196 protein-coding genes, 1 tRNA gene and 6 pseudogenes (2 of these 203 cut by a window edge) are annotated in these 226,519 nt (G+C 63.3%); 98 read left to right on the top strand and 105 right to left on the bottom strand.

Annotation, left to right across the window (positions count from 1 at the left end; genetic code table 11):
- The 3 genes and pseudogenes from PspR32_RS26735 to mqo form a co-directional block, all read left to right on the top strand.
- A pseudogene (locus PspR32_RS26735) lies at window positions 1–367 on the top strand (methyl-accepting chemotaxis protein) (its annotated part extends 317 nt beyond the left edge of the window); the annotation flags it as partial.
- 165 nt (window positions 368–532) lie between these two features.
- Complete coding sequence (locus tag PspR32_RS26730; RefSeq protein ID WP_442967036.1) at window positions 533–1,300, top strand: methyl-accepting chemotaxis protein; 768 nt, start codon at window positions 533–535, stop codon at window positions 1,298–1,300.
- A gap of 373 nt (window positions 1,301–1,673) precedes the next feature.
- Entirely contained in the window at window positions 1,674–3,272 is a 1,599-nt protein-coding gene (gene mqo / locus PspR32_RS17660) for a malate dehydrogenase (quinone) (protein ID WP_010223357.1), read from the top strand.
- 83 nt (window positions 3,273–3,355) lie between these two features.
- On the opposite strand, the gene PspR32_RS17655 is transcribed toward mqo, so the two are convergent.
- From PspR32_RS17655 to PspR32_RS17645, 3 genes are all read right to left on the bottom strand, one after another.
- Complete coding sequence (locus PspR32_RS17655; RefSeq protein ID WP_159388962.1) at window positions 3,356–3,733, bottom strand: bacteriocin; 378 nt, start codon at window positions 3,731–3,733, stop codon at window positions 3,356–3,358.
- A 131-nt stretch (window positions 3,734–3,864) separates the two neighbouring features.
- Window positions 3,865–3,941, bottom strand: a tRNA-Pro gene (locus PspR32_RS17650).
- 64 nt (window positions 3,942–4,005) lie between these two features.
- Window positions 4,006–4,227 (bottom strand): YgdI/YgdR family lipoprotein, encoded by a 222-nt coding sequence (locus tag PspR32_RS17645; protein ID WP_010223359.1) that lies wholly within the window; start codon window positions 4,225–4,227, stop codon window positions 4,006–4,008.
- Between the two features lie 197 nt (window positions 4,228–4,424).
- Between PspR32_RS17645 and moaB the strand changes: the two genes are divergently transcribed.
- Complete coding sequence (gene moaB / locus PspR32_RS17640; RefSeq protein ID WP_036996416.1) at window positions 4,425–4,964, top strand: molybdenum cofactor biosynthesis protein B; 540 nt, start codon at window positions 4,425–4,427, stop codon at window positions 4,962–4,964.
- A gap of 7 nt (window positions 4,965–4,971) precedes the next feature.
- Window positions 4,972–6,174, top strand: a complete 1,203-nt coding sequence (locus tag PspR32_RS17635) for a molybdopterin molybdotransferase MoeA (protein ID WP_010223361.1) — start codon at window positions 4,972–4,974, stop codon at window positions 6,172–6,174.
- Here the strand turns inward: PspR32_RS17635 and PspR32_RS17630 are convergent.
- The 5 genes from PspR32_RS17630 to PspR32_RS17610 form a co-directional block, all read right to left on the bottom strand.
- The gene (locus PspR32_RS17630) at window positions 6,163–7,410 is read right to left on the bottom strand and encodes a glycosyltransferase family 4 protein (RefSeq protein WP_159388961.1); all 1,248 of its coding nucleotides are present in this window, start codon (window positions 7,408–7,410) and stop codon (window positions 6,163–6,165) included. The two genes, PspR32_RS17635 and PspR32_RS17630, sit on opposite strands and share 12 nt — an antisense overlap.
- A 64-nt stretch (window positions 7,411–7,474) precedes the next feature.
- The gene (locus PspR32_RS17625) at window positions 7,475–8,929 is read right to left on the bottom strand and encodes a mannose-1-phosphate guanylyltransferase/mannose-6-phosphate isomerase (RefSeq protein ID WP_010223363.1); all 1,455 of its coding nucleotides are present in this window, start codon (window positions 8,927–8,929) and stop codon (window positions 7,475–7,477) included.
- A gap of 356 nt (window positions 8,930–9,285) precedes the next feature.
- Window positions 9,286–9,945, bottom strand: coding sequence for a response regulator (locus tag PspR32_RS17620; protein ID WP_010223364.1), 660 nt, complete (start codon window positions 9,943–9,945; stop codon window positions 9,286–9,288).
- On the bottom strand, window positions 9,942–10,832 hold the full coding sequence (locus PspR32_RS17615) for a sensor histidine kinase (RefSeq protein ID WP_010223365.1): 891 nt from the start codon (window positions 10,830–10,832) through the stop codon (window positions 9,942–9,944). The genes PspR32_RS17620 and PspR32_RS17615 overlap by 4 nt, the downstream gene beginning before the upstream one ends.
- Before the next feature lie 436 nt (window positions 10,833–11,268).
- Window positions 11,269–11,793 carry a hypothetical protein gene (locus PspR32_RS17610; protein ID WP_036996516.1) on the bottom strand — a complete coding sequence of 175 codons (525 nt, stop codon included), beginning with the start codon at window positions 11,791–11,793 and terminating at the stop codon, window positions 11,269–11,271.
- Between the two features lie 346 nt (window positions 11,794–12,139).
- Here PspR32_RS17610 and PspR32_RS17605 point away from each other — a divergent pair, with 346 nt between their 5' ends.
- Window positions 12,140–13,075: a chemotaxis protein CheV gene (locus PspR32_RS17605; RefSeq protein WP_010223367.1), complete on the top strand. Its 936-nt coding sequence runs from the start codon at window positions 12,140–12,142 to the stop codon at window positions 13,073–13,075.
- Window positions 13,076–13,115: 40 nt separating this feature from the next.
- Window positions 13,116–13,922, top strand: a complete 807-nt coding sequence (locus PspR32_RS17600) for an MOSC domain-containing protein (protein ID WP_036996412.1) — start codon at window positions 13,116–13,118, stop codon at window positions 13,920–13,922.
- 1,236 nt (window positions 13,923–15,158) lie between these two features.
- Here PspR32_RS17600 and PspR32_RS17595 read toward each other — a convergent pair.
- Window positions 15,159–17,087 (bottom strand): transglycosylase SLT domain-containing protein, encoded by a 1,929-nt coding sequence (locus PspR32_RS17595; RefSeq protein ID WP_159388960.1) that lies wholly within the window; start codon window positions 17,085–17,087, stop codon window positions 15,159–15,161.
- A 221-nt stretch (window positions 17,088–17,308) separates the two neighbouring features.
- Between PspR32_RS17595 and PspR32_RS17590 the strand changes: the two genes are divergently transcribed.
- Entirely contained in the window at window positions 17,309–19,228 is a 1,920-nt protein-coding gene (locus PspR32_RS17590) for an ATP-binding cassette domain-containing protein (RefSeq protein ID WP_036996410.1), read from the top strand.
- 44 nt (window positions 19,229–19,272) lie between these two features.
- On the opposite strand, the gene PspR32_RS17585 is transcribed toward PspR32_RS17590, so the two are convergent.
- A complete protein-coding gene (locus PspR32_RS17585) occupies window positions 19,273–19,716 on the bottom strand; it encodes a universal stress protein (protein WP_010226995.1) in 444 nt (147 codons plus the stop codon).
- A 109-nt stretch (window positions 19,717–19,825) separates the two neighbouring features.
- Here PspR32_RS17585 and PspR32_RS17580 point away from each other — a divergent pair, with 109 nt between their 5' ends.
- The 7 genes from PspR32_RS17580 (at window position 19,826) to PspR32_RS17550 (ending at window position 28,145) form a co-directional block, all read left to right on the top strand.
- Window positions 19,826–20,263 (top strand): hypothetical protein, encoded by a 438-nt coding sequence (locus PspR32_RS17580; RefSeq protein ID WP_010226993.1) that lies wholly within the window; start codon window positions 19,826–19,828, stop codon window positions 20,261–20,263.
- Window positions 20,264–20,746: 483 nt separating this feature from the next.
- Window positions 20,747–22,894, top strand: a complete 2,148-nt coding sequence (gene fadB / locus PspR32_RS17575; RefSeq protein ID WP_010226991.1) for a fatty acid oxidation complex subunit alpha FadB — start codon at window positions 20,747–20,749, stop codon at window positions 22,892–22,894.
- Window positions 22,895–22,925: 31 nt separating this feature from the next.
- A complete protein-coding gene (fadA, locus tag PspR32_RS17570) occupies window positions 22,926–24,101 on the top strand; it encodes an acetyl-CoA C-acyltransferase FadA (RefSeq protein WP_010226989.1) in 1,176 nt (391 codons plus the stop codon).
- A 79-nt stretch (window positions 24,102–24,180) separates the two neighbouring features.
- Window positions 24,181–24,432 (top strand): DUF1653 domain-containing protein, encoded by a 252-nt coding sequence (locus PspR32_RS17565; RefSeq protein ID WP_010226982.1) that lies wholly within the window; start codon window positions 24,181–24,183, stop codon window positions 24,430–24,432.
- A 100-nt stretch (window positions 24,433–24,532) separates the two neighbouring features.
- Window positions 24,533–27,145, top strand: coding sequence for a type I DNA topoisomerase (gene topA / locus PspR32_RS17560; protein WP_010226976.1), 2,613 nt, complete (start codon window positions 24,533–24,535; stop codon window positions 27,143–27,145).
- A 194-nt stretch (window positions 27,146–27,339) separates the two neighbouring features.
- The gene (locus PspR32_RS17555; RefSeq protein WP_159388959.1) at window positions 27,340–27,861 is read left to right on the top strand and encodes a DUF6586 family protein; all 522 of its coding nucleotides are present in this window, start codon (window positions 27,340–27,342) and stop codon (window positions 27,859–27,861) included.
- Between the two features lie 50 nt (window positions 27,862–27,911).
- Entirely contained in the window at window positions 27,912–28,145 is a 234-nt protein-coding gene (locus PspR32_RS17550; protein ID WP_010226971.1) for a hypothetical protein, read from the top strand.
- Window positions 28,146–28,211: 66 nt separating this feature from the next.
- Here PspR32_RS17550 and sulA read toward each other — a convergent pair whose 3' ends face one another.
- Both sulA and lexA read right to left on the bottom strand, forming a co-directional pair.
- Window positions 28,212–28,706 carry an SOS-induced cell division inhibitor SulA gene (gene sulA, locus PspR32_RS17545; protein ID WP_010226969.1) on the bottom strand — a complete coding sequence of 165 codons (495 nt, stop codon included), beginning with the start codon at window positions 28,704–28,706 and terminating at the stop codon, window positions 28,212–28,214.
- Window positions 28,707–28,716: 10 nt separating this feature from the next.
- Window positions 28,717–29,325 carry a transcriptional repressor LexA gene (gene lexA, locus PspR32_RS17540; protein WP_010226967.1) on the bottom strand — a complete coding sequence of 203 codons (609 nt, stop codon included), beginning with the start codon at window positions 29,323–29,325 and terminating at the stop codon, window positions 28,717–28,719.
- Window positions 29,326–29,534: 209 nt separating this feature from the next.
- Between lexA and PspR32_RS17535 the strand changes: the two genes are divergently transcribed.
- From PspR32_RS17535 to nagZ, 3 genes are read left to right on the top strand one after another with little or no spacing between them, the layout of a single operon-like run.
- Window positions 29,535–30,248: a TetR/AcrR family transcriptional regulator gene (locus tag PspR32_RS17535; RefSeq protein WP_010226965.1), complete on the top strand. Its 714-nt coding sequence runs from the start codon at window positions 29,535–29,537 to the stop codon at window positions 30,246–30,248.
- A gap of 46 nt (window positions 30,249–30,294) precedes the next feature.
- Entirely contained in the window at window positions 30,295–30,819 is a 525-nt protein-coding gene (locus tag PspR32_RS17530) for a L,D-transpeptidase (RefSeq protein WP_010226964.1), read from the top strand.
- Between the two features lie 22 nt (window positions 30,820–30,841).
- Entirely contained in the window at window positions 30,842–31,840 is a 999-nt protein-coding gene (gene nagZ, locus PspR32_RS17525) for a beta-N-acetylhexosaminidase (protein WP_174242332.1), read from the top strand.
- A gap of 81 nt (window positions 31,841–31,921) precedes the next feature.
- Here nagZ and PspR32_RS17520 read toward each other — a convergent pair whose 3' ends face one another.
- Genes PspR32_RS17520 through mfd form a run of 3 tightly spaced genes read right to left on the bottom strand, consistent with a single transcriptional unit; the run spans window position 31,922 to window position 38,268 of the window.
- Window positions 31,922–34,240: a DEAD/DEAH box helicase gene (locus PspR32_RS17520; RefSeq protein WP_159388958.1), complete on the bottom strand. Its 2,319-nt coding sequence runs from the start codon at window positions 34,238–34,240 to the stop codon at window positions 31,922–31,924.
- A 4-nt stretch (window positions 34,241–34,244) separates the two neighbouring features.
- Window positions 34,245–34,808: a CsiV family protein gene (locus tag PspR32_RS17515; RefSeq protein ID WP_010226960.1), complete on the bottom strand. Its 564-nt coding sequence runs from the start codon at window positions 34,806–34,808 to the stop codon at window positions 34,245–34,247.
- Window positions 34,809–34,818: 10 nt separating this feature from the next.
- On the bottom strand, window positions 34,819–38,268 hold the full coding sequence (gene mfd, locus PspR32_RS17510; RefSeq protein WP_159388957.1) for a transcription-repair coupling factor: 3,450 nt from the start codon (window positions 38,266–38,268) through the stop codon (window positions 34,819–34,821).
- Between the two features lie 169 nt (window positions 38,269–38,437).
- On the opposite strand from mfd, the gene PspR32_RS17505 reads away from it, so the two are divergent.
- The 3 genes from PspR32_RS17505 to sthA all read left to right on the top strand — a co-directional run bounded on the left by PspR32_RS17505 (window position 38,438) and on the right by sthA (window position 42,640).
- Window positions 38,438–39,901 carry a glyceraldehyde-3-phosphate dehydrogenase gene (locus tag PspR32_RS17505; protein ID WP_010226956.1) on the top strand — a complete coding sequence of 488 codons (1,464 nt, stop codon included), beginning with the start codon at window positions 38,438–38,440 and terminating at the stop codon, window positions 39,899–39,901.
- Window positions 39,902–39,973: 72 nt separating this feature from the next.
- Window positions 39,974–40,972 (top strand): FAD:protein FMN transferase, encoded by a 999-nt coding sequence (locus PspR32_RS17500; RefSeq protein ID WP_159388956.1) that lies wholly within the window; start codon window positions 39,974–39,976, stop codon window positions 40,970–40,972.
- Between the two features lie 273 nt (window positions 40,973–41,245).
- Window positions 41,246–42,640 (top strand): Si-specific NAD(P)(+) transhydrogenase, encoded by a 1,395-nt coding sequence (gene sthA, locus PspR32_RS17495; protein ID WP_010226951.1) that lies wholly within the window; start codon window positions 41,246–41,248, stop codon window positions 42,638–42,640.
- A gap of 42 nt (window positions 42,641–42,682) precedes the next feature.
- Here the strand turns inward: sthA and PspR32_RS17490 are convergent, their stop codons facing one another.
- A complete protein-coding gene (locus PspR32_RS17490; RefSeq protein ID WP_010226949.1) occupies window positions 42,683–43,405 on the bottom strand; it encodes a glycerophosphodiester phosphodiesterase in 723 nt (240 codons plus the stop codon).
- 28 nt (window positions 43,406–43,433) lie between these two features.
- Window positions 43,434–44,021 carry a PilZ domain-containing protein gene (locus tag PspR32_RS17485; protein WP_010226946.1) on the bottom strand — a complete coding sequence of 196 codons (588 nt, stop codon included), beginning with the start codon at window positions 44,019–44,021 and terminating at the stop codon, window positions 43,434–43,436.
- A 94-nt stretch (window positions 44,022–44,115) separates the two neighbouring features.
- Between PspR32_RS17485 and PspR32_RS17480 the strand changes: the two genes are divergently transcribed.
- The 3 genes from PspR32_RS17480 to PspR32_RS17470 all read left to right on the top strand — a co-directional run bounded on the left by PspR32_RS17480 (window position 44,116) and on the right by PspR32_RS17470 (window position 47,374).
- Window positions 44,116–45,366 (top strand): lipoprotein-releasing ABC transporter permease subunit, encoded by a 1,251-nt coding sequence (locus PspR32_RS17480; RefSeq protein WP_036996404.1) that lies wholly within the window; start codon window positions 44,116–44,118, stop codon window positions 45,364–45,366.
- Window positions 45,367–45,373: 7 nt separating this feature from the next.
- Window positions 45,374–46,057, top strand: coding sequence for a lipoprotein-releasing ABC transporter ATP-binding protein LolD (gene lolD / locus PspR32_RS17475; protein WP_174242301.1), 684 nt, complete (start codon window positions 45,374–45,376; stop codon window positions 46,055–46,057).
- Window positions 46,058–46,129: 72 nt separating this feature from the next.
- Complete coding sequence (locus PspR32_RS17470; RefSeq protein WP_159388955.1) at window positions 46,130–47,374, top strand: lipoprotein-releasing ABC transporter permease subunit; 1,245 nt, start codon at window positions 46,130–46,132, stop codon at window positions 47,372–47,374.
- Window positions 47,375–47,463: 89 nt separating this feature from the next.
- Here PspR32_RS17470 and PspR32_RS17465 read toward each other — a convergent pair whose 3' ends face one another.
- Together PspR32_RS17465 and PspR32_RS17460 are read right to left on the bottom strand one after the other, a co-directional pair.
- Window positions 47,464–48,813 (bottom strand): heavy metal sensor histidine kinase, encoded by a 1,350-nt coding sequence (locus PspR32_RS17465; RefSeq protein WP_036996403.1) that lies wholly within the window; start codon window positions 48,811–48,813, stop codon window positions 47,464–47,466.
- Window positions 48,810–49,490, bottom strand: coding sequence for a heavy metal response regulator transcription factor (locus PspR32_RS17460; protein WP_036996402.1), 681 nt, complete (start codon window positions 49,488–49,490; stop codon window positions 48,810–48,812). Before PspR32_RS17460 ends, PspR32_RS17465 begins: the two co-directional genes overlap by 4 nt.
- 155 nt (window positions 49,491–49,645) lie before the next feature.
- On the opposite strand from PspR32_RS17460, the gene PspR32_RS17455 reads away from it, so the two are divergent.
- Window positions 49,646–50,140 (top strand): cupredoxin domain-containing protein, encoded by a 495-nt coding sequence (locus PspR32_RS17455; protein ID WP_010227130.1) that lies wholly within the window; start codon window positions 49,646–49,648, stop codon window positions 50,138–50,140.
- A 68-nt stretch (window positions 50,141–50,208) separates the two neighbouring features.
- Entirely contained in the window at window positions 50,209–51,039 is an 831-nt protein-coding gene (gene queF / locus PspR32_RS17450; RefSeq protein ID WP_010227131.1) for an NADPH-dependent 7-cyano-7-deazaguanine reductase QueF, read from the top strand.
- A gap of 44 nt (window positions 51,040–51,083) precedes the next feature.
- Here queF and PspR32_RS17445 read toward each other — a convergent pair whose 3' ends face one another.
- Window positions 51,084–51,347 carry a DUF4404 family protein gene (locus tag PspR32_RS17445; RefSeq protein WP_036996401.1) on the bottom strand — a complete coding sequence of 88 codons (264 nt, stop codon included), beginning with the start codon at window positions 51,345–51,347 and terminating at the stop codon, window positions 51,084–51,086.
- Between the two features lie 124 nt (window positions 51,348–51,471).
- The gene (locus PspR32_RS17440) at window positions 51,472–52,032 is read right to left on the bottom strand and encodes a phosphonoacetaldehyde phosphohydrolase-related protein (protein WP_036996400.1); all 561 of its coding nucleotides are present in this window, start codon (window positions 52,030–52,032) and stop codon (window positions 51,472–51,474) included.
- A 191-nt stretch (window positions 52,033–52,223) separates the two neighbouring features.
- Between PspR32_RS17440 and PspR32_RS17435 the strand changes: the two genes are divergently transcribed.
- Window positions 52,224–52,925 (top strand): MlaA family lipoprotein, encoded by a 702-nt coding sequence (locus PspR32_RS17435; RefSeq protein ID WP_159388954.1) that lies wholly within the window; start codon window positions 52,224–52,226, stop codon window positions 52,923–52,925.
- A 53-nt stretch (window positions 52,926–52,978) separates the two neighbouring features.
- Here PspR32_RS17435 and PspR32_RS17430 read toward each other — a convergent pair whose 3' ends face one another.
- Window positions 52,979–53,278: a PilZ domain-containing protein gene (locus tag PspR32_RS17430; RefSeq protein ID WP_010227136.1), complete on the bottom strand. Its 300-nt coding sequence runs from the start codon at window positions 53,276–53,278 to the stop codon at window positions 52,979–52,981.
- 261 nt (window positions 53,279–53,539) lie between these two features.
- Between PspR32_RS17430 and rssB the strand changes: the two genes are divergently transcribed.
- Both rssB and rssC read left to right on the top strand, forming a co-directional pair.
- Window positions 53,540–54,724, top strand: a complete 1,185-nt coding sequence (rssB, locus tag PspR32_RS17425) for a two-component system response regulator RssB (protein ID WP_010227138.1) — start codon at window positions 53,540–53,542, stop codon at window positions 54,722–54,724.
- On the top strand, window positions 54,721–55,203 hold the full coding sequence (gene rssC / locus PspR32_RS17420) for an anti-sigma factor antagonist RssC (RefSeq protein ID WP_010227140.1): 483 nt from the start codon (window positions 54,721–54,723) through the stop codon (window positions 55,201–55,203). The genes rssB and rssC overlap by 4 nt, the downstream gene beginning before the upstream one ends.
- 30 nt (window positions 55,204–55,233) lie before the next feature.
- Here rssC and PspR32_RS17415 read toward each other — a convergent pair whose 3' ends face one another.
- From PspR32_RS17415 to PspR32_RS17400, 4 genes are all read right to left on the bottom strand, one after another.
- Window positions 55,234–57,138: an alkaline phosphatase D family protein gene (locus PspR32_RS17415; protein WP_159388953.1), complete on the bottom strand. Its 1,905-nt coding sequence runs from the start codon at window positions 57,136–57,138 to the stop codon at window positions 55,234–55,236.
- A gap of 176 nt (window positions 57,139–57,314) precedes the next feature.
- A complete protein-coding gene (gene tal, locus PspR32_RS17410; protein ID WP_010227059.1) occupies window positions 57,315–58,241 on the bottom strand; it encodes a transaldolase in 927 nt (308 codons plus the stop codon).
- Window positions 58,242–58,366: 125 nt separating this feature from the next.
- A complete protein-coding gene (gene dusA, locus PspR32_RS17405) occupies window positions 58,367–59,377 on the bottom strand; it encodes a tRNA dihydrouridine(20/20a) synthase DusA (protein ID WP_159388952.1) in 1,011 nt (336 codons plus the stop codon).
- Window positions 59,378–59,591: 214 nt separating this feature from the next.
- On the bottom strand, window positions 59,592–60,176 hold the full coding sequence (locus tag PspR32_RS17400) for a hypothetical protein (RefSeq protein ID WP_159388951.1): 585 nt from the start codon (window positions 60,174–60,176) through the stop codon (window positions 59,592–59,594).
- Between the two features lie 241 nt (window positions 60,177–60,417).
- On the opposite strand from PspR32_RS17400, the gene PspR32_RS17395 reads away from it, so the two are divergent.
- Window positions 60,418–61,317 carry a DMT family transporter gene (locus PspR32_RS17395; protein WP_010227056.1) on the top strand — a complete coding sequence of 300 codons (900 nt, stop codon included), beginning with the start codon at window positions 60,418–60,420 and terminating at the stop codon, window positions 61,315–61,317.
- Between the two features lie 104 nt (window positions 61,318–61,421).
- Here PspR32_RS17395 and arsH read toward each other — a convergent pair whose 3' ends face one another.
- From arsH to PspR32_RS17380, 3 genes are read right to left on the bottom strand one after another with little or no spacing between them, the layout of a single operon-like run.
- The gene (gene arsH / locus PspR32_RS17390) at window positions 61,422–62,114 is read right to left on the bottom strand and encodes an arsenical resistance protein ArsH (RefSeq protein ID WP_010227055.1); all 693 of its coding nucleotides are present in this window, start codon (window positions 62,112–62,114) and stop codon (window positions 61,422–61,424) included.
- An 11-nt stretch (window positions 62,115–62,125) separates the two neighbouring features.
- Complete coding sequence (locus PspR32_RS17385; protein WP_010227054.1) at window positions 62,126–62,596, bottom strand: arsenate reductase ArsC; 471 nt, start codon at window positions 62,594–62,596, stop codon at window positions 62,126–62,128.
- A gap of 11 nt (window positions 62,597–62,607) precedes the next feature.
- Window positions 62,608–62,952: a metalloregulator ArsR/SmtB family transcription factor gene (locus tag PspR32_RS17380; protein WP_010227052.1), complete on the bottom strand. Its 345-nt coding sequence runs from the start codon at window positions 62,950–62,952 to the stop codon at window positions 62,608–62,610.
- Window positions 62,953–63,086: 134 nt separating this feature from the next.
- On the opposite strand from PspR32_RS17380, the gene PspR32_RS17375 reads away from it, so the two are divergent.
- Entirely contained in the window at window positions 63,087–64,130 is a 1,044-nt protein-coding gene (locus PspR32_RS17375) for a DUF1176 domain-containing protein (protein ID WP_159388950.1), read from the top strand.
- Window positions 64,131–64,261: 131 nt separating this feature from the next.
- Here the strand turns inward: PspR32_RS17375 and PspR32_RS17370 are convergent, their stop codons facing one another.
- On the bottom strand, window positions 64,262–65,047 hold the full coding sequence (locus tag PspR32_RS17370) for a sulfite exporter TauE/SafE family protein (RefSeq protein ID WP_010227049.1): 786 nt from the start codon (window positions 65,045–65,047) through the stop codon (window positions 64,262–64,264).
- Between the two features lie 485 nt (window positions 65,048–65,532).
- Window positions 65,533–66,156, bottom strand: coding sequence for a helix-turn-helix domain-containing protein (locus tag PspR32_RS17365; RefSeq protein ID WP_010227048.1), 624 nt, complete (start codon window positions 66,154–66,156; stop codon window positions 65,533–65,535).
- Window positions 66,157–66,277: 121 nt separating this feature from the next.
- Here PspR32_RS17365 and PspR32_RS17360 point away from each other — a divergent pair, with 121 nt between their 5' ends.
- From PspR32_RS17360 to PspR32_RS17350, 3 genes are all read left to right on the top strand, one after another.
- Window positions 66,278–67,408: an NAD(P)/FAD-dependent oxidoreductase gene (locus PspR32_RS17360; protein ID WP_010227047.1), complete on the top strand. Its 1,131-nt coding sequence runs from the start codon at window positions 66,278–66,280 to the stop codon at window positions 67,406–67,408.
- A gap of 19 nt (window positions 67,409–67,427) precedes the next feature.
- Window positions 67,428–67,805, top strand: a complete 378-nt coding sequence (locus PspR32_RS17355; protein WP_036996391.1) for a RidA family protein — start codon at window positions 67,428–67,430, stop codon at window positions 67,803–67,805.
- A gap of 71 nt (window positions 67,806–67,876) precedes the next feature.
- Window positions 67,877–68,941 carry a YkvI family membrane protein gene (locus PspR32_RS17350; protein WP_159388949.1) on the top strand — a complete coding sequence of 355 codons (1,065 nt, stop codon included), beginning with the start codon at window positions 67,877–67,879 and terminating at the stop codon, window positions 68,939–68,941.
- A gap of 50 nt (window positions 68,942–68,991) precedes the next feature.
- Here the strand turns inward: PspR32_RS17350 and PspR32_RS26725 are convergent, their stop codons facing one another.
- From PspR32_RS26725 to PspR32_RS17340, 3 genes and pseudogenes are all read right to left on the bottom strand, one after another.
- Window positions 68,992–69,732 carry a methyl-accepting chemotaxis protein gene (locus PspR32_RS26725; RefSeq protein WP_374045279.1) on the bottom strand — a complete coding sequence of 247 codons (741 nt, stop codon included), beginning with the start codon at window positions 69,730–69,732 and terminating at the stop codon, window positions 68,992–68,994.
- Window positions 69,733–69,894: 162 nt separating this feature from the next.
- Window positions 69,895–70,878 (bottom strand): annotated as a pseudogene (locus PspR32_RS26720) (cache domain-containing protein); the annotation flags it as partial.
- Between the two features lie 175 nt (window positions 70,879–71,053).
- On the bottom strand, window positions 71,054–71,938 hold the full coding sequence (locus PspR32_RS17340) for a LysR family transcriptional regulator (RefSeq protein ID WP_159388948.1): 885 nt from the start codon (window positions 71,936–71,938) through the stop codon (window positions 71,054–71,056).
- Between the two features lie 122 nt (window positions 71,939–72,060).
- On the opposite strand from PspR32_RS17340, the gene PspR32_RS17335 reads away from it, so the two are divergent.
- Window positions 72,061–72,492, top strand: a complete 432-nt coding sequence (locus PspR32_RS17335; protein WP_010227041.1) for a PACE efflux transporter — start codon at window positions 72,061–72,063, stop codon at window positions 72,490–72,492.
- Window positions 72,493–72,501: 9 nt separating this feature from the next.
- Here the strand turns inward: PspR32_RS17335 and PspR32_RS17330 are convergent, their stop codons facing one another.
- The 6 genes from PspR32_RS17330 to PspR32_RS17305 all read right to left on the bottom strand — a co-directional run bounded on the left by PspR32_RS17330 (window position 72,502) and on the right by PspR32_RS17305 (window position 77,684).
- Entirely contained in the window at window positions 72,502–73,548 is a 1,047-nt protein-coding gene (locus PspR32_RS17330; protein WP_010227038.1) for a hypothetical protein, read from the bottom strand.
- 63 nt (window positions 73,549–73,611) lie between these two features.
- Window positions 73,612–74,046, bottom strand: a complete 435-nt coding sequence (locus PspR32_RS17325) for a DUF7079 family protein (RefSeq protein WP_010227036.1) — start codon at window positions 74,044–74,046, stop codon at window positions 73,612–73,614.
- Between the two features lie 291 nt (window positions 74,047–74,337).
- On the bottom strand, window positions 74,338–75,024 hold the full coding sequence (locus PspR32_RS17320) for a GntR family transcriptional regulator (RefSeq protein ID WP_010227034.1): 687 nt from the start codon (window positions 75,022–75,024) through the stop codon (window positions 74,338–74,340).
- Between the two features lie 16 nt (window positions 75,025–75,040).
- On the bottom strand, window positions 75,041–75,745 hold the full coding sequence (locus PspR32_RS17315) for a FadR/GntR family transcriptional regulator (protein WP_010227033.1): 705 nt from the start codon (window positions 75,743–75,745) through the stop codon (window positions 75,041–75,043).
- A 69-nt stretch (window positions 75,746–75,814) separates the two neighbouring features.
- Window positions 75,815–77,125, bottom strand: a complete 1,311-nt coding sequence (locus PspR32_RS17310) for a C4-dicarboxylate transporter DctA (protein WP_010227031.1) — start codon at window positions 77,123–77,125, stop codon at window positions 75,815–75,817.
- Window positions 77,126–77,369: 244 nt separating this feature from the next.
- Window positions 77,370–77,684, bottom strand: a complete 315-nt coding sequence (locus PspR32_RS17305; RefSeq protein WP_010222571.1) for a helix-turn-helix domain-containing protein — start codon at window positions 77,682–77,684, stop codon at window positions 77,370–77,372.
- 278 nt (window positions 77,685–77,962) lie between these two features.
- Between PspR32_RS17305 and PspR32_RS26715 the strand changes: the two are divergent.
- The 9 genes and pseudogenes from PspR32_RS26715 to PspR32_RS17265 form a co-directional block, all read left to right on the top strand.
- Window positions 77,963–78,232 (top strand): annotated as a pseudogene (locus PspR32_RS26715) (PAS domain-containing protein); the annotation flags it as partial.
- A 174-nt stretch (window positions 78,233–78,406) separates the two neighbouring features.
- Window positions 78,407–79,516, top strand: a complete 1,110-nt coding sequence (locus PspR32_RS17300) for a methyl-accepting chemotaxis protein (RefSeq protein ID WP_442967035.1) — start codon at window positions 78,407–78,409, stop codon at window positions 79,514–79,516.
- 22 nt (window positions 79,517–79,538) lie between these two features.
- Window positions 79,539–81,227, top strand: a complete 1,689-nt coding sequence (locus tag PspR32_RS17295; protein WP_036996388.1) for a putative bifunctional diguanylate cyclase/phosphodiesterase — start codon at window positions 79,539–79,541, stop codon at window positions 81,225–81,227.
- Window positions 81,228–81,467: 240 nt separating this feature from the next.
- A complete protein-coding gene (gene kdpF / locus PspR32_RS17290; protein WP_036996387.1) occupies window positions 81,468–81,557 on the top strand; it encodes a K(+)-transporting ATPase subunit F in 90 nt (29 codons plus the stop codon).
- 8 nt (window positions 81,558–81,565) lie between these two features.
- On the top strand, window positions 81,566–83,260 hold the full coding sequence (kdpA, locus tag PspR32_RS17285; protein WP_100782378.1) for a potassium-transporting ATPase subunit KdpA: 1,695 nt from the start codon (window positions 81,566–81,568) through the stop codon (window positions 83,258–83,260).
- A gap of 10 nt (window positions 83,261–83,270) precedes the next feature.
- Complete coding sequence (gene kdpB / locus PspR32_RS17280) at window positions 83,271–85,325, top strand: potassium-transporting ATPase subunit KdpB (RefSeq protein ID WP_010222567.1); 2,055 nt, start codon at window positions 83,271–83,273, stop codon at window positions 85,323–85,325.
- A 15-nt stretch (window positions 85,326–85,340) separates the two neighbouring features.
- Window positions 85,341–85,901, top strand: a complete 561-nt coding sequence (gene kdpC / locus PspR32_RS17275) for a potassium-transporting ATPase subunit KdpC (RefSeq protein WP_010222566.1) — start codon at window positions 85,341–85,343, stop codon at window positions 85,899–85,901.
- 15 nt (window positions 85,902–85,916) lie between these two features.
- Entirely contained in the window at window positions 85,917–88,571 is a 2,655-nt protein-coding gene (locus PspR32_RS17270; protein ID WP_010222565.1) for a sensor histidine kinase, read from the top strand.
- A complete protein-coding gene (locus PspR32_RS17265) occupies window positions 88,568–89,266 on the top strand; it encodes a response regulator (protein WP_036996383.1) in 699 nt (232 codons plus the stop codon). Before PspR32_RS17270 ends, PspR32_RS17265 begins: the two co-directional genes overlap by 4 nt.
- A 73-nt stretch (window positions 89,267–89,339) precedes the next feature.
- Here PspR32_RS17265 and PspR32_RS17260 read toward each other — a convergent pair whose 3' ends face one another.
- A complete protein-coding gene (locus PspR32_RS17260; protein ID WP_159388946.1) occupies window positions 89,340–90,380 on the bottom strand; it encodes a patatin-like phospholipase family protein in 1,041 nt (346 codons plus the stop codon).
- Between the two features lie 158 nt (window positions 90,381–90,538).
- Here PspR32_RS17260 and PspR32_RS17255 point away from each other — a divergent pair, with 158 nt between their 5' ends.
- The 3 genes from PspR32_RS17255 to PspR32_RS17245 all read left to right on the top strand — a co-directional run bounded on the left by PspR32_RS17255 (window position 90,539) and on the right by PspR32_RS17245 (window position 92,485).
- Window positions 90,539–90,817, top strand: coding sequence for a hypothetical protein (locus PspR32_RS17255; RefSeq protein WP_010222562.1), 279 nt, complete (start codon window positions 90,539–90,541; stop codon window positions 90,815–90,817).
- Window positions 90,818–90,831: 14 nt separating this feature from the next.
- Complete coding sequence (locus PspR32_RS17250) at window positions 90,832–91,602, top strand: CHAD domain-containing protein (protein ID WP_010222561.1); 771 nt, start codon at window positions 90,832–90,834, stop codon at window positions 91,600–91,602.
- Window positions 91,603–91,684: 82 nt separating this feature from the next.
- Entirely contained in the window at window positions 91,685–92,485 is an 801-nt protein-coding gene (locus tag PspR32_RS17245) for an acyl-CoA thioesterase (RefSeq protein ID WP_036996371.1), read from the top strand.
- Here the strand turns inward: PspR32_RS17245 and PspR32_RS17240 are convergent.
- From PspR32_RS17240 to PspR32_RS17230, 3 genes are all read right to left on the bottom strand, one after another.
- On the bottom strand, window positions 92,482–92,844 hold the full coding sequence (locus PspR32_RS17240) for an Mpo1-like protein (protein WP_010222559.1): 363 nt from the start codon (window positions 92,842–92,844) through the stop codon (window positions 92,482–92,484). The genes PspR32_RS17245 and PspR32_RS17240 overlap by 4 nt on opposite strands.
- Before the next feature lie 76 nt (window positions 92,845–92,920).
- Window positions 92,921–94,399 carry a methyl-accepting chemotaxis protein gene (locus PspR32_RS17235; protein ID WP_036996370.1) on the bottom strand — a complete coding sequence of 493 codons (1,479 nt, stop codon included), beginning with the start codon at window positions 94,397–94,399 and terminating at the stop codon, window positions 92,921–92,923.
- Between the two features lie 86 nt (window positions 94,400–94,485).
- The gene (locus PspR32_RS17230) at window positions 94,486–95,292 is read right to left on the bottom strand and encodes a TatD family hydrolase (RefSeq protein WP_010222557.1); all 807 of its coding nucleotides are present in this window, start codon (window positions 95,290–95,292) and stop codon (window positions 94,486–94,488) included.
- 158 nt (window positions 95,293–95,450) lie between these two features.
- Here PspR32_RS17230 and PspR32_RS17225 point away from each other — a divergent pair, with 158 nt between their 5' ends.
- From PspR32_RS17225 to PspR32_RS17215, 3 genes are all read left to right on the top strand, one after another.
- Window positions 95,451–96,875 (top strand): transglycosylase SLT domain-containing protein, encoded by a 1,425-nt coding sequence (locus tag PspR32_RS17225; RefSeq protein ID WP_036996369.1) that lies wholly within the window; start codon window positions 95,451–95,453, stop codon window positions 96,873–96,875.
- Window positions 96,876–96,979: 104 nt separating this feature from the next.
- Complete coding sequence (locus tag PspR32_RS17220; protein WP_010222555.1) at window positions 96,980–97,417, top strand: DoxX family protein; 438 nt, start codon at window positions 96,980–96,982, stop codon at window positions 97,415–97,417.
- Between the two features lie 305 nt (window positions 97,418–97,722).
- Complete coding sequence (locus PspR32_RS17215) at window positions 97,723–98,031, top strand: hypothetical protein (RefSeq protein WP_010222554.1); 309 nt, start codon at window positions 97,723–97,725, stop codon at window positions 98,029–98,031.
- 18 nt (window positions 98,032–98,049) lie between these two features.
- Here the strand turns inward: PspR32_RS17215 and PspR32_RS17210 are convergent, their stop codons facing one another.
- Window positions 98,050–99,267, bottom strand: coding sequence for a DUF3422 domain-containing protein (locus PspR32_RS17210; RefSeq protein WP_159388945.1), 1,218 nt, complete (start codon window positions 99,265–99,267; stop codon window positions 98,050–98,052).
- Window positions 99,268–99,418: 151 nt separating this feature from the next.
- On the opposite strand from PspR32_RS17210, the gene greB reads away from it, so the two are divergent.
- Entirely contained in the window at window positions 99,419–99,895 is a 477-nt protein-coding gene (gene greB, locus PspR32_RS17205; RefSeq protein ID WP_010222552.1) for a transcription elongation factor GreB, read from the top strand.
- Here greB and PspR32_RS17200 read toward each other — a convergent pair whose 3' ends face one another.
- Entirely contained in the window at window positions 99,896–102,394 is a 2,499-nt protein-coding gene (locus PspR32_RS17200) for an ABC transporter permease (RefSeq protein WP_010222551.1), read from the bottom strand.
- Complete coding sequence (locus PspR32_RS17195) at window positions 102,394–103,077, bottom strand: ABC transporter ATP-binding protein (protein ID WP_010222550.1); 684 nt, start codon at window positions 103,075–103,077, stop codon at window positions 102,394–102,396. The genes PspR32_RS17200 and PspR32_RS17195 overlap by 1 nt, the downstream gene beginning before the upstream one ends.
- Before the next feature lie 10 nt (window positions 103,078–103,087).
- On the opposite strand from PspR32_RS17195, the gene PspR32_RS17190 reads away from it, so the two are divergent.
- The 3 genes from PspR32_RS17190 to PspR32_RS17180 all read left to right on the top strand — a co-directional run bounded on the left by PspR32_RS17190 (window position 103,088) and on the right by PspR32_RS17180 (window position 105,130).
- The gene (locus PspR32_RS17190) at window positions 103,088–103,693 is read left to right on the top strand and encodes an arylesterase (RefSeq protein WP_010222549.1); all 606 of its coding nucleotides are present in this window, start codon (window positions 103,088–103,090) and stop codon (window positions 103,691–103,693) included.
- Between the two features lie 56 nt (window positions 103,694–103,749).
- A complete protein-coding gene (locus PspR32_RS17185) occupies window positions 103,750–104,031 on the top strand; it encodes a hypothetical protein (RefSeq protein ID WP_010222548.1) in 282 nt (93 codons plus the stop codon).
- A gap of 121 nt (window positions 104,032–104,152) precedes the next feature.
- Window positions 104,153–105,130 (top strand): L,D-transpeptidase family protein, encoded by a 978-nt coding sequence (locus PspR32_RS17180; RefSeq protein ID WP_159388944.1) that lies wholly within the window; start codon window positions 104,153–104,155, stop codon window positions 105,128–105,130.
- Window positions 105,131–105,259: 129 nt separating this feature from the next.
- On the opposite strand, the gene oprI is transcribed toward PspR32_RS17180, so the two are convergent.
- Window positions 105,260–105,511 carry an outer membrane lipoprotei OprI gene (gene oprI / locus PspR32_RS17175; RefSeq protein WP_003259780.1) on the bottom strand — a complete coding sequence of 84 codons (252 nt, stop codon included), beginning with the start codon at window positions 105,509–105,511 and terminating at the stop codon, window positions 105,260–105,262.
- A 508-nt stretch (window positions 105,512–106,019) separates the two neighbouring features.
- Here oprI and PspR32_RS17170 point away from each other — a divergent pair.
- Entirely contained in the window at window positions 106,020–106,304 is a 285-nt protein-coding gene (locus PspR32_RS17170; protein ID WP_010222546.1) for a GNAT family N-acetyltransferase, read from the top strand.
- A gap of 86 nt (window positions 106,305–106,390) precedes the next feature.
- Here the strand turns inward: PspR32_RS17170 and PspR32_RS17165 are convergent, their stop codons facing one another.
- Together PspR32_RS17165 and PspR32_RS17160 are read right to left on the bottom strand one after the other, a co-directional pair.
- A complete protein-coding gene (locus tag PspR32_RS17165; RefSeq protein ID WP_010222545.1) occupies window positions 106,391–107,467 on the bottom strand; it encodes a 3-deoxy-7-phosphoheptulonate synthase in 1,077 nt (358 codons plus the stop codon).
- Window positions 107,468–107,631: 164 nt separating this feature from the next.
- Window positions 107,632–108,084, bottom strand: a complete 453-nt coding sequence (locus PspR32_RS17160) for a PilZ domain-containing protein (RefSeq protein ID WP_010222544.1) — start codon at window positions 108,082–108,084, stop codon at window positions 107,632–107,634.
- A 116-nt stretch (window positions 108,085–108,200) separates the two neighbouring features.
- On the opposite strand from PspR32_RS17160, the gene PspR32_RS17155 reads away from it, so the two are divergent.
- The 10 genes from PspR32_RS17155 (at window position 108,201) to PspR32_RS17110 (ending at window position 119,833) form a co-directional block, all read left to right on the top strand.
- A complete protein-coding gene (locus tag PspR32_RS17155; RefSeq protein ID WP_010222543.1) occupies window positions 108,201–109,154 on the top strand; it encodes a putative 2-dehydropantoate 2-reductase in 954 nt (317 codons plus the stop codon).
- A 72-nt stretch (window positions 109,155–109,226) separates the two neighbouring features.
- The gene (locus tag PspR32_RS17150; RefSeq protein ID WP_100782382.1) at window positions 109,227–110,135 is read left to right on the top strand and encodes a 5'-nucleotidase; all 909 of its coding nucleotides are present in this window, start codon (window positions 109,227–109,229) and stop codon (window positions 110,133–110,135) included.
- Between the two features lie 92 nt (window positions 110,136–110,227).
- The gene (locus PspR32_RS17145; protein WP_010222541.1) at window positions 110,228–110,725 is read left to right on the top strand and encodes a universal stress protein; all 498 of its coding nucleotides are present in this window, start codon (window positions 110,228–110,230) and stop codon (window positions 110,723–110,725) included.
- A 124-nt stretch (window positions 110,726–110,849) separates the two neighbouring features.
- Entirely contained in the window at window positions 110,850–111,824 is a 975-nt protein-coding gene (gene cysB / locus PspR32_RS17140; protein ID WP_010222540.1) for an HTH-type transcriptional regulator CysB, read from the top strand.
- 239 nt (window positions 111,825–112,063) lie between these two features.
- Window positions 112,064–112,543 (top strand): CS1 type fimbrial major subunit, encoded by a 480-nt coding sequence (locus PspR32_RS17135; protein ID WP_036996364.1) that lies wholly within the window; start codon window positions 112,064–112,066, stop codon window positions 112,541–112,543.
- Between the two features lie 162 nt (window positions 112,544–112,705).
- Window positions 112,706–115,171, top strand: coding sequence for a CS1-pili formation C-terminal domain-containing protein (locus tag PspR32_RS17130; RefSeq protein WP_159388943.1), 2,466 nt, complete (start codon window positions 112,706–112,708; stop codon window positions 115,169–115,171).
- Window positions 115,171–116,388 (top strand): hypothetical protein, encoded by a 1,218-nt coding sequence (locus PspR32_RS17125; RefSeq protein ID WP_145959286.1) that lies wholly within the window; start codon window positions 115,171–115,173, stop codon window positions 116,386–116,388. The genes PspR32_RS17130 and PspR32_RS17125 overlap by 1 nt, the downstream gene beginning before the upstream one ends.
- Window positions 116,389–116,535: 147 nt before the next feature.
- Complete coding sequence (locus PspR32_RS17120) at window positions 116,536–117,270, top strand: pilus assembly protein (RefSeq protein WP_026001283.1); 735 nt, start codon at window positions 116,536–116,538, stop codon at window positions 117,268–117,270.
- 36 nt (window positions 117,271–117,306) lie between these two features.
- Window positions 117,307–117,933 (top strand): response regulator transcription factor, encoded by a 627-nt coding sequence (locus tag PspR32_RS17115; RefSeq protein ID WP_010222535.1) that lies wholly within the window; start codon window positions 117,307–117,309, stop codon window positions 117,931–117,933.
- A 13-nt stretch (window positions 117,934–117,946) separates the two neighbouring features.
- Entirely contained in the window at window positions 117,947–119,833 is a 1,887-nt protein-coding gene (locus PspR32_RS17110) for an ATP-binding protein (protein WP_159388942.1), read from the top strand.
- Here the strand turns inward: PspR32_RS17110 and PspR32_RS17105 are convergent.
- A complete protein-coding gene (locus PspR32_RS17105) occupies window positions 119,820–120,554 on the bottom strand; it encodes a phosphoadenylyl-sulfate reductase (protein ID WP_010222533.1) in 735 nt (244 codons plus the stop codon). The genes PspR32_RS17110 and PspR32_RS17105 overlap by 14 nt on opposite strands.
- 129 nt (window positions 120,555–120,683) lie before the next feature.
- Here PspR32_RS17105 and thrH point away from each other — a divergent pair, with 129 nt between their 5' ends.
- Window positions 120,684–121,301 carry a bifunctional phosphoserine phosphatase/homoserine phosphotransferase ThrH gene (gene thrH / locus PspR32_RS17100; RefSeq protein WP_159388941.1) on the top strand — a complete coding sequence of 206 codons (618 nt, stop codon included), beginning with the start codon at window positions 120,684–120,686 and terminating at the stop codon, window positions 121,299–121,301.
- A 75-nt stretch (window positions 121,302–121,376) separates the two neighbouring features.
- Here thrH and pabB read toward each other — a convergent pair whose 3' ends face one another.
- The 4 genes from pabB to rloA form a co-directional block, all read right to left on the bottom strand.
- Entirely contained in the window at window positions 121,377–122,720 is a 1,344-nt protein-coding gene (gene pabB / locus PspR32_RS17095; protein WP_159388940.1) for an aminodeoxychorismate synthase component I, read from the bottom strand.
- Between the two features lie 127 nt (window positions 122,721–122,847).
- Entirely contained in the window at window positions 122,848–123,825 is a 978-nt protein-coding gene (locus PspR32_RS17090; protein ID WP_010222530.1) for an alpha-L-glutamate ligase-like protein, read from the bottom strand.
- Complete coding sequence (rloB, locus tag PspR32_RS17085) at window positions 123,825–125,357, bottom strand: osmotic stress tolerance membrane protein RloB (protein WP_010222529.1); 1,533 nt, start codon at window positions 125,355–125,357, stop codon at window positions 123,825–123,827. The genes PspR32_RS17090 and rloB overlap by 1 nt, the downstream gene beginning before the upstream one ends.
- 5 nt (window positions 125,358–125,362) lie before the next feature.
- Window positions 125,363–125,899, bottom strand: coding sequence for a retropepsin-like aspartic peptidase RloA (gene rloA / locus PspR32_RS17080; protein WP_026001282.1), 537 nt, complete (start codon window positions 125,897–125,899; stop codon window positions 125,363–125,365).
- Between the two features lie 293 nt (window positions 125,900–126,192).
- On the opposite strand from rloA, the gene PspR32_RS17075 reads away from it, so the two are divergent.
- The 6 genes from PspR32_RS17075 to prpD all read left to right on the top strand — a co-directional run bounded on the left by PspR32_RS17075 (window position 126,193) and on the right by prpD (window position 134,567).
- Window positions 126,193–126,903 carry a GntR family transcriptional regulator gene (locus tag PspR32_RS17075; RefSeq protein ID WP_010222527.1) on the top strand — a complete coding sequence of 237 codons (711 nt, stop codon included), beginning with the start codon at window positions 126,193–126,195 and terminating at the stop codon, window positions 126,901–126,903.
- On the top strand, window positions 126,900–127,790 hold the full coding sequence (gene prpB, locus PspR32_RS17070) for a methylisocitrate lyase (protein WP_010222526.1): 891 nt from the start codon (window positions 126,900–126,902) through the stop codon (window positions 127,788–127,790). The genes PspR32_RS17075 and prpB overlap by 4 nt, the downstream gene beginning before the upstream one ends.
- Before the next feature lie 74 nt (window positions 127,791–127,864).
- The gene (gene prpC / locus PspR32_RS17065) at window positions 127,865–128,992 is read left to right on the top strand and encodes a bifunctional 2-methylcitrate synthase/citrate synthase (RefSeq protein WP_159388939.1); all 1,128 of its coding nucleotides are present in this window, start codon (window positions 127,865–127,867) and stop codon (window positions 128,990–128,992) included.
- Between the two features lie 160 nt (window positions 128,993–129,152).
- Window positions 129,153–131,741 (top strand): Fe/S-dependent 2-methylisocitrate dehydratase AcnD, encoded by a 2,589-nt coding sequence (gene acnD / locus PspR32_RS17060; protein WP_010222524.1) that lies wholly within the window; start codon window positions 129,153–129,155, stop codon window positions 131,739–131,741.
- A 99-nt stretch (window positions 131,742–131,840) separates the two neighbouring features.
- The gene (gene prpF, locus PspR32_RS17055; protein WP_159388938.1) at window positions 131,841–133,031 is read left to right on the top strand and encodes a 2-methylaconitate cis-trans isomerase PrpF; all 1,191 of its coding nucleotides are present in this window, start codon (window positions 131,841–131,843) and stop codon (window positions 133,029–133,031) included.
- Window positions 133,032–133,082: 51 nt separating this feature from the next.
- A complete protein-coding gene (gene prpD / locus PspR32_RS17050) occupies window positions 133,083–134,567 on the top strand; it encodes a 2-methylcitrate dehydratase (RefSeq protein WP_036996354.1) in 1,485 nt (494 codons plus the stop codon).
- A 140-nt stretch (window positions 134,568–134,707) separates the two neighbouring features.
- On the opposite strand, the gene acnB is transcribed toward prpD, so the two are convergent.
- The gene (gene acnB / locus PspR32_RS17045) at window positions 134,708–137,317 is read right to left on the bottom strand and encodes a bifunctional aconitate hydratase 2/2-methylisocitrate dehydratase (RefSeq protein ID WP_010222521.1); all 2,610 of its coding nucleotides are present in this window, start codon (window positions 137,315–137,317) and stop codon (window positions 134,708–134,710) included.
- A 406-nt stretch (window positions 137,318–137,723) separates the two neighbouring features.
- On the opposite strand from acnB, the gene PspR32_RS17040 reads away from it, so the two are divergent.
- On the top strand, window positions 137,724–138,191 hold the full coding sequence (locus PspR32_RS17040) for a DUF1289 domain-containing protein (protein ID WP_010222520.1): 468 nt from the start codon (window positions 137,724–137,726) through the stop codon (window positions 138,189–138,191).
- Between the two features lie 98 nt (window positions 138,192–138,289).
- Here PspR32_RS17040 and PspR32_RS17035 read toward each other — a convergent pair whose 3' ends face one another.
- Window positions 138,290–139,153, bottom strand: coding sequence for a universal stress protein (locus PspR32_RS17035; protein ID WP_010222519.1), 864 nt, complete (start codon window positions 139,151–139,153; stop codon window positions 138,290–138,292).
- 158 nt (window positions 139,154–139,311) lie between these two features.
- Here PspR32_RS17035 and PspR32_RS17030 point away from each other — a divergent pair, with 158 nt between their 5' ends.
- From PspR32_RS17030 to PspR32_RS17015, 4 genes are all read left to right on the top strand, one after another.
- A complete protein-coding gene (locus tag PspR32_RS17030; RefSeq protein WP_036996348.1) occupies window positions 139,312–139,917 on the top strand; it encodes a tRNA-(ms[2]io[6]A)-hydroxylase in 606 nt (201 codons plus the stop codon).
- Between the two features lie 137 nt (window positions 139,918–140,054).
- A complete protein-coding gene (locus PspR32_RS17025) occupies window positions 140,055–140,528 on the top strand; it encodes a MarR family winged helix-turn-helix transcriptional regulator (protein ID WP_036996347.1) in 474 nt (157 codons plus the stop codon).
- Between the two features lie 39 nt (window positions 140,529–140,567).
- A complete protein-coding gene (locus PspR32_RS17020; protein ID WP_010222516.1) occupies window positions 140,568–141,764 on the top strand; it encodes an HlyD family secretion protein in 1,197 nt (398 codons plus the stop codon).
- Window positions 141,761–143,293 (top strand): DHA2 family efflux MFS transporter permease subunit, encoded by a 1,533-nt coding sequence (locus PspR32_RS17015; RefSeq protein WP_100782390.1) that lies wholly within the window; start codon window positions 141,761–141,763, stop codon window positions 143,291–143,293. The genes PspR32_RS17020 and PspR32_RS17015 overlap by 4 nt, the downstream gene beginning before the upstream one ends.
- Before the next feature lie 80 nt (window positions 143,294–143,373).
- On the opposite strand, the gene lpxH is transcribed toward PspR32_RS17015, so the two are convergent.
- Window positions 143,374–144,096 carry a UDP-2,3-diacylglucosamine diphosphatase gene (gene lpxH, locus PspR32_RS17010; protein ID WP_036996340.1) on the bottom strand — a complete coding sequence of 241 codons (723 nt, stop codon included), beginning with the start codon at window positions 144,094–144,096 and terminating at the stop codon, window positions 143,374–143,376.
- Window positions 144,093–144,593, bottom strand: coding sequence for a peptidylprolyl isomerase (locus PspR32_RS17005; protein WP_010222512.1), 501 nt, complete (start codon window positions 144,591–144,593; stop codon window positions 144,093–144,095). Before PspR32_RS17005 ends, lpxH begins: the two co-directional genes overlap by 4 nt.
- Before the next feature lie 236 nt (window positions 144,594–144,829).
- Between PspR32_RS17005 and PspR32_RS17000 the strand changes: the two genes are divergently transcribed.
- Together PspR32_RS17000 and cysS are read left to right on the top strand one after the other, a co-directional pair.
- Window positions 144,830–146,533, top strand: a complete 1,704-nt coding sequence (locus PspR32_RS17000; protein WP_010222511.1) for a glutamine--tRNA ligase/YqeY domain fusion protein — start codon at window positions 144,830–144,832, stop codon at window positions 146,531–146,533.
- A gap of 9 nt (window positions 146,534–146,542) precedes the next feature.
- Window positions 146,543–147,925: a cysteine--tRNA ligase gene (gene cysS, locus PspR32_RS16995; RefSeq protein ID WP_010222510.1), complete on the top strand. Its 1,383-nt coding sequence runs from the start codon at window positions 146,543–146,545 to the stop codon at window positions 147,923–147,925.
- A gap of 75 nt (window positions 147,926–148,000) precedes the next feature.
- On the opposite strand, the gene PspR32_RS16990 is transcribed toward cysS, so the two are convergent.
- The 3 genes from PspR32_RS16990 to PspR32_RS16980 all read right to left on the bottom strand — a co-directional run bounded on the left by PspR32_RS16990 (window position 148,001) and on the right by PspR32_RS16980 (window position 151,233).
- Entirely contained in the window at window positions 148,001–149,389 is a 1,389-nt protein-coding gene (locus PspR32_RS16990; protein ID WP_010222509.1) for a sensor histidine kinase, read from the bottom strand.
- Window positions 149,367–150,047 (bottom strand): response regulator transcription factor, encoded by a 681-nt coding sequence (locus PspR32_RS16985; RefSeq protein ID WP_010222508.1) that lies wholly within the window; start codon window positions 150,045–150,047, stop codon window positions 149,367–149,369. Before PspR32_RS16985 ends, PspR32_RS16990 begins: the two co-directional genes overlap by 23 nt.
- A gap of 166 nt (window positions 150,048–150,213) precedes the next feature.
- A complete protein-coding gene (locus PspR32_RS16980; RefSeq protein ID WP_010222507.1) occupies window positions 150,214–151,233 on the bottom strand; it encodes a branched-chain amino acid aminotransferase in 1,020 nt (339 codons plus the stop codon).
- 348 nt (window positions 151,234–151,581) lie between these two features.
- Between PspR32_RS16980 and PspR32_RS16975 the strand changes: the two genes are divergently transcribed.
- On the top strand, window positions 151,582–152,118 hold the full coding sequence (locus tag PspR32_RS16975; protein WP_159388937.1) for a cysteine hydrolase family protein: 537 nt from the start codon (window positions 151,582–151,584) through the stop codon (window positions 152,116–152,118).
- Here PspR32_RS16975 and PspR32_RS16970 read toward each other — a convergent pair.
- The 14 genes and pseudogenes from PspR32_RS16970 to PspR32_RS16905 all read right to left on the bottom strand — a co-directional run.
- Window positions 152,095–152,286, bottom strand: a pseudogene (locus tag PspR32_RS16970) (ABC transporter ATP-binding protein); the annotation flags it as partial. The gene PspR32_RS16975 and the pseudogene PspR32_RS16970 overlap by 24 nt on opposite strands.
- A gap of 268 nt (window positions 152,287–152,554) precedes the next feature.
- Complete coding sequence (locus tag PspR32_RS16965) at window positions 152,555–152,803, bottom strand: hypothetical protein (RefSeq protein WP_036996330.1); 249 nt, start codon at window positions 152,801–152,803, stop codon at window positions 152,555–152,557.
- A 7-nt stretch (window positions 152,804–152,810) separates the two neighbouring features.
- Window positions 152,811–153,296, bottom strand: coding sequence for a hypothetical protein (locus tag PspR32_RS16960; protein WP_159388935.1), 486 nt, complete (start codon window positions 153,294–153,296; stop codon window positions 152,811–152,813).
- Window positions 153,297–153,517: 221 nt separating this feature from the next.
- Window positions 153,518–153,760 carry a hypothetical protein gene (locus tag PspR32_RS16955; RefSeq protein ID WP_145997611.1) on the bottom strand — a complete coding sequence of 81 codons (243 nt, stop codon included), beginning with the start codon at window positions 153,758–153,760 and terminating at the stop codon, window positions 153,518–153,520.
- A 14-nt stretch (window positions 153,761–153,774) separates the two neighbouring features.
- Complete coding sequence (locus PspR32_RS16950) at window positions 153,775–153,924, bottom strand: hypothetical protein (RefSeq protein ID WP_159388934.1); 150 nt, start codon at window positions 153,922–153,924, stop codon at window positions 153,775–153,777.
- Window positions 153,925–154,137: 213 nt separating this feature from the next.
- A complete protein-coding gene (locus PspR32_RS16945) occupies window positions 154,138–154,380 on the bottom strand; it encodes a hypothetical protein (RefSeq protein WP_159388933.1) in 243 nt (80 codons plus the stop codon).
- Window positions 154,381–154,389: 9 nt separating this feature from the next.
- Window positions 154,390–154,632: a hypothetical protein gene (locus PspR32_RS16940; protein WP_159388932.1), complete on the bottom strand. Its 243-nt coding sequence runs from the start codon at window positions 154,630–154,632 to the stop codon at window positions 154,390–154,392.
- Window positions 154,633–154,639: 7 nt separating this feature from the next.
- The gene (locus tag PspR32_RS16935) at window positions 154,640–155,158 is read right to left on the bottom strand and encodes a hypothetical protein (protein ID WP_232531753.1); all 519 of its coding nucleotides are present in this window, start codon (window positions 155,156–155,158) and stop codon (window positions 154,640–154,642) included.
- 161 nt (window positions 155,159–155,319) lie between these two features.
- On the bottom strand, window positions 155,320–155,799 hold the full coding sequence (locus PspR32_RS16930) for a hypothetical protein (RefSeq protein WP_010222501.1): 480 nt from the start codon (window positions 155,797–155,799) through the stop codon (window positions 155,320–155,322).
- Between the two features lie 80 nt (window positions 155,800–155,879).
- Window positions 155,880–156,380: a GNAT family N-acetyltransferase gene (locus PspR32_RS16925; protein ID WP_159389400.1), complete on the bottom strand. Its 501-nt coding sequence runs from the start codon at window positions 156,378–156,380 to the stop codon at window positions 155,880–155,882.
- A 397-nt stretch (window positions 156,381–156,777) separates the two neighbouring features.
- On the bottom strand, window positions 156,778–158,166 hold the full coding sequence (locus tag PspR32_RS16920; RefSeq protein ID WP_159388931.1) for a hypothetical protein: 1,389 nt from the start codon (window positions 158,164–158,166) through the stop codon (window positions 156,778–156,780).
- Window positions 158,167–158,187: 21 nt separating this feature from the next.
- Window positions 158,188–159,045: an ammonia-dependent NAD(+) synthetase gene (gene nadE, locus PspR32_RS16915; protein ID WP_159388930.1), complete on the bottom strand. Its 858-nt coding sequence runs from the start codon at window positions 159,043–159,045 to the stop codon at window positions 158,188–158,190.
- A gap of 11 nt (window positions 159,046–159,056) precedes the next feature.
- Window positions 159,057–160,262 carry a nicotinate phosphoribosyltransferase gene (gene pncB, locus PspR32_RS16910; protein WP_010222497.1) on the bottom strand — a complete coding sequence of 402 codons (1,206 nt, stop codon included), beginning with the start codon at window positions 160,260–160,262 and terminating at the stop codon, window positions 159,057–159,059.
- Between the two features lie 2 nt (window positions 160,263–160,264).
- The gene (locus tag PspR32_RS16905) at window positions 160,265–160,909 is read right to left on the bottom strand and encodes a nicotinamidase (protein ID WP_159388929.1); all 645 of its coding nucleotides are present in this window, start codon (window positions 160,907–160,909) and stop codon (window positions 160,265–160,267) included.
- Window positions 160,910–161,008: 99 nt separating this feature from the next.
- On the opposite strand from PspR32_RS16905, the gene PspR32_RS16900 reads away from it, so the two are divergent.
- The 3 genes from PspR32_RS16900 to PspR32_RS16890 are packed head-to-tail and all read left to right on the top strand — an operon-like array spanning window position 161,009 to window position 162,767.
- On the top strand, window positions 161,009–161,569 hold the full coding sequence (locus PspR32_RS16900; RefSeq protein ID WP_010222495.1) for an adenylyltransferase/cytidyltransferase family protein: 561 nt from the start codon (window positions 161,009–161,011) through the stop codon (window positions 161,567–161,569).
- Complete coding sequence (locus PspR32_RS16895; RefSeq protein ID WP_159388928.1) at window positions 161,566–162,276, top strand: NUDIX domain-containing protein; 711 nt, start codon at window positions 161,566–161,568, stop codon at window positions 162,274–162,276. Before PspR32_RS16900 ends, PspR32_RS16895 begins: the two co-directional genes overlap by 4 nt.
- Before the next feature lie 23 nt (window positions 162,277–162,299).
- The gene (locus tag PspR32_RS16890; RefSeq protein ID WP_159388927.1) at window positions 162,300–162,767 is read left to right on the top strand and encodes a GNAT family N-acetyltransferase; all 468 of its coding nucleotides are present in this window, start codon (window positions 162,300–162,302) and stop codon (window positions 162,765–162,767) included.
- Window positions 162,768–162,881: 114 nt separating this feature from the next.
- Here the strand turns inward: PspR32_RS16890 and PspR32_RS16885 are convergent, their stop codons facing one another.
- Window positions 162,882–163,502, bottom strand: a complete 621-nt coding sequence (locus PspR32_RS16885) for a hypothetical protein (RefSeq protein WP_159388926.1) — start codon at window positions 163,500–163,502, stop codon at window positions 162,882–162,884.
- Window positions 163,503–163,629: 127 nt separating this feature from the next.
- On the opposite strand from PspR32_RS16885, the gene PspR32_RS16880 reads away from it, so the two are divergent.
- Window positions 163,630–164,418 (top strand): suppressor of fused domain protein, encoded by a 789-nt coding sequence (locus tag PspR32_RS16880; protein ID WP_036996313.1) that lies wholly within the window; start codon window positions 163,630–163,632, stop codon window positions 164,416–164,418.
- A 54-nt stretch (window positions 164,419–164,472) separates the two neighbouring features.
- On the opposite strand, the gene PspR32_RS16875 is transcribed toward PspR32_RS16880, so the two are convergent.
- From PspR32_RS16875 to PspR32_RS16850, 6 genes and pseudogenes are all read right to left on the bottom strand, one after another.
- Window positions 164,473–165,135, bottom strand: coding sequence for a DUF5677 domain-containing protein (locus PspR32_RS16875; protein ID WP_159388925.1), 663 nt, complete (start codon window positions 165,133–165,135; stop codon window positions 164,473–164,475).
- Window positions 165,136–165,210: 75 nt separating this feature from the next.
- Window positions 165,211–165,843, bottom strand: a complete 633-nt coding sequence (locus PspR32_RS16870; RefSeq protein ID WP_036996310.1) for a BRCT domain-containing protein — start codon at window positions 165,841–165,843, stop codon at window positions 165,211–165,213.
- A gap of 13 nt (window positions 165,844–165,856) precedes the next feature.
- Window positions 165,857–166,246 (bottom strand): hypothetical protein, encoded by a 390-nt coding sequence (locus PspR32_RS16865; protein ID WP_036996308.1) that lies wholly within the window; start codon window positions 166,244–166,246, stop codon window positions 165,857–165,859.
- 210 nt (window positions 166,247–166,456) lie between these two features.
- The gene (locus tag PspR32_RS16860) at window positions 166,457–166,777 is read right to left on the bottom strand and encodes a DUF6124 family protein (protein ID WP_036996306.1); all 321 of its coding nucleotides are present in this window, start codon (window positions 166,775–166,777) and stop codon (window positions 166,457–166,459) included.
- Window positions 166,778–167,206: 429 nt separating this feature from the next.
- Entirely contained in the window at window positions 167,207–167,848 is a 642-nt protein-coding gene (locus tag PspR32_RS16855) for a LysE family translocator (RefSeq protein ID WP_010222490.1), read from the bottom strand.
- A gap of 43 nt (window positions 167,849–167,891) precedes the next feature.
- A pseudogene (locus PspR32_RS16850) lies at window positions 167,892–168,014 on the bottom strand (LysR family transcriptional regulator); the annotation flags it as partial.
- Between the two features lie 213 nt (window positions 168,015–168,227).
- Between PspR32_RS16850 and PspR32_RS16845 the strand changes: the two are divergent.
- The 5 genes from PspR32_RS16845 (at window position 168,228) to PspR32_RS16825 (ending at window position 171,690) form a co-directional block, all read left to right on the top strand.
- Complete coding sequence (locus tag PspR32_RS16845; protein ID WP_010222487.1) at window positions 168,228–168,452, top strand: MbtH family protein; 225 nt, start codon at window positions 168,228–168,230, stop codon at window positions 168,450–168,452.
- Window positions 168,453–168,461: 9 nt separating this feature from the next.
- Complete coding sequence (locus PspR32_RS16840) at window positions 168,462–169,181, top strand: thioesterase II family protein (RefSeq protein ID WP_159388924.1); 720 nt, start codon at window positions 168,462–168,464, stop codon at window positions 169,179–169,181.
- 63 nt (window positions 169,182–169,244) lie between these two features.
- Window positions 169,245–169,796 carry a hydrolase gene (locus tag PspR32_RS16835; RefSeq protein WP_159388923.1) on the top strand — a complete coding sequence of 184 codons (552 nt, stop codon included), beginning with the start codon at window positions 169,245–169,247 and terminating at the stop codon, window positions 169,794–169,796.
- Window positions 169,797–169,881: 85 nt separating this feature from the next.
- On the top strand, window positions 169,882–170,550 hold the full coding sequence (locus PspR32_RS16830) for a hypothetical protein (RefSeq protein WP_036996299.1): 669 nt from the start codon (window positions 169,882–169,884) through the stop codon (window positions 170,548–170,550).
- 60 nt (window positions 170,551–170,610) lie between these two features.
- Window positions 170,611–171,690 (top strand): DUF1615 domain-containing protein, encoded by a 1,080-nt coding sequence (locus PspR32_RS16825; protein ID WP_010222483.1) that lies wholly within the window; start codon window positions 170,611–170,613, stop codon window positions 171,688–171,690.
- Between the two features lie 129 nt (window positions 171,691–171,819).
- On the opposite strand, the gene PspR32_RS16820 is transcribed toward PspR32_RS16825, so the two are convergent.
- From PspR32_RS16820 to PspR32_RS16785, 8 genes are read right to left on the bottom strand one after another with little or no spacing between them, the layout of a single operon-like run.
- A complete protein-coding gene (locus PspR32_RS16820) occupies window positions 171,820–172,740 on the bottom strand; it encodes a metal ABC transporter solute-binding protein, Zn/Mn family (RefSeq protein WP_159388922.1) in 921 nt (306 codons plus the stop codon).
- The gene (locus PspR32_RS16815; protein WP_010222479.1) at window positions 172,737–173,636 is read right to left on the bottom strand and encodes a metal ABC transporter permease; all 900 of its coding nucleotides are present in this window, start codon (window positions 173,634–173,636) and stop codon (window positions 172,737–172,739) included. Before PspR32_RS16815 ends, PspR32_RS16820 begins: the two co-directional genes overlap by 4 nt.
- The gene (locus PspR32_RS16810; protein ID WP_010222478.1) at window positions 173,636–174,385 is read right to left on the bottom strand and encodes a metal ABC transporter ATP-binding protein; all 750 of its coding nucleotides are present in this window, start codon (window positions 174,383–174,385) and stop codon (window positions 173,636–173,638) included. Before PspR32_RS16810 ends, PspR32_RS16815 begins: the two co-directional genes overlap by 1 nt.
- Window positions 174,382–175,299 carry a metal ABC transporter substrate-binding protein gene (locus PspR32_RS16805; RefSeq protein ID WP_010222476.1) on the bottom strand — a complete coding sequence of 306 codons (918 nt, stop codon included), beginning with the start codon at window positions 175,297–175,299 and terminating at the stop codon, window positions 174,382–174,384. The genes PspR32_RS16810 and PspR32_RS16805 overlap by 4 nt, the downstream gene beginning before the upstream one ends.
- A gap of 14 nt (window positions 175,300–175,313) precedes the next feature.
- Window positions 175,314–175,883 carry a DUF6162 family protein gene (locus PspR32_RS16800; protein WP_159388921.1) on the bottom strand — a complete coding sequence of 190 codons (570 nt, stop codon included), beginning with the start codon at window positions 175,881–175,883 and terminating at the stop codon, window positions 175,314–175,316.
- Window positions 175,880–176,197: a hypothetical protein gene (locus PspR32_RS16795; protein WP_412034189.1), complete on the bottom strand. Its 318-nt coding sequence runs from the start codon at window positions 176,195–176,197 to the stop codon at window positions 175,880–175,882. The genes PspR32_RS16800 and PspR32_RS16795 overlap by 4 nt, the downstream gene beginning before the upstream one ends.
- Window positions 176,194–176,730 carry a hypothetical protein gene (locus PspR32_RS16790; RefSeq protein ID WP_010222472.1) on the bottom strand — a complete coding sequence of 179 codons (537 nt, stop codon included), beginning with the start codon at window positions 176,728–176,730 and terminating at the stop codon, window positions 176,194–176,196. Before PspR32_RS16790 ends, PspR32_RS16795 begins: the two co-directional genes overlap by 4 nt.
- Window positions 176,727–177,929: a PepSY-associated TM helix domain-containing protein gene (locus PspR32_RS16785; RefSeq protein WP_100782406.1), complete on the bottom strand. Its 1,203-nt coding sequence runs from the start codon at window positions 177,927–177,929 to the stop codon at window positions 176,727–176,729. The genes PspR32_RS16790 and PspR32_RS16785 overlap by 4 nt, the downstream gene beginning before the upstream one ends.
- 226 nt (window positions 177,930–178,155) lie before the next feature.
- Between PspR32_RS16785 and PspR32_RS16780 the strand changes: the two genes are divergently transcribed.
- Genes PspR32_RS16780 through PspR32_RS16765 form a run of 4 tightly spaced genes read left to right on the top strand, consistent with a single transcriptional unit; the run spans window position 178,156 to window position 206,672 of the window.
- Window positions 178,156–189,207 carry a non-ribosomal peptide synthetase gene (locus tag PspR32_RS16780; RefSeq protein WP_159388920.1) on the top strand — a complete coding sequence of 3,684 codons (11,052 nt, stop codon included), beginning with the start codon at window positions 178,156–178,158 and terminating at the stop codon, window positions 189,205–189,207.
- 1 nt (window position 189,208) lies between these two features.
- Window positions 189,209–197,074, top strand: coding sequence for a non-ribosomal peptide synthetase (locus tag PspR32_RS16775; RefSeq protein WP_159388919.1), 7,866 nt, complete (start codon window positions 189,209–189,211; stop codon window positions 197,072–197,074).
- A gap of 14 nt (window positions 197,075–197,088) precedes the next feature.
- Entirely contained in the window at window positions 197,089–205,650 is an 8,562-nt protein-coding gene (locus PspR32_RS16770; protein WP_159388918.1) for a non-ribosomal peptide synthetase, read from the top strand.
- 59 nt (window positions 205,651–205,709) lie between these two features.
- Entirely contained in the window at window positions 205,710–206,672 is a 963-nt protein-coding gene (locus PspR32_RS16765) for an alpha/beta hydrolase (protein ID WP_159388917.1), read from the top strand.
- Window positions 206,673–206,756: 84 nt separating this feature from the next.
- On the opposite strand, the gene PspR32_RS16760 is transcribed toward PspR32_RS16765, so the two are convergent.
- The 6 genes from PspR32_RS16760 to pvdM form a co-directional block, all read right to left on the bottom strand.
- Complete coding sequence (locus tag PspR32_RS16760; RefSeq protein ID WP_232531750.1) at window positions 206,757–209,252, bottom strand: TonB-dependent siderophore receptor; 2,496 nt, start codon at window positions 209,250–209,252, stop codon at window positions 206,757–206,759.
- A gap of 122 nt (window positions 209,253–209,374) precedes the next feature.
- On the bottom strand, window positions 209,375–211,024 hold the full coding sequence (locus tag PspR32_RS16755) for a cyclic peptide export ABC transporter (RefSeq protein ID WP_010222461.1): 1,650 nt from the start codon (window positions 211,022–211,024) through the stop codon (window positions 209,375–209,377).
- A 14-nt stretch (window positions 211,025–211,038) separates the two neighbouring features.
- Window positions 211,039–212,379, bottom strand: coding sequence for a lysine N(6)-hydroxylase/L-ornithine N(5)-oxygenase family protein (locus tag PspR32_RS16750; RefSeq protein ID WP_159388916.1), 1,341 nt, complete (start codon window positions 212,377–212,379; stop codon window positions 211,039–211,041).
- 154 nt (window positions 212,380–212,533) lie between these two features.
- Complete coding sequence (pvdO, locus tag PspR32_RS16745; RefSeq protein WP_159389398.1) at window positions 212,534–213,388, bottom strand: dihydropyoverdine dehydrogenase; 855 nt, start codon at window positions 213,386–213,388, stop codon at window positions 212,534–212,536.
- 27 nt (window positions 213,389–213,415) lie between these two features.
- Window positions 213,416–214,687, bottom strand: a complete 1,272-nt coding sequence (pvdN, locus tag PspR32_RS16740; RefSeq protein WP_010222458.1) for a pyoverdine-tailoring periplasmic protein PvdN — start codon at window positions 214,685–214,687, stop codon at window positions 213,416–213,418.
- An 18-nt stretch (window positions 214,688–214,705) separates the two neighbouring features.
- Complete coding sequence (pvdM, locus tag PspR32_RS16735) at window positions 214,706–216,067, bottom strand: pyoverdine-tailoring dipeptidase-like protein PvdM (RefSeq protein WP_010222457.1); 1,362 nt, start codon at window positions 216,065–216,067, stop codon at window positions 214,706–214,708.
- Window positions 216,068–216,253: 186 nt separating this feature from the next.
- On the opposite strand from pvdM, the gene PspR32_RS16730 reads away from it, so the two are divergent.
- Window positions 216,254–216,697, top strand: a complete 444-nt coding sequence (locus PspR32_RS16730) for a hypothetical protein (RefSeq protein WP_010222456.1) — start codon at window positions 216,254–216,256, stop codon at window positions 216,695–216,697.
- 839 nt (window positions 216,698–217,536) lie between these two features.
- Here PspR32_RS16730 and pbpG read toward each other — a convergent pair.
- Entirely contained in the window at window positions 217,537–218,460 is a 924-nt protein-coding gene (pbpG, locus tag PspR32_RS16725) for a D-alanyl-D-alanine endopeptidase (protein WP_026001274.1), read from the bottom strand.
- A 405-nt stretch (window positions 218,461–218,865) separates the two neighbouring features.
- Here pbpG and PspR32_RS16720 point away from each other — a divergent pair, with 405 nt between their 5' ends.
- The gene (locus PspR32_RS16720; RefSeq protein WP_159388915.1) at window positions 218,866–219,072 is read left to right on the top strand and encodes a DUF6434 domain-containing protein; all 207 of its coding nucleotides are present in this window, start codon (window positions 218,866–218,868) and stop codon (window positions 219,070–219,072) included.
- A 15-nt stretch (window positions 219,073–219,087) separates the two neighbouring features.
- Here the strand turns inward: PspR32_RS16720 and PspR32_RS16715 are convergent, their stop codons facing one another.
- Window positions 219,088–219,654, bottom strand: a complete 567-nt coding sequence (locus PspR32_RS16715; protein ID WP_010222453.1) for a hypothetical protein — start codon at window positions 219,652–219,654, stop codon at window positions 219,088–219,090.
- Between the two features lie 282 nt (window positions 219,655–219,936).
- On the opposite strand from PspR32_RS16715, the pseudogene PspR32_RS26410 reads away from it, so the two are divergent.
- A pseudogene (locus PspR32_RS26410) lies at window positions 219,937–220,074 on the top strand (GNAT family N-acetyltransferase); the annotation flags it as partial.
- A 16-nt stretch (window positions 220,075–220,090) separates the two neighbouring features.
- Here PspR32_RS26410 and PspR32_RS16710 read toward each other — a convergent pair.
- The 3 genes from PspR32_RS16710 to PspR32_RS16700 form a co-directional block, all read right to left on the bottom strand.
- Window positions 220,091–221,059, bottom strand: coding sequence for a Gfo/Idh/MocA family protein (locus PspR32_RS16710; protein WP_100782415.1), 969 nt, complete (start codon window positions 221,057–221,059; stop codon window positions 220,091–220,093).
- 146 nt (window positions 221,060–221,205) lie between these two features.
- A complete protein-coding gene (locus tag PspR32_RS16705) occupies window positions 221,206–221,388 on the bottom strand; it encodes a hypothetical protein (RefSeq protein ID WP_010222451.1) in 183 nt (60 codons plus the stop codon).
- A gap of 95 nt (window positions 221,389–221,483) precedes the next feature.
- Complete coding sequence (locus PspR32_RS16700; protein ID WP_010222450.1) at window positions 221,484–221,834, bottom strand: hypothetical protein; 351 nt, start codon at window positions 221,832–221,834, stop codon at window positions 221,484–221,486.
- A gap of 158 nt (window positions 221,835–221,992) precedes the next feature.
- On the opposite strand from PspR32_RS16700, the gene PspR32_RS16695 reads away from it, so the two are divergent.
- The gene (locus PspR32_RS16695; RefSeq protein ID WP_159388914.1) at window positions 221,993–222,811 is read left to right on the top strand and encodes a shikimate 5-dehydrogenase; all 819 of its coding nucleotides are present in this window, start codon (window positions 221,993–221,995) and stop codon (window positions 222,809–222,811) included.
- Window positions 222,812–222,900: 89 nt separating this feature from the next.
- Here the strand turns inward: PspR32_RS16695 and PspR32_RS16690 are convergent, their stop codons facing one another.
- Together PspR32_RS16690 and sstT are read right to left on the bottom strand one after the other, a co-directional pair.
- Window positions 222,901–223,545: a YceH family protein gene (locus PspR32_RS16690; protein ID WP_036996277.1), complete on the bottom strand. Its 645-nt coding sequence runs from the start codon at window positions 223,543–223,545 to the stop codon at window positions 222,901–222,903.
- Window positions 223,546–223,641: 96 nt separating this feature from the next.
- Entirely contained in the window at window positions 223,642–224,853 is a 1,212-nt protein-coding gene (gene sstT, locus PspR32_RS16685) for a serine/threonine transporter SstT (protein WP_010222446.1), read from the bottom strand.
- Window positions 224,854–225,066: 213 nt separating this feature from the next.
- On the opposite strand from sstT, the gene PspR32_RS16680 reads away from it, so the two are divergent.
- Window positions 225,067–226,221, top strand: a complete 1,155-nt coding sequence (locus PspR32_RS16680; RefSeq protein WP_159388913.1) for an MFS transporter — start codon at window positions 225,067–225,069, stop codon at window positions 226,219–226,221.
- On the opposite strand, the gene nhaR is transcribed toward PspR32_RS16680, so the two are convergent.
- Window positions 226,211–226,519, bottom strand: the end of a protein-coding gene (gene nhaR / locus PspR32_RS16675) for a transcriptional activator NhaR (RefSeq protein ID WP_159388912.1). Its footprint extends 588 nt past the window's final position; 309 of the gene's 897 nt are visible here — the last part of the coding sequence; its start codon lies off the right edge, out of view — the gene reads right to left on this strand; it ends in the stop codon at window positions 226,211–226,213. The two genes, PspR32_RS16680 and nhaR, sit on opposite strands and share 11 nt — an antisense overlap.

The following is a 226,519-nucleotide window of genomic DNA, read 5'->3' as shown; positions in this document are numbered from 1 at the left end:
GCAGCCGCTCAAGGCCCGCGCCGAGCAGCTCAAGGACAGTCACCGGCAGTTGGGCCAGGCATACGCGCAAGGGCGTCAGGCGTTTCTGGCCGCGGGTGCTGATCCTGCGGTCGGCGACCAGGCGGTAAAAGGCGTCGACCGCGCCGCCAGCGAACAGATGAGCGCGCTGGTCACGCAACTGCGCACTGATGCCCAGGCACGCGCCCAGGCCATTAGCCAGTCGGCTGAGCGCACCGTCTGGCTGGGGCTGCTGGTGATGTTCGGTTCGGCCGTGCTGGTCGGCCTGTTCAGCCTGTGGCTGGTCAACCGCAGCCTGATCGAGCCGATCCGCGGCTTGATCGACTATGTCGCGCAACTGAGCCAGGGGCGCTTCGAGGCCCGGGTCGCCAGTGACCGTCGGGATGAGCTGGGGCGGCTGGCAGTGGCGGCCAATACCCTGCGCGACTTTCTTGCCGACACCTTCAGCCGCCTGCAGCGCAACGCCGGTGAGCTGGAAAGCGCCAGCGGTGAATTGCGCGGTATTGCCGGCAACATGGCGCGCGGCACCGACGATCAGTTCCAGCGTACCGACCAGGTCGCCACGGCGATGCATGAAATGTCCGCGACCGCCCAGGAAGTTGCCCGCCATGCCGCCGACGCCGCGCGTGCCGCCGATGAAGCCGATCACAGCGCCCAGGCCGGCGAGCAGGTGATGCAGCAGACCATCGACACCATTGCCGTGGTCAACCAGGAAATCGCCGGCACCGCCGAGGTGATTCGTCATCTGGAAGCCGATAGCGGGCGCATTGGCAAGGTCCTGGAAGTGATTCGCGGTATTGCCGAGCAGACCAACCTGTTGGCGCTCAATGCTGCCATTGAGGCGGCGCGGGCCGGGGAGGCCGGGCGCGGCTTTGCCGTGGTCGCCGATGAAGTGCGCAGCCTGGCCCAGCGTACAGCGTCCTCCATTGCCGAAATCAACCAGATCATCAGTGCCGTGCAGTCCGGCGCGGTGGACGCGGTCAAGGCCATCGAAAGCGGCCAGCGGCGCAGTGAGGAGGGGGCCGAACAGGTGCAGCAGGCCGGGCAGATGCTGCAGCGCATCACCGTGGCGGTGGAGGCCATTCGCGATATGAACCGGCAGATTGCCACGGCCGCCGAAGAGCAAACCAGCGTTGCCGAGGATATCTCCCGCAACCTGGTGGAAATCACCCGCATCGCCACCACCAACCAGCAGGCCGTGCAGCAGACCGAGCAGGCCGGCCAGCATTTGCACGGGCTGTCCGGGCAGCTTGGCGAAGTCACCGCACGCCTGAGTGCTTGAGCAGCGAAGGGGGAAATCCGCCACATCCAGCGTCCGTAGCCTGGCAATGTGGCGGATTGTCGCCAGCTAAACCGTTAAAGTTGGGGTGCGACGACTCGTCCTAGCTATTAGCCGTTGGTCTTGTGAAAGTTGGCCCGTTTCCTGCTTTAAGGCGACCCACCCTGACAGCGGCGGCCTTGCCCCGTGTCTGGCGTGACGACCGTTCCCGATCCATCGAACAACCCCAGCCGCCATCCATTGCCTGTGCATCCGGCCGACTGCCTGAGCACCAGCTACGCTGAGCCTTGGACTGCGCGAGCAACAACAAGAATCCGGGCGTGCACTACGGGACCTGCGGTCATTGCCAATTACTTCACTTCAATTGGATTGAACTATGAAAAAAATCCTGCTGACGCTCCTGTGCCTGAGTGTCATCGGTTGCTCCAAGCCCAGTGAGCCCGAGAAAACCGTAGACGTGCTGCTGATCGGCGGCGGCATCATGAGTGCAAGCCTGGGTACCTACCTCAATGAGCTGGAACCCGGTTGGTCGATCGACATCTACGAGCGCCTGGACAAGGTCGCCGAAGAAAGCTCCAACGCCTGGAACAACGCCGGTACCGGTCACTCTGCCTTTTGCGAGCTGAACTACACCAGCGAAGGCGCCGACGGCAAGATCGATATCAGCAAGGCCGTTGGGGTCAACGAGCAGTTCGAGATCTCCAAGCAGTTCTGGGCCTACCAGATCGAGCAGAACGTGCTGAGCAACCCGAAGTCGTTCATCAACAACGTGCCGCACATGAGCTTCGTCTGGGGCGACAAGAACGTCGAGTTCCTCAAGAAGCGTCATGAAGCCCTGCAGCACAGCTCGCTGTTCCGTGGCATGGAGTACTCCGAAGACCACGAGCAGATCAAGAAGTGGGTACCGATCGTGATGGAAGGCCGTGCCGCCGACCAGAAGATCGCCGCCACCCGCATGCCGATCGGTACCGACGTCAACTTCGGCGAGATCACCCGCCAGCTGTTCGCCTCGCTGACCAAGCACGACAACGTCAAGCTGCACGTCCAGCACGAAGTGCGCGACATCGTGCGCAATGCCGACAACACCTGGACCGTGGTCGTCGCTGACCTGGCCAACAAGGGTGCCGAGAGCAGCATCAAGGCCAAGTTCGTCTTCATCGGTGCCGGTGGTGGCGCCCTGAAGCTGCTGCAGAAGTCGGGCATCCCTGAAGCAGACGGCTATGCCGGCTTCCCGGTCGGTGGCCAGTTCCTGATGACCGACAACCAGGACATCGTTGCCCGTCACAAGGCCAAGCTGTACGGCAAGGCGTCGGTCGGTGCACCGCCGATGTCGGTTCCGCACCTGGACACCCGCGTGATCGACGGCAAGGAAGTGCTGCTGTTCGGCCCGTTTGCCACCTTCTCGACCAAGTTCCTGAAGAACGGCTCGCTGCTGGACATGTTCGCGGCGCTGACTACCCACAACATCATGCCGATGACCCACGCCGGTATCGACAATATCGACCTGAGCACCTACCTGATGGGTCAGTTGATGCTGAGCTTCGATGACCGCATGACGGCCCTGCGCGAGTACTTCCCGAACGCCAAGAACGAAGACTGGAAGCTGCTGCAGGCCGGTCAACGCGTCCAGGTGATCAAGAAGGACCCTGAGCACGGCGGCATCCTGCAGTTCGGTACCGAAGTCGTTGCTGCCCAGGACGGCACCATTGCCGCGCTGCTGGGCGCCTCGCCAGGTGCCTCGACCGCTGCGCCGATCATGCTGACCGTGCTGGAAAAGACTTTCAAGGATCGCATCAAGACCCCTGAGTGGCAGGCCAAGCTGAAGGAAATCGTTCCGACCTATGGCCAGAAGCTCAACAACAACCTTGAGCTGACCAACAAGACCCGTGAATGGAGCAGCTCGCGTCTGGGCCTGCTGTATGTTCCGGTGCTGCCGGAAGCGGCCGCTGCGGTACAGGCTGAGCCTGCGCTGTAAGCATTTGCTACGGTAGAAACAAACAACCCCCTGTTCAGGGGGTTGTTTGTTTCAGGCCTTCAAAAAGCATCGCCGGTTCTGGATCAGTGCCGCTTCTTGCGGTGACTGTCCGCCAGGTTATTACCCAGCGCACCACCGGCTGCACCACCCAAGCCTGCGCCAATCGCCGAGCCGGTGCTGCCACCCAGTTTGCCGCCTACCAGCGAGCCACCGGCCGAACCCAGGCCGCCACCAATGGCTGCCTTGGTCTTGTTGCCTTTCTTCGCGGCCATGGCGCTGCCCGCTGCACCACCGACACCGGCACCAATGGCCGCGCCGGTGCTGCCACCCAGCTTTTGCCCGACCACGTTACCCAATACACCACCCAGGCCACCGCCTACAGCGGTCTGGCCATCGCCGGCCATGGCGCCTTGTGCACACAACAGCAGGCCCAGGGTCAGGGCGGCAAGAGTCTTACGCATGTGAATCAACCTCAATGTTCGAAAGGCGCGCATTCTGCTGGTAGCGCCGTCGCCGTGCAATGCTGGCCAGTGCTGCTCGTCTGCCGGGCACGAAAAAGCCCGCACGAGGGCGGGCTTTTTGTTGAGTAATCTGGTCGGAGAGACAGGATTCGAACCTGCGGCCTTCTCGTCCCGAACGAGACGCGCTACCTGGCTGCGCTACACTCCGATGGAGAAAATATTACTCAAAATTCTCTCCTCGGCAAGCCCCCGAAAGCGGCTTGTCGATCAGCTCACAGGTCCTTGACGGTACGGACCTGGTCCTTGTTGATGCGGGTGCGCTTGCCGTCCAGCTGTTCGAATTCGTAGAAGCCCGAGTCTTCATCGTATTGCGGAGTATCGACCGCCTGGATTTCGCGACCGTCGTTCAGGGTAATGACGGTTGGCGAAGCGCAGCCGGCCAGGGTGCCAAGACCCAGGGCGAGCAGGAAAGCGGGAAGAGTCCGTTGAATCATTGTGTTTCTCCAGTAAAGGATGGTGCGTAATGGTTCTTGAGACGCATGGCGCCTGCGCAAGTTCCGTGCAGATTGCAGCATAGCGGCAATCCAGCATTATTGACTGGGCACAATGCCTGGCCCGGTGGCGGGCGCGAGGCGGGCAGGGCTGTGATATAACACCGCTCATTCGTTCCTATCAATGGATTCAAGGTCCCATGAAAGCCAAGGCAGATGTACCTTTCGTGCCGCTGAACATTGCCGTACTGACCGTCAGCGATACCCGCACCCTGGAAACCGACACCTCCGGCCAGGTGTTCGTCGACCGCCTGACCGAGGCCGGCCACGCCCTCGCTGCGCGGGTGCTGCTCAAGGACGATCTGTACAAGATCCGCGCTCAGGTCGCGACCTGGATCGCCGATGAGCAGGTGCAGGTGGTGCTGATCACTGGCGGTACCGGCTTCACCGGGCGTGACAGCACGCCGGAAGCCGTGGCTTGCCTGCTGGACAAGCAGGTCGATGGTTTCGGCGAGCTGTTTCGCCATATCTCCCTGGCCGATATCGGCACCTCCACCGTGCAGTCCCGCGCCTTGGCCGGCCTGGCCAATGGCACCCTGGTGTGCTGCCTGCCGGGCTCGACCAATGCCGTGCGCACTGGTTGGGACGGTATCCTTGCCGAGCAACTCGACGCCCGTCATCGCCCGTGCAACTTCGTCACCCACCTCAAGCAGGCTGCGCCCTGCGAAAGCCGTGGTTGAGACGCCCATGCACACGCCATTGATGCCCGTCGAAGACGCCCTGGCCAAATTGCTCGCGCTGGCCGAAGCCGCGCCAATCAACGACACCGAGCAGGTCGCGCTGGCCGCCGCCGAAGGCCGCGTGCTGGCCCACGAGCTGGTATCGAGCCTCGACCTGCCGCCCTGGCCCAACAGCGCCATGGACGGCTACGCCCTGCGCCTGGCCGACTGGACTGGCGCGCCGTTGCCGGTCAGCCAGCGGATATTCGCCGGGCATACTCCCGAGCCGTTGCAGCCGGGCACCTGTGCACGAATCTTTACCGGGGCGCCGCTGCCTGTGGGGGCCGATTGCGTCGAAATGCAGGAAAACGCCGAGCTGCTGGACGATCAGCGTGTGCGTTTCACCGAGCCGCTGCGCGTCGGCCAGAACATTCGCCCGCAAGGCCAGGAGACCCGGGTTGGCGAGGCGGTATTGGCCGCCGGTACGCGCCTTGGGCCCATCGAGTTGGGCCTGGCCGCGTCACTGGGCTGTGCCGAACTGACGGTGGTGCGGCGGGTGAAGGTCGCGGTGCTGTCGACCGGGGATGAGTTGGTCGAGCCCGGCTTGCCCCTCGGTCCCGGACAGATCTACAACAGCAACCGGCGGTTGCTTGGCAGCTGGCTGCAACGCCTGGGCTGCGAAGTGATCGATGCAGGCATTCTTGCTGACGACCTGGAGAAAACCCGTGAATGCCTGGCCGGGTTGCAGGACGTCGATCTGATTCTGTCTACCGGTGGCGTTTCGGTGGGCGAGGCGGATTACCTGGGCATCGCACTGCGTGAAGAAGGCGAGCTGTCGTTGTGGAAGTTGGCGATCAAGCCGGGCAAGCCGCTGACCTTTGGTCATTACAAAGGCGTGCCGGTCATCGGTTTGCCTGGCAATCCGGCCTCGACCCTGGTGACCTTCGGCTTGTTGACCCGGCCTTACCTGCTGCGCCGCCAGGGCGTCAGCGAGGTCACGCCACTGCAGTTCCCGGTACCGGCCGGATTCGACTGGCCCAAGGCCGGAAGCCGCCGCGAGTACCTGCGCGGGCGTCTGGAGCAGGGCAGTGCGTTGATCTACAAAAACCAGAGTTCGGGTGTATTGCGCAGTGCTGCCTGGGCCGAGGGGCTGGTCGAAGTCCGTGAGGGCCAGACCCCGGGCAAAGGCGATATCGTCCAGTTCATTCCCTTGAGCGAACTACTTGGCTGATCGGCTGAGCAGCGTGCCGTCCACCAGGGTGGCACTGCTTGGCGCACGCAGGCTGGGACGTGCATGCACGCTTTCCAGCTGGGCGGCGGCGATACTCCAGTCATGCCGGCAGCAGACAAACTCCCGGGCCGCTTGCGACAACTGGCGCAGGCGCCAGGGCTGGTTCAGCAGTTGGGTAATCATCAGGGCCAGCTGGTCGCCATCGTCACTGGCCAGATAGTGCTCGCCATGGGTCACTTGCAGGCCGGACACACCTTTGCCCGTCGTCACCACCGGCAGCCCGGCGGCCATGGCTTCCAGTACCTTGATCTTCGAGCCGCCGCCGTAGCGTAGCGGGGCGAAGAAGATTGCCGAGTTGCGTTGCAGTTCGCGCAGGTCAGGCAGGTAACCGATCCATTCGATCCGCGGGTCAGTCCAGCGCAGTTTCCAGCTGGGCGGCAAGGCGTGGCCGACCACCGCCAGGCGCACCGCCGGGTTGCTCAGCCAGACTTGCGGCAGAATGTCCTCCAGCGCCCATTCGATGGCCTCAAGGTTGGCGCCATACTCGAAGTTGCCGACAAACAGCAGGCGCTGGCTGTGCAGCGAGGGCTGGATGTCCTGGTAGTGCGCGCAGTCCACGCCGTTGATCACCACCGACACCGCAGAACCGGTCACCTGGCTGATGTGCTCGGCGTCAGTGGGGCTGACCGCCACCACTTCATGGGCCTGGCTGAGCACACGGTTCTCCCAGCGCCGATAACGCCAGCGATCGAAGGCATTGAAGGGGCGCAGCCACAGTGGCAAGCGGTCGTGACAGGCGGCGCCGTTGACGGATTCGATGTTGTGTTCACTGAGCACGAACGGCAGCCGCCGACTCTGCAGGGCTTTTTCGAATGGCTGAAAGCTATAGCTGTGTTCGATCTGGATCACATCCCAGGGCTCGTCCAGCAATTGCTCGAAGCAGTGGCGCAGGTGCGGCGCCAGGCCATTGATACTGGCGCGCATCGGGTAGCTGGGGTAAATCGCCGCCAGCAGGTTCAGCGGGCTGTGCAAGGGGCGCCTGGGGAGCACGATCAGGCGTTCGAGCAAAGGCTCCAACGCCTGTCGGGCCGCGTCGCTGGGGGGGATCTTCGACTGCACCAGCAAGGTGATGCGATGACCGCGCTGCGCCAGGTTGCGCAGCAGGTGGTATTGCCGGGTTTTACCGCCGCTGGTGGTCGGCCAGGGCAGGTAGGGTAGTGTCCAGAGTATGCGCATGACCCCTTTCCTCAGTGTTCAGGCGGGTAACGGCATGCAGATAAAAATGGACGCGCCAAGGGGATCAGCTTGCGGCTGGCTCCGGGGCGCGTCCATAGATATCAGTAAAGCGCACGATGTCGTCCTCGCCCAGGTATTCGCCACTTTGTACTTCAATCATCACCAGATCGATCACCCCGGGGTTGGTCAGGCGGTGCACCCGTCCGGGCTTGATGAAGGTCGATTCGTTGGTGTCGAGCAGAAACTCCTCTTCGCCGTTGGTCACGCAGGCCATGCCGCTGACCACGATCCAGTGCTCGCTGCGGTGGTGATGCATCTGCAGCGACAGCGAGGCATCGGGGCGGACCATGATGCGCTTGATCTTGAACCGTGGGCCTTCCTCGAGCACGGTGTAGGTGCCCCAGGGGCGGTTGACCGTACGGTGCAGGCGGAAGGCATCGTGGCCCTGGCGCTTGAGCTGCTGGGCGATCACCTTGACCTCCTGGCTGCGGGCTGCGTCAGCGATCAGCAGGGCGTCGGGGGTATCGATGATGATCAGGTTATCCAGGCCCACCGCACCGACCAGGCGCCGTGGTGAGTCGATGTAGCAGTTACGCACATCGTGCAGCACGGTTTCGCCGGTGCAGCGGTTGCCCTGGTGATCGCCGGTCGTGAGCTCGCGCACCGCCTCCCAGCTGCCGATATCGCTCCAGCCCAGTTGGCTGGGCAGTACCGCGACCTGTTGTGAGACCTCCATCACCGCATAGTCGATGGAAATATCCGGCACCTGGGCAAAGCTGTCCGGGTCCAGTTCCACCTGGCACTCGCGCGCGCCTTCCTTGCAGGGGCTCTGGGCCAGGCAACGATTGACCGCTGCCAGCAGTTGCGGGGTGTGCAGTTCCAGTTCATGCAGGATGGCATCGACGCGCATGCAGAACATCCCGGCATTCCACAGGTGCTGGCCGCCCTCGAGGTACTGCTGTGCGGTATCGGCATCGGGTTTTTCCACGAAGCGTGCGACCTTGAAGCCATGGGCGTCGAGTGGCTGGCCCTTTTCGATGTAGCCAAATCCGGTTTCGGCGCGGGTCGGCAGCAGGCCGAATGTGGTCAGCCAGCCGTGGCTGGCCAGCGCACGGGCCTGGCTGACAGCCTGGTCGAAGGCGCTGAGGTCGTTGATCAGGTGGTCGGCCGGCAGCACCAGCAATTGTGCGTCCTCACCATACAGCCGGGCGCAGTGCAGGGCGGCTGCGGCGATGGCGGCAGCGGTGTTGCGGCCAAAGGGTTCAAGGATATAGTCCAGGGCCAGGTTAGCCTTGTTCAACTGGCGGAACTCGTCTTGGGTGCGGAAGAACACCTCGCGGTTGGTCACTGTCAGTACCCGCTCGACATCGGCCAGCCGACTGGCGCGGGCGAAGGTCTTCTGCAGCAGGCTCTGGCCATCGGGCAGGCGCATGAACGGCTTGGGCATGGTTTCGCGCGATACCGGCCACAGGCGGGTGCCGGCGCCGCCAGCGATGATGCAAGGGATCAGAACACTCATCTCACAGCCTCGAGTCAGGGGCACTGCCTGGGCAGTGCGGCAAAAGTAAACAGGGCAACCTGGCAGGCTTTTGCGCAATGAGTCAAGAAAATGACTTTTACCACTGGAGCAATCCATAAAGGCCAAATATTTGTCGAATGATGCGCCTGGGCGGCGAAGCTTTCAATGATATTTGTATGAATGGTGTGCAAATGACTGCTGAAACGTTAAGTGCGATGCAGTAAAAGCGCGCCAGAAAAGGCGTCGATACTCGATGCTCAATGGGGTCTGGGCATTGGTCATGGCCGCCAGGCTGGAGGCGGGCACGTGCTGTGCCCCGGCCTTGCGTGTGCGCCTGGCGCCAGGTGTACTGCTGCTCAGTCGTCCAGGCTGATGATCTGCTCGCGCACGGCAAACAGCACCAGGCCGGCAACATCGTAGATTTGCAGGCGTTTCATGATCTGCGAGCGGTGGGTTTCCACGGTCTTGATGCTCAGGCCCAGGCCCTGGGCGATTTCTCGCGTCGATTTGCCGCGCACGATCAGGCGCAGGATCTCCAGTTGGCGGGCGGTGAGGTTGTGCTTTTCGGCTGCTTCCGGCTTGCCTGATTGGGCGCGCAGCAGCGCCTGGTTGATCACGGTGTGGGCGATCGCCGGGCTCAGGTAGCGCTCGTTGCCACGCAGCGCGGCCAGCGCCTGCTCAAGTTCGGTAGCGGTGGTGTCTTTAAGCAGGTAGCCGTGGGCACCGCTTTCCAGGGCCTGCATGATCAGCTCCGGATCGGTGTGCATGGAGAGAATCAACACCTTGCTGCGACAGCCGAGGGCGCGCAAGCGGCTCAAGGCGTCCAGGCCGCTGGTGCAGCGCATGGAGATATCCAGCAAGACGATGTCCGGGTCCAGTTGCATGACCAGTTCGGGCACCTGGCCGCCGTCGTTGGCTTCGCCGATCACGGCATAGCCGGGTATATCTGACACCAGTGCGCGAACACCTGCGCGGATCAATGAGTGGTCATCCACCAACAACAATGTACAGGTCATGGGGCGTTACTTGTCTTGGCGCGTTCGAGGGTACGGGGAGGCCAGGGGAACAGGGCGTCGATCTGGGTGCCCAGGCCGGGCTGGCTGGTGACTGACAGTGTGCCATTGAGCAAGCCGGCACGCTCGAGCATTCCGGCCATGCCGCGTTGGCCTTCGTCGGCCGGATTGCTGGCAGGCAGAAAGCCCAGGCCGTCATCGCTGATCGACAGTGCCAGGCCTTCGGGCTGGCGCTGGATACGAACCACCAGGTTGTTGGCCCTGGCATGGCGCAATATGTTGGTCACCGCCTCCTGGGTGATGCGAAAGGCGGCAATTGCCATGTCTTCCGGGATGCCGCCCAGGCGCTGACGGCACTCCAGGCTCCAGTGCACATTGGTGTTCTCCAGGGTGCGCAGCAGGTGGGCGCGCAGGCTGGCTTCCAGCCCCAGGCTAGCCAACTGCCGGGGGTTGAGGATGGCCGAGACATCGCGAACATTGGCCAGGGTGTCATCCAGGGTGCTGCGCAAAGTACTGCAGTGCTCCTGCAGCTCAGCCGGGGCACGACGTTGCAGCCAGTCGGCCTGAAGCTTGGCGGCGGTCAGCAGTTGGCCGATATCGTCGTGCAGTTCGCGGCTCAGGCGCTGGCGTTCGCTTTCCTGCACCTTGAGCAACCGGTCGGCAAGTTCCGCCGGGCGCAGGGCAATCGAACGCGCCCACTGACGCAGTTGCCAGGCAATGCTCAGCAGGGCGATCAGTTGCAGGGCCAGGGCTGCGCCCGGCAACGGTTGCTCAAGCAGGTACAGGGCCAGGTTAACGGCAATCGAGGCCAGGCACAGCAGGGCGGTCGCCCAGCGCAACAGAGAGGCGCCGGGGCGCCAGCGCTTGAGTGTCTTGAGGCTTGAGAGCATAGGAAATGAAGCCACTGAAATATCGCTGTTGAAAGCCTTGCAAAGGTCAAACTAGAGGCTTTTGTCGAATTGCCTTCAATAACGTTTAAATGTCGGCGCTGGGGTGCGGCGATGAAAGTCGGCGTGCTCTGTCTTGGGGGCGCCAGGTGAGGTGCATGACTTCATCAGCGCGCATGGTATCACTTCAAATACAATTGGTCGCGAACTCTGATAACTGACTGAATAGCCAGATTTTACGGGCTGGCACGGCGGTTCCGATTGCCTTCGAATCTAGCACTATGCCATCAGTTTGTGGGGATGGAATTTTGCCCGATATCAATTAAACGGAATATTTTTTGCGAATAATTAGAGGTGCCGGAAAATACACTAAGTTTGACCTTAGTGTGCACTCGTCAGGGAGCCGGTTATCTTCGCCAGGGCATTGTTGTTATGCCGCTTAGTTGACCCTGGTTGGCGAGGAAAGTGCGCAGGCATGCGCGGTGGCGGGCGCAGTCATGGACGGTTCGGAGTGTTCGCAGAGGTGCTGGGTCTCGATGCAAGAGGTGCAGGCCAGAGCGGTTTGCGGGCTCAGGGCAGTGGCCAGGGTGTCGAGCAGTTGCACCTGTTCCTCGGTGTCCAGGCTCAGGCGGCCGGTGTGCGGGTCGATCAATTCCAGTTGCCAGGCCAGCAAGGTCAGGCAGCTTTCCAGGGCCTGCAGGGCTTCACCCTGCAGCGCCGGTTGCGCCTGTGCCGGCTCCAGCAGCGCTTGCAACTGCTGGCTGTAGGCGGCGACCTCGACCAGGCCAAGGGTCTGTGCGCGTTCCACCAGGGTTGCCAGGGTGTCGTTCAGGCAGTGGCAGGCATCCGGATCGTTATCGATCAGTTGCAGGTGCAGCAGGCATTCCTCTGCCTTGGTCAGCAGCACCTGGGCGTCGATCAGGAATTCCTGCAGGGCGCTGTTGTGCAGTGCGTCGTTAGCCATCATTTGGCTCCAGCGCGAAAGGCTGGAGCAGGGACTGGCCACCATGAGGCGATCGCTGACAAAAGCCTGACTCCGTTCATGCAATGAGAATGGCGTCACATTAATGGCTAATGGATATTGCGAACATCAGGTCTCACCCGATTGTCACTAGGGGATTCCCTGATACGGTGTTTTCGATACGACCCTTTGCGGGCGTTTGCGACAGCGGAGAGGTGAGCGCAGTAAAGCATGATGGTAAAATGACATCAATGGGCTGCAGAGCATTTTCTTCAAGGGGTCAAGCTCTGCGGCAAACGGCCGATACAGGGCCATTGGGATCATTTTCGACACACCTGGGGGCTCTTCGATGGCTGGCATTCTCGACACGGTAGACCAAAGAACGCAGCTGGTGGGCGAGAACCGCCTGGAAATCCTGATGTTCCGCCTGGCGGGCCGGCAACTGTTCGCGATAAACGTGTTCAAGGTCCAGGAAGTGCTGCAGATGCCCAAGCTGACCCTGATGCCACAGCGTCACGCGTACGTCTGTGGCGTGGTCAACTTGCGCGGGCAGACCCTGCCGGTGATCGACCTGTCCCAGGCCATCGGCATGCGCCCGCTGGAGCCGGGCCCGGGCAGCACCATCATCGTCACCGAGTACAACCGCTCGGTGCAGGCCTTTCTGGTCGGTGGCGTCGACCGCATCGTCAACATGAACTGGGAAGCCATCATGCCGCCGCCGACCAGTGCCGGTCGTCAGCACTACCTGACAGCGATCAGCAAGGTCGACGAGCAACTGGTGGAAATCATCGACGTCGAGAAGGTGCTGGCGGAAATCGTCCCGTACAGCGCCAAAGTGTCGCGCGACAAGCTCGAAGATCCGCTGCTGGGCCGTGCCCGTGGTCGCGAAGTGCTGCTGGTGGACGACTCCACCGTGGCCCTGGCGCAGTTGCGTGACACCTTGTCGCAACTGGGGGTGAAGATGCACGTGGCCAGCGATGGCCTCAAGGCCCTGCGCATGCTCAAGGGCTGGGCCGACGCTGGCGAGGATGTCTGCGAGAAGCTGCTGATGGTCTTCACCGACGCCGAAATGCCGGAAATGGACGGCTACCGCCTGACCACCGAGATCCGCAACGACCCGCGCCTGCGCTCACTGTACGTGGTGCTGCATACGTCGTTGTCCGGCAGCTTCAACGAATCGATGGTGAAGAAGGTCGGCTGCGACAACTTCCTCTCCAAGTTCCAGCCCGACAAGCTGGTCGATGTCGTGCGCCAACGGCTGATGCTGGATGAAGCCACGGCCTGAGTCGGTATAAGCTAGGGTTTTAACCGACACAAGGCAGGTCATGATGCGCCTGAGTGCGTTGTACCGATACCCGCTCAAATCAGCGCGCGGTGAGGCGCTGCAAACCTCCTCGCTGGACCTTCTGGGGTTGAGCGGGGACCGCCGCTGGATGCTGGTGGAACGTGACAATGGGCGTTTTCTGACCCAGCGCATGTACCCGCAGATGAGCCAGCTGGCGGCCTTGCACAACGCCGACGGCAGCCTCACCCTTCAGGCACCAGGCTACCCGGCGCTGCACGTTGGCGTGCCGGAGCCCGATAGCGACCTGCGCGGCGTCACTATCTGGCGCGATACCTTTCGCGTGCCGGATGCCGGCGATGCTGCCGCGCAGTGGCTCAGTCGGTTCATCGGCAAGGACGTGCGCCTGGTTCATGTGCCAGAGCAACGCACGCGTTATCTACCCAATGGTTATGGTCTGAACAGCGACCGCGTGGCGTTCGCCGACGGTTTTCCCTTGCTGCTGATTGGCCAGGCGTCGCTGGATGACCTGGTCGACAAGGTCGGGCGGCCACTGGAGATGCTGCGCTTTCGTCCCAACCTGGTGGTGGAGGGCAGTGCGGCGTTTGCCGAGGATGGCTGGAAGCGGATCCGCATCGGCGCGGTCGAGTTCCGGGTGCTCAAGCCGTGCGAGCGTTGCATCATGACCACCATTGACCCGCAGACCGGCGAGCGCAGCCCGGACCGCGAACCGCTGGCGACCTTGCGCACCTATCGGCAGAAGGAGGGGGATGTGCTGTTTGGCCAGAACCTGGTGGCGGATGGCGCGGGGGTGCTTGAGGTGGGGATGGCGGTGACGGTGCTGGAGTAACCAGGCAAGGCTTTGCCTTGCATCGCTGGCAACGCCAGCTCCCACAGGTCTTGCACCGCCCCTGGGCGCACTGCCAATCCTGTGGGAGCCGGACTTGCCGGCGATCGAGCGCGTAGCGGTCGCAATCCAGACGACGCGTTATGTGCAAGCAGGGCTGGCCTCATCGCTGGCAAGCCAGCTCCCACAGGTCTTGCACCGCCCCTGAGCGCACTGCCAATCCTGTGGGAGCCGGACTTGCCGGCGATCGAGCGCGAAGCGGTCGCAATACAGACGACGCGTTATGTGCAAGCAGGGCTGGCCTCATCGCTGGCAAGCCAGCTCCCACAGGTCTTGCACCGCCCCTGGGCGCACTGCCAATCCTGTGGGAGCCGGACTTGCCGGCGATCGAGCGCGTAGCGGTCGCAATCCAGACGACGCGTTATGTGCAAGCAGGGCTGGCCTCATCGCTGGCAAGCCAGCTCCCACAGGTCTTGCACCGCCCCTGGGGCCACTGCCAATCCTGTGGGAGCCGGACTTGCCGGCGATCGAGCGCGAAGCGGTCGTAATCCAGACGCCGCGTTATGTGCAAGCTGGACCGGCCTCATCGCTGGCAAGCCAGCTCCCACAGGTCTTGCACCGCCCCTGAGCGCACTGCCAATCCTGTGGGAGCCGGACTTGCCGGCGATCGAGCGCGAAGCGGTCGTAATCCAGACGCCGCGTTATGTGCAAGCTGGACCGGCCTCATCGCTGGCAAGCCAGCTCCCACAGGTCTTGCACCGCCCCTGGGGCCACTGCCAATCCTGTGGGAGCCGGACTTGCCGGCGATCGAGCGCGAAGCGGTCGCAATACAGACGACGCGTTATGTGCAAGCAGGGCTGGCCTCATCGCTGGCAAGCCAGCTCCCACAGGTCTTGCACCGCCCCTGGGCGCACTGCCAATCCTGTGGGAGCCGGACTTGCCGGCGATCGAGCGCGCAGCGGTCGCAATCCAGACGACGCGTTATGTGCAAGCAGGGCTGGCCTCATCGCTGGCAAGCCAGCTCCCACAGGTCTTGCACCGCCCCTGGGCGCACTGCCAATCCTGTGGGAGCCGGACTTGCCGGCGATCGAGCGCGCAGCGGTCGCAATCCAGGCGCCGCGTTATGTGCAAGCTGGACCGGCCTCATCGCTGGCAAGCCAGCTCCCACAGGTCTTGCACCATCCCTGAGGGCACTGCCAATCCTGTGGGAGCCGGCCTTGCCGGCGATGGGCTGGACGATCACTGATCGTCAAAATACCGCTCATGCCAATCCACCAGCGGCTGTGGCGAATTGAGCTTCTGCCCGTAGATCACCGAGTACGACAGCACGTTCTGCACGTACTGGCGCGTCTCGTCGAACGGAATCGACTCGACCCAGACATCGAAACTCAGGTGGTCGGCGCCGCGCAGCCACTGGCGTACGCGGCCGGGGCCGGCGTTGTAGGCGGCGGAGGCGAGTACCCGGTTGCCGTTGAACTGGCTGTGCACCTGGCTCAGGTAGGCGGCGCCCAGCTGGATGTTCTTGTCCGGGTTGAACACCTGCGCAGGCGAAGCCAGCGGGATGCTGAACTTGCGCGCGGTCTCCTTGGCGGTGGCCGGCATCAGTTGCATCAGGCCACTGGCGCCGACGCTTGAGCGGGCGTCGTCCATGAACGCGCTTTCCTGGCGGGTAATGGCGAACACCCAGCTCGAATGCAGCCCACGTACCTTGGCTTCACGCACCAGGGTGTCGCGGTGGGCCATCGGGAAGCGGATGTCCAGGTCGTCCCAGTACTTGGCCTGGCTGATGGTGCGAATGGCCGGGAAGTACCAGCGCATGTCGTAGGCCAGCTTGGCCTGGGCGACCATCTCGTCACGGTTGAAGTGGCGGCTGACGTGGTACCACTCGCGACGCCCGTCGACAATCTGGCCGCGGGCGTGGAATTCCAGTGCGCGCTTGACCCCCGGGGTGTTGCGGACCTTGTTGACCACCTGCTGGCTCAGCACCAGCGGCTTGTTGTTCAACTGGTAAGGCGTTTGCGAGCGGTCGGCGGCCAGGAAGCCGTAGAAGTCACGCTCGCGAGCCACGGTTTTGTACAGCAGCGGGATTTGCGGGTCCTTCGGCTGTGCCAGCTCCAGGCTGCGCGCCTGCCAGTAGCGCCAGCGGTTGTTGCTGGCCAGGTCTTGCGGCAGGCGCTTGGTCAGCGCGTAGGCATCTTCCCAGCGGCCCAGGCGCAGCAGCAGGCGCAGGCGCCACTCGGTGACGGTGTTGTCGCGCAGCTCCGGATCGTAGCGGGTCATCAGGTCCAGGGCGCGCGGGTCGTAGCGGCGGGCAAGGGTCAGGCCGATCTCGCGGGCGATGGCAACTTTCTCGTCGCGGGAGAAATGCATGCGGCTGGCGTAGTCATCGAGCAGGATCATGGCCCGCTCCGGGTCCTGGCGGGCCAGGCGGCGCAGGCCCAGGCTGACCACGTCGGACATCGCCTCGTTGACCGGGGTGAAGCGCCCGGGCTGGTTGAGCAGTTCGGGCTTTTGCGCCACGTCGATCAGCAGGCGGCCTTGCGGCGCCAGGGTGTTGAGGCTTTTGACCAGGGTATTGGCCAGCGCATAATTGCGGGTTTGTGCCGCCAGCTTGGCGCGCTCCCAGCGTTTTTGCTCGGTCAACTGGCCTTCGGCGGCCCAGCGCTCGAACAGGGCGTCGCAGGCCGCGGGTTGCGACTTGCCGACCAGCCAGAGTTTTTCTGCGCTGGCAAAGCCTTCGGCGCGCTGGCCATGGCTGAGCTGGTACTGGCCATTGAGGCAGTCCAGTTCAGTGAAATTGAGTTTCGGATCGTAGTACTTGGTAAACGTCGCCCAGTCACCACGCTCGGCCAGCCAGCGCAACCAGCGCAGCTTCATCCAGTTGGCCTGGGGCAGGTCGCCGTGGGCGCCGAGGAATTTCTCGATTTCGGCGTTGCTGGCGGTTTTCAGCCGGGCGGTCAGCTCGTCGTAGGCCAGGTAAGGCGTCAACGGGTAGTCGCGCAGGGCATCGGCATAGCGCAGGTAGGGCCCCTTGTCACCCTTGGCCAGGGCGCGTTTGGCTTCATCGTAATATTGACGTTGCTGGGTGATGTCGGTGGCCTGGGCGACACCCACCGCCGAGGCAGTGAGAAGCAGGCTGGATACGAGGTGGAGCAGGCGGCTGCGCATGAGACTTCCGGGCAGTTTGACCATGAAAAGTGACGGCGAAGCCAGCACTGTTGGAGTTGCATTGCCTTAGCTTAGCCGGTTGCCGCAGGCGGATGAAAGCATTGTGCTTGTATCTGCTTGTAAAGAAGCGGCCTGTCGTCGGAAGGTACTGAAGGACGCGCTGCTTAATGTGAAGCCGGCCCAAGTCGGGTAGAATGCGCGCCCGGTTTTTGGAGAAGATCATGACCCTGCTCAAATTAAGCGATGTGTCCCTTGCGTTCGGCGCCACGCCGTTGTTGGACAAGGTGTCCTGGCAGATCGCCCGTGGTGAGCGGGTGTGCATCATCGGCCGCAACGGCACAGGCAAGTCGAGCATGCTGCGTCTGGTCAAGGGCGATCAGAAGCCTGATGAAGGCGATGTCTGGCGTGCCCCGGGCCTGAAGATCGGCGAGCTGCCGCAAGAGTTGCCGGTGGCCGACGGCCGTACCGTGTTCGACGTGGTCGCCGAAGGCCTCGATGGCGTCGGCGCCTTGCTGGCTGAGTACCACCACCTGAGCCAGAACATCCACAGCGATGCCGACCTGGAAAAGCTCATGCACGTCCAGCACGACCTCGAGTCGCGCGATGGCTGGCGCCTGCAGCAACTGGTCGACAGCACCCTGAGCCGCCTGCAACTGCCGGCCGACAAGACCCTGGCCGAGCTCTCCGGTGGCTGGCGCCGCCGTGTGCTGCTGGCCCAGGCGCTGGTGTCCGAGCCCGACCTGCTGTTGCTCGACGAGCCGACCAACCACCTGGACATCGGTGCCATTGCCTGGCTTGAAGATGCCCTCAGCGGGTTCGGTGGTGCCGTGCTGTTCATCACCCACGACCGTTCCTTCCTGCAGAACCTGGCCACACGCATCCTCGAACTGGATCGTGGCGGCCTGATCGACTGGAACGGCGACTACGCCAGCTTCCTGGTACACAAGGAAGCGGCACTGGCGGCCGAAGAAACCGCCAACGCGCTGTTCGACAAGAAGCTGGCCCAGGAAGAAGTGTGGATCCGCCAGGGTATCAAGGCCCGGCGTACCCGCAACGAAGGCCGTGTGCGCGCCCTCAAGGCCCTGCGCGTCGAGCGCAGCGAGCGTCGTGAGCGTCAGGGCAAGGCCAACATCCAGCTGGATGTCGCGGAGAAGTCCGGCAAGCAGGTGATGGTCCTGGAGAACGTCAGCTTCAACCATCCGGGTGGCCCGCAGCTGGTCAAGGACTTCTCCATGGTCCTGCAGCGCGAAGACCGTATCGGCCTGCTTGGCGCCAACGGTACCGGCAAGACCACCTTGCTCAAGCTGATGCTCGGTGATCTTGAGCCCACCAGCGGCAAGGTCGAGTCCGGCACCCGCCTGGAAGTGGCCTATTTCGACCAGCTGCGCCATCAGCTGGACCTGGAAAAGACCGTGATCGACAACCTCGCCGAAGGTCGCGACTTCATCGATATCGATGGCCAGAGCCGTCACGTGTTGAGCTACCTGGGCGACTTCCTGTTCAGCCCGCAGCGCGCCCGGACCCCGGTCAAGGCCCTGTCCGGTGGCGAGCGTGCGCGCCTGCTGCTGGCCAAGCTGTTCAGCAAGCCGGCCAACCTGCTGGTGCTCGACGAACCGACCAACGACCTCGACGTCGAGACCCTCGAGCTGCTCGAAGAAGTGCTGTCGGCGTTCAAGGGCACCGTGCTGATGGTCAGCCACGACCGGGCCTTCCTCGACAACGTGGTGACCAGCACCCTGGTGTTCGAAGGCGAGGGCAAGGTGCGCGAGTACGTCGGTGGTTACCAGGACTGGATCCGCCAGGGCGGTTCGCCGAAGTTGCTCGGGGTTACCGAGAGCAAGTCGGGCAAGTCCGAACTCAACACCGCTGTGGTCGAGAGCGTGGCGCCTGCGCCGGTAGCGGCGCCAGTGGCTGAAACGGCAAAGAAAAAGCTCAGCTACAAGCTGCAACGCGAGCTGGAAGCCTTGCCGGGCCAGATCGATGTGCTGGAGCAGAAGATGGCGGCGGTGCAGGAAGAGATTTCTGCCCCGGCCTTCTACCAGCGCCCGATCGAGCAGACCAGTGCGGTACTGGCGAGCCTGGAGAAGATGCAGGCCGAGCTGGATGTGCTGGTCGAGCGCTGGGCCGAACTCGACAGCTGAAGGGCAGGGCCCGGCGCATGAGCCTGCGCGGGCCCACCCGGGTGTTACTCGGCTTTTTTCTGCAGGCGTACCGCGAGCACATCGCAGGGTGCGCCGTGCAGCACGTCGTTGGCGGTAGAACCCAGCAGCAGGGCCAGGCCGTGGCGGCCATGGCTGCCGACCACGATCAGGTCGCACTTCTGGTCCTTGGCCAGTTGGTGGATCTCCTGGCGCGGCTGGCCGTAGGTCAGGTGCGAATCACCGCGGTTGATGCCCGGGTACTTGTTGAACAGACGATCCATGCGCTCCTTGGCCTGGTCGAACTGTTGCTGTTGCAGCTGGGACAGGTCCATCGGCACGTCGCCGCCAAAGGCCATGGCCATGGGCTCGACGATATGTACCAGGGAAACCTTGGTCTGTGTCGGCTCGGCCAGTGTCATGGCGCGCTTGATGACCGGATCGCATTCTTCGGTCAGGTCGACGGCAACCAGTATGTGTTCGTAGGGCATGAGAAGCTCTCCTGACAGTCGCGATAGGTAAAGTATGGTCGGTTTCAGGCTGATCGCTTCGAATCACGGCTAACCAGCTCATTTGCAACGCTTTGTGGGAACAACTGATATGACGGTCTGGGTAGTGGTGTCAATCCTTGCGCTGATTCTCAGCCCTTTGGCCTGGCTGCGTCCTTCGCGCAAGCAAAGCGGCCAGATGGCCCTGCGCATGGAAGCCCGGCGCATGGGCCTGGCCATGCAACTGGCGCCCCAGGAGTGGCCGCACTGGCTGCCCAAGGAGCCGCCCAGCCCATGCGCACAGTACCTGCGGCCACGACGCCAGGGCCGTAGCGACAGCTGGTGCTACTGGCAGACCACCCCCGGCGTGTGGCTCAACCAGTGGCGCGAGCCTTGCGCCGATGCCGCGCATGCCGAGCAGTTGGCGCGCTTGCCGGAGAGTGTCTACAAAGTCGAGGCGGGCCCGCAGATGGTTGCCTTGTACTGGGGTGAGCGCGGTGAAACGGCTGTATTGCAGGATATTGCCGCAGTGCTCAACGCCCTGGCCTGATCGCTATCAATAAAAAGCCCGATGCACAGATCGGGCGGACAGGCCAGGCAGGCCGGTGTAATGTTTCAGTCCCTTGCAGTGTAGCCATCCAGCGGCAATTTGCTGCCTACTCCCTCTCTTGTTTCGCGTTGATCGATGATCAGCGCGTGTAAGCCATTGACCACTATCGCAGCGCTGAATGGCGTGCCATCAGCAGAGCGGCCGTTTGCCCCCTGTCAGCAGAAAATGACCGGAAAGTCGCGTTTTCACGGTGCTTTTGGGTATTTGACAACGGCGATCTTTTCGTTGAATGTGTGCATACCCAAATCAAACGGGCGTATGAATTGAGCGTTTGTATTGTCAGACGGCTCTTACAGAATCCCGACTATCGCGCTGGCGGGTGTGCCTGGAGCAAGGGTTCGGCAACAACGGCCAATGGCCGGCCGGATCTTTCACCAGCGATCGGCGTGTACAGTTCAGCTTCCATATCGTGGAGATCAGTTGATGATTTACGAAGGTAAAGCCATCACGGTTAAGGCTCTTGAAAGCGGCATCGTCGAACTGAAGTTCGACCTCAAGGGTGAGTCCGTCAACAAGTTCAACCGTCTTACCCTGAACGAATTGCGTCAGGCCGTAGACACCATCAAAGCCGACGCATCGATCAAAGGCGTGATTGTCAGCAGTGGCAAGGACGTATTCATCGTCGGCGCGGACATCACCGAGTTTGTCGATAACTTCAAGTTGCCCGAGGCCGAACTGGTCGCCGGCAACCTGGAAGCCAACCGGATTTTCAGCGATTTCGAAGACCTGGCCGTGCCGACCGTTGCCGCAATCAATGGCATCGCCCTGGGCGGCGGTCTGGAAATGTGCCTGGCTGCCGACTACCGCGTCATGGCCACCAGCGCCAAGATCGGCCTGCCGGAAGTCAAGCTGGGCATCTACCCGGGCTTCGGCGGTACCGTGCGCCTGCCGCGTATCATCGGTGCCGACAACGCCATCGAGTGGATTGCCGCCGGCAAGGAAAACCGTGCTGAAGACGCGCTGAAAGTCGGCGCCGTCGATGCCGTGGTAACCCCTGAGCTGCTGCAGGCTGCGGCCCTTGACCTGATCAAGCGCGCCATCAGCGGCGAGCTCGACCACAAGGCCAAGCGCCAGCCAAAACTGGAAAAACTCAAGCTCAACGCCATCGAGCAGATGATGTCGTTCGAAACCGCCAAGGGTTTCGTCGCCGGTCAAGCTGGCCCGAACTACCCGGCGCCGGTCGAAGCGATCAAGAGCATCCAGAAGGCCGCCAACTTCGGTCGTGACAAGGCCCTGGAAGTCGAAGCCGCAGGCTTCGTCAAACTGGCCAAGACCTCGGTTGCCGAGAGCCTGATCGGCCTGTTCCTCAACGACCAGGAACTCAAGCGCAAAGCCAAGGCCCACGACGAAATCGCGCGCGACGTGAAGCAGGCTGCCGTGCTCGGCGCCGGCATCATGGGGGGCGGCATCGCCTACCAGTCGGCGGTCAAGGGCACCCCGATCCTGATGAAGGACATCAACGAAAGCGCCATCCAGCTGGGCCTGAACGAAGCCTCCAAGCTGCTCGGCAAGCGCGTTGAAAAAGGCCGCCTGACCCCGGCGAAAATGGCCGAAGCGCTGAACGCGATTCGCCCGACCCTGTCCTACGGCGATTTTGGCAACGTCGACATCGTCGTCGAAGCCGTGGTCGAGAACCCGAAGGTCAAGCAAGCAGTGCTGGCTGAAGTGGAAGGCCAGGTCAAGGAAGACGCGATCCTGGCGTCCAACACCTCGACCATTTCCATCAACCTGCTGGCCAAGGCCCTCAAGCGTCCGGAAAACTTCGTCGGCATGCACTTCTTCAACCCGGTGCACATGATGCCGCTGGTTGAAGTCATCCGTGGCGAGAAGTCCAGCGAAGTGGCGGTTGCCACCACCGTGGCCTATGCCAAGAAGATGGGCAAGAACCCGATCGTGGTCAACGACTGCCCGGGCTTCCTGGTCAACCGCGTACTGTTCCCGTACTTCGGCGGTTTCGCCAAGCTGGTCAGCGCCGGTGTCGACTTCGTGCGCATCGACAAGATCATGGAAAAATTCGGCTGGCCAATGGGCCCGGCCTACCTGATGGACGTGGTCGGTATCGACACCGGCCATCACGGCCGTGACGTCATGGCCGAAGGCTTCCCGGACCGCATGAAGGACGACCGTCGTTCGGCCATCGACGTGCTCTACGAAGCCAAGCGCCTGGGCCAGAAGAACGGCAAGGGCTTCTACGCCTACGAGACCGACAAGCGCGGCAAGCCGAAGAAAGTCGCTGACGCGGCAGTCCTCGACGTGCTCAAGCCGATCGTTTACGAGCAACGTGAAGTCAGCGACGAAGACATCATCAACTGGATGATGATCCCGCTGTGCCTGGAAACCGTTCGCTGCCTGGAAGACGGTATCGTCGACACCGCCGCCGAAGCCGACATGGGCCTGGTCTACGGTATTGGTTTCCCTCCTTTCCGTGGCGGCGCGCTGCGTTACATCGACTCGATCGGTGTAGCCGAATTCGTTGCCCTGGCCGACAAATACGCCGATCTGGGTCCGCTGTATCACCCCACCGCGAAGCTGCGTGAAATGGCCAAGAACGGCCAGAGCTTCTTCGGTTAAGCGCCCAACGATATAGAGCGAGAGTGAATATATGAGCCTGAATCCAAGAGACGTGGTGATTGTCGACTTCGGTCGCACCCCGATGGGCCGCTCCAAGGGTGGCATGCATCGCAATACCCGCGCCGAAGACATGTCCGCGCACCTGATCAGCAAGCTGCTGGAGCGCAACGCCAAGGTCGATCCGAGCGAAGTCGAGGACGTCATCTGGGGCTGCGTCAACCAGACCCTGGAGCAGGGCTGGAACATCGCCCGCATGGCCTCCTTGATGACCCAGATCCCGCACACCGCTGCCGGCCAGACCGTCAGCCGCCTGTGCGGCTCGTCGATGAGCGCGCTGCACACCGCGGCGCAGGCGATCATGACCGGCAACGGTGATGTCTTCGTCGTCGGTGGTGTCGAGCACATGGGCCACGTCAGCATGATGCACGGTGTCGACCCCAACCCGCACATGTCGCTGTACGCCGCCAAGGCCTCGGGCATGATGGGCCTGACCGCCGAAATGCTTGGCAAGATGCACGGCATCAGCCGTGAGCAGCAGGACCTGTTCGGCCTGCGTTCGCACCAGCTCGCCCACAAGGCGACGGTCGAAGGCAAGTTCAAGGATGAAATCATCCCGATGCAGGGCTACGACGAGAACGGTTTCCTCAAGGTCTTCGACTACGACGAAACCATTCGCCCGGACACCACCCTGGAAAGCCTGGCGGCCCTCAAGCCTGCTTTCAACCCCAAAGGTGGTACCGTGACCGCCGGCACCTCGTCGCAGATCACCGACGGCGCCTCGTGCATGATCGTCATGTCGGCCCAGCGTGCCCAGGACCTCGGTATCCAGCCTCTGGCGGTGATCCGTTCCATGGCCGTGGCCGGTGTCGACCCGGCAATCATGGGCTACGGTCCGGTTCCGGCGACCCAGAAAGCCCTCAAGCGTGCGGGCTTGTCCATCGCCGATATCGACTTCTTCGAGCTCAACGAAGCCTTCGCCGCACAGGCCCTGCCAGTGCTGAAGGATCTGAAAGTGCTCGACAAGATGGATGAGAAGGTTAACCTGCACGGCGGCGCCATCGCCCTGGGCCATCCTTTCGGTTGCTCCGGTGCGCGGATTTCCGGCACTCTGCTCAACGTCATGAAGCAGAATGGCGGGACCCTCGGCGTTTCGACCATGTGCGTCGGCCTGGGCCAAGGCATCACCACCATCTTCGAACGCGTTTAAGCGTTCGGCGGGTGGAAACCGGGGCCTGGTGCCCCGGTTTTTGTTTTTGCAGGAATTTTTTTTCAAGAGGGTGAGCAACATGCAGATACAACCAGGCGTATACCGGCATTACAAGGGGCCTGAGTATCGTGTGTTCGGCACCGCACGCCATTCCGAAACCGAGGAGTGGGTGGTGTTCTACCAGGCGCTGTACGGTGAATTCGGCCTGTGGGTGCGACCGCTTTCGATGTTCCTCGAGTCGGTCGAGGTTGACGGCGAGCAAGTGCCGCGCTTTGCTTTGGTCAAGGCTGAAACCGAGCTGTTTTCCCGGCCCGATGCCGAGGGTGGCTAGAGCCCCGCGCTTGACCTCACTCTGTTGCCACTATATATAGCGGTGCCGCGTCAGGTACCTGCCGTGTTTTTATTTTCAGTATTCAGGAATTTTCCGATCCATGGGCAAATCGCTGGTCATTGTGGAATCCCCGGCTAAGGCCAAGACCATCAACAAGTACCTGGGCAGCCAGTACGTGGTGAAGTCGAGTATCGGCCATATCCGAGACCTGCCCACCAGCGGTTCGGCCAGCGCCAGCAAGGAGCCTGCCGCCAAGCGCGGCAAGGCCGCCGCAGGCGAAGCGCCGGCCCTGTCGCCAAAAGAGAAGGCGCGCAAGCAGTTGGTCGCACGCATGGGCGTCGACCCTGACCACGGCTGGAAAGCCAAATACGAGATTCTCCCGGGCAAGGAGAAGGTCATCGACGAACTGCGTCGCCTGGCCAAAGATGCCGACACCATCTATCTCGCAACCGACTTGGATCGCGAGGGGGAAGCCATTGCCTGGCACCTGCGCGAAGCCATCGGTGGTGATGACAGCCGCTACAAGCGCGTGGTGTTCAACGAAATCACCAAGAAAGCCATCCAGGAAGCGTTCTCGCAGCCTGGCGAGCTGGATATCGACCGGGTCAACGCCCAGCAGGCGCGACGCTTCCTCGATCGCGTGGTGGGCTACATGGTTTCGCCACTGCTGTGGGCCAAGATCGCCCGCGGCCTGTCCGCCGGCCGCGTGCAGTCGGTGGCGGTGAAGCTGGTGGTCGAGCGTGAGCGCGAGATCCGTGCCTTCATCCCTGAAGAGTACTGGGAAGTGCACGCCGACCTGGGTACCGCCAAGGACGCCAAGGTGCGTTTCGAAGTGGCCCGCGAGAACGGCGAAGCCTTCAAGCCGCTCAACGAAGCCCAGGCCATGGCAGCGCTGGCGCAGCTCAAGTCCTCCAGCTACACCGTGGCCAAGCGTGAAGACCGCCCGACCAGCAGCAAGCCGTCGGCGCCGTTCATCACCTCGACCCTGCAGCAGGCCGCGAGCAACCGCCTGGGCTTCGGCGTGAAGAAAACCATGATGATGGCCCAGCGTCTGTACGAAGCCGGCTACATCACCTATATGCGTACCGACTCGACCAACCTCTCGGTCGATGCGGTGGAAATGGCTCGCAGCTACATCGAAAGCGAGTTCGGCAAGAAGTACCTGCCCGAAGCGCCGATCGTCTACGGCAGCAAAGAGGGTGCCCAGGAAGCGCACGAAGCGATTCGTCCATCCGACGTCAACACCCATCCGACCAAGCTCAGTGGCATGGAGCGCGATGCCGAGCGTCTGTACGAGCTGATCTGGCGCCAGTTCCTGGCCTGCCAGATGCCACCGGCGCAGTACCTGTCGACCACCGTCAGCGTCACCGCAGGCAACTTCGAGCTGCGCGCCAAGGGCCGCATCCTCAAGTTCGACGGTTACACCCGGGTATTGCCGCAACAGAGCAAGCCGGGCGATGACGATGTGCTGCCGGAAATGAACCAGGGCGAAGTACTCAAGCTGATCCAGCTCGACCCGAGCCAGCACTTCACCAAGCCGCCGGCGCGTTACTCCGAAGCCAGCCTGGTCAAGGAGATGGAAAAGCGCGGTATCGGTCGTCCTTCGACTTATGCTGCGATCATCTCGACCATCCAGGATCGCGGTTACGTGACCCTGCACAACCGCCGCTTCTACTCCGAGAAGATGGGCGACATCGTCACCGAGCGCCTGTCCGAGAGCTTCTCCAACCTGATGGACTACGGCTTCACCGCCGGCATGGAAGAGAACCTCGATGACGTGGCCCAGGGCGAGCGCGACTGGAAGAACGTGCTGGACGAGTTCTACGGCGACTTCAGCAACAAGCTGAAGCTGGCCGAAGACGGCGAGAAGGGCATGCGTGCCAACCAGCCGACCCTGACCAACATTGCCTGCAAGGAATGTGGCCGGCCGATGATGATCCGCACCGCCTCCACCGGCGTGTTCCTCGGCTGCTCGGGCTACAGCCTGCCGCCCAAAGAGCGTTGCAAGGCCACCGTCAACCTGGTCCCGGGCGATGAAATCGCCGCCGACGACGAGGGTGAATCGGAATCGCGCGTGCTGCTCAACAAGCACCGCTGCCCGATCTGCTCGACGGCCATGGATGCTTACCTGCTCGATGAGAAGCGCAAGCTGCACATCTGCGGTAACAACCCCGATTGCACCGGCTACGAGATCGAAGAAGGCAACTACCGCATCAAGGGCTACGAAGGGCCGAGCCTTGAGTGCGACAAGTGCGGTAGCGAGATGCAGCTCAAGACTGGCCGTTTCGGCAAGTTCTTCGGTTGCACCAACGCCGAATGCAAGAACACCCGCAAGCTGCTCAAGAGTGGCGAGGCGGCGCCGCCGAAGATGGATGCGGTGAAGATGCCGGAGCTCAAGTGCGAGAAGGTCAACGATACCTACGTGCTGCGTGACGGTGCTTCGGGGCTGTTCCTGGCTGCCAGCCAGTTCCCGAAAAACCGCGAGACCCGTGCACCCCTGGTGATCGAGATCATCCCGCACAAGGATGAGATCGATCCGAAGTATCACTTCCTCTGCGAGGCGCCGAAGAAGGACCCGGACGGTCGCCCGGCGGTCATCCGCTACAGCCGCAAGACCAAGGAGCAGTACGTGCAGACCGAGGTCGACGGCAAGCCGACCGGCTGGCGTGCGTTCTATGACGGCAATGCCTGGAAGGTCGAAGACAAGCGCTGATTGAGCTTGGGGCCGCTGTTCGCGGCCCATCGCCGGCAAGGCCGGCTCCCACAGGGAGTGCAATCGCCGCCGACTCTGTGGGAGCCGGCCTTGCCGGCGATCGACCGCAAAGCGGTCGCCATCTAGACTTGCAGTAGGGCAGGGCAATCCGTGACACTCACAGACCGCCTTGCAGCCTTTCGGAGGGCACCCAGATGGCCCAGGAACTCTACACCCGTACCAACCAGAAGATTTACTTCGCAGGCCTGGCCCTCGAAGCTCTTGGCAAGGCGCAGGAAAGCCGGGCCATGAATACCCAGGCGCTGATCCAGGCCGAGCGTGAGTCGGCGCTGTTTCACCTGTACGGCGCGCTGCTGGGCTTGTGTCACGAGATTGCCGGGTTTTATCGTTTGCCCCAGGCCGGCGCACCCCGTGCCGAGCTGTTGCTGACCCGCGAAGTGCTCGAGGCTGTGGCCATCCCAGAGATGGCCGAACTGGTTGAGCTGGCCGAACAGCGCGAAACCTGGCTGGCGCAATTGCTAAGTGCTTATGCCGATTTGTTCCGACCGCCGGTCGCGAAAAAAGCGCCAAAAACCGACGTTACCCAGCCGCTGATCCAGGCACTAAGCCTCGATGAACCCGAGGCGCCAGCGCTGTCGCGCGAAGAGCTGGAAAGCTGGCGGCAGAACCTCAAGGGGCTTACGGTTCGTTTTCGTGAAGGTTTGAGTGAGTGCTGATTGGGGCGGTGGCTGGTACAATGCCGGCCTTTCGCGGAGAACAGCCCCTTATGCCAACGTCCTTTCTAGAAATTGTCGAGTTGCCTGATGGCCGGATCGAGCTGCGCCGTGCCGAGGACGAGGGTTCGTTGGTAACCCTGGATTTCTCCGAGGACGCCAAAGCCTTTTTGCAAGGTCAGCACGTGGAAGTGGCCAAGGCCATGCTCAGTGTTGGCGTGCAGATGGCCGGCAAGCTGGTAGAAGGCGAGATCGAACGCGACGAAGGGCCACGGGTCCTGCACTGATCGCCTGCATGGCTTCCTCGTCCTGAGGAAGCCTGGCGAAATCAATGGTTGAAACAGACCTGAATATCAGCCGAGGCGGATGTTCAGGCTTTGTGCGTCTCCAGCGCGAGCCGCATTGCTCAGTTGCTGGCGGGCGCTGCTGCTGACGGTGTTGAGCCAGCTGACCACGGTGTGGCTGCGGCCCAGGCGCAGGGCATCGCAGGCCAGTTGCAAGGCACTCTGGTTGCCGCGCGGTTGCAACAGCAGGATGCGCTCGCGGTTCAGCCCGGCCTCGCGCAGCCAGGCCTGGGTCAGGCTGGCAGGTGGGGCGATCAGGGTCAGCCAGCGGGCGTCATGTTCTTCGCTCAACTCGCTCAGTTCACGCAGCATCGGGGCCAACAGGCTCTGGCAGCTACCCAGTGCGCCACGCAAAGACAGCTCGCTGAAAACCTGGGCCGCGCCGGGGTGGGGCGCTGGCTTGGCGCTTTTCAGTCCGGGCAGCACCGGCTGGGCCAGGAATGCTTCGAACAGTGGCAATTGTGCTTGCAGCGGTACGTTCTGTGACGCAGGGGGGAACTGCATGATGCCTCCTTTACCGGCGTATGACGCCGACGCTCAAGCCCTCGATCACCAGCTCCTGGTCTTTCAGGTTGACTTCGATTGGGGCGAATTCGGGGTTCTCGGCAATCAGCCAGACTTTGCTGCCTTCGCGCTTGAAGCGTTTGACCGTGACTTCGTCACCCAGGCGAGCAACGACGATCTGGCCGTTGCGAGCTTCGCGGCAGGTGTGCACGGCCAGCAGGTCGCCGTCGACGATGCCGACATCCTTCATGCTCATGCCGTGAACGCGCAACAGATAGTCGGCGCGGGGATGGAAGAACGCCGGGTTGATGTTGCAGGATTCTTCGATGTGTTGCTGGGCGAGGATCGGCGCACCGGCCGCCACCCGGCCAATGATCGGCAGGCCGCTGTCGTCGGGCTTGGCTTCAAAGCCGGGGATGCGGATGCCCCGTGACGCCCCCGGGGTCATTTCGATCGCACCCTTGCGGGCCAGGGCCTTGAGGTGCTCCTCGGCGGCGTTGGGCGATTTGAAACCCAGCTCCTGGGCGATCTCCGCGCGGGTGGGCGGAAAGCCGTTGTCTTCCAGGCAGCGTTTGATAAAAGCCAGAATCTCAGCTTGGCGTGGCGTCAGTTTTAGCATGTCGATCGCTCTGTCTTTTTATACAGTGACTGGAATTATATACAGTAGGTGGCAAGCTGCAAGCGCCACGCGCCAAGAAAAGGGGGATGGGCGCTCTCGCAGCTATGGTTTAATACGTGACCGCATGGCCGCAAAGCGGCTGCGCGGACTTGACAAATCACCGCTTTGAAACGTATGTTTCAAACAAGTGTTTGTCAGGCGGAGTAGTCATGGCCCAGTCGGAAACCGTAGAACGCATTCTCGATGCTGCCGAGCAGTTGTTCGCGGAAAAAGGTTTTGCCGAAACCTCATTGCGGCTGATCACCAGCAAGGCCGGCGTCAACCTGGCGGCGGTGAACTACCACTTCGGTTCGAAGAAGGCCCTGATCCAGGCGGTGTTCTCGCGCTTCCTGGGGCCGTTCTGCGCAAGCCTTGAGCGCGAGCTGGAGCGCCGCCAGGCCCGCCCCGAGCAAAAGCCGAGCCTTGAAGAGCTGCTGGAGATGCTGGTCGAGCAGGCGCTGGTGGTGCAGCCACGCAGCGGCAATGACCTGTCGATCTTCATGCGCCTGCTGGGCCTGGCCTTCAGCCAGAGCCAGGGCCACCTGCGCCGTTACCTTGAAGACATGTACGGCAAGGTGTTTCGCCGCTACATGCTGCTGGTCAACGAAGCCGCGCCGCGCATTCCGCCAATCGAGCTGTTCTGGCGCGTGCACTTCATGCTCGGCGCCGCGGCGTTCAGCATGTCCGGGATCAAGGCCCTGCGCGCCATCGCCGAAACCGATTTCGGCATCAATACCTCGATCGAGCAGGTCATGCGCCTGATGGTGCCGTTCCTGGCCGCCGGCATGCGCGCCGACAGCGGTGTCACTGACGAAGCCATGGCTGCCGCGCAGTTGCGCCCACGCAGCAAGTCCGGCAGCACCCCGGTCGCCGCCAAGGCCTGATGCCACGGCTGGGCGCGGCGAGCCGCATCGGCTAAGCTAGCGCCCCATGGCCAGTCTCGATTTTCTGCATATCTCCCTTGCTGATCAATGCCTCTATGGGTTCGCCCAGGGGCAGTTGCGCCTGCGCCTTGACGTCTCCACCGCGCGCAACGGCGCCGGTGAGCTCAAGGGCTCGGGTTGCACGCCGCGGGGTCGCCACCAGGTGCGCGCCAAGATCGGTGCCGGCTTGCCGCAAGGCGCGGTGCTGAGGGGACGGCGCTGGACCGGCGAAATCTGGTCGCCGGCACTGCACGAACACTTTCCCGGTCGTGACTGGATCCTCACGCGCATACTCTGGCTCAGCGGTTGCGAGCCGGGCGTCAATCGCTTGGGGCCGGTCGACACCTTCCACCGTTATATCTACCTGCATGGCACCCCCGATAGCGAACCTATGGGCGTGCCGTTGTCCCATGGTTGCGTGCGCTTGCGCAACGCCGACCTGCTGAACCTGTTCGACCAGGTGCCGGTGCATTGCCCGGTGCAGATCGACGAAGCCGCGTGCCCCCAATGGGCCCACATCCGCGTCAACTGAAGGATCAATTATGAGTGCCAGCCTGCAAGGCTCCCTGATGGTCGACATCGCCGGTACCTGGCTGACCGCCGAGGACCGCCAGCTTTTGCGCCAGCCCGAAGTGGCCGGCCTGATCATCTTTGCCCGCAACATCGAAAGCCCGCGCCAGGTGCGTGAGCTGTGCGCCTCGATTCGCGCCATTCGCCCCGAGTTGATCCTGGCGGTGGATCAGGAAGGCGGTCGGGTCCAGCGGTTGCGCCAGGGCTTTGTGCGCCTGCCGGCGATGCGCGCGATTGCCGATAACGACAACGCCGAATACCTGGCCGAGCAATGCGGTTGGCTGATGGCCACTGAAGTGCTGGCGGTCGGTCTGGACCTGAGCTTTGCGCCGGTGCTGGACCTCGATCACCAGCGCAGCGCTGTGGTCGGCAGCCGCGCCTTCGAAGGTGATCCGCAACGCGCCACGCTGCTGGCCGGTGCTTTTATTCGTGGCATGAACGCCGCGGGCATGGCCGCTTGTGGCAAGCACTTCCCGGGTCATGGCTGGGCCGAGGCCGATTCCCATGTGGCGATTCCCACCGACGAGCGCAGCCTGGCGCAGATCCGCGCGGCCGACCTGGTGCCGTTCACTCGTTTGAGCGGGCAGTTGGCGGCAGTGATGCCGGCCCACGTGATCTATCCGCAGGTGGACAACCAGCCGGCCGGTTTCTCCCGGCGCTGGTTGCAGGAGATTCTGCGCGGCGAGCTGGGCTTCAATGGGGTGATCTTCAGTGATGACCTGTCCATGGCCGGTGCCCATGTGGTCGGTGATGCCGCCAGCCGTATCGAGGCGGCCCTGAGCGCCGGTTGTGACATGGGCCTGGTGTGCAATGATCGCGCAGCCGCCGAGCTGGCCCTGACTGCCGCCCAGCGCCTGAAAGTCAAGCCGTCGCCGCGGATTGCGCAGATGCGCGGGCGGGGCTTTGCCCGTACCGACTATCGTCAACAGCCGCGCTGGCTGGAGGCGCTTGGAGCGCTCAAGGAAGCGCAGCTGGTTGATTGATTGCAGGGCTGCGTTGCAGCCCATCGCTGGCAAGCCAGCTCCCACAGGCTCCGTGTGGGAGCTGGCTTGCCAGCGATGAGTTCACCGCGCACTAGAGCCTTGCCGCTTCCCAGGCAACGGCGCAAACAACGCATCGATATCCTCCGCCGCCAAACGCCAGTCCCCCGCCTGCCGCCCATCCAGCACGCCCGCTGCCAGCGCCGATTTCTCCTGCTGCAACTGCTGGATCTTCTCTTCCACCGTGCCCCGGGTAATCAGCTTGTAGACGAACACCGGTTTTTCCTGGCCGATTCGATAAGCGCGGTCGGTGGCCTGGTTTTCTGCCGCCGGGTTCCACCACGGGTCGTAGTGGATCACGGTGTCCGCCGCGGTCAGGTTCAGGCCGACACCGCCGGCCTTGAGGCTGATCAGGAAGATCTGCAATTGCCCGTTCTGGAAGTCGTGCACCGGTGCCCGGCGGTCACGGGTTTCGCCAGTCAGCAGGGCATAGGCGATACCGCGGTGCTGCAGTTCGGCCTCGATCAGCCGCAGCATGCTGGTGAACTGCGAGAACAACAGGACACGTCGACCTTCGGCCAGCAGTTCTTCGAGCATTTCCATCAGGCTGGTGAGTTTGCCGGAGTGGGCGCCGCGCGCGGTCGAGGCTTGGCTGTTGATCAGGCGCAAATCGCAGCAGACCTGGCGCAGCTTCAACAGCGCTTCGAGGATAATGATCTGGCTGCGCGCCACGCCCTTGCGGGTGATCTCCGCGCGTACTTTCTGGTCCATGGCCAGGCGCATGGTTTCGTACACGTCACGCTGCGCATCGCTGAGCTCGACCCAGTGAATCATCTCGGTTTTGGCCGGTAGCTCGGTGGCCACTTGCTCCTTGGTGCGGCGCAGCAAAAAAGGTTTGATCCGTGCATTGAGGTGTTGCAGGCGTTCATCGTTGCCCTGGCGCTCGATCGGCACCCGATAGTCGCGGTTGAACGCTTTGGCGTCGCCCAGCCAGCCCGGCAGCAGGAAGTGAAACAGCGACCACAGCTCACCCAGGTGGTTTTCCAGCGGGGTGCCGCTCAGGCACAGGCGCTGGCGGGCTTCGAGCTGGCGCGCCGCCTGGGCCGCCTTGCTGCCCGGGGTCTTGATGTACTGCGCCTCATCGAGGATCAGTACATGCAGCTTCAGGCCCTTGAAGTGCGACAGGTCCTTGGGCAGCAGGGCATAGGTGGTCAACAGCAGGTCGTAGTCCTGCAGGCTGCCGAAATGCTTGCGCCGGCCGATGCCTTGCAGGGCCAGCACACGCAAGCCCGGGGCGAAGCGTTCGGCTTCGTCCTGCCAGTTGGGGATCAGGCTGGTGGGCATCACCACCATGGCCGGGAGGGTCAGGCGTCCGGCATTTTTTTCGCTGAGCAGGTGAGCGAGGGTTTGCAGGGTTTTGCCCAGGCCCATATCGTCAGCGAGGATGCCGCCGACCTCCAGCTCACGCAGGGCCTGCATCCAGCTCAGGCCTTCGAGCTGATAGGTGCGCAGGGTAGCGTTAAGGCCTTCAGGCGTTTGCGCCGGTTGCAGGCGGATATCGCGCAGGCGCTCGGCCAGGCTGCGCACCTGCTCACCGCCTTGCCAGCTCAACGGCAGCTCTTCCAGGGCACTGAGGCGCGTGGCGTCCAGCGTCGGCAGGCGCACGCTGGTTTCGCCGGGTTCACGCAGGTAAAAGTCGCCCAGGGTTGCCAATACCGGCTTGAGGCGACCGTAGGGCAGGGCCACTTGCAGGTTGCGCCGCACTTCACCCACGGGCGCGGGAATCTGTACCAGCAATTGTTCGTCGTCCCGGCGCTTGTGCAACTGCGCAGGGTTGAGCAGTTCCGGGTGGCTGCGCAGCACGTTGAGCAGAATCGGCAGCAGGCTCAGGCGCTGGCCATTGACCTCGATACCCAGTTCCAGGTCGAACCAGTCCCGGCCGCTGGCTTCGTCGATCTGTGCGTACCAGTTGTCGACCTCGGCAAGATTGAAGGCGAAGTCGTCGGTGTACTCGATCTCCCAGCCTTGTTCGCGCAGGGTCGGCAGGTCATTGAGCATGAAGCGTAGCCAGGCTGCTTCGGAGGCCAGCTCAAGCAGGTCGCCGGCGCTCTCCGGCAGGGCTTTGCTCTGCCGGGTGGCGATCTTGAAGCCCAGGCGCTGGAGCGTCTGGCGGATTTGGCTTTCGGCCTCGGCGTGGCGCTGCAGGCGTTGGCTGCCAGTACTCTCCAGGCGGCTGACGTCCTTGACTTGCCTGCCGCTGGCGCGAATGCCGTCATAGTTGAACGACAGCGCCGCCCGGTGCTGGTGCTGGCGCTGCATCCTGCCGGTTTGCGGCACGTAGGCGCTGAACTCGTGGCTGCCCAGAATCAGGTGAGGCGTGGGGGCAATACCATCGTTAGGCATCGGGTTACTGCTCCATCATCTCCGCAGGCGCAGTGGGAGCGCTGGCTGGCCGATTGGCCGTGACCTTGAGCAGCAGGGCCAGGTGGCCGCCGTCGAGGAAGGTCAGTTCTCCATTCTTGATGGTGCTGTTGCTCTGCTTGAGCGGTTCGCTCAAGGTCACGCTGCCGTTGCCGTCGAACTGGTTGACCCAGAAACTGGCATCAACGGCGATGAAGCGTTCTTCCTTGACGGTCAGGTTGCCCTCGATGGGGAACTGGCCGAAGTGTTCTTCGCCGTCGCTGATCGCCACTGTGCCGGCATCTTGTTTCCAGGCTTTGTGCAGCAGCACGGTGTACTGGTTCGGGTCGGCGGCAAGCTTGGCCGCCTCGTCGGTGAGCGCTGGTTGGCGCAGGTCACCCTCGGCGACGATCTGGGCGCCATTGCGCCAGTCTTCCGGGGCCGACTTGCTGGTAATCGCCGGCACGGCGTTCTGCCGTACCAGGATCATTTCGACCTGATAGGCGCCATTGGCAAATGCCGTCGGGGCAATCAGTGCCAGCAGCAGGGTCAGGCTACGCGTTGCACGCATGGATCTTCCTTCACGCAGATTGTGGGGTCAGGCGCTCGAACAGCGCCTCAAGGTTGTTGAAGCGTTCTTCCGGGCGCTCCATCGGCACCAGGAACTTGAACTGGGTGGCGCCTTCGAACTTGTAGCGTTTGGGCTGGCCCTGGATCAGCTTGATCAGCACCAGCGGATCGACCGGGGTCTGGGCTTCGAATTCGATCTTGCCGCCGTTGGGGCCGGCGTCGACCTTCTTGATGCCGAGTTTTTCTGCCTGCAGCTTGAGCAGGGTCAGGCGCACCAGGTTCTTGGTCGGTTCCGGCAGCAGGCCGAAGCGGTCGATCATCTCTACCTGCAGGTCCTTCAGGCCGTCTTCGTCCACCGCCGAGGCGATGCGCTTGTAGAGGATCAGCCGCGCATGCACATCCGGCAGGTAGTCCTCGGGAATCAGTGCCGGCAAGCGCAGGTTGATTTCCGGGCCGCCGCCCAACGGCTGGTCGAGGTTTGGCTGGGTGCCCTTGCGGATGGCCTTGACCGCGCGTTCGAGCATTTCCATGTACAGGGTAAAACCGACCGCCTGGATCTGCCCGCTCTGGCCTTCGCCGAGCAGCTCGCCGGCGCCGCGGATCTCCAGGTCATTGGTGGCCAGGACAAAGCCAGCCCCCAGGTCCTGGGTGTTGGCGATGGCTTCCAGGCGCTTTTCGGCGTCCGGGGTGATTTGCTGGCGCGGCGGGGTGAGCAGGTAGGCATAGGCCTGGTGGTGACTGCGCCCGACCCGGCCGCGCAACTGGTGCAACTGCGCCAGGCCGAACTTGTCGGCACGCTCGATGATGATGGTGTTGGCGCTCGGCACGTCGATGCCGGTCTCGATGATGGTCGAGGCGATCAGCACGTTGAAGCGCTTGTGATAGAAGTCGCTCATCACCTGTTCGAGTTCGCGCTCGCGCATCTGCCCGTGGCCGATGCCGATGCGTGCTTCCGGTACCAGTTCGGCAAGGTCGGCGGCGCATTTTTCGATGCTCTTCACATCGTTGTGCAAGTAGTAAACCTGGCCGCCGCGCAGCAGTTCACGCAGCAGCGCCTCCTTGACCGTGCTCTTGTTCTGCTCCATGACGAAGGTACGCACCGACAGCCGGCGCGCCGGCGGCGTGGCGATGATCGACAGGTCGCGCATGCCGGCCACGGCCATGTTCAGGGTGCGCGGGATCGGCGTGGCGGTCAGGGTGAGGATGTCCACCTCGCTGCGCAGGGCCTTGAGCTGCTCCTTCTGGCGCACGCCGAAACGGTGCTCTTCGTCGATGATCACCAGGCCCAGGTCCTTGATCTTGACGTCGTCCTGCAGCAGCTTGTGGGTGCCGATGACAATGTCGATCTTGCCTTCGGCCAGGTCCGCCACCGCTGCGGCGACTTCCTTGGGCGACTTGAAGCGGCTCATCACCTCGACCGTTACCGGCCAGTCGGCGAAGCGGTCGCGAAAACTGTTGTAGTGCTGCTGGGCGAGCAGGGTGGTCGGCACCAGGATTGCCACCTGGCGGCCGCCGTGCACGGCAATGAAGGCTGCGCGCATGGCCACTTCGGTCTTGCCGAAGCCGACATCGCCGCACACCAGGCGGTCCATCGGCTTGGCCGCGAGCATGTCCTCGCGCACCGCTTCGATGGCGCTTTGCTGGTCCGGGGTCTCCTCGAAGGGGAAGCCGGCGCTGAAGGTGGCGTAATCCACCGACGGGTCGGCGAAGGCATAGCCTTTGCGCGCGGCGCGGCGGGCATAGATGTCGAGCAGTTCGGCAGCGACATCACGTACCTGTTCGGCGGCCTTGCGCTTGGCTTTTTGCCAGGCTTCGGAGCCGAGCCGGTGCAGCGGCGCCAGGGCGTCGTCGCTGCCGGTATAGCGGGCGATCAGGTGCAGGTTGGCCACCGGCACGTAGAGCTTGGCGCCCTCGGCGTATTCGAGGGTGAGGAACTCGGCGGCCTGGTTGTCGATTTCCAGGGTCGCCAGGCCCAGGTAGCGGCCGACCCCGTGATCGATATGCACCACCGGCGCGCCTTCACGCAGCTCGGTGAGGTTCTTGATGACGGCATCGTTATTGGCGTCGCTGCGCTTGTCGCGGCGACGGCGCTGCATCACCCGTTGACCGAACAGCGGGCTCTCGGCGACCAGGGCGATGGCCGGGTCATCCAGCAGCAGGCCTTCGTCCAGCGGTGCGATAGTGATCGCCAGGCGCTCCTTGCCGGCAACGAAGGCACTCCAGCTGTCGACGGTTTGCGGGCGCAGCTTCAGGCGCTCAAGCAGCTCCAGCAGCACTTCGCGACGGCCCGCCGACTCGGCGGTGAACAGCACGCGGCCAGAGAACTGCTCAAGAAAGCCCGACAGCGCTGCCAACGGCTGGTTGGCCTTGGCTTCGATGGCAAGGTTGGGCAGGACCTGGGCCGGGAAGCGCTCGCGGCCGACGCCGCTGTCGACGTCGTCCTGGCTGACCACCACGCGCGGCCAGCTCTTGAGCCGGGCGAAACAGTCCTCAACCGGCAGGAACAGTTCGGCGGGCGGCAGCAACGGTCGCGCCGGGTCGATGCGGCGTTCCTCGTAGCGGTTGCGCACATCGCTCCAGAAGTGCTCGGCGGCCTGTTCGACGCCCGGCAGGGAGAACACCTGGGTGTCCTGGGGCAGGTAGTCGAACAGGGTCGAGGTGTCTTCGAAGAACAGCGGCAGGTAGTACTCGATACCGGCCGGGGTGATGCCGCTGGAGAGGTCCTGGAAGATCGGGCTGCGGCGGAAGTCGACGTCGAAGCGCTCGCGAAAGCGTGCCTTGAAGCGCGTCACCGCCTCTTTTTGCAGCGGGAACTCGCGGGCCGGCAGCAGCCGCACCGAGTCGACCTTGTCGATCGAGCGCTGGGTTTCCGGGTCGAAGGTACGCAGGGTCTCGATTTCGTCATCGAACAGGTCGATGCGGTACGGCAGCTTGCTGCCCATCGGGAACAGGTCGATCAGCGCGCCGCGTACGGCGAACTCGCCGTGCTCGTACACGGTATCGACGCAGCGGTAACCGCTGGCTTCAAGGCGCGTGCGCATCTGCTCGACATCAAGCTTCTGGCCGATGTCCAGCACCAGGCTGCTGCCGAGTAGAAAGCGCGTCGGTGCCAGGCGGTGCAGGGCCGTGGTGATCGGCACCACGAGAATGCCGTGATCGAGCTCCGGCAGCCGGTACAGGCTGGAAATGCGCTGGGAGATGATGTCCTGGTGCGGCGAGAACAGGTCGTAGGGCAGGGTTTCCCAGTCGGGGAAGGGCAGTACCGGCAGCTCGGGCGCAAAAAAACGCAGCTCCTGCTCGAGGCGGTCAGCGCTCTGGCTGTCGGCGGTCAGCAGCAGGGTGAAGCGTTTGGCGACGCTGGCCGCTTCGGCAATCGCCAGGCTCAGGGCGGCGCCCGGCAGGTTGCCCCAGGTTTGTTTGCCGGCAGTGGCCGGCAGGTGCGGTAGACGCAGAACAGGCACGGGAGGTCGAGCTCCAAGCGTTGCGACAAAGACGCCAATTGTACCGGGCGCAGGCCCGCGCTGTCAGGTTTGTGCAGGCTAAAAGCATGTAGTGGATTGTCGGCGACAGGCGCTCATTGCCCGATGGGCTGCGGGGCGTCATAATGTAGCCCCTTTTTTCTGTCCCTACATGTGGAAGGTTCCCGTGACTCAGAAGCCCGACCAGTGTCTTGGTGAGTGGATTGATCGTGAAGCGCTTGCAGAAGCGATGATCCCGCTTATCGGTCAGCTCTACCGCAATAACAATGTGGTGAGCTCGATCTATGGCCGTAGCCTGATCAACCGCTCGGTGATCTCGATCCTCAAAGCGCACCGCTTTGCCCGTCATCGCCAGACCGACGAAACCGAACTGTCTGTACACGAGACATTCCCGCTGCTCAAAGCCATGAGCGAGCTGAAACTGGGCGCCGCTTCGGTCGACCTGGGCAAGCTGGCCAACAAGTTCAAGCAAGAAGGCAACGGCCGCAGCGCCGAGCAGTTCGTGCGTGAAGAAATGGCTGACGTGGTTGGCCAGCAAAACGCTTCGGCGCGCAAAGGCACCGACGTTGTCCTCTACGGCTTCGGTCGTATCGGCCGTCTGCTGGCGCGTATCCTGATCGAGAAAACCGGTGGTGGCGACGGCCTGCGTCTGCGCGCCATCGTCGTGCGCAAAGGCGCCGAGAACGATCTGGTCAAGCGTGCCAGCCTGCTGCGTCGTGACTCGGTACATGGCCCGTTCGATGGCACCATCACCATCGACGAAGCCAACAACACCATCACTGCCAACGGCAACCTGATCCAGGTTATCTACGCCAAGAACCCGAGCGAAGTCGACTACACCCAGTACGGCATCGAGAATGCCCTGATTGTCGACAACACCGGTGTATGGCGCGACGCCGACGGCCTGGGCCAGCACCTGGCCTGCCCGGGCGCTGCCCGCGTGATCCTCACCGCACCTGGCAAGGGCGCGCTGAAGAACATCGTGCATGGCATCAACCATGGCGAAATCAGCGCTGATGACAAGATCATCTCCGCGGCTTCCTGCACCACCAACGCCATCGTTCCGGTACTGAAGGCGGTCAACGACAAGTTCGGTATCATCAACGGTCACGTTGAAACCGTTCACTCGTTCACCAACGACCAGAACCTGATCGACAACTTCCACAAGGGCAGCCGTCGTGGCCGTGCCGCGCCGCTGAACATGGTTATCACCGAGACCGGTGCCGCCACTGCAGCTGCCAAGGCACTGCCAGTGCTCAAGGGCAAGCTGACCGGCAACGCGATCCGCGTACCAACGCCGAACGTGTCGATGGCTATCCTCAACCTGAACCTGGAAAAAGCCACCAGCCGCGAAGAGATCAACGAGTACCTGCGCCAGATGGCCATGCACTCGGACCTGCACAAGCAGATCGACTACGTGAGCTCCCAGGAAGTGGTCTCCACCGACTTCGTCGGTTCCCGCCACGCCGGTGTGGTCGATGCCGAAGCCACCATCTGCAACGAAAACCGTGTTGTCCTGTACGTCTGGTACGACAACGAATTCGGTTACAGCTGCCAGGTAGTGCGCGTGATGGAAGACATGGCTGGCGTCAATCCGCCTGCTTTCCCACGCTAAGCTTGGCTTGGTTGTGAAAGACGGGAACCTCAGGGTTCCCGTTTTTTTTGCCTGAAATTTCCAGGAGGCTGGATGCGTAGAACAGTGTTGATAGGCGCGTTGCTGAGTCTGGCCGGGTGCGGGCAGGGCAACACCCTTGAACGCATCAGTGGCCCGACCATGGGTAGCAGCTACACCGTGCAGTATGTGCGCACGCCCCAGGGGCCGGCGCCGGAGCAGGTCAAGCGCGAGGTGGAGCGGATTCTCGAAGGCATCGACAAGCGATTTTCCACCTACCGCAGCGACTCGCTGATCGAGGCCTTCAACAGGCTGCCGGCCAACAGCTGCCAGTCGATGCCGGCCGATGTGCTGGCGCTGGTGCGGGTTGGCGAGCAGCTGGCGCAGCAGAGTGACGGGGCGTTTGACCTGACCGTGGAACCCTTGCTCGACCTGTGGGGCTTCGGCCCGCAGTCACGCAGGGAAAAAGTGCCGGATGCCCAGGCCCTGGCCGCCACGCGCCAACGGGTCGGGTATGGGCATTTGCGCATAAACGGTGAGCAGCTGTGCAAGGATGCACCGGTGGAAGTCGACTTCAACAGCATCGCTGCCGGGCATGCGGTGGACCTGCTGGTGACGCGGCTAAAAGCCCTGGGCATCGCGGATTTGCTGGTCGAAGCGACCGGTGAACTCAAGGCGATCGGGCGCAAACCTGATGGCAGCAAATGGAAAGTGGCCCTGGAGCTGCCGGGTACTGACCGCCAGATTGCCCAGCAAGTGCTGGCCGTGGACGGTTTTGGTGTGTCCACCTCCGGTGACTATCGCAATTATTTCGAGGAGAATGGCCTGCGCTATTCACACACCTTCGATGCGCGCCTTGGGAGGCCGGTGAAACACGACCTGGCGGCGGTGACGGTATTTGACCGTTCGACGCTGATGGCCGATGGGTACTCGACCTTGCTGTTGATCCTCGGGCCCGAGCAAGGCTGGGAGTTTGCCCTCAAACACGGGATTGCCGCGGTGTTCGTGACCCGGGTTGCGGAAGGTTTCGTCTCCCGAAGCACGCCGGCGTTTGTCCAGGTGAACAAGCAGTAACCAGTTTTTGTGGGAGCTGGCCTTGCCAGCGATGCAGGCGACGCGCAATCGCTGACACTGCGCTGATGCCATCGCCGGCAAGGCCGGCTCCCACAGGGTTTGTGTAAATGACATGTAGTGCAGAGAAAAATAGCCTACGACGCGACCAAGGGTTAATGTGCGCGGCGTTCAAGCTTGATTAGACTGCACCCGAATTTTTTCATGGCGCCGCTGGCGGCATGAGGTAGCCCCGCCCGCCGATGTGGCGCGCAGGCCTGTTCTGAAGGAGTACGCATGGCTGTCTACAACTACGACGTAGTGGTGCTGGGTTCCGGCCCCGCAGGAGAAGGGGCGGCAATGAATGCTGCCAAAGCAGGACGCAAGGTGGCGATGGTCGATAGCCGTCGCCAGGTCGGCGGCAACTGCACCCACCTGGGCACCATCCCGTCCAAGGCCCTGCGTCACTCAGTGCGCCAGATCATGCAGTTCAACACCAACCCGATGTTCCGGGCCATTGGTGAACCGCGCTGGTTCTCGTTCCCTGACGTACTGAAAAGCGCCGAGAAGGTGATCTCCAAGCAGGTTGCCTCGCGCACCGGCTACTATGCGCGCAACCGCGTCGACGTGTTCTTCGGCACCGGCAGCTTCGCCGACGAGCAGACCATCGAAGTGGTCTGCGCCAACGGCGTGGTCGAGAAACTGGTGGCCAAGCACATCATCATCGCCACCGGTTCGCGCCCGTATCGCCCGGCCGATATCGATTTCCACCACCCGCGTATCTACGATAGCGACACCATCCTCAGCCTCGGCCACACCCCGCGCAAACTGATCGTCTACGGCGCCGGCGTGATTGGCTGTGAGTACGCCTCGATCTTCAGTGGTCTGGGTGTGCTGGTGGAGCTGGTGGACAACCGCGCTCAGTTGCTGAGCTTCCTCGACTCGGAAATTTCCCAGGCGCTGAGCTACCACTTCAGCAACAACAACATCACCGTTCGCCACAACGAAGAGTACGACCGTGTCGAAGGCCTGGACAACGGTGTGATCCTGCACCTCAAATCCGGCAAGAAGATCAAGGCCGATGCCTTGCTCTGGTGCAACGGCCGTACCGGCAATACCGACAAGCTGGGCCTGGAAAACATTGGCATCAAGGTCAACAGCCGTGGTCAGATCGAAGTCGACGAGAACTACCGCACCCACGTGCCGAACATCTACGGTGCCGGTGATGTGATCGGCTGGCCGAGCCTGGCCAGTGCCGCCCACGACCAGGGTCGCTCGGCTGCCGGCAGCATCGTCGACAACGGCAGCTGGCGGTTCGTCAATGATGTGCCGACTGGCATCTACACCATTCCGGAGATCAGCTCGATCGGCAAGAACGAGCAGGAGCTGACCCAGGCCAAGGTACCTTATGAAGTGGGCAAGGCCTTCTTCAAGAGCATGGCCCGGGCGCAAATCGCCGGTGAGCCGCAAGGCATGCTGAAGATCCTGTTCCACCGCGAAACCCTGGAAATCCTTGGCGTGCACTGCTTCGGCTACCAGGCGTCGGAGATCGTCCACATCGGCCAGGCGATCATGGATCAGCCGGGTGAGCGCAATACCCTGAAGTACTTCGTCAACACCACCTTCAACTACCCGACCATGGCCGAAGCCTATCGGGTAGCGGCTTACGACGGCCTCAACCGGCTTTTTTGAGCGGCTCCGGCCGGTGGCCTGAGCCGGCCGGGGAGACCGATTTCAGCGATTCTCGAGGGTGGCGCTGGCCAAACCGGGAAAGTCTGTAATCAGGCTGTCTACGCCGAAGTCGGCGAGCCTGCGCATCAGCGCCGGCTCGTTGACTGTCCACACCGACACGTGCAACCCCTGGCGCTGAGCCTTGATCAGGCGCTCGGGGGTGCACAGTGTCCAGTTCAACGCCAGCAAGTTGCAGTCATAGTTCTGGGCGACCTTCAGTGGGTCGAGCCAGGCGTATTCGGCGACCAGCCCCCTGGCAATATCCGGTGTCAGCTCAAGCGCTGCGCCCAGCACTTCCCGTGAGCTTGAGGTAATGGTGATCTTGTCGAGCAGGCCGAATTGCTGGGCCATTTCGCGGATTGCCAGCACGGTGGTGGCGGCGCGGGTGCGCGAGGCACTCTTGACCTCCAGTTGCCAGTGCTCGAAGTCGCACTTTTCAAACAGTTCTTCAAGGCGCGGGATAGGGCAGGGCGAGACCCAGCCCGGGCCGCCCTTGCGTGCATCATAGGTCGCAAGATCGGCCGCGAAATGCTCGACCACTTTGCCGCGCCGGCCCGTGGTGCGCTTGAGGCTCGGGTCATGGATCACCATCAGCTGGTTGTCGGCTGACAGGTGCAGGTCGAGTTCGCAGCGACGCACGCCGTGCCCGAGGCACTGCTGGAAGCTGGCGAGGGTGTTTTCGGGGGCTTCGCCCTTGGCGCCGCGGTGGCCGTAAATCGTGGTCACGTCTGTTCCTTCAACAAATAAGTGAAACTCAGGAGGCGCTTGGGTCGTTCTGTTCCAGGGCCTGGCGTCGTTGTTGCGCTTGGCGTTGCAGGATGTAGCGGGCCAGCAGCTGGCGCTGGGCATCGGTGGTGTCGATGAACTCGGTGCCGACCTCGTACTGGCCGTCGGCGTTGCGATCGCAATGGGTGACTTTGGCGCGCAGCAACAGGCCCAGGGCCTGGGGCATCAGCACCATCTTCACCGCGACGCAGGTGTCAGCAGCCAGCGGCTCGGCCTGGCTGAACTCGATGCCGCCTTCGGACAGCACCACCGCTTGCGGCGCGCTCAACTGCCCGAGCAAGGTCTGCGCGACCACGGCGCTGAGCAGGTCGATGCGTTTGTTCTGGGCCTTGAGAAAGGCGGCCAGGGTGCGGTCCTTGTCACTGAGCTGGCGCAGCAGGTGTTGGGATTCGAACTCGCTCAGGTGCAATTCACTGAGCAGGTTGAACAGCGGCGAAGTATCTTGCAACAAGTCCGTGCCAAGCGCTTCGGCGGCGCTCAACGGGCTAATTTCCAGTGCGATCCGATCCTCGATACGGTAGTATTCGCGGCGATCTTCTTCATCTAATGTCGACATGGCGAACCCATGGTAGCGGCGGTGGTCTGAGTGTAAAGCTGCTATTCAAGCCCCGCCACAAGGACGTTCCTCTTTCATCCGAACAAGCCCCGACATGTTCAGACCTCTCTTCGTATTCATCGGCACGCGTTATACCCGTGCCAAGCGTCGCAACCACTTCGTCTCGTTCATTTCCCTGACCTCGATGATCGGCCTCGCCCTGGGCGTTGTCGTGATGATCGTGGTGTTGTCGGTCATGAACGGCTTCGATCACGAGATGCGCACCCGGGTGTTGGGCATGGTGCCCCACGCCACACTGGAAACCGGCCAGCCGATCAACGACTGGCCGGCCCTTGCCAGTCAAGTAAAGCAGAACCCGCAGGTTCTGGCGGTGGCGCCCTTCACCCAGATGCAGGGCCTGCTGACCCATGACGGCAAGGTGCAAAAGGTGCTGCTCAACGGCATCGACCCGGCCCAGGAACGCCAGGTCTCGATCATCGACGACTTTATCCGCGAGGGTAAGCTCGATGACCTGGCCCCCGGCGAGTTCGGCATCATGATCGGCGACAAGGCGGCCACCAAGCTGGGTGTTGGCGTCGGCGACAAGCTGACCTTCGTCGCCCCCGAGGTCACCGTGACCCCGGCCGGCATGTTCCCGCGCATGAAGCGCTTTACCGTGGTCGGCATCTTTCATGTCGGCGCCGGTGAGATCGACGGCTACCTGGGCCTGACCAACCTCTCGGACCTGTCCCGCCTGCACCGCTGGAAGGCCGACCAGGTCCAGGGCCTGCGCCTGAAGTTCGACGACCTGTTCCAGGCGCCGCGGGTGGCCTGGGACATCGCCCAGAAGCTCGGCGAGCAGGAGTTCTATGCCCGCGACTGGACCCGCAGCCACGGCAACCTGTACCAGGCGATCCGCATGGAAAAAGCCATGATCGGCCTGCTGTTGCTGCTGATCGTCGCGGTGGCGGCGTTCAACATCATTTCCACCCTGGTGATGGTGGTCAACGACAAGAAGGGCGATATCGCCATCTTGCGCACCCTGGGTTCGACGCCCGGGCAGATCATGGCCATTTTCATGGTTCAGGGTACGGTGATCGGTGTGGTCGGCACCCTGATCGGCGCGCTGGTGGGCATCTTCGCCGCGCTCAATGTCAGCGCCGCGATCGCCGGCATCGAAACCCTGATCGGGCACAAGTTCCTCAATGCCGACGTCTATTTCATCGACTACCTGCCCTCGCAGATCATGGCCGAGGACGTGTGGATGGTCTGCGGTGCGGCATTGGTCCTGAGTTTCCTCGCCACCCTGTATCCGGCCTGGCGTGCGGCACGCACCCAGCCTGCGGAGGCGCTACGTTATGAGTGAGTTGGGCATGAGTGATAAAGCAGTGCTGAGTTGCCGCAACCTGGGCAAGTCCTACGAGGAAGGCCCGGAGAAGGTCCAGGTGTTGTCCGGCTTGCAGCTGGAGCTGCACCCGGGCGAGCGGGTGGCGATCGTCGGTAGTTCAGGTTCGGGCAAGAGTACCTTGCTCAACCTGCTCGGCGGCCTCGACACCCCGTCCGAAGGCAGCGTCTGGCTGGCCGGCGAAGAGCTCTCGGCGCTGGGCGAACGCGCCCGTGGCCTGCTGCGCAATCGCGCCCTGGGCTTCGTCTACCAGTTCCACCACCTGCTGCCGGAGTTCACTGCGCTGGAGAACGTGTGCATGCCGTTGCTGATCGGCCGCACCGCCATTCCCGAAGCACGTGAACGTGCCCAGGCGCTGCTCAAGCGCGTGGGCCTGGGGCATCGCCTGAGCCACAAGCCGGCCGAGCTGTCCGGTGGCGAGCGCCAGCGCGTGGCCATCGCCCGGGCCCTGGTCAACCGGCCGGGGCTGGTCATGCTCGACGAGCCGACCGGCAACCTCGACCATCACACCGCCCAGGGCATCCAGGACCTCATGCAGGAGCTGAGCAGCGCCTCGCAGACAGCCTTCCTGGTGGTGACCCACGATCTCAACCTGGCGCGCCAGATGGACCGAGTGCTGCGCCTGGATGACGGGCACCTGGTACCGATCTGATTGCCCGCGCAACGTGCCCGCCACCGTTAGGCGGGCACCTGGTTCCTTTTCTTTACCCGGGTGCTTTCGTTCATGTTCAGACCCTTGTCTATTTTCATCGGCGCGCGCTACACCCGCGCCAAGCGCCGCAACCATTTCATCTCGTTCATCTCCATGACCTCGATGATCGGCCTGTCCCTGGGCGTGCTGGCGATGATCGTGGTGCTGTCGGTGATGAATGGCTTTCAGCGCGAAATGAGTTCGCGCATCCTCGGCATGGTGCCGCACGCCAGCGTGCTCGGTGCCCAGCCGCTGGATGACTGGCGGCCAGTGGCGGCCGAAGCCTTGAAGAACCCTGAAGTGGTCGCTGCCGCACCGCTGACCGAGATGGAAGGCATGTTGTCCTACAAGGGCGCGATGCAGCCGATCCAGGTCAGCGGCATCGACCCGGCCGAGGAGGGCAAGGTCTCGATCGTGGCCCAGCATATCGTTCAGGGTCGCCTCGAAGACCTCAAGCCGGGCGAGTTCGGCGTGGTCATCGGCGAAATCACGGCACGGCGTTTTCGCCTCAACGTCGGCGACAAGCTGACCCTGATCGTGCCGGAAGTCAGCAGCGCGCCAGGTGGCATCACCCCGCGCATGCAGCGCCTGAACGTGGTCGGGGTGTTCAAGGTGGGCGCCGAACTGGACGGCTCGCTGGGCCTGATGCACATGGCCGACGCCGCGCAGATGCAGCGCTGGGCGCCGAACCAGGTGCAGGGCGTGCGCCTCAAGGTCAAGGACCTGTACGCCGCGCCGCAGGTGTCCAAGGCGATTACCGCGAGCCTTGGCGAGCAGTACCGCGCCGATGACTGGACCCATACCCAGGGCAGTCTGTTCAGCGCCATGAAGATGGAAAAGACCATGATTGGCCTGTTGTTGCTGCTGATCATCGCCGTGGCGGCGTTCAACATCATTGCCACGCTGATCATGGTGGTCAATGACAAGGGCGCCGACATCGCCATCTTGCGCACCATCGGCGCGACGCCGGCGCAGATCATGGGCACCTTCATGGTCCAGGGCAGCCTGATCGGTATCGTCGGTACCTTGATTGGCGGCGTGCTCGGGGTGATCGCGGCGCTGAACGTCAGCCAGATCGTCGGCTGGCTGGAGCGCGTCAGCGGCCAGCATATCTTCACCTCGGACGTGTACTTCATCAGCACCTTGCCGTCCGAGCTGCAGTGGGGCGACGTGGCGCTGATCTGCAGCGCCGGCTTGATCATGAGCTTCCTGGCGACGCTGTACCCGGCGTGGCGGGCATCGCAGGTGGAGCCGGCGTACGCCTTGCGTTACGAGTGATGACAGGTGCGGCCGCACTGCGGCCGATCGCCGGCAAGGCCGGCTCCCACAAGCGCCATTGTGGGAGCCGGCCTTGCCGGCGATGAGGGCTACACTGTCGGCAAGTCGACCACGAATCTGGTCCAGCCCCCAGCCGATTCGCCATGAATACTCCCCCCGTGCGCCTGCACGATCGAGCGGGTAATCGCCAGTCCCAATCCCGCATGCTCACTGCTGCCTTCGCGCCGCGCCGGATCCGCCCGGTAGAAGCGGTCAAACAACTTCGGCAGCAGCGCCGGGTCAATCGGCTCGCCACGGTTGGCCACCTGTAGCCGCACCAGGCCTTCCCGTTGTTCAAGCGTGACGCGAATCTCGCCACCGGCCGGAGTAAAGCGCAAGGCATTGTCGAGCAGGTTGGACAGCGCCCGGCGCAACATATGCCGGTCGCCTGCCAGGGGCGCCTGTCCCTCGCGGCTCAACCTCACGTCGGCGTCCTCGGCCAACGGGGCGTAGTACTCGAGCAAGGCATCGGCCTCGTCTTCAAGCGCCAACTGTTGGCGGCTGGGCATCAGCAGGCCGTGGTCGGCCTTGGCCAGGTAAAGCATGTCGTTGACCAATTGCGCCATCCACTGCAGCTCTTCAAGGTTGCTGTGCAGCGCTTCGCGGTATTCGTCCAGGCTGCGCGGCCGAGTCAGGGTCACCTGGGTGTGGGTCAGCAGGTTGGACAGCGGCGTGCGCAGTTCGTGGGCAATATCGGCGGAGAACGCCGAGAGGCGCTGGAAGGCATCGTCCAGGCGTTCGAGCATGGCGTTGACGGTCTGCGCCAGTTCCGCCAGCTCCACCGGCATCTGCCCCTCCGGCAGGCGGGTGGTCAGCGACCGCGCCGACACCCCGGAGGCCACTTCCCCCATCTGCCGCAACGGCCGCAACCCGCTGCGCGCAGCCCAGGCGCCGAGCAGGGCGGTAGCCAGCGCCGAGAGGCCGACGGTAAGCCAGATCAGCTGCTGCATGCGCTGAAGAAAGTGCTGGTGGTGGGTGATGTCGAGAAACAGCGTCAGCTGAGCTTTGCCGTTGTTCAGGTTGACGCACAGGCTGCGGTAGTCACTGGCGCTGGTGTGCAAGGTGCTGAGCCCGACTTGCTGCGGTGAATCGGGCAGGCCTGGCTGGCTGTCGAACCAGATGCGCCCGTCACTGCCACGGATGCGCACGGCAAGGTCCGCCTGGTGGCTGAGTTCGGTCTGCAGGGCAGGCAGGCGCGGTGCGAGGCTGGCCGGGTCATCCGCGCCCTCGAGCATCTGGCGCAGCAGCGACAGGCGGCTGTTGAGCAATTGCTGGTCGAGTTCGATGAAATGGGTTTCGCTGGCACGGCTGAAAAGGATGCCGGCGGTCAGCGAGACCACCGCAGTGCAGGCGGCAAACAACAGCGCCAGGCGGCTGCCAAGGGACAGGCGGCGCATCAGGCGCTGCGCTCTTCAAGCACATAACCCATGCCGCGCACGGTATGGATCAGCTTGTTGTCATGGGCGTCGTCGATCTTCAGGCGCAGGCGGCGGATTGCCACTTCGATGACGTTGGTGTCGCTGTCAAAGTTCATGTCCCACACCTGCGAGGCAATCAGCGACTTGGGCAGGACTTCACCCTGGCGGCGCAACAGCAATTCGAGCAGGGCGAATTCCTTGGCGGTCAGGTCGATGCGCTGGCCGGCGCGTTCGACCCGGCGCCGGATCAGGTCCAGGCGCAGGTCGGCCAGGCCCAGGGTGGTTTCCTGCGCCGGGCTGCTGCCGCGGCGCAGCAGGCTGCGCACCCGTGCCAGCAGTTCGGAGAAGGCGAAAGGCTTGACCAGGTAATCGTCGGCGCCCAGTTCCAGGCCATGCACGCGGTCTTCCACCGCGTCACGGGCGGTGAGGAACAGCACCGGGATATCCAGGCCGGCGGCGCGCACGGCTTGAAGGATCTGCCAGCCATCGCGGCCGGGCAGCATGACATCGAGGATCAGCAGGTCGTAGTCGCCAGTCAGGGCCAGGTGCTGGCCGGTATTGCCGTCGCTGGCAAGCTCGGTGGCGAAGCCCGCTTCACTGAGGCCCTGGCACAGGTACTGGCCGGTCTTGGTCTGGTCTTCGACGATCAACAGTTTCATCGGCAGGCTCTTTAGCGTGGATTGCCGGAGGGTTATACCGCGCCGGGTGTGTCGGGTGGCCAAGCTGACAAAGTTGTAATCTTTTTGTCAGGTGACTGCCAGCGGCGGTTTTCTACAGTGAAGCCTGAATCGTCGCAACCCTGGAGTGGGCTTGAATGAAACACCTTTTTATCGTCGGCGCCCTGGCGCTGTTTAGCTTGCCAGCGCTGGCTTCACCGGCACATTCCTATGCTTTTGGTCAGCCGGCGGCAGCAGCAAAGGCTACCCGCACCGTCGAAGTGGTGATGGGCGACATGTACTACGCGCCGCGCAGCCTTGCGGTCAAGGCCGGGGAAACGGTGCGCTTCGTGCTGATCAACAAGGGCGCAGTGGCGCACGAGTTCAGCTTGGGCGATGCCGTGATGCACGCCAAGCACCAGAAAGAAATGCTCGCCATGCAGGGCCAGATGGACCATTCGGCCATGGGCCACGGTGGCATGGAGCATGGCGCAGCCATGCAGCATGACGACCCGAATACGGTGATGGTCGAACCTGGCAAGAGCGCAGAGCTGACCTGGACATTCAGTCAATCGACGCCGATCGAGTTCGCCTGCAACGTACCCGGTCACTACCAGGCGGGTATGGTCGGCAGGCTGACCATCGGCCAATAACAGCCGATTACCCAATGCATGGCCTAAAACCGATAAACTAGGCGCATTTGCTCCTACAGGTTTTAGCCATGCATCCTGCCGCCGAACATTCTCCGCTGGGTAAATCCAGCGAATACGTCGCCACCTACACACCTTCGCTGCTGTTCCCGATTCCGCGGGCGGCGAAATGGGCCGAGCTGGGTGTCAGCGCCGAGACCCTGCCATGGCTGGGTGTCGACTTCTGGAACTGCTTCGAGCTGTCCTGGTTGTTGCCGTCGGGCAAGCCGGTGGTGGCCATTGGCGAGTTCGCCATCCCGGCCGATTCGCCGAACATCATCGAGTCGAAGTCCTTCAAGCTGTACCTCAATTCGCTGAACCAGACCGTGTTCGAGTCGCCAGCGGCGTTGCAGGCGTGCCTGGTCAAGGACCTCTCCGCTGCTGCCGGCAAGCCGGTGGGCGTGCAGATTCGCAGCCTGGCCGAGGTCGAAGGGCAGGGTGTGGTCGGCTTGCCGGGGGTGTGCATCGATGAGCTGGATGTCAGCATCAGCAACTATGAGCAGCCGCAACCGGAGCTGCTGCGTTGCGACAGCAGCCACGTTGTCGAAGAAACCCTGCACAGCCATTTGCTCAAGTCCAACTGCCCGGTTACCGGCCAGCCTGATTGGGGCAGTGTGACGGTGCATTACCGTGGCGCGGCGCTGGATCACGCCAGCCTGCTGACCTACCTGATCAGCTTCCGCCAGCATGCCGACTTTCATGAACAGTGCGTCGAGCGTATCTACCTTGACCTCAAGCGCCTGCTCAACCCTGAGCACCTGACGGTCTATGCCCGTTACGTGCGCCGCGGTGGGCTGGATATCAACCCGTACCGCAGTACTTCACAGGTGACCCTGGAGAACCTGCGACTGGTTCGCCAGTAACGAAAAGCCCCGTTCGATGACGGGGCTTTTTTATTTGGATGGGCTTAGATGCCCATGCTGTGCAAGCTTACGGCAAGCCTGCGCAGGATGCCGGTCAAACTGGGGTGGTTGGCTTCGAAGGTTTCCACAGCCAGGTTGACGCTATCGATCAGATCGTTGTCAGGGCTTGCGGCTTCCAGTTCGAGCTTGGCCTCGATTTGCTGCATCAGCTCACGCAGGTGTACGCGCTCTTCTTCTGAAAGCGGCGGGTTTTGCTCCAGTTGCTCGCGCAGCTCGTTGAGTTGCTGTTGCAGTTCGCGGGCAGGCATGGGTGTTCTCCCTCTATGAATAGGCACAGTCATGGACCCCGGCAGCGGGTGAAAGGTCCATGCCCTGTCTACTAGAGTAATCCACCGGCCAGTGCTTTGCATGACCCTGATCAATGGCGCTGTTTCAGGGCTTTTCGCCTTTGCGCCGGCGTTGGCCGATATCCGCCAGGCAATCGGCCAGGGCTTCAAGGTGGTCGACCACTGAGTGCACGCCCAGGGCAAACAACTGCAACGTGGCCTGGCCGCGCTTGCGTTCCTGCTCCTTGGGGCTCAGGGCTTGCCACTGGCTGCTGGGCCCGCAGGACGCCAGGCCGATGGTCCACAGCCCGGCATTGAGGCCCGATTGCAGCAGGCGCGGTTCGTCACTGACCAGCACACAACCCTCGAGTTTACCCGCCTGCAGGTGCATCAGCGCCTGCCAGCAGGCATCTGGCGCAGGCCAGGGGGTGTTGCCGCCGGGGTAGCCATTGAGCCAGGCAGGCAGGGGGCGCGCCAGATGGTTGCCCTCGGCGGCCGGGAGCTCATCGAGCCAGGCGCAAGGAACCTTTTGTTGATGCAGCCAGTCAAGGGTGGGCAGCGCACCGGGAGTCGGGCAGGGAGTGCGGGCATCAGCGCCCGGGTTCACTTCGACAAGGCAGCCGCGCAAGCCGAACAGCAGGGCTGTGATGGCGGGGGAGTCTGGCATGGCAAGGTCCCTGAAATACCTTGCAGGCTACGCTTGGGTTGTTACCTTTTGGTGACGCTGCCGATACACAGTTATTCACTTTTTTGCGGCGCTGTTTATGCCAAGCTGCTTAACGGCAGCAGAGGCCTTATACTTGCTTCATTTTTCGGCGTAGGACGCGCAGCGTCTGCCCCAGTTCGAGGAGTAACTCTATGCGTAGGATCGGCCTGATCGATCGGATGACCCGGGCCTGTGTCTGTGCCGGCGTGCTGTTGGCACCTGTAGTCGCGGCCCAGGCGGCGACCGAAGAAGATCCATGGGAAAGCATCAACCGGCCGATTTTCCGCTTCAACGACACGGTCGACACCTATGCCCTCAAGCCGCTGGCGCAGGGTTACCAGGCGGTCACCCCGCAGTTCCTCGAAGACGGCATCCACAACATGTTCCGTAACCTGGGCGATGTCACCAACCTGGCCAACAACGTCCTGCAGCTCAAGCCGCACGCGGCCGGTGTCGATACCGCACGGCTGATCGTCAACACCACCTTCGGCATCGGCGGCTTCTTCGACGTCGGCACCAAGATGGGCCTGCAGCGCAACGACGAAGACTTCGGCCAGACCCTCGGCTACTGGGGTGTGGGCAGTGGCCCGTACGTGATGCTGCCGTTGCTCGGCCCAAGCACCGTGCGTGATGCCATCGCCAAGTACCCGGACACCTACACCGAACCCTACCGCTACATCGAGCATGTGCCGACCCGCAACACCGCCATGGCCGTCGATGTGGTCGATACCCGCGCAAGCCTGTTGTCGGCAGAAAAGCTGATCAAGGGCGACAAATACATCTTCATTCGCAATGCTTATCTGCAGAATCGCGAATTCAAGGTCAAGGATGGCGAAGTCGTCGACGACTTCTGATCCGCATAGGCAAACAAAAGGCGACCTTCGGGTCGCCTTTTTTGTGTCTGCATTTATTTCATGCTGAGGATACGCAGGCCAAGCTTCTGTTCGCCGCCAGGCTGGTCGGCGATCCACACCACCTCGGTGCTTGCTTCCAGGCCCTCCAGCGCCGGGTACTCGGAATCGATACGCACCTCGAGCCTATCGCCGACCTTGAACTGGCGTGGCGCCTGGACCTGCATGCCGCTGCTGGAGAGGTCCAGGCAGATGGCAGCGATGACTTGACCTGCGTGGATCAGGCTGACATCTGCATCCACCCGCATGCGAATGAAATCGCGCTTCTCGCTGTAGTCCGTGTGCACTGAACTCATGTCTGCATCCTTCCATTGCGTTGCGGTTGGAGGGGTTTTTATAACTCCCGGTGCTTTCAGCTGTAAAGAGCATCGGCGACCATCGGTGTGCCCTTGAAACGCCCGGCGGATGGGAGTACCGTCTGCGCCTTACAAGGCACCTCTGCTATTTGCCGGACAGGTTTTGATGTCCTACAACTCATAGAAGAGTAGCTCGAAGTGAATCCAGTACGTGGGCTCCGCTCACCTACGCCCAACCTATTCCTGGCGCCGTTTGCCCACATGCAGAAAACCAGTGCAACGCTGCTGATAATCGATGACGACGACGTCGTACGTGCGAGTCTTGCCGCCTACCTGGAAGACAGCGGTTTCAGCGTCCTGCAGGCAAGCAATGGCCAGCAGGGCCTACAGGTCTTCGAACAGGAACACCCTGATCTTGTGATCTGCGATCTGCGCATGCCGCAAATGGGCGGCCTGGAGCTGATTCGCCAGGTGACCGAGCGCGCGCCGGAGTTACCGGTGATCGTGGTATCGGGTGCCGGGGTGATGAACGACGCCGTCGAGGCCCTGCGCCTGGGCGCGGCCGATTACCTGATCAAGCCGCTGGAAGACCTCGCCGTACTCGAGCATTCGGTGCGCCGGGCACTGGATCGCGCACGGCTGGTGCTGGAAAACCAGCGCTACCGGGAAAAGCTCGAAACCGCCAACCGCGAACTGGAGGCCAGCCTGCACCTGCTGCAGGAGGACCAGACCGCAGGGCGTCAGGTGCAGATGAACATGCTGCCGGAAAGCCCCTGGGTGGCCGACGACCTGTCGTTCGAGCACCAGATCATTCCGTCGCTGTACCTGTCGGGCGACTTTGCCGACTATTTTCGCGTCGATGACAGGCGAATCGCGTTCTACCTGGCAGACGTTTCCGGGCATGGCGCCTCGTCAGCCTTCGTCACCGTGCTGCTGAAGTTCATGACTACCCGTTTGCTGTTCGAATTCAAGCGCGGCGGCACGTTGCGCGACTTCAAGCCCTCGGAGGTGCTCGGGCACATCAACCGGGGCCTGATCAACTGCAAGCTGGGCAAGCATGTGACCATGGTCGGCGGCGTAATCGACGAAGATACGGGTATCATGACCTACAGCATCGGCGGTCACCTGCCGTTGCCAGTGCTTTACACCCCGGGCCAGAGCCGTTACCTGGAAGGCCGTGGATTGCCGGTGGGGTTGTTCGAGGAGGCTGTCTACCAGGACCATATCCTGGAGTTGCCGCCGCAGTTCAGCCTGACCCTGCTATCTGATGGCATTCTGGACCTTTTGCCGGGTGAGACACTCAAAGATAAAGAGGCGGCCCTGCCTGAAATCATCAAGGCCGCAGGCGGTAGTCTGGATGGGCTGCGCCAACGATTCGGATTAGCTACGCTTGGGGAGATGCCGGATGATATCGCCCTATTGGTGTTGAGCAGGAACCTTCAATGAGTACGGGTAGAATCCAGTTCGCCGAGCAGAATGGCACCTTCGTGCTGAAGTTTGTCGGTGAAGTGCGCCTGACCTTATGTTCGGCGCTGGATGCGACGATTGAAAAAATCTTCACGGCGCTGAATTTTTCGGCGATCGTCATCGATCTGACGGAAACCAACAGCATCGACAGCACCACCCTGGGCTTGCTGGCCAAGCTCTCGATCCTGTCGCGGCAAAAAGTCGGGTTGCTGCCAACGGTGGTCACCACCCATGCCGATATCACCCGTTTGCTGCAGTCGATGGGTTTTGACCAGGTGTTCAACATCGTTGACCGGCCGATCCCGTGCCCGGAGTGCCTGACCGACCTGCCGTCCCAGGACCAGAACGAAGACGTGGTGCGCTCCAAGGTGCTCGAAGCGCACAAGATCCTCATGGGCCTGAACGACTCCAACCGCGAAGCCTTCCACGACCTGGTCAACGCCCTCGAACGTACCTGACCGTCGACCCGGGCGCCGTTCTGGCGCCGGTCAAACCTCTTTCAAGTCAGCTTCCCGTGGTGGAAACTCAGTCGCCTCGCTGCCATCGGCATTGAGCTGAAAAATCCGCGCCGGTTGCCCCTGTTCGTTGAAAAACACCTGGCCCAGGCCTGCGCTGTTCCACAGCCGCTCGCCGGCCTTGCTGTGGGCGGGTGTACGCGGGATCACTTGCATTTGCCGACGCTTGGTAAACCAGTTGAGCGGCGAGCGTGGCGAGTACAGCCAGCGGTTGAGGCGGTCGAAGGTATCCAGCAGGCGCTTGGGAAACTGGTTCTTGATGCCGCTGCTGGTGATCTGCCACAGGTGCGGGGTGCGCTGGCGGTGGCGGATCTGCACCTCGTAGACGAACGAATAGTGCACGTCACCGGAGAGGATCACGTAATGCCCCGGCGTGCGCGAGTGGCGGAAGATATTGAGGATGACCTGCGCGGCACCACGATGGGCCATCCAGTTCTCGGCATCCACCAGCAGCGGATAACCCAGCCAGCTGAACACCCGCTGCACGGTTTCGATCAGCTTGACGCCGAAGATCGGCGCCGGCGAGACGATGATCGCCGAAGGATGGTCGAGCAGCGCTTGTTGCAGCTCGCTGAGGGCTTCCCAGTCGAGCAGGCCGGAGGGACGCTTGAAGTTGCTTTCACTGCGCCAGCGCCGGGTGCGGGTGTCCAGCACCAGCAGCGCCGGGCTGCTCGGCAGGACGAACTGCCAACCCTGAAAGCGCAGCAATTCGTTGATCAGCGAGTCCTGCAGCGGCGTGTCGAGGTAGTCATCGGCATCGGCGCTGTGGCTGCAAGCCTGGCAGTGCTCCAGCAGCCCGCTGAACGCCTCAGGGTTGTTGCCCCAGCCCTGGCAGAGCAGGTAACCGAGCAGGGCGTTGCCGATGATGCGCTTGGAGAACGGATGGCCATAGGCGGTTTCTTCCCATTGCGCCGACAGGTTCCAGTCATCGGTGATGTCGTGGTCGTCGAAGATCATCAGGCTCGGCAAGTGTGCCAATACCCGCGCAACCCCGCCCAGGCCGCTGGCAAAGCCGTTGATCAGCTGTTGTTCCTGGCGGTAGCGCACCTGGCGCTCGGTGGTGAGGCCCGCCGGCATCTGTGGCTCGATCAGGCTCCAGGGCACCGGCGACCAGACCAACAGGTACATGGCCATGACTTCGGCGAAGGTCACCAGGTGGTTGTCGGCGTTGCTGCTGGTGAAGATCGGCTTGCGCGTGCCACCAAAAAATCGCTCGCGCAGGGTTTCGCTGCTCTCCAGTGCTGGCAGCAAGTCTGCGCGGTGGTAATAGCTGGCCGGGTGGCGGTAGAGCGCGGCGCTGTCATTGACCACCGCACCTTGCAGGTGCTCGCCAAACAGCCCCAGGCGCTCGATCAGCGCATGAATGGCGCGCAGCATCGGGCCAGCGACATCGTCGGCATAAACCTGGTCGCCGCTCATCATCAGCAGGGCAGGGCGCTGCAACGGCGCGGGGTGTTCCAGCAACAGGCGGTCGGCGCACAGCAGGCCGTCTGCTGCCGGGTGATGGGGTTTGCGGCATGAGCCGTGGAGCAGTTGCTCAAGGTGCGAGCGCAGGACGAAGTTCGGCCGGTGCGCGCCAGGGTAGAGCAGGTGCGGGGCGTACTGGGCGATGCTTTGGGTGTTGAGGATCAGGTCGTAGTCGATCTGCGCGTCGCACGGCAGCGGGCTGTCGAGGTTGATGTCGAGCAGGTGGACAAAGGCGTGGCGACCGATTGGGACAACCGTGCCGTTGATGTCGGCGCTAACGCCTGCGCAGCTCAGTTGCAGCTCGGCTTGCAGCGGCTCGGAGGCTACCAGCCAGAACACGATCCGCGTGGGTTCGAGGCGGCGCAGCAACGGGCCGGCCAGTACTGCGGGTAATTCGGAAGATTCAGACATCAACATCTCTGAAAGCAAAGTCGAAAGCATCGCGGGTCAAGTCGAGTCGTCGCACCGCCGCTCCCACTTGATGGGTGGGAGCGGCGGTGCGACGACTCGACTTGACCCGCGATGAGGCCCTGAAGGCCGATAAGATGCTCTACGCTGCACCCCTCACTGGCAAACCCAGATTTGTATCAGGCCTTTGCCGCCAACAACGCCTCGAGCTTCTCCTGGTCCCGGGCAAACTGGCGAATCCCCTCGGCCAGCTTCTCGGTGGCCATGGCATCTTCGTTCGATGCCCAGCGGAACTGGCTCTCACTCAGGTGCTGACGCGCCTCGCCGTTTTTGCCAGGCTTGAGGATACGCGGCAACTCGCCCTGATCCTCGCTCAACTGCTGCAACAGCTCCGGGCTGATGGTCAGCCGGTCACAGCCGGCCAGTTGTTCGATCTGGCCGATATTGCGAAAGCTCGCGCCCATGACCACGGTCTTGTAGTCATTGGTTTTGTAGTAGTCGTAAATGCGCGTTACCGACTGCACGCCCGGGTCTTCGGCGCCGACGTAGTCCTTGCCGGTGGACTTCTTGTACCAGTCGTAAATGCGCCCCACGAACGGCGAAATCAAAAACACTCCGGCGTCGGCACAGGCCTGGGCCTGGGCGAAGGAGAACAGCAGGGTCAGGTTGGTCTGGATGCCTTCCTTCTCCAGTACCTCGGCGGCGCGGATGCCTTCCCAGGTCGAGGCCAGCTTGATCAGCACCCGGTCGCGGCCGATACCGGCCTTGTCGTACAGCGCGATCAGTTGCCGGGCCTTGGCCAGCAGCGCCGGTTGGTCGAAGGACAGGCGGGCGTCGACCTCGGTAGAGATACGCCCCGGAATCACCTTCAGAATGCCGGCGCCAACCGCCACGGCAAAGGCGTCACAGGCAAGGCCGACATCGCCCTTGCTGTGCTCGACCGATTGCTTGAGCAGCTCGGCATAGCCGGGCATGGCGGCGGCCTTGAGCAGCAGGGAAGGATTGGTGGTGGCATCGACCGGTTTCAGGCGGCTGATGGCATCGATGTCACCAGTGTCGGCAACCACGGTGGTGAACTGCTTGAGTTGTTCCAGCTTGGAAGTCATGGGCGTGCTCTGTCCTGTGCAATGGCTCGACATTACCCGAGCGCCGCCAGCCGCTCAAGGGCTGGCTGGCAGGCGGGGCGAAGGGGATAAGCCTTCGAGTGCCGAACCGGCCACAGGTTCCGGAACTAACGCCCCTGCAGCAGCTCGCCGGCCTGGTCGAGCAGGGCCAGCGGGTCCTTGCTCTTGTGGATATCCACCGACAGCAACTGGCGGAACTTGCGCGCCCCCGGGAAGCCCTGGCCAAGGCCGAGAATGTGCCGGGTGATGTGGTGCATGGCGCCACCGGATGCCAGGTGCGCGGCAATATAGGGGCGCAATCTGGCCAGCGCCGCACTGCGGCTGATCACCGGCGCGGTGCTGCCGAACAGCTGCTGATCGACCTCGGCCAGCAGGTACGGGTTGTGATAGGCCTCGCGGCCGAGCATCACCCCGTCGAAAATCTTCAAGTGTTCCTGGCATTCGGCCAGGGTCTTGATACCGCCGTTGAGCACCAGCTCCAGGTCGGGAAAGTCCGCCTTCAACTGCGCAGCGACGTCGTAACGCAGCGGTGGAATCTCGCGGTTCTCCTTCGGCGACAGACCTTCGAGAATCGCGATCCGTGCATGCACGGTAAAACTGCGGCAACCGGCGTCGCGTACCTGGCCGACGAAATCGCACAGCTCGGCATAGCTGTCGCGGCCATTGATGCCAATGCGGTGCTTGACCGTCACTGGGATCTGCACCGCATCCTGCATCGCCTTCACGCAATCGCCGACCAGCGCCGGATGGCCCATCAGGCAGGCGCCGATCATGTTGTTCTGCACCCGATCGCTCGGGCAGCCGACATTGAGGTTGACCTCGTCATAGCCTGCGGCCTCGGCCAGCTTGGCGCACGCGGCCAAATCAGCCGGCACGCTGCCGCCCAATTGCAGGGCCAACGGATGCTCGGCCTCGTCATGGCGCAGAAAACGCTCGGCATCACCGTGCAGCAGCGCGCCGGTGGTGACCATTTCGGTGTAGAGCAGGGCGTTGCTGGAGAGCAGGCGCAGGAAGAACCGGCAATGGCGGTCGGTCCAGTCCATCATAGGTGCAACGCTGAACCGACGAGACGGCTCAGGGCGCGGGTTTACTGCGGTTGAGGCGGATTCTAGGGGCATTTTCGGTTACGTGTTTTGTACCATTAGCTGGGCGTTTTTTGATGGATCGTGGGTACGATGTACCACCTCGCCAGGATCCGTATCAAAAACAAAGGTGCCATAGTCTACCAAGAGTGCCAGGCATTCGCCCGCAAGCAGGCTGCCTAGGCCTGGGCAAAGCGACGAGAGACAAAGATGGCTGAACCTGGAATGCCAAGCTCAGCTATTCGACAGGTTACGCGCAAGTAGCTAGGCACAAGAACGCTTGGTAGGTTTTATAGGTGCCATATGCAAAGGCGGATATTGAAACCAAACCCAATGCGCCGCAGGTGGCGTGTAAGGTAGTGGCGACGTTGTTGTGCCACTTTACAGCGCTGTCAAAGGCCATCTGCGAAAGATACGTCAAGCAAGAGGTGATGCCGATAGCCAATGCCCCGATTACAAAGGCTGTTAGCGAATATGCGAAGTCCGGGATGGCGCTGCTGTTGTTGTCTGAGAGTTTGCCAATGAAGGCGAGCAGGGCAATCGCGGCTCCTCCATTCAGTAGCAGCATCGTCTTGAGTGCGTTTTGCCCTGATTGGATAATGCTTTTGAACATTTCCAAATTGGCTGACAGGTTGTGTTTGTGTGCGTCCAGGGAAAGCTGGAGTCTCGCCTTGAGTACTTCGCTGTTCTCCTCGGGGTTGTTTTCTGTTGAGGTGGCTTCGACAACCCTATCGATATACGTTATTAACTTGTCGCAATTGACTGTTTCATGACCCTGCGATTTAACCTCGTTAATAGAGGTCTTCAGTGCTTTCGCGAATGCGTTTGCGTCCATTACTCAATGCTCGCTAGTTTGACCAGTTGACTCAGTTTCCAAAAGGAGCACGCTGAGCGGATGCGTCAACATCCCATCCGCCCACCGAACCCGCAACCCCTCCCACGACGTGGACCCACCGTACTGGAGACAGTCGAGGTTTTTCAGGTGGTTTGTCCAGTGCGCTCTTATCTTTGGCTTGCATCCCCCATTTGGATGGATATTCTAGCGAGCCACCACGCAACGACAGGGACGGTCATTCATGCAATCCAGTTTTGGTAAAGGCGTTGTTTTTGCGCTTTCCGCCGCCGCGTTGAACGCGACAATCGGTGTGCTGAGCAAAGTGCTCATGGAAAACGGCTTCACCGCCAGCAGTGTCGCTGTGATCAAAACCATTCTAGGTTGCCTGCTGCTGTCGGCCTTGGTGCTGTTCATCAGGCGCCCGCAAACGACGGCGAAGTGGACCCAGGCTGCGATTTGCGCGTTTCTCGGAATCTTCGTGCTGTTCCACTTCGAAACATCGGCCTACCGCCATTACGCCGCCGCGGGCGTGGTGGTGATGCTGATGGCCAGTGCGTCTATTTCCTCGATCCTGTTGGGGCGGATTTTCCTGAAAGATCCCATTACCGCAAACGCTACCGTTGGCGCCGCCTTGGCCATCGCCGGCATTGCAGTGATCTTTGGTGCTGACCTGCAACAGGGGTTCACCCTGCAAGGCGCTACCCTGGCTGCCATGGCCGGCTGCGGATACGGGGCGTTTTCAGTGGCCATGAAGCATATGGGCGTCTCCGGGGGGCTGCACTTCACTCGGCAATTGTTGTTCTTCGGCAGCCTATACCTGCTGATGCCGGCTGCGGCCGATGGCTTTGTGATTGGCGAGCTGTCGCCCCTGGCGATTGCCGCATTGCTGGCGCTGGCCACGTTACCGACCATCCTGGGCTTCTTTTGCACCACCAAGGCCATCGAGTACCTGAAACCATCCCAGGTGCAGGCGCTGGAGCTGACCGAGCCCCTGTTCGCTGCGCTGCTGGCGTTCCTGGTCCTCAATGAGGTGCCGCGAGAAAGCCTGTACGTGGGTGCGGGGCTGATCATCACCGGCCTGTGTTTCTCCAACGAGTTGATTTCCCTGGGGCGCAAAGCACCGGCTCAATCCCATACATGATCCCCGGCGGGGCGGGGGTATGCCCGCCGGTTCAACCGCTAACTCGTGTGGCGTCGCAGTCGATCATCAATGCAGGCCCGCAACTGGGAAGCGCAGCGCGCCGCTCAGATCGAACGCTGGCCAACTCGCTGTGACAACGCCTCTGCCGATTCCTTGCGCTCGGAGTAGCGGTCCACCAGGTAATCGCTGCGCCCGCGCAGCAGCAGGGTGAACTTCACCAGCTCTTCCATCACGTCGACTACGCGGTCGTAGTAGGCCGACGGCTTCATCCGGTCGTTGCCGTCGAATTCCAGCCAGGCCTTGGGTACCGAGGACTGGTTGGGGATGGTGAACATGCGCATCCAGCGCCCCAGTACGCGCAGCTGGTTGACCACGTTGAACGACTGCGAGCCGCCGCACACCTGCATCACCGCCAGGGTCTTGCCCTGGGTCGGGCGCACTGCGCCCATGGCCAATGGCACCCAGTCGATCTGCGCCTTGAACACCGCCGACATCGCGCCATGACGCTCCGGCGAGCACCACACCTGGCCTTCGGACCATTGCATGAGTTCGCGCAGCTCCACGACCTTGGGATGGTTGTCGGGCGCGTCGTCAGGCAGGGGCAGGCCGCTGGGGTTGAAGATCCGCGTTTCGGCGCCGAAGTGTTCGAGCAGGCGCGCGGCTTCCTCGGTCAGCAGGCGGCTGAACGAGCGTTCGCGGGTTGAGCCATAGAGCAGCAAGATGCGTGGTTTGTGTCCGTCATGTGCGGCGTTGGCCGGGATCAGGCCGAGGTCGAGATTGGGTAGGTGGTCGCTCATGGGGGCTCCGTTTACAAAGTGCCGATGCGGTCGATTTCAGCCTGCAACTGGTCGCGGCTCAAGCGCTCGAAGGGCAGGGCAAGGAAGGTTTTGCAGCGCAGTGCTATGCGCGCCAGGGTGGCGTCAAAGGCGGCATCGATCTGTGTATCGCTGCCGTGGACCTCGGAAGGGTCTGCCAGGCCCCAGTGGGTTTTCAGCGCTGGGCCGAAGTACAGCGGGCAGGCTTCGCCAGCGGCGTTGTCGCAGACGGTGATGACGATGTCTGGCGGGTTGTCGGCGAAGGCGTCGTTGCCTTTGCTGGTCAGGCCGTGGATGGCGATGCCGGCGCGTTGCAGGGTCGACAGGCTGCGAGGATGCACCTGGCCCTTGGGAAAACTACCGGCACTGACCGCGTGGAAACCGGCCGGGGCCAGGTGATTGAACTGCGCTTCGCAGAGGATGCTGCGACAGCTGTTGGCAGTACACATGAACAAGACTCGCATGGGCTGATTCCTCAACAGCAGGTCGCACGGACAGGACGATCACCCATTGCCTCGAGGCGCTCGCTGACGTCGCTGAGCCACTGGCCATTGGCCTCAAGGGTCAGCTGCAGCACCTCGTTCACCCAGGCTGGCAGCTGCGGGTTGAGGCGGTAGTACACCCACTGACCCTGGCGGCGGTCGAGCAACAGGCCGCAGGTGCGCAGTTGGGCCAGATGGCGGGAGATCTTCGGCTGGCTGTCGTCGAGTGCGCACATCAGCTCGCACACGCACAGTTCGCCTTCGCGGACGATCAACAGCGTGGCGCGAACGCGGGTTTCGTCGGCCAGGCATTTGAACAGGGCGGCAGGGGTAAGCATCGAATCGGTCCGGGCTTGATATATGGAAATTCGAATATACGGATTTCCATATGTAAATGACAAGCCCGCTGTGCCAACCGGACTTCGAGAAGTTCCAGGGGTAGAATGTGCGCTCACCTGAAACGGACTTCATCATGAGCGCACCGCTGCACGCAGCCTTTCTCTCCCTGCTGGCCTTGCCCGGCGCTACCCAGGCCACGACGGCAGAGCCGGTACCCTTGTACCGGCACCTCAAGGACTGGGTGGTGGGGTGTGACAACACCCGCCAATGTACGGCGCTGGCGGCCGATGAAAGCGTCGACGGCATGCCGTTGGGTATTCAGATCGTGCGTGGCGCGGGTCTGGAGGGGCCGTTGCAGGTAACGATTTACAGCCAGAGTTCGCTGGAGGGGCCATTGCAGCTCGATGGCAAGCCTCTGGCGCTGGCACTGCATGAAGAACAGCACAACGGCGTGGTGTCCTGGCGGGCGAGTGGCGAGCAGGCCGTGGCCCTGGTCAAGGCCTTGCGCAATGGCTCGCGGCTGACCTCGGCGAGCAATGATGGTGAGCTGGGGAGTTCGCTCAATGGCCTGAGCGCCTCATTGTTGCTGATCGATTCGGTGCAGGGGCGGCTGGGCCACCGCAGTGCCTTCATGCGTGCAGGTGATGCGCCAGACAGTGCCGTGCCGCCTGCGCCGGCGCTGCCGAAGCTGGCGCCCTTCGCACGGCCCGAGCCGCTGGGGGAGGCAGAGGCCAGGCACATTGTCGCCGCCGTGCATGCAGCCAGCGCTGATGCCTGGCAGGACGTGGGTGATGACTGGCAGCCCGATACTGCCCAAGCCTATGCGTTGAGTGGCAAGCGTGCGCTGGTCAGCTTTCGCTATGGCTGTGGCGCCTACAACTGCGAGTACGCCTTGTTCACCACTTCACGGGCGCATCCGCAGCAGGCGCAGGCCCTGCAGTTCGCGGAGTTTCCCGGGCTGGAGCAGTGGGGCGACTTTGGTGGCTCGGTCGAGTACAACGCAGACACCGGAGTGCTCAGTAGCTTTACCAAGGGGCGCGGCATAGGTGATTGCGGTGTCGATCAGAGCTGGCGTTTTGATGGGCAGCGCATGCAACTGCGCTCGCTGGCGCGGATGGGCAGTTGCAGTGGGAGCTGGTCGCAGATGTGGCCGGTGCTGTGGCGCACGCAGGATTGAACCTTGGGGCTACGGCGTAGCCCATCGCCGGCAAGGCCGGCTCCCACAGGGCTTGATGTCGCCTGCTACCCCTGTGGGAGCTGGCCTTGCCAGCGATCGAGTGCGTAGCACTCGTAGATCAAGCGACACACTCAGAACGCCAGTTTGTAGCCGATCATCAGCAGCATGCCTGCCAGGCACGGGCGCAGGATGCTGTCAGAAATCCGTCCGGTCAGGTGGCTGCCCATGTAGATGCCCGGCAGCGAGCCCAGCAGCAGGTAGCCAAGCAGCGACCAGTCCATGTTGCCCATGCTTGCATGGCCCAGGCCGGCGACCAGGGTCAGCGGCACGGCGTGGGCGATTTCGGTGCCGACCAGGCGGCGGGTGACCAGGTAGGGGTAGAGCAGGAACAGCGCCACGGTACCCAGGGCGCCAGCGCCGATGGACGTCAGCGAAACCATGACGCCGAGCATCACACCGGTGACTACGGTCAGCAGGTTGAGGCTGGTACCGCTCAGGTGATAGCGGTCGCCGGCGTGTTTGCTGGCGAATGCCTGGAGTTTGCTTTTGAACAGGATGGCCAGGGCGGTCAGCACCAGCACCACGGCCAGGCCTTGCTTGATGATGGTGTTGGCGGCCTGGGTGTCGGCATCGAGGCTGGCGAGGAACCACAGGGTCAGGGCCGCGGCCGGGACGCTGCCGAGGGTCAGCCAGCCGGTGATTTTCCAGTCGATATTGTTGTTTTTGCCGTGGACCCAGACGCCGCTGGCTTTGGTGATGGCGGCGTAAAGCAGGTCGGTGCCTACGGCGGTGGCGGGGTTGATACCGAACCACAGCAGGATCGGGGTCATCAGGGAGCCGCCGCCGACGCCGGTCATGCCGACGATGAAACCTACTACCAGGCCTGCAATGGTAAAACCGAAAGAACCTACATCCATAAGTAACCTAAACGCCCAACGTGCCCGTGATCGGATGGCAGCCAGCATAAAGGTTTTTTTATAGCCAAATAGACTAGTTCGTTATTAGGTTATAACCGGTGGTGGCTGTGAGAGGAGGGGCTTATCCGGTTGTGATGGTGGCGCGGAGTCACCTTTCCGCCCTTACGGCGGGTTACTTTGGCAGTCGCCCCAAAGTAACCAAAGGGCTTGCCCCACCAGGGGCCCTACGCTGCGCTTCGGGTTCCCTCGCTACGGTGTCGCTACGGGGCATTGCGAACTACGAGTTGCAAGCAACTCTACGTTTCGCAACTTCGGCTAACGCCGAAGGTGCTGCGCACTAGCCCCTTCGCAACACCTGCACTCGGCCCTTCTGGTTAACGGGGCCGGTAGATCAAGATCAAGAGCACAATTCGCTTCGCTCTTGCTGAGCGCGTGGCGCTGTGGGAGCGGGCTTGACCCGCGATGCGGTGTTACAGACAACGCTGTTACCGATCCGTCATCACCACCATCACATGCGCATCCCCGCCATCTTCCGTCTCGGAAAGATAAATATGCCCGACATTGCTGTTGAAGTACGCCGTCTCCTGCGGGCCGATACTCACGGCTTCACCCGTCTCAAACACAATCCGCACGCGTCCGCTGAGCACCAGGGCAAATTCCTGCCCCGGGTGGCGGATGAATTCATCGAACTGTTGCCGCTCGCGGGCGATGATCCGCGCATACATTGGCGTCATCAGCCGCTCGGGAAATTCCCCGGCGATCGGGTGGTAGTCGTAGGTCCCAGTGCTGTAGCCGGGCGCTGTGGGCAGGGAGTTGACCACCACCGTGGTCGGCACCGGCATATCGCTCACGCCTGAAGCGCGAAACAGCTGGGCGATATCAACCTTCAGTGCCCGCGCCGCCGCCGCCAGTTTCTCGTAGCTCACCGAGACCTGGGCCAGTTCCATTTTCGACAGGGTCGACACCGGTACCCCGGACAGCGCCGACAGTTGCTTGAGCGTCAGTTGCTGGGCCTTGCGCACGCTACGCAGGCGCGCTCCGACTTCGGCGCGGTCAATCAGTGGCAGCGCACCAGGGCGGTCGTCGGCAGGGGAGCGGTCGGCACTCATCAAGCATCTCGGTCAGACAAAACGGACCCGCATCTTACCGTGGCCGCTTGCATAATCCGAAATTCTCATATATTAGAATTCTCACAAATGATAATTACACCTCGCAAGCGAGTGCATGGCTATGACAGAGACCTTCGACATCGTAATCATCGGCGCCGGTATTGCTGGCGCATCGCTGGGTTATCGCCTGGCGCAAGGGCGGCAGGTGCTGATGCTTGAACGCGAAGCCCAGGCTGGTTATCACGCCACCGGTCGCTCGGCAGCGATGTTCATGGAGGCCTACGGCACGCCGCAGATCCAGGCGCTGACCCGCGCCAGCCGTGCATTCTATGCGTCGCCGCCACCGGGCTTCTGTGAGCATGCGTTGCTCGAGCCGCGTGGTTGCCTGTATGTGGCAACGCTGGAGCAGCAGGCACTGCTCGACAGCACCTATGCGCAAAGCCTGGCCAACGGCACCGACGTCACCTTGCTCGACCGTGACGCGGCGTTGGCGCTGGTGCCGAGCCTGCGTGCCGAGGTATTGGCCGGAGCAGTGCTGGAGCCCGGTGCCATGGACCTGGATGTGCATGCGCTGCACCAGGGGTTCCTGCGCGGTTACCGCCAGGCCGGTGGCCAGTTGCGTTGCAATGCCGAGGTGGTTGAAGGCGGCTACCACGAGGGTCACTGGCAGTTGAGCCTGGCCGATGGCAGTCGTATTCAGGCGCGCCAACTGGTCAACGCCGCGGGCGCCTGGGCCGATCACGTCGCGGCGGTCTGTGGTATCCAACCCGTCGGCCTGCAGCCATGCCGACGCTCGGCCTTTACCTTCGAAGGCCCGCAAGACCAGGACTTCAGTCGCTGGCCCGCAGTGATCGGCGTCGATGAGAGTTTCTATTTCAAACCCGACGCCGGGCAGTTGCTCGGCTCGCCGGCCAACGCCGACCCGGTCGAGCCCCAGGACGTGATGCCCGAAGAGCTCGACGTGGCCATCGGCATCTACAACATTGAAGCCATCACCACCCTGGCGATTCGCCGCCCCAGCCATACCTGGGCGGGCTTGCGTTCGTTCGTCGCCGACGGCGACCTGGTGATCGGCCACGACCCGCAAAATCCGGCGTTTTTCTGGCTGGCGGCGCAGGGTGGTTACGGTATCCAGTCCGCCGCTGGCGCTTCGCAACTGGCGTGCGCGCTGCTGCTTGAGCAGCCGCTTGCAGCAACCTTGAGCGCCGAAGGGGTCGAGCCGCAACGCTTGTCCCCGGCGCGTTTTCGTTAACTCCCCAAGGAGATTTCCCATGAGCTCGACTATCCAGCGTATCCCCAGCCACCTGCCGTATCCGTTCTCCAAGGCGGTGAAGGTCGGCGGCTTTCTGTTCCTTTCCGGACAGATCCCCATGCGCGCCGACGGCGAAGTGGTGCGTGGCGACATTCAGGTTCAGACCCGGGCCGCTCTGGAACGCATCGGCGAAACCCTGGCCGAATGCGGCGTGGGTTTCGATCAGGTGATCAAGGCCACTGTGTGGCTGTCCGACATGGCCCATTTCGCCGGTTTCAACGAGGTGTACAAAAGCGTCTTCGCCAACGGCTACCCGGTGCGTTCCACCGTCAGTGCCGGCCTGGCCCTGGGCGTGGATGTCGAGATCGAAGTACAGGCCTGGATCGGCAACGACTGAGGCACCACAGCAACACTGGGTAAAAACAACAACAAGGCCCGGGCAGGGCCATCGATACCAGAGGGTTGAAAATGAAAGAGCAGCTGAAAATTGCAGGCGCCTTTATCGGCGTGATCGTCGGCGCGGGTTTCGCCTCGGGGCGGGAGCTGTTGCTGTTCTTTGTCGACTTCGGCCTCTGGGGCCTGCTCGGGGCGCTGGTCAGCGCGGCCTTGTTCACTTTTCTCGGCATGGCCCTGGCCGGGCTGGGCAACCGCTTGCAGGCCGCCTCGCACAAGGATGTGGTGTATGCCATTTGTGGGCGCTACCTGGGCTTGTTCGTTGACCTGCTGATCACCTTCTTCATGTTTGCGGTCACCGTGGTGATGCTTGCCGGCGGTGGGGCATTGCTTGAACAGCAGTTCGCCATTCCGGCGCTGACCGGTAGCGTACTGGTGACCCTGCTGGTGGTGGCGGTGGTGTGTCTGGATGTGCAAAAGGTGATCCTGCTGATCGGGGCGGTCACGCCGTTCCTGATCCTCATCGCCACGGCCATCGCCTTGTACGCGGTGTTCACCCGCGAGCTGAGCTTTGCCGCGCTGAATCAGGTGGCCAGCCAGCAGCAGGCGGGTACCAGCCACTGGCTGCTCGGCGCGTTCCTGTATGTGTCGTACAACATTGTCGCCGGTGCGCCGATCCTGGCGATTCTCGGTGGCTCGGCACGCCTGGAGAAGACTGCGATCTGGGGCGGGGTTCTCGGCGGTGCGGCCCTGGGCGGCCTGATGCTGGTGATGAGCGCAGGCTTGTTGTCGCGCCTGGATACCGTCGCAGATCTGCCGATGCCGATGCTGTCGATTGCCAGCGAAATCTCTCCGGCCTTGGGCGTGATCATGTGCGTGATCATCTTCGGCATGATCGTCAACACTGCGGTGGGCACGCTGTATTCGTTCCTGGCGCGGCTGTTGCCGGCAGGTACCCGCAGTTTTCGCCTGGGCTCGGTGGCGGCGGGGGTGGCGGCATTTATCTGCAGCCTGATCGGCTTTATCAGCCTGGTCGGCCAGGTCTATCCGTTCTTCGGCTACCTGGGCTTCGTGCTGATGCTGGCGGTTTTGATCGGCTGGTTGCGCCTGGGGCGGGCCAAGCGGGTGCTGGCGGTGTAGCGGGAGGTGTAAAAGCAAGGGGCCTGAGCGGCCCCTTGCTTGTTTACGCGTCAGATCTTGAAGCTGTCGACCAGTTGCTTGAGGCGCCCGGCCTGCTGGGCCAGGGCATCGCAATGACGCAGGGTGTCGTTGAGGTTGGCCACGCCTTGCTGGTTCAGCACGTTGATCTGGGTGATGTCCAGGTTCAGGCTTTCGACCACGGCGGTCTGCTCTTCGGTGGCGGCGGCCACCGACTGGTTCATGCCGTCGATCTCGCCGATGCGCTGGGTCACGCTGCTCAGGCGCTCGCCGGCCTGGTTGGCGACCAGCACGCTTTCTTCGCTGGAAACCTGGCTGGCGTTCATGTTGTGTACCGCCTCGCGCGAACCGACCTGCAGGGTGGTGATCATCTTGTGGATCTCTTCGGCCGACTCCTGGGTGCGGTGCGCCAGGTTGCGTACCTCGTCGGCAACCACGGCAAAACCACGCCCGGCTTCACCGGCACGGGCCGCTTCGATGGCGGCGTTGAGCGCCAGCAGGTTGGTCTGCTGGGAGATGCCCTTGATCACGTCGAGGATCTGGCCGATGTCATCGGTGCTGGCATTGAGGGTTTCGATCTGCTCGCAGGATTCGCTGATCTTCTGCGACAGCGCGGTCATCGCCGAAATGGTTTCCTGCACCACCTGACGACCGTCATTGGCCTGCTCGCTGGCACCGCTGGCGTGTTGCGAGGCGTCGGCGGCGTTGCGGGCGATTTCCTGGGTGGCGGCGCCCAGCTCGTTGATTGCCGCGGCGACGCTGTTGGTGCGCATGCTCTGCTCTTCAGAGCCGATGATCGAGGCATTGGAGGCGCTCATCACCCGCTCGGACAGGTCATGGACCTGGCGAGTGGCCGAGGACACTTCGGCAATCGAGGCATGGATACGCTCGACGAACTGGTTGAAGGCACCGGCCAGTTCACCGAACTCGTCCTTGTTCTCCACCACCAGGCGGCGGGTCAGGTCGCCTTCGCCCTGGGCAATGTCCTGCATGGCGCGGCCCATGGTGGTCAGCGGACGCATCAGCACCGGAATCAGCAGGCTCAGCAGGCCAGCAATGGCGGCCACGGCAATGAGCATGGCGATGATCGCCGAGGTACGGAACTGGCTGAGGCCGGCGTAGGCTTTGTCGCGGTCGATCGACAGGCCGATGTACCAGTCAGCCGTCGGCAGGCCGCTGACCGGGGCGAAGGAGATGATCCGCTCCTGCTTGTTCAGGGTCACCTCGTGGGTGCCTGGCGCGATATGCAGGTTGCTGCCCGGGTAGATGTCCTTGAGGTTCTTCATCACCTGGTCTTTGTCCGGGCTGACGATCACCTGGCCGTTACGGTCGACCAAAAACGCGTGGCCAATACCGCCGAAGTCCACGGCGTTGATGATATCGACCAGGGTGGCCAGGCTCAGGTCGCCGCCGACCACGCCGAGCAGCTCGCCGTTGGCCTTGCTTTTCACCGGCATGCCAATGGTAACCACCAGGCCGCCGACCGCGGCCATGTAGGGCGGGGTCAGCATGGTCTGGTTGGCGGCGACGGCGGCGGTGTACCACGGACGCTGGCGCGGGTCGTAGCCGTCAGGCATCTTCGCGTCCGGGCGCTGGGTGAACACGCCGTTGGACTGGCCGACGTAGGTGAACTGGAAGTTGTTGGTGAACGATGGCTGGTCGACCAACCCCGGGAAGTCGGCATTGGCGCCTTGGTGGGCGACGTCCTGGGCGAGGTTTTCCAGGACCAGAATGCGTCCGCTCATCCAGTTCTGCACACTGCTGGCGGCCAGTGCGCCGGCCTGTTTGACCGACGAGTCGATGTTCTGTCGGATGGTGTTGCGTTGCAGGTAATCGTTGTAGAGGGTGAACAGTGCAAATGCCAGAACCACGACGCCGCAGGCGCACAGCAGGATCTTGTGGCGAAATTTCAGGTTCATGTTCCGAGACCTTGTGCCAGTAAAGAGGAGTGCCGAGCGGCGCTTTTGGCGTGTGCTCGTACCTATCCAGACGGGTATCGGCCGCGAAACGGAAAAATTGATAGGTAGTTTTGCCGCAGGGGCTGACAGGATTTTCCTACAGCCTGCTCTGGCGTGCGTGTTTCAGCCAGGCGCTTTACTGCACCCCGAGCAAACGCACCAGCGCCTGGGCAGCTTTTTGCAGCGGCTGATGCTGGCGCCAGAAGGCATGCACCGGCAGCTGCAATTCGTTGCGGGTGTTGCTGAAATCCAGGCGCACCAGGCGTCCGGCGTCCAGTAGAGGCGCCACCCGCGACAACGGGAAGTCGCCCCAGCCAAGGCCGGCTTCGACCATCTCGATGGCCATGGCCAGGCTGTCGGTGCGCCAGTGCGCCTTGCCGATCAGGGCGCGGGTGTCGCTCAGCGGCAGGTCACGGCTGGCCACCAGGATCTGCCGCACGTTGGCCAGGTCTTCGAGGTAGACGATCTGCCGCGGGCGCTGCTGCAGGGCCGGGTGCTGCGGGCCGATGCAGGCCACCAGCGATTCCATGCCGATGTTCTGAAAGCGCTGGCGGGCGTCCACTGCCAGCCCGGCAAAGGCCAGGCACAGGCTGACGCGACCGTCGTGCAGCAGTTGCAGGGCGTCTTCCTGCGGGGCCGTCAGCACCTCGACATTCAGTAACGGGTGACGCTCGCTGAGGGTTCTGATCGCTGCCAGCAGGTGCCTGTGCTCGATGTCCGGCACCACGCTGATGCTCAGGGTGCTTTCCAGCCCTTGGGACAACTCCAGGGCGTGCACCTGCAACTGCCCCAGTTGATGGGCGATCATCCGCGCATGCGGCTCCAGCGCCTGGGCCATGGCGGTGGGGCGGGTTTCCCGGTGAGTGCGATCGAACAGGCTGAAGCCGAGCTCCGCTTCAAGGTTGCCGATGGCCATGCTCACCGCTGAAGGCACTCGGCCCAGAGCGCGTGCGGCGGCCGAAAACGAGCCGCGGTCGAGCACGGCGAGAAACAGTTCGATGTTGTCGCTGGAAAAATTCATGGCACTCTCCTATCAGTAAATCTGATAGCTGTTGACTTTGGTTGTCAACAGGATTGACGCATGCTTGCCCGCCTCAGCCGTGCCAAAAGGCGGCGTTTCAGTGCAAAACCGAGGTTAGCAACGTGCAAGGTGTCAAACGCAAACTGGTCTACGTGACCGCCTATGAACTGATCGGCCTGTGCATGTCGACCCTGGGCCTGGCCTACCTGGCCGACAGCGCGCCGAGCAATACCGGGCCGCTGGCGGTGATGATCACCACCATCGCCATGGCCTGGAACTTCATCTACAACACCCTGTTCGAGTATTGGGAAAGCCGCCAGGCCAAGCGCGGGCGCAGTGTTGCCCGGCGGGTGGCGCATGCCATCGGTTTCCAGCTGACGTTGGTGGTGTACCTGATCCCGCTGATTGCCTGGTGGCTGAACATGAGCCTGGTCGAAGCCGTGCTGGTGGACCTGGCCTTTATCATTCTCATCCCTTGCTACACCTTCATCTACAACGGGTTGTTCGACCGCATCTTTGGCCTGCCGATTTCGGCCCAGGCGCAGCCGGCATGAACAAGACCCTTACTGGGCGGGCAGGGTAATCACTTGGGCGGCGGGCTGCGGCTCGTGCTCGGGGCCTTCGGCGGCTAGCAGGCTGTCTTCGATTTCCCCCGACAGGTAATAGACGCCGGCCATGGCGCCGGTCTTGCGATTCTCCATCAGATCGCGCCACTCCTCGTTCAGCGCCACGTTGAGGATCACCCGCAGTTGTTCGATCATCGCCGGTTGCTCGCGGTTGTGGCTCACGACCCCAATACCGGTCGCCGCCAGGGAAATCACCGTGCCCGCGGCGCGCCCGACCGCCGCCGCCACGGCGCTGGCAATACCCCGTGGCGCCAGGGTGGCGCCGAGTTTTTCGCTGGCTTGCTGGGCGACCGATGACAAGCCGATGTCCGAGCGCTGGGTGCCGGCGCGCACGGCGCTGTGCAGGCGTTTGACCAGGGCTGCATAGGCGGGCTGCTGTTCCAGCGGTTTGCTGAACAGCAGTTGATGCAGCGATGCGTTGTTGTTGGCTGGCGGCCCGAGGCCAATGGCCTGGATGCGTGTCAGGTGCAGGTTGAACTGCTCCGTTGGTGCGCGGTAGCGCTGGGCGATCTGCTGCAGTTGCTGGCCGAGCAGCTGGATATACAACTCCATGGCCCGGTCGCGAATGGCTTCGGGGTCGATTTCCTTGGCCACCGGGTCGAGCACCCGCTCGTGGTACTGCTCTTGCAGGTACAGGGCCAGGCGTTTTTCCGGTGTTTCACGGCCTTCGCCACTGTTCATCTTGTACCAGGCCACTTTCATGGTCAGCCATTGCTGGGTCCAGTAGCCGGTGAACCAGGGGATGAAGTCGCTTTCGGTGTACTGCTGCACGCGCTCCTTCCACACCCGCATGGAGCGCCGGGCATAGTCGTTGACCGAACTGGTGGTGGCCAGCGAGGCGTCGATGATGTCGCGGTCGATCTGCTGCCAGGTCGCCGCGCTGACCGGGATGGGCGGCGGCTCGCTGACCTTTTGCCGCGAGCCGCAGCCAGCCAGCACCAGGAACAAGGCGAGCAGCAGCACGGTAAGCGGGGAACGCGGCATAAAATCGCAGCCCCCTGTGGTTAGGGAAGGTCGAGCACGGTGGTTATTTGAGTATAGGTGCCGTCACTCGGGCTGCTGTTCGGCCTCGGCCTGATCCAGCGCCTCGACGATCTCTGCCCAGATTTCCTTGCAGAAAAACCACACCCAGGTGGCATTCAGAAAGCGGTCAATCTGGCGCCGCCACCAGCTGTCGCGGCGTGCCTGGAGACTTTCTTCGATCTCTTCCTGCAGCCAGGTTTCGTCGAAACCGGTCCAGATCGGCGGTACCGGCGTCATGATGTTGCCGTAGCAGGCGGGGGCGACTTCGCTGTAGAAGATTTCTTTCAGCAGCTCGCGGTCAAACCCTACCAGGTGGCGGGCGATCCAGAGGAACTCGATGTGGGTGTCGACGAAGGCATCGGACATCGCCACGCGCACCTGGTGGCGCTGTTCAGGCGTCATTTGCGGCGCAGGTGCAGCAGCGGGCTCGGGTTTAACCGAGGTGATCCTTTCGTTCATCAGCGTGCCCTCCAAGGCGATCGAGGCCCATGGTAAAGCGGGCGGACAACAGCTGTCGCCAGGATTGCGAGCGCTGGCAAGGCCAGCCCCACATGTCCGGCATACCCAGATCCACTGTGGGGGCGGCAGTGCGACGAGGCGACTTGACCCGCGATGAGGCCAGTACAACCAGCATATCAGGCGGTGTCTGGATTACGACCGCTTCGCGGTCGATCGCAGGCAAGCCAGCTCCCACAGGTTCGGCGTAGACAAACCCACTGTGGAGGCATTGCCGGCGATGAGGCCCTTCGGTCAATCCTCCAGGTCGAGCTTGGCTTCGATATGGTCCAGATGCTCATGCATCAACGCCAACGCCGCCTCGCCATCACCGTCCTCCAGCGCATCGATGATCGCCGCATGCTCCTGCCAGGCGCAATGACTGCATGGCCGCGCTTCGTACTGGGCAATGATCAGCGAGGTTTGCGGCACCAGGCCATTGAGAAAACGCGCCAAGGGTACGTTGTCGGCCATTTCCGCAAGTTTGAGGTGAAACTCGCCACCCAGGCGGATCGCCGTGCAGCGCTGGCCCTGTTCATGGTGCTGGCGCTCGCGGGCCACCAGCTCGCGCAACTGGCGGATCTTGGCCGGCCGTGAGCGCTTGGCCGCCAGGCTGATCAAGGTGGTTTCGGCCAGGCGCCGGGCGCTGAGGATCTGCCGTGCATGTTGTGGGTCGGGCGCGGCCAGGCGTGCGGTGTGGCTGGGGCGCTGGACGATGACCTGTTGGTCGGACAGGCGCCCGAGTACCCGGCGGATCACCGTGCGGCTGACCCCGAAGGCATCGCCCAGGGCTTGCTCGGTCAGGGCGCTGCCAGGGGCCAGGCGCTGTTCGAGGATGGCATCGAACAGCCGCGGGTAGATCTGCTCGGCCGACAACCGGCGTTCACCCTGGGCGAGCAGTGGCGGCAGGGCGGTGGCATGGGCGTGGGCGCTGGCGTTCATGGTCGCACTCCTGGGGTCAGTTGCCCGGATGATCGTCCGGGATGTTCAGTTCGATACCCATGCGCAGGCCTTCCTGGAGGATGTGGTGGCGCATCTGCGCGCTGGCCTGGGCGCTGTTCTTGTTGCGGATGGCACGTACCACCGCTTCGTTTTCTTCAAGCCTTGCCGCCAAATGCTCGGGCGAGTTGCGCAGCACTGCGGCGCTTTGCTTGAGGGCATTGCTGGTCTGCTGCACCACGCTCTGGAAGATCGGGTTGGCGGTCAGGGTGAACAGCTCTTCGTGAAAGGCGATGTAGGCATTGACGCCGGCTTCGCTGTCTTGGGCCTCGAGGGCTTCGCGCATGTCCATCAGGGTCAGGCGCAGTTGGCCGATTTCCTTGCTGCTGATCGACTGCGCCACCAGGCCGACAATGAACGGTTCGAGGGTATAGCGCAGCTGCAGCACGTCTTCCAGGCTGGCCTCGGCGACGCCGCTCTGGGGCAGGGTGGTTGGTACTGTATCGGCATCAAGCACCAGCACGCCCTTGCCCGGCATCGAACGCACCAGGCCGAGGGTTTCCAGTACCGTCACCGCTTCACGCAGGCTCGGGCGGCTGATGCCCAGTTGCTCGGCCAGTTCGCGCTGGCCCGGGAGCATGTCGCCGGAGCGCCACTGGCCACGGGCCAGAGCCTGGCGGAGTTTTTCTACCACCGAGTTCACGACGGTCGATGAAGTAATCATTGTTCACTCCATGAGAACACTTGCATGGTTTGCTCCTGTGGCCGGCAGTGGGGCTGCCGGCCATGTTACTCAGAACTCTTGTTGATGGGCGTTCGGGGTCTTGCGCTGGGCAAAGCCGAAGCCCTGTTTACCCGACAGCACATTGTTGGCCCGCTCCATGTCGATATCGCCTTCCCAGCGGCCAATGGCGACGGTAGCCACGCAGTTGCCGATCAGGTTGGTCAGCGCCCGGCCGATGCCCATGAACCAGTCCACCGCCAGCACCAGCACCAGTCCGACCACCGGTATCGCCGGGATGGCGGTCAGGGTTGCGGCCAGGATGACCAGGGCGGAGCCGGGGATGCCGTGGGCGCCTTTGGAGGTAATCAGCGACACCAGCAGGATGGTCAGCAGGTCGGTCATGGCCAGCGGTGTGCCGGTGGCATTGGCGATGAACACGATAGCCAGGGTCAGGTAGATCGAGAAACCGTCGAGGTTGAACGAGTAACCCGTGGGGATGACCAGGCCGACCGTGGAGCTGCCCACGCCCAGGTGCTCAAGCTTGCGCATGATCTGCGGCAGCACGGCGTCGGAGGAGGCGGTGCCGAGGACGATGGTCAGCTCTTCGCGCAGGTACTTGATGAAGGGCAGGATCTTCAGCCCCGACAGGCGCATCACGGTGCCCAGAATCAGCAGCACGAAGCCGGTGCAGGTCAGGTAGAACAAGGCCACCAGGCCGCCCAGGTGCTGCAGCGATTCCAGGCCGTATTTGCTGGTGGTGAAGGCGATGGCACCGAACACGCCAATCGGCGCCAGGCGCACGATCATGCCCATGATGCGGAAGATCACATGGCTCAGTTCGTTGATCAGCCGCGAGATGCCCGAGGCCGCTTCACCCACCAGGTTCAGGGCGCTGCCGAACAGCACCGAAAACAGCAGGACCTGGAGGATATTGTTGTCGGCAAACGCTCCAATCACCGAGGTCGGGATCAGGTCCATGAGGAAGGCGGCGGTGCCGTGGATGTGTTGGCCGCGTTCGGCCAGGTTGCTGGCTTCGCTGCTGGCCAATTGGTCCAGGTGAATGTTGGCGCCGCTGCCGATGCCGGAGGTAAAGGCGAACACCAGGCCGATCACCAGGGCGATGGTGGTCAGGATTTCGAAGTAGATCACCGATTTCAGGCCGATGCGCCCGACTTTCTTCAGGTCGCCGGCGCCGGAGATGCCGCTGACCACCACGCAAAACACGATCAGCCCGATCAACATCTTGATCAGCTTGATGAAGCCGTCACCGAGGGGTTTGAGTTGCAGGGAAACTTCAGGAAAGCTCAGGCCGCAGGCTATGCCTAGCACAAGGCCCAACACCACTTGGAGGAAGATCGAACGCGAGCACCATTTGAGCATGGGAGGGATCTCTGGTCGGTGTCCCTGCTTCGATGCCACGGGGGCGAAAGAGCGGAGGACTTAATTATTGTGGTCTTACCGGTATGTCCAGTGCGTGGGCAGTGTAAGCGCGGTTTTTCCGGCTTTGCAAGGGGTTTTCGGTTGAGTGGGTGAGAATTGGCTTTACCGGTCTGACCAGTTAGTGCAATACCCGGGCAAAAAAAAGCGGCAGGTTCGACCTGCCGCTTTTTCCGTGTTGCCGGGACTAAGGCTTGGACAAGGCCAGGTCTACCGCCGCGATCAGCTTTCCCAGGTCCTGGGAAGGGGCCTTATGGATGACGCCGAAGAGGTAGGCACGTTGCTCATCTTCGTCGTCCTCGTCTGCGAAGAAGGCTTTGAGTTTGATCCCCAGCGCCTCGGAGAAGGTCGACAGGGCTTCCACGCTGGGGGTGTAGGTGCCGGTTTCGAAGCGACTGATGGTCTTGGGGTCAAAACCGGTTTTCTCGCCAAGTTCAGCCTGAGTGAGCCCGGCTACCTTGCGGTAACGTCTGATGGCCGAACCCAAACTTGAATTTGTCATCGCTTAATTCCCATTTAGAATCAAGAACTTAACGATATCTATGCGCATTAGGCAACGCCACGATTCATCACCTTTATTTGCATAATGTGATGTAATTCGTAGAATTACCGGTTTGGACAGGCCAAAAGCCATCGAGTTTCAACCGGGGGCAGCAGGCTGAGAGTATTCAGCAAAGCACCTCGGCAGAAGGCTGATCTCGATGTCGGACGAATGGTTCGTGCGCTGCACAGGACAACCTGGCAGATCACTACAAATGGAGTTTTATCGTGCGTCTCAACATGCCGGTCACCTCGGTCGAGCAGACTTTCGGCGAGGATCAGCGGCTGATTTCCGCTACCGACACTGCCAGTAATATCACCTACTGCAACGCCGAATTCGCCGCCATGAGCGGTTTCAGCCAGGCCGAGCTGATCGGCAGCCCGCACAATCTGGTCCGCCACCCGGACATGCCGCCAGCGGTGTTCGCACTGATGTGGCAGTACCTCAAGGCTGGCCAGAGCTGGATGGGGATCGTCAAGAACCGCTGCAAGAACGGTAACTTCTACTGGGTCAGCGCCTATGTCACGCCGATCCTCGAAGACGGCCGCCTGGTCGGCTACGAGTCGGTGCGGGTCAAGCCGACCCGCGAGCAGGTGCGCCGGGCCGAGGAACTGTATGCGCGGTTGCGTGAAGGCAAGCCTGCGGTGTCGGCCGGCCGCCGCCTGGCCCAACTGAGCCAGGTGATGAGCCTGCCATTGGCGGCCGGTGCAGTGGCGGTGGCCGCCAACCAGGCGCTGCCGGGCTGGCCGGGCCAGGGCATTACCCTTGGCCTGTTCGGGCTGATCGGCCTTTGGGCCCACAGCCGCTTGGGCCGCCAGCTTGGGCAGATCGTGGCGTGCTCGAATCACACCTTTGCCGACCCGATCAGCGCCCTGACCTACAGCGATCAACTGGGCTCGGCAGCACAATTGCAGATGATCCTGATCAGCGAAGAAGCGCGGCTCAAGACCGCGCTCACCCGCCTGAGCGACCTGGCCACGCAGATGGCCGAAGCCGCCAGCGACTCCAGTCGTCTGTCCAGGAACACCGAAACCGCGTTGCTGGAACAGCGCGCGGAAACCGACATGACCGCCACCGCCATGACCGAAATGGCTGCGTCCATCGGCGAGGTGGCCGAGCATGTGCAGCAAACCGCAGTCCAGGCGCAGACCGCCAACCAACTGGCCGAGCAGGGCAGCCAGGTCGCTGGCACCAGCCGCGAGGCCATCCAGTTGCTGGCCAATACCGTCAGCCAGATCAACCAGGCGGTCACCCACCTGGCCGGGCAGACCCAGGACATCATGCTCGCCGCTGAAGTGATCCGCGCGATTGCCGAACAGACCAACCTGCTGGCGCTCAACGCCGCCATTGAAGCGGCCCGCGCGGGCGAGCAGGGCCGTGGTTTTGCCGTGGTCGCCGACGAGGTTCGCGCCTTGGCGGCCAAGACCCGGCAGTCGACCGTGCAGATCCAGGGCATCATCGAGAACCTGTGCAGCGGTGCCGACGAGGCGGTGAGTATCGCCAGCCTCGGTATCAACGAGGCCGAGCAGGGCGTGGCCCAGGTGCTGGAGGCGCAACGCGCCTTGCAGGGCATTCGTGCCGCCGTCGAGCGCATCAGCGACATGAGCCAGCAGATGGCCGCTGCCTCGCAAGAACAATCCTCGGTGGCCGAAGAAGTCAGCGAGCAGATCAACAACGTTGCCAGCACGGTGCAGGCCACCGCGCGCAACGCCAATGCCGCGGCCAGCCGCGGCGCCGAGCTGCAAAGCATTTCTTCGGGCCTGCGGGCCCTGGTCGAGCGCTTCAACCGCTAGCCACCAGGGCGCAGAGGAATTCATGGACGATAACTACCGCACGGCCGTCGATGCCGCCGCGATCTTTTCCGAAACCGACCTCAGTGGCCGGATCACTTACGTCAACGAGCAGTTCTGCAGCATCTCCGGCTACAGCCGCGAGGAACTGCTCGGGGCCAATCACCGGATCCTCAACTCCGGCCTGCACGGGCCGGAATTTTTCGTCGACATGTGGCGCGCGCTGGTCGCCGGCAGGGTCTGGAAGGGCGAGATCTGCAACCGTGCCAAGGACGGCTCGTTGTACTGGGTCGACAGCACCATGGTGCCGCTGATCGACCCGGCCAGCGGCCAGGTGCGCAAGTACGTTTCGATCCGCTTCGATGTCACCGAGAAGCGCCAGTTGTTGCATACCCTGCAATGGCGCGTGGGCCACGATGTGCTCACCGGCCTGCCCAATCGCGCTTATCTGTCCGACCTGCTCAACCAGGCCCTGGAGTACTCGCGCAACGAGGACATTCCGCTGGCGGTGTGCATGCTCGATCTGGATGGCTTCAAGGCGGTCAACGACGGCTACGGGCATGCCAGCGGCGATCTTCTGCTGGTCGAAGTGGCCACGCGCCTGAAGGGCATCTTGCGCGGCGGCGATGCCGTGGCGCGGTTGTCGGGCGACGAGTTCGTGCTGATCCTGCGCCATGTGCAGAACCCTGCGCATTTGCAGGCGGCGCTCGACCGGGTGCTGATCGCGATAGCCGCGCCGTACCAGATCCGCGACCAGGAGATCCGCGTCAGCGCCAGTATCGGCGTGACCTTGTTCCCTCAGGACAACGAGGACACCGACACCCTGGTGCGCCACGCCGACCAGGCCCTGTACGTGGCCAAGCAGAGTGGGCGCAATCGCTTCCACCTGTTCGACGTGTCGCTCGACCGGGAGGTCAAGGCCACCCACCAGACCGTGGCGCGCCTGCGCCAGGCCTTGTACATGGGCGAGCTGTGCCTGCATTACCAACCCAAGGTCAACATGCACAACGGCGCGGTGATCGGCTTTGAAGCGCTGCTGCGTTGGCAGCACCCGGGCAAGGGGCTGGTGATGCCCGCTGACTTCCTGCCGCAGGTCGAACAGACCGACCTGATCGTCGAGATCGGCGAATGGGTCATCGACCAGGCCATGAACCAGATGCAGCGATGGCAAGCGCTGGGGTATCAATGGCCGGTCAGCGTCAATATTGCTGCCCGCCATGTGCAGCGTGACGACTTTGTCGAGCGCCTGCAGTTGTCGCTGAACCGTCATCCGGCCGTCGCACCGGCGATGCTCGACCTGGAGATCGTCGAGTCGGTGGCGATTGAAAATATCCAGCGCGTCAGCCAGTGCCTGGAGGCTTGCCAGCGCCTGGGCGTGCAATTCTCGCTGGATGATTTTGGCACCGGCTATTCGTCGCTCAGTTACCTCAAGCGCCTGCCGACGCGCACCATCAAGATCGACAAGTCGTTCGTCCGCGACATCCTCCACGACCAGGACGACCTGGCCCTGACCCGCGCCGTGATCGGTCTGGCCCGGGCTTTTGGCCGCCAGGTGATCGCCGAGGGCCTGGAGACGGTCGAGCATGGTCAGTTGCTGATGGGCCTGGGTTGCGACATCGCCCAGGGCTACTGCATCGCCCGGCCAATGCCGGCCGAGCAGGTGGTCGACTGGGTTGCCAATTACCAGCAGCCTCTTGAGTGGAGACCCCTGTAGGCGCAGGCCTTCTGTGGGAGCGGGCCTTGCCCCGCGATCGAGCGCGCAGCGGTCGCAACCCAGGCGACGCCGGATCTACTGACAATACTGGCCTCATCGCGGTGCAAGCCCGCTCCTACAGGTGGGCGGCGTTATTTACGCATTCTTTATGCCCGCCCCGGGCTCTTGGTCTCGTCCCTTTACAGCCACTCTGCCGACAATGACCGTCAGCGGCGCGTGCCGTAAGGACGGAGAGTTTTCATGAGCATTCTGGACGGGGTGTCACTGCTGTTGGCAGTGGCCTTGATGATCTACCTGCTGGTCGCGCTGCTGCGCGCCGATCGGGGCTAGGAGCGACCATGCACAGTTACGATTACGTGTTGCTGCTGGCGTTCTTTGCGCTGGTACTGCTCCCGGCACCCTTGCTCGGGCGTTTCTATTTCAAGGTGATGGAGGGCCAGCGTACCTGGCTGTCGACACTGCTCGGGCCGCTCGAGCGTGGCTGCTACCGGCTGGCCGGGGTCGACGCGAACAAGGAGCAGAGCTGGCAGCAATACACCCTGGCCCTGCTGGCCTTCAACCTCGCCGGCTTCGTGCTGGTGTTCACGGTGCTGCAGTTGCAAGGCTACCTGCCGCTCAACCCGCAGCACCTGGCGGGGCAGGAGTGGTCGCTGGCATTCAACACCGCGGTGAGCTTTGTCACCAACACCAACTGGCAGTCCTACAGCGGTGAGGCTTCGGTCAGTTACCTGAGCCAGATGCTCGGCCTGACCGTGCAGAACTTTGTCAGCGCCGCCACCGGCCTGGCGGTGCTGGTCGCGCTGTGCCGCGGCATCGCCCGTCGCTCGGCCAAGACCCTGGGCAACTTCTGGGTCGACATGACCCGCGCCACGCTTTACGGCCTGTTGCCGCTGTGCCTGGTGCTGGCCTTGCTGCTGGTATGGCAGGGCGTGCCGCAGACCTTCGCCGATTACGTGCATGCACTGACCTTGCAGGGCGCCGACCAGACCATCCCGCTGGGCCCGGCCGCCAGCCAGATCGCGATCAAGCAACTGGGCACCAACGGCGGCGGCTTCTTCGGCGTCAACTCGGCGCACCCGTTCGAGAACCCGACGGCCTGGAGCAACCTGTTCGAGGTGGCTTCGATCATCCTCATCCCGGTGGCCCTGGTGTTCACCTTTGGCCATTACGTCAAGGACATGCGCCAGAGCCGGGCGATCATCGCCGGCATGCTCGCGTTGTTCTTGATCGGTGGCGGCACCGCGCTGTGGAGCGAGCACCAGGCCAACCCGGCGCTGAGCAGCCCGCTGGTTGAACAGAGCGCGCCGCTGGAAGGCAAGGAAAGCCGTTTCGGCACCACTGCCAGCGTGCTCTGGACGGTGACCACCACCGCCGCCTCCAACGGCTCGGTGAACAACATGCACGACAGCCTCAATCCGCTCAGTGGCATGGTTGCGCTGGTCAACATGATGGTCGGCGAGGTGATCTTCGGCGGCGTTGGTGCCGGGCTCTACGGCATGCTGCTCAACGTGTTGGTCGCCGTGTTCCTCGCCGGCCTGATGATTGGCCGCACCCCGGAATACCTGGGCAAGAAACTGCAGGCGCGGGAAGTGCAATTGCTGGTGGCGACCTTGCTGGTGATGCCGGTCGGCGTGCTGGTGCTCGGCGCCCTGGCAGCCAGCCTGCCGGGACCTGCGGCAGCGATCAGCAACCCCGGTGCCCATGGCTTCAGCCAACTGCTGTATGCCTACACCTCGGCCAGCGCCAACAACGGTTCGGCATTCGCCGGCCTGGGTGCCAACACCACCTTCCACAACGTGATGATCGGCCTGGGCATGCTGATCGGCCGCTTCGGCTACATCCTGCCGGTGCTGGCCCTGGCTGGCAGCCTGGCGCTGAAAAAGTCCGCACCGGTGGGGCAGAACAGCTTCCCGACCCACGGCCCGCTGTTCGTCACCTTGCTGGTGGTGACCATCCTGCTGGTCGGTGGCCTGACCTTCCTGCCGGCCCTGGCCCTGGGGCCGGTGACCGAATACCTGAGCCTGGGCTTGTGAGGAACAACTGATGAATATGCCGATTCCCGAAGTAAAGGTGCAGGCCGCCGAAGCTGCGCGCACCACCGTTGCCGCCCTGTGGCGCCCGGCGCTGGTACAGGCCTTCGTCAAGCTCGACCCGCGCCAACTCAAGCGCTCGCCGGTGATGCTGGTGGTGGAACTGACCGCGATCTTCACCACCTTGCTGTGTTTGCTGCCTGACAGCCGCGTGCCCACTGGCGTGGCGTTGCAGATCGCCCTGTGGCTGTGGTTCACGGTGCTGTTTGCCAACTTCGCCGAAGCCCTCGCCGAGGGCCGTGGCAAGGCCCGCGCCGACAGCCTCAAGGCCGGCAGCCAGGGCCTCAGTGCCCGTCGCCGTACGGCCTCGGGCAGCTTCGAGATTGTCCCGGCCACCAGCCTGCGCAAGGGTGATGTGGTCAAGGTCTCGGCCGGGGAGATGATCCCTGGCGACGGCGAGGTGCTTGAAGGTATCGCCGCGGTCAACGAGGCGGCGATTACCGGTGAATCCGCGCCGGTAATCCGCGAGTCCGGCGGTGATCGTTCGGCGGTCACCGGCAACACCCGGCTGGTCTCCGACTGGTTGCTGATCAGCATCACCAGCAACCCCGGCGAGTCGACCCTGGACCGCATGATCGCCCTGGTCGAAGGCGCCAAACGGCAGAAGACTCCCAACGAGATCGCCCTGGACATCCTGCTGATCGGCCTGACCCTGATCTTTCTGGTGGTCGTGGTGACCCTGCAGCCGTTCGCCCATTTTGCCGGTGGCAGCATCCCGCTGGTGTTCCTGGTGGCGCTGCTGGTGACCTTGATCCCGACCACCATCGGCGGCCTGTTGTCGGCCATCGGTATCGCGGGCATGGACCGCCTGGTGCGCCTGAATGTGATCGCCCGCTCCGGTCGTGCGGTAGAGGCTGCCGGTGATGTGCATGTGCTGATGCTCGACAAGACCGGCACCATCACCTTCGGCAACCGCCGCTGCAGCGCCCTGCATGCGGCGCCCGGCGTTACCGCGCGGGAGTTGGGCGAGGGCGCCTTGCTGGCGTCGCTGGCCGACGACACTGCCGAAGGCAAGTCGATTGTCGAGTACCTGCGCCAGTTGCATGATTTCACCGAACCGACTGCCGATCAGCTCACGCCCGTGGCCTTCAGCGCCGAAACCCGGCTGTCCGGCATCGACTATCAGCAACGTCGCTATCGCAAGGGCGCGGTGGACTCGGTGCTGGCCTTCGTCGGCATGCAACGCCTGGAAATGCCGGCGTCATTGGCCCGGGAAGTGGACAAGATTGCCCAGAGCGGTGGCACGCCGCTGCTGGTGTGCCTCGACAAGCGCCTGCTCGGCGTGATCCACCTCAAGGACGTGGTCAAGCCGGGCATCCGCGAGCGCTTTGCCGAGCTGCGCAAGCTGGGCATCCGCACGGTGATGGTCACCGGCGACAACCCGCTGACCGCTGCGGCGATTGCCGCCGAAGCCGGGGTCGATGACGTGCTCGCCGAAGCCACCCCGGAGAAGAAGCTGGCGCGCATCCGCCAGGAACAGAACGACGGCCGTCTGGTGGCCATGTGCGGTGACGGCGCCAACGATGCCCCGGCGCTGGCCCAGGCCGATGTCGGCATGGCCATGAACGACGGCACCCAGGCAGCCCGCGAGGCAGCCAACATGGTCGACCTGGACAGCGACCCGACCAAGCTGCTGGATGTGGTCCAGGTCGGCAAGGAGTTGCTGGTGACCCGTGGTGCGTTGACCACCTTCTCGATTGCCAACGACGTAGCCAAGTACTTCGCCATCCTCCCGGCCTTGTTCGCGGCGATCTACCCGCAACTGGGCGTGCTCAACCTGATGCACCTGAGCAGCCCGCAGAGCGCGATCCTCTCGGCAATCGTCTTCAACGCCCTGATCATCGTCGTGCTGATCCCGCTGGCCCTGCGCGGGGTGCGGGTGCAGGCCGCCAGCGCCGCCCACCTGCTGCGTCGCAACCTGCTGATCTATGGCCTGGGCGGGCTGATCGTGCCGTTCGCCGGGATCAAGCTGATCGACCTGTTGCTCACCGCCCTGAAGCTGGTCTGAACCAAGGAGATGACCATGACTACCCATATTCGTCCGGCCCTGAGCCTGATCCTGTTGATGACCCTGATCACCGGCGCGGTGTACCCGCTGGTGGTCACCGGCATCGCCCAAGTGGCCTTCCCCGACCAGGCCAATGGCAGCCTGCTGCGCGACGGGCAGGGCCAGGTGCGCGGCTCGCAGTTGATCGCGCAACGCTTCGAGGGCGACGCCTGGTTCCAGTCGCGGCCTTCGGCGGGCGACTACGCCACGGTAGCCAGTAGCGCCAGCAACCTGGCACCGAGCAATCCGGCGTTGGCCGAGCGGGTCAAGAGCAGCGCCGCGCAGCTGTACATCGAAGCGCAGGGGCCCGTGCCGCTGGCCTTGCTGACCACCTCCGGCAGCGGCCTGGACCCGCACCTGTCGCCTGCGGCGGTGGCCTACCAGCTGCCGCGGGTGGCGGCGGCGCGCAAGGTTGCGCCCGAGGCCTTGCAACTGCTGGTCGAGCAGTCCACCCTGCATCCCTTGATCGGCCCGCCGGTGGTCAATGTGCTGGCCCTGAACAGCGCCCTTGAGCGGCTGGCACCGGCGTCGAAATAAGGACAGGCAGTGAGCATGAGCAATTCCGAACGCGCAGATGCGTTGTTGGCTGGGCTGCCGCGCGAAGGGCGCGGCCGGCTCAAGGTGTTTCTGGGCGCGGCGCCCGGGGTAGGCAAGACCTACGCCATGCTCCAGGCCGCCCATGCCCAGTTGCGCCAGGGGGTGGCGCTGCTGGCCGCAGTGGTCGAGACCCATGGCCGCGCCGAGACCGAAGCGCTGCTCGGCGGCTTGCCCCAGCAGCCACTGCTGCGCAGCGAATACCGCGGCATGCTGCTGGAAGAAATGGACCTCGACAGCCTGCTCAAGGCCCGCCCGCAACTGGTGCTGGTCGACGAGCTGGCCCACAGTAACGCTCCTGGCAGCCGCCACGCCAAGCGCTGGCAGGATGTCCAGGAGTTGCTCGCCGCCGGCATCGACGTCTACACCACGGTCAACGTCCAGCACCTGGAAAGCCTCAACGACCAGGTGCGCGGCATCACGGGCGTGCAGGTGCGTGAAACCCTGCCGGACTGGGTGCTGCAGGAAGCCTTCGAACTGGTGCTGATCGACCTGCCGCCGCGCGAGCTGCTTGAGCGCCTGCGCGAAGGCAAGGTGTATGTGCCGGAGCAGGCGCGGGCGGCGATCGATGCGTTTTTTTCCCAAACCAACCTGACCGCCTTGCGCGAGTTGGCCATGCAGACAGCGGCGGCCCAGGTCGATGCGGACCTGGCCCACGGTTACCGCCAGCTTGGCCAGGACGCCCCGGCCTTGCGCGGTCGCTTGCTGGTCGGCGTCGATGGCGATGCCCAGGCCGAGCGCCTGGTGCGGCATGCCAGCCGTGTCGCCCAGCGCCGCCATCTGCCCTGGACCCTGGTGCACGTCGACAACGGCCGGCTGCGCGACGAAACCGCACGTCAGCGCTTGCAGGCGGCCCAGCAACTGGCCGAACGCCTGGGTGGCGAAGTGGTGCTGTTGCGCGCCGGCGAGGTGGCCAGGACCCTGATCCAGCATGCCCTGGAACGGCGCGCGAGCCTGGTGCTGGTCGGCCAGTCACGCGATCGCCTGCGCCGGCGGCTGTTCGGCGCCGGGGTGGCGACGCGCTTGCTGCGTGATGCCCATGGCCTGGAAATCAACGTGCTCGACCGCGACACCCAGCCCGAACCGCCCAGTGCAGCGGTGAAAAAGGTCTGGGTCTGGCGCCATTACCTGTTGGCCCTGGCCGCCACCCTGTTGGCGTCCGGCCTGGCCTGGGCGGTGGCCAGCGTGCTGGCCTTGCCGAACATCTCCCTGGTGTTTCTCGCCGCGGTGTTGCTGGTGGCGGTACGCAGTAGCCTGGGCCCGGCGCTGGCCTGTGCGGTGATGTCGTTCCTGGCCTACGACTTTTTGTTCATTCCGCCGACGTTCTCTTTCAGCATCCAACGTGAAGAAGACGTACTGACCTCGCTGTTCTTCCTGTTGATGGCAGCGCTCACCGGTAACCTCGCCGCACGCCAGCGCCGGCAGTTGCAGGCCCTGCGCGAAACCCAGGAGCAGACCAGCCAGTTGCTTGAGCTGTCGCGCAAGCTCACCGCCGCCACCGACCGCCAGGCGGTGTTCACCGCCGCCGGCCAACACCTGGATGGCTGGCAGGACCTGCAGGTGTGCCTGCTCGAACGCGATGCCGAGGGTCGACTGCAGGTGGCCAGTGGCGGCGACCTGCAGTTCAGCGACAATGAGCGTGCCGCCGCCGACTGGGCCTGGCAGCACGACCAGGCGGCGGGCCAGGGCAGCGATACCTTGCCCAATGGCCGCTGGTGGTGGTGGCCGCTGTCGGTGGACGAGGCACGCCTGGCGCTGCTCGGCGTGCGACCGCGCAAGGGCCAGCAACTGACGGCCCAGCATTGCCGCCTGCTCAAGGCCCTGAGCCAGCCGCTGGCCCAGGCCCTGGCCCGGGCGCGATTGGCCGAGCAGCTTGAGTCGGCCCGTTTGCATGGCGAAACCGAACAGCTGCGCAGCGCCTTGCTGGCCTCGGTGTCCCACGACCTGCGCACGCCGCTGACCGCCATGCGCGGCAGCATCGACAGCCTGCTGGCCCTCGGTGAGGCGATCCCCAAGGCCGATCGCCAGGAGTTGCTCGAAGGCACCCGCAACGAAGCCGAACGCCTGGATCGCTACATCCAGAACCTGCTCGACATGACCCGCCTGGGCCATGGCGGCTTGAAGCTGGCGCGCGACTGGGTGGCGCCCACCGACATTGTCGGCAGTGCCCTGAACCGCCTGCGGGTGGTGCTGGCGCCGTTGCAACTGCGCACCGAGGTGCCGGCCGACTTGCCGTTGTTGTTCGTTCACGCCGCGTTGATCGAGCAGGCGCTGATCAATGTGCTGGAGAACGCTGCACGTTTTTCTCCGGCGGCTGGGCGGCTGGCGCTTCAGGTCAGCACTGAGGGCGAGTTGTTGTGCTTTGCCGTCAGCGATGAAGGGCCGGGTATTCCCGAGGCCGATCGCGAGCGGATTTTCGACATGTTCTACACCGCTGCCCGCGGTGACCGGGGCGGGCAGGGCACGGGGCTGGGCCTGGCGATTTGCCAGGGCATGATCGGCGCCCATGGCGGGCATATCCGCGTGGGCGATGGTATCGATGGCAAGGGCACCTGCATCACTCTATGCTTGCCGCTGCCGACCCAACCCGAGCCTGAAAGCGAAGCCCCATGAGCCAAAGCGCGACCCTGCTGGTCATCGATGACGAGCCGCAAATCCGCAAGTTCCTGCGTATCAGCCTGAGTTCCCAGGGCTACAAGGTGGTGGAGGCCGCTACCGGTGCCGAAGGTTTGACCCAGGCGGCATTGGCGCGCCCCGACCTGGTGGTGCTCGATCTGGGCCTGCCGGACATGGACGGCCAGCAGGTGCTGCGTGAACTGCGCGAGTGGAGTGCGGTGCCGGTGCTGGTGCTGTCGGTGCGGGCCAGTGAAATCCAGAAGGTCGAGGCGCTGGACAGCGGTGCCAACGACTACGTGACCAAGCCCTTCGGCATCCAGGAGTTTCTTGCCCGGGTGCGGGCCTTGCTGCGCCAGGCGCCGCAGGCGACAGCCACCGTATCGGCGCTGAGCTTCGGGCCCTTGACCGTCGACCTGGCGTTTCGCCGGGTGACCCTGGACGGCATCGAGGTGGCGCTGACCCGCAAGGAATATGCGCTATTGGCGCAGCTGGCCAGCCATCCGGGGCGGGTGATCACCCAGCAGCAACTGCTCAAGGATATCTGGGGGCCGACCCACGTCGATGACAGCCACTACCTGCGCATCGTCGTCGCCCATGTGCGCCAGAAGCTCGGCGATGACCCCACGGCGCCGCGGTTTATCGTGACTGAGCCTGGGGTGGGGTACAGGCTGATCGGTCCGGAGCAGAATTAAGGGCCCTATCGCGGGGCAAGCCCGCTCCCACAGCAAATGTAGGAGCGGGCTTGCCCCGCGATGCTGTTAGCCGTCAACGCCGCTCCGCCTCATAGTTATCCAGCGTATCGCGGGCAATTTCCCGGCCCAGGGCAATCAGCTCCGGCGCCTTGTAGAACTCGAAGAACCGGCACACTCGCTTGGGCACGTTGATCAGCACGTCCGGCGGATACCCGGCAATCTTGTACTGGGCAAGTGACGTCTGCATCACCTCGAAGCTCTGGTTGATCAAGTCCAGCAGGGAGGCAGGCCCGACGTTGTCGATGATGAACGAGCCGGTCGCCGATTTCGGCGCGCCGTCAGCCTCCGGCGCCGCGGCCGGTTGCTGGGCCTCGGGGGCGGCCGCGTCGCTGAGCCAGGGGTTGGGAATCTGCGCCGCCTCAGGTTGCAGCTCCTGCTCGATGCGCATCAATTGCTCGGCCGGTTTGCGCCGGAACGGCAGGTGCGAGCCCAGCGAGTTGATCAGGCTGTCAAAGCGCAACTTGAACGCTGCCGGGCGTTCGATCACCGGTAACTGGTAATGCCTCTGGTTGGTCGAGTTGAGGTTCACGGCGATGATCAGGTCGCAGTGGCTGGAGACCACCGGGATGATCGGCAAAGGGTTGAGGATGCCGCCATCGACCAGCATGCGGTTGCCTTGCACCACCGGCGTGAACAGGCTGGGAATCGCCGCCGAGGCACGCATGGCCTGGTGCAGGCAGCCCTCCTGGAACCAGATTTCCTGCTGGTTGGTCAGGTCGGTGGCGACTGCCGTGTAGGGGATGCGCAGGTCTTCGATATTGACCTCGCCGACGATCTTGCGAATCTGTCCGAAGACTTTCTCACCGCGTATCGCCCCCAGGCGAAAGCTCACGTCCACCAGGCGCAGCACGTCCAGGTAGTCCAGGCTCTCGATCCAGTTGCGGTATTGATCGAGTTTGCCGGCGGCGTAAATACCGCCGATTACCGCACCCATGGAGCACCCGGCGATGCAGGCGATGTCGTAGCCGCGGCGCTCGATTTCCTCGATCACGCCGATGTGTGCATAGCCCCGAGCCCCGCCTGAACCCAGAACCAGTGCGACGCGCTTTTTCATGATGCTTCCCCGGTGTTCTGCTTCCATGGTCTAACAATGCGCCCAATTGTGTCTGTGCTTCAATCGTCAGCGGCGCTGCGCTACGCTGAATAGGGCACTTTTCTCACTGTTTGCCGTCGAAGTCGCCACCCTGAACTTTTTCTTTTGAGGAATTGCCGATGAAAGCCTGGATTTGCCTGCCCTTGATTGCCCTGGTCCTGACCGGTTGCGCTGGCAAGACGGCCTACCGCGACAGCTGCGCCAATCAGCTGGACGCGGCCTGGAAGGAGCTCGACCTGGCCAAGGCCGAAGGCTTCGCCGGTACCGTCAGCTACTCCAAGGCGTTGTCTCTGTTGACCGGGGCCAAGACCCAGCAGCAGTTCGAAGCGTTCGAAGGCTGCAGCAGGAAGGCTCAGAAAGCCCGCTTCTACATTCGCGAATCCCGCGCCGGGCGCTGATACAGGAGTAGACCATGTCGTCGGCCATGCTTGACCATGTCATTGCCCAGGTACTGAGCCTGCAGGTGCGTCTGCTGGCGTGCCAGGCACGTCTGGCTGCCGATACCGACAGCGAGGCGCTGCACGACCTGCGCATCGGCGTGCGGCGCTTGCGCAGCCTGCTGCGGCCGCTGCGCGAATTGCCTGGCGTCGACCAGCTGGAAGCGGCTGCCCAGGCGCTGGGTACCCTGACCACACCACTGCGTGACCGTGAGGTGCTGGCCGCGCAGTTGTTCGAGCGACAGCAGACGGCCGCTGCGCAATCGCGCCTGGCGCACCGCAGGCAAACCTTCGCCAATGTCGCCGCCAGCCCCGAGCTGGCGCGCCTGCTGGCAATCGTCGACGCTTTCCCGGTGTTCTTGCGCGCAGCGCAGCGCCAGGGCCTGATCCGGCGCCTGCAACAGCGCATCGACAGACGCCTGGGAAAACAGTGGAAGCAACTGCGTGAGGCCCTTGACGATCCCGCCCACGACCGCCATCGCCTGCGCCTGCTGATCAAGCGGGTGCGCTACGCGGCTGAAGCCTATCCGCAGTTGCAGCACTCCAACCCCCGCCTGCAAAAGGCCCTCAAGCGTGCCCAGGGTGACCTGGGCACCTGGCACGACCTGCTGCAGTGGCTGCTGCAAGCCGAGCAGCAACCCGACCTGGCCCCGTGTGTCAGCCACTGGCAAACGCAGCAGACCATGGCCGAGCAACGCGCCGATGCCACCCTGGAACGCCTGCAGGTGCGGCTTGCGCAGCGATAGCCCGCTGAAATGGCCGAAATGCGTGCTGTAGACCGGCTGCTGTCTGGTTAAGATCAATTTTTTTCTGATCGCTGAGGTCGTCATGAACTTTTCGCAATTGCTCACGGCGGTCCGCCAGCATCCCCAGGCGGTGACCATCGATTCAAGCTGGGCCCAGGGCCGTGCCTGTTTTGGCGGGCTGATGGCTGCCCTGGTGTACGAGGCCATGCTGGCCAAGACTTCGCCGGGGCGTCCAGTGCGTTCCCTGGCCATTACCTTTGTCGGCCCGGCCGAGCCCGAAGTGCCGATCAGCTTCGACGTCGAGCTGCTGCGCGAGGGCAAGGCCGTCAGTTCGCTGTTAGGCCGGGCCACTCAGAACGGTCAAGTGGTGACGCTGATCCAGGGCAGCTTTGGTGCCGGGCGTGACTCGGTCATCGATGTTCCGGCCTTGCCGGCGGTCGAAATGAAAAGCCTGCAGGAGGCCGCGCCCGAGCTGCCTTACATCAAGGGGATCACGCCGGAGTTCATGCGCCACCTGGCCCTGCGCTGGGCGGTGGGCGGCTTGCCGTTCAGCAACACGCCATCGCGCAGCATGGGCGGTTGGGTACGCCTGCGCGGTGACGTCAAGGATGAGCCGGTCAGTGAGGCGCACCTGCTGGCGCTGGTCGATGCCTGGCCGCCGACCTTGTTGCCTTACCTGAGCAAACCGGCGGCGGGCAGCACCCTGACCTGGACCATCGAGTTCGTGCAGCCGGTGCCGAGCCTGAGCACCCTGGACTGGTGCCGGTACTGTGCGCAGATCGACCACGCCCGCGATGGTTACGGGCATGCCTCGGCCGCGCTATGGAGCGCTTCTGGCGAGTTGCTGGCAATCAGTCGCCAGACGGTGTCGGTGTTCGCTTAACGGCGATGACGCTGGCGCCAGGCACGCCACCAGGCACCGCTGAGCACGAAGCGCGGAAAGGTGATGAACTGCTCGACCAGCAGGCGGCCAATGGCATCCTTGCGGTCGGCGAACGGCTCGGGTTGTTCGGCTTCCAGGCGGTGCCCCTGGCGCTGTAGACCGAGCCCGGCGATCAGGGCGATGATGCCCACGGCCAGTTGCCCAAGGTCCAGCGAGAACAGCCCCGAGAGCACCAGCAACACGCCGAGGATGAACAGCGGCACGGCAATCAGGTGCAGCACCAGGTTGGTCGGGTTGCGGTGGTTGTGGTGGTAGCCACGCCATTGCCAGGCGGGCAGGTTGGGCAGGCGTTTACTCATGGAAATGTTCCTCAGGGGCTTGCCTGAAGAATAGTGCGGCCCCGGCAAAGGGGCCAATCGATGGCGGCTATGACGCCTATAGCTTGAGCTGGCCGATGGCCTTGTTCAACTCGCCGGCCAGGGTCGCCAGTTCGCTGCTGGTGGTGGCCGAGTCAACGGTCTGCTGCACGGTCTCTTCGGTGACGTCGCGGATGCTCACCACCGCCCGGTTCATTTCCTCGGCCACCTGGCTCTGCTGCTCGGCGGCCACGGCAATCTGCGTATTGCTCTCACGCATCTGCGCCACCGCGCTGGTGATCTCCGCCAGGGCGGCGCCGGCTTCCTGGGCCTGTTGCACACAGTCGTCGGCCTTGAACGAGCTTTCCTGCATGAAATCCACGGCGTCGCGGGTACCGGCCTGCAGGGCCGAGACCATGGTGGTGATTTCGTCGGTAGAGGCCTGTACCCGTTTGGCCAGGTTGCGCACCTCGTCGGCGACCACCGCAAAGCCACGGCCCAGATCGCCGGCCCGGGCCGCCTCGATGGCGGCGTTGAGTGCCAGCAGGTTGGTCTGCTCGGCGATGCTGTGAATCACCCCGACCACGCCGTTGATCTTCTGGCTGTCGTCGGCCAGCTGGCGGATCATTTCGGCGGTCTGTTGTACGCCGCTGGACAGCCCGGCAATCGAGGTCTGTACCCGGCTGACCACTTCCTGGCCGCTGCCGGCCAGGGTGTCGGCGCTCTGCGACAGGTCGCGGGTGGCGCCGGCGTGCTGGGCGATGTGATAGACCGTGGCGGTCATTTCGTTGATGGCGGTGGCGGCCTGGTCGGTTTCGCTCTGCTGGCCGAGCATGCCGTGACGCACGTCGTTCATGCTCGCGGCCAGGCGCGCGGCGCCGGAATCCAGTTGCGCGGCGGTGCGCGCCACGGTGTTGACCACCCGGTGGTAGGTGGTCTGCATGGCATTGAAGGCGCTGGCCATCTGTCCGACTTCATCACCACAGGCCAGGGGCACGCGGGCTGACAGGTCGCCGGTTTTTTCCACGTGCAGCATCACGTCCTTGAGGGTGTTGAGCTGGCTGAGCAGGAAGCGGATCAGCAGTTGCGAGGCGCAGAGCATCGCCAACATCAGAATCAGTACGCACACGGCGTAATTGGTGAAGCGGTCGGTGAATACCTGGATCAGGCTGGGGGAGGGCGCGAGCACGGCGATCTGCTGATCGCCGTGGCTGATGACCTGGGCACCGGCCAGCGGATTGTCACCCAGCAACGGCATGCCTTCGAGCTCGACCCAGCCTTGGGCCGAGGCCAGCGCATCGAGGCTGTGCCCTTCGAACTGCGGCGCCTGGCCGGTGGTGTACGTCAGCCACAGCGCGTTGCTCGGCAGGGGTTGCCCGGCTGGCCAGGCCGCCAGTAGCTGCGCCTGGGCCTGGGCTTTGCTTTGTGCACTCTGGGCCCGGGCCTGCTGTTCAAGGTGCACGGCATACAGCACCAGAAACAGCGTGGTGACAAAGGCAACCGCATTCACGGCCCAGAACTTGTACTTCAGGGAGATATTGCTAAGCCAGGCACCCATGGTAGGTCTTCTCTGATTGAGCGGAAACATTGTTGGCAAGGTGCCATCATTGTGCCCAGTCGATCATCAAGACGTTTTGATATGCGTCAAATAATCGCGGGCAGGTTAAAGAAGGCGCGGGCAGTGGCGGTGCTGTGGGCTGCCAGCTGCTCGGCGCTTTCGCCACGGTGCAGGGCCACTTCCCGCAGCACTTCGGTCAGGAACGCCGGTTCGTTGCGCCCGCTTTTCGGCTTGGGCCGCAGGCTGCGTGGCAGCAGGTAGGGCGCGTCGCTTTCGAGCATCAGCCGGCCCTGGGGGATGCTGCTGACCAGCGGGTGCAGGTGGGTGCCGCGCCGCTCGTCGCAGATCCAGCCGGTGATGCCGATGTGCAGGTCCAGGTCGAGGTAGCCGAACAGTGCCGCACGCTCGCCGGTAAAGCAGTGCACCACCGCCGCTGGCAGGCGGTCACGAAAATCCTTGAGGATCGCCAGCAGGCGTTCGCTGGCGTCACGTTCGTGAAGAAACACCGGCATCTGCAGTTCCACCGCCAGGGCCAGCTGTTCTTCCAGGGCTTTTTCCTGTTGCGGGCGCGGCGAGAAATCGCGGTTGAAATCCAGCCCGCATTCACCCACGGCCTGCACCCGCGGCTGCTCAAGCAAGGCGCGCAGCTGGCGGTTGCTGTCGGTGCTCCAACTGCTGGCGTCATGGGGGTGAACCCCGGCGGTGCTGAACAGGCGCTGGGCGCCTTCATCCAACTGCTGGCACAGCTCAAGGGCCTGTTCGCTGCCCGCAAGGCTGGTGCCGGTGACCATCATCTGCACCACCCCGGCGGCCTCGGCGCGTTCGAGAATTGCCGGGTGTTTGTCGGCAAAACTTGGGTTGGTCAGATTGACGCCGATGTCGATGAGTTGCATGGTGCTACCTCAGGCCGGGGGCCGGCCAGCATAACAAAGCTCGACGAAAATCGATAAAGCCAAGAACTTCAACGAGTTGTCGTGGTCTTTTGCGGTCAACTGTCATGGAACGACTGCAAACTATGGCGCCAACCCCACACGCGCGGACCTCGCAACGGATGACCCGAGCGCTGTTTTTGTTGATCGTGCTGAGCTTCTCGCTGCTGACGGCAGGGCCGGCCAGCGCGCGTCTGGCCGGCCCGCAACAGGCGGTGCCCAAGACCCCGGTGCGCGACCTGGCGCAGATTCGCAGCAGCCGGGTGCTGAAAGTGCTGGTCAACCAGAGCCGCAACAGCTCCGGCGAAGTCAAGGGCGAACCGGTGGGCGTCGAGCACCACCGCCTGCGTGCTTTTGAGCACTACCTCAACGCCCGCGCCCGCGATGGCGAGGAAATCCGCCTGAAGATCATCCCCCGCGCCAAGGAACAGCTGCTGGCCGCCTTGCAGCGCGGCGAAGCCGACCTGGTGGCACCGGGCGAACTGGTCGATCCAACCTCCACCCGCGGCCTCAGTGCCAGTGATCCGGTGGTCGACAAGGTGCCCCTGGTGCTGGTCGGGCGCAAGGGCGAGCGCAGTTTCCAGCGCGTCGAGCAACTGTCCGGGCGCACCTTGGCACTGACCAGCTCAAGTGCCGCCGGCGACACCCTGCATGAGATCAACCAGAAGCTGGCCCTGCGTAAGCTGGCGCCGATCAAGGTCGAGTGGGTCGACCCGACGCTGGCGGTCGAAGATGTGCTGGAGATGGTCCAGGCCGGGATTTTTCACCTGACCGTGGTCGAGCAGCCGATTGCCGAACGCTGGGCCAAGGTCATGCCCAAGCTGCGGGTCGAGCGCAAACTGCATGTGGCCAGCCCCGAGGCCATGCGCTGGTACGTGCGCCGTGACGCGGTAATGCTGCACGCCAGCGTCGATCGCTTTCTTCAGGGCTACAAGGCGCCGGCCAATCAGGATGCAGCGTTTGAGCGGATCTACCGGCGTCTGTACCGGGTCCACAATCCCCTGGCACGCACTGATCGCAAGCGCCTGGAGGCATTGCGTCCGGTGCTGCAGCGCCACGCCCGCGAACAGAAGATCGACTGGTTGAACCTGGCTGCGGTGGCCTTCAAGGAGTCCTCCCTTGACCCGACTGCCCGCGGGGCAGGGGGCGCCCACGGGCTGATGCAGATCACTCCCAGCGCCGCTCAGCGGGTGGGGGTGAGCAATATTGCCAATGTCGATGGCAATGTTCAGGCCAGCGCCCGCTACATGGCGCTGATCCGGCGCAAGTTCTTTTCCAGCAACCAGCTTAACGAGCGTGAACGCATGGCGTTCACCCTGGCGGCCTATAACCTGGGCCCGGAGCGGGTTCAGGCGATGCGTGCCGAAGCGCGGCGGCGTGGGCTCAATGGCAACCAGTGGTTCTTCCAGACCGAGCGCATCGCCATGGAACAGGTGGGCATGGGGCCGGTGAGCTATGTGAACAGCGTCAACAAGTACTTCCTGGCCTTCGACCGTGAGCGCGCATCCCTGGAGCCGAAAGGGGGTAAAGGTGTGGGGCAAAAATAATCGAATAATTCGATTTTAATGTCGTAAATTTTGCGATTTTACTATTGGTTTATTCGATTAATATGGCGCCCAACACCACACATCACACCCCTTAAGGAACACTCATGAACAACAACATCCTCAACGCCGTAGTTGCCAGCCGTGCCAGCTGGGGCCTGAGCATCATCCGTATTCTGGTCGGTATCATCTTCATGGCCCATGGCGCGCAGAAGCTCTTCGGCCTGTTTGGCGGCGGCGGCCTGGCGGGGACCGCGCAGTTCATGGAAAGCCTCGGCCTGGCGCCTGGCCTGCTGATGGCGCTGCTGTCCGGCGGTGCCGAGTTCTTCGGCGGCCTGGCCCTGGTGATCGGCTTGCTGGTACGGCCAGCTGCACTGGCGCTGACCGTGACGCTGATCGTGGCGATCTTCTCGGTGCATATCGGCAATGGGTTGTTCATGGCCAACAATGGCTATGAGTTTGCCCTGGCGTTGATGGCGGGGACGCTGGCGGTGCTGGTTGAGGGGGCGGGGAAACTGTCGTTGGATCGATTGATTGTGCGCTGATCCGGATGGGGCGGTGATGCCGCCTGACTCGACTTGCCCCGCGATGCGATCTGGCAGACAGAACGCTATCGCGGGGCAACCCCGCTCCTATCGTTTGATGTCGGATTTCCGGGGCTTTTTAGTCGCCAGGCCGTTGACATTCCACCCGCGGCTTCTCTAGGATGCTGACTTGCGCCGATTTAAACAGCTACTTGCGGGGCGCAGGGTTACCTCTTCGGAGGTTTCACCAAATACCGCTAAAACGCTGGTTCGGTGACGCCTCCCACCGCAGCCCAGCGGGTTTTGCGAGGCGGAGATCTAACCCCATGAGTTGTCCACGTTCCAGCGTTTGCCTGACCCCGTTGCCCGCCAGCCAGGGCACGCGCACGCCGCGTATTCTTCTGGGCGGCAGCCATCAGCCAACCCTTCTGCGTTACCTCGACGGCTGGCCGCGTCGCAACAGCCGCAACTCCGCCTTCCTGATCCAGTTCGCCGATAGCCGCGACTCCCTTGGCCAGTTCGCCAACGACCGTTTCGACCTCGCCGTGATCCAGTCGCCCAGCGCCGACGACGCTGCCGAAGTCATCGGCCACCTGACCCGCGTCGCCCGCCAGGGGTTGATCACCCGGGCTTGAAGCGCCCGGGCCGGTACGTCAATGCGCCTTGGCTTTCCTGATCCGTAGCAGGATCACCAGCATGATCAGCATCACCACCGGCGCCATGCCCAACAACGCCTCGCGTGCGCTGATCTGCGCGCCCAGGGTATGCAGGCCGGCATAGAAGAGCTTGAACAGGCTCAGCAGGTAGTAGCTGATGGCGATGATCGAAAGCCCTTCGACCGCCCGCTGGATCTTGATCTGAGTGTCGGCGCGGGCGTTGAGGCTGCGCAAGATCTCGGCGTTCTGTTCCTCCATCTCGACCTGCACCCGTGCCTGCAGCAGGTCGCCAAGGTTGGCCACGCTCTCGGCCAGGTGCTCAAGGCGTTGTTCGGTGACCGCGCAGTAACGCACGGTGGGCTTGAACCGCCGCTCGATGAACACCCCCAGGCGCTGGCAATCACCGACATGGCTTTCACGCAGTTCGCCCAGGCGCTCGAATACCAGTTGCGCATAGGCCTGGGTGGCGCTGAAGCGATGGCGGTGCTTGACCGTGCTGCCGACCACCTGGCGCGACAGTTGGGCGATATCGGCCAGCAGCGCCTTGGCATTGCCGCCGTCACTGCTGACGTTGCGTTCCGACAGGCTGACCAGCTTGCGGTCATAGGCGTCAAGTTGCGGGCTCAGGGCCTTGGCAACGGTCAACGACAATGAGGCCATCATCCGGTAGGTCTCGATCTCCAGCAGGCGGCGGATCATTCGCCCCTGACGGTAGGCATTGAGCCGGCGGTTGATGAACAGGAAGCGGTTGGTGCCATCTGCAGTCAGGCGAAAATCGCTCCACACCACGGCATCGCCGCCGCCCACGCAGGAGCCGCAAGGGTCCTTGAACGCGTAGCGGCTCAGGTCCAGATCCTGTTCGTCGCGCACCAGTACCTGCACCGCGTTGATCATCTGCTCGCGGTAAGGCTCGACACCTGCGGCCAGGGCCGGCGGCAGGGTGGTCCAGTTCAGCTCGCGGCTGGCGGCGGGTACCACCATCGTCAGGGTGAAGAACTCGGCATGGCGTTCCCATTTGAACGGATGGCCGTCCAGCTGGGTGATGCCCTGCGCGGCGTCCGGCTCGAACGCATCCGCGCAGCAGCGCTGCAGCAGAGCGTTGCAATCGGCATCGGTGCCGAGAAACGCCAGGTGGAAAACATGCGCCGGCTCATCGAAGTACAGCGACGGGCGGGCGTGCAACTCGTTGTGCAAGGTGGTGCGTTGGGCGTGCATGCGGGTCAGACCGTATTGTTGTGGTTGTCTGCGGATTCCCTTTGGGACTGGAGCCGCCAGGCACAAGTCACGTGCAGTTGCGCCGCGCGTCGGCAGGGTTGATGATCAGGCCCTGCAAGCCACTCAGTCAGCCTGTAAGCGAGAATTTTTGTTGAGTACGCAAATCATCACGAAGGAAGGTCACGAAGCGCTCAAGCAGGAGCTGGACCATCTGTGGCGGGTAAAGCGTCCCGATATCACCCAGAAAGTCACCTGGGCGGCGTCTTTGGGCGATCGTAGCGAAAACGCCGATTACCAGTACAACAAGAAACTGCTGCGTGAGATCGACCGCCGCGTGCGCTACCTGCGCAAGCGTCTGGAAGACATGCGCGTGGTCGAGTACTCGCCGGAGCAGGAAGGCCGGGTGTTCTTCGGCGCCTGGGTCGAGATCGAGAACGAGGAGGGCGAGACCAAGCGTTTTCGCATCGTCGGTTACGACGAGATCTACGGGCGCATGGACTACATCTCGATCGACTCGCCCATGGCCCGCGCCTTGCTGAAAAAAGAGGTCGGCGATGAAGTCATCGTCCAGACCCCTTCCGGCGAGATGTGCTGGTGGGTCAACGCCATCGACTACGTCAAACCCTGATCAGCCCTCGCGCAGCACCGCCAGCGGGCTGGCATTGAGCGCCCGGCGCGTACCGTAGACCCCGGCGCCGCCGACCAGCAGGGCGCCGATGACCGGCAGCAACAGCAGCCACGGGTGCGGGCTCCAGTGCAGGTCGAAGGCATAGCGGTACAGCACCAGGGTGATCAGCTCGCAGCCGATTGCCGCCAGCAGGCCGCTGGCCGCCCCGAGCAAGCCGAACTCGATGCGCCGGGCCTTGACCAGCAAGCCGCGCCCGGCGCCCAGGGCACGCAGCAGGGCGCCCTGGCGGATGCGTTCATCAAGGGTCGCCTGCAAGCCGGCGAACAGCACTGCCAGGCCCGCCGCCAGCACGAACAACAGCACGTACTCCACCGCCAGGGTGACCTGGGCGAGGATGCTGCGCAGCTGTTCGAGCAGGGCGTCGACCTGGAGGATGGTCACCGCCGGAAACGCCCGCGACAGCGCCACCACCTGCGGGTCATGGCCGGGTGCCAGGTAGAAGCTGGTCAGGTAGGTGGTCGGCAGGTCCTGCAGGGTTTCAGGCTGGAAGATCATGTAGAAGTTGGGCTGGAAGCTGTCCCAGTTGACTGTGCGCAGGCTGCTGACCTGTACCTGGCGTTGCAGGCCGCCAATGGTGAAGGTCAGTTGGTCGCCCAGCTTGAGCTTGAGGCTCAGGGCCAGTTCGGCTTCCACCGAAACACCGGGCAAGGCCTCGGCGGCAGGTTTGGCTTGCCACCACTGGCCGGCGATCAGGCTGTTGCCCTGGGGCAGGTCGGCGGCCCAGGTCAGGCTCAGGTCGCGCTGCACGGCGCGGTCGCCGGTGGTTTCCTTGCTGACGATCTGTTGCACCGGCTCGCCGTTGATTGCCGTCAGGCGTCCGGGGATCACCGGGTACAACGGCGCGGCTTGGGCAGAGAACTCGGTCAGGCGCTGGGCAAAGCTGTTCTTGTCGTCGGGCAGGATGTTCAGGGCGAAATAGTTCGGCGCGTCCTTGGGCAACTGGTTCTGCCAGGTGTCGAGCAGCTCGGCGCGCAACAGGGCAATCAGGGCCATGGCCAGCAGGATCAGACCGAAGGCCAGGGATTGCCCGGCAGCCGCCAGCGGGTGGCGCAGCAATTGGCCAAGGCCCAGGCGCCAGGCCAGCGGGCTATCGGCGAGCAGGCGCCGCAGGCTGCGCAGGCCGAGCAACAGCAGCCCGCCGAGCAGCAAGGCGGCGACCAGGCCGCCGCCGAGCAGGGCAAAGGTCAGCAGCAGGTCGAGGCTCAGCCGCCACATGATCAGCCCCAGGGCAAACAGCGCGGCGCCATACACCAGCCAGCTACTGGCCGGCACCGGCAACAGGTCGCGGCGCAGGACCCGCAACGGCGGCACCCGGCCAAGGGCCGCCAGCGGCGGCAGGGCGAAACCGGCCAGGGCCACCAGGCCAGTGGCAATCCCGGCCAGGGCCGGGGCAATGCCACCGGGCGGAACCTGTGCCGGCATCAACCCTTGCAGCAACTCGAACAAGCCCAACTGGGCCAGCCAGCCGAGCGCTGCGCCACACAGTGCGGCGATGCTGCCCAGAATCGCCAGTTGCAGGCAGAACAGGCTCAACGCCTGGCGACGCGACAGGCCCAGGCAACGCAGCAGGGCGCTGGCATCGAACCGACGGGTAGCGAAGCGGCTGGCCGACAGCGCCACGGCAACACCGGCGAGCAGCACCGCCACCAGGCTGGCCATGTTCAGGTAGCGCTCGGCCTTGCCCAGGGCGCCGCCGATCTGCTGGTTGCCGTCGCGCGAGTCCTGCAGGCGTTGGTTGGCGGCGAGGCTTTTGCTCACCGCGTCACGATAACTGGCCAGCGCGTCGGGCTCGCCACGCCAGAGTTCGCGATAACTGACCCGGCTACCCGGTTGCACCACCCCGGTGGCCTCAAGGTCGGCGAGGTTGATCAGCACTCGCGGGGTCAGGCTGTAGAAGTTGCCGGCGCGGTCGGGCTCGTAGGTCAGCACCCGGCTCATGCGCAGGGTTTTCATGCCCACATCGATACTGTCGCCGATCTTCAGGTCCAGCGCCGCCAGCAGTCGCGGTTCGACCCAGGCCTCGCCTGGCGCCGGGCCGCCGCCAGCGGTTTCGGCGCCATAGGGCTCGGCGGCGCTGCGCAGCGCACCGCGCAGCGGGTAGGTAGCGTTGGCCGCCTTGATGCTCGACAACTGAATACCGTTGTCGGTGGCGATCACGCTGGAAAACTCGACCACCCGGGCGTGTTGCAAGCCCAGCGCGGTGCCGCGGTTGACCTGCTCGGGCGCGGCTGGCGAGCTGCCTTGCAGCACCAGGTCGGCGCCGAGGAATTCGGTGGCGCGCAGCAACATGGCGCCGTTGAGGCGGGCGCCGAAATAACCGATGGCGGTACTGGCCGCCACCGCCACCAACAGGGCGAAGAACAGCACGCGCAACTCACCGGCGCGGGCGTCGCGCAGCAACTGGCGCAGGGCCAGGGGGAACAACGGCAAGCGCTTCATCAAGGCTCCAGCGGCGCGACCAGGTGGCCGGCGTCCAGGCGGATCAGACGACGGCAGCGCTGGGCCAGGCGTTCGTCATGGGTGACCAGCACCAGGGTGGTGCCGCGTTCCTTGTTCAGGTCGAACAGCAGGTCGCTGATACGCTCGCCGGTATGGCTGTCGAGGTTGCCGGTGGGCTCGTCGGCAAACAGCACCGCGGGCTCGGCGGCAAAGGCGCGGGCGATGGCCACCCGTTGCTGTTCGCCACCGGAAAGCTGGCGTGGCGAGTGGCTCAGGCGCTGGCCCAGGCCGACCCGCTCAAGCAGGCTGCGGGCGTGCTCGCGGGCATCGCGGCGACCGTCCAGCTCCAGTGGCAGCATGACGTTTTCCAGCGCGTTGAGGCTGTCGAGCAATTGGAACGACTGGAACACAAAGCCGACGTGCTCGGCCCGCACCCGCGCGCGCTGGTCTTCATCCAGCGGGCCGAGGTCATGGCCCGCTAGCGTCACGGAGCCGGCACTGGGCAGGTCGAGGCCGGCGAGCAGGCCGAGCAGGGTCGATTTGCCCGAGCCCGAGGCGCCGACAATCGCCAGGCTGTCGCCCTGTTTCAATTCCAGCGAGAGTTCGTGCAGGATGGTCAGGTCGCCTTCCGCGCTGGGGACCACTTTGCTAAGGTTGCGCGCACTGAGAATGCTGGGGCCCATGGAGAATCCGATGCGAGTATGGTTATTGAGTGCTGGCCTGGCCTTGATGTGCATGGCCCAGGGCGCAGCAGCGGGGACCGTGCTGATTGTCGGCGATAGTATCAGTGCCGCTTTCGGCCTGGATACCCGCGAGGGCTGGGTTGCCTTGCTGGAGCAACGCCTTAAGCGCGAGGGTTTCGACGCCAAGGTGGTCAATGCCTCGATCAGCGGCGACACCAGTGCCGGAGGCCAGGCGCGGCTGCCGGCGCTGCTTGCAGAGCACAAGCCGGAGCTGGTGGTGCTTGAATTGGGCGGCAACGATGGCCTGCGCGGGCAGCTGCCAACGCAATTGCAACAAAATCTTGCCTCGATGATCGACAAATCGCGGGCTGCCGGCGCCAAGGTGCTCTTACTGGGCATGCGCCTGCCGCCCAACTATGGCAAGCGTTACAACGAGGCCTTCGCCAAGGTGTATGAAAACCTGGCGACGGAAAAACAGGTGCCGCTGGTGCCGTTTTTTCTCGAAGGGGTGGGCGGTGTGCCCGAGCTGATGCAGGCCGATGGCATTCATCCGGGGCAGGGCGCCCAGGCCAGGTTGCTGGAAAATGCCTGGCCGCAACTAAAACCGCTGCTTTGACGCTTTTATAGTGACCGGCTTTCGGCTAATGTTGCGCCCCCGATTTGGAGCCCCCGATGCCGCGTCCCGCCTGGTCCCTGTATGCCTATCAATTGATCGAGCCTGACGAACAGCTTGACCTGTTCGCCTGCCAGGAGATCCGCGTCCACCTGGTAGCCCGCCAGCTTGAGCTCGGTGGCTCGGCCGACCGTACCCTGTGCGGCACTCTGTTGCCGGCGCAACCGCGCTGGTCGCAGGCCGAGCGCAGCATTTACCGTGACCGCCGCCTGTGCTCGCTGTGCCGGGCGATTCTCGATGCCCAGCGCCGTGGCACACGGCCGGTATGGCCCGAGCTGTAACCTGCTGATATAACCTTTCATCCCCTGTACGGCCAACCGCTGCCGGGACATCTCCCGATTATGCAGGGGGCGGTGTACAATCGATTGCTTGACTCAATTGAATTAGCGAAGGATTTCCCGGATGTTGCCGCGCTTTCCCGCCGTCACCCGTTGCCTGTCCCTGGCCGCCCTGCTGGCGGCAGGTCCCGCTGCTGCGCTGGAGTTCCCCCTGCCGTCTCCCGGTGAAGACGTCATCGGCCAGGTCCAGGTGATCAAGGCCAAGTACGAAGACACCTTTGCCGACATCGGTACAGCCAACGACCTTGGCTATCTGGAAATGATCGCCGCCAACCCCGGCGTCGACCCATGGCTGCCGGGCGCCGGCACCGAGATCATCCTGCCGACCCGCTTCATCCTGCCGCCGGGCCCGCGTGAAGGCATCGTCATCAACCTGGCCGAGTACCGCATGTACTACTACCCGAAAGGGCAGAACGTGGTGCACACCTACCCGCTGGGTATCGGTCGTGAAGGCTGGGGCTCGCCGATCGCCAACACCAGGGTCACGGCCAAGACCCCGAACCCGACCTGGACGCCACCGGCCTCGATCCGCAAGGAACACGCCGAAGACGGTGACATCCTCCCGGCCGTGGTGCCGGCAGGCCCGGACAACCCGCTGGGGCCGTTCAAGTTCACCCTTGGCGTGCCGGGCTACCTGATCCACGGTTCGAACAAGAAGTTCGGCATCGGCATGCGCACCAGCCACGGTTGCTTCCGCATGTTCAACAACAACGTGCTTGAGCTGGCCAAGATGGCCCCGGTCGGTGTGCCGGTACGCATCATCAACGAGCCCTACAAGTTCGGCCTCAGTGCCGGCAAGGTCTACCTCGAGGCGCACACGCCGCTGGACGACAAGGGCGACCCGTCGGTGGTCGACAAGCACACGTCAGTCATCAATGCCCTGCTCAAGCGTGAAGACCTGGCCAACAACCTGCGCATGAACTGGGACATGGTGCGTGATGTGATCGCAGCCGAAGACGGCATGCCGGTGGAAATTGCCGTACCCAATGGTGCCGGCGGCCAGGCGCCGATGGTTTCCAGCGTGCCTTACGACATGCAGTAAGCCCTGCCTGCTTTATCCGAGGCCTGCCATCGTGCAGGCCTCGTCGTTTCTGGCGTCGCACTTTTCTGGCAGCAATAAAAAAGCCGACCCACAAGTGGGTCGGCTTCCAATAACAATCCCGAAGGACTATTACTTGCGGCTGGCTTTGTCCAGCATACGCAGAGCGCGCTCGTTAGCTTCGTCAGCGGTCTGTTGTGCTTTTTGAGCAGCAGCCAGAGCGTCGTCAGCTTTGCGATAGGCTTCATCGGCACGAGCTTGTGCACGAGCAGCTGCGTCTTCGGTAGCGGTCAGACGAGCTTCGGTTTCTTTGGATACGCTGCTGCAACCGGTAGCCAGAACTGCGGCCAGAGCCAGAGCAGAAAATTTCAGAACGTTGTTCATCGTGTTCCCCTTCAAGGACTTTCTATTAAATAGCCATCTCTCAAGAAAGAGAAACTGGCCGGCGTACATAGTACCCATTACTTGTAGTAAGTAAACTGACAGAGCGCAAGAACTGCAAAAAAATGCGCCTGTCCCGGGTCCGCCACAGCCTAATGTAGAAAAACTGTGAAGGCGCCGCCCGCGCGGGTGCTTGCAAGTGTAGCAAGTGCGTATTTTGTTGAACTAAAAGTGACTTAAAGTGTCATCCTTCGTCATAGCACTACAACATCCGGCAACTGTTCAGGCCGATGCTCGCCGCCGTGTCCGCTTGCCACAAGTGGGTGAAATTTGCGACCAGCCACCTTGAGCATCTGGGCGTGGGGCGCCTACTATTTGTACGTGCTCATTTGCCAGAGAACAGCCATGCTCTTCTCGCTGTCCAATGGGGCACGGGGTGGCGTAGAGGTTCCTTCGCCGGAAAAACATCGGTAAGGTAGGGGTCAGAGCACAAGACCCGCGAGGAGTAGTGATGAGCGAGGCGTTGTCCATCCACCATGACCAGGCTGGTCATCAATTCGAGACCAATGTGGACGGTCATCGTGCTTACCTGACCTACATGGACCTGGGTAAGCAAACCCTGGATATCTATCGCACGTTCGTACCGAACGCGTTGCGTGGCCGGGGTATCGCTGCGGCACTCACCGAACAGGCGCTCAAGTACGCCGAAGACATGGGTTATACCGTGATCCCGTCGTGCTCCTATGTCGAGCGTTACATGGAGCGTCAGCAAAAACACGCCACCAACAAGGCCTGAGGATCGCGAAGGGCAGCCATCAGCGCTGCTGTTCAACGCACCAATAAAAACGCCGGGCAATTGCCCGGCGTTTTTGTATCTGCCTGTCAGCCGCGCTGGCGTTTGGGCAGCACGTCCTTGAGCTTGGCGTGCATGCTGCGCAAGGTCTTCTCGGTCGACTCCCAGTCGATGCAGGCGTCGGTGATGGATACACCGTACTGCAGGTCGTTGAGGTCTTTCGGGATCGCCTGGCAGCCCCAGTTCAGGTGGCTCTCGACCATCAGGCCGATGATCGACTGGTTGCCTTCGAGGATCTGGTTGGCGACGTTCTCCATCACCAGCGGCTGCAGGGCCGGGTCCTTGTTGGAGTTGGCGTGGCTGCAGTCGACCATGATGTTCGGCTTGATCTTGGCCTTGGCCAGGGCCTGTTCGCACAGGGCGACGCTGACCGAGTCATAGTTGGGCTTGCCGTTGCCACCACGCAGTACCACGTGACCGTAGGCGTTGCCCTTGGTGGTGACGATGGACACGCCGCCTTCCTGGTTGATGCCGAGGAAGCGATGCGGGCTGGAAACCGACTGCAGGGCATTGATGGCAACGGTCAGGCCGCCGTCGGTACCGTTTTTGAAACCGACCGCCGAGGACAGGCCCGAGGCCATTTCGCGGTGGGTCTGGGATTCGGTGGTGCGCGCGCCGATGGCCGACCAGCTGATCAGGTCCTGCAGGTACTGCGGGGAGATCGGGTCAAGGGCTTCGGTGGCGGTCGGCAGGCCCATTTCCGCCAGGTCCAGCAGCAGTTGGCGACCGATGTGCAGGCCATCCTGGATCTTGAACGAGTCGTCCAGGTACGGGTCGTTGATCAGGCCTTTCCAGCCGACCGTGGTCCGCGGCTTTTCGAAATACACGCGCATGACCAGGTACAGGGTGTCGGACACCTCTGCCGCCAGCACCTTGAGGCGCTCGGCGTATTCGTGGGCAGCCTTGATGTCGTGGATCGAGCAGGGGCCGATCACCACGAACAGGCGGTGGTCCTTGCCGTCGAGGATATTGCGTACCACTTCGCGACCGGCAGTCACGGTCTGCAGGGCGGTAGCGCTGAGGGGGATTTCCTTCTTGAGCTGATCGGGGGTGATCAAGGTCTCGTTGGAGGCAACGTTAAGGTCATCGATCGGTAAATCAGCCATCGTGTTACTCGTCAGGTCACGGGTGCCGGCCGCCAGCGATCCCCGTGCGGCGGAGCAGCGAAAATTGTACGCAGCGGGGAGCCGAACCTTAGCGCGTTACACCGTGGCTCGACAATGGGCAAGGGCGGCTTTCCTGCAAGGAAAAGCCCACAGACACGGGGTTTTTAGCCCGGAAGGAGGATTTCCCGGGTATGGCTTGCCTCAAGGCTGGCTTCGGAGAACTCGCCGGCGTGCAGGCTGACCCATTGCTGGGCGAGGGTTTCAAGGTCCGCGTCCGGGCTTTCGGCTTGGGTTTGTGCCTGGCAGAAGTGCTGGATCTGGCACACCTGTTCGCCCATGCGCGCGCCAAACAATGCTTGTTCATCGACGAAGGCAATGCCCACCCGATAGCCGTCCTGTTGCTTCTGGCACCAGGCGACATAACCGGGATAGCGTGCCTCGGCGCCGAGCGAGGGGATCAGCATTTCCACCGCCATGCCGCGTCGATAGGCCCGTGGATGGTTGCAGGCGATTCCGCCCAGGCTGATAGTGTGCAGACGTTGGCGAAACAGTTTGGGCGACTGACGCAGGGTCAGTACGACCGGAACGTCGTCCGGGTGCAGCAGAAACCCACGCATGCTCGACTCCGTGTCGATTTTTTGACCTTGTTCGCTTGAGTATAGTGAAGGTTCGCAAGACGTATGATTTGCGTGTAAAAAATGTGAACAGAAAATGAACGGTTGAGGAGAGCAGGATGAGCACGAGCAACCCGCGTATCGGCGTGATCGGAACCGGCGCCATTGGCGGCTTCTATGGCCTGATGCTGGCGCGTGCCGGGTTCGAGGTGCATTTTCTCCTGCGTAGCGAGTTCGAAGCCGTTCAGCAGCACGGGTTGCAGCTCGACAGCGCGGTTCACGGCGTTATAAAGATGCCGGTCTTGGCCTATGCCGAAGCCGCTGACATGCCGCCCTGCGACTGGTTGCTGGTGGGCGCCAAGACCACCAGCAACGCCGAGCTTGCGCCGTTGATCGCTCAGGTCGCGGCGCCTGATGCCAAGGTGGTGCTGCTGCAAAACGGCCTGGGTGTCGAAGAGCAGTTGCGCCCGTTGCTGCCCGCCGACCTGCACCTGCTCGGTGGCTTGTGCTTTATCTGCGTCAACCGCGAAGCCCCGGGGGTGATCCGGCACCAGTCGTTGGGTGCGGTGAACCTTGGCTATCACAGTGGTCCGGCGGCGGATGAAGACAGCCGGCAGTCCATTGTCGAGGCCGGAGCGACGTTGTTCCATGCAGCCGGCATCGACTCCCAGGCGATGACCAACCTGGCCCAGGCCCGCTGGCAGAAGCTGGTGTGGAATGTGCCCTACAATGGTTTGTCAGTGCTGCTCAAGGCCAGCACCACGCCGCTGATGGCCGACGCCGACAGCCGCGCCTTGATCCAGGCGTTGATGGCCGAAGTGGTGCAGGGCGCGCGTGCGTGTGGCCATGAGCTGCCGCAAGGCTATGCCGAGCACCTGTTCGCGGTAACCGAGAAGATGCCTGATTACTGGCCGAGCATGTACCACGACTTTACCCAGCAGCGGCCGTTGGAACTGGCGGCCATTTATGCCGAGCCGTTGGCCCAGGCCAGGGCGGCGGGGTGTGAATTGCCGAAGATGCAGGTGCTGTATCAGGCCCTGGCCTTTATTGATCGGCATAACTTGCAGGATTGATGAGCGTCGGGGCTGCTGCGCAGCCAATCGCTGGCAAGCCAGCTCCCACAGGGTATGTAGGAGATACAGCACATGAGCAAGAATCTCGGCGACAAACTGGTCGTCGCCATCTCCTCCCGAGCGCTGTTCGACCTCAGCGAGAGCCACCGCCTGTACCTGGCCCAGGGCGTTGAAGCCTACCGCCAGTACCAGATCGAACACGAAGACCAGGTGCTCGAACCCGGCGACGCCTTCCCGCTGGTGGAAAAACTCCTGGGCCTGAATGCCAGCCTCGGCCAGCCCCGGGTCGAGGTGGTGCTGGTGTCGCGCAACAGCGCCGACACAGGCTTGCGGGTCTTCAATTCGATTGAGCACCATGGCCTGGGCATTTACCGTGCTGCCTTTGTTGGCGGCCGTAGTCCTTATCCTTATCTGGCGGCGTTTGGCTGCCATCTGTTCCTGTCCACCGATGCCGATGATGTACGCAGCGCCCTGGAGGCCGGCTTCGCCGCTGCCACCATTCTCTCCGGTGGTGCCCGCCGCGCCGCCAGTGACGAACTGCGCATCGCTTTTGACGGCGACGCGGTGCTGTTTTCCGATGAGTCCGAGCGTGTCTATCAGCTGGGTGGCCTTGAAGCCTTTCAGGCCAGCGAGCGCCAGTCGGCCCGCGAGCCGTTGCGCGGTGGGCCGTTCAAGCCATTTTTGGCGGCACTCAACGTGCTGCAGAAGGAGTTCCCCGAAGGCGCCTGCCCGATTCGCACGGCGCTGGTCACGGCCCGTTCGGCACCGGCCCATGAGCGCGTGATCCGTACGCTGCGCGAGTGGGATATTCGTCTGGACGAGTCGTTGTTCCTCGGTGGCCTGGACAAATCGGCGTTCCTCGAAGCCTTTGCCGCCGATGTGTTTTTCGACGACCAGGCAGGCCATTGCGAGCGTGCGCGCAGTGTCGTCGCCACTGGCCATGTGCCTCATGGGATCAGCAACGAACCCACCCTGGGCTAGTGGACAAACCTCGGCGCCGGACGGCCCTGCGACGGTTCTTGGCGCTGCTAAGCTGAAGCTTGCTCTGCCGTCATGGCAGTCGAGGAGGTCGAATGATCCATTCCATGCTGTATGCCACTGACCTCGGTGTGTACGCGCCTTTTGTCATGCAACACGCGCTGGCGCTGGCGCGGACCTTCAACGCAGAGCTCTACGTCATTCATGCGGTCGAGCCCATGGGCCAGTTCGCCGAATCGCTGCTGCAAAGCTACCTGGACGAGCAGACCCTCGATGAACTGCACAGCGAAGGCGTCACCACGGTGATGGCCAATATCGAGCAGCGGGTTCTGGAAAACTTTCGTGACGAATTGGGCGAGGAGGCCGACCTGGCCCTGATCAAGGCTGTGCGCGTGCGCCAGGGCGATCCGGCGCAGGTGATTCTCGAGCAGGCCCAGCGCCTGAGTGTCGACTTGCTGATCTTCGGTAGCCATAGCCAGGGCGCTGGCGTTGATATCCCGATCGGACGCACCGCCGTGCGCTTGCTGCAGCTGTCGCCAGTGCCGGTGTATATGGTGCCGCTCGCGCAACACCTTGGGCGTAGGAAGTCGTAACTGCGTGGCGCAGGTAGGTTCCTGGAAGACTGCTAAAATAGTTCTAGATTTATTCTTCAAACCACTAATATAGTTATAAATCGTCGCTGCTGCCGGTGACGCCCAGCTGATTTGAGGGATACCTATGAAGCTTCAACAATTGCGCTACATCTGGGAAGTGGCGCACCACGACCTCAACGTCTCCGCGACAGCGCAGAGCCTGTATACGTCCCAGCCGGGCATCAGTAAGCAGATCCGCCTGCTTGAAGACGAACTGGGCGTCGAAGTGTTCGCCCGCAGCGGCAAGCACCTGACCCGCGTGACCCCGGCCGGTGAGCGCATCATTACCACTGCCGGCGAGATCCTGCGCAAGGTTGAAAGCATCAAGCAGATCGCCCAGGAATTCTCCAACGAGAAGAAGGGCACCCTGTCGATCGCCACCACCCATACCCAGGCGCGTTATGCCTTGCCGCCGGTGATCAGCAGCTTCATCAAGCAATATCCGGAAGTGGCCCTGCACATGCATCAGGGCTCGCCCATGCAGATCGCCGAAATGGCTGCTGACGGCACCGTCGATTTCGCCATTGCCACCGAAGCCCTGGAGCTGTTCGGCGACCTGGTGATGATGCCGTGCTACCGCTGGAACCGTTGCGTGGTGGTACCGCAAGGCCACCCGCTGACCAAGCTGCCCAAGCTTACCCTCGAAGCCCTGGCCGAATACCCGATCGTCACCTACGTGTTCGGTTTTACCGGCCGCTCCAAGCTCGACGAAGCCTTCAGTCATCGCGGCCTGACCCCGAAAGTGGTGTTCACCGCCGCCGACGCCGACGTGATCAAAACCTACGTGCGCCTGGGCCTGGGCGTCGGTATCGTGGCCAAGATGGCCGTCGACACCAAGCTCGATAATGACCTGGTGGTGCTCGATGCCAGCGAGCTGTTTGAGTCCAGCGTGACCAAGATCGGTTTCCGCCGTGGCACCTTCCTGCGCGGCTTCATGTGCGACTTCATCGAGAAGTTCGCCCCGCACCTGACCCGCGAAGTGATGGCCAAGGCTATCGCCTGCCACAACAAGCAGGAGCTTGAAGAGCTGTTCGAAGGTGTCGAGTTGCCGGTGCATTGATGCCGGTTTGATCGCTGCAAAGCGCCCCGCGAGGGGCGTTTTTTTTGCGTACGTTTTAACGTTTGTATTGCTTGGGAAATTTCCCAATGCCCCTGGGAGTGGTCCGACTTTTTGCGTCAGAAAACTGCCGAATAATCCTCCTCGCCAACCGCACTGTGCGGTGCGGCATCAGCCGGCGGGCACTTCGCCGTTGGCACGTCACCTGTGACGGTTTCACAGGTCAATTCGAGGAGCACTTCATGAAACGCACTTTTCTGGCCCTGCCATTGGCCATGCTGGCCGCAGCTAACGTTTTTGCGGTGGAGCCGTTGGAGAAACAGGTCACCGTTATAGCGACTATTCCTACCGAGAACTTCTACGTCGAGCCGGTGGGCGGCAACTGGATGAACGAACCCCAGAGCATGGCCTGGAACCCGATGCGCGAGTCGCTTGAGCCGATTCGTAAACAGCTGCAGGTCAAGAGCACCACTGGAGCCATTTCCGCGCGCCTGCTCAGCCCGGCCGTGATCAGCAGTGGTGCCAACAGCATCGGCCTGGACGTAGCGGTCAATGGCACCGGTTTGACCACCACTTCCGCTCCGGTGGTCCCGGCAGCCGATGCCGCAGCGGGTGCCCGGGTCGGTTTTGACGTCGCCGCGCAGTCCGCAGGCCCAAGCGGCTACGTGCCCGGCAACTACCAGGGCATCATCAACATGATGTTCGAGACCGTCACGCCGTAAGTCGCCAGCCTGGCGTTTTTCCCTTCCCCTTCTGTTCGCCCCGCTCCTCATGCACTTGCCTGGGGTGGGGTGAATATTGCCTGTGAAAACATGGACATGGTCAATTACGTGCCATTAGTTGCTGTAATCCGAATGACACTGGGGTGTCTGGCCTTTTCGGGTATGGCGTCAGCCTGGGCCGATGCGCAGGGGCCGTCCACTCACCTTGGTGTACTGACCCAGGCCCAGGGCCTGCCGCAAGAGTTCACTGAGCATTTCTTCGATGTGCCATTGGCGGTCAGGGTCGACCTTGATGGTCGCTACCTGGGGGATGCCCTGGTCGTGCTGTCGCGTGATGAGCAGGTGCAGTTGCTCGACTTCACCGACACCTTCGAGAGCCAGGTCGCCGACACCGAGCGCTCCCGCTGGCGCGAACAGCTCAGCGAGCCAAGGTCACTGGGCAACTGCCTGTCCAGTTGTCCGCAGGGGTTGGTGGCCTTGCACTACAGCCTGGTGAATTCGCAGTTGTCGATTCTTACCGCAGCGGCCGAGCGCAGTGATCAGCCGAGGCTTTATCATCAATTGCCCGAGCGTGGCAGCCATGGCTTGCTGCTGCGCAATCAGTTGAACCTGGTCGATGCAGATAACGACACCACCGGACGTTATGCCGTCCAGGGGCAAAGCAGCTTCGGCAACTGGACGGCCCTGGGCGAGGCCCAGTTCGACCGCAACAGCGACAACCTCGAGCAAACCCGGCACCGGGTCGACCAGCTCTATGGCGAACGTCTGCACGACAATCATTTTTTTCGCCTGGGGTATTTCACGCCAGGCGCCCAGGGGCTCACCCGCCAACCGCGCCTGTTGGGTAATCATCCCGATACCACACGCGGGTTTATGCTCGGTAGCAGCGACAGCCTGGCGCTCAACAATGGCCAGGCCAGTGCAACGCCCATCTACGTCACGCCCAACCGCTCCGGTATCGCGGAAATCTACCGTAACGGTGTACTGATCAACAGTCAGGCCGTGCAGGCTGGTTTGCAGGCCCTGGATACCCGGGTGTTGCCGGGCGGCATCTATGAAGTGGAGGTACGCCTGATCGAAGACAATCAGGAAACCTCGCGCACCGAAGCGTTTATCTATAAACCCAGTAACTGGAGCAACGCCGAGTCTCCCTGGCGCTACAACATCTACCTTGGGCAGCAGAGCAGCCTGTGGAGCAACTGGGACCAGACCTACGACGACAGCTTCACCGCCGGTGCATTCACTAACTATCTGGCCCATCCCAGGGTGGTGCTCGGGCTCTCTACCCAGCGTATCGACGAGCTGATGCAATACGGTGGCTCGCTGGACTGGGATGTGCTCGATCCGCTGAAGCTGTATGCCAGCGTGTTTCATACCGAAGACAACGGCAACGGCTATGACTTGCAGGGTATCTACAACTACGCGTTGGGCTCGCTGGTGTTCAGCCACAGCCGGTCCTGGCTCGATAGTCGCCGGGTCGACGAGGTTATGGATACGGTCTATGCCGGTACGCGTGTCCAGGAGGTCCGCCAGAGTGCGCTATCGCTGAGCCACAGGGTCGATCGGCAAAGTACTGCCACCCTGCGCCTGTCCCATAGCAGCGGTACCGGCGCAGATGGCACCGGCGTGGATCTGGGTTGGGGCTACTTCGGTAAGCTGCTGAACTCCGATACCAGCTGGCGCCTGTCGCTGTTCGACCGGCCCGGCACCAGCAGTTCCGGCAATGCGCGTAACCGCGGCGTCAGCTTGAGCATGAGCATGAGCCTGGGGGGGCCTGGGCAGCGAATCTCGGCAACCCTGGGTAGCAGGACGTCACGTGACGGCGAGCGCGACCAGAATGCCTCGTTGACCTATCAGCAGGATGTTGACTACGGCGCCTTGCGCAGCCTGGCTGGCACTGTCTCGCTGGATAGCTATGGGACCGGTTTTGGCGGCAATGCCCTGTTCGAAAGCCCGCTGGTGCACGGTGATGCCTATGCCCAAAGCTCTTCCTACAACGGTGAGCTGACCGCTGGCCTGAACCTGGACAGCGTGGTGGCGGTTGGCGCCGGCAAAGTGGCGATGTCCGGGCAGCACCTGCCCCATGAGGCGGGGTTGATCGTCGATGTGGAGTCCGACCTGCAGGGTGTGCGTATGCGTGCCGATGACCATCAGGGCTATGGTGCGGTACTGCGCCCCGGGCGCAATGTCATCCCGGTGGCGGCCTACAAGGCTGGCCAGGTGCACTTCGATTTTGATGGACATGATGCACATGCCGCCGTGATTCAGCCATCAAGCCTTGAGTATCACCTCAACCGCGGAGGCGTGGAGTACCACCGGATTCGCGTGATGCAGACCCTCACAGTGATCGGTCGACTGGTCGACGCCAAAGGCCAGCCGCTCAGGGGCGCATTGGTGATCAACCACGCCAGCCGCAGTGTCAGTGAGGCAGATGGGTTCTTTGCTATCGAGATGAGCGAATCGACGCCGACCCTGGAGATTCGCCGAGCCGGGGATGCCTTGTGCCTGCTCAGTTTTGACCAAGGCAGGTTTGCGCGGGAGAACGATGTACTGCTGGTCGGTGATTTGACTTGCGCTGGTGCCAATGTGGCCCGGGCCGAGTTGAAACAGATGAAGGAGGAAGCGTGATGCGGCGACTGCGAAAATCCCTGGGCGCGGCGTTTGCCGTGTTCATGGGGGTATCAGGGGGCGGTTTGCCAGGGCTGCTCAGCGCTAAGGCCGAGGCCAATGTGGCGAACATTACCTTTGAATACACCGGCCCTCGGCCAGGCTATAGGCCGGACGAGTTCGTCAATACCACGCCGCCGGCGGAGTTCTGTTCGGGGCTGGTTCACTGTACTCGGTACAACGAACACAAGTACACGTTCAATTTCCCGGCCAGTTACAGCAAGACCACCTTCCAACTAGACCCAGATTTACGAAACAGGTACTTCTTCAAACTGCCGGACGTAACCACCTTGCATCTGGTCAATGAGCACGGGGATTCGTTCCGTGCTCAGTTCAAGCCGACCCATGTCGGCCTGAGAGTCAGATCTTCTAGCGGGAGTCTGGGAGTGGGTTACCCAAATAACGGAGGGTGTTGGGGCGTGGCGTCGCGTTACGTCACAAATAACATCGCTGAATACGTCGGGGCGATCATCGACCCGAGTGTTGGTTGCTGGATAGCTGAGCGAGATCAGAGTCCAGGAGCCAGAAACGAGCACTCGACCAACGTAATGGGAATATCCTACGACCTGCAGTTGCCGTCTGCCACATCACTGAAAAACGGTGTCTATAGGGCTCAGTTGCCATGGAGGGTTGCTTTTCCGGGAGGGGGGGAGTTTGACACTGGTAACAGTGCCCGCCCGATAAGCCGTTGGACCCTGGATTTTGAAGTAACCGTCAGACACCCCTTGAAGATCGAGTTTCCGGCCGGTTCCGAGCGGGCGGTACTTGAACCCGCGGGTGGCTGGGCCGGCTGGAGCAACCGAGGGGCCGCGCCACAGCGCCTGTACCGCTATCTTCCATTTCGCATCTGGACCACCAGTGCCATCAGTGTCCATGCCCGCTGCGAATACACCATGGGCGGGCGGTGCGGGATCCGCAATCGTCGCGATCATCAGGTGCCGTTGACCTTCGCCCTGACCCTGCCGCCGAGCATGCGCCATGCCGGCGCGCTGGTGGAGGACCTGCCGTTGCCGGTAGGCGGCGGCGCAGCACTTACCATCGACACTGTCGAGGAAACGCGCGACCGCCAGGGGCGCCTGCTGTTTGAAGTGTCCCAGGCTGATGTCGCACAAATGCTTTTACATCCGGGGGAAACCTATCAGGGCGATGTCACGCTGGTAGTGGATGCTGCGCTGTAGACAGCGAGTGGCTCACGAAGCCCGAAAAGGATGTAAGACGTTTCTCCTTGATTTTGGGAAGTTTCCTATAGGTCGTGCAGGTTGCCCGGCTAATCCCGCTCGATGAGAATGATATTAATTGGCCATTTGCCTAAGGGAGGCGTACGCATGAAGGGAATTCTGGCAATGCCAGTGCTGTTGATGCTGCTTTGTGGGTCCGCATTCGCGGGCCCTGAGCTCAATATCGGCACGTTTTATGACTATCTCGATGGCGACAAAAGCACGCTGCTCAAGCGGGTTCGCAATGCGGGAGACGCCACGGCGTTCGTCAAGGTCAGCGTTGTCGAGTTGGTCTACGACAACCAGGGCCAGGCCCGCGAGGTCGAGATGGACGGGCGCGAGGCGTTGCAGCGCGGCCTGGTGGTGAGCCCGGCGCGGCTGATCATCCCCGCCAATGGCATGCAGGCGGTGCGTCTGCTTTACCGCGGCGAGCGCGATCAGGAGCGCTATTTCCGCTTGCGTTTCATTCCGGTGCTGCCGGAGGTCGACGACGGTTTTGCCATTACCGAAGACGAAGCCGAACGCTATGAAGACGCCCTCAAGGTCGGGGTCAATATCCTCGCCGGTTATGGTTCGATCCTGTTCGTACGGCCCCAGGCAAGCCGCTACCAGACCGAGGTTGAACATCAGGCTGGGCGCTTCCTGATTCCCAACAAGGGCAATACCACTATCGTGCTCGATCATTTCAATGACTGCGCCGCCGGTAACCAGGACTGTGTGCCGGCGACCAAGCACCATGTGTTGCCGGGCAATGTCCGCGTGTTCGAGAAAAAGCCCGGGCGTCATTATCGCTTTGAGCTGATCGAGGGCGAACAGCGCCGCGAGATTGCCTTCCAGGGGTGAACCGAGCCCAGTCACCGTCGTGGTATGAGGGAAAGCATGAGTAGTGTCTTGATCGTCGATGACCACCCGTTTATTCGTTCCAGCGTCAACTTGCTGCTCGTCAGCGAACGCTTCGATGTGGTTGGCCAGACCGATAACGGCATCGATGCCGTTCGGCTGGCACGAGAGTTGAGCCCGGACCTGATGATTCTCGATATCAGCATCCCGGGGCTCGACGGCCTGGAAGTCATCGCCCGGGTCAAGGCGATGAAGCTTGCGCTGAAGATTCTGATCCTGACTTCGCAACAGGCTGAATACTTTTCCTTGCGCTGCATGAAGGCGGGGGCGGTCGGCTACGTGTCGAAAACCGATGACCTGTGCGAACTGAGCAAGGCGGTGCATGCGGTCATGTCCGGCTACACCTACTTTCCCGAGGTTGCCCTGAGCTCCGTGAGCAGGGTCGATGTGCGGGCCACGGAGGCCGAATGCATCGCCAGCCTGACCAACCGTGAGCTGCTGGTGCTGCAACAGTTGGCCCGGGGCTTGAGCAACAAGGCCATTGGCGATGCGATGCTGTTGAGCAACAAGACCATCAGCACCTATAAAACCCGCCTGATCGAAAAACTGAGGGTCAAATCATTGGTGGACCTGGCGGATGTCGCCAAGCGCAATCTGCTCGTCTAGGTTGCGCAATTGTGTGCAGGCTCGATTGCTGCAAGCGCTGGGGTTGCTGGCCCTGTTATGCCTGACCGAAGTGGCTGGCGCCGATGACGTAACGCCAGGTATCTGGCCGGATGCGATCCGCGGCTTGCGCGCCTTTGAGGCTCATGCGCATGCGGTGGTGGTGCAAAACCCCACGCTGGCGATAGTCGACAGTTTCTGGCACGACAATGGGCGCCTGATCGCCCAGGCGTGTGCCTTGGTCGGCAGCTTGCTGGCACTGGCGCTGGTATGGATTCACTACCTGCGCCAGTCGATCCGCAAGTGTGAACGCACCGAACGGGCCTTGAGCCAGCTGTACGCTGAGCTGCAAGCCGCCAAAGAGCAGGCAGAGGCGGCCAACCAGGCCAAGACGACATTTCTGGCGACCATGAGCCATGAGATCCGCACGCCCATGAATGCCCTGTTGGGCATGCTCGAGCTGGCCCAGGAAAAGGCCGAACAGGGTGTGCTCGATCGGCTGGCCATCGAGGTGGCCTCAAGCTCGGCGCGTGGCCTGCTGGAGTTGCTCGGCGATGTGCTGGATGTCACCCGCATCGAATCCGGCCAACTGCTGCTCGAACCACGGCGTACCCCGTTGCGCCAGCAGGTCGAAGGCGTGGTGCGCATGTTTGAACAGCAGGCCCAGAGCAAGGGCCTGCGCTTGTATCTGGAGGTCGCTGGTGCGCTGGATAGCGACGTGCTGCTCGATGCTCTGCGCTTCAAGCAGATTCTGTCCAACCTGGTCAGCAATGCGATCAAGTTCACCCGTGAAGGCTCAGTGCGTGTGCGCCTTGAAACGCAACGCCAGCGCCACCGGGTAGCCGTCACCCTGGTGGTGGAAGATACCGGCGTCGGCATTCCCATGGCTGACCTGTCACGCCTGGGGACGCCCTATTGCCAGGCCAGCAACAACCGGCAAACGGGGCGCAACGGTGCGGGCCTGGGGCTGAGCATTTGTCGGATGCTGTGCGAACTGATGGGCGGGCGCCTGCAGCTCGATAGCAGCATTGGCGTCGGTACGCGCGTCGAGTTGCAGTTGAGCCTGACCTGCCTGCCGCCCTCGGCTTCCAGCACTGTGCCAGGCAGGTGCCGGGAGGGTGCTGGCGGGGCAAAACCGCTAAAGGTGCTGGTGGTGGATGATTATCCGGCCAATCGCATTCTGCTCATGCACCAGCTCGGCTACCTGGGCCATCGCGTGCGGGTGTGCGAACACGGCGGTGAGGGGTTGCGCTGCTGGCTGCGAGAACCGTTCGATGTGGTCATTGCCGACTGCAATATGCCGATTTTCGATGGTTACCGGCTGGCCCGGGCGATCCGCGAGCATGAGCGGCGGGCCGGCAGGCGCGCCTGCCGGGTGCTGGCGGTGACCGCCAACGCACAGGTGTCCGAACGCGCCCGCTGCCGGGCGGCGGGAATGAATGCGTGCCTGTTCAAGCCCTTGAGTATCGATGATTTGGCGCAGGCGTTGGGCGGGGTGGCGTGTTCTGCGCCAGCGCCGGTCGAGGCCCCGCCGCTAGCTGTGCTGCCAGGCGTGGACATCTCCAGCCTGCTGGTGTTGGCCGTGGGCGACCAGGGCAAGGTCAAAGCCCTGCTCGGCGATTTGCTCAGCAGTAACCGCCAGGATCTGCGGCGGCTGGACCGGCTGCACGACGGTAAGGACCTGGCGGCGCTTGCCGACCTGGTGCACCGCCTCAAGGGCGGGGCGCGGATGATCCGCGCCCACGATCTGCTGGACATCTGCGCCCAACTGGAGAAGGCCTGCGCCGCGCATGCCCCGGCCCACCGCATCAGCCAACTGGTGGAACTGCTGCGCCAGGCGATCGTGGAGCTTGAGCGGCACCTTGAGCGCTATTGCCAGCCCGAGGAGGTCAGCCCTTGGTGATCAGGTTGCCGGCGTGCAGCCCGCATTCTTTCTGGGTCGACTCTTCCCACCACCAGCGGCCTTCGCGCTCGTGCTGGTTCGGCAGCACCGGGCGGGTGCAGGGTTCGCAGCCGATGCTGATGAAGCCGCGCTCGTGCAGGCTGTTGTACGGCAGCTCAAGCATGCGGATGTAGCCCCAGACTTCCTCGCTGCTCATTTGTGCCAGCGGGTTGAACTTGTACAGGGTGTGCTCGGGGGTGGAGAACGCACTGTCGATTTCCAGCACTGCCACCTGGCTGCGGGTGCCCGGGCTCTGGTCACGGCGCTGGCCGGTGGCCCAGGCGCTGACGGTGCTCAGCTTGCGCCGCAGCGGTTCGATCTTGCGGATGCCGCAGCACTCGCCATGGCCGTCCTTGTAGAAGCTGAACAGGCCTTTTTCTTTGACCAGGGGCTCAAGCTTGCTGGGGTCGGGGGAGAGGACCTCGATCGGCAGCTTGTACTGTTCGCGCACCTGCTCGATGAACCGGTAGGTTTCCGGGTGCAGGCGGCCGGTGTCGAGGCTGAACACCTTGACGTTCTTGTTGAGCTTCCAGGCCATGTCCACCAGCACCACGTCTTCGGCACCGCTGAAGGAAATCCATAGGTCATCGCCGAAGTGCTCGAAGGCCAGTTTGAGAATATCTTGCGGCGACTTGTTGGCGTAGGTCGCGGCCAGGGCGGCGACGTCGAAGGGTTGGCTCATCAGGCGGCTTCCGGTCGTTGAGTGGCGCTTGGCGCTCGTAATACCCTGATCTTAACAAAAATTGCCGGGGTCGACGCCGCGCATGTAGAGTGCGGCTTCCCATTTTTGGCGTTGTTCGAGGAGTGTGCTGTGGAAATTGCCTGTCTCGACCTGGAAGGTGTGCTGGTCCCGGAAATCTGGATCGCCTTCGCGGAAAAAACCGGAATCGAATCGCTGCGAGCCACCACCCGCGATGTTCCCGATTACGACGTGCTGATGAAACAGCGCCTGCGTATTCTCGATGAGCATGGCCTGAAGCTTGCCGATATCCAGGCGGTGATTGCCACGCTCAAGCCGCTGGACGGCGCCGTTGAATTCGTCGCCTGGCTGCGGGAGCGCTTCCAGGTGGTGATTCTCTCCGACACCTTCTACGAATTCTCCCAGCCGCTGATGCGCCAGCTGGGCTTCCCGACCTTGCTGTGCCATCGCCTGATCACCGACGAATCCGATCGGGTCACCGGTTACCAGTTGCGCCAGAAGGACCCCAAGCGTCAGTCGGTGCTGGCCTTCAAGAGCCTGTACTACCGGGTGATTGCCGCGGGCGATTCGTACAACGACACCAGCATGCTTGGCGAAGCGGATGCGGGGATTCTGTTCCATGCGCCGGAGAACGTCATTCGGGAGTTCCCGCAGTTCCCGGCGGTGCATGATTTTACGGCGCTGAAGAAAGAGTTCATCAAGGCTTCGAACCGGTCGTTGAGCCTGTAGGGGCCTTATCGCTGGCAAGCCAGCTCCCACAGGTTCACCACCCAACCTGTGGGAGCTGGCTTGCCAGCGATGCTTTTAGAGACTTTGCAAGGTCTCGAGCAACACCTTGACCTTGGTGATCGACTCTTCGTACTCCGCCTGCCAGTCCGAATCCGCCACCACTGCGCCACCCCCCCAGCAGCACACCTGACTGTCCTTGACCAGCAGGCTGCGGATGGCAATCGAGCTGTCCATTTCTCCGCGCACGTCCACATACAACAGTGACCCGCAATACAGCGCCCGGCGGCTGGGCTCCAGCTCGTCGATGATCTGCATGGCGCGGATTTTCGGCGCGCCGGTGATCGAGCCACCGGGGAAGCTGTCGGCGATCAGGTCCAGGGCGTCCTTGCCGGCCGCCAGGTGCCCGGTGACGCTGCTGACCAGGTGATGCACGTTGGGGTAGCTCTCGAGGCTGAACAGCTCCGGCACTTTTACCGAGCCGATCTCGCAGGTGCGCCCCAGGTCGTTGCGCAGCAGATCGACGATCATCAGGTTTTCTGCGCGATCCTTGCTGCTACCCAGCAGTTCGGCGGCGTTGCGTGCATCTTCGCCGGCATCGCTGCTGCGTGGGCGGGTGCCCTTGATCGGCCGGGTTTCGACCTGGCCGTTACTGACGCGGATGAAGCGCTCTGGCGAGAAGCTCAGCAGCGCGCTGCCATCGGCCAGCAGCTGGAACCCCGAATACGGCGTCGGGCAAGCCCGGCGCAGGGCCTGGTAGGCATGCCAGGGGTCGCCCTGGCAGGGGGCGCGAAAGCGCTGGGTGAGGTTGATCTGGTAGCAGTCGCCGGCATGGATGTACTGCTGCACCCGGTCAAAGGCCTGGCGGTAGTGTTCTGCGCTGATATCGCCGCGCATTGGCGCCTGCAGCGCAAAGCTGGCGGTGTCGACAGTGGCTGGTGCCTCGAACAGTTCGATCAGGCGTTGACGCTCGGCCTCGGCCAGGCTTGGGTGGAACAGCAGCTGGCTGTGCTGTTGCTGGTGATCGCTGATCAGCGCCCAGGCATACAGGCCAAGGCTGGCATCGGCCAGGCCCAGATCGTCGACGGCAACGCTGGGCAGGTGCTCCAGGCGTCGGCCGAAATCGTAGCTCAAATAACCGATCAGACCACCGGCAAACGGTAATTCGACGCCATCGGGTACCTGCGCCCGGCCCAGTTGCGTCAGGCTGTCACGCAGGCGCTGCAGGTAAGCGCTGCCGCTTTCATCCACCGTGGGTGCCAGGGTCTGCAGCGGCCAGGCGCTGAGCAGGTCAAAGCGACCGCGTTCGGCCGTCGGTCGGGCGCTATCGAGCAGCACGGCTCCGGGCGCCTTGCGGATGCGCGCAAAGTAGGCCGCGGGATCGGCCTGGTAGGGCAGGGGGTGGAGCGTACAGGTCGGCATGCAAGTAACAGCTATGAATGCGGGGAGGCGATTGTAGTCCTCTGTAGGAAATGCTCCTAGCGCTGACTACGACATTGAGTCTCCAGCCTGCGCCAGCCGGACCGGCTGACGCAGACAGGATGTGCACTCAGCTCGGCACGTGGCCGAACAGCTCCTGGGCGAAGCGTACGCGTTCTTCGACGCTCTCCTGGCGGCCGTCTTTGGCCAGTTGCTCCAGGTGCGCCTCCACCGCGTGGGTGCGCAGGGTCAGGCCGCAGTCGTTGGCGATCTGGATGTTCAGGCCGGGGCGGGCGTTGAGCTCGAGGATCAACGGGCCCTTGTCCTGGTCCAGGACCATGTCGACCCCGATGTAACCCAGGCCGCACAGCTCGTAGCAGCCGGCGGCAAGCTTCATGAAGCCGTCCCAGTTCGGCAGTTGCACGCCGTCCACCGCGTTGGTGGTGTCCGGGTGCTTGCTGATGATGTTGTTCAGCCAGGTGCCGCGCAGGGTCACGCCAGTGGCCAGGTCGACGCCGACACCGATGGCGCCCTGGTGCAGGTTGGCCTTGCCGCCGGACTGGCGGGTCGGCAGGCGCAGCATGGCCATTACCGGGTAGCCCATCAGCACGATGATGCGGATGTCCGGCACGCCTTCGTAGCTGATGCTCTTGAAGATCTGGTCCGGGGTGACCCGGTACTCGATCAGCGCGCGGTCGCGGTGGCCGCCCAGGGAGTACAGGCCGGTGAGGATGCTGGAGATCTGGTGCTCGATTTCCTCGTGGCTGATGATCTTGCCCGAGACCGTGCGATAACGGTCTTCGAAGCGATCGGCAACCACCAGGATGCCGTCACCACCGGCACCCTGGGCAGGCTTGACGACGAAGTCGCTGCGCCCGCCGATGATTTCCCCGAGCTTGTCGATCTCTTTCTCGGTGGAGATGATCCCGTACATTTCCGGCACATGGATGCCGGCCCGGATCGCACGCTCCTTGGTGATGATCTTGTCGTCGACGATCGGGTACAAATGGCGCTTGTTGTACTTGAGGACGTAGTCCGCATTGCGCCGGTTGATACCCATGATGCCCCGGGCCTCCAGGGCTTTCCAGGTTTTCCAGAGACCGAACATCAGGCGTCAGCCTTCACGAAAGCCTTGAAGCGCACCAGCTCCGTCAGGCGGTAGCCGCGGTAGCGACCCATTGCCAGCATGAAGCCCACCAGAATCAACAGTACCGCCGGGAAGGTGAAGACGAAGTACACCAGCTCCGGCACGCTCATCAGCAGGTGTGCCAGGGAGGCGGCGAACAGGGTGCCGATCGCCACTTTCATGGCATGGCCACCGCCGCGTTCTTCCCAGGTGATCGACAGGCGTTCGATGGTCATGGTCAGGATCACCATCGGGAACAGCGCCACCGACAGGCCGCGTTCCAGGCCCAGCTTGTGGCTGAACAGGCTGATGGCGGCAATCAGCACCACGACGAAGGTCAGGACCACCGACAGGCGCGGCAGCATCTGCAATTTAAGGTGCTCGAGGTAGGAGCGTAGCGACAGGCCGAGCGCGGTGATCACCGTGAACAGGATGATGCCGAAGCCCAGCTGGGTTTCGCGGAAGGCCAGGGCGATCAGCACCGGGGTGAAGGTACCCAGGGTCTGGATGCCGATCAGGTTGCGCAGCACCAGGATCACCAGTACGCCGATCGGGATCATCACCATGATCATGAAGGTCTGCTGGGTCTGCAGCGGCAGGCCGTACAGCGAGTATTCGAGGAAGTCGGCGTCGGTGTTCTCGTCGGTCAGCTTGGCCAGGCGAATGGCGTTCATTTCGCTGTTGTTGAGGCTGAAGCTGACGTTGGCTTTCTTGCCGCCATCGACGGTGATCAGGTTGTCATCACCGGTCCACCACAGCAGGCGGTCGGCCGGCAGGCCTTGCTCGCCGGTGTCCGGGTTGAAGTACAGCCAGTCGGTGCCGTTGAAGCTGCGCAGCCACAGTTCAGGGGTTTGCGGCTGGTCGGCGACCAGGCGGATGGTGTGCACCTTCTCGACCGGTACGTGGGCGATCGACAGCAGCAGGTCGATGACCTTGGCCTTGTTCAGCGACGAGGTGTCGCCGGCCAGCAGCAGCTTGACGTTGTCGTCGTTGAGGTTGTTGACCCGCTTGATGGTTTCGCCGACGAAGGTCTCGACGTCAGCCGAATGCTGGCGGATTGGCGCCATCAGGGCTTCGGCGGCGACTTTTTCCGGGCCTTCGACCGCCAGGCTGTCGCGGAAGGTCGGGCCCTTGATCTTGGCCTTTTCGGTGCTATAGCGCTTGGTCAGCACCAGGCGGTAGTAGAGGGTCTGGTTGCCGTTGGCGCGGCGTGCCGACCAGGTCACCTTGCGGTTGCCGTCGACGCGGTTGACGCTGACGCCGTAGTTATTGGAGATGAAACTCTCGTTGAGGCTCACGTAGTCGCGGCTCAGCGGGGGGACGAACATCTGGACCTTGACCGGGTCCTTGGGGCTGGCGACGAACTCGACCTTGGCGTCGATGTTCCACAGGTCATCGGTTTCATCCTCGGTCACCGGAATGCCGAGAAAGAAGATCTGATAGGCCGTGACCAGGATGCCCAGTAGCACCAGGACGGTAATCAGGACTTTCAGATGGAGGGTAAGAGAGCGCATCAGGATTACTCTGCGGTATGAGCGTCAGTGGCGCAGGCGGGTTTGCCGGCAGCGTATTTAAGGCTTGGGTCGACCAGCGCGTCGAAGTGCTTGAGGGCCTCGGAGCCGATCAGCAGCGGATACTGGAACGCGCTGCGGTCGGTCAGGTTCACTTCGATGCTGCGCAGGGCCGTACCCATGCAGATGTTCATGGCAATCACCGGGCGGGCGGTATAGGCCTTGCCTTCGTCCGGGTCGTAGTCACCGGCGCGTCGCTTGATCTTGCTGACGCGGGCCAGTGGTCGTTCTATCGGATGCGAGTGGGCAGCGTCAATTGCCAGGTAGAAGCGCACCCAGGACTCACCGTTGCGCTTGAAGCGCTTGATGTCGCGGGCACTGAGCGAGGCGGTCTTGGCCCCGGTGTCGAGTTTGGCCGCCACTTCCAGGTCGATATCGGCCAGGCGGGCGTATTCATTAAGGCCGTACACGGTCTTTTCCGCAGCCTGGCCCAGGGCCGGCAACAGACAGAGGCTGAACAACAGGGGGAGGGGCGTAAGTCTCATAAATCCTGGCGCGGTGCTGTGCGATGTTCGGGTCAAGGCCACTGGCAGTACTGCGCAAGCTTCCTCGTTTACCTGCCACCTGCATAAACAGATGACAGACACACTATTCGTGCCCCGTCGGGAGGCGCGGCATTCTATCACGCTGGTGTGCTGGCGCCAGCGGCTGCACTCAGACAACAACCGGGACCTTGAAGTTCGTTCTTAGACGATTGTCGACAATATTCATTTTGTCTTTGACTATGGGTGTCGATTTGGCTAGTTTTGCCCTCATTGATTTATGAGGTGTCAACAATATGCTGGACACAGCCCAAGCCCCCGGCACAGTGGCAGACGACAGCGAAACCCTCTCGGAAAACGTCTTCCGGCGTATCCAGGCGGCCATCGTCAAAGGCGAGATCGCCCCCGGCAGCAAGATCTCCGAGCCTGAGCTGGCGCGCACCTACGGCATCAGCCGCGGGCCGCTGCGCGAGGCGATCCATCGCCTGGAAGGCCAGCGCCTGCTGGTGCGCGTGCCGCATGTCGGGGCGCGGGTGGTGTCGCTCAGCCATGCCGAACTGATCGAACTGTACGAAATCCGCGAGTCCCTCGAAGGCATGGCCTGCCGCCTGGCCGCCGAGCGTATGAGCGTAGCTGAGATCGACGAGCTGCGCCGGGTGCTCGACACCCACGAGCGCGACGCCACCTTCCAGGCCGGCCTTGGCTATTACCAGCAGGAAGGCGATTTCGACTTCCATTACCGGATCATCCAGGGCAGCGGCAACCGCACCCTGGTGCAGATGCTCTGCGGCGAGCTGTATCAACTGGTGCGCATGTACCGCATCCAGTTCTCCGCCACGCCCAACCGGCCACGCCAGGCGTTCGCCGAACACCACCGGATTCTCGATGCCATCGCCGACCGTGACGGTGAACTGGCCGAGCTCTTGATGCGCCGCCACATCGGCGCCTCCAAACGCAACATTGAGCGTCACTATCTGGACGCTTCCAGCCCACGAGGTGAGTCATGAGTCAGAAAAGCAGTCCCGGCCAGCGCTTTCGCGATGCAGTTGCCGCCGAACACCCGCTGCAGGTGGTCGGTGCCATCAACGCCAACCACGCGCTGCTGGCCCAGCGTGCCGGTTTCAAGGCCATCTACCTGTCCGGTGGCGGCGTGGCCGCAGGCTCCCTGGGCCTGCCTGACCTGGGCATCAGTGGCCTGGATGACGTACTGACCGACGTACGGCGCATCACCGACGTCTGCGACCTGCCGCTGCTGGTGGACGTGGATACCGGTTTTGGCTCCTCGGCGTTCAACGTCGCGCGTACCGTCAAGTCAATGATCAAGTTCGGCGCCGCGGCCATTCATATCGAAGACCAGGTCGGCGCCAAGCGTTGCGGCCACCGCCCGAACAAGGAGATCGTCTCCCAGCAGGAGATGGTCGACCGCATCAAGGCCGCGGTTGACGCCCGTACCGACGACAGTTTCGTGATCATGGCGCGTACCGACGCCCTGGCCGTCGAAGGCCTGGAAGCGGCCCTGGACCGCGCCGCTGCCTGCATCGAAGCCGGTGCCGACATGGTCTTCCCGGAAGCCATCACCGAGCTTTCGATGTACAAGACCTTCGCCGACCGGGTCAAAGCCCCGATCCTGGCCAACATCACCGAGTTCGGTGCCACGCCGCTGTACACCACCGAAGAACTGGCGTCGGTCGATGTCTCGCTGGTGCTCTACCCGCTGTCGGCCTTCCGCGCCATGAACAAGGCTGCCGAAAACGTCTACACCGCGCTGCGTCGCGACGGCACGCAGAAGAACGTCATCGATACCATGCAGACGCGCATGGAGCTGTACGACGCCATCAACTACCACGTGTTCGAGCAGAAGCTCGATGCACTGTTCGCCCAGAAAAAGGGCTGAGGTCCTCTGTAGGCGCGGGCTTGCCCCGCGATCAGCCTGAGATTCCATAACAAATTCAAGAAAGGAGAAAGACAATGGCCGAAGCAAAAGTACTCAGTGGTGCCGGCCTGCGTGGTCAAGTGGCCGGGCAAACCGCACTGTCGACCGTGGGCCAGGCCGGTGCCGGCCTGACCTATCGTGGTTACGACGTGCGCGACCTGGCCGAGCACGCGCTGTTTGAAGAAGTCGCCTACCTGCTGCTGTACGGCGAGCTGCCGAGCAAGGCGCAGCTGGCCCAGTACCAGCAAAAGCTGAAATCCCTGCGTGACCTGCCGCAGGCGCTCAAAGAAGTGCTTGAGCGCATCCCGGCAAGCGCCCACCCGATGGACGTGATGCGTACCGGTTGTTCGGTGCTCGGCACCCTGGAGCCGGAGCTGACCTTCGAGCAGCAGCACGACAAGACCGATCGCCTGCTGGCGCTGTTCCCGGCGGTAATGTGCTACTGGTACCGCTTCACCCACGATGGCGTGCGCATCGACTGCAGCAGCGATGAAGACACCATTGGCGGCCACTTCCTGCACCTGCTGCATGACAAGAAGCCGAGCGCGCTGCACGTCAAGGTGATGAACGTCTCGCTGATCCTCTACGCCGAGCACGAGTTCAATGCCTCGACCTTCACCGCCCGGGTTTGCGCCTCGACCCTGTCTGACCTGTACTCCTGCGTCACGGCCGCCATCGGCTCGCTGCGCGGCCCGCTGCACGGCGGCGCCAACGAAGCGGCGATGGAGCTGATCGAGCGCTTCCAGAGCCCGCAGGAAGCGGTGACCGAGCTGCTGCAGATGCTGGCGCGCAAGGACAAGATCATGGGCTTCGGCCATGCCATCTACAAAGAGTCCGACCCGCGTAACGAAGTGATCAAGGCCTGGTCGAAGAAGCTTGCCGATGAGGTGGGCGACACTGTGCTGTACCCGGTGTCCGAAGCCATCGACAAGACCATGTGGGAGCAGAAGAAGCTGTTCCCCAACGCCGACTTCTACCATGCCTCGGCGTACCACTTCATGGGCATCCCGACCAAGCTGTTCACCCCGATCTTCGTCTGCTCGCGCCTGACCGGCTGGGCGGCGCATGTATTCGAGCAGCGTGCCAACAACCGCATCATCCGCCCGAGCGCCGAGTACACCGGCGTCGAACAGCGCAAGTTCGTGCCAATCGAACAACGCTGAGACTAGGCCGAGCTGCAAGCTTGAAGCGCCAAGCTGCAAGTAACAGCAGGGATGTGCCCCGGCAGTAAATGCTGACGCACCACTCATCTGCTTTGCTTGCCGCTAGTGGCTTGGGGCTTGTAGCTGGCTTTCGACCTTACCGTGATTGAGTCCCTGTGCCATGAATAGTGAATTTCGCAAGAACCTGCCGGGCACTGGCCTGGATTATTTCGACGCCCGCGCGGCCGTCGATGCGATCAAGCCCGGCGCCTATGACCGTCTTCCTTATACCTCGCGCGTCCTGGCGGAAAACCTCGTGCGCCGCTGCGACCCGGCCAGCCTCAATGCCTCGCTGGGCCAGTTGATCGAGCGCAAGCGCGACCTCGACTTCCCCTGGTTCCCGGCCCGCGTGGTGTGCCACGACATTCTCGGCCAGACCGCGCTGGTGGACCTGGCCGGCCTGCGCGACGCCATCGCCGACGGTGGCGGTGACCCGGCCCAGGTCAACCCGGTGGTACCGGTGCAACTGATCGTCGACCACTCCCTGGCAGTGGAATGCGGTGGTTTCGACCCGCAGGCGTTCGAGAAGAACCGCGCCATCGAAGACCGCCGCAACGAAGACCGCTTCCACTTCATCAACTGGACCAAGAAGGCGTTCAAGAACGTCGACGTGATCCAGCCGGGCAACGGCATCATGCACCAGATCAACCTGGAGAAGATGTCGCCGGTGATTCACGCCGAGCGCGGCGTGGCCTACCCGGACACCTGCGTCGGCACCGACAGCCACACCCCGCACGTCGATGCCCTGGGCGTGATCGCCATCGGCGTCGGCGGCCTCGAAGCCGAGAACGTCATGCTCGGCCGCGCGTCGTGGATGCGCCTGCCGGAAATCGTCGGCGTCGAGCTCTCGGGCAAGCCGCAGCCGGGCATCACCGCCACCGACGTGGTACTGGCCCTGACCGAATTCCTGCGCAAGGAAAAAGTCGTTGGCGCCTACCTGGAATTCTACGGCGAAGGCGCCCGCGCCCTGACCCTGGGCGACCGCGCGACGATCTCCAACATGGCCCCGGAATACGGCGCCACCGCGGCGATGTTCTCCATCGACCAGCAGACCATCGACTACCTCAAGCTCACCGGCCGTGAAGACACGCAGGTCAAGCTGGTGGAAACCTACGCCAAGGTCGCAGGCCTGTGGTCCGACAGCCTGGCCAATGCCGAGTACGAGCGGGTGCTGCGCTTCGACCTGTCCAGCGTGGTGCGCAACATGGCCGGGCCGTCCAACCCGCACGCCCGGGTCGCCACCAGCGACCTGGCGAGCAAGGGCATCGCCGGCCAGTGGGAGGAAGTGCCGGGGCAAATGCCCGATGGCGCGGTGATCATCGCCGCCATCACCAGCTGCACCAACACCAGCAACCCGCGCAACGTGATTGCCGCAGGGTTGCTCGCGCGCAACGCCAACAAGCTTGGCCTGGTGCGCAAGCCGTGGGTGAAGTCGTCGCTGGCACCGGGCTCGAAAACCGTGGCCCTGTACCTGAAAGAGGCGGGCCTGGATGACGAGCTGGAGCAGCTCGGTTTTGGCATCGTCGCCTTTGCCTGCACCACCTGCAACGGCATGTCCGGCGCCCTTGATCCGGCCATCCAGCAAGAGATCATCGACCGCGACCTGTACGCCACCGCCGTGCTCTCGGGCAACCGCAACTTCGACGGCCGCATCCACCCGTACGCCAAGCAGGCGTTCCTGGCATCGCCGCCGCTGGTGGTGGCCTATGCGATTGCCGGCACCATCCGTTTCGACATCGAGAAAGACGTGCTGGGCGTGGTCGACGGCAAGGAAATCCGCCTGAAAGACATCTGGCCAAGCGACGAAGAGATCGACGCGGTGGTCAAGGCGGCGGTCAAGCCCGAGCAGTTCCGCCAGGTCTACATCCCGATGTTCGCCGTGCAGGAAGACACCGGGCCCAAGGTCACCCCGCTGTACGACTGGCGCCCGATGAGCACCTACATCCGTCGCCCGCCGTACTGGGAAGGCGCGCTGGCCGGCGAGCGCACGCTCAAGGGCATGCGTCCGTTGGCGGTGCTGCCGGATAACATCACCACCGACCACCTGTCGCCGTCCAACGCCATCATGCTCGACAGCGCCGCCGGTGAGTACCTGGCGAAAATGGGCTTGCCGGAGGAAGACTTCAACTCCTACGCAACGCACCGCGGCGACCACCTGACCGCGCAGCGCGCAACGTTCGCCAACCCGAAACTGTTCAACGAAATGGTCCAGGAAGGCGGTAAGGTCAAGCAGGGTTCGCTGGCGCGTATCGAGCCGGAAGGCAAGGTCACGCGCATGTGGGAGGCGATCGAAACCTACATGCAGCGCAAGCAGCCGCTGATCATCGTCGCCGGCGCCGACTACGGCCAGGGCTCGTCCCGTGACTGGGCGGCCAAGGGCGTGCGCCTGGCCGGTGTCGAGGCCATCGTGGCCGAGGGTTTCGAGCGTATCCACCGCACCAACCTGGTGGGCATGGGCGTGTTGCCGCTGGAGTTCAAGCCGGGCGCCAACCGCAAGACCCTGGGCATCGACGGCACCGAGACCTTCGACGTGCTCGGCGAGCGGACCCCGCGGGCGACCCTGACCCTGGTCATCACCCGGGCCAACGGTGAGCGCGTCGAGGTGCCGGTGACCTGCCGCCTGGATACCGCCGAAGAAGTGTCGATCTACGAAGCGGGCGGGGTGCTGCAGCGCTTTGCCCAGGACTTCCTTGAATCGGCGGCCGTTTGAGGTAGGGCCTCATCGCGGGTCAAGCCCGCTCCCACAGTTCAGTGGGAGCGGGCTTGACCCGCGATAGCTCCCCCAAAGCACTCACAGGACAACTCAACCATGGCTCACGTACCCCAGATCAAAATCCCCGCCACCTACATCCGTGGCGGCACCAGCAAGGGCGTGTTCTTCTGCCTCGACGACCTGCCCGAAAGCGCGCAGATCCCGGGCCCCGCCCGTGACGCGCTGCTGCTGCGGGTGATCGGCAGCCCCGACCCCTACGGCAAGCAGATCGACGGCATGGGCGGTGCGACGTCCAGCACCAGCAAAACCGTGATCCTTTCGCGCAGCATCAAACCCGAGCACGATGTCGACTACCTGTTCGGCCAGGTCTCGATCGACACCGCGTTCGTCGACTGGAGCGGCAACTGCGGCAACCTCTCGGCGGCAGTCGGCTCGTTCGCCATCAGCGCCGGCCTGGTCGACAGCAGCCGCATCCCGCACGACGGCGTGGCCGTGGTGCGCATCTGGCAGGCCAATATCGGCAAGACCATCATTGCTCACGTACCGATCACTCACGGCGAAGTCCAGGAAACCGGCGACTTCGAACTGGACGGCGTGACCTTCCCGGCCGCCGAGGTGCAGCTCGAATTCATGGACCCGGCCGCCGATGAAGACGGCGAGGGCGGCTCGATGTTCCCCACCGGCAACCTGGTCGACGACCTGGTGGTACCCGGTGTCGGTACGCTGAAGGCCACGCTGATCAATGCCGGCATCCCGACCATCTTCATCCAGGCCGAGGCCCTCGGTTACACCGGCACCGAGTTGCAGGACGCGATCAACAGCGACCCGCAAGCCCTGGCCCGGTTCGAGACCATCCGTGCCTATGGCGCGGTGCGCATGGGCCTGATCGAGCATGTCGACGAAGCCGCCAAGCGCCAGCACACCCCGAAAGTCGCCTTCGTCGCGCCGCCGGCGGCTTATCAGTCATCCAGCGGTAAAGCCGTGGCCGCCGGCGACGTTGATCTATTGGTACGGGCACTGTCCATGGGCAAGTTGCACCACGCCATGATGGGCACCGCCGCGGTCGCCATCGGTACTGCCGCGGCAGTGCCCGGCACCCTGGTCAACCTCGCCGCCGGTGGTGGTGAGCGCAGCGCCGTACGTTTCGGTCACCCCTCGGGCACCCTGCGCGTTGGCGCCGAAGCCCGCCAGGTGAACGGCGAGTGGACTGTCACCAAAGCAATCATGAGCCGTAGCGCTCGCGTACTGATGGAGGGCTGGGTACGGGTACCCGGTGATGCCTTCTAACCAGTAGCGGCGCTTGGCTCCCTGTTACCGACGTCAACAGAGAGAAATGAAATGAGTGCCAACGTTGATCTGAACAACCGACCCGACTACGACCGGGTGCTGCAGGATATCGCGGACTATGTCCTGGAGTTCAAGGTCGAATCGCCGGAGGCGCTGGACACGGCGCGCAACTGCCTGATGGACACCCTGGGCTGTGGCCTGCTGGCGTTGCGCTTCCCGGAGTGCACCAAGCACCTGGGGCCGCTGGTGGAGGGGACCGTGGTGCCGTTCGGCGCGCGGGTGCCGGGTACCAGCTACCGCCTGGACCCGGTGAAAGCGGCCTGGGACATCGGTTGCATCGTCCGTTGGCTCGACTACAACGACACCTGGCTGGCCGCCGAGTGGGGGCATCCCTCGGACAACCTCGGCGGTATCCTGGCCGTGGCCGATCACCTGTCGCAAAAACGTGTGGCCAATGGCGAAGCGCCCTTGAGCATGCGCGTGGTGCTTGAGGCGATGATCATGGCCCATGAGATCCAGGGCGTGATTGCCTTGGAAAACTCCTTCAACCGCGTCGGCCTCGACCATGTGCTGCTGGTAAAGGTCGCCTCGACAGCGGTGTGCGCCAAACTCATGGGCGCCAATCGCGAACAGCTTCTTGCGGCGCTTTCCCATGCCTTTGTCGACGGCCAGGCCCTGCGAACCTACCGTCATGCGCCGAATGCCGGCTCGCGCAAGTCCTGGGCGGCGGGCGATGCTTCCAGTCGTGGCGTGCGCCTGGCCGATATCGCCCTGCGTGGCGAGATGGGTATTCCCGGGGTGCTGAGTGCGCCGCAGTGGGGCTTTTATGATGTGTTGTTCAGTCATACCAACAAGGATCTGGCGCTCAAGCCTGAAGACAAGCGCGCCTTCAGCCTGACGCAAAAATACGCCAGTTACGTGATGGAGAACGTGCTGTTCAAGATCAGCTTCCCTGCCGAATTCCATGCCCAGACCGCTTGTGAAGCGGCGGTGATCCTGCACCCGCAGGTGCGCAACCGTCTGCATGACATCGAGCGCATCGTCATTACCACCCATGAGTCGGCAATCCGCATCATCTCCAAGGTCGGCACCCTGGCCAATGCCGCCGACCGCGATCACTGCATCCAGTACATGACCGCCGTGCCGCTGATTTTCGGCAACCTGGTGGCCGAGCAGTACGAAGATGATTTCCATGCCGCGCACCCGATCATCGACCGCCTGCGCGAGAAGATGGAGATCGTCGAAGAGCCGCGCTTTACCCGTGAATACCTGGAGGCCGACAAGCGTTCGATCGCCAATGCCGTGCAGGTGTTTTTCAATGACGGTTCGAGCACCGAGCAGGTGGTGGTGGAGTACCCGATTGGCCATCGTCGCCGTCGGGCCGAGGGGATTCCATTGCTGGAAGAGAAGTTCAAGGCCAACCTGGCGACGCGTTTTACCGGGCAGCGCAGTGCCGAGATCTTTGCCTTGTGCAAAGACCAGGCGGTGCTTGAGGCGACGGCGGTGCAGCGGTTTGTGGATTTGTTCGTGATCTGAGGGCCTCATCGCTGGCAAGCCAGCTCCCACAGTGGTCCTGTGCATACAGTACCTGTGGGAGCTGGCTTGCCAGCGATGCTTTTCAAAGGGCAATAAAAAGCCCCGCCAATTGGCGGGGCTTTTTTTCACGCTAAGTCAGCTTACGCTTGAACAACCGGGATCTTGGCGTTCGCAGCCGCTTCACGGAACTCGGCGATCTGGTCGAAGCTCAGGTAGCGGTAAACGTCGGCAGCCATGCTGTCGATGTTCTTCGCGTACTCCATGTACTCTTCGACGGTTGGCAGCTTGCCCAGGATCGAGGCAACAGCGGCCAGCTCGGCAGAGGCCAGGTAGACGTTGGCGCCATCGCCCAGACGGTTCGGGAAGTTACGGGTCGAAGTCGACACAACGGTCGAGTTCGCTGCAACACGTGCCTGGTTACCCATGCACAGCGAGCAGCCCGGCATTTCCATGCGCGCGCCAGCCTTGCCGTAGATGCCGTAGTAGCCTTCTTCGGTCAGCTGGTGAGCGTCCATCTTGGTTGGCGGCGACAGCCACAGACGGGTCGGGATCGAGCCTTTGACCTTGTCCAGCAGCTTGCCGGCAGCGCGGAAGTGACCGATGTTGGTCATGCACGAACCGATGAACACTTCGTCGATCTTCTCGCCTTGTACGGAGGAGAGCAGACGGGCGTCGTCCGGGTCGTTCGGGGCGCAGAGCACAGGCTCTTTGACGTCGGCCAGGTCGATCTCGATGATCTCGGCGTATTCGGCGTCCTTGTCGGCAGCCAGCAGCTGCGGGTTGGCCAGCCAGGCTTCCATCGCTTGGGCGCGGCGTTCCATGGTGCGGGCATCGCCGTAGCCTTCGCTGATCATCCAGCGCAGCAGGGTGATGTTCGACTTCAGGTACTCGGCAACGGCTTTTTCTGGCAGCTTGATGGTGCAACCGGCGGCCGAACGTTCAGCCGAGGCGTCGGACAGTTCGAACGCTTGCTCGACGGTCAGCTCGTCCAGGCCTTCGATTTCCAGGATGCGGCCGGAGAAGGCGTTGATCTTGCCTTTCTTCTCGACGGTCAGCAGGCCTTTCTGGATGCCGTAGTAAGGGATGGCGTGGACCAGGTCACGCAGGGTGATGCCGGGTTGCAGTTTGCCCTTGAAGCGCACCAGTACCGACTCCGGCATGTCCAGCGGCATGACGCCGGTGGCAGCGGCGAAGGCGACCAGGCCGGAACCGGCCGGGAACGAGATGCCGATCGGGAAGCGGGTGTGCGAGTCACCACCGGTACCGACGGTGTCCGGCAGCAGCATGCGGTTCAGCCAGCTGTGGATGATGCCGTCGCCTGGACGCAGGGACACGCCGCCACGGGTGCGGATGAAATCCGGCAGGGTGTGGTGGGTGGTGACGTCGATCGGCTTCGGATAGGCCGCGGTGTGGCAGAACGACTGCATGACCAGGTCGGCGGAGAAGCCCAGGCACGCCAGGTCTTTCAGCTCGTCACGGGTCATCGGGCCAGTGGTGTCCTGGGAGCCGACGGTGGTCATCTTCGGTTCGCAGTAGGTGCCTGGACGCACGCCTTTGCCTTCAGGCAGGCCGCAGGCCTTGCCGACCATCTTCTGGGCCAGGGTGTAGCCCTTGCCGGTGTCGACAGGTGCTTCAGGCAGCTTGAACAGGTTGGTTGGGCCCAGGCCCAGCTCGGCGCGGGCTTTCTCGGTCAGGCCACGGCCGACGATCAGCGGGATACGGCCGCCAGCGCGGACTTCGTCGAGCAGCACCGGGGTCTTCAGTTCGAAGGTGGTGATGACGTCTTCGCTGCCGTGCTTGCAGACTTTGCCCGCGTGCGGGTAGACGTCGATGACGTCACCCATGTTCAGGTTCGACACGTCGAACTCGATCGGCAGGGCGCCGGCGTCTTCCATGGTGTTGTAGAAGATCGGGGCGATTTTCGAGCCGAAGCAGAAGCCGCCAGCGCGCTTGTTCGGTACGTACGGGATGTCGTCGCCGAAGAACCACAGCACCGAGTTGGTCGCGGATTTACGCGAGGAACCGGTACCGACCACGTCACCGACGTAGGCCACCGGGAAGCCCTTGGCTTTGACTTCTTCGATCTGCTTGAGCGGGCCGATGGCGCCTTGTTGCTCAGGCACGATGCCGTCACGGGCCATTTTCAGCATGGCCAGGGCGTGCAGCGGGATGTCAGGGCGCGACCAGGCGTCCGGGGCAGGGGACAGATCGTCGGTGTTGGTTTCGCCAGGGACCTTGAACACGGTCAGGCTGTACTTGTCAGCGATGGCTGGCTTGCTGGTGAACCACTCACCGGCGGCCCAGGATTCCAGCACGGCCTTGGCGTGGGCATTGCCCGCCTTGGCTTTTTCGGCGACGTCGTGGAAGGCATCGAACATCAGCAGAGTGTGCTTGAGCTGTTCGGCGGCGACGGCGGCCAGTTCGGCGTTGTCCAGCAGCTCGACCATGGTGGCGATGTTGTAGCCGCCCTGCATGGTGCCCAGCAGCTCAACGGCGCGCTTCTTGTCGATCAGCGGCGAGTTGGCTTCGCCCTTGGCGATGGCGGAAAGGAAACCGGCCTTGACGTAGGCGGCTTCGTCCACTCCTGGTGGAACGCGGTTGGTGATCAGGTCGACGAGGACTGCTTCTTCGCCAGCAGGGGGATTCTTCAGCAGCTCGACCAGGCCTGCGGTTTGTTCGGCGTTAAGCGGCTGGGGCACGATACCCTGGGCGGCACGCTCTTCGATGTGTTTGCGGTAGGCTTCAAGCACAGTTATTACCCTCATCAGTGGTCCCAAATGGGTGTCCGGGACGCTCATCCAGAAATTCCGGCACCCATGCGCAATACGGCTTCTTGGGCCGCGTAGCCAGGGTTGCAGGAAATCCTTACAGAAGCTGCTTTCAAAGTTTTACGCCTGTAGAACGGAGGCTGATGAGGGCTGGCGCGGGACATGCGCGAAGCGAATATCCCGGGCCAACGCCGTTCTACCGGATGAACTGTGCTCGTGACGCTTTGAAAACAGCTTCTAACGGACATTGCTGCCTTAAAAAGGCCGGGTGATTCTACGGTAAAAAGTCGATAAAGGTAAGGCGCGCTGGATGACTTTAGCGGGTGACCCTCGTTAGACAAAGGGCTAACATGGCAGCCTGTTCCATCGCCAAGCTGTCGATTTTTTCATGTCCAATCAGTCAATTAAAACGCCTTGCGTCGGCCTCTGTTCCACGGTTTACGGGGACTTGGTGTGCCGTGGCTGCAAGCGTTTTCACCATGAAGTGATCAACTGGAACGGCTACAACGAAGATGAAAAGCGAGCGGTGTGGCTGCGCCTGGAGCAATTGCTGGTGCAGGTCATGGTGGCCAAACTTGAAGTCTTTGATGCCACGCGCCTGCGCCAGCAACTGGAGCAGCGCAAGATCCGCTTCGTGCCGCACCAGTCCGAATATTGCTGGGCGTATCAATTGATTGCCCGCGGGGCGCGGGTGATCCGTGAGCTGGACGCTTACGGCATGGTGTTGTTGCCGGAGTTTCGTGACTGGGAGCTGCCCGAGTTGCGCGATGCCATTGATCGGGAATTCTTCTTGCTGTCCGAAGCCCATTACCAGCGCTATATCGCACCGGGGTTTCTCAAGGATGCCTTGGGCTAAAAGCCGGGGCTGCTTTGCAGCCCATCACTGGCAAGCCAACTCCCACAAGATCAGTGCATGCGGTCCCTGTGGGGGCTGGCTTGCCAGCGATGAGGCCCTCAGCTTCTGGCCAGTTCCGTCAGGTGCACCTTCACTTCCTCGGTCTTGAGCACCAGCACATCACACTCCAGCGCATCGAGCACCACTTCGGCGGTGTTGCCGATCAGCGCCCCGGAAATCCCGGTACGGGCCACTGTGCCAATCACCGTCACCACTGCACCGTACTTGCTCGCCGTAAAGGGAATCAGCACATCCGCGGGCCCTTCGGCCACATGCAGGCGCTCGTCCTTGATGTCGAACTCGGCCTGGAACGCTGCGCATTCCTCGCGGTACTTGCGCTCGATGGTGTCCTTGAGCTGGTACACCGGGTCTGCCGCTGACAGCATCGGCGACGGATGGGCGCTGATCACATGCAGCTCGCCCTTGGCCAGGCTTGCGATCGCGTAGCCATGATCGATGATGCTGGTGTGCAGCAGGCGATGGGCCTCGTCGTGGTTACCGACGTCCACGGCGGCAAGAATCACCCCGCCGGTCCAGGGCCGCTCGCTCTTGACCATCAGCACCGCGCACGGGCACTGGCGCAGCAGCTTCCAGTCGCTGGGGGTGAGCAGGGCGCGCTTGAGCGGGTTGTCCGGGCGATGCTCCTTGATCACCAGGTCGCAGCCTTCGGCCTGCTGCACATCGATGATCGACTCGTGCAGGGTGTCATGCCAGGCCTGCTCGTGGGTCACATTGTCATAGCCGTCATCATGCAGTTGGCTGGCCAGCAGACTGAGCAGGGCGCCATGGTCCTGTTTCTTGTCGCACATCAGCAGGTGCAGGCGCGCACCGGTGACGCCGGCGATCAGTTTGGCCCGGGTCAGCGCCTGGCTGTGGGCGTGCTCGGGATCCAGTACCACCAGGATGCTGCGTACTTCTTGCATGAGCGTGAACTCCCTTCATAAATGGCGGCCAATGCCTGACTATAGTCGGCGCCAACGGCAACGGGCGTTGATATGTATCAAGCATAGTTCACTGGTGATCGGCGCTACTGCCGGTATAATCGCCGGTCTTGCCGTTTGCCCTGCCTGTTTGTGAGCCTATGTCCCTTATTCCCGAAATCGAAGCCTTCCTTGGTTGCCCTACTCCTGACGCCTGGGTCCAGGCGGCGCTTGCCGACCAGGAAACCCTGCTGATCGATCACAAGAACTGCGAGTTCAAGGCCGCCAGCACTGCGCTGAGCCTGATGGCCAAGTACAACACGCACCTGGACCTGATCAACATGATGTCGCGCCTGGCCCGTGAAGAGCTGGTGCACCACGAGCAGGTGTTGCGCCTGATGAAGCGGCGCAAGATTGCCCTGCGGCCGTTGTCGGCCGGGCGCTATGCCTCGGGCCTGCGCCGGGTGGTGCGCACCCATGAGCCGGTGAAGCTGGTGGACACCCTGGTAGTCGGTGCCTTTATCGAGGCGCGCAGTTGCGAGCGTTTTGCCGCGCTGGTGCCGCACCTGGACGAAGAACTGGGCAAGTTCTACCACGGCCTGCTCAACAGTGAGGCGCGGCATTACCAGGGTTACCTGAAGCTTGCGCATCAGTACGGGGATGCGGCGGATATCGAGCGGGTGGTGGAGAAGGTCAGGGCGGTCGAGGCCGAACTGATCAGCAGCGCGGATGAAGAGTTTCGCTTTCATAGTGGCGTGCCTGCCTGACTGACCTGCTTTGAATGGGGGGCTGCAACGCAGCCCCTTTTGTCGTGCAAATAATAAGCAAGCTAATTAATGCCTTGACGTTAGCTGCCTAGGCAGTAACATTGTGTAACTTACTGCCTAAGCAGGTATCTGTGTCCATGCAGCACTACACCCCGGAAAACTTCCAGAACTGCACCCTCGGCATGCTTCTGGGCCGCACCGCGCTGGTCAAAGACCGCATCCTCGACAGCCATATGCAGCCCTATGGCGTGACCGCCGCGCAGTTCAAGGTGCTGATCATCGTCGCCCAGTACGGCGTCGACACCCCGGCCGAGCTGTGCCGCTACCTGTCGGTGGACAGCGGTTCGATGACGCGCATGCTCGACCGCCTCGAACAGAAAGACCTCATCGTGCGCCGCCGTTGCCCTGACGACCGTCGGCAGATTCGCCTGGGCCTGAGCGAGGAGGGCCAGAAACTGGCCGACCGCTTGCCAGAGATTGGCGCTGCAGCGATGAACGAACTGCTGGGCGTGCTCGATCCCGGCGAGCTGACCACCCTCGAAGCGATTCTGAGCAAGGTGCTGCTGGCCTCCGGCGACACTCTGGCGGCCATGCGCCTAGGCGCCAAGTAAGCGCCCATTTCACCCATTCACTCAGCCAAGGTATTAGCAATGGCCACTACTTCTTCTGCGCACGACACCACGCAGGACCTCAACAACCAGCGCAAGCGCAAGACCTGGCTGTTGGCCCTGGCGTTGCTGATCGTCGTCGCCGGCGCTGGCGTCTGGGCCTGGCACGAGCTCTACGGGCGCTGGAGCGAAGAGACCGACGATGCCTATGTCAACGGCAACGTGGTGGAGATCACCCCGCTGGTCACCGGCACCGTGGTCAGCATCGGCGCTGACGATGGCGACCTGGTCCACGAAGGCCAGATGCTGCTCGAATTCGACCCGAGCGATGCCGAGGTCGGCCTGCAGGCCGCCGAGGCCAAGCTTGCGCGTGCGGTGCGCCAGGTGCGTGGCCTGTACAGCAACGTCGATGGCAAGAAGGCCCAGGTGGCCGCGCGCCAGGCCGAGCTGAAAAAAGCTCAGGAGAACTTCAATCGGCGCCAAACCCTGGCCGCCGGTGGGGCGATCTCCAAGGAAGAACTGTCCCACGCCCGCGACGACCTGTCTTCGGCGCAAAGCGCCTTGAATGATGCTAAACAGCAACTCAACACCACCACCGCGCTGGTCGATGACACCGTGGTGTCGTCGCACCCCGAGGTGATGGCCGCCGCCGCTGAATTGCGCCAGGCCTATCTGAACCACGCCCGCACCACGCTGGTGGCGCCAGTCACAGGCTACGTGGCCAAGCGCACCGTGCAATTGGGCCAGCGCCTGCAGCCGGGTATCGCGACCATGGCGGTAATCCCCCTGGATCAACTGTGGATCGACGCCAACTTCAAGGAAACCCAGCTGCGCAACATGCGTATCGGCCAGCCGGTAGACATCGTTGCCGACCTGTATGGCAGTGAGGTGAAGTACAACGGCAGCATCGACAGCCTCGGCGCCGGGACCGGCAGCGCCTTTGCCTTGCTGCCGGCGCAGAACGCCACCGGCAACTGGATCAAGATCGTCCAGCGGGTACCGGTGCGTATTCATATCAATGCCGAGCAACTGGCCAAGCACCCGCTGCGCATCGGCCTGTCGACCCAGGTCGAGGTCGACCTGCACGACCAGAGCGGCCCGGTCCTGGCCCAGCAGCCGCCGCAGAAGGCTTCGTTCGCCACCCAGGTGTACGACCGTCAGTTGGTCGAGGCCGATACCCTGATCACCAAGCTGATCCATGACAACAGTGCAGGCTCCAGCAAGACGGCGCAGCGATGAGCGGCAATCAGGCTTCCTTTACGCCGCCGAGCCTGTTGTTGACCACCATCGGCCTGTCGCTGGCGACCTTCATGCAGGTGCTCGACACCACCATCGCCAACGTGGCGTTGCCGACCATTTCCGGCAACCTCGGCGTGAGCTCGGAGCAGGGCACCTGGGTCATCACCTCGTTTGCGGTGAGCAACGCCATTGCCTTGCCGCTGACCGGCTGGTTGAGCCGGCGCTTTGGCGAGGTCAAGCTGTTCATCTGGGCCACGCTGCTGTTCGTGCTGGCCTCGTTCCTGTGTGGCATCGCCCAGTCGATGCCCGAGCTGGTCGGCTTTCGCGTGCTTCAGGGCATCGTTGCCGGGCCGCTGTACCCGATGACCCAGACCCTGCTGATTGCGGTCTATCCGCCGGCCAAACGCGGCATGGCCCTGGCGCTATTGGCGATGGTCACGGTGGTGGCGCCGATTGCCGGGCCGATTCTGGGTGGCTGGATCACCGACAGCTACAGCTGGCCGTGGATCTTCTTCATCAATGTGCCGATCGGCCTGTTCGCCGCTGCCGTGGTGCGCCAGCAGATGCGCAGCCGCCCGGTCAGCACCAGCCGCCAGCCAATGGACTACATCGGCCTGCTGAGCCTGATCATCGGCGTCGGTGCCTTGCAGATCGTGCTCGACAAGGGCAATGACCTGGACTGGTTCGAGTCGAATTTCATCATCATCGGCAGCCTGATCTCGCTGGTGTTCCTGGCGGTGTTCATTATCTGGGAGCTGACCGACAAGCACCCGGTGGTCAACCTGCGCCTGTTTGTGCACCGCAACTTTCGCATCGGCACCATCGTGCTGGTCGGCGGCTATGCCGGGTTCTTCGGCATCAACCTGATCCTGCCGCAGTGGCTGCAGACGCAGATGGGCTACACCGCCACCTGGGCGGGCCTGGCGGTGGCACCCATCGGCTTGTTGCCGGTATTGATGTCGCCGTTTGTCGGCAAGTACGCACACAGGTTCGACCTGCGTTTGCTCGCCGGGCTGGCGTTCCTGGCGATTGGTACCAGTTGCTTCATGCGCGCCGGCTTTACCAACGAAGTGGACTTCCAGCACATCGCCCTGGTGCAACTGTTCATGGGCATCGGCGTGGCGCTGTTCTTCATGCCGACCTTGAGCATCCTGCTCTCCGACCTGCCGCCGCAGCAGATTGCCGACGGCTCGGGGCTGGCGACTTTCCTGCGGACCCTGGGCGGCAGTTTTGCCGCGTCGTTGACCACCTGGATCTGGATTCGCCGGGCGGACCAGCACCATGCCTACCTGAGCGAGAACATCAGCACCTTTGACCCGGCCACCCGTGAGGCGTTGAACCAGCTGGGCGGGGCGAGCGGGCAGTCGTATGCGCAGCTGGAGCGGATGCTCAGCAGCCAGGCGTACATGATGTCGACGGTGGATTACTTCACCCTGATGGGGTGGATTTTCGCTGGCCTGGTTCTGCTGGTATGGCTGGCCAAGCCGCCGTTCGCGGCCAAGGCCGGGCCGGCGTCGGCGGGGCACTGAAGAAAAGCATCGCTGGCAAGCCAGTTCCCACAGGTCAGGTGTTGTGCCTGTGGGAGCTGGCTTGCCAGCGATCGGGCCTATCAGGGAAAAGCAAAAGGCTGCAGTTGAAACCCTTGCTCATCCACCTGCAACGCCCAGCCTTGCCGGTCCCAATCGCCCAGCACGATACGCCGCGCCGGTTGATCGCCGACCACCAGCTTGTGAATCGCCGGTCGATGAGTATGGCCATGCACCAGGGTGCGCACGCCAAACTGCTGCATGATCCGTGGCACTTCCTCCGCGGTCACATCGACAATGTCGTTGGCCTTCATCCGCGTCTGCGCCCGGCTTTCGCTACGCAACTTGCGCGCAAGCTTCTGGCGGGTGCTCAGCGGCAGGTGCCGGAGAATCCACAGGCTTAGCGGGTTGCGCAGGTAACGGCGCATTTTCATGTAGGCCAGGTCGCGGGTGCACAGGCTGTCGCCGTGCATCAGCAACACCGGCTCACCACCCATCTCGACCACACTGGGGTCCGCCAGCAGGGTGCAGCCCGCGGCCTTGCAAAAAGCCTGGCCGAGCAGGAAGTCGCGGTTGCCGTGCATCAGGAAGACCTGCGTGCCGCTGTCGCTCAGGGCGCGCAGGGCCTGGCAGATCGAGGTCTGGAAGGGCGTCATGGCGTCGTCGCCGATCCATGCCTCGAAGAAGTCGCCGAGGATGTACAGCGCCTCGGCGTGTCGCGCACGACCGTCGAGCAGATCAACAAACGCCCGGGTAATGTCCGGGCGTTCTTCTTGCAGGTGCAGATCAGAGATCAGCAGTATCACTCAATGATCTCGGCTTTCTCGATGATCACGTCGTCCTTCGGCACGTCCTGGTGACCGGACTTGGAACCGGTGGCAACGGCTTCGATCTTGTCGACGATGTCCTGGCCTTCGGTCACTTTACCGAACACCGCGTAGCCCCAGCCCTGCACGTTCTTGCCGCTGTGGTTGAGGAAATCGTTGTTCGAGGCGTTGATGAAGAACTGCGCCGAGGCCGAATGCGGCTCCATGGTACGGGCCATGGCGATGCTGTACTTGTCGTTCTTCAGGCCGTTGTCAGCTTCGTTCTGGATGCTGGCGCGGGTTTTCTTCTGGCTCATGCCTGGCTCGAAACCGCCGCCCTGAATCATGAAGCCCTTGATCACACGGTGGAACACGGTGTTGTCGTAGTGGCCTTCTTTCACGTATTGAACGAAGTTCTCGACGGTTTTCGGGGCTTTTTCGGCATCCAGTTGCAGGACGATGTCGCCGTGGTTGGTGCTCAGTTTGACTTTGGACATGCTGAAATTCGCTCTTTTCAAGGCATTGGAAATTGTTCGCGCAGTATCGCGATACACACCTGACGTACAGTCTACAGCCCGCGATACGTGATTCGCGGCAGTTTTTTTGCATTCGCCGGCGAATATCGCGCCAGTTTGTCGGCGCGATGCTGTCGGCAGCTCGACCGCTTCGGCTATGATAAGCGCTTTGATTCAGTCGGCCTACCCAGGCCGTGCACCCCGTATTCAAGGATCCTATGAGCAAGCCCACTGCCGACACCGCTCCCAACGCCGCTGCCAAAGGCGCTCCCGCCATCCCTGCGAACTTCCTGCGTCCGATCGTGCAGGCAGACCTGGACTCGGGCAAGCACAGCAGCATCGTCACCCGTTTCCCGCCAGAGCCCAACGGTTACCTGCACATCGGTCATGCCAAGTCGATCTGTGTGAACTTCGGCCTGGCCCAGGAGTTCGGTGGGGCCTGTCACCTGCGTTTCGATGACACCAACCCGGCCAAAGAGGACCAGGAGTACATCGATGCGATCCAGAGCGACGTCAAGTGGCTGGGCTTCGAGTGGACCGGCCCGGTGCGCTACGCCTCGCAATACTTCGACCAGCTGCACGCCTGGGCGGTCGAGCTGATCAAGGCCGGCAAGGCCTACGTCTGCGACCTGACCCCGGAGCAGGCCAAGGAATACCGTGGCAACCTGACCACCCCAGGCAAGAACAGCCCGTTCCGCGAGCGTTCGGTCGAAGAGAACCTCGACCTGTTCGCGCGCATGAAGGCCGGCGAGTTCAAGGACGGCGAGCGCGTCCTGCGGGCCAAGATCGACATGGCCTCGCCGAACATGAACCTGCGCGACCCGATCCTCTATCGCATCCGTCATGCCCACCACCACCAGACCGGTGACACCTGGTGCATCTACCCCAACTATGACTTCACCCACGGTCAGTCGGACGCCATCGAAGGCATCACCCACTCGATCTGCACCCTGGAGTTCGAAGGCCATCGCCCGCTGTACGAATGGTTCCTCGACAACCTGCCGGTGCCGGCCAAGCCGCGCCAGTACGAGTTCAGCCGCCTGAACCTGAACTACACCATCACCAGCAAGCGCAAGCTCAAGCAACTGGTCGACGAGCAGCATGTCAACGGTTGGGACGACCCGCGCATGTCGACCCTGTCGGGCTTCCGTCGCCGCGGTTACACCCCGGCCTCGATCCGCAATTTCTGCGAAATGATCGGTACCAACCGCTCTGACGGCGTGGTCGACATGTCGATGCTCGAATTCAGCATCCGCGACGACCTCGATCGCACCGCGCCCCGCGCCATGTGCGTGCTGCGCCCGCTGAAAGTGGTCATCACCAACTACCCCGAAGGCCAGGTCGAGAACCTCGAGCTGCCGCGCCACCCGAAAGAAGACATGGGCGTGCGCGCGCTGCCATTTGCCCGCGAGATCTACATCGATCGCGACGACTTCATGGAAGAGCCGCCAAAGGGCTACAAGCGCCTGGAGCCGGCCGGTGAAGTGCGCCTGCGCGGCAGCTACGTGATCCGCGCCGACGAGGCCATCAAGGATGCCGACGGCAACATCGTCGAGCTGCGCTGCTCGTATGACCCGGACACCCTGGGCAAGAACCCCGAAGGCCGCAAGGTCAAGGGCGTGATCCACTGGGTGCCGGCCGCTGCCAGCGTCGAATGCGAAGTGCGCCTGTACGATCGTCTGTTCCGCTCGGCCAACCCCGAGAAGACCGAAGATGGCGGCAACTTCCTTGACAACATCAATCCTGATTCGCTGCAGGTGCTGACCGGTTGTCGTGCGGAACCTTCCCTGGGCCAGGCCCAGCCAGAAGACCGCTTCCAGTTCGAGCGCGAAGGCTATTTCTGCGCCGACCTGAAAGACTCCCAGCCGGGTCGCCCGGTGTTCAACCGCACCGTGACCCTGCGCGATTCGTGGGGCAGCTAAGGAACTCTCGTGCTTACCATCTACAACACGCTCAGCAAGACCAAGGAAGTCTTCAAACCGCTTGAAGGCAACAAGGTTCGGATGTACGTCTGCGGCATGACCGTCTACGACTTCTGCCACCTGGGCCACGGGCGCAGCATGGTCGCCTTTGACCTGGTGACCCGCTGGCTGCGTTACAGCGGCTACGACCTGACCTACGTGCGCAACATCACCGACATCGATGACAAGATCATCAACCGGGCCAACGACAACGGCGAATCCTTCGACGCCCTGACCGCCCGCATGATCGACGCGATGCACGAAGACGAGCGCCGCCTGAACATCCTGCCGCCGGACCAGGAGCCGCGTGCCACCGACCATATCGCCGGCATGCACGCGATGATCCAGACCCTGATCGACAAGGGTTATGCCTACGCGCCGGGCAACGGCGACGTGTACTACCGGGTCGGCAAGTTCGTCGGCTACGGCAAGCTGTCGCGCAAGAAGATCGAAGACCTGCGCATCGGTGCCCGCATCGAGGTCGACGAAGCCAAGCAGGACCCGCTCGACTTCGTCCTCTGGAAGGGCGTCAAGCCGGGCGAGCCGAGCTGGGAGTCGCCGTGGGGCCCGGGCCGTCCGGGCTGGCACATCGAGTGCTCGGTGATGTCCACCTGCTGCCTGGGCGAGAGCTTCGACATCCACGGCGGTGGCAACGACCTGGAGTTCCCGCACCACGAGAACGAAATCGCCCAGAGCGAGGCCGCGACCGGCAAGCAGTACGCCAACTCATGGATGCATTGCGGCATGATTCGCATCAATGGCGAGAAGATGTCCAAGTCCTTGAACAACTTCTTCACCATTCGCGACGTGCTCGACAAGTATCACCCGGAGGTGGTGCGCTACCTGCTGGTGTCGAGCCACTACCGCAGCTCGATCAACTACTCCGAAGACAGCCTGCGCGAGTCCAAGGGTGCCCTGGAGCGCTTCTACCACGCCCTGCGCGGCCTGCCGCGGGTGGCGGCTGAAGGTGGCGAGGAGTACGTCGAGCGTTTCACCGTGGCGATGAACGACGACTTCGGCACCCCCGAAGCCTGCGCCGTGCTGTTCGACCTGGTGCGCGAGATCAACCGCCTGCGCGAGAGCGACCCACAGGCCGCTGCTGGCCTGGCCGGTCGTCTGCGCGAGCTGGGTGACTTGCTCGGTGTGCTGCAACTGGACGCCGATGACTTCCTGCGTGCCGGTGCCGAAGGCAAGGTTGATGCCGCCGAGGTTGAAGCCCTGATCCAGGCGCGCCTGCAAGCGCGCGCCGACAAGAACTGGGCCGAATCCGACCGCATCCGCGACCAGCTGACCGCCATGGGCGTGGTGCTGGAAGACGGCAAGGGCGGCACGACCTGGCGTCTGGCTGACTAAGCAATCGCGGGGCAAGCCCGCTCCCACAGAAGACTGCAATCCTCTGTGGGAGCGGGCTTGCCCCGCGATGAGCCCCTAACTGACGACACCCGTCCTGCAGTGCAACACCAGTTTCGCCCCACCCAGCTCACTCCCTCCCACCTCCAGCTCAAAGCCGTGCAGGTCAACGATCGCCGCAACGATCGACAAGCCCAGCCCGAACCCCGGGTGACGCTGGCCTTCTTCACTGCGATAAAAGCGCTTCAACACCGCCCCGCGTTCATCCTCGGGAATCCCCGGGCCGCTGTCGTGCACCTCGATATGCACACCCTTGGCATCGCTCAGTGCACGCATCAGCACCTGACCCTGCACCGGGGTGAACTTGATGGCATTGCCCACCAGGTTGGCCAGCGCCTCGAACAGCAACTCGCGGTCACCGTGCAGTGCCGGTAGTTGTTCAGGCATGTCCAGCGTCAGGTCAATCTCGCCGTCTTCGGCCAGCGGCAGGTAGAAGTCATGCAGCTCCTGCAGCAGCCCATGGGGATCAAGCTCGACGAAGCCGGCGCGGCGCTGGCGGTCTTCCAGCTCACTGATGCGCAGCAAGCCGCGAAAACGCGCCATCAAGGTATCGGTTTCGCCAATGGCCTGTTCCAGCGCCTCGGCCTGCGGTGAATCATCGCCGGCCTGCTGGCGAATCCGGTAGAGCTGGGCGCGCAGACGGGTCAGTGGGGTGCGCAGGTCGTGGGCGATGTTGTCACACACGCCTTTGACTTCATGCATCAGGCGCTCGATGCGGTCGAGCATGGCGTTGACGATGGCCGCCAGCATGTCCAGTTCGTCGCGCCGCGCCGACAGCGGCAGGCGCCGGGTCAGGTCGCCGGCGACGATCTGCTCGGCGCTGGCCTGGATCGCGCGGATCCGCTTGAGTGGCCGGCGGCGCAGCAGGTACCAGCCGGCGATGCCGGGGATGATGGTCAGCGACAGGCCCCAGAGCAGCGCGTGGAGGATGATCCGGGTGACCACGAACAGCGAGCCATTGTCGCGCACCAGCAGCAGCCAGCGGCCATCGCGGACCTTGATCGCCACCGCATCGCAGCTGTCGCGGGGCAGGTGCGGGTCGTCGGCGTCCAGGCAGCGGCTCAGTTCATGAATCTTGCCATCCAGGCCCAGCTCGGGCGGCACTTGGCGGATCTGCCCGCCGAGCGGATTGAACTGCCCATCGAACAGCCCATAGGCATCGAAGCTGCGCTCCTCGAACGCCTGGCTGGCAATCAGCGCGTCATCGAGTTGCTTGCCGCTCATGTGCGCGAACAGGTGCTGGCGCTGCAGCAAGGAATGGCGGGTGAGCTTGTTCAGGTAGCCCGAGACCTCGAAGTACAGCACCCCCATGAGGATGCTGCTCCAGGCCACGAACAGGAAGCTGTACAGCGCCAGCAGGCGGCTGGTGGACGAGCTCCAGCCCTTAGACGGGTTCGGCAATGGCATAGCCCGATCCCCGCACGGTGCGAATCAGCGGTGTCTGGCCAGCGGCGTCGATCTTCTTGCGCAAGCGTCCGATGTGCACGTCGATCAGGTTGGTGCCCGGGTCGAAGTGGTAGCCCCAGACTTCCTCGAAAATCATCATCCGGGTAATTACCTGGCCGGCGTGGCGCATGAGGAATTCCAGCAACTTGTACTCGGTGGGCAGCAGGTTGAGGGTCTGATCGCCGCGCTTGGCCTCGTGGCTGATCAGGTCCAGCTCAAGGTCGGCGACCTGCAGGCGGGTCTGTGCCAGGGGCACGCTGTTGCGCCGCAACAACACCTCGACGCGGGCGGCCATTTCATCGGACGCGAACGGCTTGGTCAGGTAGTCGTCACCGCCGGCACGCAGGCCGCGGACCCGTTCGTCGACATCCGAGAGGGCGCTGATCATCAGGATCGGCGTGGCAATCTTCAGGGTGCGCAGGGTGGTGACGATAGTCAGGCCATCGACCTCCGGGAGCATCCGGTCCAGGGTGATCAGGTCGTAACCGCCAGCAATGGCCTTGGCCAGGCCTTCACGGCCGTTGTTGGCCCATTCCACTTCCAGGCCATGGCTGGAAAGCTCGGCGACGATCTCCTGGGCGGTGACAGCGTCGTCTTCGATAGTCAGTACGCGGGGCATGCTTTTACCTGGGCGGCGGGTAGAAACCTGATTGTGCCAAAGAATAGGCGGTGCCCGGGTTAAAGAAAAATTCATCTAGGGGGGAGGCACAATGGGCCGGCATGCACCGACCCCTGTGGGCGCCGGCCTTGCCGGCGATGGGCCGCAGCGCGGCCCCTATTGCAGGTCAGGCGACTTTCACAACCCAGCCCGCCGGGCCTTCGATGTCGCCGCTCTGGATGCCGGTCAGCTCGTTGTAGAGCTTCTGGGTGACCGGGCCGACTTCGCTTTCGCTGTAGAACACATGCAACTTGTCGCCGTACTGGATGCCGCCGATCGGGGTGATCACCGCAGCGGTACCGCAAGCGCCAGCCTCGACGAAGCGGGCGAGGTTGTTGATTTCCACGTCGCCCTCGATGACCTTCAGGCCCAGGCGCGATTGCGCCAGTTCCATCAGCGACAGGCGGGTGATGCCTGGCAGTACCGAAGCCGATTTCGGCGTCACGAACTCGTTGTTGGCGGTGATGCCGAAGAAGTTGGCCGAGCCGACTTCCTCGATCTTGGTGTGGGTCAGCGGGTCAAGGTAGATGCAGTCGGCAAAGCCGGCTTGCTTGGCCTTGTAGCCCGGTTGCAGGCTGGCCGCGTAGTTGCCGCCCACCTTGGCAGCGCCGGTGCCTTGTGGCGCGGCGCGGTCGTAGTCGGAGATCAGGAACTTGTGCGGGGTCATGCCGCCCTTGAAGTACGAGCCGACCGGGATGGCGAAGATCGAGAAGATGAACTCCGGCGCGGTACGCACGCCGATGTTGTCGCCCACGCCGATGACGAACGGTCGCAGGTACAGGGCGCCCTTGCCGTACGGCGGAATGAAACGCTCGTTGGCCTTGACCACCTGCTTGCAGGCGTCGATGAACTGTTCGGTCGGCACCTGCGGCATCAGCAGGCGGTCGCAGCTGCGCTGCATGCGCAGGGCGTTCTGGTCCGGGCGGAACAGGTTGATCGAGCCGTCCTTGCAGCGGTAGGCCTTCATCCCCTCGAAGCATTGCTGGCCATAATGCAGCGCGGTCGAGCCTTCGCTGATGTGCAGCTGGTTGTCTTCGGTCAGGGTGCCCTTGTCCCATTCGCCGTTACGGAAATAGGACAGGTAGCGCTTGTCGGTCTTGATGTAGTCGAAGCCCAGCTTGTCCCAGTTAATGCTTTCGTTACTCATGGCACCCTCGATTCGGTTGCAGATGCCTGCTTTGGCAGGCGGTTCTTATTGCGCACTCGGCCACGATAATACATCCCGTGCAGATCGGGAACGCCCAGTCATAGATTGGACCTTGGTCGCAGGGAAAATCTTTGCCGCTGCCTGGCGCGACAGACATTGACCGTTCCACAGTCCGGGCGCATTATCGAAGCATGAAGCTTTGCCTGCTGACCTCGTCGCGTACCACTACCACCGCCATACGCGGGGCGGGTACGGCTGCTTAACCTTAGGCAGCAGGTAAACCAAGGCCCCGCCAGCAATGGACGGGGCCTTGTCTTTTCTCCGTCCGGGCTGGCCAATCACGGAGAGATGAAGATGCACGCAAAACGCGCACTGCTGGTCCTGGATATGCAGGTGGGTTTGTTCCATGGCCCCGAACAACCCTGGCAGGGTGATCGGGTACTGAACAAGGTCAACACCCTGATTGGCGCTGCCCACGCTGCCCAGGCGCCGGTTTTTGCGGTTCGCCACACCGGCCCGCAAGGGTCGCCGATCGCCGCAGGCAGCCCCGCGTGGCAGTTGCTGCCCGCGCTGGCGGTCAATCCTGCCCGCGACATCGTGTTCGATAAAACCCGCCCCAGTGCCTTCTTTGCCACCTCGCTGGCCGATCAGCTACGCGAGGCCGCCATTGATGAGCTGGTCATCGTCGGCCTCAAAACCCAGTACTGCGTCGACACCAACTGCCGGGTTGCCCGCGAGCTGGGCTTCAACGTGGTGCTGGTCAGCGATGCCCACACCTGCATGGACACCCCCGGCTTGTCGGCCGAGGCGATCATCGCCCACCACAACCTGACCCTGGGCGGCGCCTTTGCCCGCCTGCAATCAACCGCAGACGTGCAGTTCTGAGCCTTCGCCCAACTGCAGATAGCCGTCCAGTGCCAGTTGCCGCAGGAACACCTGGTCGTGGGACGCTACCAGCAAGGTCCCGCGATACTGGCGCAGCATGGCTTCCAGGGCGGCGAGGGAGGGCAGGTCGAGGTGGTTGCTCGGCTTGTCGAGCAGCAATTGCGCAGGTACAGAGCCATTCAGTCCAGGTGGTCAAACCTGCGACGCCTGAAGAATAAGCTGGAGCCAGCACCTGAGATGAGCAATGACACTAGCCAAATGTCCAGTTCGTACCAGTACTTGTCAGGAAATGCGAAGAGACCATATGTACCTGCCCCCCAAAGCGAAATCCCTAACCACTTTCTTATCGGGTAGGGTTTCAGGCAGTGGTCTATCGCTGACATCAGGATCATTGCGTAGCACATTTGTGTAATTACAGACATGGCGTATGTTCTGCTCAGGCCCAGAGGTCGGGATTGAATCGATGACGTCTGAAGAACAGCTCCAGCCCACCGACAACTGCAAAGAGTGAAACGAGTTGCAAGTCAAAGCCAAGCCAATGGCTTTCGGTCAGTGTCAATCTGCCAAGCAAGCCGCCACCCAAGAAAGCCAGGCCGAGCCATTTTCGTGGCCTGGACGGCTTGACCAGACGGTCTATCAGGATGAAAAGCGCCAGGACGAGGAGGAATTGATTGAACTCTGACATGTTCTTTTCAGCCTTGATTCTCGATGATCATTGAGGAAGCTGAACGTTGGGGGCCGATGCCGCCACTGACCGACGCTTGAAGGCTGACGATTACATCTCCGGCATGGTGGGTGGGTATGCGGTTTTTAATGAAGTCGCCTGCTTCGGTGTTTGTGGCTTTTCCAATCAATGGATTGATCAGCCAGCTGGCGAAGCCGGCAAAGGCCCCGGCTACAGTAGTGCTCACAGTTTGTCGCTGGCTGTTCAACCTATCAGCCTGCTGACGGCTCAGCGCTCGAGAAATAGCGACTTTCATCTCGCAGGCACGATTGCCGGCCTGCATTCTGTCGTAGAGCGCCACGAGCATTGTGTTGACCTCGTAGTGCGCCCCCTTCGCTTCACTGATATGCAACTCGCGCAGCCGGGCGCGATGATCCGGCAGGACGATGAGCTGCGAGACGTGGAAAACGATGCCGAAGTTTCCGGCGTACTCATAGGTCTTTTCGATCTGCACAACAACCTTCCCTGTGTAATACGCGCCAGGCGCACCTTATCGACGTGCAGGGAAAGGTGCCCAAATCAACTTCGGGCGTATGTCATATTACTCCGGCATGAAGGTAGGACCGATCCTAAATTAGCGATCAGCCCCTGGAAAATCTCAGCCGGCCTGCTCAAGCCGACGGCGTTTGAGGAGCAGTCCCACACCCAGGATGACGGTGTATCGAAGATATTCGCTCATTCGTCCGGTTGAAACTTACGGCGTCCGATGATCAGGGTCATACCTGCCGAGAATACGAGCAAAGGCGCTAGGGGCAGATCCATTGCCTCCCAATAAGTGCCACCCGGTGTAAACAGTAAAGTAATGCCGGCAGCGCATAGGAAAAGTCCTAGCCATTTACGAATTAAATAGGGTTTTAGGCAATGATCCAGAAATGCAATGAGGATCAACGCGTAACATAGCTGCGTAACTTCAGACATGGTGTGTGCTCTGCTCAGGCATCTTCTTCGTGGCGGTTGCGCCTGAAAAACAACTCAAGGCCTCCGACAATTGCAAAAAGCGAAATCAGATGCAGGTCAAAATCGCCCCAGTAACTTTTTTCGCTCAGCGTGACTCTACCCAGCAGGCCGCCCAGCAATAACATCAGGCTTAACCATTTTCGCTCCACCGGCCCCTGTGATGCAGATGGCAATGAATTCGATATCCAGTGAACCTGCCCGGGCTGGAAGCAGGTAGCTGGTGATCATGCCGACGCCAAACAATACGACGCCACAGCGTTTTCTTAGCCGATAAGGCCTGAAGAAGAAATACAGGAGGTAAAATACAGCCAGAAGGATGGTGTATTGAAGATATTCACTCATTCGTCTGGTTGAAACTTGCGGCGTCCCTTGACTAGAGTCAAACCCGCGAAGAGTACGAACAAAGGGCCTTGTGGCAGATTCAACTCATGCCAATAGAGGCCGCCCGGCACAAACAGCAACGTAATGGCGGCCGTCACCAGCGCCAGCCCCAGCCATTTGCGGAGTAAATAGGGTTTCAGGCAATGATCCATAAATGCAATCAGGATCAGCGCGTAGCACAGTTGGGTAACGTCTGACATGGGCTGTACTCAAGCGTCCTCATCGAATCGGTTACGCCTGAAGAACAACTCCAAGCCACCAAGAATTGCAAAAAGTGCAATCAGGTGCAGGTCAATTCCGAGCCAGTAGATACCTTCCAACGTGAATCTACCAAGTAGGCCTCCCAGCAATAACGTCAGGCTTAGCCATTTTCGGAGTGTGCTGGATTTGAGCAGGCGCTCGATCACAACAAAGAGGAAGAAGGCGAGGAATAGTTGGCTGAATTCTGCCATGGCGTCTTCAGCCTTGATTCTTGATGATCATTGAGGAAGCCGATCGTTGGGGGCCGATACCCCCACTGACGGATGCCTGGATGCTGACAATTATGTCGCCGGAATGATAAATCGGCAGGTGTGGTTCGGTGAGAGAGGCAGCGGCGGATCCAACGAGGGATCCGAAAACAGGCGTTAGGAGCAGAGTGGCGGCGCCCCCAAAGTAACCTCCGATGACAGCGATAACGTCAATGCGCTGGCTGTTCAACCTATCAGCCTGCTGACGGCTCAGCGCTCGAGAAATAGCGACTTTCATCTCGCAGGCACGATTGCCGGCCTGCATTCTGTCGTAGAGCGCTACGAGCATTGTGTTGACCTCGTAGTGCGCCCCCTTTGCTTCGCTGATATGCAACTCGCGCAGCCGTGCGCGATCATCCGGCAGGACGATGAGCTGTGAGACGTGGAAAACGATGCCGAAGTGACCGGCGTACTCATAGGTTCTTTGTATCTGCACAACAACCTTCCCTGTGTAATACAGACGCGCCACGCGCACCTCATCGACAAGCAGGGAAAGATGCCCAAAACAACTTTGGGTGTATGTCGTACCACTCCTACAAGACAGTAGGGCTGATCCCAAATTAGCGATCAGCCCCCTACAAAACCTCAGCCAACCTGCTCAAACCGACGGCGTTTGCGGAGCAGTCTCACTCAGGTCTTGATGATCATGGTCGAAATGGTTCGTTGCGGGCCGATCCCGCCATTGACTTGGGCGTCAATGCTGACCAGCACATCGCCGGCATGGTAGGTCGGCAGGATTTCATTGGCGTAGGTACGCACGGCGGCACCCACGGGCACACCTACAAAGGAGGAGGCCACGCTGGTAGTGGCGGCGGTGAAGGCCGAGGCGCAGGCGTTGACGACCGTGGTGCGCTGAGCGTTGAGGGTGTCGCCCTGTTGCCGGGTCAGCGGCTTGGAGATTGCGATCTTCATCACGCACGGCAGGTTCTTGGCCAGCATCTTGTCGTAGACCTCGACAACCTTGCTGTTAACCTCGTAGTGGGCGCTTTTCGCTTCGCCAAAATGCAGCTCGCGCAGGCGTCCGCGTTCGCTGTCGGTGAGGGTGATCTGCGAGACGTTGAAGACGATCCCGTGTTGGCCCATGTATTGGAAAGTCCCTTCGAACTTCATTGCACGCATCCTTTCGAGGCAAAGGCGGCGATTTTGTACAAGGATCGCCGTGGGTGCAAATCATTCCGTAAAGGTTGTGATCAACTCGTGGCTTCGAAGGCCGGGTGATAGCTGACCTGGGCCTGCGGCCACTGGCCGCTGTGGCTCAGGGCCTGGAAATACTCGGGTGGTACGCCCGGCAGCTGCAACTGCGGGTGCGCCTCGAAACCGAAGCGTGCGTAGTAGCCTGGATCGCCCAGCACCACGCAACCGTTGGCGCCCAATCCTTGCAGGGCCTGCAGCGCCGCGCGCATCAACTGGCTGCCGATGCCCTGGCCGTGGCGCTCGGGCGCCACCGAGATCGGGCCCAGGCCATACCAGCCGGTGCTGCCGTCAGACAGGGTCACCGGCGACAAGGCCACATGGCCGATGATGTGCCCGGCGACTTCAGCCACCAGCGACACCGACAATTGCTCGGCGCGGCGCAGGGCGTTGACGATGAAATGTTCGGTGTGGCTTGAGTGGGGTGCCTGCTCGAAGGCTGCAGCGGTCAGTTGTTCGATGGCCAGGGCGTCGGCCGGGGTTTCGGGGCGCAGGATCATGGCGTTCTCGGGGTGTGGGTCAGTATTGGCAGCCAGGCGACGGGTGTCTTCGTCGATCAGTGCGCGCAGGTTCTGGGACAGTGGGCTGCTGCTGGTGTACTTGCGCCCGTAAGATTGCGCCACGCCGAACAGCTGCGCGGCATGCGCTTGCTTGATGCAGCAGACGCCAGCGACGCCGAGCTGAGCGGGTTGTAGCGGGGTATCGTGCATGGGCGAAGTTTGCCAGCCAAAGCGTGGGGGCTGCAAATCGGGGGGGCAGCCTGCCTGACTGAGTCGCCTGGTTTGCGACCGCTTCGCGGTCCATCGCCGGCAAGCCAGCTCCCACAGGGAATGGTGCATGCCGATCCAATGTGGGAGCCGGCTTGCCGGCGATGGGCCGCGTCAGCGGCCCCAGGGTTCACTTCACCGTCTGCAGGCGCAGATCATTGTAGTAGAAGGTGTTCTTGTCGATGCTGGCGCTGAAGAAGTAGCCGTAGTCTTCCAGGTAGAACAGGTGATTGACGCGTTTGTCCTCGTCACCCTGCACGCTGCAGTCCAGCGCCTTGGCGCTGCCGCTCAAGCTGGCGTTGAGGGTGCTGGCCGACAGTTGCTGTTGCACCGTGCACTCGGTGATCTTCAGGTCCTTGCCGTACTGGCCGATCACGTTGTTGTTGGTCGCACCTTGCTGTGAATAGCTGAGCTTGCTGCCCACCGCCATGGTCTTCCAGTCGCCCTTGAAACTCAGGCTGGTCAGCGCACTGCTTTCGCTCATGCCGGTGAAGTCGGTCTTGCTCACCAGCGGGATCAATCCGCGCCAGGTGATCTTTTGCGCCTCATAGCCCTTGCCGCGCAGGATCACCATCAGTTGCTGGCTATTGCCATCAACCGACAGGAACTGCTCCTCGCGCATGGGCGAGGTCTTGCCTTTTATGGTCGAGGTGCCGACGGCGTCCAGGTACGTGAGCGGCTGTGCCGGCTTGGGCAGTTGCAGGCGCTCGAGGGCGACCATCACCGATGGGCTGACCGGCGGCAACACGGCCGTGACGATCGGTGCCTTGAAGCGCGGGCTGAATGGCGCCAGTTGCGCGACTTTATCCTGCGTGGCGCAGGCCAGGGCGAACAGCGCCTGGTAGTCGGCGTTGCTGTCGGCCACAGGCTCGGGCTTGGGCAGTGACGGGACCATGCCGTCGGTGACCCGGTTGTTGGCATCGACATCGTAGCCGGCCAGCAGGGTGTAGGTACCGGTGCTGCAGTTGAAGCGGTGATGCTCACGCTTTTGCGCGTAGGGCGCGTTGTACGGCAGGTCGAGGAGGATGCTCGGCTGGTCGAAGGCGGCCCACAGGCTGACGTCGTTGCCCATCTTGTTGATGCTGTTGCGATCGACCAGCACCCATGGCTCGCCATCTTCACCTTTAAGCTTGCGCCAGTCGGCCTTTGCTTGAGTCTTGCAGGCCCCGGCGAAGCTTGGGTTGTTCATCAGGATGGCATGGAAGCGATCAGGCATCGGCTGCGGCGGGGCGTAGCCGCTGGGGTTCTTGAAGTAGGCGCGCTGATCGGCATCCAGGTACATGATCGCCACGTTCGGCTCAGCGCAGGAGGCTTCGAGCTGGAAGCTGCGATCAGTCAAGCCGTTGTTGGCCGGTACGTTAACCTGGAAACTCAGCACATCGCCTTCACGAAACAGGCTGTAGGTCGACAGCGGCTGGGCGAGCATGGTGCCGATGTACTGGTCGAGGCTTTCCTTGGAGGGCGTCGCGCAGCCGGCGAGGACGGCTGCGGACAGGGCGGTGAGGATCAGGCGTTGCACAACAGTCTCCGGTGAGTCCATTCAGGATGGCAGCATTGTATCGAATCGTGCCGCCGGTGCCTTGGGCAATTCGCGTTTGTGCCGGGTCTTGTCGTAGGCATTGATGATGATGGCTGCGACCGCGTCATCGACGTTTTCACCCTGCAGGAAGGCATCGATCTGCCCGTAGCTGACGCCATGCACCTGCTCGTCGGCCAGGCCCGGGCGCAGTTCTTCAAGGTCGGCGGTCGGCACCTTGTGCACCAGGTGTTCCGGCGCACCCAGCGCGGCGGTAATGGCCCGCACCTGGCCCTTGCACAGTCCGCTCAGGGGGGCCAGGTCGCAGGCGCCGTCGCCGAATTTGGTGAAAAACCCCATCACCGCTTCGGCGCCATGGTCGGTGCCGATCACCAGGCCATTGCGGGCGTTGGCCAGGGTGTACTGGGCCAGCATGCGCAGGCGCGCCTTGACGTTGCCGAGGACGAAATCCCGTTGCCCGTCAGCGAGCTCGGCCAGTTGCGGCAGTTGCCCGGCAAGGCCGTTGACGCCGTCTGCAATGTTCACCGTGATGCACTCATCGGCGCCGACAAAGGCCAGCGCCGCCTGGGCATCGGGCTCGTCATGCTGGGTGTTGTGCGGCAGGCGCATGGCGATGAAGCGATAGCCGCCGTCGGCTTGTTCGGCGCGCAATTGCTCGACCGCCAACTGCGCCAGGCGCCCGGCGGTTGACGAGTCGACGCCGCCGCTGATGCCCAGCACCAACACCTTCAAGCGCGCATCGAGCAGGGTCTGCTTGATGAAATCGATGCGCTGGCGGATCTCGTTCTGTACTGCCGCGTTATCTGCGAAGGGCGCCACCACGCCCAGGGCCTTGGCAATCTCGATCTGACGACTGTTCATGTGCTTCTCCTTTACTGGCCTTCAACCTTGAACACGTGCTTGAGGTAGCTGACGAAGTTCTCGTCACGGCATTGGGTCTTGCCTGGGCTGTCGGAGATCTTCGCCACCGGCGCGCCGTTGCAGGCGGTCATCTTGATCACGATGTTCATCGGCTCAACGCCGGGAATGTCGCAGGTCAGGTTGGTGCCGATGCCGAAGCTGACGTTGATTCGTGGGCTGAGCTCGCGGTACAGGTGCAGGGTCTTGGCGAAGTTCAGGCCATCGGAGAACACCAGGGTCTTGCTCTTCGGGTCGATGCCGAGTTTCTCGTAGTGGGCGATGGCCTTGTTGGCCCACAGCAGCGGATCACCAGAGTCGTGGCGCAGGCCGTCGAACAGCTTGGCAAAGTACAGGTCGCAGTCCTTGAGGAAGGCATCCATGCCGATGCAGTCGGTCAGGGCGATACCCAGCAGGCCGCGGTATTCCTTGACCCAGCACTCCAGTGCCGCGACCTGGCTGTCGATCAGCCGCGGGCCCAGTTGCTGGTGGGCCATGAACCACTCGTGGGCCATGGTGCCGATCGGCTTGATGTCCAGTTCGCGCGCCAGGTGCACGTTGCTGGTGCCGACAAAACGCCCCGGGAAGTCCTGCTTGAGGGTGTGCACCACGTGCTCCTGGACCCGGTAGGAGAAGCGCCGACGGGTACCGAAATCAGCCAGTTGCAGGCCGGCCAGTTCCGCAGGCGACGCTTCGGCCTTGAGCCAGTCGAGTTTTTCGTACAGGCGCTCACCCACTTGTTCCATCACCACTTCACGGTAGCGGTAGCGGTTACGCACTTCGGAGACGATCGCCAGCAGCGGGATCTCGTAGAGGATCACGTGCAGCCAGGGCCCGCGCAGGCGGATCGCCAGTTGCCCGGCATCATCGACGCCAACGTGCACGTAGCGCAGGTTGAAGCGGAACAGGCTGAGGAAGCGGATGAAGTCCGGCTTGATGAAAGGGATGCGCCCCAGGTACGCCAGTTGATCCTGAGTGATCGAGACCTCGGCCAGTTGCTCGATCTGGTAGCGGATCTCGGCCAGGTACGGGGTCAGGTCTTCACTGTTGCGGCAGCGGAACTCCCATTCCACCTCGGCGTTGGGGTAGTTGTGCAGCACCGCCTGCATCATGGTGATCTTGTAGAAGTCGGTGTCCAGCAGGTTCTGGATGATGCTTGGGCCGAAGACGCTCTCGCTCATGTTCATGCTCCCTTGAATGCGTTCAGTTGCTGGTCGAGGCTGGCGAGGTCGGTGCAGGCGATCACGCCCTGGCCGGTCATCTCGGCCATGGCCGCTGCGCCGCCCTGGGCGGAAATCGCCCGGCATGCCGGTTGGTAGAGAAACACCTGAAACCCTGCGGCCTGCAGTTGCAGGGCGGTGTTCTTGACGCAGAAATCCAGGGCCAGGCCGCCGACAATCACGGCTTTGACCTCTTGCACCTTGAGGTACTCGATGACCCCGGTGGAGCGGCGGTTGGCCAGGTCGTGGTAGCAGGCGCCGTAGGGGTGCAGGTCGGGTTCGATGCCTTTCCAGACGAAGAAGTCGTAGTCGATCGGCGCGGGCAGGCCGGCCAGCAGTTCAAACCCCGGGGTGCCCGGCACGCAGTGGCTGACCCAGGTCAGGTCGGCGTTGGCCATGTCCAGTGGCTGCAGCATCTCGGCGTGACTACCCACCACCCAGGCGGCTTTCGGCGTGTGGGCATCCTTGCTGCCGATGCGCAGGCTGGCGCGCTTGGCCATGGCGTTGAGTGCCGGGGCGATCTCGGCGCCGCCGGGGACTGGCAACTCGGAGGGGGCGTTGTCGGTGAAGCCGTTTTGGGCGTCGACATCGAAGCTGGCGATTTTCATGGGGTGGCTCCTGCACTGGGTGTGGACACATAATTCACTAGGTGTAATATGTATGTCAACCGCTTTTTCTTTTTCAGAAGCAACCACGGTGGATATAGTATGCATAGTGAAATATATGAGTCGGGCCCGGTGCGGTTTCGTCTGGCCGTGTACGGTGGTGCTTTCGACCCACCGCACCCCGGCCACCTGAGCGTGATCACCCGGGCGCTGGAGTGGGCCGATCAGGTGGTCGTGGTGCCCAGTTACCGGCATGCCTATGGCAAGCGCATGGTTGACTTCGACCTGCGTTGTCGTTGGTTGCAGCGGCTGATCGAGCGGCTCGGGAGCGAGCGGGTCAGTTGCTCGGCCGTGGAGCGTGAGCTGGGCGGCGAGGGCGGGGCGGTGTACAGCTATGACCTGCTGTGCGCGTTGAGCAAGCGCAGCGGTATTGCCCGCGCTGATATCGCCCTGGTCATCGGCGAGGATAACCAGGCCAATGTTGCTGGCTTTTATCGAGGCCAGGAACTGCTGGACGACTTCGGCCTGCTGGTGGCCGAGGAGCAACTGGGCGTGCACAGCTCGGCCATCCGCGCCGGCCTGCGCAATGGCCAGGCGTTGCCGGCAGCCTGGTGCCTGCCCGACATCGTTGAAGAGTTTGAGGTGTATAGGAGTCCACAGTGAGTGCTGCAGAAGTACTGGCCAGCGTCGACATCGTCGCGTTGCGCCTGAACCCCGAGAGCAAGCAGCTGGAAGTGCTGTTGTACCGGCGTGAGCGTGCGCCCCACGAAGGTGAATGGGCGCTGCCGGGGGTGATCGTCAACGGCCGCACCCCGGACAACACCCTGGCGGCGGCGGCTGACCGGGCGATGAGCGAAAAAGCCCGGATCCTGCCGCGTCACCTGGAGCAGGTGGGCACCGAAGGCAATGCCTTTCGCGACCCGCGTGGCTGGTCGATGAGCACCTACTACCTGGCCTTGCTTGGCCCGGACGTCGAGGCCGGCACTGAGCAGCTGTGCTTTGTCGAGGTCGCCAGCGTCATCGGGCGCAAGCGGGTGCTGCCGTTCGACCATAACCTGCTGGTGCAACTGGCGTGCGAGCGCCTGGCGTCCAAGGCGGTTTATACCAACCTGCCGTTGTACCTGGCGCCCGAGCGCTTCACCGTGCTCGATGCACTCAACGCCGTGCAGGCCTGCCTCGGTCACCCGGTCAACAACACCTCCCTGCGCAAGCGCCTGGAGCGCATGAAGGAGGAGGGCTGGATTCGCGACACCGGCGACAAGAATTTCCCGAAAATGGGCCGGCCCCAGCAACTGTTCGAACACACGCCGAAAGCCGAGACGCCCTTCGTGTTTGACCGTAGTCTGTTGCCCGAGCGCTCGGGCACCTGAGCAAAACATAAAAAGGACTGCACATGCCGAACCTGGAATGGCTTGAACACCACATGCAGCACTGCGACACCTTCGCCGAGCGGCTGTATCGGCAGTTCAGCTACGAGTACGCCGATATTTCGCTGGAAGCATGGCAGCGAGAGTTCGCCGAGGGCCAGCGCAACGGTGACTGGCAATGCCTGGTTGCGCTCGATCAAGGACGCTTGCTCGGTGGCGCTGCGCTGGCCCGCGATGACCTGCCCGGGCGCCCGGAGCTAGGGCCCTGGCTCGCTTGTGTGCTGGTCGAGCCGCAGGCTCGCGGGCAGGGTCTGGCGGAAAAACTGATTGAAGGGATTTGTCAGCGAGCCCGGGGGCGCGGCGTGGCCACCTTGTACCTGCACACCCATGACCAGAGCGCGTACTACGCCAAACGCGGCTGGAGCGTGCGCGAGCGGTTCGAGGCCTGGGGCAAGGAGCAGTGGTTGATGTCGCGGGAGTTGCTCGGCCAGTAGGCCCTCGGGGTTGCCTTGCAACCCATCGCTGGCAAGGCCAGCTCCCACAGGTTTGCCGCTGTTCTCAGGAAAGGTGCAGGGCCTGTGGGAGCTGGCTTGCCAGCGATGAGGCCTTCAAGTCAGCAGGTAGCGGCCCTGAGAGTCTTTGAGTGGTTGCGCAATCTTCAGCACCTGCTCGACCGCCTTCCGCTCCCGACCTTCCAGCTTGCGCCGGCCAAACGAATAGAAAGCCCCGCCCGGGTCGACATGCGCCGAGAACAGCCCGACAACCTCATCGCCGGTCACCTCGAGTATCAGCTCCATATGCGCTTCGAACGGCGTGCAGGCATTCAGATAGGTCAGCCCATCGACCTCCGCGCTGGCACTCCAGCAGGCTTCCTCCAGGGCAAAGATCTGTCCCACCTCGCCACCGACTTGCTGCAGTGCCCAGGCGCCCTGATCGCGGGGCAGGGACCTGAGCATTGGCAGTAGCCGCTCACTACCAAGGATGTCGAGTTCATAGGTGTCGCCCATGCTGCTGAGCACGAGCGCAGTCAGCAGGTAGCTCAGGGCAATTTCCGAAGGCTGTTCGCTCCAGCCATTGACGGCAGACACCGGAGGGCACCAGAGCAGTTGCACGGTATCGCCAGCCTGCACCGTGTCGCGCTTGTCGAACCGCGCCCAGGCCTTTTCGCCGGCGTTGGGCACAATGGCCTGCAGGTCGATGGTCGCTGCGCTGTAGTCGAGGCCGGGCACATTGCACCAGCCTAGGGGCCAACAGGTTTTCAGTGTTGCAGGCATGGGATGGGTGTTCTGGTGTGCCAGGGGTAGTGCCGATGCTAATGAGTGGTTAGCATAGATGTCCACCTCGCAAGGATCGCAGATGAACCTCCTGAAAAAGCTACTCGACTCATTTAAACGACCAGCGCCCCAGGAAGATTCGCCAATCGCGCAAGCCGAAGATGCCAACCAGGCCGCAAGGCTTGCCGGTGAAGCCTGCCTGGATCGTCACTGGAGCAGCGTCGGTAGCGTGGAACGGGATGTCCTTGCCTACCTCATCAGCCCGAGTTTTTCCGGCGGCCCGCACTGGCCCTCGACCCGTCAGGCCTATCGGGTAGTGCGCCGTGGCGACTCAATTATCCTGGCGACCGAAGGCTTGTCCGACCCCTTCGATGATGCCCAGGGGCAAGGCAATGGTTTCGAGATGGAGTTGTTCGTCGAAACGCCGGACATCCCGGAACATGCCCGTGGACCTTTGGGCGAAGTCGACCCGTTCAAGCGCAGCTGGGCATTCGAGTTGATCGAGAACATCGCCAAAACCGTGGCCGATGCCGGCGGCATCACCCAGCAGTTGGCAAGGTACGGTGCGTTGTCTCTGGAGCTGCCCGGCTTCAGCCAGTCGCACCACATCAGCGGCCAGCTTCCCGAGCATTTCGTGACCGAGGACGACTGCATCGGTGTGCTGCTGGGCGGCCCGGCGCCGGATTTCCCGACCCGTCTGGAGGGCATGCCGCTGTCGCCGGTGACCCTGGTGCCGGTGGTGTTGATCACCGCGGCCGAGCTTGAATACATCCGCGCAGGTGGCGGCGAGGCCCGTGGCGATCTGGTCAGCCGCTTGCAGGCGGCCGGTGTGGGGCATGTCAGCAGCCTGCAGCGCGCCAGCGTGGTGTGATGCAATAGCTGGAGTAATGATTTACGGCGCCACTAGAATATGTCGACGCATGCGCTACTTGGTTTCAGGTTTGGGGGGGCTGTTCTTGAGGAGCAGATCAATGAGAGCCATGGAGAGGCTTAGCATTTCTTCGACAAAAGTCAGCACTTCATTTTGGTGGTCTTCGGGGGCGTCGAACTGCAGGGCCGCGACCAAGGTCGAGTGTGCAGACGAGGTGGAAAGGCTGCGGTACTTGCTGTGATATAAGAATTCTAGGCCTGCTGTTTTCGACATCTCGTGCAAACTGGCGCCTTGATATTTTTCTTCCTTTGTGGCGGTTAAATAATCACTTAAATCACTTGCGTTTTCTTTGGTGAGGGTGCTGGAGGATAAGGCGTCGTTGTGTATTGCATCGGCCTGCTTTCTAAGCTCTTTACTTAAATTATTGATTAGTTTGTCCAGTGTTTCAGGTTTTTTTACCAAGGCCCCGAGGTGGAATAAGTTCTCCAAGGCGAGTCGTGTCGTGGCCATTGCCTCATTTTCAAAGCCTTCACGCATCAGCAGCAGGGCGGTATTACAATTGCTGATAAGTTGTTTCCAGAAGGCAATGATCAATTGCTCGGATCTTCCATTGAGGCGGCTGCTTGTAGTAGTTAAGAGCCTATTTGAGTCGCTAAGTAACTCGTTAATTTTTTTTGTGCGCTGCTCTTTTGTAAGGGGGGCGTGCTCAATGCTCATCTAAAGATCCTTGCAGGTAGCTGTTGAAATTTCTATCGTCCGTGATGGTTATATAGAGTAGTAAGTCGAAGGAATTTAACCAAATACCGCCCTCTGCCAATGCTCCTCGCTAACAATCGCAATCCCTCCCCCAGCCTCCCTGATCTCCACGGCCTTCTTGATCTTCGTACCATAACTACTGTGCAGCCATTGCTCGTTCCCGACACTCCCGACCACCAGGAAGTGCACCTTTTTGCTCACCGAGCCGCCAATCAAGCCTCCGCGATCTAGCACAAGGGCCTCACACTCCTTACGTGGCCCATAGGCCATGGCGCCAGTAAAAAGGTACACCCTATCTGGCCAGTCGAGGGCAGGTGCTGGATCATTAAGGGGGAGTGTGGTGGGCGCAGTAAAAGGGCGAGGACTATTACTGGGGGCACCGGTAAATTGCTGGAGTATCTCCAACAATTCCGTCGACTCGTCGGCATCCAGAATTCCATCGCTGAGCATATTGGCCAGGCGTCGGTAGAGCAGGTTGATCACTGGATCATCCAGGTGTGCCAGATGTTGCTCGATCCAGTTTTTTAGAAACTCAGCCTCTCGCTGGTTGATGGTGTTATCTGCAGTGAGCCCTGCGGCAATGCCGAGTAAGGCGTCCGCCGAGCGTCGGTCGATACGGGCCTGGTGGTAGAAACGACTGTTTTCGAATTCCTGATGCAAGTCGACCATGATGCAAGCTTCCTTACTCTTCGTTTTCAACCTGTGAGTTGTAGTATTTGCTTTGCTCGGGTGTGAAAGTCACGACCATCCCTGTACGGCTGCAGCTAATCGTCAGTTCCGCTGTGGTATCGATTTGCAGGTCGTCACCGCGTAAACCTTGCCAGTGAGCCAGATACTTGAGCGAGCCGAACTTCTCGAGTTTCTTCAAGGTGCGTTCGACACCACCTTTCCAGCCCAGCACGGGGAGCTCACCGGCGATGCAGCGCCGGGCAATGTCGGGATGTTTGAGGGCTCGTTCACGACCAGCCTCCCAGCAGCGGATCAGACCTTGGTCAGGGCCCTGCCAGGTATCGGACCAACCGAGAGTGGGGCGTAGAGCTGCGTGGATGGGGCGATGGACAATCGTGTTCATTTAGCCTCCCTGGCTGGTGATAGTCGTATTGAGTTACGCAGTCCTGCTGATTGGATGCTACTAAGTGGCCAGTATTGATGTCCAGCCCAGAGAGTCGGGGCTTGATAGTTCATCGTTGGGTAGGTCTTTGGAGGTTTGTGGGAGCTGGCCTTGCCAGCGATGGGCCGCACCTGCGGCCCCAAAACCAGGCACTTGCGTCCCCCTGGATTGTTACCTGGCTGCCTTGCGCTCCAAGGCTTGTGCCTCGATCCCATCAAGCAAGGCATCCACCAGTCCCTTGGCCATCTCGACCGAGTGCAGTGTCGCCCAAATCGTTCCACGGGCGTCGGCATCAACCTTGTCGCATGCCTGCATGCCAGTGTCATGGGCGCAACGCAAATACATCGACGCATGCACCAACGCGTCATGCGCCTCGATACCGGCGCGTACAGAAAACAACGGGGGATGACCTGCAGCACAAGCCCCGAAAGGCGTGTCGGCAGTGTGAGGAAGGGCGCCGGCTGGCGGTGGATCAGGAACGATCTTGATCATGCTGCATCTCCTATATCAGCCAGGAAACTGCCAGCATCCGCTTGCACACGAATGGGTGGCAGCTGTGCGCAGGTGTGCAAGACCGAGGATATAGGACCCGGCAGACCCGAAGGCCTCCCACGCACAGCCACCATAAAACTATTCCTCGGACGCAAAGACGCGCCGGGAAGGTCTCAAGGTACTGATTGCTCCACATCGTTCGGGCTTGCACACCCGGTCGCTGAATTGGCAGCGACTGAAGGAGGGTAACGGGGTTGGGGTGGGTATTCAAGCGTGGTGTCGACCAGGGTTGATGCATTGTCCGTGGGAGCGGGCTTGACCCGCGATGTCGCCGTACAGCCAACACACCAGGCATTGCCTGAGATACGAGCGCTACGCGCTCGATCACTGGCAAGTCCAGCTCCCACAGGATTTGCGCTGCTCTCTAGATCAAGCACCCTGGCGGCGCATGGTCAGGATCGCCGCACCAAAGCAGATAAACGTCGAGCCCACCACCCGGCTGACCCACCTGGAAAACTCAGGCCGGGTCAGTACGCCCTTGGCCCGCGAGGCCAGGGCGGCATACAGGCTCAAGGAGGTCAGCGACAAGGCCATGAAAATCGCGGTGAGGATCAGGAACTGCGGCAGCAGCGCAGCGCTCTGGTCGATGAATTGCGGGAACAGGGCGGTAAAGAACATCGTTGCCTTGGGGTTGGTGGCGGCGGTGAGGAAGGCCGACTTGTACAGCTTCAAGCGCGATGGCTTGACCGCTGCCTGGCCCGCCGCAACGTCGCTCGCCAGCATCGGGCTCTTTTTCATCAGCTGCTTGGCACCGAGATAGAACAGGTAGCCGGCGCCAAGAATTTTCACTGCGTTGAACAGCCACTCGGAGCTGGCGAGCAGCGCGCCGAGGCCGAGCATGGCCGCCGCCGACAGGCAGAACAGCCCGCTGGCATTGCCCAACGAGGACCACACCGCATATCGCGGCCCATAGGCCAGGCTGTTGTTGATCGCCATCAAGGTGGCGGGGCCGGGGCTGGCGATGGCAATCGCGGCAACCAGGGTGAAGGCGAGAAGTGCGTGAAGATCCATTTTCAGGCTCTGGAGGGTTGGACAGGCGGTAAATGTAACAGGATCAGCGACCGAGCTGCTCGGCAAACCACTGCATTACCACCGCGCACGCCGGATGCCCAACCCCTGCGGCCTGCAGGCACAACGAATAGACACCGCCGGTTTTCAGCGGCTGGCCGAACGGCATGGAACTGAGCGCCAGCCTTACCCGGCCGATGACTGACGCCGAGTTCAGTGCCATCGCCCGCCTGAGCACGCGGCTGTGGACCAAGCTCAAGTCCAATACCTGAAACCAGGGCGCTACCGCGCGCGGACTAATTTGTCGGGCCTGTCGCTCGTTCTCTAGAACGCCAGCGTACGCCACGCGCGTGACGGGCCCAATCAATCCAGGAGACAGGCAATGACATCCGTATTCGACCGCGACGACATCGTGTTCCAGGTAGTGGTCAACCACGAAGAGCAGTATTCCATCTGGCCCGACTACAAGGCGATCCCGGCGGGCTGGCGTAGCGTCGGCAAGAGCGGCCTGAAGCAGGAGTGCCTGGCATACATCGACGAAGTCTGGACCGACATGCGCCCGTTGAGCCTGCGCCAGAAGATGGCCGAAACCGCTGCGGCGCAGTAAGGGGCACCTGTGTCTGTATTGACCCTGTTGTGCCTGCCGTACTCGGGTGCCAGTGCCATGGTCTACAGCCGCTGGCGGCGCAAGCTGCCGGCCTGGCTGAACCTGCGCCCGGTGGAGCTGCCCGGGCGTGGCGCGCGCCTGGGCGAGGCGCTGTTGACCGACATGCAGGTGCTGGCGCGCCAGCTTGCCCATGAGCAGCGCCTGGCCGCCAGCCAGCCCTATGCCTTGCTCGGGCACAGCCTGGGGGCCTTGCTGGCCTTCGAGCTGGCCCACGAACTGCAGGCCCTGGGCTGCCCGCCACCGGTGGCACTGTTTGCCTGCGGCACGGCTGCGCCAACCCGCCGCGAAGATTACGACGGCGGCAACTGGCGCGAGCCCAAAAGCGATGAGGTACTGATCGACGAGCTGCGCACGCTGCAGGGTACGCCGGAAGAGGTGCTGGCCAACCAGGAGCTGATGAGCCTGACCCTGCCGGTGCTGCGTGCCGATTTCATGCTGTGCGGGCGTTATGTGTATCGCCAGCGTGGGCCCTTGCGTTGCCCAGTGCATGTGTTGGGCGGGGAGGCCGACAAGGCCAGCGAAGCGCAATTGCTGGCCTGGCGCGAGGAAACGCTCGGCGATTTCTCGCTGGACATTTTCCCTGGCGGCCACTTCTTCATCCATGAGCATGAAGAGCGGGTGCTCGGCGTGCTCAGCGCCGCCCTGGAACCTCATCGCCTGTCGGCTTGAACGTTGACGCAGCGACGGCGAATGGGCGAGCCTTGGGGTTTAGCCAGAGCACAGGTGCACGTGATGTTGATCAAGCCGAACCAGGCCAGCCTGCTGGTCATCGATGTTCAGGAAAAACTCATTGGCGCGGTGAGCGACCCGGCCGGCACCCTGGCGCGCACCCGCTGGTTGTTGGCGGCGACCGCTACCCTGGGCCTGCCGACGGTATTTTCCGAGCAGTATCCCAAGGGGCTGGGGCCGACCGTGGCGCAGCTCAAGGAGGCCTCGCCAGCGGCTCAGGTGGTCGAGAAGCTGCACTTCTCCTGCGTCGCTGCCCAGTGCCTGCCGGCATCGCTGCTGGCCCGCGAGCAGGTGATCGTCTGTGGCATGGAAACCCATATCTGCGTGCTGAAAACCGTGCTCGACCTGCTGGAGCTGGGCAAGCAGGTATTCGTGGTCGAGGACGCCTGTGACTGTCGCGGCGCCCACAACCGCGATGCCGGCATTGCCCGCATGCGTGCCGCCGGGGCGCAGATCGTCACCCGCGAGATGGTCGTTTTCGAGTTGCTCGGCAGCTCGGCCCACGAACAGTTCCGCGCTGTCAGCAAGACCTACATGGTTGGCGAGCAGCCGTGAGCGTCGGGCTCGGGCACTGGCCAGTGGTGTTGTGCGCGGCGCTGCATTAAAGTGCGCGCCACTTCATTGCTTACAGGATGTTCAGATGAAACCGCGTGCACTGCTGACTATCGGCTCGACCCTGACCCTGGTCTGCCTGCCGTTGTTCGCCCAGGCCCAGGCCACTGTCGCCCAGGTCTTCAACGGTGAAATGCTCGGCACCAACCTCAAGTACTTCGAGTCGGTCGCAGGCATTGCCCGCACCAGCTTAGGCGACAAGCACACCTACAAGGTGCAGGGGTGCGAGATCACTGCCGACGCTACCGGTGGCAGCATCAACGACCTGCGCCTGGAGCTGTCGCCGACCTGCAAGGCCGACCTCAGCTCGTTCATCGGCACCTTCGCCCCGCCAGCCAACCAGCCGCTGACCTTTGCCGCGCTGCATGAGTCTACCGGTGGCCCGCTGGAGTTCTATGCCGACTGCCTGGAAATGTGTGGCAACGCCGCCGATCCGTCGGTGTATGCCCTGTGGGAAGGGCCGCGTGCGGTCGGCTTCACCCAGGTCCTGGCCGAAGTCATGCTCACCGACGACGCGGCCATCGCTGCCTCGAACACATGGGCGGACGAGATGAAGAAGCACAAGGGCGAAGACTTTGTCATGGAAACCAAATACAACTGCGAACGCAGTTTCGACCCGGTCGCCTTGCAGAGCTTCAAACCGGTGGCGATCACCGCGGTGACCATCGGCACGCAACTGAGCAAACCAGGCTGCTGATTGCAGTCGTGCCCGACCGCCGCTACTGTGCAGCTGTTGCCAGATGTGGCGGGAGAGCCCATGCAAGTACCCGGTTGGCTGGTGGTTATCAGCGTGCTGTTAACGGTTCAGGGCTGCGTCACCCAGCGTGAAGCGCCTGAGCAGGCCCCGGCCAAGGTGCGCGCACAGATCGTGCGCCTGCTGCCGGCCAGCACCAAGGACCGTGAAGGCTGGGCGCGGGATATCCAGAGCGCCTTCGCCGCGCAGAAGATCAGCGCCAGCAAGAGCAACCTGTGCGCGGTGCTGGCGGTCACTGAACAGGAATCGACCTTCCAGGCCGACCCGAAAGTGCCGGGCCTGGGCCGCATCGCCCGGCAAGAGATCGACCGCCGCGCGGCCAGCCTGCACATCCCCAAACTACTGATCGACGCCACCCTGCAAACCCGCTCGCCGACCGGCAAAACCTACGGCCAGCGCCTGGATGCGGTGCGAAGCGAAAAAGAACTCAGCGACCTGTTTGATCAATTGATCGGCGCCTTGCCCATGGGCAAGACCCTGCTCGGTGGTTTGAACCCGGTGCGTACCGGTGGGCCGATGCAGGTGAGCATCGACTTTGCCGAACAGCATGCCCAGGGCTACCCCTACACCTATGGCGGGACCATCCGCCAGGAAGTCTTCAGCCGCCGTGGCGGCCTGTATTTTGGCATCGCTCACCTGCTCGGCTACCCCACCCACTATGATCGCCCGCTCTATCGTTTTGGCGACTTCAATGCCGGCTGGTACGCCAGTCGCAACGCGGCGTTCCAGAGTGCCTTGAGCCGCGCCACGGGCGTGCAGCTGGCCCTGGACGGCGACCTGATCGCGCCGGGGGCGATCATGCCGGGTACCACCGAGCAGGCAGCAAGGCGCCTGGGGGTGAAGCTGGATTTGCGCAACGTCAGCATCCGCGACCAGCTGGAGAAGGGCGACAGCCTGGCGTTCGAAGACACCCGCTTGTACAAGGGTGTCTATGCCCTGGCCGATGGCACGGCGGGCAGGGCCGTGCCGCGGGCGCAGCTACCGGGCATTGAACTGAAGAGCCCGAAGATCACCCGCAAACTGACCACGGCCTGGTTTGCCAAGCGGGTGGATGAACGCTATCAGCGCTGCATGAAACGTTGAGTCGGTGGTGAAGCAATCGCTGGCAAGCCAGCTCCCACAGGTCTTGCATTGACCCTGATAACGCCGCAATACCTGTGGGAGTTGGCTTTGCCGACGATGGGCTGCAAAGCAGCCCCTAAATAGCCAAGGTCAGCTGCTACCCGCCAGCAACGCCCCCACCACCTGCTCGACACTGGCCTTCAGCCCCGCCAGCGAATCCTGCGCATCGGTCTCCACCACCAGCAGTTTGGCCCCGGACGCGGCGATCACCTCGGCCACTGCCTGGCCTGGCTGCTTGTGATGCAGCACCAGCGCCACGTCCTGGCCCTTGAGTTCATCGCCCAGACGCTTGAGCGCCGCCGCATCCCACTGGTCATCGGCCACCTGCGGGTGATCGATCAGGTCCAGGTTCAAGCCGCTGACCAAGTAATCCAGGCGATCCGAGAGGTTGACCACGCTGAGGTTGTCCGCTTCGGCCAGCCGCGCTTCGCTGCCGGCACTGAGCTCCAGCAGTTGGCGCTTGAGGGCCGCCAGGTTGCCCTGGATTTTCGGCTGGTCCGCCGGGCTCAAGCGCCCCAGGTCGTTGGCCAGGACATCGGCCATGCGCCCAAGGTTGCTCGGGTTGAGCCAGGGGTAGCCGGCAAAGGCATTGCTGCCCTGCACGGCGATGCCCGGCAGGGCGCCATCCACCGGGCGCGCGGCGTCGATTTCGACGATGCGGATATTGCTGCGCCGGGCCACCGGGTACAGCGGATCGTCGCTCCAGATCGAGCGCAGGCCGATCACCGCATCGGCGCCGCCGGCCGCTTTTTGCAGGCTGGCGCCACCACGGCCGCTGAAGTACGACGGTTGGCGCGAGGCCGGAATATTCGCTGGCGCTGCCCGTTGCAGTTTCACCGAGGTGCCGTCGAGCAGGGCGCTGGCCAGGCTGTGGGTCACCGGCAGCGACGCCAGGACGGTAACCCCGGCCGCTGCTTGCTTGGCCGCTGCCGGGGCGCTCTGGGCCAGGCTCAGGGTGGGCAGGCCGGCGAGCGCCAGGGCCAGGCACAGGTGCTGGAGTTTGAAGGTCATGCCGGGTTTCCTTGCAGGCGTGGAACAAGGCCGCGGGCGAGGGCGGCGAGGGCGAAGCAGCAGCCGGCGACGAGGATGATCGCCGCACCCGAAGGCACCGGCAGGTCGAAGACGATCGGCAGCAGAATGCCCACCAGGGTGCTCAGGGTGGCGATCAGCACCGAGGCCCAGAAAAAGCCCTTGAGCGACTGGCTGATCAGGCGCGCCGCGGCTGCCGGGATCACCAGCAGGGCGCCGACCAGGATCGCGCCGATGACTTTCACCGCTGCTACGGTGACCAGGGTCACCAGTACCACGAACAGGTAGTCCAGGCGTTTCACCGCGACGCCGCGTACCGCTGCCAGTTGCGGGTTGAAGCTGGCCAGCATGATGCGGTTGTACAACGGCAAGGCCAGGGCCAGCACCAGGCTGGCGACGATGCCGAGCACCAGCAGGTCCTGGCCACTGACGGTCAGCACCGAGCCGAACAGCACGTTCTCGAGGATATGAACGTTGATCTTGCCGGCCAGCATCAGCAGCAGGCTGGCGCCCAGGGCCAGCGACACCGAGAGGAACACGCCGATCAGGGTGTCGGGCGACAGCCCGGTGCGGTTGCGCAAAAAGTTCAGCAGGATGCCGAACAACAGGCAGTAGCCGAACAGGCTGCCATAGGGGCCGGTGTAGGGCTCGCCAAGCAAAATGCCGATGGCCACCCCAGTCAGCGCCGCATGGCCGACGGCTTCGGAGAAGAAGGCAAAGCGCTTGACCACCACCAGGGTGCCGAGGCCGCCGAGTACCGGGCCGATCATCAGGCCGGCGAGCAGGGCATTGACCACAAAGCCATAGGCCAAGGCTTCTGGCAGGTAACCGGCGGTAGCCCAGCCCTGGATCAGCAGGCGAAATTCTTCGTAGTTCATCAGGCGGTGCTCTCGCTGCGCGGGTGAATGGAGAACAGGCTGAGCAGGCGCTCCGGGGTCAGCGCCTGGGTTGGCGGCGCGTCGAACAGCACCCGGCGGCTGAGGCCGGTGACGCGGTCGGCCAGGCGCGCCACGGCTTGCAGGTCATGCTCGATCCACAGCACCGTGGTGCCGGCGGCGCGCCAGTCGTGCAGCAGGCGTTCGAATACCTGGATACCGGCTTCGTCCAGCGCCGACATCGGCTCGTCGAGCACCAGCAATTGCGGCGCCGGGATCAGCCCCTGGGCCAGCAGCACGCGCTGGCGCTCGCCACCGGAGAGGGCGCCCATGCGCCGCTTGCGCTTGTCGAGCATGCCGACCCGCTGCAGCGCGGCATCGATGGCCGGCGCCACCTTGCGTGACAGGCCAAGAAACGCCGGGCGACGCTGGCACATGGCGGCCATGAAGTCATCGACGGTCATCGGCAGGCCACGGTCGAACTCCAGGGCCTGGGGCACGTAGCCGATGATCTGCTCGTCGCCGGGCCAGGTCAGGGTCAACTGGCCCTGGTGCGGCATCTGCCCGAGCAGGGTCTTGATCAGCGAGCTCTTGCCACCGCCGTTGGGGCCGACCAGCGCATGCACGCTGCCGGCGGCGACGTTGAAGCTGACCTTGTCGAGGATCCGCGTGCGGCCCAGGGTCAGGTCGACCTCGGCAAAGGCGATGTCCGGCCCGCAGGCGCGGTTGAGCAGCGGCTGGGCCACGGTCATGCCTGGGACTCCTTGATCGCCCGCACCACGGTGTCGAGGTTGCGCTTCATCTCGACCTCGTACTTCTCCTTGCTGTAGTCGCCGTAGGAGATGTGCGTCAGCGGGTAGATCTTCACCCCCGATTCGCGCTGGATGGTTTCGACATAGGCCGAGGGAAAGTCCATCTCCGAGAAGATCACCTTCACGTCCAGGGCCTTGAGCTGGTCGATGGTCTTTTTCAGCTGGCTGGGGCTGGGTTCGATGCCGTGGGCCGGCTCCACCACTGCGGTGACTTCCAGGCCGAACTCGCGCACCAGGTAGTCGTAGGCGGCGTGGATGGTCGCCACGCGAAATTCAGCGCCCGGCGCTTCGGTGACCTGGGCCAGGGCTTCGGCGCGCAGCTTGCGCAGGCGCTTGGCGTAGGCGCGGGCGTTCTGGCTGTAGTACTTGGCGTTGTCCGGGTCGAGCTTGCCCAGCTCGCGGGCGATGTTGTTGACCTGGGCGATGCTGGCGCTGATCGACAGGAAGGTGTGCGGGTTGACCACCTTGCCGGCGCCGCGTGCGGCCACGCCGGTAGCGGCCAGCAGCGGCACGTTGCTGTTGGATTCGATGGTGGTGATGTTGGGTTTTTCGCTGGCGGCGATCATCCGGTCGGCAAAATCATCATGGCCAACGCCGTTGAGCACGATCACGTCCAGGGTGCCGATGCGCTTGATGTCCTCGGCGCGCGGCTCGTAGGCGTGGGGGTTGAAGCCGGCCGGAATCAGCGGCACCACCTCGGCCTTGTCACCGACGATATTGCTCACGTAGCTGTAGTACGGGTGCAGGGTGATGCCGATGCGCAGCGGCTTGCCGGTATCGGCCAGGGCCAGGGCGGGCAGGGCGCAGGCGAGGAACACACTGAGAAGGCGACGGGCGAGGGTGGCGCGAAACATGGGGCGTCCTTGTGTCAATGACGATGCTGGCGGGTGACGCCGGCGTCGTAGTGGGCGGCGATCTGTTGCCAGCCGGCGGCGATCAGGGCGGCCTGGCTGAAGTCGGCAGGCACGCTGGCGCTGGCGCTGCGCTGCAACCAGACGTCAGCGGCGCCGTCCTCGGCTTCGGGCACCAGCAGGAGGAAACTGCCGGCCACCTCGCGGGCCTGGCTCAGGCCCAGGTAGGCGCGCGGCGCCAGCAGCTGCCACTGGTGCTGGCCGCGGCTGGCGGCGCTGGCGTCGGCCACGAAGGGCGGGAAGCCTTCCTCGGCCAGGACCTCGACGGCCAGCAGTTGCGGCTCGTCTTCGCGGCGCGCCTGGATCTCGTCGAACGCCACCCGCAAGTCGGCGTACACCCCTTGTTCGGCGGCATTGAGGTCGCGGCGGGCATCCAGCTGATGGGCCTCGATGCTGACCTCGTCAAGGCGTTCGCCGCGCAGGGCAACGATGCCGGCGGCCACGGCCAGGATCAGCAGGCTGACCAGCAGCACGTAAAGGGTTTCATGCCCGGCGCCGGCCGGGCGCACTACCTGGACGCGGCTCATTGCTCGATATCTGCGTAGTCGATTTCCACCACGTGGCCGGGGCCGGCGTCGAACAGCACGTAGAACTCGCCGTCCGGGCGCTTGAAGGTCAGCTTCGAGTCATCGCCAAGCTTGCCGGGCACCAGGATCGATTCGTCATAGCCGATCACATCCAGGGTCACCCCCGGCGCGCCGCTGCCATCGGAAAAACCGCCGGTGCACTGGATCTGGCCGCCGTCGATTTCCTTGCATTCGCACATCGGGTTGTGCGCCAACGCCTGGCCGGCAGCGCCGAGCAGCAGCAAGGGCAGGAGCTGCTTACGAAATTTCATCATTTGCCTCCTTGTTTGTTCAGCCAGGCAACGGTAGCCGGCGAGGCCTTGCTCAATGGCACGGCGGCCTGGTGCATGCTGCCGTCCCAGCCTTCGAGGGTGATCCAGAGCTCGGCGTCCGCGCGGGTCTTGAGCGGGATCGGCAGGCCGGTGCTCATGCGGTACGGGGTGCCGAAGAAGATCGTCCCGGCGGCGCGCAGGCTGCGCGGCTTGCCGATGCGCAGGTAAGCCGCCTTGACCTCGGCGATGCAGGCCTGGCACAGGGCGATATTGAACGCCTTGAAGTAACCGGCAGGGCCATCGGCGCGCGGTGCCTCGTCGCGCAATTCGGCCAGTTGCACGCTCCACGGGCCGACCTTGACCTCGCCGAGCTCACGCTCGCCCAGGCCGCTGTCACCGCGAAACATCGCGGCGTCGGCAAAATACTTGGGCATGAAGCCAAGCGGGATCAGCAACAGCAGGATGTTCAGGTGAAAGCGCCATTTGTGCCAGAAGCGGCTCAGCGGGCTTTGCGGCATAACGGCTGCCTTGCTCATAGGCTCGCCTCCGTGACGGTATCGGTAGCGGTGGTGGCCTGCTTGTGCGGCTTGCGCTCGCGCTTGAGGGCAGCGGCGGTGGCCTGGGCGGTGCGCTTGGTCCAGATCAGCAGGCCGCTCAACACCATCATCGACAGCACCAGGCCGAAGAAGGCCCAGATCAGCTTGATGGTCAGGCCGCCGAAGTCACCGGTGTGCAGCGGTCGCATGGATTCGGTAACGAACTCCAGGGTCGAGCGGTCGTCGATCAAGAACTGCGACTCGATCTTGCTGTTGTACGGGTTGACGTTGACCGTCTGGAACATCAGCGGGTACCAGCCGCGCCCGCCCAGGTAGAGGTGGGCATAGGCGTTGCCGGGCAGGGAGATGAAGCTGACGTCCAGGCCGGCGATCTGCTCCTTGGCGATGCGCGTGGCGTCATCCAGGCTGATGCGCGGGGCAGGTGTGCCGGCTTCGGTGCGTGGCACGTCTTCGCGGGCAATTACTGGCACCACCGGCTCGGTGGAGATCGTGACGTGGTTGTCGGCCAGGATCGCCTGGATCAGGAACCAGGTGCCGGTGATGGAGATCACTGCAATGAACCAGATCGACCAGATGCCGCTCAGGCGGTGGAAGTCGCCCCAGAAGATCCGCGCGCCATGGTTAAAGCGCAATGTCGGCTTGAAGAAGCCCTTCCAGAACCGTTTATAGACCACAAGCCCGGTGACCAGCGAGGCCAGCATCGGCAGGCCGAGCAGCGACACCAGGTACCAGCCCCAGCTGTAGCCGTTGGTGAACGGCACCAGCCACCAGCCGTGCAAGGCACGGGTGAAGGCCTCAAAGTTGAACGATGGGCTCTTGCCCTGGATCGCCCCGGTGTAGGGGTTGACGTACAGGGTCGGCGCGCTGCCATCGGGGAAGGTCACCGCCGCGGTCAGTGCAAAGTGCGAACCGTCCGGCTGGCTGATAAAGCGCACCGCCATGTCCGGTTCGGCCTTGTGCAGGGCATCGAGCACTTGCTGGAAGCTCAGCCGCTCGGCGTCGCCATCGGGCTTGCTGGCGCGCACATCGGGGTTGGCCAGCCAGACGATTTCCTGGCTGACCACCGCCAGGGTGCCGGTAACGCAGACGATCAGGACGAAGAACCAGATCGGCAGGGCAAGCCAGCTATGGACCAGGAACCACAGTCTGGATTTGGACTTTTTCGGTTTTTGGGACATTGCAGGTGTCTTTTCAGAGAAATTGAGGTCGAGCCGATGCTCAGCCTTGGGACTGCAATAGATAAGACGAACGAGAATCGTAAAACCCGCAGGGTTAGTTGAAAGCAAATGTTTCAGAGGCACCGGGGGATCTGGCCAGTTGCGCTTAATTTTCCTTCGCAGTCATCCGTTTTTCTTGAATTACCGGGCCTGCGGGCTCGTTGTTCCTCTGGATGGATGAAAGTCGATGAATGCCGAAGATGCTCGCAAGCTTGCCCGCCGATTCATAGAGTTGCCGCTGGAAAAGCGCCGGATCTTCCTCGAAAGCCTTCGCCGCGAGGGTGTCGACTTTGCCCAGTTTCCGATTCCGGCGCAGATTGCAACGGCCGATCAGGGAAGCCTTTCGTATGCGCAACAGCGCATGTGGTTGCTCTGGCAACTGGAGCCCGGCAGTGGCGCCTACAACCTGCCCAGCGCCGTGCGCCTCAACGGTGCCCTCAACATCCAGGCGCTGGAAGCGGCCTTCGCCGGCCTGCTGGCGCGTCACGAAACCCTGCGCACCGCGTTCATCCAGGGGGCAGATGACCTGCCGCAGCGGGTGCCGGTGACGCAGGCGCTGCAGATTGCCCGGCACGATGTCAGCGACCAGCCTGAAGACCAGCGCGAAGCCTGGGTGCGGGCCGAAGCCGAGCGCCAGGCCCTGTTGCCGTTTGACCTGGCCCAGGGGCCACTGCTGCGGGTGAGCCTGGTGCGTATGGGCGAGCAGGCGCATGTGTTGCTGCTGGTCATGCACCACATCGTCGCCGACGGCTGGTCGATGAACGTGCTGATCGACGAATTCATTCGCCGTTACGACGCTGCCGACCGTGGCCAGGCGCTGGAACTGCCGGCCTTGCCGATTCAGTACAGTGACTATGCCCTGTGGCAGCGGCGCTGGCTGGAGGCGGGTGAGCAGGCCCGGCAACTGGACTACTGGCGCGCCCAGCTGGGTGATGAACACCCGGTGCTGGCGCTGGCGCTGGATTATCCGCGTCCGCCACGGCCCAGCCAGGTCGGCGCCCGTCATGAATTCAGTGTGCCGCCAGTGCTGGCCGAGCAACTGCGCGGCGCCGCCCGCCAGCACAACATCACCCTGTTCATGCTGTTGCTGGGCGGCTTCGGGCTCTTGCTGCAGCGCTACAGCGGCCAGGACGACATCCGCATTGGCGTGCCCATCGCCAATCGCAATCGCAGTGAGGTCGAGGGCCTGATCGGCTTCTTCGTCAACACCCAGGTGCTGCGCCTGCAGTTCGACCCCAGTGCCGCCGTCAGTACCTTGCTGCAACAGATCAAGGGCACGGCGCTGGGGGCGCAGGCCCATCAGGAATTGCCGTTCGAGCAATTGGTCGAGGGCCTGCGCGTAGAACGCGACAGTGGCCACAATCCGCTGTTCCAGGTGATGTACAACCATCAGCCGCAAGTCGCCGACCTGAGCGCCGTGCATAGCGCTGGCGGCCTGCAGTTGCAGGCGCTGGAGTGGACCAGCCGGACCACCCGCTTTGACCTCACCCTGGACACCTTCGAGCGCGGCGGGCAACTGCATGCGGCCTTCACCTACCGCAGTGAACTGTTCGCCCCGGCCACCATCGCGCGCATGGCCGAACACTGGCTGAACCTGCTGACGGCGATGGTCCAGGCGCCGCAGCTGGCGCTCGGCGAATTGCCGATGCTCTCGGCGCAGGCCCGCGAGGCGGTGCTCCAGCAGTCGGGCCCGAGCCCGACGGTGAGCGATGCGCCGTTGTGCATCCACCAGTTGATCGAGCGCCAAGCCGTTGCCTGGCCGCAGCGCACCGCGGTGACCTTTGCCGGGCGCAGCCTGAGCTATCAGCAGCTCAACGCCCGGGCCAACCAGCTGGCCCGCCACCTGCAGGCCCAGGGCGTAGGCCCGGATGTGCTGGTGGGGATTGCCGTTGAGCGCTCGCTGGAGATGATCGTCGGCCTGCTGGCCATCCTCAAGGCCGGTGGGGCCTATGTGCCGTTCGATCCGCAGTATCCGCGCGAGCGCCTGGCCTACCTGCTGCAAGACAGCCAGGTGAGCCTGCTGTTGACCCAGCAGGCCCTGCTTGAGCGCTTGCCGGCGCTGGACACGCTGCAGGTGCTGCTGCTCGATGGCGAGCAGGCATCGACCAGCGCATACCGTGACGATGACCTGCAGCTGGCGCTGGACCCCGAGCACCTGGCGTATGTGATTTACACCTCCGGCTCTACCGGACAGGCCAAAGGCGTGACCCTGGCCCATCGCTCGCTGGTCAACTATGTCCAGGGCATCTTGCAGACCCTGCCGCTGGCCGGGGCGCAAAGCATGGCGGTGGTCTCGACCATTGCGGCCGACCTGGGCCACACCACCCTGTTTGGCGCGCTGTGCTCCGGTTGCACCCTGCATGTGCTCGACCTTGACCTGACCCTGGATGCCGAGCGTTTTGCCGCCTACATGGCGCGCGAGCAGATTGATGTGCTGAAAATCGTCCCCTCGCATATCGAGGCGTTGCTCAGCGACAGCCATCGTGGTGCCGGGTTGCCGCGCCAATGCCTGGTGCTGGGCGGTGAAGCGGCCTCGCCGGCCTTGCTTGAACGCATTGCCGCCTGGGCGCCGGCGTGTCAGGTGATCAACCACTATGGCCCGACCGAGTCGACCGTGGGCGCGCTGACGGCGCCGATCGAGCCGAGCCCGGGCAGCGTCCCGGCGTTGGGCCGGCCATTACCGAACCTGTGCGCACGGGTGCTGGACGGCAACCTGCAGGTGCTGCCGGCGGGCGTCAATGGCGAGCTGTTGCTCGGCGGCGCCGGCCTGGCCCGCGGTTATCACCGGCGCCCAGGGCTGACCGCCGAACGTTTTGTTCCCGATCCCCATGGCCAGGCCGGTCAGCGCCTGTATCGCACCGGTGACCTGACCAGCTACCGCGACGACGGGCAGATTCGTTTCCACGGGCGTATAGACCATCAGGTGAAAATTCGCGGCTACCGCATCGAGCTCGATGAAATCAGCGCCTGCCTGCGGCGCCAGGTGGCAGTCAGGGACGCCGTCACCCGCCTGGCCACTGTCGGTGGCCAGGCGCAGATCGTCGCCTATCTGGTGCTGGACGAGTCCCAGGCCAACAGCGGCGAACATGCCTTTACCGCACAGCTGCAGCAGCGCCTGGGCGAGGTGCTGCCGGAGTACATGCTGCCGGCCCATTACGTCGTGCTGGCGGCGCTGCCGCTGACCTTGAACGGCAAGCTCGACTTGCGCGCCCTGGCGGCCATCGAGTTGCAGGCGCGGCAGGTGCCCTACCAGGCACCGCAGAACGCCGTGCAGGAACAGCTGGCACAGATCTGGGCACAGGTGCTGGAGGTCGAGCGGGTGGGGCTGCAGGACAATTTCTTCAACCTTGGCGGTCATTCGTTGCTGGCCACGCAGATTATTTCCCGGGTGCGCCGGCTACTGCAGGTCGATGTGCCGTTGCGCAGCCTGTTCGAGAGCGCAACGCTTGCCGAGTTTGCCCGCCAGGTGCAACAGGCCGGCACCGCCAGCAGCCGCCCGGCGTTGCAGCGGGTGTCGCCAGGGCAGCCGTTGCCGGCGTCGTTCGCACAGCAGCGGCAGTGGTTGTTGTGGACCCTGGAACCGCAAAGCCAGGCATACCACACGCCGATTGTGGTGCAGTTGCGGGGGCAACTGGAGCGTACCGCCCTGGAGCAGACCTTTGCCGCCCTGGTGGCTCGGCACGAGGCCTTCCGCACCCGTTTCAGCCAGCAGCAAGGGACCCTGTACCAGATTGTCGACGCCGATGATCCGCTCATCGTGCGCTGGGAGCGCCTGGAACAGGCGGACAGCGCGCAGATCCAGGCCAGCGTCGGCGCCGAGATCGCCACGCTGTTTGACCTGGAGCGTGGCCCGCTGCTGCGGGTCAAGGTGCTGGAAGTGGCGGCCGAGCACTTCATCCTGGTGGTGACCCTGCACCACATCATCTCTGACGGTTGGTCGATGGGCGTGCTGGGGCGTGAGTTCGCCGCCCTGTATGGCGCCTTCCAGCGCCAGCAGCCGCTGAGCCTGGCACCGCTGGCGGTGCAGTACGGCGACTATGCGCACTGGCAGCGCCGCTGGCTCGAAGGCGGTGAGCTGGCGCGTCAGCTGGACTACTGGCGTGGGCAACTGGGCAGCGAGCACCCGGTGCTGGAGCTGGCCACCGACCATCCGCGCCAGGCCGGCCAGCACTACCGGGAAGGGCGGGTCGAGTTGCACTTGCCGGTGGAGCTCGAACAGCGCATCCGCCAGTTGGCACGGCGCAACAACCTGACCCTGTTCCAGGTGTTCATTGCTTCGTTTGCCCTGCTGCTGCAGCGCTACAGCGGCCAGGACGATATCCGCATCGGCATGCCGATCAGCAACCGCAACGCCGAAGAGCTCGAAGGCCTGGTGGGCTTCTTCGTCAATACCCTGGTGATGCGCCTGCCGCTGGCGGCACAGGCTTCGGTCAATGCCCTGCTGGCGCAGGCGCGCGATACCGCGCTGGCAGCCCAGGCCCATCAGGACCTGCCGTTCGACAAATTGGTCGAGGCGCTCAACCCGCAGCGTAGCCTGCAGCACAACCCGTTGTTTCAGGTGATGTACAACCACCTCAACACCGTCGGTGCCGCAGCTGCGGGCAACAGCCTGCCGCACTTGAGCGCGCAGGAAATGCTGCTGCCTGGCGGCATGGCGCAGTTCGAGCTGACCCTGGAAACCCTGGAAACCGATCATGGCATCCAGGCGGCGTTCATCTATGCCGCCGAGCTGTTCAATGCCGCGACCATCGAAAGCATGGCCCGGCACTGGCAGAACCTGTTGCGGGCCATGGTCGAGCAGCCTGAGCAGGCCATCGGCCAACTGCGCGTGCAGGATGACCGGCAATGGCAGGCGTTGCTCGCCGGTGCCTGCGGCCAGGCGCCGGCAGTGCATGCCGAATCGCTGGTCGAGCTGTTTGCCGCGCGTGTGCAACAGCAGCCCGAGGCGCTGGCACTGATCGAGGGCGAGCAGCGCTTGAGCTATGCCGAGCTGGATCGGCGCAGCAATCAATTGGCCCGTCATCTGCGCGCCGCCGGGGTGGGCCCGGAGGTGCGCGTGGGGCTGCTCGCCGAGCGCGGCATGGCGCTGGTGACCGCGCTGCTGGCGATCTTCAAGGCGGGCGGTGCCTATGTGCCGCTGGACCCACAGTATCCGCCCGAGCGCTTGAACTACATGCTCGAGGACAGTGGCGTGCAGTTGCTGCTCGGCCATCGGCAACTGCTCGATGGCTTGATGCTGGACAGCACCTGCCGGCGCCTGGTGCTGGAAGACCCGCTGGGCAGTGGCTCGAGCGAGGCGCTGGAGCACGCGCAGGTCTCGGCGCAAAGCCTGGCCTATGTCATCTACACCTCCGGCTCGACCGGCCAGCCCAAGGGGGTGGCGGTCGAGCATGGCGCCCTGGCCATGCATTGCCAGGCAGCGGCAGCGCGTTATGGACTGAGCGCCGAAGATCGCCTGCTGCAGTTTGCCTCGGTGAGTTTCGATGCGGCCGCCGAGCAGATCTTCATGCCGCTGATCCAGGGTGCGGCGCTGCTGGTCGGCGACGTGACTCACTGGAGCTATGAAGCGCTGTTGGCCCAGGTTCAAGCGCATGGCTTGAGTGTCCTCGACCTGCCGCCCAGCTACCTTACCGGCATCATCGCGGCCGCCGCCCCGGGCAGCCCGGCGCTGAACGTGCGTGCCTGCATTCTCGGCGGGGAAGCCTGGAGCCAGCAGCAAGTGGCGGCGCTTGAGCACTTGCGCGGCGTGCAGCTGTACAACGCCTACGGCCCCACCGAGGCGCTGATCAGCCCGTTGATCTGGGCCTGCGAGCCCTCGGGTGAAGCGGCGCCGTATGCGCCGATCGGGACCCCGGTGGGGGCACGTTCGGCCTATCTGCTCGATGCCCAGCTCAACCCGGTGCCTGGGGGCGTGGTTGGCGAGCTTTATCTGGGGGGCGAGGGCTTGGCCCGTGGCTACCTGCAGCGCCCGGGGCTGACTGCGCAGCAGTTCGTGCCGGACCCGTTCGGGGCCTCCGGTGCGCGCCTGTACCGCAGCGGCGACCTGGGCCGTCAGCGCGCCGACGGGGTCATCGAGTACCTTGGCCGTATCGACCACCAAGTGAAGATTCGCGGCCTGCGCATCGAGCTGGGCGAGATCGAGGCGCGCCTGCGTGCGCACCGTCAGGTAAGTGCCGTGGCGGTACTTGCCCAGCCTGGCGCCCAGGGGCCGCAACTGGTGGCCTATGTCGTCGCGCCCGGGGCTGACCAGGGGTTGCTGGAGCAGCTCAAGGCGCACCTGCGCACCCGCCTGCCGGAGCACATGCTGCCGGTGCACTGGCTGCTGCTCGAGCAATTGCCGCTGAACGCCAACGGCAAGCTCGATCGCCAGGCCTTGCCGCTGCCGCAGGTAGCGGCACAGGCTGCGTTCCAGGCGCCGCGCAACGCCATGGAAAGGCAGCTGGCCGCCATTTGGGCCGAGGTGCTCAAGCGTGAACAGGTGGGCGTGCAGGACAACTTCTTCGAGCTGGGTGGCGATTCGATCATCTCCATCCAGGTGGTCAGCCGTGCCCGCCAGGCCGGCATCCACTTCAGCGCCAAAGCGCTGTTCCAGTACCAGACGGTCCAGGGTGTGGCCGCTGTCGCCCGGCGCGGCGAGGCACCCGCAGCGCTTGCCCGCGGCGAGGTCAGGGGCGAGCAGATCCTGCTGCCGATTCAGCAGGCGTTTTTCGCCGAGGCCATCGCCGAGCGCCAGCACTGGAACCAGTCGGTGTTGCTCGAGCCCCAGCAGCACCTGGACCCGCAACACCTGGAGCAGGCCTTGCAAGCCTTGGTCAAGCACCATGATGCACTGCGCTTGAGCTTTGTCGAATCAGCCGAGGGCTGGTCGGCGCACTATCGCCAGGCGCCGTTGCCCGGCTTGCTGGTTCAAGCCCGGGTGCAGGACAGCGCCGGGTTGACCCGCGTGTGCGATGAGCTCCAGCGCAGCCTCGACCTGGCCCAGGGGCCGTTGCTACGCGGCCTGTTGGCGACCCTGGCCGATGGCAGTCAGCGACTGTTCCTGGCCATTCACCACCTGGTGGTGGACGGGGTGTCCTGGCGCATCCTGTTTGAAGACCTGCAGAGCGTTTACCGGCAATTGCACGCTGGCCAGGCCGTTGCATTGGCGGCACGCACCAGCGCCTATCAGGGCTGGGCCGAGCACCTGCAACGCCTGGCTGACAGCCCGCAACTGCGCGATGAACTGGCGTTCTGGCAGGCCCAGGGTCAAGGCGCAGGCGGGCCGTTGCCCGGCAGCCGATCGCAGGCGCCTGCGCTCAACCGCCATGCGCACACGCTGTACAGCCGCCTGGATGCGGCAACCACCCGCCAGTTACTGCAACAAGCGCCCCAGGCGTACCGGACCCAGGTCAACGACCTGCTGTTGACGGCGCTGGCGCAGGTGATCTGCCGCTGGACCGGTGAACCCAGCCTGCATATCCAGCTCGAAGGCCATGGCCGTGAAGAGCTGTTCGAAGGCCTGGACCTGAGCCGCACCGTGGGCTGGTTCACCAGCCTGTTCCCGTTGCGCCTGACGCCCCGGACCGAGGTGGGGGCGTCGCTCAAGGCAATCAAGGAACAACTGCGTGCGGTGCCGAACAAGGGCATCGGTTACGGCGTGCTGCGTTACCTCGCCGACCCGGCTACCCGCCAGCAACTGGCGGCATTGCCCGGCGCGCCGATCATCTTCAACTACCTGGGGCAGTTCGACGGCAGCTTTGCCGACGCCCAGGCCTTGTTGCGCCCGGCCGGCGACAGCGGTAGCCGCGACCAGAGCCCGGATGCGCCGCTGGGCGCGCCGTTGACCCTCAATGGCCAGGTCTATGAGGGCCGGTTGAGCCTGGGCTGGACCTTCAGCACCGAGGTATTCGAGCCGGCGTTGATCGCCCGTCTGGCCGAGGACTACAGCGCCGCCCTGCAAGCGCTGATCGAGCACTGCTGCGCCCCGCAACAGGGCGGCCTGACCCCCTCGGATGTGGCGCTGGCGGCCTTGGACCAGGCGCAACTCGACAGCCTGCCATTGGTGCCGGGCGAGATCGACGACCTCTATCCACTGTCGCCGATGCAGCAGGGCATGTTGTTCCATGCGCTGTATGCCCAAGGCAACGGGGACTACGTCAACCAGATGCAGGTCGAGGTGCGCGGGCTGGAGGTTGCCCGCTTCCGCCAGGCCTGGAAGCAGACCCTGCAGGCCCATGACATCCTGCGCAGCGGGTTTATCTGGCAGGGCGAACTGCCCCAGCCGCTGCAGTTTGTGCGCAAGCAGGTCGAGTTGCCTTTCGCCGAGTTCGACTGGCGCGGGCGTGCCGACCTGGACCAGGCGGTACAGGCCCTGGCGCGCAGTGACCGCGAGCAGGGGTTTGACCTGCAGCAGGCGCCGTTGCTGCGCCTGAGCCTGGTGCGCTGCGACAACGATCGTTACCAGTTCATCTACACCAACCACCATATCCTCATGGACGGCTGGAGCTACGCGCAGTTGCTCGGCGAGGTGCTCGAACGCTACCACGGCCATACCCCGTTGGCGGCGGCCGGGCGTTACCGTGACTACATTGCCTGGTTGCAGGCGCAAGACGCCGCGGCCAGCGCAGGGTTCTGGCAGCAGCACCTGGCCGGGCTGGAAGCGCCGACGCACCTGGCACCGGCATTGGCCGCCTATGGTCAGGTAAGCGAGGCGGGCGGGCGTGCCACCTATGCGCAGAGCCTCGACCGCTCAGGCACCGAGGCCCTGGTAAGCTTTGCCCGGGCCAGTAAAGTCACCGTCAACACCCTGGTGCAAGCGGCCTGGCTGTTGCTGCTGCAACGCTACACCGGCCAGGCCAGCGTAGCCTTCGGCGCCACGGTGGCCGGGCGCCCGGCCCAGGTGCCCGGCGCCGACCGGCAGATCGGCCTGTTCATCAACACCTTGCCGGTGATCGCCAACCCGCAGCCGTTCTTGACCGTTGGCCAGTGGCTGCAGCAAGTGCAGGCGTTGAGCCTGGCCATGGGTGAGCATGAAGCGACGCCGCTGTTCGAAATCCAGCGTTGGGCGGGGTTGGGCGGTGAGGCGTTGTTCGACAGCCTGCTGGTGTTCGAGAACTATCCGGTCGCCGAGGCCTTGCAGCGCCAGGCCGACAGCGGCCTGCAGTTCGGCCCGCTGCGCAACCACGAGCAGACGCACTACCCGCTGGCCTTGGCTGTGGAACTGGGAGAGTCGCTGCACCTGGGCTTCGACTATGCCGCCGGCCAGTTCAGCGCGCAGGCGGTGCAGCGCCTGGCGGCGCATGTGCTCAACCTGTTGGAGCAGTTCATGGCTGGCAGCGATGTTCGCCTGGGCGAGATCGCCTTGCCGCTGGCCGCTGAACGTGCCCAGGCACATCAGCGCAACCTGCAGCAAGGGCCGGGCGATTACCCGCTGGTGCATCAGCGCATTGCCCAGTGGGCTGTGCAACAGCCGCAACAACCGGCGGTGCTGCAAGGCGAGCGGGTCCTGAGCTTCGCCGCGTTGGAGCGCCGTGCCAACCAACTGGCGCATGCCCTGGTCGCCCGTGGCGTAGGCCCGGAAGTACGGGTAGCGGTGGGCCTGGGCCGCGACGAAGCGATGCTGGTGGCGCTGCTGGCGGTGCTCAAGGCCGGTGGCGCCTATGTGCCGCTGGATATCAATTACCCGGCCGAGCGCCTGGCCTACCTGCTCGAAGACAGTGCCGCGGCCTTGCTGCTCAGCGACTCCCGCCTGGCCTGGGAGGTGTCACTGCCGGCGCAGCTGGAGGTGCTGCACCTGGACCGCCTGTGCCTGGACGACTGGCCGCAACAGGCGCCGGTGGTCGCGATCGAGCCGGACAACCTGGCCTACATCATCTACACCTCCGGCTCTACCGGTCAGCCCAAGGGCGTTGCCGTGGCCCACGGGCCGCTGGCCATGCACTGCGCGCGGATCGGCGAGCGCTACGGCATGAGCGCCAGCGATTGCGAGCTGCTGTTCATGTCGTTTGCCTTCGACGGCGCTCACGAACGCTGGCTGACCACCCTGACCCACGGCGGGCGCGTGCTGTTGCGTGACGACAGCCTGTGGACCCCGGAACAAACCTTTGAGGCGTTGCACCGCCACGGGGTGACGGTGGCGGCGTTCCCGCCGGTGTACCTGCAGCAATTGGCCGAGCTGGCCGAGCGCCGCGGCAACCCGCCGGCGGTGCGCATCTATTGCTTTGGTGGCGACGCCGTGGCGCAGGCCAGTTTCGAACTGGCGCGGCGGGCGCTCAAACCCGAGTTCATCATCAATGGCTATGGCCCGACTGAAACCGTGGTCACCCCGCTGATCTGGAAAGCGGCGGCGAGCGACACCTGTGGTGCGGCGTATGCGCCGATCGGCAGCCGGGTCGGCGAGCGTAGCGTGCAGGTACTCGATGCTGCATTGAACCTGCTGCCCGATGGCCTGGCGGGTGAGTTGTACCTGGGGGGCTATGGGGTGGCGCGGGGCTACCTGAACCGTCCGGGGCTGACGGCCGAGCGTTTCGTGCCCGACCCGAGCGGCAGCATTGGCGGGCGCCTGTATCGTTCCGGCGATCTGGTGCGCCAGCGCGTCAGTGGCATCGTCGATTGCCTGGGGCGCATCGACCACCAGGTCAAGGTGCGCGGTTTCCGTATCGAACTGGGCGAAATCGAAGCCTGCCTGCAAGCCCAGCCAGGGGTTGCCGAGGCGGTGGTGGTGGCCCGTGACGGCGCCCATGGCAAGACCCTGGTCGGTTACCTGGTCGCCAGCCGCGACGGCCTGGCCGAGGCGCCTGCAACCTGGCTCAGCGCACTCAAGGCGCAGCTGCAAAGCCAGCTGCCGGCGTACATGGTGCCGAGCCAGCTGATGCAGCTCGAACAGTTGCCCGTGACCCCCAACGGCAAGCTTGACCGCAAGGCCTTGCCCGCACCCCAGGCGCTGCACGGCAGTGAAGCCTACCAGGCCCCGGCAAGCGACCTGCAACGCCGCCTGGCGACGATCTGGCAGCAGGTGCTCAAGGTTGAGCGGGTCGGTCTGCTGGATAACTTCTTCGAACTGGGCGGGCACTCGCTGCTGGCCACCCAGGCTACCGCCCAGGCGCAGCTGGAGCTTGGCGCGGACCTGGCCCTGGAGCTGATTTTCAAGGCCCGCAGCCTGGCGGAATACGCCGAGGCCGTGGCCGCGTGCATGACATCGAATCGAGAGGAAGACCTGAGCGACATGTTTGACTTTCTCAACGAACTGGAGGCGAACTGACATGGCTGGAATGGACAATACGCAGCTGGTGCAGCGCTTCATCAAGCTGCCTGCGCAGCAGCGCCGGCTGTTCCTGGAAAAACTCGCCGGCAAGGGCATGAGCCTGGCGCAACTGCCGATCCCGGTCAGCCGCCTTGAACACGGCGACCTGCCGCTGTCCTACGCCCAGCAGCGCCAGTGGTTCCTCTGGCAACTGGACCGGCACAGCAGTGCCTACCATATTCCGGCCGCCTTGCACCTGCACGGCGCGCTCGACAGCCAGGCCCTGCAGCGCAGCCTCACGGCCCTGGTCGCGCGTCACGAAAGCCTGCGCACCACCTTCGAGCAACAGGCCGAGCACGCCGTCCAGCGGGTACAGGCACACGCCGAACTGGCGCTGGAGCTGCACAGTGTTGAGGCGCCGGCCCAGGCCCCGGCGCGCCAGGCGCTGATCGATGCTTTTGTCGACAGCACCCTGCAACAGCCCTTTGACCTGCAGCACGGGCCGCTGCTGCGTGCGCGCTTGCTGCGCCTGGACGAGCAGGAGCATGTGCTGGTGCTGGCGCTGCACCACATCGTCGCCGATGGCTGGTCGATGCAGGTGCTGGTGCAAGAACTGGTGGCGCTGTACCTGGGCTTCAGCCAGGGCCAGCCGGCCTCGCTGCCGGCGCTGCCGATCCAGTACGCCGACTATGCGCTGTGGCAGCGTTGCTGGATGGAGGCCGGCGAGCGCGAGCGGCAACTGGCTTACTGGACCGCACACCTGGGTGATGAGCAGGCCTTGCTGGAGCTGCCCCACGACCGCCCGCGCCCGGCACAAAGCAGCTACCGTGGCGGGCGCTGGCAGATTGACCTGCCGCCTGAATTGCTCAGTGGCCTGCGGCGTACCTGCCAGCGTGAAGGGGTGACCCTGTTCATGCTGCTGCTGGCATCGTTCCAACTGCTGCTGCACCGCTACAGCGGCCAGCAGCAGATCCGCGTCGGGGTGCCGGTGGCCAACCGCAACCGCGCCGAAACCAAGGGCTTGATCGGCTTTTTCGTCAACACCCAGGTGCTCAAGGCCGAGGTGCACGGGCGCGAGACGCTGAGCGCGTTCATGCAACAGGTCAAACACACCGCGCTCGCCGCCCAGGCCTACCAGGACCTGCCGTACGAACAACTGGTCGAAGCCCTGCAGCCGGAGCGCAGCTTGAGCTTCAATCCGTTGTTCCAGGTGATGTTCAACCACCAGGTCGACGCCGGGCAGGGTGCCAGTGCTGCCGGGCTTGCCGGCAGTTTGCGCATCGAGGCGCTGAACTGGGACAGCCATGCCTCGCCCTTTGACCTCAACCTCGACACCTTCGAGGAGGGTGAGCGTCTGTGGGCATCGCTGACCTACGCCCTGGACCTGTTCGATGCAGCGACCATCGAACGCATGGCCGGCCACTGGCAAGTGCTGTTGCAGGCGTTCGCCGGTGATACCCGGCAGCGCCTGGAGGCCATTGCCCTGGACGCCGAGCCCGCCTGCGCGCAGGGCCTGGCAGAGCAGGCGCCGGGCGAACTGCTGTTGCCGATGTTGCGTGCCCAACTGCAACGCCAGCCCGACGCGGTGGCGTTGATCGTCGCCGGGCAGTCGTACAGCCACGGCGAACTTGAGGCGCGCAGCAACCGCCTGGCCTGGCAACTGCGCGAGGCCGGCATTGGCGCGCAAAGCCTGGTGGGCCTGGCGCTGGAGCGCAGCCTGGAGATGGTCGTGGCGCAACTGGCGGTGCTCAAGGCCGGTGCGGCCTATGTGCCGCTGGCCCCGGATTACCCGCGCGAGCGCCTGCAGTACATGATCGACGACAGCGGCATGCAGCTGTTGCTCAGCCACGCCGCACTCAGTGCTCGCCTGGGGCCGCTATCGGCGCCACGTACGCTGCTGCTCGACGAGCAGGCCCTGGGCGTACCGGCCAGCGACCCGGGAGCGCCCGCGCTGGTGCTGCACCCGCACAGCCTGGCCTATGTGATCTACACCTCCGGTTCCACCGGTCAGCCCAAAGGTGTTGCCATTCGCCACGGCGGCTTGGCCAACCACATGCAGTGGATGATGCGCGCCTATCCGCTGCAGGCCGATGACCGGGTGCTGCAAAAGACAGCCTGCAGTTTCGATGCCTCGGTCTGGGAGTTCTGGCTGCCGCTGCTGTGCGGCGCGCCGTTGGTGCTGGCACCGGCCGAGCTCAACGAGGACCTGACCCAGCTGTGGCCACTGGTGGCCGAGCAGCGCATCAGCGTGTTGCAACTGGCACCCTCGCTGCTGCAAGGGCTGCTCAGTTCGTTGCAGCCTGGGCAACTGGCGTCGCTGCGGCTGTTGTTCGTCGGCGGCGAGGCGCTCAAGGCCAGTCTGGTAAAACAGTTGGCGCAGCACTGGCAGGGCCGCGTGATCAACCTTTATGGCCCCACCGAATCGACCATCGATGCCAGCAGCCATGAGCTGACCGGGCAGGAGCCCGAGGACATCATCCGCATCGGCGCACCGATCAGCAACGTCAGTGCCCAGGTGCTGGACGCCAACCTGCTGCGCTGCCCACAGGGCGGCCTGGGTGAGCTGTACCTGGGAGGCGCCTCGCTGGCCAGCGGTTACCACCGCCGGCCCGGGCTGACCGCCGAGCGTTTCATCCCCGACCCTTACGGCGCCCCTGGCGCGCGCCTGTACCGCAGTGGCGACCTGGTGCGCCGCCGGGCGCAGGCTGAGCTGCATTATGTCGGGCGTATCGATCATCAGCTCAAGCTGCGCGGCCTGCGTATCGAGCTGGGTGAAATCGAGGCCTGCCTGCAGGCCCAGGCCGGTGTGCGCGAAGCGGTGGTGCTGGCCCAGGAGGGGCCGCGCGGGCCGCAACTGGTCGGCTACGTGGTGGCCGAGGGAGAGGTCCAGGTGCACGCCCTGCGCGAAGTGCTTGCCGCTCGCCTGCCGGCGCACATGGTGCCGAGCCACCTGCTGCGGTTGGCGCAACTGCCCTTGACGGTCAACGGCAAACTGGATCGCAAGGCATTGCCGCTGCCTGAAAACGAGGCGGGCAGCACAACCTTCAGCGCGCCCCAGGGCGATCTTGAGCAAGCTATCGCGCAGATCTGGGCGCAGGTGCTCAAGCGTGAACAGATCGGGCGCCAGGACAATTTCTTCGAACTGGGCGGTGACTCGATCGTCTCCATCCAGGTGGTCAGCCGCGCGCGTCAGGCCGGTATTCATTTCAGCCCCAAAGACCTGTTCCAGTACCAGACCGTGCAAAGCCTGGCCACGGTGGCCAGCTTCACCAGCCACGCGTTGCAGGTCGAGCAGGGCCCGGCCAGCGGCGAGCTGGCGTTGTTGCCGATTCAACGGCAGTTCTTCGACAGCCCCGTGGCCGAGCGTCATCACTGGAACCAGTCGGTGTTGCTGGCGCCGCGTCAGGTGCTGGAGCCACAACGCCTTGAACAGGCATTGCAGGTGCTGGTGGCGCATCACGATGCGCTGCGCCAACGTTTTGTGCACGGCCCACAGGGCTGGCGTGCCGATCACTGCGCGGCAGTCGGCGAGGGCCTGGTGTGGCAGCGTCGCGCCGCCTCGGCAGAGCAATTGCTGAGCCTGTGCGAGCAGGCCCAGCGCAGCCTCGACCTGGGTGCCGGGCCTTTGCTCCGGGCCTTGTTGGTGGATCTGGACGAGGGTGGCCAGCGCCTGCTGCTGGTGGTCCATCACCTGGTGGTCGACGGTGTTTCCTGGCGAATTCTGTTCGAAGACCTGCAAGCCGTTTATGCCCAACTGGCCGCTGGCCAGGCCGCGCAACTGCCGCCGCGCACCAGTGCCGTGCAGGCCTGGGCCGGGCGCTTGCAGCAGTACGCCAGCAGTGCCGACAGTGCTGGCGCCGCGGCGTACTGGACGGGCCTGAGCGCTAGCGCCGGCGAGGACCTGCCCTGCGACAACCGCAACGCCAGCTTGAGCAAGGATCAGGCCTGCAGTGTGCGCAGCCGTCTCGACGCACCGCACACGCGTGCCTTGCTGCAACAGGCACCGGCTGCCTACCGCACGCAGATCAACGACCTGCTGTTGACTGCCCTGGCGCAGGTGATCTGCCAGTGGAGCGGCCAGGCCTCGACCTGGGTCCAGCTTGAGGGGCATGGCCGCGAGGCGCTGTTCGAGGACATCGACCTGACCCGTACGGTCGGTTGGTTCACCACGGCGTTCCCGGCCTGCCTGACCCCAGGCAACAACATCGGCGCCTCGATCAAGGCGATCAAGGAGCAGTTGCGGGCGATCCCCAACAAGGGCCTGGATTTTGGCGTGCTGCACGCCTACGGCAGTGCCGAGCAGCGCCAGGCGCTGGCCCGCCTGCCGACGCCGCGCATTACCTTCAACTACCTGGGCCAGTTTGACGCCAGCTTCGATGACCCGCACGCCTTGTTCGCCCCGGCCAGTGAAGCGTCCGGGGCCGAGCAGGGCGACCAGGCACCGCTGGGTAACTGGTTGAGCATCAACGGCCAGGTGTATGGCGGTGAGCTGACCCTGGACTGGACCTTCAGCCAGGCCATGTTCGCCCCGGCCACGGTGCAGCGCCTGGCGGATGCCCTGAGCCAGCAACTGGTGCAACTGGTCGAGCATTGCCTGGCACCCGGCAACGGCGCGGTAACGCCGTCGGACTTCCCCCTGGCGGCACTCAGCCAGGCGCAGCTCGATCGCCTGCCATTGGCGCCAGGGCAGATGGCCGATATCTACCCGCTGTCGCCGATGCAGCAGGGCATGTTGTTCCACGCCCTGAATGCGCAAACCTGCGGTGACAACATCAATCAGCTGCGGATGCAGGTCCAGGGCCTGGACGTCGAGCGTTTCCGTCACGCCTGGCAGGCCACGCTGGATGCCCATGACAGCCTGCGCAGCCAGTTTCACTGGCAAGGCGATTTCGCTGCGCCGGTGCAGGTGGTGGTGCGCGATGTGCCGCTGGCGTTTGCCAGCATCGACCTGCGCGGGGCACCGCACGGTGCCACGGCGCTGGACGACCTCGCGGCCCAGGAACGCAACGCCGGCTTTGCCCTCGACAGCGCGCCATTGCTGCGCCTGAGCCTGATCCGTCGCGACGAGCAGACGCATGAGATGATCTTCACCAGCCACCACATCCTGATGGACGGCTGGAGCAATGCACAGCTGCTGGCGGAGGTACTGCAGCGCTACGCCGGTGAAACAGTGGACGCGCCGATCGGCCGCTACCGCGACTACATCGGCTGGCTGCAGGGGCGCGACGGCGTTGCCTGCCAGGCGTTCTGGCGCCAGCAGTTGCAACACTTCGACGGCCCGACCCTGCTGAGCCAGGCCATCGCCCGCGAGCCCGCTCAGGCCGCAGTGGGCAGCGCTCAGCACCAGCAGGCCCTGAGCATCGGGCAGACCCAGCGCCTGCACGCATTTGCCAGGGCGCAGAAGGTCACCCTCAATACCCTGGTGCAGGGCGCCTGGTCATTGCTGCTGCAGCATTACAGCGGCCAGGACAATGTCACCTTCGGCGCCACCGTGTCCGGGCGTCCGGCCGAGCTCAAGGGCATCGAGCGGCAGATCGGCCTGTTCATCAACAGCCTGCCGGTCATCGGCGGCGCGCGGGCGCAGCAATCGTTGCAGCACTGGCTGCAGGCCCTGCAGGCGCACAACCTCAACCTGCGCGAGCAGGAGCATACGCCGCTGTACGAGATTCAGCGCTGGGCCGGGCACAGCGGTCAGCCGCTGTTCGATACCTTGCTGGTGTTCGAGAACTACCCGGTGGCCCAGGCCCTGGAGCAGGGTGCGCCGGCCGGCTTGCGCTTTGGCGAGGTGATCGGCCATGAGCAGAACGGCTTCCCGCTGACCCTGCTGGTGGATGCCGGCGAGCAGCTGAGCGTGACGTTCAAATACACCTGCGCCGATTTCGACGCCTCGGCGGTGCAGCGCCTGGGGGCGCAACTGCACCAACTGCTGCTGCAACTGGGCGACTGCCAGGGGCATGAGGCGGTCGCCAGCCTCAGCCTGTTCAGCGCCGAGGCGCGCGCTCAGCAGGTTGCCCAGGGCGCGGGAGAGCTGGCCGACTATCCGCTGCAGTGCAGCATCCAGCAGTTGATCGAGGCCCAGGTACAGCGCACGCCCCAGGCACCGGCCCTGGTGTATGGCGGACAGAGCCTGAGCTACGCCCAGCTCAATGCCCGCGCCAACCGCCTGGCCTGGGCGTTGATCGGCCAAGGGGTTGGGCCGGATGTGCTGGTGGGGATTGCCGCCGAGCGTTCGCTGGAGATGGTCATTGGCCTGCTGGCGATCCTCAAGGCCGGCGGCGCCTATGTGCCACTGGACCCGGACTACCCGCGCGAGCGCCTGGCGCATATGTTCGCGGACAGCGGCATCGAACTGCTGCTGACCCAGTCCTGGTTGCTCGATGGCTTGCCGCCGACCCCGGGGCTGCGCACGCTGCTGCTCGACCAGGCGCACACGGTCGCCAGCCGCGAAGACGATCCGCAGGTGGCGGTGCAGGGCGAGCACCTGGCCTATGTGATCTACACCTCCGGCTCCACCGGCAAACCCAAGGGGGCGGGCAACCGCCACAGTGCCCTGGTCAATCGCCTGTGCTGGATGCAGCAAGCCTATGGCCTGGATGCCAGCGACGCGGTGCTGCAGAAAACCCCGTTCAGTTTCGACGTGTCGGTCTGGGAGTTCTTCTGGCCGCTGATGACCGGCGCGCGCCTGGTGGTTGCCGCGCCGGGCGATCACCGCGACCCGGACCGCCTGATCGAGTTGATCGAGCGTGAGGGCATCAGCACCTTGCACTTCGTCCCGTCGATGCTCCAGGTGTTCCTCCAGGCGCCGCAGGTTGCCCGCTGCACCGGCTTGTCGCGGATCATCTGCAGTGGCGAGGCGCTGCCGGTCGAAGCCCAGCAGCAGGTGTTCGCCAAGCTGCCGGCGGCCGCTCTGTTCAACCTCTACGGGCCGACCGAAGCGGCCATCGACGTGACCCACTGGCAGTGTGTCGATGACGGCCGTACCAGCGTGCCGATCGGCCACGCCATCGCCAACCTGCGCACCTACATCCTCGATGGCAACCTTGAGCCGGTTGCCGAGGGTGTGCTGGGCGAGCTGTACCTGGCCGGTGCCGGCCTGGCGCGCGGTTACCACCGTCGCCCGGGGCTGACCGCCGAGCGCTTCCCGCTCGACCCGTTCGTGCCAGGCCAGCGCATGTACCGCACCGGTGACCTGGCACGCTTTGGCGCCGACGGCGCAATCGAGTATGCCGGGCGTATCGACCATCAGGTCAAGATCCGCGGGCTGCGCATCGAGCTGGGGGAAATCGAGGCGCGGCTGCTGGAACACCCGGCGATACGCGAAGCGGTGGTGGTCGCCCGCGAGGCGGTCGGCGGCACGCAACTGGTGGCCTACCTGGTTGCCGAAGGCCAGGCCAGTGCCGAGGCCATCGCCGGCTTGCGCGAGTTCCTGCGTCAGGTCCTGCCTGAACATATGCTGCCCAGCCACCTGGTGGCCTTGAATGAAATGCCGCTGAGCCCCAACGGCAAGCTCGACCGCCGGCAATTGCCCGCGCCGCCAAGCCTGAGCGCTCAGGCGCTGCATCGGGCACCGCAGTCGGCGCTGCAGCAGCAGGTGGCGGCGACCTGGCAAGCGGTGCTGGGCACGGAGCAGGTAGGCCTGGACGACAACTTCTTCCAGTTGGGCGGCCATTCGTTGATGGCCACCCAGGTGGTGATGCGCCTGCGCGACCAACTGGCCCTGGAGGTGCCGCTCAAGCTGCTGTTCGAAGCCGAGCACCTGGAGGCCTTCTGTGCCCAGGTCCAGGCCTTGCAGGACGCGCTTTCGCCGCTACAGGACGAGTTGACTAAATCCCTGGAGGCTCTCAAACGTCTATCTGCCGAAGATCTTGAGAAACTGCTTTCCTGACAAGGGGTCGTGGCGTGCAAAAGTTAATAGAGTCTGTGGGGGCGCTTTCCTCGAAAGAGCGCAAAGCGCTGGCTGTCCTGCTGAAACAGAAAGGGATCAACCTGTTCGGGATCGCTCCTGTGTTCCAGCGTGCCGAGGACGAGCCGCTCCTGCTTTCCTATGCCCAGCAACGCCAGTGGTTTCTCTGGCAGCTGGAGCCGCACAGCCCGGCGTACAACATCCCGCTGGCGATCCGCTTGCAGGGTCGCCTGGACGTTGGTGCCCTGCAGCGCAGCCTGGATGCGCTGGTTGCCCGCCACGAAAGCCTGCGCACGCTGTTCATCGAAACGCCGGACGGGGTCAGGCAGCAGATACAGGCGCCGTCTGGCCTGGCGCTGGCGCGCCAGACCTTGCCCGGCGCAGTGGAGGCCGAGTCCGGGATTCAGGCGTTTCTGGCCGGGCAGGGCGCTCAGGGTTTCGACCTGGCCCGTGGGCCGTTGCTGCGGGCCGCCTTGTTGCAGGTCGAGCACGAGCAGCACGTCCTCAGCCTGGTCCAGCACCACATCATCTCCGACGCCTGGTCGTTGCAACTGATGGTCCAGGAGCTGATGCAAACCTATGCCGCCTACAGCCAGGGCAGGGAGCCAAGCCTGCCGGCCTTGCCGGTGCAATATGCCGATTACGCGTTGTGGCAACGGCAGTGGATGGACAACGGCGAACGCGAGCGTCAGTTGGCCTACTGGAGCGAGCAATTGCAGGGGCCGCTTGAAGTCCTGCAGTTGCCGCTCGACCGCCCGCGCCAGGCCGAACGCAGCTATGCCGGCGCCAGCCTGGATGCCGCGCTGGACGCCGGCCTGGGCGAGCAGCTCAAGGCCCTTGCCGCGCGCCAAGGGGTGACGGTGTTCGTGCTGATGCTGGCGGCGTTCCAGGCCCTGCTGCAGCGCTTGAGCGGCCAGCAGGAGATCCGTGTCGGGGTGCCGATCGCCAACCGCGGGCGGCCTGAGACCGAGCGCCTGATTGGCTTCTTCGTCAACACCCAGGTGATGAAGGCACAGGTGTGCGGTGAGCAGCGCTTCAGCGAACTGCTTGCCCAGGTGCGCGAGGCGGCCCTGCAGGCCCAGACTTACCAGGACCTGCCCTTCGAGCAGTTGCTCGACGTGCTCAAGGCAGAACGCAGCCTGAGCCATTCGGCGTTGTTCCAGGTGATGTTCAATCATCAGCGCGAGGAGCCTGGCAGTGCCTCGCCAGCCCTGGCCGGCTTGCACATGACGCCACTGGTGCAACCGCTGACCACCAGCAAGTTCGACCTGACCCTCAATACCCTGGAGCATCCGGGCGGGATCGAGGCGACCCTTGTCTACGCCAGCGACCTGTTCGATGCCTGCAGCATCGAGGCCATTGCCGGGCAGTGGCGAGGGCTGTTGCAGGCCATCGTTGACGACGTCCAGGTGCGCATCGAGGACCTGCCGCTGCTGTCGGCCACTGAGCAGCAGCGCCTGGCCACGCTTGGCCAGGGGCCGCAATGCAGGTTTGCCGCCAGCAGCGTGCTGGCGCTGTTCGAGCAGCAGTTGGCGGCCACGCCAGAGCGCCTGGCAACGGTGTGTGCGACGCAGCAATTGAGCTACGCCGAACTCGATCAGCAGGCCGGGCGCCTGGCCGCCCACCTGCGCGCATTGGGCGTGGGCCGCGAATCGCGGGTGGCGATTGCCCTGGAGCGCAGTTCGGCACTGGTCGTGGCGATCCTGGCGGTGTTCAAGGCCGGGGCCAGCTACTTGCCGCTGGACCCGCAAGCTGCTCCTGATCGCCTGCGCACGCTGCTTGAGGACAGTGGCGCCCAGGTGCTGCTCTGCGATTCGGCGGTGCAGGCCGACATGCCGCGGGTAGCGGGTCAGGTGCTGGTCTGTGTCGACCGCCCCGGCGCTGAAGCGCTCGCCAGTGGCGAACGGCTGCACACGCTGCCGCTGGCCGAGAGCTGCGCCTATGTCATCTACACCTCCGGCTCCACCGGGCAGCCCAAAGGGGTGATGGTCAGCCATGGCGCCCTGGCCAACTATGTCCAGGGCCTGTTGCAACGCCTGCCGCTGGAGCAGGCGCAGAGCATGGCGATGGTCTCCACGGTCGCCGCCGACCTCGGCCACACCGTGTTGTTCGGCGCGCTGTGCTCGGGGCGGACTCTGCATCTGTTCGACCCGCACACGGCGATGGACGCCCAGGCCATGGCCGGGGCCATGCAGCGCCAGCAGGTCGATGTGCTGAAGATTGTGCCTTCGCACCTGGCGGCGTTGATGGCCTCGGCCCAGGCCGCCGAGGTGTTGCCGCGCCGCCTGCTGGTGCTCGGTGGCGAAGCCTGTCCGCCGGCGCTGCTCGCGCGCGTGCGGCAACTGGCGCCGCAGTGCCGGGTGTTCAACCACTATGGGCCGACCGAATCCACTGTCGGTGTGCTCGCCGGGCCGCTCGAGGCCGCGCCGGTCAGCCTCGGCCAGCCCTTGGCCAATACCCGCGTGCGGGTGCTCGACCCCAGCCTGCAGGTGGTGGCGGACGGCGGCACGGGCGAGCTGTACATCGGTGGCCAAGGCCTGGCGCGCGGCTACCTCGGGCAACCGGGGCTGACCGCCGAGCGCTTTGTCCCCGACCCCTTCAGCAGCAACGGCGAGCGCTTGTACCGCAGTGGCGATGGCGTGCGCCTGAGCGCCGGACAGTGGCACTATCAGGGACGCATCGACGATCAACTGAAAATTCGCGGTTTTCGCGTCGAGCCCGGCGAGGTCGCTGCGTGCCTGCGCAGCCTGGATGGCGTGGAGCAGGCGGTGGTCGTCGGCCACGCCAGTGAGCGCGGCCAGCAACTGCTCGGTTATGTGGTCAGCCGTATCGGCAGCACGGCCGAGGTGGCGGCCGCCTTGCTGGGCGAACTGCGCGCACGCTTGCCGGACTACATGGTCCCGGCGCAGTTGATCCTGCTGCAGCAGCTGCCCCTGACCGCCAACGGCAAGCTCGACCGCAAGGCGCTACCGGCGCCTGCCCAGCTGGCGGCGAGCGATGCCTACAGTGCACCGCAAGGCGAGCTGGAACAGCAACTGGCGGCGATCTGGGAGGACGTGCTCAAGGTCCCGCGGGTTGGCCGTCAGGACAATTTCTTCGAGCTGGGCGGCGACTCGATCATCTCCATCCAGGTGGTCAGTCGCGCGCGTGAAGCGGGTATCCGCTTTACCCCCAAGGACCTGTTCCAGCACCAGAGCGTGCAACGCCTGGCCAGGGTTGCCAGTGCCGGTGCGGCCCAGGCGCCCAGTGCGAGCGGGCCGGTCGAGGGCCGCCTGACCCTGCTGCCGATCCAGCAGATGTTCTTCGAGAACGAGGTGGTCGACCGTCATCACTGGAACCAGTCGGTGCTGCTTGCCCCGCGCACGCCGTTGTCCGCGCCGGCCCTGGCGGCGGCCTTGCAGGCCTTGCCGAGGCAACACGATGCCTTGCGCCTGCGCTTTAGCCAGACACCTGACGGCTGGCTAGCCGAGCACCACCCCGGCGCGGGCGCTGACGAGCTGTTGTGGCAGCGCAACACCTGCCTTGAGCAGCTGCCGGCGATCTGCGAGCAGGCCCAGCGCAGCCTCGACCTGGCCCATGGGCCGTTGCTGCGGGCGGTGCTGTTGAGCCTCGAAGATGGCCAGCAGCGCTTGCTGCTGGTGGTGCACCACCTGGTGGTCGATGGCGTTTCCTGGCGCATCCTGCTGGAAGACCTGCAGAGCGCCTACGGGCAATTGGCCGCCGGCCAGGCGCTGAGCCTGCCGGGCAAAACCTGTTCGGCCCAACACTGGGCCGAACGCCTGCAGGCGCGCGCGGGCAGCGCCGCGTTGCAGGCCGAACTCGGCTATTGGCAGGCGCAGGCGGCGGTTCACGACCTGCCGGTGCGCGATGCCCGTTGCCCGTTGTTGCAACGTGATGCCCGGACCGTCTACAGCCGTCTGGACAACGCCGTCACCCAGCGTTTGTTGCAACAGGCGCCCGCCGCGTACCGCACGCGCATCAACGAGCTGCTGCTGACTGCCCTGGCCCGGGTGATCTGCCGCTGGAGCGGGCAGCCAAGTACCCAGGTGGTGCTGGAAGGCCATGGCCGCGAAGAGCTGTTTGCCGATCTCGACCTGACCCGCAGTGTCGGCTGGTTCACCAGCAAATACCCACTGGCGCTGACGCCGGCGCCTGGCCTGGCCGAGGCGATCAAGGCGATCAAGGAGCAGGTCCGGGCGGTGCCCGATAACGGCATCGGCTATGGCCTGCTGCGTTACCTGGGCGATAGCACGGCGCGCCAGGCGCTGGGCCAGCGGCCGTTGCCGCGCATCACCTTCAACTACCTGGGGCAGTTCGACAACAGCTTCGACGGCCAGAGCGACGATGCGCTGTTTACCGTGGCCCGTGAAGCCTCGGGCAGCGAGCGCGCCGAGCTGGCCGAGCTGGGCAACTGGCTGACCCTCAATGGCCAGGTGTACCAAGGGCGGCTGAGCATCGGCTGGATCTTCAGCCCGCAGATGTTCGACAGCCAGGTCGTCGAAGGCTTGGCCGCCGACTATGCCAGCGAACTGCAGGCGCTGATCGAGCACTGTTGCCATGAGGCCAGCGGCGGCCTGACCCCGGCGGACTTCCCCCTGGCCGGGCTGACCCAGGCCCAGCTCGACGGCCTGCCGGTGCCGGCGCGCGAGGTGGCCGATATCTACCCGTTGTCGCCGATGCAACAGGGCATGCTGTTCCACTCCCTGGAAGCCGACGAGGCCGGCTTGTACATCAACCAGACCAGCGTCGCGGTGCAGGGGCTTGAGCTTGAGCGCTTCGTTGCGGCCTGGGACCTGGCAGTGGCCAACCACGACGTGTTGCGTAGCGGGTTCTGGAACGCCAGCCACCTGTCCCAACCGCTGCAGGTGGTGAGCAAGCAGGCGCCGTCCGTGGTGCGTGTGCTCGACTGGCGTGGCCAGGCGGTAGCCAGCGACGCCATCGAGATGCTGGTGCACGCCGATTGCCGCGAGGGCTTCGACCTGCTGCGCGCGCCGTTGATGCGGGTCACCCTGGTGCGCCTTGACGATCAGCGTTGCCACCTGATCTGGACCCGTCACCACATTCTCATGGACGGCTGGAGCAGCTCACGCCTGCTCGCAGAGGTGTTCCAGGCCTACCATGGGCGTCCGGTGCAAGTGCAAGGGCGCTACGGCGACTACATTGCCTGGCTGCAGCAACAGGATGACCAACAAGCCCTGGAGCAGTTCTGGCGCCAGCAATTGCGCGACCTGGGCGAGGTCACCGAGCTTGCGGCCTGCACCTGGCCGCGCCCTGCGGCCCAGTTGCACGGCCACGATGCGCTCTACCTGGATTGGGATGCTGCCCGCACCCGCCAGTTGCGCAACGCCGCCCAGCAGTTGCGGGTCACCGCCAACACCCTGGTGCAGGCCGCCTGGTTGCTGCTGTTGCAGCGCTACACCGGCCAGCAGAGCGTCTGTTTCGGCGCGACGGTGGCCGGGCGCCCGGCCAGCCTGCCTCAGGCCGGCGAGATGCTCGGGCTGTTCATCAACACCTTGCCGATCCTGCAAAGCCCGCGGCCAGACCAGCGCGTCGGCGACTGGCTGGAGCAACTGCAGGCCTACAACCTGGACGTGCGCGACCACGAGCATGCATCGCTTGCCGACATCCAGCGCTGGGCCGGGCACAGTGGCCGCAGCCTGTTCGACAGCATCATCGTGTTCGAGAACTACCCGGTCGACGAGCGCCTGCGGGAGGTCGGCCAGGGCTCGTTGCAGTTTGGCGCCACCAGCGGTCGCGATGTCACCAACTACCCGATGGACCTGGCGGTCAATCTGGGCGAAACCCTGAGCATCGAGTTCCTCTACCTGCGCAACCGCTTCAGCGCCGACAGCGTGGTGCAGATCCGCGCCGGTTTCGAGACGCTGTTGCAAGCCTTGCTGGAGCAGCCGCAGGCGACCCTCGGCAGCCTGGCCATGCTCGATGCCGGCGGCCTGCAGGCGTTGGCCGCGGCCAACCCGGTGCTGCCAGCAGAGCCCCAGGCGCCGAGCCTGCTCGAGCGGGTCCAGGCCCATGCCGCAAGCCAGGGCGATGCGCCGGCGGTGGTCTGCGCCGGGCAGCAGTTGAGTTATGCCGAACTCGAAGCGCAGGCCAATGCCCTGGCGCACTGCCTGCGTGCCCAGGGCGTAGGGCCGGAAGTGCGCGTAGGGGTTGCGTTGAACCGTTCGGTGCAGATGATCGTGGCCCTGTACGCCGTGCACAAGACCGGCGCCGCCTACGTACCGCTGGATATCGACTACCCGCAGGAGCGCCTGCAATGGATCGTCGAAGACTCGGCCATGAAGGTACTGCTGACCCATAGCCGGGTGCTGGCGCGCCTGCCGCAGACCACTCAGGCGCAGGTGCTGAGCCTCGACACCCTGGCACTGGATCAGTACCCGCAAACAGCGCCGTCGGTGCACATCGAGGCAGAGCATCTGGCGTACCTGATCTACACCTCCGGGTCCACCGGCAAGCCCAAGGGCGTTGCCGTGGCGCGCGGGCCGCTGGCCATGCATTGCCAGGCGATCGGCGCGCTGTACCAGATGACCTCGGCAACCCGCGAACTGCTGTTCATGTCGTTCGCTTTCGACGGTGCCCAGGAGCGCTGGTGGTCGACGCTGTTGGCCGGCGGTTGCCTGGTGCTGCGTGACGACAGCCTGTGGACCGCCGAAGAAACCTGGGCGGTGCTGCATGAGCAAGGCATCAGCATTGCCTGCTTCCCGCCGGCCTACCTCAAGCAGATCGCCGAGTATGGCCAGGGCCAGGACAACCCGCCGCCGGTGGACATCTACTGCTTTGGCGGCGATGCCGTCGCCGAGGCCAACTTCGACCTGGTCCAGCGCACCCTGCGCCCGCGGATGATCACCAACGGCTATGGCCCGACCGAAACCGTGGTCACCCCGATGCTTTGGCGCGCCGCCGCCGGGGCCCGCTGCGAAGCGGCCTATGCGCCGATCGGCGAGCGTGTCGGCAACCGCAGCCTGTATGTCCTCGATGCCCAGCTCAACCCCTTGCCCGACGGCGTCGCCGGCGAGTTGTACATCGGCGGCGAAGGCTTGGCGCGCGGCTATCACCAGCGCCCGGGGCTGACCGCCGAGCGCTTCATTGCCAGCCCGTTCGAGGCCGGCGGGCGCCTGTACCGCTCCGGTGACCTGGTACGCCGCCGCGCCGACGGGGTGATCGACTACCTGGGACGCCTGGATCATCAGGTGAAGATTCGCGGCTTTCGCATCGAGCTGGGTGAAATCGAAGCCCGTCTGCGCGCTCAGGCCGGGGTGCGCGAGGCCGTGGTGGTGGCCCGCGACAGCGAGGCGGGCAAACGCCTGATCGCTTATGTGGTGGCCACGGCGCAGGGGCTGCAGGTCGAGCAGTTGCGCAGTGCCCTGCAGGGCGAACTGCCCGATTACATGGTGCCCGCGCAGATCCTTGAACTTCAGGCCATGCCGCTCAACCCCAGTGGCAAGCTCGATCGCCTGGCCTTGCCCGACCCGGACTTCAAGGGCAAGGCGTATGTCGCCCCGCGCAACGCCCTGGAACGCCTGCTGGCGGCTATCTGGGAGGAGGTGCTGGAGCTTGAACAGGTCGGTGCCACGGACAACTTCTTCGAGCTCGGCGGCGATTCGCTGCGCACCCTCAAGGTGTTGAGCAAGGTGCGCCAGCAAGCACCGGCCGGCTTTGAACTGAAGCTGCGCGACATGCTGGCCAAGCCAACCATCGCTCAGTTGTCGGGTTATGAGGAGCAGGCAGGCGAGCTTGACCCGGTGCTGGCGCTCAATGGCGCCACGCAGCCAGGCCCGGCGCTGTTCTGCCTGCACGCAGGCTTCGGCACGGTGTTCGACTACGAACCGTTGGCGCGGCGCCTGCAAGGACAGTGCAGGGTGTATGGCCTGCAATGCCGAATGCTCCTGGACCGTGACTGGGAGGATGACTCGCTGGAGTCGATGGCCATCGATTACGCCCAGTACATTCGCCAGAAACAGGCACAAGGTCCGTACCGTCTGTTGGGCTGGTCGCTGGGGGGCACCCTGGCGGTGCTGGTCGCCGCAGAGCTGGAAAAACAAGGCCAGACGGTGAGCTTCCTGGGCCTGGTCGACAGTTTTATCCCGCGGCGCGATCCGTTGGCGCACGCGGATGACTGGCGTGACGACCTGCCGGCGTTCCTGGCCCAGACCGCCAATCTGCGGGTCGAACCTGGCCAACTGCCGAATGACGAGCCTGACCAGGTGCAGCTCAGCGCCTTGTTGGCCGCGCTGCAGCCGGCTACGCCGGCCCAGGCCAGCCGCTTCGAAGCCGATGAACTGGCCCGTGCCTTCCAGGTGGGCTTGCGCCTGAAGGCCCTGTCCCGGCACGTGCAGCCATTGCCGCGCAGCGACTGCGCGGCACAGGTGTGGTGGCGCGCTGAACTGCCGGTTGAGCTGCTCGAGGCCTATGAAGCGAGCCTGCACGTGCAGGCCGCAGGGCAGCGTATCGACGCCGGTCACTACGACATCCTGGCCAACAGCGAGCTGCTTGCCCAGCTGCAGCGGCACGTGTTGCGGGCCGAAACGCTGGTCGATTGAACCCGGGGTGGGGCCGTCCGGCCCCGCCTTTTTTCCTATTATTCTGTCTGGATGCTTCCATGTCCTTGCACCCTGATCTTTCTGCCTTTCTGGAGCTTGCCGAGTTCGGTCGCCTGACCGGCAAAAGCCAGCCCCTGCACGCCTTGCCGCTGGCCAAGGCGCGTGCCGATTTCGAGGCCACTTCGCAGATCCTTGACCCCAACCCGCCGGGCGAGCTGCAGGTCAGCGCCCTGCAGTTGCCGACCCGCGACGGTAGCGAGATTGCCGCGCGGCTCTATCGCCGCAGCGCCAGCGCCGCTAAAGCCTTGCCGGTGATGCTCTATTTTCATGGCGGTGGCTATGTGGTCGGCAGCCTCGATTCCCATGATTCGGTGTGCCGCCGCCTGGCGCTCAGCGGTGAGTTCGCGGTGTTGGCCCCGGCCTACCGGCTGGCACCGGAACACCGCTTCCCAACTGCCGTGGAGGATGCCGCCGACAGCCTGGCAGCGCTCGTCGAGCAGGCCGGCGCCCTGCACCTGGACAGCGCTAAAGTGGTGCTGGCCGGTGACAGCGCCGGGGCGACCCTGGCCACGGTGCTGGCGGCGATGGCCGCGTCCGGGGCGTTGCCAGCGGCACTGCGGCCGGTGGCGCAGTTACTGTTCTATCCGGTGACCGACATCAGCCAGCTGCGGGCGTCCCATCAGCGTTACGCCGAAGGCTACCTGCTGGAGTCGGCCACCCTGGAGTGGTTTTACCAGCACTACGCGCGCACGCCAGCCGACCGTCTCGACTGGCGCGCCTCGCCGCTGCTTGGCAGCGCTATTGCCCAGGCGCCGGCCTACGTGGCGCTGGCCGGCTACGACCCGCTGCATGATGAAGGCCTGGCCTATGCCCAGTGGTTGCAGGCGGCGGGTACCGAGGTGACCTTGAGTGTCGAAACCGGTCTGTCCCATGATTTCTTGCGCATGGGCGGCATCGTCGCCCAGGTGGAGCAGGTCTACGCACAGGCATCGGCCTGGCTTGGCCAGGTGCTCGAACGCTGAGGCCCGAACAGCAAAACGCCGCCCCGGCCAAGGTCGCTCCCAGGAGCCTGGCCTTTGCCGGGGCGGCGTTTGTGTGCAGGACGATCAGAACTCGTACTTGGTGCTCACCAGGAAGCTGCGCGGTTCACCGTAGGAGCCGCTGTAGAAGTTGTCATCCAGGGAGCTGATGTACTTCTTGTCGAACAGGTTGTTGACGGTGGCAGTGGTCGACCACTTGGGCGTCAGCTGATAGCGGGCCATCAGGTTGAAGGTCGCGTAGTCGCCTTGCTTGGCCTTGGCCGGCGCACTCAGTTGCCAGGAGTCGACAGTGAAGTGAATGCCGCTCTGCCAGTTCATGCCACCGCCGACGGTCAGGCGATCCAGCTCGCCGGGCAAGCGGTAGGTGGTCCAGAGTTTGAACAGGTCGGTCGGGACGATGGTCTTGACCCGCTCGCCGTCATGGTCCTTGACCACCGCATGGGTATAGCTGGCGGCGATGTTCCAGTCCGGCATGATCTCGCCGTTGACTTCCAGGTCGATGCCCTTGGTCTTGGTTTTTTCCGCCTTGTAGGCGGTGATCAGGTCGTTGCTGGGCAGGGTGCCGTCTGGGATCGCATCGTTGTCCAGCTTGACCTCGAACAGGGCCAGCGCGGTGTTCAGGCGGCCGCCGAAGTATTCGCTTTTCAGGCCGATCTCGTAGTTGTCGCCTTCACGTGGGTCGAGCAACTTGCCGTCGCGGGAGCGGTAGGGCTGCGGCTTGAAAATGCTGGTGTAGCTGGCATACACCGAGTGGATGTCGTTGAGGTCGTAGACCACGCCGGCATACGGGGTGACTTCGCCGCTGACCTTGACCGAGTCATCGGTATTGTTGCGCACCATTTTCGGGACGTTGTAGTGCAGCATGGCGTCGTACTTGTAGTTGCTGACCCGCGCCCCGAGGATCACCGAGAGGTCGTCGGTGGGCTTGAGGCGGGTGGCCAGGTAGGCGCCGTTCTGCCGCTGCTTGAGGTTGTCGTCTTCGCGGTTCATGGTGTAGGTCGGGTTGGGCGCATAGTTGTCCCAGGTCCAGATGTTCACCGGCTTGCCGCTGACGCCGTTGTCGCTGCCGCCATCGGCGGTCGGGTGGCCGAAACCGTTGCGGCGGTTTTCGTAGTCCTGGTAGTTGAAGCCGACCACCAGCTCGTGGGTGCGCCCGCCCAGCTCGAAGGGGCCGGACAGCATGATGTCGAGGCCGCGCTGTTCCTGGGTGTTGTCGCCCTTGGTGGCGGTGTATTTCAGGTCTTTGCCGTTGTCGGCATTGACGAAGCCGGTGGAGGTGCCGACGATGATCGAGTTGTAGTCGCGGGTGCCGTACAGCGAGTTGGCGGCGACCTTGAGGGTCCAGTCGTGGGCCAGTTTCTGTTCGATCGAGGCAAAGGCGTTGACTGTCTCCTGGCGGTTGGTGCTGTTGCGGCTGGCACCGTTGGCCGAGCGCTGCATGTGCACGCGGTTGCCCTTGTTGTCGACGATCGGCAGGCCGGTGGTGGAGAAGCCGCGCGGGTCGCTGTTGAGGTAATCGACGCCGACGGTGAGCAGGGTGCTGTCGGTCAGGTCGGCCTCGACGATCCCGTAGAGGATGGTCTTTTCCTGCTGCAGGTGGTCGGTAAAGCTGTTGCCTTGCTGGTAGGCGGCCACCGCGCGGCCGCGCAGCTTGCAGTTTTCGGTCAGCGGGCCGGAGACGTCCACTTCACTGCGGTACAGGTCCCAGGAGCCGAGGCCGCCGCTGACATAACCCTTGAAGGTGTCGGTGGGGCGCTTGCGCACCAGGTTGATGGTCCCGGACGGGTCACCGGCACCGGACATCAGGCCGGTGGCGCCGCGAACCACTTCAATCCGGTCATAGATGGCCATGTCCGACAGCGCCTGGGGCAGGGCCTGGCTGAAGGCGAAGGAAGTGGTGGGCAGGCCGTCGTACTGGTAGTTGTCGATGGCCAGGCCGCGCGAGTACACATACAAGCGGTCACTGCCCGGGCTCTGTACGTTGATGCCGGCCGTCTGTTCCAGCACCTGGCCGATGCTGCGCAGGTTCTGGTCGTCGATGCGCTGGCGGGTCATGACGCTGACCGACTGCGGCGTTTCGCGCAGGCTCAGGTTGAGCTTGGTGGCGGTGTTGGTCGAGCCTGTGGTGTAGGAACCTGTGCCTTCAGTGGTGCCCCCCAGCCCGGTGGCACCAATGGTCGTCGCCCCCAGTTCGACCGAGCTCGACGAGCCGCGGCCGGTGACGGTCAGGGTATCGCCCTGCAGGCTGTAGTTGAGGTTCGTGCCGCCGAGCAGGATACCAATCGCCGCTTCCGGCTGCAGGCGCCCTTGCACCGGCGCACCACGCAGGTTCATCACATCGTCAGGGCTGAACAACAGCTGCACGTTGGCCTGCTGGCCGAAGCTCTGCAAGGCGCTGGACAGCGGTTGCGCCGGAATGTCGAAGGCCACTTCCCGTGCCTGCACCTGGGCAGCCAGCGGCAGGGCCAGTGCCAGGCCGAGGGTGGTGGAAACAATGCGCGGTTTGAGCAGCCGGCGCATCATCAGCGCTTTGGCTAGAGGTGAAAGGGCGTGTGCTGGCATGGTGTGCTCTTGGCAGGGTGGCTACTTGATTGATAATGATTTCTATTACTGGGGATGAGACGTTCGTAGGCCCGCAAACCGGAAAATTATTTTCGGCCGCGGGCTTTTTCAGTGCGAAGGGATCAGGCCAGTTGCGGTTCGCTGACGACGCTGCCGGCGTTCATGCGCACCAGCTGGTCGGCGACGTTGAAGTAGCGATCGTCGTGGGAGATGACAATGATGGTCTTGCCCAGGCGTTTGAGGTCCGGGAGCAATTCGGTGTAGAAGATCCGCCGGAAGGTCGGGTCCTGGTCGGCGGCCCACTCGTCGAACACCAGTACCGGGCGTTCTTCGAGCCAGGCATTGAGCAGGGCCAGGCGTTTGCGTTGCCCGGTCGACAGGTCGGTGGTGCTGAACACCCCGTCGCGGACACTGACTTTGTGGTCGATTTCCAGGCGCCGCAGGTAGCGGTCGGCGTCAGCGGGAATCTGCGTGTCACCCTGGACCACATCGTCGAACAGGTAGTAGTCGGCAAAGATGGTGGTGAACAACTGCCGATAATCGTCGCGGGTTTCGGCCACCACCGGCGTGCCGTTGAGCACGATGCTGCCACCTTGTGGCGCGTACAGGCCCAGCAGCAACTTGATCAGGGTGGTCTTGCCGCAGCCGTTTTCACCGACGATGAAAATGATCTCGCCCTGTTCGATGCGCAGGTTCACCGGCCCCAGCCGGAACGGCTCGAAGCCCTCCACGCGGGGGAAGGTGTAGGTCACATCGGTCAGTTCCAGGCTGTTTACCGCAGGCGCTGGCGCGCCGTTGTCGCTGAGCAGCAGGTGAGCCTCGGGTGAGGAGAACTGCTGCGACAGTTCGGCGATGCGCCGAAACGCAATCTGCGCGCGGCTGACGATCGGCAGGGTGCTGACCAGGTGATCGAGCGGGCCTTTCATGTACAGCAGCACCAGCACGAAGCCGCTCATCGCCGCCTTGTTGTCGCTCGGCCATAACGACTGCATGGCCAGGGCCAGGCCGATGACCACGAAGAACAGCATCGAGCCGAAGCTCTTGGCGATCACGAAGGTGTTGATCGAGCGGATCTGCGTGGCGCAGATCCGTTCGGCGGTGCCCTGGATGCCCTGGACGAACATGCGCTGGCGCCGTGGGCGGTGGATGCGCAGTTCCTTGGCCCCTTCGGCGATGGCGTGGTAGTGCTTTTGCAGTTCGTCCTCGGCTTCACGCGCCGCTTCAAAGCCTTTCAGGCCGCGTGCACGGGCGATGAATTGCACGGCGGTGCCCAGGGCAATGGCCAGCAGGATCAGCAGGAACATCGGCCACGACAGCATCGCCAGGTAGCCCAGGCAGCCGAGCACCACGGTCAGGGAAATCGCCAGCGGGGCAAAGGCGAAGGCAAAATCGCTGATGGTGTCGACGTCATGGGTGAGCACCGGAATCAAGCGGTGGCTGCGGTATCGCTCGATCTGGTCGATGGGCGCGGCGAGCACCTTCTCGCCCAGTGTCTTGCGCAGTTTGGCGATGATGTGCTGACCGACGTGGTTGGTGCCGATGTCGGAGCAGATGGTGCTGAGCAGCGCCAGCAGGCACAACCCGGCAAAACCCAGGACAACGCCCTGGGTCAGGCCGCTGTCGCTGTGCAGGGCGCTGTTGATGGTCGCCAGCAGCGTGGTGACGCTGATGCCGCCGACCATGCCCAGGGCGATGGACATCGCCACCAGCGGCCAGAACGGTTTGAGCAGGCCGAACAGGTCGCGAACGGCGCTGCGGGATGGACGGGTCATTGACGTCTCTCGCTTCAGGCGTTGATGAGGTCGGCGGCCAGCGGGCTCTCGCGCAGGGTGCGCGGCGTGTCCAGCGCGTGGTACAGCGCCTGGCTGATCTCGTCGGCGCGCGCCGGCAGCACTGACAGCAGGGTGTCGCTCAGGCCGTGGGAGGCCTCACAGAAACCTTGCAGGTAGATGCCCGCTTTCAGGCGTGGATCGCTCAGGGCGCGGTAATGGCGATCGACCTGGAAGTCCTGCAGGTACTCCTGCAGCGGCGCCAGCAGCTCGCGGTGCGAGCGGCGCTCGTAGCCGGTGGCCAGAATCACCGCGTCATACCGGTGGGTCTGATCCTTGCCGGTGGCGTGATCGCGCAGGGTCAGTTCGATGCCCTGGTCGCTGGCCGAGACCGCTTCCACTTCACGGCGGCAGAGTACCGAGTGGCGGAACTGGTGCGCGACTTTTTGCCGGTAGAGGATGCCGTAGATGCGCTCGATCAGGTCGACGTCAACCACCGAGTAGTTGGTGTTGTGGTATTGCTCGATGAGTTTTTCGCGGTCCTGGGGTTGTTGCTCGAACACCAGGTCCGTGTAGGCCGGGGCGAAGATCTCGTTGACGAACGGGCTGTCATCGGCAGGCTTGAGGGCCGAGGAGCGCAGGATCATGTCGACCTTCACCGACGGGAAGCTGTCGTTGAGGTCGATGAAGGCCTCGGCCGCGCTTTGCCCGGAGCCGATGATGGCGATGCGCATGGCCTGGCCCTGGGCGCACGGCAGCTGCTCGAGCGCCGCCAGGTACTGGGAGTGGTGGAACACCCGCGGGTCTTGCTTGAACGGTGCGAAAAGCGTGGGAATACGTGGCGAGCCACCGCTGCCGACCACCACCGAGCGGGTCAGGCGGCTGTGCTCGCGGCCCTGGCTGTCACGCGAGACCAGCTTGAGCAGGTCGATGGCGTCGCCGTTGAAGTGCGGCTCGATGCGCACCACTTCTTCACCGTAGACGGCCTGGTCGGCAAAGTGCTCGGCAACCCAGCGCAGGTAGTCGTTGAACTCCAGGCGGCAGGGATAGAAGGTGCCCAGGTTGATGAAGTCGACCAGGCGCCCTTGCTTGTGCAGGTAGTTGACGAAGCTGTAGGGGCTGGTGGGGTTGCGCAGCGAGACCAGGTCCTTGAGGAAGGAAATCTGCAGCTCGCTCTGGGTGGCCAGGGTGTTGCCGTGCCAGCGGTAGTCCTGCTGCTTGTCGATAAACAGTGCCTTGAGTGCCTGGCCGCTGCTTTGCGCGCGCTCCTGCAGGGCAATGGCCAGGGCCAGGTTGGAAGGGCCGAAGCCCACGCTGATCAGATCGTGGAGGGTATCGTGCGAAGTCGTCTGGCTCATGTCGTCGATTCCTTGAAGGAGAAATTCGGGGCGGGTGCGATGGCAAGCAGGCCCCGCTGCGGTCGATGGCAGCGGGGGATCTACCGTTTGAAACGAGTGGATAGACGGGGAATTTAGCGCGCGGCCCGGTGGCTTCCGGGCCATGCGCCAGGCATCAGAGTTCGCGGGCTACGCGCAGGCCAAGCCAGTCGCCGCGGATATCGGCCGGGCGATCATTGCGATTGCCGGAGCGGGAAAAGATCGGTGCCTCGCCCCAGTCGTTACCGCGAATGTGGCGGGTGGTGCAGCCAGGTTCCACCCAGGCGCTGCCGTCGCTGGGGGCGCCGACATAGTTTTCGTGCCAGCAGTCGGCAACCCACTCGTAGACATTGCCGTGCATGTCGTAGACGCCAAAGGCGTTGGCCGGGTAGCTGCCCACCGGCGAGCTGAAGCTGAAGCCGTCACGCGGGCCGTAGGTGTTGGCGTTGCGGGTGATCTGATAGTCGGCGCCAGGGTCCATGGCAAAGGGGAACGGCCCGCTGCTGCCGGCGCGGGCGGCGTATTCGCGCTCGGCCTCGCTGACCATGCGGTAGTGCTTGCCGGTCTTTTTCGACAGCCACTCAGTGTAGGCCTGGACATCGTGGTAGCTCATGCACACCGCCGGCTGGCGTGGCTTTTGTTCATAGCGTGGTTTGCTCGCCTTGCATTCGCGGCCGGGGCGGGTGTCGCCGTCGGCAATCACCACGCCGGACTCACGCAGGTAGGCGTCCCACTCGCCAGCGGTCACCTGAAAGCGGCTGATGGCGAAGGGTTTGGCGAACGTCACGGTGTGCAGCGGGCCTTCATCGGGCTGGCGCCCGACTTCGTCATCGGGGGTGCCCATCTGATAACTGCCGGCGGGTAGCACGACCATTTCCGGGCAGGCTGCCTTGCAATCGCGAAACACCATACCCGGTGTCTGGGCGTTGGCGGCCTGGGCACTCGACAAGCCAAGTGCGGTGAGCAGGGCGGCCAGGGAGAGGCGGTACATCAAGGGTGCGGACATGAGCGAGCCTTTTCAGAGTTTCTTGATCAGGAGGGCCATGGCCCGGTCGATTTCCTGCTCGTTGTTGAGCAGCCCCGGGGCCATGCGCAGCACTGGGCCGGCGTCGCGGTCGACGGCGTCGACGACGATGCGGTTGCTGGTGAGGTAATTGGCCAGGGCGTCGGGGTCCTGGCCCTTGACCCGAATGAAGGTGAAGCCGGCCGAGTGTTCGCGGCTGAGCGGGGTCACCAGCTCGATGGCCTTGTGTTCGAGCAGGCGCTGCTTGAGGTAATCGTTGAGCTGGTGGATACGCGCCTGAACCTCGGCCTTGCCCAGTTGCAGGTGCAGTTCGAAGGCCTTGCCCAGTGCCCAGCGGTGCTCGAAGGCGTGGTAGCCGCCCGGGGTCATGATGGTGGCAAAGTCCTCATCCTCGGAGAACGTGGCAAAGGTTGGCACCAGGTTGCTCATCTGCTCGGAGGCGGCGCAGATGATCCCGGTGCCGCGCGGGCCAAACATCCACTTGTGGGTGCCGGAAATGAAATAGTCGCAGTTGAAATCGGCAAAGTTGGCGTCCTCCACGCCGAAGCCGTGCACGCCGTCCACCACGTAGAGAATGCGCCGGTCTTCGTCACGGTCGCGATTGTGCTGGCGCACCAGTTCGCCGATCTGGCCAATGGGCAATTTCACCCCGCTGCCGGAGTGCACCCAGGTCATGCCCAGCACCCGGGTGTTGGCGTTGATGGCCTGGTCGAGGGTGCTCAGCACCTGGTCGGTGGAAATCTCCCGTGGCTGCTGGAACAGCCGCAGCTTGCGCACCTGGGTGCCCTCATGGCGCTGGCGGAACGCCAGGGCTTTGCGGGTCGCATAGTGTTCGTGCTCGGTGGTGAGAATTTCCTGGCCGGGGGCGACTTTGAGGCGGCCATAGATCATTCCCAGGCCTTCGGTGGTGCTGCCGGTGAGGGCGATCTGCCGCGGGCGTACCGCCAGGTAACGGGCTGCCCAGTCGCGCACCTCACCTTCGCGCTGCCATTCGATCTGGGTTTCCCAGTCAACCCAGTGCGCCGGGTTGCGGTCGATCTCGGCGCGGTAGTAGTCGATGGCCTCCTGCACCGGGCGCGGGTGGGCGGTGACCAGAAAGTTGGCGAAGTGCGCATAGGCCGGGTCCAGGGGAAACAGCTGGCGCAGGTTGTGCCATTTGTCCTTGCCGCTCAGTGGCGCCGGCGCGGCTGCCAGGGCCTGGGGCAACAGCGGCAGGCTGGCGGCGAGCAGGCCGGCCTGCTTGAGAAAGGTGCGACGGTCAGTCATGTCTAAAGCTGCCTGGATTCAAGGAGTAGAGGTGCTGGCAATGGGGCGGGCGGCTCGTTGCACCTGGTCCCAGACCCGCAGGAAATTGCCGCTCCAGAGCTTGGCGATGTCGGCTTCGGAGTAACCGCGGCTGAGCAGCTCGGCCGTCACGTTGCGAATCTCGCTGACATCCTTCCAGCCCTCCAGGCCGCCACCGTCGTTGAAGTCGGAACTGATACCGACATGGTCGATGCCCATCTTCTTCACCGCGTAGTCGATGGCGTCGCCGTAGTCCTTGAGGGTGGCCTTGGGTTCCTGCTCGACAATGTCGTACAGGCTGCCGGCGTACTCGCCAAAGCGTGCCTGCGGCCAGATGGCGATAACTGCATCGCCGGGCATCAGAGCATTGGCCAGCCCTTGCAGCGGTTGCAGGCCAAAGCGCGCGCGCAGGGTTTCGAGTTTGTCCAGGCTCGGCTTGCTCAGGGGCTTGAGGTAGGTGCCGAAAGCCACCACCTGCAGCACGCCGCCGCTGTCCTTGATCAGTTGCATTTCCTTGTCGCTGAGGTTGCGCGGGATGTCCACCAGCGCCCGCGGCGCCGAATGCGAGGCAACCATGGGCGTGCGGCTGAGGCGGGCGACGTCTTCCAGGGCCAGGGTCGACATCTGCGAGACATCGATGATTACCCCCAGGTCGTTCAGGCGCTTGACGGCTTGTTCGCCCAGCTCGGACAGGCCGCCCAGGGCATCGGGGGTGTCGTTGAAAAACGGCAGCGGTCGCGAGGAGTCGGCCCAGTCGTTGTTGGCCACATAGCTGAAGCCGAACATGCGCATGCCGCGCTTGGCCCACAGGTCCAGTTGCGACAGGTCGTGGCCCAGCGGGTAGGCGTTGAGCATGCTGATGAAAATGGCGAACTTGCCTTCGCCATTGAGGCGGCGCAGGTCATCCGGGGTATAGGCGATGCCGACCTGATTGGGGAAGTCGCGGACCATGTTGCTGATGATTTTGTAGCGCACTTCCTGCTGGTTGCGCGCTTCGTCGACAAACCCCGGGGTTGGCCGATGCGGGGCATTGGGGCCGTTCCACAGCTCCGGCCAGCCAAAGATGGTCAGCGCCGCGCCCGAGAGCCGGCCCTTGCCGGCCTTGACCAGGTCGAACTGGCCGGGACCGTCCTTGTCGAATTCGTTACCCTCGTTACCGAACTTGAGCGGCACGGTGATGTGGCTGTCGAACGTCAGCATGTGCTCATGCAGGGCATTGGCCTGCTCGACGATCGGGCGCGGGTAGCCGGCCGCCTGCTTGTAGTACAGGTAACCGGCTGCGGCCGCGCCCAGTGCCACCGCCAGGGCGAGCGGCAGGCCGATGTACAGGGCTTTGCGGGAACGGGTCTTGGTCTTGGTCATTGCCATCTCGACACTGGGCTGATCGGAACGGCTTGCCCGGTGCACTGGCGTGCCGGGGGCAAAGCACGGGTATCAGGAGGGACGAATGGCGCTTGGGCAAATTTATCCAGGCGCCGGTCTGGCTCAAGTTTCTGCGTGTACGGTCGATAGCCGGGCTAACCCCAATACCATCAGGATGATAGAAACATGGCAGGTTTTAGCGCCGTCTCAATCAACGGGACCCCTTTGAACAGCGGCATCGGCACAGGCATCACCATCACCGGGCAGGAAAAAACGGCCGGGTTGGAGGCGCAGGGTGCGGTCAACGTTGACATGTCCAAGGTGCGTGATAGCGGCAAGGCCGAAGAAGCCAAGGAAAGCGCCAGCGAGGGTGAAGAGCCGGCACACATCAAGCAAATGCGCGAGATGATCAAGAAGCTGCAAAAGCAATTGGCCGAGCAGCAGAAGCGTTTGCAGGAAGTCATGTCCAGGGACATGGAACCTACCCTCAAGGCTGCGGCCGTTACTGCCGCGCAGTCGGCGGTGGGCGCGACCATGGCGGCGATCGCAAGCGCCACGGCGGCACTGCTCAAGGCGCTGACCGAAGCCGGTGGCAGCAGTTCGGGCTCGCTGGTCAGTACCAACGCCTGAGCCATAAAAAGGGTTCTTCATGCGATCCCGGGGACGATGATTTTGGGGTTGGGTCGAGATGTTGAGGTTGTGGGCTTATCCATTCGTTGTGGTGCTGCGGCTGGCCCCTTCCGCCTTTACGGCGGCCTACTTTTCTCTTGGGAAGAAGTAGGCAAAACCGCTTGCTCCTGCATACGGCCCTACGCTGCGCTTCGGGTCCCCTCGCTACGGCGCCCTCCGGGGCATCGCGGCCTACGACTTGCTACGCAAAGTCTACGTCTCGCGTCTTCGGCTAACGCCGAAGGTGCTGCGCACTGCCCCTACAGGCACCTCCGCTCGGCCTCCTGAAGTCGCTTTTCGCGGCGCCTGGAAGTACGTGCATGAAGATCAAGATCAGCATCAAGATGAAGCAGGTCGGTCCTCGCTTCGGCGTCAGTTTGGCTACGCCATAATCTGCTTTCGCAGATACGTTAGTGCAGGCGCCGCCCGTAACTTCGCGACTTCAGGAGGCTGAGCGTAGGTGTCTGGAGGGGGCTGGTGCGCAGCACCCTTCGGCCCAAGCCGAAGTCGCGAGACGTAGACTTTGCGTAGCAAGTCGTAGGCCGCGATGCCCCTGGAAGGCACCGAAGCGAAGGAACCCGAAGCGCAGCGTAGGGCCGTATGCGGGAGCGAGCGGTTTTGGTTCCTTTTGCCAAGAACAAAAGGGACCCGCCGTAAAGGCGGAAGGGGCCAGCAGCGGCGCCACATAGAATGGATAAGCTCGCAGCCTCAACAACCCAAACCAACCCAAGGATCATAGCCCCCAGGCTCCCGTGAAGAACCACACAAAAGGGCCTGTACATACACAGGCCCTTTTCTGTTCAGTCAGCCAACTGACGGTCCTGGCTGCGCTCGGACTTGTAGCGCATGGCCACCGCCGGAGCCGGCTTGGTGCTGCCGGTCTCCAGCCACTGGCGCATGCGGCTGGCGTCGGCAAAGTGGGTGTACTTGCCGAAGGCATCGAGAATCACCATGGCCACCGGGCGGTTGTCCATCTTGGTCAACAGCACCAGGCAGTGGCCGGCATCATTGGTGAAGCCGGTCTTGGTCAGCTTGATGTCCCAATTGCTCTTGTTGACCAGGTGGTCGGTGTTGCGAAAGCCCAGGGTGTAGTTGGGCTTGCGAAACGCCACGGTCTGCTCGCGGGTAGTGCTCAACTGGCTCAGCAGCGGGTAGTTGCGCGCGGCCATCAGCAGCTTGCTGAGGTCACGGGCGGTGGACACGTTGTTGATCGACAGGCCAGTGGGTTCCACGTAGCGGGTATGGCTCATGCCCAGCACCTTGGCCTTGGCGTTCATCGCCTTGATGAACGCGTTGTAGCCACCCGGGTAGTTGTGCGCCAGGGTCGAGGCGGCGCGGTTTTCCGATGACATCAGGGTGATCAGCAGCATGTCCTTGCGGTTGAGCTGGCTGCCCAGCTTGACCCGCGAGTACACCCCTTTCATTTCCTTGTTCTGGGCGATGGTGACCGTGAGCATCTCGTCCATGTTCTGCTTGGCGTCGAGCACCACCATGCCGGTCATCAGCTTGGTCACCGAGGCGATGGGGACAACCCGGTCGGGGTTGTTGGCGTAGAGCACCTTGTTGGTTTGCAGGTCGATCAGCAGGGCACTGCCAGAGGCCAGGCGCAATTTCGCCGGATCGCGTTGTTGCTGGGCCGGGGGTTGAGCAGCAGCGGTCGACGTGACAGTCGCAGTACCTGTGAGCAACAGGAGCAGGCTAAGAATCGAAAGGGAAGTTTTCACGTTGAGGCTCACTAAAAGTTGTTATGTCGTTGGCTGTGCAAGGGTTTTCCCCCAAAAAACCGCTGCATTCTGGAGTATGGCTCAGATCCTGTCGATTGCCCTGCATCCGTTGGACGGAACATGAAAAAGATTTAATCGTGTACCCATTTTGTACCCATTTAGCTGACTTTCCAGCTGGCTCAATTTCGATCAGTCATTAGCTGAAATCGATCAAGGTCCTGGAGACGGATGCCGGTGATTTCAGACTGACTCGGGTCGCGATATCCGATGATTTTCTTATGCTGATCGTCCATGGTGAATCCTCGGGTTGCGCGCCACGATATGATGCAGTAATGAACCGGACAGCGGGTACTGCTAGGCTCGCCACTCATGTGACTAACGATTTACATCACCAAAGGAATGGAAATGATCTTCGACTGGCACGCTGGCCCCATTACACGCACCACCCCGCTGGATAAAAACTACCGCAATACGCAGAAGGTCCGGCAGTTCCTCACCGGCGAATGCGGGGCGTCGTTCACGTTCGATCGAGCATTCATGGCCTGGATTAAAAGTGGCGAGCCCTTGACGATGGGTGAAGTGGCGGATGAGTGGATTCGCACTCACCGTTGATCTGAGGGGCACATTTCAGGGTCTCGTCAACCTTGTCATCATGCTGCCTGCTGCGTTGGCGGCTATCAGCGCCACTGCACAGGCAGCCAACGAGAACAGCGTAAAAGCGCCCATTACATGCAAGTAAGGAAGTACGTGATTCCATGCTCGAGCTACCCCCAAGAAAGCGGCAAATAGCCAGCCGCTCATAGAGAGAGCACCCAAAAGAGCAAGGCGAGTGCGGGCAGAGTTGTGTAGCAAGACAAAAGGAGTTTTTTGCAGCAGTGGGAAACCCATCCGGTGCAACAAAGCGCCATTGAGACTAAGCAGCGCGACAACGCTCACCTTGGCCCAGAGCTTTTGATTGAGCAGATACGCGCTCCCCTCATAGAGGTAACCCTGGAGCACCAGCAGCATGCCGCTTCCCCACAGTGCCAGTAATGCGAGCGTGACGATTTTTTGAGTCTCTTCAAGATACTCACGTTGCACCTGGCTCAACACATCCTTGCGCCAGCGCCATAGCTTTTGATCAGCCTGTAATACCCTCCCCAGAGCAATACAGGTGGCAATCAGATGACCATACACGAGTAGCATTTTGAGCATTACCTGGACCTTATTTTTATGTGGGCAATGCACTCCCTCGCACCCTTTATGTGAAACTAAATGATACATATTATTGCTTGCATCAACAAGTTGCCGGCCCAGCCGCCCATCTGGAGCCGTTTGCTTTCAGCCAGCGCTTGCCAAGCTGACGGGGCTGGATCTACCCGTCAGCTTCTTTCTCTCGGTGGGCATTTGTTACAGTCGTGACCTTCTTTGGTCAACCGGACGACCTCTTCATGATCGCCAACATCGAGTTCACCAGCAGCCCCACTGAACAGCGCGGGCTGTACCGGTATCTGGCTGGATACTTTCAGCTTCCAGGCGCCGGCGTTTTACCGCACGCTCGGTTTTACGGTTTTTGGTGAGCTCGCCGACTATCCGCCGGGGCATACCCGCTACTTCATGCGAAAGTTGCTCTGAGACCGGTGAAAAACGATCATTGGCGGCCCAGAATCCGATCCATCACCCAGTCGGTCTTCAGCGCTTGTGCTGCGACTGCCGGGTGCCTGGCCGTACCGCGAATATGCGCATTCATGCCCAGTACGTGATGCCACTGGATATGCTCGGGGTTGGCGATCTGCAGGCTGAGCTGTTCGTCGGCGTCCAGGCGCACCGGGTACTCGTCGAACACTGAAAAGCCGATCCGGCCTTTGCTGCCGATGATCTCGACACGGTCCTCGCGGCGGTCGGCGACGAAGTTCCAGCAGCCCGTGCCCAACGCGCCATTGGCGAAACGCCAGCTGGCGGCCACGGCGTCTTCGGCGGCATACAGGCCGGCCTGGCGGGCGCTGCAGCCGGTGACGTCGACGATGTCGCCGAGCAGGTACTGGAACAGGTCCAGGCCATGGCTGGCGAGGTCGGCGAAGTAACCGCCACCGGCAATCTGCGGATCGGTGCGCCAGTTGGCGCTGCCGTTGCGGTCGGCGTCGGTGGCTGGCTTGGTCAGGGTCCAACTCAGGTGCCGGACCTCGCCAATGCGCTGGTCTTGCAGCCATTGGCGAACTTGCTGGAAGCGCGGCAATGAACGTCGGTAATAGGAGACGAACAGATGCCGTCCGGCGTCGACGAAGGCCTGTTGCATCTGCCGGCTGCTGGCGGCATTGAGCGACATCGGTTTCTCCACGCAGCAGTGCTTGCCGGCCGCTGCGACCTGCAGGCTGTAGGCGCAGTGGCTGTCGGGCGGGGTGGCAATGTACACCGCGTCGATCTGCGGGTCGGCAATCAACTGCGCCGCATCGCTGTAAACCTTGGCGATGCCATGGCGCGTGGCATAGTCCTGGGCGGCGGCGGGGCGCCGGCCCATCACCGCCACCAGCGCCGACCCCGGCGCCTTGTAGAAGGCCGGGCCACTCTTGCGTTCGGCAACGCTGCCGCAACCGATCATTCCCCAGTTGATTACCTTCATGACGACGTCCCTATTGCGTGCCTGTTCATTCAGCCTCGGGCGATGATAACAATCCCCGGCAAACGGATCGACCGCGCATAAAAAGCCCCGCCAAAGGGCGGGGCAAAGGGCTGTGCGGAGCAACGCACGATAAACCTTGGCGGCCCTCAGGCCTGCAGGCCAGGGCCTTCCAGCCGGTCGGCGAGGGCCTGGGCCGCGGGCAACGAGGTCAACGGCCCGGAGATCGGTTCGCCATTGCGCACCAGGTACCAGCAGGCCAGCAGGCCCAGCTCCCTGAGCGAGGCGGGGACAGCGCTGCCGATGACGGACATGATGTTGATAGGGGCCATGGGGGAGTCCTCCCGTGAATCATGGGCCTACCTTAACGGTCAGTGCGCAGCGGTTGAAATCAACGCGCTCGATAGTGATCATCAGCGGTATTTCTTCACCAGCGCGGCGGCCCGTAATACACCGGCGGCGGCCCATAGTAACGCTCGCGGTAATAGGGCGGCGGTACCGGCACGTAGCGCTCGACCACCGGGTACGGCTGGTAATAGACCGGTGGCGGTGGCTGCATGTAGACCGGAGGCGGCCCGTAGTACACCGGTTGGCGTTCGACATAGACCGTGCGGTCGCGGCCGCCGTAGAACGCCGAGCCCACCACGGCACCGACCACCGCCGCTCCAATCAGCGGCGCCACCCGGTAATGGCCACCACCACCGCCATGGGCGGCTGCCTGCCCGCTGGCGGCCAGGGCACCAACCAGCAGGGCGATTATCGGAACATGACGGTTCATAGCCATTCCTCACAGAACAACCCCGACGCCGGGGATACTTATAAGACTGCGGGAATTGCGAAAATCACACAGCTTTTGAGTAAAGGTTATGTAAGCGCCGATCAGCGGTCGGCGGCGAACGTGGGCATAATGCCGGCTCGCTCGAAGGGGAAAACTCAATGGCTGTTGTTCCAGGCAAAGACACCGTGCTGTGCATCTCGCTGGCCGGGCGTCCGGGCACTTTTGGTGTGCGTTTTCATAACCATCTGTATCAGCAGCTGGGGCTGGATTATTACTACAAGGCCATGACCACCCAGGACCTGCCGGCGTCGGTCGGCGGCATTCGTGCCCTGGGCATTCGTGGCTGCGGTGTATCGATGCCGTACAAGGAAGCCTGCATGGCCCTGGTCGATGAAATCGACCCGTCGGCGGCGGCGATCGAGTCGATCAATACCATCGTCAACACCGACGGTCACCTCAAGGCCTACAACACCGATTACCTGGCCGTGCGCCGATTGCTCGAGCAGCACCAGGTCGACCCTTCTACCGCCTTCGCCTTGCGCGGCAGCGGCGGCATGGCCAAGGCGGTGGCCAGTGCCTTGCGTGATGCGGGCTTTACCCAGGGCATCATCGTCGCCCGCAATGAGCAGGCCGGGCGGCAGTTGGCCGACAGTTGCGGTTATCGCTGGCAGGCGACGCTGGGCGACTTGTGCCCGCCGATGCTGGTGAATGTCACGCCGATTGGCATGGCCGGTGGTGTCGAGGCTGGCCAGCTGGCATTTACCTCCGAGGCAATTGCGGCGGCGCAGCGGGTGTTCGATGTGGTGGCGATGCCGGCGTTGACGCCATTGATCGTCGAGGCCCAGCGCTTGGGCAAACCGGTGATTACCGGGCTCGAGGTTATTGCCTTGCAGGCGCTGGAGCAGTTTGTGCTGTACACCGGGGTGCGGCCGACCGATGAGCAGGTGGCGCGGGCGGTGGCGTTTGCCCGCGGCTGAAGGGTAAAACCTATCGCGGGGCAAGCCCGCTCCCACAGTGGATCTGATGGTACACAACCCTGTGGGAGCGGGCTTGCCCCGCGATGCTGTTACTCGAACTGCGCCAAGCGCTCTTCCAGCGCCGCAATCCGTGCTTCCAGCGCTTCGATCCGCTCCAGTGACACCGCGCCACCGGCCGAGCGCTCCGGCCCTTGCTGGCGCGCTGCCAGAATCGCCTCGATCTCGGCCGGATCCCCCAGCGCATGGGTGTAACGATCCTCACGCTGCCCGGCCTGGCGCGGCAAGTGCAGGGCGAAACCGCGGGCGATCAAGCGTTCAAGCTGGTGCACGACCTGCTCGGCATCTTCGAACTCATGCATGCGGTTGCTGCGGGTCAGCAGTTCGTTAACGGTCTGCGGACCGCGCAGGAACATCAGCCCGAGCAGGGTCACCTGCGCCGGCACCAGCTCCAGGGCCTTGTCCACGCGCTGCTCCCAGCGGTCGGCGCGGCTGCCCATCTGCAGGCGGGTCAGGCCCTGGCCTTCCAGTGCGCGCAGGGCCTGGCCGACCTGGCCCTGGCTGAGGTTCATCACCGGCTCCCGGCTGGTCTTCTGGTTGCAGGCCAGGACCAGGGCGTTGAGGGTCAGCGGGTAGGTTTCCGGGCTGGTGGCCTGTTTTTCGATCAGCGAACCGAGCACGCGGATTTCGCTGCTGCTGAAACGCGCGTCGGAAGAGGTTTGGTGTTCGGCGGACATGGCCCTGTCTCTATGCGAAGAAAGGCCTCTAGCCTAGGTGCGCAACAGGGTAAAACACAAGCAGCCGGTGCAGGACGCACCGGCTGCTGTTCAGGCTCAGGCGGCCTGGCGTTCCTCGGCCAGGCAGGCCGCGGCGGTAAACAAGACGTCGGTGGAGGAGTTCAGCGCGGTTTCCGCCGAGTCCTGCAGCACACCGATGATGAAGCCGACGGCCACCACCTGCATGGCGATCTCGCTGGGGATACCGAACAGGCTGCAGGCCAGCGGGATCAGCAGCAGCGAACCGCCGGCCACACCCGAAGCGCCACAGGCGCAGACGGCGGCGACGACGCTGAGCAGGATCGCGGTCGGGATGTCGACGGCAATGCCCAGGGTGTGCACGGCGGCCAGGGTCAGCACGGTGATGGTGATTGCCGCACCGGCCATGTTGATGGTCGCGCCCAGCGGGATGGACACCGAGTAGGTGTCTTCGTGCAGGCCGAGTTTTTCGCTCAGGGCCATGTTCACCGGAATGTTGGCTGCCGAGCTGCGGGTAAAGAAGGCCGTGATGCCGCTTTCACGCAGGCACAGCAGCACCAGCGGGAAAGGGTTGCGGCGGATCTTCCAGAACACGATGATCGGGTTGATCACCAGCGCCACGAACAGCATGCAGCCGATCAGCACCGCCAGCAGGTGCAGGTAACCAAGCAGGGCGTCGAGCCCGGATTGTGCCAGGGTCGAGGCGACCAGGCCGAAAATCCCCAGCGGCGCGAAACGAATCACCACGCGCACGATCAAGGTCACCCCGTTGGACAGGTCGGCGACCACCGTCCGCGTGGTTTCCCCGGCATGCCGAATGGCCACGCCGAGGCCGATGGCCCAGGCCAGGATGCCGATGAAGTTGGCGTTCATCAGCGCGCTCACCGGGTTATCGACCACGCTCAGCAGCAGGCTTTGCAGCACTTCGGCGATACCGCCGGGTGCGCTCAGGGCGACGTCCGAGGTGTTCAGCGCGAGGCTTGAGGGGAAGGCCATGCTGGCAATTACCGCGACCACGGCAGCGGCGAAGGTGCCGAACAGGTACAACACCAGGATCGGGCGAATATGGGTTTCAGTGCCGTGACGATGGTTGGCGATCGAGGCCATGACCAGGATGAACACCAGGACCGGCGCCACCGCCTTGAGGGCGGAGACGAAGACCTTGCCGACAAAACCGAGGCTTGCTGCGGTGGCGGGGGCGAACATGGCCAGGGCAATGCCGGCGACGAGGCCGATCATGATCTGGACCACCAGGCTGGTGCGGTTCAACAGGTTTAGAACAGGGGTCATGGCAGGTGTTTCTCTGTTTTGTTCAGGGGCGGCGGGCGAACCACGGCGCTGGAGCATGGGGCACCTGGCAGGGCAGGGCCGAGAAAAAGGGCGCGACTTTAGCACAGCAGGGCACATTTGGTATTTGCGCTGTGTCAGACGGTAGGACGAGCGTGTAGTATGCGCGCCCTTTACAAACGGCCTTGGCCGTTTTTGTTCAGCTGCGGAGTGTAGATGTTATTGCCCATCCTGTTGCTGGCTGCGGCCGGCTTCACTGTGTTGACCACCGAGTTTGTCATCGTCGGCCTGCTGCCGGGCATTGCCCGCGACCTTGAGGTCAGCGTGTCTCAGGCGGGCCTGCTGGTGACCCTGTTCGCCTTCACCGTGGCCTGCTTTGGCCCGTTCCTCACCGCCTGGGCGGCGCGATTCGAGCGCAAGCGGCTGTTTGTTGGCATTTTGCTGGTGTTCGCGGCGTCCAACGCCCTGGCAGCCATCGCTGACAACCTCTATGTGATGGGCGTGGCGCGCCTGATCCCGGCACTGGGTTTGCCGGTGTTCTGGGCCCTGGCCAGTGAGACGGCGGTGGATATCGTCGGCCCGGCCTATGCCGGCCGGGCCATCTCCAAGATCAGCTTTGGCGTGGTCTGCGCCACGGTGTTCGGCATTCCGGTCGGCACCCTGATCGGCGATGCCCTGGGGTGGCGCGCGGCCTTTGCGGTGCTGGCGCTGCTGGCCCTGGCCAAGGCCTTGCTGCTGTACGTCTACCTGCCGCGCACGCCCCGGCACAACCAGGCCACTTCACTGCTTGGTCAGTTCGGCATCCTGCGCAGCCGCCTGCTGCAAGGCCATGTGCTGCTCTCGGTGCTGGTGTTCAGCGGCATGTTCACCGCCTACACCTACCTGGCCGACATGCTCGAGCGCCTGGCCGGCTTTGACGGCGCGCTGGTCGGCTGGTGCCTGATGGGCTTTGGTGCGGTCGGCTTGATCGGCAACAGCCTGGGTGGTCGCGCGGTCGATCGGCATCCGTTGAAGGCCTCGGCTGCTTTCTGTGCCCTGATGATGGTTGGCATGATTGCCGTGGTCCCGGCGATCCATACGGTGTACGGGTTGGGCCTGGCGCTGGGGATCTGGGGCATGACCCAGGCGGCGCTGTTCCTGGTCAGCCATGTGCGGTTGATCAAGGCCGCGCCCCAGGCCCCGGCCTTTGCCGCATCGCTGAACATCGCCGGAGCCAACCTGGGCATCGGCCTGGGCGCGGTGATTGGCGGGCGGGTGATCGACACCCTGGGCCTGGCCAACCTCGGTTATGCCGCCGCCATCCTTATTGGTTTGTCGGTGCTGCTGGCGCTGGGGCTGATGAGCCCGCGCCTGCAGCCGGCTACCAATTGAACAACTGGCGCCGGGCGCCTTCGGTGATGGCGACGATGCCCGGGTGCTTGACCTTGCGCTCCACCGAGATGGCATAGAAGGATTCGTTGACCGCGTCGGTCTGGCCGATCAGTTCGACGCCGTACTGCTTGCACACCTCGTCGGCAATCACGCTGGGGGCGATGAAAATGCCGCTGCCGGATTGGCCGAAAGCCTGCATCAAGGCGCTGTCGTCGAACTCGCCGACGATCCGCGGCTGCAGTTGCTGTTCGGCGAACCAGCGCAGCAGACGGCTGCGCACCACGGTTTCCTGGCCGGG

Source organism: Pseudomonas sp. R32, assembly GCF_009866705.1.
Lineage (GTDB): Bacteria > Pseudomonadota > Gammaproteobacteria > Pseudomonadales > Pseudomonadaceae > Aquipseudomonas > Aquipseudomonas donghuensis.
Note: the sequence above shows the minus strand (reverse complement) of the source record. Positions and strands in the feature narration are given on the sequence as shown.

What these genes read in the sequence shown, in the direction of transcription:
- PspR32_RS26730 (WP_442967036.1), top strand. Translation starts at nt 533, where the DNA reads ATGGCGCGCGGCACCGACGATCAGTTCCAGCGTACCGACCAGGTCGCC.
- mqo (WP_010223357.1), top strand. Translation starts at nt 1,674, where the DNA reads ATGAAAAAAATCCTGCTGACGCTCCTGTGCCTGAGTGTCATCGGTTGC.
- PspR32_RS17655 (WP_159388962.1), bottom strand. Translation starts at nt 3,733, where the DNA reads ATGCGTAAGACTCTTGCCGCCCTGACCCTGGGCCTGCTGTTGTGTGCA.
- PspR32_RS17645 (WP_010223359.1), bottom strand. Translation starts at nt 4,227, where the DNA reads ATGATTCAACGGACTCTTCCCGCTTTCCTGCTCGCCCTGGGTCTTGGC.
- moaB (WP_036996416.1), top strand. Translation starts at nt 4,425, where the DNA reads ATGAAAGCCAAGGCAGATGTACCTTTCGTGCCGCTGAACATTGCCGTA.
- PspR32_RS17635 (WP_010223361.1), top strand. Translation starts at nt 4,972, where the DNA reads ATGCACACGCCATTGATGCCCGTCGAAGACGCCCTGGCCAAATTGCTC.
- PspR32_RS17630 (WP_159388961.1), bottom strand. Translation starts at nt 7,410, where the DNA reads ATGCGCATACTCTGGACACTACCCTACCTGCCCTGGCCGACCACCAGC.
- PspR32_RS17625 (WP_010223363.1), bottom strand. Translation starts at nt 8,929, where the DNA reads ATGAGTGTTCTGATCCCTTGCATCATCGCTGGCGGCGCCGGCACCCGC.
- PspR32_RS17620 (WP_010223364.1), bottom strand. Translation starts at nt 9,945, where the DNA reads ATGACCTGTACATTGTTGTTGGTGGATGACCACTCATTGATCCGCGCA.
- PspR32_RS17615 (WP_010223365.1), bottom strand. Translation starts at nt 10,832, where the DNA reads ATGCTCTCAAGCCTCAAGACACTCAAGCGCTGGCGCCCCGGCGCCTCT.
- PspR32_RS17610 (WP_036996516.1), bottom strand. Translation starts at nt 11,793, where the DNA reads ATGGCTAACGACGCACTGCACAACAGCGCCCTGCAGGAATTCCTGATC.
- PspR32_RS17605 (WP_010223367.1), top strand. Translation starts at nt 12,140, where the DNA reads ATGGCTGGCATTCTCGACACGGTAGACCAAAGAACGCAGCTGGTGGGC.
- PspR32_RS17600 (WP_036996412.1), top strand. Translation starts at nt 13,116, where the DNA reads ATGATGCGCCTGAGTGCGTTGTACCGATACCCGCTCAAATCAGCGCGC.
- PspR32_RS17595 (WP_159388960.1), bottom strand. Translation starts at nt 17,087, where the DNA reads ATGCGCAGCCGCCTGCTCCACCTCGTATCCAGCCTGCTTCTCACTGCC.
- PspR32_RS17590 (WP_036996410.1), top strand. Translation starts at nt 17,309, where the DNA reads ATGACCCTGCTCAAATTAAGCGATGTGTCCCTTGCGTTCGGCGCCACG.
- PspR32_RS17585 (WP_010226995.1), bottom strand. Translation starts at nt 19,716, where the DNA reads ATGCCCTACGAACACATACTGGTTGCCGTCGACCTGACCGAAGAATGC.
- PspR32_RS17580 (WP_010226993.1), top strand. Translation starts at nt 19,826, where the DNA reads ATGACGGTCTGGGTAGTGGTGTCAATCCTTGCGCTGATTCTCAGCCCT.
- fadB (WP_010226991.1), top strand. Translation starts at nt 20,747, where the DNA reads ATGATTTACGAAGGTAAAGCCATCACGGTTAAGGCTCTTGAAAGCGGC.
- fadA (WP_010226989.1), top strand. Translation starts at nt 22,926, where the DNA reads ATGAGCCTGAATCCAAGAGACGTGGTGATTGTCGACTTCGGTCGCACC.
- PspR32_RS17565 (WP_010226982.1), top strand. Translation starts at nt 24,181, where the DNA reads ATGCAGATACAACCAGGCGTATACCGGCATTACAAGGGGCCTGAGTAT.
- topA (WP_010226976.1), top strand. Translation starts at nt 24,533, where the DNA reads ATGGGCAAATCGCTGGTCATTGTGGAATCCCCGGCTAAGGCCAAGACC.
- PspR32_RS17555 (WP_159388959.1), top strand. Translation starts at nt 27,340, where the DNA reads ATGGCCCAGGAACTCTACACCCGTACCAACCAGAAGATTTACTTCGCA.
- PspR32_RS17550 (WP_010226971.1), top strand. Translation starts at nt 27,912, where the DNA reads ATGCCAACGTCCTTTCTAGAAATTGTCGAGTTGCCTGATGGCCGGATC.
- sulA (WP_010226969.1), bottom strand. Translation starts at nt 28,706, where the DNA reads ATGCAGTTCCCCCCTGCGTCACAGAACGTACCGCTGCAAGCACAATTG.
- lexA (WP_010226967.1), bottom strand. Translation starts at nt 29,325, where the DNA reads ATGCTAAAACTGACGCCACGCCAAGCTGAGATTCTGGCTTTTATCAAA.
- PspR32_RS17535 (WP_010226965.1), top strand. Translation starts at nt 29,535, where the DNA reads ATGGCCCAGTCGGAAACCGTAGAACGCATTCTCGATGCTGCCGAGCAG.
- PspR32_RS17530 (WP_010226964.1), top strand. Translation starts at nt 30,295, where the DNA reads ATGGCCAGTCTCGATTTTCTGCATATCTCCCTTGCTGATCAATGCCTC.
- PspR32_RS17520 (WP_159388958.1), bottom strand. Translation starts at nt 34,240, where the DNA reads ATGCCTAACGATGGTATTGCCCCCACGCCTCACCTGATTCTGGGCAGC.
- PspR32_RS17515 (WP_010226960.1), bottom strand. Translation starts at nt 34,808, where the DNA reads ATGCGTGCAACGCGTAGCCTGACCCTGCTGCTGGCACTGATTGCCCCG.
- PspR32_RS17505 (WP_010226956.1), top strand. Translation starts at nt 38,438, where the DNA reads ATGTGGAAGGTTCCCGTGACTCAGAAGCCCGACCAGTGTCTTGGTGAG.
- PspR32_RS17500 (WP_159388956.1), top strand. Translation starts at nt 39,974, where the DNA reads ATGCGTAGAACAGTGTTGATAGGCGCGTTGCTGAGTCTGGCCGGGTGC.
- sthA (WP_010226951.1), top strand. Translation starts at nt 41,246, where the DNA reads ATGGCTGTCTACAACTACGACGTAGTGGTGCTGGGTTCCGGCCCCGCA.
- PspR32_RS17485 (WP_010226946.1), bottom strand. Translation starts at nt 44,021, where the DNA reads ATGTCGACATTAGATGAAGAAGATCGCCGCGAATACTACCGTATCGAG.
- PspR32_RS17480 (WP_036996404.1), top strand. Translation starts at nt 44,116, where the DNA reads ATGTTCAGACCTCTCTTCGTATTCATCGGCACGCGTTATACCCGTGCC.
- lolD (WP_174242301.1), top strand. Translation starts at nt 45,374, where the DNA reads ATGAGTGATAAAGCAGTGCTGAGTTGCCGCAACCTGGGCAAGTCCTAC.
- PspR32_RS17470 (WP_159388955.1), top strand. Translation starts at nt 46,130, where the DNA reads ATGTTCAGACCCTTGTCTATTTTCATCGGCGCGCGCTACACCCGCGCC.
- PspR32_RS17460 (WP_036996402.1), bottom strand. Translation starts at nt 49,490, where the DNA reads ATGAAACTGTTGATCGTCGAAGACCAGACCAAGACCGGCCAGTACCTG.
- PspR32_RS17455 (WP_010227130.1), top strand. Translation starts at nt 49,646, where the DNA reads ATGAAACACCTTTTTATCGTCGGCGCCCTGGCGCTGTTTAGCTTGCCA.
- queF (WP_010227131.1), top strand. Translation starts at nt 50,209, where the DNA reads ATGCATCCTGCCGCCGAACATTCTCCGCTGGGTAAATCCAGCGAATAC.
- PspR32_RS17445 (WP_036996401.1), bottom strand. Translation starts at nt 51,347, where the DNA reads ATGCCTGCCCGCGAACTGCAACAGCAACTCAACGAGCTGCGCGAGCAA.
- PspR32_RS17440 (WP_036996400.1), bottom strand. Translation starts at nt 52,032, where the DNA reads ATGCCAGACTCCCCCGCCATCACAGCCCTGCTGTTCGGCTTGCGCGGC.
- PspR32_RS17435 (WP_159388954.1), top strand. Translation starts at nt 52,224, where the DNA reads ATGCGTAGGATCGGCCTGATCGATCGGATGACCCGGGCCTGTGTCTGT.
- PspR32_RS17430 (WP_010227136.1), bottom strand. Translation starts at nt 53,278, where the DNA reads ATGAGTTCAGTGCACACGGACTACAGCGAGAAGCGCGATTTCATTCGC.
- rssB (WP_010227138.1), top strand. Translation starts at nt 53,540, where the DNA reads ATGCAGAAAACCAGTGCAACGCTGCTGATAATCGATGACGACGACGTC.
- rssC (WP_010227140.1), top strand. Translation starts at nt 54,721, where the DNA reads ATGAGTACGGGTAGAATCCAGTTCGCCGAGCAGAATGGCACCTTCGTG.
- PspR32_RS17415 (WP_159388953.1), bottom strand. Translation starts at nt 57,138, where the DNA reads ATGTCTGAATCTTCCGAATTACCCGCAGTACTGGCCGGCCCGTTGCTG.
- tal (WP_010227059.1), bottom strand. Translation starts at nt 58,241, where the DNA reads ATGACTTCCAAGCTGGAACAACTCAAGCAGTTCACCACCGTGGTTGCC.
- dusA (WP_159388952.1), bottom strand. Translation starts at nt 59,377, where the DNA reads ATGCCCCTAGAATCCGCCTCAACCGCAGTAAACCCGCGCCCTGAGCCG.
- PspR32_RS17400 (WP_159388951.1), bottom strand. Translation starts at nt 60,176, where the DNA reads ATGGACGCAAACGCATTCGCGAAAGCACTGAAGACCTCTATTAACGAG.
- PspR32_RS17395 (WP_010227056.1), top strand. Translation starts at nt 60,418, where the DNA reads ATGCAATCCAGTTTTGGTAAAGGCGTTGTTTTTGCGCTTTCCGCCGCC.
- arsH (WP_010227055.1), bottom strand. Translation starts at nt 62,114, where the DNA reads ATGAGCGACCACCTACCCAATCTCGACCTCGGCCTGATCCCGGCCAAC.
- PspR32_RS17385 (WP_010227054.1), bottom strand. Translation starts at nt 62,596, where the DNA reads ATGCGAGTCTTGTTCATGTGTACTGCCAACAGCTGTCGCAGCATCCTC.
- PspR32_RS17380 (WP_010227052.1), bottom strand. Translation starts at nt 62,952, where the DNA reads ATGCTTACCCCTGCCGCCCTGTTCAAATGCCTGGCCGACGAAACCCGC.
- PspR32_RS17375 (WP_159388950.1), top strand. Translation starts at nt 63,087, where the DNA reads ATGAGCGCACCGCTGCACGCAGCCTTTCTCTCCCTGCTGGCCTTGCCC.
- PspR32_RS17370 (WP_010227049.1), bottom strand. Translation starts at nt 65,047, where the DNA reads ATGGATGTAGGTTCTTTCGGTTTTACCATTGCAGGCCTGGTAGTAGGT.
- PspR32_RS17365 (WP_010227048.1), bottom strand. Translation starts at nt 66,156, where the DNA reads ATGAGTGCCGACCGCTCCCCTGCCGACGACCGCCCTGGTGCGCTGCCA.
- PspR32_RS17360 (WP_010227047.1), top strand. Translation starts at nt 66,278, where the DNA reads ATGACAGAGACCTTCGACATCGTAATCATCGGCGCCGGTATTGCTGGC.
- PspR32_RS17355 (WP_036996391.1), top strand. Translation starts at nt 67,428, where the DNA reads ATGAGCTCGACTATCCAGCGTATCCCCAGCCACCTGCCGTATCCGTTC.
- PspR32_RS17350 (WP_159388949.1), top strand. Translation starts at nt 67,877, where the DNA reads ATGAAAGAGCAGCTGAAAATTGCAGGCGCCTTTATCGGCGTGATCGTC.
- PspR32_RS26725 (WP_374045279.1), bottom strand. Translation starts at nt 69,732, where the DNA reads ATGCGCACCAACAGCGTCGCCGCGGCAATCAACGAGCTGGGCGCCGCC.
- PspR32_RS17340 (WP_159388948.1), bottom strand. Translation starts at nt 71,938, where the DNA reads ATGAATTTTTCCAGCGACAACATCGAACTGTTTCTCGCCGTGCTCGAC.
- PspR32_RS17330 (WP_010227038.1), bottom strand. Translation starts at nt 73,548, where the DNA reads ATGCCGCGTTCCCCGCTTACCGTGCTGCTGCTCGCCTTGTTCCTGGTG.
- PspR32_RS17325 (WP_010227036.1), bottom strand. Translation starts at nt 74,046, where the DNA reads ATGAACGAAAGGATCACCTCGGTTAAACCCGAGCCCGCTGCTGCACCT.
- PspR32_RS17320 (WP_010227034.1), bottom strand. Translation starts at nt 75,024, where the DNA reads ATGAACGCCAGCGCCCACGCCCATGCCACCGCCCTGCCGCCACTGCTC.
- PspR32_RS17315 (WP_010227033.1), bottom strand. Translation starts at nt 75,745, where the DNA reads ATGATTACTTCATCGACCGTCGTGAACTCGGTGGTAGAAAAACTCCGC.
- PspR32_RS17310 (WP_010227031.1), bottom strand. Translation starts at nt 77,125, where the DNA reads ATGCTCAAATGGTGCTCGCGTTCGATCTTCCTCCAAGTGGTGTTGGGC.
- PspR32_RS17305 (WP_010222571.1), bottom strand. Translation starts at nt 77,684, where the DNA reads ATGACAAATTCAAGTTTGGGTTCGGCCATCAGACGTTACCGCAAGGTA.
- PspR32_RS17300 (WP_442967035.1), top strand. Translation starts at nt 78,407, where the DNA reads ATGAGCCTGCCATTGGCGGCCGGTGCAGTGGCGGTGGCCGCCAACCAG.
- PspR32_RS17295 (WP_036996388.1), top strand. Translation starts at nt 79,539, where the DNA reads ATGGACGATAACTACCGCACGGCCGTCGATGCCGCCGCGATCTTTTCC.
- kdpF (WP_036996387.1), top strand. Translation starts at nt 81,468, where the DNA reads ATGAGCATTCTGGACGGGGTGTCACTGCTGTTGGCAGTGGCCTTGATG.
- kdpA (WP_100782378.1), top strand. Translation starts at nt 81,566, where the DNA reads ATGCACAGTTACGATTACGTGTTGCTGCTGGCGTTCTTTGCGCTGGTA.
- kdpB (WP_010222567.1), top strand. Translation starts at nt 83,271, where the DNA reads ATGAATATGCCGATTCCCGAAGTAAAGGTGCAGGCCGCCGAAGCTGCG.
- kdpC (WP_010222566.1), top strand. Translation starts at nt 85,341, where the DNA reads ATGACTACCCATATTCGTCCGGCCCTGAGCCTGATCCTGTTGATGACC.
- PspR32_RS17270 (WP_010222565.1), top strand. Translation starts at nt 85,917, where the DNA reads ATGAGCAATTCCGAACGCGCAGATGCGTTGTTGGCTGGGCTGCCGCGC.
- PspR32_RS17265 (WP_036996383.1), top strand. Translation starts at nt 88,568, where the DNA reads ATGAGCCAAAGCGCGACCCTGCTGGTCATCGATGACGAGCCGCAAATC.
- PspR32_RS17260 (WP_159388946.1), bottom strand. Translation starts at nt 90,380, where the DNA reads ATGAAAAAGCGCGTCGCACTGGTTCTGGGTTCAGGCGGGGCTCGGGGC.
- PspR32_RS17255 (WP_010222562.1), top strand. Translation starts at nt 90,539, where the DNA reads ATGAAAGCCTGGATTTGCCTGCCCTTGATTGCCCTGGTCCTGACCGGT.
- PspR32_RS17250 (WP_010222561.1), top strand. Translation starts at nt 90,832, where the DNA reads ATGTCGTCGGCCATGCTTGACCATGTCATTGCCCAGGTACTGAGCCTG.
- PspR32_RS17245 (WP_036996371.1), top strand. Translation starts at nt 91,685, where the DNA reads ATGAACTTTTCGCAATTGCTCACGGCGGTCCGCCAGCATCCCCAGGCG.
- PspR32_RS17240 (WP_010222559.1), bottom strand. Translation starts at nt 92,844, where the DNA reads ATGAGTAAACGCCTGCCCAACCTGCCCGCCTGGCAATGGCGTGGCTAC.
- PspR32_RS17235 (WP_036996370.1), bottom strand. Translation starts at nt 94,399, where the DNA reads ATGGGTGCCTGGCTTAGCAATATCTCCCTGAAGTACAAGTTCTGGGCC.
- PspR32_RS17230 (WP_010222557.1), bottom strand. Translation starts at nt 95,292, where the DNA reads ATGCAACTCATCGACATCGGCGTCAATCTGACCAACCCAAGTTTTGCC.
- PspR32_RS17225 (WP_036996369.1), top strand. Translation starts at nt 95,451, where the DNA reads ATGACCCGAGCGCTGTTTTTGTTGATCGTGCTGAGCTTCTCGCTGCTG.
- PspR32_RS17220 (WP_010222555.1), top strand. Translation starts at nt 96,980, where the DNA reads ATGAACAACAACATCCTCAACGCCGTAGTTGCCAGCCGTGCCAGCTGG.
- PspR32_RS17215 (WP_010222554.1), top strand. Translation starts at nt 97,723, where the DNA reads ATGAGTTGTCCACGTTCCAGCGTTTGCCTGACCCCGTTGCCCGCCAGC.
- PspR32_RS17210 (WP_159388945.1), bottom strand. Translation starts at nt 99,267, where the DNA reads ATGCACGCCCAACGCACCACCTTGCACAACGAGTTGCACGCCCGCCCG.
- PspR32_RS17200 (WP_010222551.1), bottom strand. Translation starts at nt 102,394, where the DNA reads ATGAAGCGCTTGCCGTTGTTCCCCCTGGCCCTGCGCCAGTTGCTGCGC.
- PspR32_RS17195 (WP_010222550.1), bottom strand. Translation starts at nt 103,077, where the DNA reads ATGGGCCCCAGCATTCTCAGTGCGCGCAACCTTAGCAAAGTGGTCCCC.
- PspR32_RS17190 (WP_010222549.1), top strand. Translation starts at nt 103,088, where the DNA reads ATGCGAGTATGGTTATTGAGTGCTGGCCTGGCCTTGATGTGCATGGCC.
- PspR32_RS17185 (WP_010222548.1), top strand. Translation starts at nt 103,750, where the DNA reads ATGCCGCGTCCCGCCTGGTCCCTGTATGCCTATCAATTGATCGAGCCT.
- PspR32_RS17180 (WP_159388944.1), top strand. Translation starts at nt 104,153, where the DNA reads ATGTTGCCGCGCTTTCCCGCCGTCACCCGTTGCCTGTCCCTGGCCGCC.
- oprI (WP_003259780.1), bottom strand. Translation starts at nt 105,511, where the DNA reads ATGAACAACGTTCTGAAATTTTCTGCTCTGGCTCTGGCCGCAGTTCTG.
- PspR32_RS17170 (WP_010222546.1), top strand. Translation starts at nt 106,020, where the DNA reads ATGAGCGAGGCGTTGTCCATCCACCATGACCAGGCTGGTCATCAATTC.
- PspR32_RS17165 (WP_010222545.1), bottom strand. Translation starts at nt 107,467, where the DNA reads ATGGCTGATTTACCGATCGATGACCTTAACGTTGCCTCCAACGAGACC.
- PspR32_RS17160 (WP_010222544.1), bottom strand. Translation starts at nt 108,084, where the DNA reads ATGCGTGGGTTTCTGCTGCACCCGGACGACGTTCCGGTCGTACTGACC.
- PspR32_RS17155 (WP_010222543.1), top strand. Translation starts at nt 108,201, where the DNA reads ATGAGCACGAGCAACCCGCGTATCGGCGTGATCGGAACCGGCGCCATT.
- PspR32_RS17150 (WP_100782382.1), top strand. Translation starts at nt 109,227, where the DNA reads ATGAGCAAGAATCTCGGCGACAAACTGGTCGTCGCCATCTCCTCCCGA.
- PspR32_RS17145 (WP_010222541.1), top strand. Translation starts at nt 110,228, where the DNA reads ATGATCCATTCCATGCTGTATGCCACTGACCTCGGTGTGTACGCGCCT.
- cysB (WP_010222540.1), top strand. Translation starts at nt 110,850, where the DNA reads ATGAAGCTTCAACAATTGCGCTACATCTGGGAAGTGGCGCACCACGAC.
- PspR32_RS17135 (WP_036996364.1), top strand. Translation starts at nt 112,064, where the DNA reads ATGAAACGCACTTTTCTGGCCCTGCCATTGGCCATGCTGGCCGCAGCT.
- PspR32_RS17130 (WP_159388943.1), top strand. Translation starts at nt 112,706, where the DNA reads ATGGCGTCAGCCTGGGCCGATGCGCAGGGGCCGTCCACTCACCTTGGT.
- PspR32_RS17125 (WP_145959286.1), top strand. Translation starts at nt 115,171, where the DNA reads ATGCGGCGACTGCGAAAATCCCTGGGCGCGGCGTTTGCCGTGTTCATG.
- PspR32_RS17120 (WP_026001283.1), top strand. Translation starts at nt 116,536, where the DNA reads ATGAAGGGAATTCTGGCAATGCCAGTGCTGTTGATGCTGCTTTGTGGG.
- PspR32_RS17115 (WP_010222535.1), top strand. Translation starts at nt 117,307, where the DNA reads ATGAGTAGTGTCTTGATCGTCGATGACCACCCGTTTATTCGTTCCAGC.
- PspR32_RS17105 (WP_010222533.1), bottom strand. Translation starts at nt 120,554, where the DNA reads ATGAGCCAACCCTTCGACGTCGCCGCCCTGGCCGCGACCTACGCCAAC.
- pabB (WP_159388940.1), bottom strand. Translation starts at nt 122,720, where the DNA reads ATGCCGACCTGTACGCTCCACCCCCTGCCCTACCAGGCCGATCCCGCG.
- PspR32_RS17090 (WP_010222530.1), bottom strand. Translation starts at nt 123,825, where the DNA reads ATGTTCGGTCTCTGGAAAACCTGGAAAGCCCTGGAGGCCCGGGGCATC.
- rloB (WP_010222529.1), bottom strand. Translation starts at nt 125,357, where the DNA reads ATGCGCTCTCTTACCCTCCATCTGAAAGTCCTGATTACCGTCCTGGTG.
- rloA (WP_026001282.1), bottom strand. Translation starts at nt 125,899, where the DNA reads ATGAGACTTACGCCCCTCCCCCTGTTGTTCAGCCTCTGTCTGTTGCCG.
- PspR32_RS17075 (WP_010222527.1), top strand. Translation starts at nt 126,193, where the DNA reads ATGCTGGACACAGCCCAAGCCCCCGGCACAGTGGCAGACGACAGCGAA.
- prpB (WP_010222526.1), top strand. Translation starts at nt 126,900, where the DNA reads ATGAGTCAGAAAAGCAGTCCCGGCCAGCGCTTTCGCGATGCAGTTGCC.
- prpC (WP_159388939.1), top strand. Translation starts at nt 127,865, where the DNA reads ATGGCCGAAGCAAAAGTACTCAGTGGTGCCGGCCTGCGTGGTCAAGTG.
- acnD (WP_010222524.1), top strand. Translation starts at nt 129,153, where the DNA reads ATGAATAGTGAATTTCGCAAGAACCTGCCGGGCACTGGCCTGGATTAT.
- prpF (WP_159388938.1), top strand. Translation starts at nt 131,841, where the DNA reads ATGGCTCACGTACCCCAGATCAAAATCCCCGCCACCTACATCCGTGGC.
- prpD (WP_036996354.1), top strand. Translation starts at nt 133,083, where the DNA reads ATGAGTGCCAACGTTGATCTGAACAACCGACCCGACTACGACCGGGTG.
- PspR32_RS17040 (WP_010222520.1), top strand. Translation starts at nt 137,724, where the DNA reads ATGTCCAATCAGTCAATTAAAACGCCTTGCGTCGGCCTCTGTTCCACG.
- PspR32_RS17035 (WP_010222519.1), bottom strand. Translation starts at nt 139,153, where the DNA reads ATGCAAGAAGTACGCAGCATCCTGGTGGTACTGGATCCCGAGCACGCC.
- PspR32_RS17030 (WP_036996348.1), top strand. Translation starts at nt 139,312, where the DNA reads ATGTCCCTTATTCCCGAAATCGAAGCCTTCCTTGGTTGCCCTACTCCT.
- PspR32_RS17025 (WP_036996347.1), top strand. Translation starts at nt 140,055, where the DNA reads ATGCAGCACTACACCCCGGAAAACTTCCAGAACTGCACCCTCGGCATG.
- PspR32_RS17020 (WP_010222516.1), top strand. Translation starts at nt 140,568, where the DNA reads ATGGCCACTACTTCTTCTGCGCACGACACCACGCAGGACCTCAACAAC.
- PspR32_RS17015 (WP_100782390.1), top strand. Translation starts at nt 141,761, where the DNA reads ATGAGCGGCAATCAGGCTTCCTTTACGCCGCCGAGCCTGTTGTTGACC.
- PspR32_RS17005 (WP_010222512.1), bottom strand. Translation starts at nt 144,593, where the DNA reads ATGTCCAAAGTCAAACTGAGCACCAACCACGGCGACATCGTCCTGCAA.
- PspR32_RS17000 (WP_010222511.1), top strand. Translation starts at nt 144,830, where the DNA reads ATGAGCAAGCCCACTGCCGACACCGCTCCCAACGCCGCTGCCAAAGGC.
- PspR32_RS16990 (WP_010222509.1), bottom strand. Translation starts at nt 149,389, where the DNA reads ATGCCATTGCCGAACCCGTCTAAGGGCTGGAGCTCGTCCACCAGCCGC.
- PspR32_RS16985 (WP_010222508.1), bottom strand. Translation starts at nt 150,047, where the DNA reads ATGCCCCGCGTACTGACTATCGAAGACGACGCTGTCACCGCCCAGGAG.
- PspR32_RS16980 (WP_010222507.1), bottom strand. Translation starts at nt 151,233, where the DNA reads ATGAGTAACGAAAGCATTAACTGGGACAAGCTGGGCTTCGACTACATC.
- PspR32_RS16975 (WP_159388937.1), top strand. Translation starts at nt 151,582, where the DNA reads ATGAAGATGCACGCAAAACGCGCACTGCTGGTCCTGGATATGCAGGTG.
- PspR32_RS16965 (WP_036996330.1), bottom strand. Translation starts at nt 152,803, where the DNA reads ATGTCAGAGTTCAATCAATTCCTCCTCGTCCTGGCGCTTTTCATCCTG.
- PspR32_RS16955 (WP_145997611.1), bottom strand. Translation starts at nt 153,760, where the DNA reads ATGTCTGAAGTTACGCAGCTATGTTACGCGTTGATCCTCATTGCATTT.
- PspR32_RS16950 (WP_159388934.1), bottom strand. Translation starts at nt 153,924, where the DNA reads ATGTTATTGCTGGGCGGCCTGCTGGGTAGAGTCACGCTGAGCGAAAAA.
- PspR32_RS16945 (WP_159388933.1), bottom strand. Translation starts at nt 154,380, where the DNA reads ATGTCAGACGTTACCCAACTGTGCTACGCGCTGATCCTGATTGCATTT.
- PspR32_RS16940 (WP_159388932.1), bottom strand. Translation starts at nt 154,632, where the DNA reads ATGGCAGAATTCAGCCAACTATTCCTCGCCTTCTTCCTCTTTGTTGTG.
- PspR32_RS16930 (WP_010222501.1), bottom strand. Translation starts at nt 155,799, where the DNA reads ATGAAGTTCGAAGGGACTTTCCAATACATGGGCCAACACGGGATCGTC.
- PspR32_RS16925 (WP_159389400.1), bottom strand. Translation starts at nt 156,380, where the DNA reads ATGATCCTGCGCCCCGAAACCCCGGCCGACGCCCTGGCCATCGAACAA.
- nadE (WP_159388930.1), bottom strand. Translation starts at nt 159,045, where the DNA reads ATGAACAGTCGTCAGATCGAGATTGCCAAGGCCCTGGGCGTGGTGGCG.
- pncB (WP_010222497.1), bottom strand. Translation starts at nt 160,262, where the DNA reads ATGAGCGAGAGCGTCTTCGGCCCAAGCATCATCCAGAACCTGCTGGAC.
- PspR32_RS16905 (WP_159388929.1), bottom strand. Translation starts at nt 160,909, where the DNA reads ATGAAAATCGCCAGCTTCGATGTCGACGCCCAAAACGGCTTCACCGAC.
- PspR32_RS16900 (WP_010222495.1), top strand. Translation starts at nt 161,009, where the DNA reads ATGCATAGTGAAATATATGAGTCGGGCCCGGTGCGGTTTCGTCTGGCC.
- PspR32_RS16890 (WP_159388927.1), top strand. Translation starts at nt 162,300, where the DNA reads ATGCCGAACCTGGAATGGCTTGAACACCACATGCAGCACTGCGACACC.
- PspR32_RS16880 (WP_036996313.1), top strand. Translation starts at nt 163,630, where the DNA reads ATGAACCTCCTGAAAAAGCTACTCGACTCATTTAAACGACCAGCGCCC.
- PspR32_RS16875 (WP_159388925.1), bottom strand. Translation starts at nt 165,135, where the DNA reads ATGAGCATTGAGCACGCCCCCCTTACAAAAGAGCAGCGCACAAAAAAA.
- PspR32_RS16870 (WP_036996310.1), bottom strand. Translation starts at nt 165,843, where the DNA reads ATGGTCGACTTGCATCAGGAATTCGAAAACAGTCGTTTCTACCACCAG.
- PspR32_RS16865 (WP_036996308.1), bottom strand. Translation starts at nt 166,246, where the DNA reads ATGAACACGATTGTCCATCGCCCCATCCACGCAGCTCTACGCCCCACT.
- PspR32_RS16860 (WP_036996306.1), bottom strand. Translation starts at nt 166,777, where the DNA reads ATGATCAAGATCGTTCCTGATCCACCGCCAGCCGGCGCCCTTCCTCAC.
- PspR32_RS16855 (WP_010222490.1), bottom strand. Translation starts at nt 167,848, where the DNA reads ATGGATCTTCACGCACTTCTCGCCTTCACCCTGGTTGCCGCGATTGCC.
- PspR32_RS16845 (WP_010222487.1), top strand. Translation starts at nt 168,228, where the DNA reads ATGACATCCGTATTCGACCGCGACGACATCGTGTTCCAGGTAGTGGTC.
- PspR32_RS16835 (WP_159388923.1), top strand. Translation starts at nt 169,245, where the DNA reads ATGTTGATCAAGCCGAACCAGGCCAGCCTGCTGGTCATCGATGTTCAG.
- PspR32_RS16830 (WP_036996299.1), top strand. Translation starts at nt 169,882, where the DNA reads ATGAAACCGCGTGCACTGCTGACTATCGGCTCGACCCTGACCCTGGTC.
- PspR32_RS16825 (WP_010222483.1), top strand. Translation starts at nt 170,611, where the DNA reads ATGCAAGTACCCGGTTGGCTGGTGGTTATCAGCGTGCTGTTAACGGTT.
- PspR32_RS16820 (WP_159388922.1), bottom strand. Translation starts at nt 172,740, where the DNA reads ATGACCTTCAAACTCCAGCACCTGTGCCTGGCCCTGGCGCTCGCCGGC.
- PspR32_RS16815 (WP_010222479.1), bottom strand. Translation starts at nt 173,636, where the DNA reads ATGAACTACGAAGAATTTCGCCTGCTGATCCAGGGCTGGGCTACCGCC.
- PspR32_RS16810 (WP_010222478.1), bottom strand. Translation starts at nt 174,385, where the DNA reads ATGACCGTGGCCCAGCCGCTGCTCAACCGCGCCTGCGGGCCGGACATC.
- PspR32_RS16805 (WP_010222476.1), bottom strand. Translation starts at nt 175,299, where the DNA reads ATGTTTCGCGCCACCCTCGCCCGTCGCCTTCTCAGTGTGTTCCTCGCC.
- PspR32_RS16800 (WP_159388921.1), bottom strand. Translation starts at nt 175,883, where the DNA reads ATGAGCCGCGTCCAGGTAGTGCGCCCGGCCGGCGCCGGGCATGAAACC.
- PspR32_RS16795 (WP_412034189.1), bottom strand. Translation starts at nt 176,197, where the DNA reads ATGATGAAATTTCGTAAGCAGCTCCTGCCCTTGCTGCTGCTCGGCGCT.
- PspR32_RS16790 (WP_010222472.1), bottom strand. Translation starts at nt 176,730, where the DNA reads ATGAGCAAGGCAGCCGTTATGCCGCAAAGCCCGCTGAGCCGCTTCTGG.
- PspR32_RS16785 (WP_100782406.1), bottom strand. Translation starts at nt 177,929, where the DNA reads ATGTCCCAAAAACCGAAAAAGTCCAAATCCAGACTGTGGTTCCTGGTC.
- PspR32_RS16780 (WP_159388920.1), top strand. Translation starts at nt 178,156, where the DNA reads ATGAATGCCGAAGATGCTCGCAAGCTTGCCCGCCGATTCATAGAGTTG.
- PspR32_RS16775 (WP_159388919.1), top strand. Translation starts at nt 189,209, where the DNA reads ATGGCTGGAATGGACAATACGCAGCTGGTGCAGCGCTTCATCAAGCTG.
- PspR32_RS16765 (WP_159388917.1), top strand. Translation starts at nt 205,710, where the DNA reads ATGTCCTTGCACCCTGATCTTTCTGCCTTTCTGGAGCTTGCCGAGTTC.
- PspR32_RS16760 (WP_232531750.1), bottom strand. Translation starts at nt 209,252, where the DNA reads ATGCCAGCACACGCCCTTTCACCTCTAGCCAAAGCGCTGATGATGCGC.
- PspR32_RS16755 (WP_010222461.1), bottom strand. Translation starts at nt 211,024, where the DNA reads ATGACCCGTCCATCCCGCAGCGCCGTTCGCGACCTGTTCGGCCTGCTC.
- PspR32_RS16750 (WP_159388916.1), bottom strand. Translation starts at nt 212,379, where the DNA reads ATGAGCCAGACGACTTCGCACGATACCCTCCACGATCTGATCAGCGTG.
- pvdO (WP_159389398.1), bottom strand. Translation starts at nt 213,388, where the DNA reads ATGTACCGCCTCTCCCTGGCCGCCCTGCTCACCGCACTTGGCTTGTCG.
- pvdN (WP_010222458.1), bottom strand. Translation starts at nt 214,687, where the DNA reads ATGACTGACCGTCGCACCTTTCTCAAGCAGGCCGGCCTGCTCGCCGCC.
- pvdM (WP_010222457.1), bottom strand. Translation starts at nt 216,067, where the DNA reads ATGACCAAGACCAAGACCCGTTCCCGCAAAGCCCTGTACATCGGCCTG.
- PspR32_RS16730 (WP_010222456.1), top strand. Translation starts at nt 216,254, where the DNA reads ATGGCAGGTTTTAGCGCCGTCTCAATCAACGGGACCCCTTTGAACAGC.
- PspR32_RS16720 (WP_159388915.1), top strand. Translation starts at nt 218,866, where the DNA reads ATGATCTTCGACTGGCACGCTGGCCCCATTACACGCACCACCCCGCTG.
- PspR32_RS16715 (WP_010222453.1), bottom strand. Translation starts at nt 219,654, where the DNA reads ATGCTCAAAATGCTACTCGTGTATGGTCATCTGATTGCCACCTGTATT.
- PspR32_RS16710 (WP_100782415.1), bottom strand. Translation starts at nt 221,059, where the DNA reads ATGAAGGTAATCAACTGGGGAATGATCGGTTGCGGCAGCGTTGCCGAA.
- PspR32_RS16705 (WP_010222451.1), bottom strand. Translation starts at nt 221,388, where the DNA reads ATGGCCCCTATCAACATCATGTCCGTCATCGGCAGCGCTGTCCCCGCC.
- PspR32_RS16700 (WP_010222450.1), bottom strand. Translation starts at nt 221,834, where the DNA reads ATGAACCGTCATGTTCCGATAATCGCCCTGCTGGTTGGTGCCCTGGCC.
- PspR32_RS16695 (WP_159388914.1), top strand. Translation starts at nt 221,993, where the DNA reads ATGGCTGTTGTTCCAGGCAAAGACACCGTGCTGTGCATCTCGCTGGCC.
- PspR32_RS16690 (WP_036996277.1), bottom strand. Translation starts at nt 223,545, where the DNA reads ATGTCCGCCGAACACCAAACCTCTTCCGACGCGCGTTTCAGCAGCAGC.
- sstT (WP_010222446.1), bottom strand. Translation starts at nt 224,853, where the DNA reads ATGACCCCTGTTCTAAACCTGTTGAACCGCACCAGCCTGGTGGTCCAG.
- PspR32_RS16680 (WP_159388913.1), top strand. Translation starts at nt 225,067, where the DNA reads ATGTTATTGCCCATCCTGTTGCTGGCTGCGGCCGGCTTCACTGTGTTG.